Origin of the sequence: Mumia xiangluensis (assembly GCF_010994095.1) — a bacterium.
GTDB lineage: Bacteria > Actinomycetota > Actinomycetes > Propionibacteriales > Nocardioidaceae > Mumia > Mumia xiangluensis.
Genome location: NZ_WJYO01000006.1, coordinates 56,596 through 276,416, shown reverse-complemented (window position 1 = coordinate 276,416; position 219,821 = coordinate 56,596). Strand labels below are relative to the sequence as shown.

Annotated in this window: 238 protein-coding genes, 1 tRNA gene and 1 riboswitch (2 of these 240 only partly in view); of the genes, 142 read left to right on the top strand and 97 right to left on the bottom strand. The window is 70.9% G+C overall.

Annotated elements, in window-relative coordinates; all coding sequences use genetic code 11:
- The 8 genes from sufC to GH747_RS19020 all read left to right on the top strand — a co-directional run.
- Positions 1-235, top strand: the 3' portion of a protein-coding gene (gene sufC, locus GH747_RS19055; RefSeq protein WP_149771208.1) for a Fe-S cluster assembly ATPase SufC. The gene continues 524 nt to the left of window position 1, outside the view; 235 of the gene's 759 nt are visible here — the last part of the coding sequence; its start codon lies beyond the left edge, outside the window; the stop codon is at positions 233-235.
- A complete protein-coding gene (locus GH747_RS19050) occupies positions 235-1,494 on the top strand; it encodes a cysteine desulfurase (RefSeq protein ID WP_149771207.1) in 1,260 nt (419 codons plus the stop codon). Before sufC ends, GH747_RS19050 begins: the two co-directional genes overlap by 1 nt.
- Before the next feature lie 5 nt (positions 1,495-1,499).
- The gene (sufU, locus tag GH747_RS19045; protein ID WP_149771367.1) at positions 1,500-1,955 is read left to right on the top strand and encodes a Fe-S cluster assembly sulfur transfer protein SufU; all 456 of its coding nucleotides are present in this window, start codon (positions 1,500-1,502) and stop codon (positions 1,953-1,955) included.
- Entirely contained in the window at positions 1,952-2,326 is a 375-nt protein-coding gene (locus tag GH747_RS19040; protein ID WP_149771206.1) for a metal-sulfur cluster assembly factor, read from the top strand. Before sufU ends, GH747_RS19040 begins: the two co-directional genes overlap by 4 nt.
- A gap of 9 nt (positions 2,327-2,335) precedes the next feature.
- The gene (locus tag GH747_RS19035) at positions 2,336-2,914 is read left to right on the top strand and encodes an acVLRF1 family peptidyl-tRNA hydrolase (RefSeq protein WP_149771205.1); all 579 of its coding nucleotides are present in this window, start codon (positions 2,336-2,338) and stop codon (positions 2,912-2,914) included.
- A 100-nt stretch (positions 2,915-3,014) separates the two neighbouring features.
- Positions 3,015-3,365 (top strand): hypothetical protein, encoded by a 351-nt coding sequence (locus tag GH747_RS19030; protein ID WP_149771204.1) that lies wholly within the window; start codon positions 3,015-3,017, stop codon positions 3,363-3,365.
- Between the two features lie 9 nt (positions 3,366-3,374).
- On the top strand, positions 3,375-3,677 hold the full coding sequence (locus tag GH747_RS19025; protein ID WP_149771203.1) for a hypothetical protein: 303 nt from the start codon (positions 3,375-3,377) through the stop codon (positions 3,675-3,677).
- 17 nt (positions 3,678-3,694) lie between these two features.
- Positions 3,695-4,057 (top strand): hypothetical protein, encoded by a 363-nt coding sequence (locus GH747_RS19020; protein ID WP_163695791.1) that lies wholly within the window; start codon positions 3,695-3,697, stop codon positions 4,055-4,057.
- Positions 4,058-4,078: 21 nt separating this feature from the next.
- Here the strand turns inward: GH747_RS19020 and GH747_RS19015 are convergent, their stop codons facing one another.
- Genes GH747_RS19015 through GH747_RS19000 form a run of 4 tightly spaced genes read right to left on the bottom strand, consistent with a single transcriptional unit; the run spans position 4,079 to position 9,283 of the window.
- Complete coding sequence (locus tag GH747_RS19015; RefSeq protein WP_205603022.1) at positions 4,079-4,624, bottom strand: hypothetical protein; 546 nt, start codon at positions 4,622-4,624, stop codon at positions 4,079-4,081.
- Complete coding sequence (locus GH747_RS22110) at positions 4,624-6,063, bottom strand: hypothetical protein (RefSeq protein ID WP_205603021.1); 1,440 nt, start codon at positions 6,061-6,063, stop codon at positions 4,624-4,626. The genes GH747_RS19015 and GH747_RS22110 overlap by 1 nt, the downstream gene beginning before the upstream one ends.
- A 53-nt stretch (positions 6,064-6,116) precedes the next feature.
- On the bottom strand, positions 6,117-6,713 hold the full coding sequence (locus tag GH747_RS19005) for a hypothetical protein (protein WP_149771201.1): 597 nt from the start codon (positions 6,711-6,713) through the stop codon (positions 6,117-6,119).
- The gene (locus GH747_RS19000) at positions 6,710-9,283 is read right to left on the bottom strand and encodes a hypothetical protein (protein ID WP_149771200.1); all 2,574 of its coding nucleotides are present in this window, start codon (positions 9,281-9,283) and stop codon (positions 6,710-6,712) included. Before GH747_RS19000 ends, GH747_RS19005 begins: the two co-directional genes overlap by 4 nt.
- A gap of 187 nt (positions 9,284-9,470) precedes the next feature.
- On the opposite strand from GH747_RS19000, the gene GH747_RS18995 reads away from it, so the two are divergent.
- Genes GH747_RS18995 through GH747_RS18985 form a run of 3 tightly spaced genes read left to right on the top strand, consistent with a single transcriptional unit; the run spans position 9,471 to position 10,532 of the window.
- The gene (locus GH747_RS18995; protein WP_149771199.1) at positions 9,471-9,827 is read left to right on the top strand and encodes a hypothetical protein; all 357 of its coding nucleotides are present in this window, start codon (positions 9,471-9,473) and stop codon (positions 9,825-9,827) included.
- A gap of 33 nt (positions 9,828-9,860) precedes the next feature.
- Positions 9,861-10,154 carry a hypothetical protein gene (locus GH747_RS18990; protein WP_149771198.1) on the top strand — a complete coding sequence of 98 codons (294 nt, stop codon included), beginning with the start codon at positions 9,861-9,863 and terminating at the stop codon, positions 10,152-10,154.
- An 18-nt stretch (positions 10,155-10,172) separates the two neighbouring features.
- Entirely contained in the window at positions 10,173-10,532 is a 360-nt protein-coding gene (locus tag GH747_RS18985) for a hypothetical protein (RefSeq protein ID WP_149771197.1), read from the top strand.
- A gap of 79 nt (positions 10,533-10,611) precedes the next feature.
- Here the strand turns inward: GH747_RS18985 and eccCa are convergent, their stop codons facing one another.
- Positions 10,612-14,571, bottom strand: coding sequence for a type VII secretion protein EccCa (gene eccCa, locus GH747_RS18980; RefSeq protein WP_149771196.1), 3,960 nt, complete (start codon positions 14,569-14,571; stop codon positions 10,612-10,614).
- A 127-nt stretch (positions 14,572-14,698) separates the two neighbouring features.
- Here eccCa and eccD point away from each other — a divergent pair, with 127 nt between their 5' ends.
- The 19 genes from eccD (at position 14,699) to GH747_RS18885 (ending at position 32,927) form a co-directional block, all read left to right on the top strand.
- Positions 14,699-16,051, top strand: a complete 1,353-nt coding sequence (gene eccD / locus GH747_RS18975) for a type VII secretion integral membrane protein EccD (RefSeq protein ID WP_163695788.1) — start codon at positions 14,699-14,701, stop codon at positions 16,049-16,051.
- A gap of 10 nt (positions 16,052-16,061) precedes the next feature.
- Positions 16,062-17,285 (top strand): MinD/ParA family ATP-binding protein, encoded by a 1,224-nt coding sequence (locus GH747_RS18970; protein ID WP_149771194.1) that lies wholly within the window; start codon positions 16,062-16,064, stop codon positions 17,283-17,285.
- A 13-nt stretch (positions 17,286-17,298) separates the two neighbouring features.
- Positions 17,299-17,703 carry an ABC transporter permease gene (locus tag GH747_RS22105; protein WP_194842930.1) on the top strand — a complete coding sequence of 135 codons (405 nt, stop codon included), beginning with the start codon at positions 17,299-17,301 and terminating at the stop codon, positions 17,701-17,703.
- 74 nt (positions 17,704-17,777) lie between these two features.
- Positions 17,778-18,443: an SAF domain-containing protein gene (locus GH747_RS18960; RefSeq protein ID WP_149771193.1), complete on the top strand. Its 666-nt coding sequence runs from the start codon at positions 17,778-17,780 to the stop codon at positions 18,441-18,443.
- Position 18,444: 1 nt separating this feature from the next.
- Positions 18,445-19,305: a CpaE/TadZ family protein gene (locus tag GH747_RS18955; RefSeq protein ID WP_149771192.1), complete on the top strand. Its 861-nt coding sequence runs from the start codon at positions 18,445-18,447 to the stop codon at positions 19,303-19,305.
- Positions 19,302-20,606 (top strand): TadA family conjugal transfer-associated ATPase, encoded by a 1,305-nt coding sequence (locus GH747_RS18950; protein WP_149771191.1) that lies wholly within the window; start codon positions 19,302-19,304, stop codon positions 20,604-20,606. Before GH747_RS18955 ends, GH747_RS18950 begins: the two co-directional genes overlap by 4 nt.
- Positions 20,606-21,496 carry a type II secretion system F family protein gene (locus GH747_RS18945; RefSeq protein WP_149771190.1) on the top strand — a complete coding sequence of 297 codons (891 nt, stop codon included), beginning with the start codon at positions 20,606-20,608 and terminating at the stop codon, positions 21,494-21,496. The genes GH747_RS18950 and GH747_RS18945 overlap by 1 nt, the downstream gene beginning before the upstream one ends.
- Complete coding sequence (locus GH747_RS18940; RefSeq protein WP_149771189.1) at positions 21,493-22,386, top strand: type II secretion system F family protein; 894 nt, start codon at positions 21,493-21,495, stop codon at positions 22,384-22,386. The genes GH747_RS18945 and GH747_RS18940 overlap by 4 nt, the downstream gene beginning before the upstream one ends.
- Positions 22,387-22,412: 26 nt before the next feature.
- A complete protein-coding gene (locus tag GH747_RS18935) occupies positions 22,413-22,625 on the top strand; it encodes a hypothetical protein (protein WP_149771188.1) in 213 nt (70 codons plus the stop codon).
- Positions 22,622-23,044 carry a TadE family protein gene (locus GH747_RS22365; RefSeq protein ID WP_228553015.1) on the top strand — a complete coding sequence of 141 codons (423 nt, stop codon included), beginning with the start codon at positions 22,622-22,624 and terminating at the stop codon, positions 23,042-23,044. Before GH747_RS18935 ends, GH747_RS22365 begins: the two co-directional genes overlap by 4 nt.
- A complete protein-coding gene (locus GH747_RS18925) occupies positions 23,041-23,520 on the top strand; it encodes a TadE/TadG family type IV pilus assembly protein (RefSeq protein ID WP_149771186.1) in 480 nt (159 codons plus the stop codon). The genes GH747_RS22365 and GH747_RS18925 overlap by 4 nt, the downstream gene beginning before the upstream one ends.
- Positions 23,517-24,308: a pilus assembly protein TadG-related protein gene (locus GH747_RS18920; protein ID WP_149771185.1), complete on the top strand. Its 792-nt coding sequence runs from the start codon at positions 23,517-23,519 to the stop codon at positions 24,306-24,308. Before GH747_RS18925 ends, GH747_RS18920 begins: the two co-directional genes overlap by 4 nt.
- Entirely contained in the window at positions 24,305-25,030 is a 726-nt protein-coding gene (locus GH747_RS18915; protein ID WP_153816637.1) for a hypothetical protein, read from the top strand. Before GH747_RS18920 ends, GH747_RS18915 begins: the two co-directional genes overlap by 4 nt.
- Positions 25,030-26,082 carry a hypothetical protein gene (locus GH747_RS18910; protein ID WP_149771182.1) on the top strand — a complete coding sequence of 351 codons (1,053 nt, stop codon included), beginning with the start codon at positions 25,030-25,032 and terminating at the stop codon, positions 26,080-26,082. Before GH747_RS18915 ends, GH747_RS18910 begins: the two co-directional genes overlap by 1 nt.
- Positions 26,083-26,119: 37 nt before the next feature.
- A complete protein-coding gene (locus GH747_RS18905) occupies positions 26,120-28,957 on the top strand; it encodes an AfsR/SARP family transcriptional regulator (RefSeq protein ID WP_149771181.1) in 2,838 nt (945 codons plus the stop codon).
- Positions 28,958-29,145: 188 nt separating this feature from the next.
- Positions 29,146-29,631, top strand: a complete 486-nt coding sequence (locus GH747_RS18900; protein WP_228553014.1) for a peptidylprolyl isomerase — start codon at positions 29,146-29,148, stop codon at positions 29,629-29,631.
- A 108-nt stretch (positions 29,632-29,739) separates the two neighbouring features.
- Entirely contained in the window at positions 29,740-31,341 is a 1,602-nt protein-coding gene (abc-f, locus tag GH747_RS18895; protein WP_149771180.1) for a ribosomal protection-like ABC-F family protein, read from the top strand.
- Positions 31,342-31,374: 33 nt separating this feature from the next.
- On the top strand, positions 31,375-32,166 hold the full coding sequence (locus tag GH747_RS18890) for an enoyl-CoA hydratase/isomerase family protein (protein WP_149771179.1): 792 nt from the start codon (positions 31,375-31,377) through the stop codon (positions 32,164-32,166).
- Positions 32,163-32,927 (top strand): SDR family oxidoreductase, encoded by a 765-nt coding sequence (locus tag GH747_RS18885; RefSeq protein WP_149771178.1) that lies wholly within the window; start codon positions 32,163-32,165, stop codon positions 32,925-32,927. The genes GH747_RS18890 and GH747_RS18885 overlap by 4 nt, the downstream gene beginning before the upstream one ends.
- Here the strand turns inward: GH747_RS18885 and GH747_RS18880 are convergent.
- Entirely contained in the window at positions 32,859-33,743 is an 885-nt protein-coding gene (locus GH747_RS18880; RefSeq protein WP_163695785.1) for an SURF1 family cytochrome oxidase biogenesis protein, read from the bottom strand. The genes GH747_RS18885 and GH747_RS18880 overlap by 69 nt on opposite strands.
- Positions 33,744-33,808: 65 nt before the next feature.
- On the opposite strand from GH747_RS18880, the gene moaA reads away from it, so the two are divergent.
- Entirely contained in the window at positions 33,809-34,840 is a 1,032-nt protein-coding gene (gene moaA / locus GH747_RS18875; protein ID WP_149771176.1) for a GTP 3',8-cyclase MoaA, read from the top strand.
- Positions 34,841-34,929: 89 nt separating this feature from the next.
- Here the strand turns inward: moaA and GH747_RS18870 are convergent, their stop codons facing one another.
- Complete coding sequence (locus GH747_RS18870) at positions 34,930-35,160, bottom strand: acetone carboxylase (protein WP_149771175.1); 231 nt, start codon at positions 35,158-35,160, stop codon at positions 34,930-34,932.
- The gene (locus GH747_RS18865; protein WP_149771174.1) at positions 35,147-35,488 is read right to left on the bottom strand and encodes a DUF3099 domain-containing protein; all 342 of its coding nucleotides are present in this window, start codon (positions 35,486-35,488) and stop codon (positions 35,147-35,149) included. Before GH747_RS18865 ends, GH747_RS18870 begins: the two co-directional genes overlap by 14 nt.
- Before the next feature lie 41 nt (positions 35,489-35,529).
- Between GH747_RS18865 and GH747_RS18860 the strand changes: the two genes are divergently transcribed.
- Together GH747_RS18860 and GH747_RS18855 are read left to right on the top strand one after the other, a co-directional pair.
- Positions 35,530-35,742: a dodecin gene (locus GH747_RS18860; protein ID WP_149771173.1), complete on the top strand. Its 213-nt coding sequence runs from the start codon at positions 35,530-35,532 to the stop codon at positions 35,740-35,742.
- Between the two features lie 3 nt (positions 35,743-35,745).
- Positions 35,746-36,255 carry a SixA phosphatase family protein gene (locus tag GH747_RS18855; RefSeq protein ID WP_149771172.1) on the top strand — a complete coding sequence of 170 codons (510 nt, stop codon included), beginning with the start codon at positions 35,746-35,748 and terminating at the stop codon, positions 36,253-36,255.
- 56 nt (positions 36,256-36,311) lie between these two features.
- Here the strand turns inward: GH747_RS18855 and serB are convergent, their stop codons facing one another.
- The gene (gene serB / locus GH747_RS18850) at positions 36,312-37,526 is read right to left on the bottom strand and encodes a phosphoserine phosphatase SerB (RefSeq protein ID WP_149771171.1); all 1,215 of its coding nucleotides are present in this window, start codon (positions 37,524-37,526) and stop codon (positions 36,312-36,314) included.
- Between the two features lie 30 nt (positions 37,527-37,556).
- A complete protein-coding gene (locus tag GH747_RS18845; protein WP_149771170.1) occupies positions 37,557-38,288 on the bottom strand; it encodes a hypothetical protein in 732 nt (243 codons plus the stop codon).
- 114 nt (positions 38,289-38,402) lie between these two features.
- On the opposite strand from GH747_RS18845, the gene GH747_RS18840 reads away from it, so the two are divergent.
- The 4 genes from GH747_RS18840 to GH747_RS18825 all read left to right on the top strand — a co-directional run bounded on the left by GH747_RS18840 (position 38,403) and on the right by GH747_RS18825 (position 41,726).
- Entirely contained in the window at positions 38,403-39,191 is a 789-nt protein-coding gene (locus GH747_RS18840; protein ID WP_149771169.1) for an ABC transporter ATP-binding protein, read from the top strand.
- Positions 39,192-39,270: 79 nt separating this feature from the next.
- Positions 39,271-39,717 (top strand): NfeD family protein, encoded by a 447-nt coding sequence (locus tag GH747_RS18835; RefSeq protein WP_149771168.1) that lies wholly within the window; start codon positions 39,271-39,273, stop codon positions 39,715-39,717.
- A 71-nt stretch (positions 39,718-39,788) separates the two neighbouring features.
- Positions 39,789-40,994 carry an SPFH domain-containing protein gene (locus GH747_RS18830; protein WP_149771167.1) on the top strand — a complete coding sequence of 402 codons (1,206 nt, stop codon included), beginning with the start codon at positions 39,789-39,791 and terminating at the stop codon, positions 40,992-40,994.
- 66 nt (positions 40,995-41,060) lie between these two features.
- Complete coding sequence (locus GH747_RS18825) at positions 41,061-41,726, top strand: hypothetical protein (RefSeq protein ID WP_149771166.1); 666 nt, start codon at positions 41,061-41,063, stop codon at positions 41,724-41,726.
- Here the strand turns inward: GH747_RS18825 and GH747_RS18820 are convergent.
- Positions 41,680-42,204, bottom strand: a complete 525-nt coding sequence (locus GH747_RS18820; protein ID WP_149771165.1) for a YbhB/YbcL family Raf kinase inhibitor-like protein — start codon at positions 42,202-42,204, stop codon at positions 41,680-41,682. The genes GH747_RS18825 and GH747_RS18820 overlap by 47 nt on opposite strands.
- Before the next feature lie 67 nt (positions 42,205-42,271).
- Between GH747_RS18820 and GH747_RS18815 the strand changes: the two genes are divergently transcribed.
- Both GH747_RS18815 and GH747_RS18810 read left to right on the top strand, forming a co-directional pair.
- Entirely contained in the window at positions 42,272-42,754 is a 483-nt protein-coding gene (locus tag GH747_RS18815; RefSeq protein WP_149771164.1) for a precorrin-2 dehydrogenase/sirohydrochlorin ferrochelatase family protein, read from the top strand.
- A complete protein-coding gene (locus tag GH747_RS18810) occupies positions 42,747-43,571 on the top strand; it encodes a TrmH family RNA methyltransferase (RefSeq protein WP_149771163.1) in 825 nt (274 codons plus the stop codon). The genes GH747_RS18815 and GH747_RS18810 overlap by 8 nt, the downstream gene beginning before the upstream one ends.
- Positions 43,572-44,152: 581 nt before the next feature.
- On the opposite strand, the gene def is transcribed toward GH747_RS18810, so the two are convergent.
- Entirely contained in the window at positions 44,153-44,734 is a 582-nt protein-coding gene (def, locus tag GH747_RS18805; RefSeq protein ID WP_149771162.1) for a peptide deformylase, read from the bottom strand.
- Positions 44,735-44,891: 157 nt separating this feature from the next.
- Here def and GH747_RS18800 point away from each other — a divergent pair, with 157 nt between their 5' ends.
- From GH747_RS18800 to GH747_RS18775, 6 genes are all read left to right on the top strand, one after another.
- A complete protein-coding gene (locus GH747_RS18800; protein WP_228553002.1) occupies positions 44,892-46,214 on the top strand; it encodes an acyl-CoA dehydrogenase family protein in 1,323 nt (440 codons plus the stop codon).
- 26 nt (positions 46,215-46,240) lie between these two features.
- Positions 46,241-47,449 carry an acyl-CoA dehydrogenase family protein gene (locus GH747_RS18795; protein ID WP_149771161.1) on the top strand — a complete coding sequence of 403 codons (1,209 nt, stop codon included), beginning with the start codon at positions 46,241-46,243 and terminating at the stop codon, positions 47,447-47,449.
- A 254-nt stretch (positions 47,450-47,703) separates the two neighbouring features.
- Complete coding sequence (locus tag GH747_RS18790) at positions 47,704-48,297, top strand: ATP-binding cassette domain-containing protein (protein WP_163695782.1); 594 nt, start codon at positions 47,704-47,706, stop codon at positions 48,295-48,297.
- The gene (locus GH747_RS18785) at positions 48,294-50,366 is read left to right on the top strand and encodes a YhgE/Pip domain-containing protein (protein WP_149771159.1); all 2,073 of its coding nucleotides are present in this window, start codon (positions 48,294-48,296) and stop codon (positions 50,364-50,366) included. Before GH747_RS18790 ends, GH747_RS18785 begins: the two co-directional genes overlap by 4 nt.
- Positions 50,363-50,872 carry a MarR family winged helix-turn-helix transcriptional regulator gene (locus GH747_RS18780; protein ID WP_149771158.1) on the top strand — a complete coding sequence of 170 codons (510 nt, stop codon included), beginning with the start codon at positions 50,363-50,365 and terminating at the stop codon, positions 50,870-50,872. Before GH747_RS18785 ends, GH747_RS18780 begins: the two co-directional genes overlap by 4 nt.
- 4 nt (positions 50,873-50,876) lie before the next feature.
- Complete coding sequence (locus GH747_RS18775; protein ID WP_149771157.1) at positions 50,877-51,245, top strand: FKBP-type peptidyl-prolyl cis-trans isomerase; 369 nt, start codon at positions 50,877-50,879, stop codon at positions 51,243-51,245.
- 43 nt (positions 51,246-51,288) lie between these two features.
- Here the strand turns inward: GH747_RS18775 and GH747_RS18770 are convergent, their stop codons facing one another.
- Positions 51,289-52,119 carry a DUF427 domain-containing protein gene (locus GH747_RS18770; RefSeq protein WP_149771156.1) on the bottom strand — a complete coding sequence of 277 codons (831 nt, stop codon included), beginning with the start codon at positions 52,117-52,119 and terminating at the stop codon, positions 51,289-51,291.
- 68 nt (positions 52,120-52,187) lie between these two features.
- Between GH747_RS18770 and GH747_RS18765 the strand changes: the two genes are divergently transcribed.
- Complete coding sequence (locus GH747_RS18765) at positions 52,188-52,664, top strand: hypothetical protein (protein WP_149771155.1); 477 nt, start codon at positions 52,188-52,190, stop codon at positions 52,662-52,664.
- Positions 52,665-52,886: 222 nt separating this feature from the next.
- Here the strand turns inward: GH747_RS18765 and hrpA are convergent, their stop codons facing one another.
- The 3 genes from hrpA to ypfJ are packed head-to-tail and all read right to left on the bottom strand — an operon-like array spanning position 52,887 to position 58,460.
- A complete protein-coding gene (hrpA, locus tag GH747_RS18760; protein ID WP_205603020.1) occupies positions 52,887-56,753 on the bottom strand; it encodes an ATP-dependent RNA helicase HrpA in 3,867 nt (1,288 codons plus the stop codon).
- Positions 56,754-56,763: 10 nt separating this feature from the next.
- Complete coding sequence (locus GH747_RS18755) at positions 56,764-57,558, bottom strand: CPBP family intramembrane glutamic endopeptidase (RefSeq protein ID WP_228553001.1); 795 nt, start codon at positions 57,556-57,558, stop codon at positions 56,764-56,766.
- A gap of 2 nt (positions 57,559-57,560) precedes the next feature.
- Positions 57,561-58,460 carry a KPN_02809 family neutral zinc metallopeptidase gene (gene ypfJ, locus GH747_RS18750; protein WP_149771153.1) on the bottom strand — a complete coding sequence of 300 codons (900 nt, stop codon included), beginning with the start codon at positions 58,458-58,460 and terminating at the stop codon, positions 57,561-57,563.
- A 63-nt stretch (positions 58,461-58,523) separates the two neighbouring features.
- Between ypfJ and GH747_RS18745 the strand changes: the two genes are divergently transcribed.
- The 3 genes from GH747_RS18745 (at position 58,524) to GH747_RS18735 (ending at position 62,170) form a co-directional block, all read left to right on the top strand.
- Entirely contained in the window at positions 58,524-59,798 is a 1,275-nt protein-coding gene (locus tag GH747_RS18745) for a DUF445 domain-containing protein (protein WP_228553000.1), read from the top strand.
- Between the two features lie 66 nt (positions 59,799-59,864).
- Complete coding sequence (locus tag GH747_RS18740; RefSeq protein ID WP_149771152.1) at positions 59,865-60,743, top strand: AAA family ATPase; 879 nt, start codon at positions 59,865-59,867, stop codon at positions 60,741-60,743.
- Positions 60,740-62,170 carry a VWA domain-containing protein gene (locus GH747_RS18735; protein WP_149771151.1) on the top strand — a complete coding sequence of 477 codons (1,431 nt, stop codon included), beginning with the start codon at positions 60,740-60,742 and terminating at the stop codon, positions 62,168-62,170. The genes GH747_RS18740 and GH747_RS18735 overlap by 4 nt, the downstream gene beginning before the upstream one ends.
- 20 nt (positions 62,171-62,190) lie before the next feature.
- Here the strand turns inward: GH747_RS18735 and GH747_RS18730 are convergent, their stop codons facing one another.
- Together GH747_RS18730 and GH747_RS18725 are read right to left on the bottom strand one after the other, a co-directional pair.
- Positions 62,191-62,823: a GrpB family protein gene (locus GH747_RS18730; protein ID WP_149771150.1), complete on the bottom strand. Its 633-nt coding sequence runs from the start codon at positions 62,821-62,823 to the stop codon at positions 62,191-62,193.
- Positions 62,820-63,455, bottom strand: coding sequence for a LysE family translocator (locus GH747_RS18725; protein ID WP_149771149.1), 636 nt, complete (start codon positions 63,453-63,455; stop codon positions 62,820-62,822). The genes GH747_RS18730 and GH747_RS18725 overlap by 4 nt, the downstream gene beginning before the upstream one ends.
- A gap of 49 nt (positions 63,456-63,504) precedes the next feature.
- Here GH747_RS18725 and GH747_RS18720 point away from each other — a divergent pair, with 49 nt between their 5' ends.
- From GH747_RS18720 to GH747_RS18705, 4 genes are all read left to right on the top strand, one after another.
- Positions 63,505-64,026: a CGNR zinc finger domain-containing protein gene (locus GH747_RS18720; protein ID WP_149771148.1), complete on the top strand. Its 522-nt coding sequence runs from the start codon at positions 63,505-63,507 to the stop codon at positions 64,024-64,026.
- The gene (locus tag GH747_RS18715) at positions 64,023-64,379 is read left to right on the top strand and encodes a DoxX family protein (protein ID WP_149771147.1); all 357 of its coding nucleotides are present in this window, start codon (positions 64,023-64,025) and stop codon (positions 64,377-64,379) included. Before GH747_RS18720 ends, GH747_RS18715 begins: the two co-directional genes overlap by 4 nt.
- 24 nt (positions 64,380-64,403) lie before the next feature.
- Positions 64,404-64,829 (top strand): SRPBCC family protein, encoded by a 426-nt coding sequence (locus GH747_RS18710; RefSeq protein ID WP_149771146.1) that lies wholly within the window; start codon positions 64,404-64,406, stop codon positions 64,827-64,829.
- A 74-nt stretch (positions 64,830-64,903) separates the two neighbouring features.
- Entirely contained in the window at positions 64,904-66,040 is a 1,137-nt protein-coding gene (locus GH747_RS18705; RefSeq protein ID WP_149771145.1) for an FUSC family protein, read from the top strand.
- Here the strand turns inward: GH747_RS18705 and GH747_RS18700 are convergent.
- The gene (locus tag GH747_RS18700) at positions 66,018-66,995 is read right to left on the bottom strand and encodes a DMT family transporter (protein WP_149771144.1); all 978 of its coding nucleotides are present in this window, start codon (positions 66,993-66,995) and stop codon (positions 66,018-66,020) included. The genes GH747_RS18705 and GH747_RS18700 overlap by 23 nt on opposite strands.
- Positions 66,996-67,024: 29 nt before the next feature.
- Between GH747_RS18700 and pdxR the strand changes: the two genes are divergently transcribed.
- From pdxR to GH747_RS18675, 5 genes are all read left to right on the top strand, one after another.
- Positions 67,025-68,542: a MocR-like pyridoxine biosynthesis transcription factor PdxR gene (gene pdxR, locus GH747_RS18695; protein WP_149771143.1), complete on the top strand. Its 1,518-nt coding sequence runs from the start codon at positions 67,025-67,027 to the stop codon at positions 68,540-68,542.
- Between the two features lie 23 nt (positions 68,543-68,565).
- On the top strand, positions 68,566-70,026 hold the full coding sequence (locus tag GH747_RS18690; protein WP_149771142.1) for a hypothetical protein: 1,461 nt from the start codon (positions 68,566-68,568) through the stop codon (positions 70,024-70,026).
- Between the two features lie 70 nt (positions 70,027-70,096).
- Positions 70,097-70,945 carry an Rv0361 family membrane protein gene (locus GH747_RS18685; protein WP_149771141.1) on the top strand — a complete coding sequence of 283 codons (849 nt, stop codon included), beginning with the start codon at positions 70,097-70,099 and terminating at the stop codon, positions 70,943-70,945.
- Between the two features lie 126 nt (positions 70,946-71,071).
- Positions 71,072-72,733: an MFS transporter gene (locus tag GH747_RS18680; RefSeq protein ID WP_149771140.1), complete on the top strand. Its 1,662-nt coding sequence runs from the start codon at positions 71,072-71,074 to the stop codon at positions 72,731-72,733.
- Positions 72,730-73,101 (top strand): VOC family protein, encoded by a 372-nt coding sequence (locus GH747_RS18675; protein WP_149771139.1) that lies wholly within the window; start codon positions 72,730-72,732, stop codon positions 73,099-73,101. Before GH747_RS18680 ends, GH747_RS18675 begins: the two co-directional genes overlap by 4 nt.
- A 418-nt stretch (positions 73,102-73,519) precedes the next feature.
- Here the strand turns inward: GH747_RS18675 and GH747_RS18670 are convergent.
- A tRNA-Leu gene (locus tag GH747_RS18670) sits at positions 73,520-73,605 on the bottom strand.
- Positions 73,606-73,742: 137 nt separating this feature from the next.
- Here GH747_RS18670 and GH747_RS18665 point away from each other — a divergent pair.
- Complete coding sequence (locus GH747_RS18665) at positions 73,743-75,065, top strand: M20/M25/M40 family metallo-hydrolase (RefSeq protein WP_149771138.1); 1,323 nt, start codon at positions 73,743-73,745, stop codon at positions 75,063-75,065.
- 45 nt (positions 75,066-75,110) lie between these two features.
- Here the strand turns inward: GH747_RS18665 and GH747_RS18660 are convergent, their stop codons facing one another.
- Positions 75,111-75,299: a DUF5703 family protein gene (locus GH747_RS18660; RefSeq protein WP_407663286.1), complete on the bottom strand. Its 189-nt coding sequence runs from the start codon at positions 75,297-75,299 to the stop codon at positions 75,111-75,113.
- A 21-nt stretch (positions 75,300-75,320) separates the two neighbouring features.
- Positions 75,321-76,265 carry an aldo/keto reductase gene (locus tag GH747_RS18655; RefSeq protein ID WP_149771136.1) on the bottom strand — a complete coding sequence of 315 codons (945 nt, stop codon included), beginning with the start codon at positions 76,263-76,265 and terminating at the stop codon, positions 75,321-75,323.
- 123 nt (positions 76,266-76,388) lie between these two features.
- On the opposite strand from GH747_RS18655, the gene GH747_RS18650 reads away from it, so the two are divergent.
- Both GH747_RS18650 and GH747_RS18645 read left to right on the top strand, forming a co-directional pair.
- Positions 76,389-77,441 carry an LLM class F420-dependent oxidoreductase gene (locus tag GH747_RS18650; RefSeq protein WP_149771135.1) on the top strand — a complete coding sequence of 351 codons (1,053 nt, stop codon included), beginning with the start codon at positions 76,389-76,391 and terminating at the stop codon, positions 77,439-77,441.
- Complete coding sequence (locus GH747_RS18645; protein ID WP_149771134.1) at positions 77,441-78,268, top strand: undecaprenyl-diphosphate phosphatase; 828 nt, start codon at positions 77,441-77,443, stop codon at positions 78,266-78,268. Before GH747_RS18650 ends, GH747_RS18645 begins: the two co-directional genes overlap by 1 nt.
- A 5-nt stretch (positions 78,269-78,273) precedes the next feature.
- On the opposite strand, the gene GH747_RS18640 is transcribed toward GH747_RS18645, so the two are convergent.
- Positions 78,274-79,122 (bottom strand): helix-turn-helix transcriptional regulator, encoded by an 849-nt coding sequence (locus GH747_RS18640; protein ID WP_149771133.1) that lies wholly within the window; start codon positions 79,120-79,122, stop codon positions 78,274-78,276.
- A 111-nt stretch (positions 79,123-79,233) separates the two neighbouring features.
- Here GH747_RS18640 and GH747_RS18635 point away from each other — a divergent pair, with 111 nt between their 5' ends.
- Positions 79,234-79,962 (top strand): SDR family oxidoreductase, encoded by a 729-nt coding sequence (locus tag GH747_RS18635; RefSeq protein WP_149771132.1) that lies wholly within the window; start codon positions 79,234-79,236, stop codon positions 79,960-79,962.
- A gap of 4 nt (positions 79,963-79,966) precedes the next feature.
- Here the strand turns inward: GH747_RS18635 and corA are convergent, their stop codons facing one another.
- On the bottom strand, positions 79,967-80,950 hold the full coding sequence (gene corA, locus GH747_RS18630) for a magnesium/cobalt transporter CorA (RefSeq protein ID WP_163695778.1): 984 nt from the start codon (positions 80,948-80,950) through the stop codon (positions 79,967-79,969).
- A gap of 50 nt (positions 80,951-81,000) precedes the next feature.
- Between corA and GH747_RS18625 the strand changes: the two genes are divergently transcribed.
- From GH747_RS18625 to GH747_RS18595, 7 genes are all read left to right on the top strand, one after another.
- Positions 81,001-81,723 (top strand): MSMEG_4193 family putative phosphomutase, encoded by a 723-nt coding sequence (locus GH747_RS18625; RefSeq protein WP_149771130.1) that lies wholly within the window; start codon positions 81,001-81,003, stop codon positions 81,721-81,723.
- Positions 81,724-81,783: 60 nt separating this feature from the next.
- Positions 81,784-82,311, top strand: a complete 528-nt coding sequence (locus GH747_RS18620; RefSeq protein ID WP_149771129.1) for a DUF3090 domain-containing protein — start codon at positions 81,784-81,786, stop codon at positions 82,309-82,311.
- Positions 82,304-83,122: an SCO1664 family protein gene (locus GH747_RS18615; RefSeq protein ID WP_228552999.1), complete on the top strand. Its 819-nt coding sequence runs from the start codon at positions 82,304-82,306 to the stop codon at positions 83,120-83,122. Before GH747_RS18620 ends, GH747_RS18615 begins: the two co-directional genes overlap by 8 nt.
- Positions 83,123-83,145: 23 nt before the next feature.
- On the top strand, positions 83,146-84,384 hold the full coding sequence (gene mshC / locus GH747_RS18610; protein ID WP_149771128.1) for a cysteine--1-D-myo-inosityl 2-amino-2-deoxy-alpha-D-glucopyranoside ligase: 1,239 nt from the start codon (positions 83,146-83,148) through the stop codon (positions 84,382-84,384).
- Positions 84,385-84,403: 19 nt separating this feature from the next.
- The gene (locus tag GH747_RS18605; RefSeq protein WP_149771127.1) at positions 84,404-85,261 is read left to right on the top strand and encodes a PAC2 family protein; all 858 of its coding nucleotides are present in this window, start codon (positions 84,404-84,406) and stop codon (positions 85,259-85,261) included.
- A gap of 93 nt (positions 85,262-85,354) precedes the next feature.
- Positions 85,355-86,071, top strand: coding sequence for an HAD family hydrolase (locus tag GH747_RS18600; protein WP_228552998.1), 717 nt, complete (start codon positions 85,355-85,357; stop codon positions 86,069-86,071).
- The gene (locus GH747_RS18595; RefSeq protein ID WP_149771126.1) at positions 86,068-86,541 is read left to right on the top strand and encodes an anthrone oxygenase family protein; all 474 of its coding nucleotides are present in this window, start codon (positions 86,068-86,070) and stop codon (positions 86,539-86,541) included. Before GH747_RS18600 ends, GH747_RS18595 begins: the two co-directional genes overlap by 4 nt.
- Here the strand turns inward: GH747_RS18595 and GH747_RS18590 are convergent.
- From GH747_RS18590 to GH747_RS18580, 3 genes are all read right to left on the bottom strand, one after another.
- The gene (locus GH747_RS18590; RefSeq protein WP_149771125.1) at positions 86,431-87,822 is read right to left on the bottom strand and encodes an MFS transporter; all 1,392 of its coding nucleotides are present in this window, start codon (positions 87,820-87,822) and stop codon (positions 86,431-86,433) included. The genes GH747_RS18595 and GH747_RS18590 overlap by 111 nt on opposite strands.
- Positions 87,819-88,403, bottom strand: a complete 585-nt coding sequence (locus GH747_RS18585) for a helix-turn-helix domain-containing protein (protein WP_149771124.1) — start codon at positions 88,401-88,403, stop codon at positions 87,819-87,821. The genes GH747_RS18590 and GH747_RS18585 overlap by 4 nt, the downstream gene beginning before the upstream one ends.
- A gap of 99 nt (positions 88,404-88,502) precedes the next feature.
- Positions 88,503-89,393 carry a RecB family exonuclease gene (locus GH747_RS18580; RefSeq protein WP_149771123.1) on the bottom strand — a complete coding sequence of 297 codons (891 nt, stop codon included), beginning with the start codon at positions 89,391-89,393 and terminating at the stop codon, positions 88,503-88,505.
- Positions 89,394-89,430: 37 nt separating this feature from the next.
- Between GH747_RS18580 and GH747_RS18575 the strand changes: the two genes are divergently transcribed.
- From GH747_RS18575 to metH, 5 genes are all read left to right on the top strand, one after another.
- Positions 89,431-90,648: a site-2 protease family protein gene (locus GH747_RS18575; protein ID WP_228552997.1), complete on the top strand. Its 1,218-nt coding sequence runs from the start codon at positions 89,431-89,433 to the stop codon at positions 90,646-90,648.
- A gap of 7 nt (positions 90,649-90,655) precedes the next feature.
- A complete protein-coding gene (locus GH747_RS18570) occupies positions 90,656-91,552 on the top strand; it encodes a tRNA (adenine-N1)-methyltransferase (protein WP_149771121.1) in 897 nt (298 codons plus the stop codon).
- 171 nt (positions 91,553-91,723) lie between these two features.
- Entirely contained in the window at positions 91,724-93,484 is a 1,761-nt protein-coding gene (gene arc, locus GH747_RS18565; protein ID WP_149771120.1) for a proteasome ATPase, read from the top strand.
- A gap of 42 nt (positions 93,485-93,526) precedes the next feature.
- Complete coding sequence (locus GH747_RS18560; RefSeq protein WP_149771119.1) at positions 93,527-94,006, top strand: GNAT family N-acetyltransferase; 480 nt, start codon at positions 93,527-93,529, stop codon at positions 94,004-94,006.
- Between the two features lie 131 nt (positions 94,007-94,137).
- Positions 94,138-97,944, top strand: coding sequence for a methionine synthase (gene metH, locus GH747_RS18555; protein WP_228552996.1), 3,807 nt, complete (start codon positions 94,138-94,140; stop codon positions 97,942-97,944).
- Positions 97,945-98,122: 178 nt separating this feature from the next.
- On the opposite strand, the gene GH747_RS18550 is transcribed toward metH, so the two are convergent.
- Positions 98,123-98,641 (bottom strand): NUDIX hydrolase, encoded by a 519-nt coding sequence (locus tag GH747_RS18550; RefSeq protein ID WP_163695775.1) that lies wholly within the window; start codon positions 98,639-98,641, stop codon positions 98,123-98,125.
- A gap of 49 nt (positions 98,642-98,690) precedes the next feature.
- Here GH747_RS18550 and dop point away from each other — a divergent pair, with 49 nt between their 5' ends.
- The 4 genes from dop to prcA all read left to right on the top strand — a co-directional run bounded on the left by dop (position 98,691) and on the right by prcA (position 102,076).
- On the top strand, positions 98,691-100,208 hold the full coding sequence (dop, locus tag GH747_RS18545; protein WP_149771118.1) for a depupylase/deamidase Dop: 1,518 nt from the start codon (positions 98,691-98,693) through the stop codon (positions 100,206-100,208).
- A gap of 98 nt (positions 100,209-100,306) precedes the next feature.
- A complete protein-coding gene (locus GH747_RS18540) occupies positions 100,307-100,516 on the top strand; it encodes a ubiquitin-like protein Pup (RefSeq protein ID WP_149771117.1) in 210 nt (69 codons plus the stop codon).
- The gene (prcB, locus tag GH747_RS18535) at positions 100,516-101,331 is read left to right on the top strand and encodes a proteasome subunit beta (RefSeq protein ID WP_149771356.1); all 816 of its coding nucleotides are present in this window, start codon (positions 100,516-100,518) and stop codon (positions 101,329-101,331) included. Before GH747_RS18540 ends, prcB begins: the two co-directional genes overlap by 1 nt.
- Positions 101,332-101,374: 43 nt before the next feature.
- Positions 101,375-102,076, top strand: a complete 702-nt coding sequence (gene prcA / locus GH747_RS18530) for a proteasome subunit alpha (protein WP_149771116.1) — start codon at positions 101,375-101,377, stop codon at positions 102,074-102,076.
- A gap of 41 nt (positions 102,077-102,117) precedes the next feature.
- Here the strand turns inward: prcA and GH747_RS18525 are convergent, their stop codons facing one another.
- Positions 102,118-102,948 carry an ABC transporter permease gene (locus tag GH747_RS18525; RefSeq protein WP_149771115.1) on the bottom strand — a complete coding sequence of 277 codons (831 nt, stop codon included), beginning with the start codon at positions 102,946-102,948 and terminating at the stop codon, positions 102,118-102,120.
- Entirely contained in the window at positions 102,945-103,940 is a 996-nt protein-coding gene (locus tag GH747_RS18520) for an ATP-binding cassette domain-containing protein (RefSeq protein WP_149771114.1), read from the bottom strand. The genes GH747_RS18525 and GH747_RS18520 overlap by 4 nt, the downstream gene beginning before the upstream one ends.
- 163 nt (positions 103,941-104,103) lie before the next feature.
- Here GH747_RS18520 and pafA point away from each other — a divergent pair, with 163 nt between their 5' ends.
- The 7 genes from pafA (at position 104,104) to GH747_RS18485 (ending at position 112,694) form a co-directional block, all read left to right on the top strand.
- A complete protein-coding gene (gene pafA / locus GH747_RS18515) occupies positions 104,104-105,465 on the top strand; it encodes a Pup--protein ligase (RefSeq protein ID WP_149771113.1) in 1,362 nt (453 codons plus the stop codon).
- A 138-nt stretch (positions 105,466-105,603) separates the two neighbouring features.
- Positions 105,604-106,560 carry an FKBP-type peptidyl-prolyl cis-trans isomerase gene (locus GH747_RS18510; RefSeq protein ID WP_149771112.1) on the top strand — a complete coding sequence of 319 codons (957 nt, stop codon included), beginning with the start codon at positions 105,604-105,606 and terminating at the stop codon, positions 106,558-106,560.
- Between the two features lie 81 nt (positions 106,561-106,641).
- Positions 106,642-107,601, top strand: coding sequence for a helix-turn-helix transcriptional regulator (locus GH747_RS18505; protein WP_149771111.1), 960 nt, complete (start codon positions 106,642-106,644; stop codon positions 107,599-107,601).
- Positions 107,598-108,563, top strand: a complete 966-nt coding sequence (locus GH747_RS18500) for a helix-turn-helix transcriptional regulator (RefSeq protein WP_149771110.1) — start codon at positions 107,598-107,600, stop codon at positions 108,561-108,563. The genes GH747_RS18505 and GH747_RS18500 overlap by 4 nt, the downstream gene beginning before the upstream one ends.
- A gap of 174 nt (positions 108,564-108,737) precedes the next feature.
- Entirely contained in the window at positions 108,738-109,001 is a 264-nt protein-coding gene (gene tatA / locus GH747_RS18495; RefSeq protein ID WP_149771109.1) for a Sec-independent protein translocase subunit TatA, read from the top strand.
- Positions 109,002-109,067: 66 nt separating this feature from the next.
- On the top strand, positions 109,068-109,934 hold the full coding sequence (gene tatC, locus GH747_RS18490) for a twin-arginine translocase subunit TatC (protein ID WP_149771108.1): 867 nt from the start codon (positions 109,068-109,070) through the stop codon (positions 109,932-109,934).
- A 9-nt stretch (positions 109,935-109,943) separates the two neighbouring features.
- The gene (locus GH747_RS18485) at positions 109,944-112,694 is read left to right on the top strand and encodes a DEAD/DEAH box helicase (protein WP_149771107.1); all 2,751 of its coding nucleotides are present in this window, start codon (positions 109,944-109,946) and stop codon (positions 112,692-112,694) included.
- A gap of 27 nt (positions 112,695-112,721) precedes the next feature.
- Here GH747_RS18485 and GH747_RS18480 read toward each other — a convergent pair whose 3' ends face one another.
- Entirely contained in the window at positions 112,722-113,024 is a 303-nt protein-coding gene (locus tag GH747_RS18480; RefSeq protein WP_149771106.1) for a thiamine-binding protein, read from the bottom strand.
- Between the two features lie 120 nt (positions 113,025-113,144).
- Between GH747_RS18480 and GH747_RS18475 the strand changes: the two genes are divergently transcribed.
- The 8 genes from GH747_RS18475 to GH747_RS18440 all read left to right on the top strand — a co-directional run bounded on the left by GH747_RS18475 (position 113,145) and on the right by GH747_RS18440 (position 120,828).
- A complete protein-coding gene (locus GH747_RS18475; RefSeq protein ID WP_149771105.1) occupies positions 113,145-114,071 on the top strand; it encodes a 5'-3' exonuclease in 927 nt (308 codons plus the stop codon).
- A 34-nt stretch (positions 114,072-114,105) separates the two neighbouring features.
- Entirely contained in the window at positions 114,106-115,209 is a 1,104-nt protein-coding gene (locus GH747_RS18470) for a M24 family metallopeptidase (protein ID WP_149771104.1), read from the top strand.
- Between the two features lie 70 nt (positions 115,210-115,279).
- On the top strand, positions 115,280-115,720 hold the full coding sequence (locus GH747_RS18465) for an Lrp/AsnC family transcriptional regulator (protein WP_149771103.1): 441 nt from the start codon (positions 115,280-115,282) through the stop codon (positions 115,718-115,720).
- A gap of 6 nt (positions 115,721-115,726) precedes the next feature.
- A complete protein-coding gene (locus GH747_RS18460) occupies positions 115,727-116,329 on the top strand; it encodes a GNAT family N-acetyltransferase (RefSeq protein ID WP_149771102.1) in 603 nt (200 codons plus the stop codon).
- Entirely contained in the window at positions 116,326-117,864 is a 1,539-nt protein-coding gene (locus GH747_RS18455; protein WP_163695769.1) for an amidohydrolase, read from the top strand. The genes GH747_RS18460 and GH747_RS18455 overlap by 4 nt, the downstream gene beginning before the upstream one ends.
- Positions 117,865-118,057: 193 nt before the next feature.
- The gene (gene lnt, locus GH747_RS18450; RefSeq protein WP_149771100.1) at positions 118,058-119,590 is read left to right on the top strand and encodes an apolipoprotein N-acyltransferase; all 1,533 of its coding nucleotides are present in this window, start codon (positions 118,058-118,060) and stop codon (positions 119,588-119,590) included.
- Positions 119,587-120,330, top strand: a complete 744-nt coding sequence (locus tag GH747_RS18445; protein ID WP_205603019.1) for a polyprenol monophosphomannose synthase — start codon at positions 119,587-119,589, stop codon at positions 120,328-120,330. Before lnt ends, GH747_RS18445 begins: the two co-directional genes overlap by 4 nt.
- A 27-nt stretch (positions 120,331-120,357) precedes the next feature.
- A complete protein-coding gene (locus GH747_RS18440; RefSeq protein ID WP_149771099.1) occupies positions 120,358-120,828 on the top strand; it encodes an FxsA family protein in 471 nt (156 codons plus the stop codon).
- Between the two features lie 124 nt (positions 120,829-120,952).
- On the opposite strand, the gene GH747_RS18435 is transcribed toward GH747_RS18440, so the two are convergent.
- From GH747_RS18435 to GH747_RS18425, 3 genes are all read right to left on the bottom strand, one after another.
- Entirely contained in the window at positions 120,953-121,342 is a 390-nt protein-coding gene (locus GH747_RS18435) for an RNA polymerase-binding protein RbpA (protein ID WP_149771098.1), read from the bottom strand.
- Between the two features lie 130 nt (positions 121,343-121,472).
- Positions 121,473-122,858 (bottom strand): MFS transporter, encoded by a 1,386-nt coding sequence (locus tag GH747_RS18430; protein ID WP_149771097.1) that lies wholly within the window; start codon positions 122,856-122,858, stop codon positions 121,473-121,475.
- On the bottom strand, positions 122,855-123,646 hold the full coding sequence (locus GH747_RS18425) for a glycerophosphodiester phosphodiesterase family protein (RefSeq protein WP_149771096.1): 792 nt from the start codon (positions 123,644-123,646) through the stop codon (positions 122,855-122,857). Before GH747_RS18425 ends, GH747_RS18430 begins: the two co-directional genes overlap by 4 nt.
- Positions 123,647-123,757: 111 nt before the next feature.
- Between GH747_RS18425 and GH747_RS18420 the strand changes: the two genes are divergently transcribed.
- Both GH747_RS18420 and GH747_RS18415 read left to right on the top strand, forming a co-directional pair.
- Entirely contained in the window at positions 123,758-125,335 is a 1,578-nt protein-coding gene (locus GH747_RS18420; RefSeq protein WP_149771095.1) for an Ig-like domain repeat protein, read from the top strand.
- 54 nt (positions 125,336-125,389) lie between these two features.
- Positions 125,390-128,206 (top strand): AAA family ATPase, encoded by a 2,817-nt coding sequence (locus GH747_RS18415; RefSeq protein WP_149771094.1) that lies wholly within the window; start codon positions 125,390-125,392, stop codon positions 128,204-128,206.
- Here GH747_RS18415 and GH747_RS18410 read toward each other — a convergent pair.
- Positions 128,183-129,754, bottom strand: a complete 1,572-nt coding sequence (locus GH747_RS18410; RefSeq protein WP_149771093.1) for a bifunctional NAD(P)/FAD-dependent oxidoreductase/class I SAM-dependent methyltransferase — start codon at positions 129,752-129,754, stop codon at positions 128,183-128,185. The two genes, GH747_RS18415 and GH747_RS18410, sit on opposite strands and share 24 nt — an antisense overlap.
- 82 nt (positions 129,755-129,836) lie before the next feature.
- On the opposite strand from GH747_RS18410, the gene GH747_RS18405 reads away from it, so the two are divergent.
- Positions 129,837-130,433 carry a helix-turn-helix domain-containing protein gene (locus GH747_RS18405; protein WP_149771092.1) on the top strand — a complete coding sequence of 199 codons (597 nt, stop codon included), beginning with the start codon at positions 129,837-129,839 and terminating at the stop codon, positions 130,431-130,433.
- Between the two features lie 10 nt (positions 130,434-130,443).
- Here the strand turns inward: GH747_RS18405 and GH747_RS18400 are convergent, their stop codons facing one another.
- Positions 130,444-131,973: a helix-turn-helix domain-containing protein gene (locus GH747_RS18400; RefSeq protein ID WP_149771091.1), complete on the bottom strand. Its 1,530-nt coding sequence runs from the start codon at positions 131,971-131,973 to the stop codon at positions 130,444-130,446.
- Between the two features lie 130 nt (positions 131,974-132,103).
- Here GH747_RS18400 and add point away from each other — a divergent pair, with 130 nt between their 5' ends.
- On the top strand, positions 132,104-133,165 hold the full coding sequence (gene add, locus GH747_RS18395) for an adenosine deaminase (protein WP_228552995.1): 1,062 nt from the start codon (positions 132,104-132,106) through the stop codon (positions 133,163-133,165).
- A 185-nt stretch (positions 133,166-133,350) separates the two neighbouring features.
- Here the strand turns inward: add and GH747_RS22100 are convergent, their stop codons facing one another.
- Together GH747_RS22100 and GH747_RS18385 are read right to left on the bottom strand one after the other, a co-directional pair.
- Positions 133,351-133,527 (bottom strand): hypothetical protein, encoded by a 177-nt coding sequence (locus tag GH747_RS22100; protein ID WP_205603034.1) that lies wholly within the window; start codon positions 133,525-133,527, stop codon positions 133,351-133,353.
- Between the two features lie 16 nt (positions 133,528-133,543).
- The gene (locus tag GH747_RS18385; protein ID WP_149771090.1) at positions 133,544-134,188 is read right to left on the bottom strand and encodes an MBL fold metallo-hydrolase; all 645 of its coding nucleotides are present in this window, start codon (positions 134,186-134,188) and stop codon (positions 133,544-133,546) included.
- 73 nt (positions 134,189-134,261) lie between these two features.
- Between GH747_RS18385 and GH747_RS18380 the strand changes: the two genes are divergently transcribed.
- The 3 genes from GH747_RS18380 to GH747_RS18370 are packed head-to-tail and all read left to right on the top strand — an operon-like array spanning position 134,262 to position 135,515.
- On the top strand, positions 134,262-134,753 hold the full coding sequence (locus tag GH747_RS18380; RefSeq protein WP_149771089.1) for a phosphoribosyltransferase: 492 nt from the start codon (positions 134,262-134,264) through the stop codon (positions 134,751-134,753).
- 17 nt (positions 134,754-134,770) lie between these two features.
- A complete protein-coding gene (locus GH747_RS18375; RefSeq protein WP_149771353.1) occupies positions 134,771-135,106 on the top strand; it encodes a YnfA family protein in 336 nt (111 codons plus the stop codon).
- 19 nt (positions 135,107-135,125) lie between these two features.
- On the top strand, positions 135,126-135,515 hold the full coding sequence (locus GH747_RS18370) for a hypothetical protein (RefSeq protein ID WP_149771088.1): 390 nt from the start codon (positions 135,126-135,128) through the stop codon (positions 135,513-135,515).
- Here GH747_RS18370 and GH747_RS18365 read toward each other — a convergent pair.
- Both GH747_RS18365 and GH747_RS18360 read right to left on the bottom strand, forming a co-directional pair.
- A complete protein-coding gene (locus GH747_RS18365) occupies positions 135,512-135,712 on the bottom strand; it encodes a DUF1918 domain-containing protein (protein WP_149771087.1) in 201 nt (66 codons plus the stop codon). The two genes, GH747_RS18370 and GH747_RS18365, sit on opposite strands and share 4 nt — an antisense overlap.
- 94 nt (positions 135,713-135,806) lie before the next feature.
- Positions 135,807-136,187, bottom strand: coding sequence for a nuclear transport factor 2 family protein (locus GH747_RS18360; protein WP_149771086.1), 381 nt, complete (start codon positions 136,185-136,187; stop codon positions 135,807-135,809).
- Positions 136,188-136,316: 129 nt separating this feature from the next.
- Here GH747_RS18360 and GH747_RS18355 point away from each other — a divergent pair, with 129 nt between their 5' ends.
- Both GH747_RS18355 and GH747_RS18350 read left to right on the top strand, forming a co-directional pair.
- On the top strand, positions 136,317-137,132 hold the full coding sequence (locus GH747_RS18355) for a helix-turn-helix domain-containing protein (protein ID WP_149771085.1): 816 nt from the start codon (positions 136,317-136,319) through the stop codon (positions 137,130-137,132).
- Between the two features lie 68 nt (positions 137,133-137,200).
- Positions 137,201-137,611: a VOC family protein gene (locus tag GH747_RS18350; RefSeq protein ID WP_149771084.1), complete on the top strand. Its 411-nt coding sequence runs from the start codon at positions 137,201-137,203 to the stop codon at positions 137,609-137,611.
- A gap of 18 nt (positions 137,612-137,629) precedes the next feature.
- Here the strand turns inward: GH747_RS18350 and GH747_RS18345 are convergent, their stop codons facing one another.
- Positions 137,630-138,202 carry a CG0192-related protein gene (locus GH747_RS18345; protein WP_149771083.1) on the bottom strand — a complete coding sequence of 191 codons (573 nt, stop codon included), beginning with the start codon at positions 138,200-138,202 and terminating at the stop codon, positions 137,630-137,632.
- 12 nt (positions 138,203-138,214) lie between these two features.
- Complete coding sequence (locus GH747_RS18340) at positions 138,215-139,072, bottom strand: alpha/beta hydrolase family protein (RefSeq protein ID WP_149771082.1); 858 nt, start codon at positions 139,070-139,072, stop codon at positions 138,215-138,217.
- Positions 139,073-139,125: 53 nt separating this feature from the next.
- Here GH747_RS18340 and GH747_RS18335 point away from each other — a divergent pair, with 53 nt between their 5' ends.
- A complete protein-coding gene (locus GH747_RS18335) occupies positions 139,126-139,692 on the top strand; it encodes a TetR/AcrR family transcriptional regulator (RefSeq protein WP_149771081.1) in 567 nt (188 codons plus the stop codon).
- Between the two features lie 34 nt (positions 139,693-139,726).
- On the opposite strand, the gene GH747_RS18330 is transcribed toward GH747_RS18335, so the two are convergent.
- Positions 139,727-140,659, bottom strand: a complete 933-nt coding sequence (locus tag GH747_RS18330) for a sulfite exporter TauE/SafE family protein (protein ID WP_149771080.1) — start codon at positions 140,657-140,659, stop codon at positions 139,727-139,729.
- A 97-nt stretch (positions 140,660-140,756) separates the two neighbouring features.
- On the opposite strand from GH747_RS18330, the gene GH747_RS18325 reads away from it, so the two are divergent.
- The gene (locus GH747_RS18325; RefSeq protein ID WP_149771079.1) at positions 140,757-141,206 is read left to right on the top strand and encodes a pyridoxamine 5'-phosphate oxidase family protein; all 450 of its coding nucleotides are present in this window, start codon (positions 140,757-140,759) and stop codon (positions 141,204-141,206) included.
- On the opposite strand, the gene GH747_RS18320 is transcribed toward GH747_RS18325, so the two are convergent.
- Positions 141,178-142,107, bottom strand: coding sequence for an SMP-30/gluconolactonase/LRE family protein (locus tag GH747_RS18320; RefSeq protein ID WP_149771078.1), 930 nt, complete (start codon positions 142,105-142,107; stop codon positions 141,178-141,180). The two genes, GH747_RS18325 and GH747_RS18320, sit on opposite strands and share 29 nt — an antisense overlap.
- Before the next feature lie 92 nt (positions 142,108-142,199).
- Between GH747_RS18320 and GH747_RS18315 the strand changes: the two genes are divergently transcribed.
- On the top strand, positions 142,200-142,637 hold the full coding sequence (locus GH747_RS18315) for a phosphatase domain-containing protein (protein WP_149771077.1): 438 nt from the start codon (positions 142,200-142,202) through the stop codon (positions 142,635-142,637).
- On the opposite strand, the gene GH747_RS18310 is transcribed toward GH747_RS18315, so the two are convergent.
- The 3 genes from GH747_RS18310 to GH747_RS18300 are packed head-to-tail and all read right to left on the bottom strand — an operon-like array spanning position 142,618 to position 144,158.
- Positions 142,618-143,373, bottom strand: coding sequence for an SDR family NAD(P)-dependent oxidoreductase (locus tag GH747_RS18310; RefSeq protein ID WP_149771076.1), 756 nt, complete (start codon positions 143,371-143,373; stop codon positions 142,618-142,620). The two genes, GH747_RS18315 and GH747_RS18310, sit on opposite strands and share 20 nt — an antisense overlap.
- A 33-nt stretch (positions 143,374-143,406) precedes the next feature.
- The gene (locus tag GH747_RS18305; RefSeq protein WP_149771075.1) at positions 143,407-143,670 is read right to left on the bottom strand and encodes a helix-turn-helix domain-containing protein; all 264 of its coding nucleotides are present in this window, start codon (positions 143,668-143,670) and stop codon (positions 143,407-143,409) included.
- On the bottom strand, positions 143,670-144,158 hold the full coding sequence (locus GH747_RS18300) for a DUF2975 domain-containing protein (RefSeq protein WP_149771074.1): 489 nt from the start codon (positions 144,156-144,158) through the stop codon (positions 143,670-143,672). Before GH747_RS18300 ends, GH747_RS18305 begins: the two co-directional genes overlap by 1 nt.
- A 106-nt stretch (positions 144,159-144,264) precedes the next feature.
- Here GH747_RS18300 and GH747_RS18295 point away from each other — a divergent pair, with 106 nt between their 5' ends.
- From GH747_RS18295 to GH747_RS18285, 3 genes are all read left to right on the top strand, one after another.
- A complete protein-coding gene (locus GH747_RS18295; protein ID WP_228552994.1) occupies positions 144,265-144,723 on the top strand; it encodes a helix-turn-helix transcriptional regulator in 459 nt (152 codons plus the stop codon).
- 5 nt (positions 144,724-144,728) lie between these two features.
- Positions 144,729-145,139, top strand: coding sequence for a VOC family protein (locus tag GH747_RS18290; RefSeq protein WP_149771072.1), 411 nt, complete (start codon positions 144,729-144,731; stop codon positions 145,137-145,139).
- Positions 145,140-145,262: 123 nt separating this feature from the next.
- Entirely contained in the window at positions 145,263-147,662 is a 2,400-nt protein-coding gene (locus tag GH747_RS18285; protein ID WP_149771071.1) for an ATP-binding cassette domain-containing protein, read from the top strand.
- 54 nt (positions 147,663-147,716) lie between these two features.
- Here GH747_RS18285 and GH747_RS18280 read toward each other — a convergent pair whose 3' ends face one another.
- The gene (locus GH747_RS18280) at positions 147,717-148,325 is read right to left on the bottom strand and encodes a VOC family protein (protein ID WP_149771070.1); all 609 of its coding nucleotides are present in this window, start codon (positions 148,323-148,325) and stop codon (positions 147,717-147,719) included.
- A 222-nt stretch (positions 148,326-148,547) separates the two neighbouring features.
- Here GH747_RS18280 and GH747_RS18275 point away from each other — a divergent pair, with 222 nt between their 5' ends.
- Positions 148,548-148,943 carry a tautomerase family protein gene (locus GH747_RS18275; protein WP_149771069.1) on the top strand — a complete coding sequence of 132 codons (396 nt, stop codon included), beginning with the start codon at positions 148,548-148,550 and terminating at the stop codon, positions 148,941-148,943.
- Between the two features lie 7 nt (positions 148,944-148,950).
- Positions 148,951-149,616 (top strand): SDR family oxidoreductase, encoded by a 666-nt coding sequence (locus tag GH747_RS18270; protein WP_149771068.1) that lies wholly within the window; start codon positions 148,951-148,953, stop codon positions 149,614-149,616.
- 19 nt (positions 149,617-149,635) lie between these two features.
- On the opposite strand, the gene GH747_RS18265 is transcribed toward GH747_RS18270, so the two are convergent.
- Both GH747_RS18265 and GH747_RS18260 read right to left on the bottom strand, forming a co-directional pair.
- Positions 149,636-150,232 carry a TOPRIM nucleotidyl transferase/hydrolase domain-containing protein gene (locus GH747_RS18265; RefSeq protein WP_149771067.1) on the bottom strand — a complete coding sequence of 199 codons (597 nt, stop codon included), beginning with the start codon at positions 150,230-150,232 and terminating at the stop codon, positions 149,636-149,638.
- 58 nt (positions 150,233-150,290) lie between these two features.
- The gene (locus GH747_RS18260; protein WP_149771066.1) at positions 150,291-151,037 is read right to left on the bottom strand and encodes an SAM-dependent methyltransferase; all 747 of its coding nucleotides are present in this window, start codon (positions 151,035-151,037) and stop codon (positions 150,291-150,293) included.
- A gap of 90 nt (positions 151,038-151,127) precedes the next feature.
- Here GH747_RS18260 and GH747_RS18255 point away from each other — a divergent pair, with 90 nt between their 5' ends.
- Together GH747_RS18255 and GH747_RS18250 are read left to right on the top strand one after the other, a co-directional pair.
- Complete coding sequence (locus GH747_RS18255) at positions 151,128-151,811, top strand: class I SAM-dependent methyltransferase (RefSeq protein WP_149771065.1); 684 nt, start codon at positions 151,128-151,130, stop codon at positions 151,809-151,811.
- A gap of 21 nt (positions 151,812-151,832) precedes the next feature.
- Positions 151,833-152,753: a methylenetetrahydrofolate reductase gene (locus GH747_RS18250; protein WP_149771064.1), complete on the top strand. Its 921-nt coding sequence runs from the start codon at positions 151,833-151,835 to the stop codon at positions 152,751-152,753.
- Positions 152,754-152,818: 65 nt separating this feature from the next.
- On the opposite strand, the gene GH747_RS18245 is transcribed toward GH747_RS18250, so the two are convergent.
- The gene (locus GH747_RS18245) at positions 152,819-153,382 is read right to left on the bottom strand and encodes a dihydrofolate reductase family protein (protein ID WP_149771063.1); all 564 of its coding nucleotides are present in this window, start codon (positions 153,380-153,382) and stop codon (positions 152,819-152,821) included.
- A gap of 221 nt (positions 153,383-153,603) precedes the next feature.
- On the opposite strand from GH747_RS18245, the gene GH747_RS18240 reads away from it, so the two are divergent.
- Both GH747_RS18240 and GH747_RS18235 read left to right on the top strand, forming a co-directional pair.
- The gene (locus tag GH747_RS18240; protein WP_149771062.1) at positions 153,604-154,014 is read left to right on the top strand and encodes a YciI family protein; all 411 of its coding nucleotides are present in this window, start codon (positions 153,604-153,606) and stop codon (positions 154,012-154,014) included.
- Between the two features lie 4 nt (positions 154,015-154,018).
- Positions 154,019-155,233 carry an RNA polymerase sigma factor gene (locus GH747_RS18235; RefSeq protein ID WP_149771061.1) on the top strand — a complete coding sequence of 405 codons (1,215 nt, stop codon included), beginning with the start codon at positions 154,019-154,021 and terminating at the stop codon, positions 155,231-155,233.
- Between the two features lie 73 nt (positions 155,234-155,306).
- Here GH747_RS18235 and GH747_RS18230 read toward each other — a convergent pair whose 3' ends face one another.
- The 3 genes from GH747_RS18230 to GH747_RS18220 form a co-directional block, all read right to left on the bottom strand.
- The gene (locus GH747_RS18230) at positions 155,307-155,753 is read right to left on the bottom strand and encodes an SRPBCC family protein (protein ID WP_149771060.1); all 447 of its coding nucleotides are present in this window, start codon (positions 155,751-155,753) and stop codon (positions 155,307-155,309) included.
- An 84-nt stretch (positions 155,754-155,837) separates the two neighbouring features.
- Positions 155,838-156,188, bottom strand: a complete 351-nt coding sequence (locus GH747_RS18225) for an ArsR/SmtB family transcription factor (protein WP_149771059.1) — start codon at positions 156,186-156,188, stop codon at positions 155,838-155,840.
- A complete protein-coding gene (locus GH747_RS18220; RefSeq protein WP_149771058.1) occupies positions 156,185-156,646 on the bottom strand; it encodes an SRPBCC family protein in 462 nt (153 codons plus the stop codon). Before GH747_RS18220 ends, GH747_RS18225 begins: the two co-directional genes overlap by 4 nt.
- Before the next feature lie 161 nt (positions 156,647-156,807).
- On the opposite strand from GH747_RS18220, the gene GH747_RS18215 reads away from it, so the two are divergent.
- Together GH747_RS18215 and GH747_RS18210 are read left to right on the top strand one after the other, a co-directional pair.
- Complete coding sequence (locus tag GH747_RS18215; RefSeq protein WP_149771057.1) at positions 156,808-157,401, top strand: carboxymuconolactone decarboxylase family protein; 594 nt, start codon at positions 156,808-156,810, stop codon at positions 157,399-157,401.
- Positions 157,398-158,270 (top strand): RNA polymerase sigma-70 factor, encoded by an 873-nt coding sequence (locus GH747_RS18210; RefSeq protein ID WP_149771056.1) that lies wholly within the window; start codon positions 157,398-157,400, stop codon positions 158,268-158,270. The genes GH747_RS18215 and GH747_RS18210 overlap by 4 nt, the downstream gene beginning before the upstream one ends.
- 23 nt (positions 158,271-158,293) lie before the next feature.
- Here GH747_RS18210 and GH747_RS18205 read toward each other — a convergent pair whose 3' ends face one another.
- Positions 158,294-158,893 carry an NADPH-dependent FMN reductase gene (locus tag GH747_RS18205; RefSeq protein WP_149771055.1) on the bottom strand — a complete coding sequence of 200 codons (600 nt, stop codon included), beginning with the start codon at positions 158,891-158,893 and terminating at the stop codon, positions 158,294-158,296.
- A 111-nt stretch (positions 158,894-159,004) separates the two neighbouring features.
- Here GH747_RS18205 and GH747_RS18200 point away from each other — a divergent pair, with 111 nt between their 5' ends.
- Both GH747_RS18200 and GH747_RS18195 read left to right on the top strand, forming a co-directional pair.
- On the top strand, positions 159,005-159,832 hold the full coding sequence (locus tag GH747_RS18200) for a helix-turn-helix domain-containing protein (protein ID WP_149771054.1): 828 nt from the start codon (positions 159,005-159,007) through the stop codon (positions 159,830-159,832).
- A gap of 73 nt (positions 159,833-159,905) precedes the next feature.
- Positions 159,906-160,355 (top strand): hypothetical protein, encoded by a 450-nt coding sequence (locus GH747_RS18195; RefSeq protein ID WP_149771053.1) that lies wholly within the window; start codon positions 159,906-159,908, stop codon positions 160,353-160,355.
- Between the two features lie 3 nt (positions 160,356-160,358).
- Here the strand turns inward: GH747_RS18195 and GH747_RS18190 are convergent, their stop codons facing one another.
- Positions 160,359-161,183 (bottom strand): aldo/keto reductase, encoded by an 825-nt coding sequence (locus tag GH747_RS18190; protein ID WP_149771052.1) that lies wholly within the window; start codon positions 161,181-161,183, stop codon positions 160,359-160,361.
- A complete protein-coding gene (locus tag GH747_RS18185; protein ID WP_149771051.1) occupies positions 161,180-162,397 on the bottom strand; it encodes an MFS transporter in 1,218 nt (405 codons plus the stop codon). Before GH747_RS18185 ends, GH747_RS18190 begins: the two co-directional genes overlap by 4 nt.
- 122 nt (positions 162,398-162,519) lie before the next feature.
- Between GH747_RS18185 and GH747_RS18180 the strand changes: the two genes are divergently transcribed.
- Positions 162,520-162,972 carry a MarR family winged helix-turn-helix transcriptional regulator gene (locus GH747_RS18180; protein WP_149771050.1) on the top strand — a complete coding sequence of 151 codons (453 nt, stop codon included), beginning with the start codon at positions 162,520-162,522 and terminating at the stop codon, positions 162,970-162,972.
- 16 nt (positions 162,973-162,988) lie between these two features.
- Here GH747_RS18180 and GH747_RS18175 read toward each other — a convergent pair whose 3' ends face one another.
- The gene (locus GH747_RS18175) at positions 162,989-163,333 is read right to left on the bottom strand and encodes an iron chaperone (protein ID WP_149771049.1); all 345 of its coding nucleotides are present in this window, start codon (positions 163,331-163,333) and stop codon (positions 162,989-162,991) included.
- Between the two features lie 60 nt (positions 163,334-163,393).
- Between GH747_RS18175 and GH747_RS22360 the strand changes: the two genes are divergently transcribed.
- Complete coding sequence (locus GH747_RS22360) at positions 163,394-163,690, top strand: GNAT family N-acetyltransferase (protein ID WP_228552993.1); 297 nt, start codon at positions 163,394-163,396, stop codon at positions 163,688-163,690.
- Here the strand turns inward: GH747_RS22360 and GH747_RS18165 are convergent.
- A complete protein-coding gene (locus tag GH747_RS18165; protein WP_149771048.1) occupies positions 163,683-164,525 on the bottom strand; it encodes an alpha/beta fold hydrolase in 843 nt (280 codons plus the stop codon). The two genes, GH747_RS22360 and GH747_RS18165, sit on opposite strands and share 8 nt — an antisense overlap.
- Positions 164,526-164,586: 61 nt before the next feature.
- On the opposite strand from GH747_RS18165, the gene GH747_RS18160 reads away from it, so the two are divergent.
- Entirely contained in the window at positions 164,587-165,090 is a 504-nt protein-coding gene (locus tag GH747_RS18160) for a hemerythrin domain-containing protein (RefSeq protein WP_163695766.1), read from the top strand.
- A gap of 9 nt (positions 165,091-165,099) precedes the next feature.
- Here the strand turns inward: GH747_RS18160 and GH747_RS18155 are convergent, their stop codons facing one another.
- On the bottom strand, positions 165,100-165,447 hold the full coding sequence (locus GH747_RS18155) for a nuclear transport factor 2 family protein (protein ID WP_194842929.1): 348 nt from the start codon (positions 165,445-165,447) through the stop codon (positions 165,100-165,102).
- A 12-nt stretch (positions 165,448-165,459) separates the two neighbouring features.
- Here GH747_RS18155 and GH747_RS18150 point away from each other — a divergent pair, with 12 nt between their 5' ends.
- On the top strand, positions 165,460-166,146 hold the full coding sequence (locus GH747_RS18150; RefSeq protein ID WP_163695763.1) for a cytochrome b: 687 nt from the start codon (positions 165,460-165,462) through the stop codon (positions 166,144-166,146).
- 9 nt (positions 166,147-166,155) lie between these two features.
- On the opposite strand, the gene GH747_RS18145 is transcribed toward GH747_RS18150, so the two are convergent.
- Positions 166,156-166,581 carry a DUF1801 domain-containing protein gene (locus GH747_RS18145; RefSeq protein WP_149771044.1) on the bottom strand — a complete coding sequence of 142 codons (426 nt, stop codon included), beginning with the start codon at positions 166,579-166,581 and terminating at the stop codon, positions 166,156-166,158.
- Positions 166,578-167,573: a threonine dehydratase gene (locus tag GH747_RS18140; protein ID WP_149771043.1), complete on the bottom strand. Its 996-nt coding sequence runs from the start codon at positions 167,571-167,573 to the stop codon at positions 166,578-166,580. Before GH747_RS18140 ends, GH747_RS18145 begins: the two co-directional genes overlap by 4 nt.
- Before the next feature lie 84 nt (positions 167,574-167,657).
- Here GH747_RS18140 and GH747_RS18135 point away from each other — a divergent pair, with 84 nt between their 5' ends.
- Positions 167,658-168,218: a dihydrofolate reductase family protein gene (locus GH747_RS18135; RefSeq protein WP_149771042.1), complete on the top strand. Its 561-nt coding sequence runs from the start codon at positions 167,658-167,660 to the stop codon at positions 168,216-168,218.
- A 9-nt stretch (positions 168,219-168,227) separates the two neighbouring features.
- Here GH747_RS18135 and GH747_RS18130 read toward each other — a convergent pair whose 3' ends face one another.
- The gene (locus GH747_RS18130) at positions 168,228-168,878 is read right to left on the bottom strand and encodes a hypothetical protein (RefSeq protein WP_149771041.1); all 651 of its coding nucleotides are present in this window, start codon (positions 168,876-168,878) and stop codon (positions 168,228-168,230) included.
- The gene (locus tag GH747_RS18125; protein WP_149771040.1) at positions 168,862-169,686 is read right to left on the bottom strand and encodes a bestrophin-like domain; all 825 of its coding nucleotides are present in this window, start codon (positions 169,684-169,686) and stop codon (positions 168,862-168,864) included. The genes GH747_RS18130 and GH747_RS18125 overlap by 17 nt, the downstream gene beginning before the upstream one ends.
- Before the next feature lie 106 nt (positions 169,687-169,792).
- Between GH747_RS18125 and GH747_RS18120 the strand changes: the two genes are divergently transcribed.
- Positions 169,793-170,260: a DnaJ family domain-containing protein gene (locus GH747_RS18120; RefSeq protein ID WP_228552992.1), complete on the top strand. Its 468-nt coding sequence runs from the start codon at positions 169,793-169,795 to the stop codon at positions 170,258-170,260.
- Between the two features lie 34 nt (positions 170,261-170,294).
- On the top strand, positions 170,295-170,939 hold the full coding sequence (locus GH747_RS18115; RefSeq protein ID WP_228552991.1) for a DedA family protein: 645 nt from the start codon (positions 170,295-170,297) through the stop codon (positions 170,937-170,939).
- A gap of 14 nt (positions 170,940-170,953) precedes the next feature.
- Here GH747_RS18115 and GH747_RS18110 read toward each other — a convergent pair whose 3' ends face one another.
- Genes GH747_RS18110 through GH747_RS18095 form a run of 4 tightly spaced genes read right to left on the bottom strand, consistent with a single transcriptional unit; the run spans position 170,954 to position 173,388 of the window.
- A complete protein-coding gene (locus GH747_RS18110) occupies positions 170,954-171,355 on the bottom strand; it encodes an FAD synthase family protein (protein ID WP_149771039.1) in 402 nt (133 codons plus the stop codon).
- Positions 171,356-171,410: 55 nt separating this feature from the next.
- Positions 171,411-171,824, bottom strand: coding sequence for a hypothetical protein (locus GH747_RS18105; RefSeq protein WP_149771038.1), 414 nt, complete (start codon positions 171,822-171,824; stop codon positions 171,411-171,413).
- Positions 171,817-172,179 carry a hypothetical protein gene (locus GH747_RS18100; RefSeq protein WP_149771037.1) on the bottom strand — a complete coding sequence of 121 codons (363 nt, stop codon included), beginning with the start codon at positions 172,177-172,179 and terminating at the stop codon, positions 171,817-171,819. The genes GH747_RS18105 and GH747_RS18100 overlap by 8 nt, the downstream gene beginning before the upstream one ends.
- 9 nt (positions 172,180-172,188) lie before the next feature.
- Entirely contained in the window at positions 172,189-173,388 is a 1,200-nt protein-coding gene (locus GH747_RS18095; RefSeq protein ID WP_149771036.1) for an acyl-CoA dehydrogenase family protein, read from the bottom strand.
- Between the two features lie 50 nt (positions 173,389-173,438).
- Between GH747_RS18095 and GH747_RS18090 the strand changes: the two genes are divergently transcribed.
- Genes GH747_RS18090 through GH747_RS18080 form a run of 3 tightly spaced genes read left to right on the top strand, consistent with a single transcriptional unit; the run spans position 173,439 to position 175,965 of the window.
- The gene (locus GH747_RS18090; protein WP_149771035.1) at positions 173,439-174,293 is read left to right on the top strand and encodes a formate dehydrogenase accessory sulfurtransferase FdhD; all 855 of its coding nucleotides are present in this window, start codon (positions 173,439-173,441) and stop codon (positions 174,291-174,293) included.
- An 11-nt stretch (positions 174,294-174,304) separates the two neighbouring features.
- The gene (locus tag GH747_RS18085; protein ID WP_149771034.1) at positions 174,305-175,168 is read left to right on the top strand and encodes an aldo/keto reductase; all 864 of its coding nucleotides are present in this window, start codon (positions 174,305-174,307) and stop codon (positions 175,166-175,168) included.
- An 11-nt stretch (positions 175,169-175,179) separates the two neighbouring features.
- A complete protein-coding gene (locus tag GH747_RS18080) occupies positions 175,180-175,965 on the top strand; it encodes an alpha/beta fold hydrolase (protein WP_149771033.1) in 786 nt (261 codons plus the stop codon).
- A gap of 3 nt (positions 175,966-175,968) precedes the next feature.
- On the opposite strand, the gene GH747_RS18075 is transcribed toward GH747_RS18080, so the two are convergent.
- Positions 175,969-176,859, bottom strand: coding sequence for a LysR family transcriptional regulator (locus GH747_RS18075; RefSeq protein WP_149771032.1), 891 nt, complete (start codon positions 176,857-176,859; stop codon positions 175,969-175,971).
- Positions 176,860-176,952: 93 nt separating this feature from the next.
- Between GH747_RS18075 and GH747_RS18070 the strand changes: the two genes are divergently transcribed.
- The 5 genes from GH747_RS18070 (at position 176,953) to GH747_RS18050 (ending at position 181,249) form a co-directional block, all read left to right on the top strand.
- A complete protein-coding gene (locus tag GH747_RS18070; RefSeq protein ID WP_149771031.1) occupies positions 176,953-177,528 on the top strand; it encodes a dihydrofolate reductase family protein in 576 nt (191 codons plus the stop codon).
- A 96-nt stretch (positions 177,529-177,624) separates the two neighbouring features.
- The gene (locus tag GH747_RS18065) at positions 177,625-178,587 is read left to right on the top strand and encodes an ABC transporter ATP-binding protein (RefSeq protein ID WP_149771030.1); all 963 of its coding nucleotides are present in this window, start codon (positions 177,625-177,627) and stop codon (positions 178,585-178,587) included.
- On the top strand, positions 178,584-179,336 hold the full coding sequence (locus GH747_RS18060; protein ID WP_149771029.1) for an ABC transporter permease: 753 nt from the start codon (positions 178,584-178,586) through the stop codon (positions 179,334-179,336). Before GH747_RS18065 ends, GH747_RS18060 begins: the two co-directional genes overlap by 4 nt.
- Positions 179,337-179,370: 34 nt before the next feature.
- Entirely contained in the window at positions 179,371-180,624 is a 1,254-nt protein-coding gene (locus GH747_RS18055; RefSeq protein WP_149771028.1) for a sensor histidine kinase, read from the top strand.
- Positions 180,617-181,249, top strand: coding sequence for a response regulator (locus tag GH747_RS18050; RefSeq protein ID WP_149771027.1), 633 nt, complete (start codon positions 180,617-180,619; stop codon positions 181,247-181,249). The genes GH747_RS18055 and GH747_RS18050 overlap by 8 nt, the downstream gene beginning before the upstream one ends.
- A gap of 75 nt (positions 181,250-181,324) precedes the next feature.
- Here the strand turns inward: GH747_RS18050 and GH747_RS18045 are convergent, their stop codons facing one another.
- The 11 genes from GH747_RS18045 to clsA all read right to left on the bottom strand — a co-directional run bounded on the left by GH747_RS18045 (position 181,325) and on the right by clsA (position 191,415).
- A complete protein-coding gene (locus GH747_RS18045; protein WP_228552990.1) occupies positions 181,325-182,680 on the bottom strand; it encodes a serine hydrolase domain-containing protein in 1,356 nt (451 codons plus the stop codon).
- Complete coding sequence (gene gcvP, locus GH747_RS18040; RefSeq protein ID WP_149771026.1) at positions 182,677-185,562, bottom strand: aminomethyl-transferring glycine dehydrogenase; 2,886 nt, start codon at positions 185,560-185,562, stop codon at positions 182,677-182,679. Before gcvP ends, GH747_RS18045 begins: the two co-directional genes overlap by 4 nt.
- Positions 185,563-185,640: 78 nt before the next feature.
- Positions 185,641-185,732: riboswitch (glycine riboswitch) on the bottom strand.
- A 189-nt stretch (positions 185,733-185,921) separates the two neighbouring features.
- A complete protein-coding gene (locus tag GH747_RS18035; RefSeq protein WP_149771025.1) occupies positions 185,922-186,515 on the bottom strand; it encodes a MerR family transcriptional regulator in 594 nt (197 codons plus the stop codon).
- A gap of 127 nt (positions 186,516-186,642) precedes the next feature.
- A complete protein-coding gene (locus tag GH747_RS18030) occupies positions 186,643-187,116 on the bottom strand; it encodes a bifunctional nuclease family protein (RefSeq protein ID WP_149771024.1) in 474 nt (157 codons plus the stop codon).
- Between the two features lie 9 nt (positions 187,117-187,125).
- The gene (gene ftsR / locus GH747_RS18025; RefSeq protein WP_149771023.1) at positions 187,126-187,851 is read right to left on the bottom strand and encodes a transcriptional regulator FtsR; all 726 of its coding nucleotides are present in this window, start codon (positions 187,849-187,851) and stop codon (positions 187,126-187,128) included.
- Between the two features lie 15 nt (positions 187,852-187,866).
- Positions 187,867-188,337 carry an FHA domain-containing protein gene (locus GH747_RS18020; protein ID WP_149771022.1) on the bottom strand — a complete coding sequence of 157 codons (471 nt, stop codon included), beginning with the start codon at positions 188,335-188,337 and terminating at the stop codon, positions 187,867-187,869.
- A gap of 117 nt (positions 188,338-188,454) precedes the next feature.
- Complete coding sequence (gcvH, locus tag GH747_RS18015; protein ID WP_149771021.1) at positions 188,455-188,832, bottom strand: glycine cleavage system protein GcvH; 378 nt, start codon at positions 188,830-188,832, stop codon at positions 188,455-188,457.
- Positions 188,833-188,847: 15 nt separating this feature from the next.
- Positions 188,848-189,591, bottom strand: coding sequence for a DUF881 domain-containing protein (locus GH747_RS18010; RefSeq protein WP_149771020.1), 744 nt, complete (start codon positions 189,589-189,591; stop codon positions 188,848-188,850).
- A gap of 35 nt (positions 189,592-189,626) precedes the next feature.
- Positions 189,627-189,959, bottom strand: coding sequence for a small basic family protein (locus GH747_RS18005; protein ID WP_149771019.1), 333 nt, complete (start codon positions 189,957-189,959; stop codon positions 189,627-189,629).
- Positions 189,956-190,807 carry a DUF881 domain-containing protein gene (locus GH747_RS18000; RefSeq protein ID WP_149771018.1) on the bottom strand — a complete coding sequence of 284 codons (852 nt, stop codon included), beginning with the start codon at positions 190,805-190,807 and terminating at the stop codon, positions 189,956-189,958. Before GH747_RS18000 ends, GH747_RS18005 begins: the two co-directional genes overlap by 4 nt.
- An 8-nt stretch (positions 190,808-190,815) precedes the next feature.
- Complete coding sequence (gene clsA, locus GH747_RS17995; RefSeq protein WP_149771017.1) at positions 190,816-191,415, bottom strand: cardiolipin synthase ClsA; 600 nt, start codon at positions 191,413-191,415, stop codon at positions 190,816-190,818.
- 181 nt (positions 191,416-191,596) lie between these two features.
- Between clsA and GH747_RS17990 the strand changes: the two genes are divergently transcribed.
- Positions 191,597-192,220, top strand: coding sequence for a superoxide dismutase (locus tag GH747_RS17990; protein WP_149771016.1), 624 nt, complete (start codon positions 191,597-191,599; stop codon positions 192,218-192,220).
- Positions 192,221-192,223: 3 nt separating this feature from the next.
- Here the strand turns inward: GH747_RS17990 and GH747_RS17985 are convergent, their stop codons facing one another.
- The 5 genes from GH747_RS17985 to GH747_RS17965 are packed head-to-tail and all read right to left on the bottom strand — an operon-like array spanning position 192,224 to position 197,284.
- The gene (locus GH747_RS17985; protein ID WP_149771015.1) at positions 192,224-194,272 is read right to left on the bottom strand and encodes a bifunctional copper resistance protein CopD/cytochrome c oxidase assembly protein; all 2,049 of its coding nucleotides are present in this window, start codon (positions 194,270-194,272) and stop codon (positions 192,224-192,226) included.
- Positions 194,272-194,817 (bottom strand): copper resistance CopC family protein, encoded by a 546-nt coding sequence (locus tag GH747_RS17980; RefSeq protein WP_149771014.1) that lies wholly within the window; start codon positions 194,815-194,817, stop codon positions 194,272-194,274. Before GH747_RS17980 ends, GH747_RS17985 begins: the two co-directional genes overlap by 1 nt.
- Positions 194,817-195,488 (bottom strand): YcnI family copper-binding membrane protein, encoded by a 672-nt coding sequence (locus GH747_RS17975; RefSeq protein WP_149771013.1) that lies wholly within the window; start codon positions 195,486-195,488, stop codon positions 194,817-194,819. The genes GH747_RS17980 and GH747_RS17975 overlap by 1 nt, the downstream gene beginning before the upstream one ends.
- Positions 195,489-195,530: 42 nt before the next feature.
- Positions 195,531-196,097: a hypothetical protein gene (locus GH747_RS17970; protein ID WP_149771012.1), complete on the bottom strand. Its 567-nt coding sequence runs from the start codon at positions 196,095-196,097 to the stop codon at positions 195,531-195,533.
- A gap of 47 nt (positions 196,098-196,144) precedes the next feature.
- Positions 196,145-197,284 carry a glucose-1-phosphate adenylyltransferase family protein gene (locus tag GH747_RS17965; protein ID WP_149771011.1) on the bottom strand — a complete coding sequence of 380 codons (1,140 nt, stop codon included), beginning with the start codon at positions 197,282-197,284 and terminating at the stop codon, positions 196,145-196,147.
- Between the two features lie 173 nt (positions 197,285-197,457).
- Between GH747_RS17965 and GH747_RS17960 the strand changes: the two genes are divergently transcribed.
- Entirely contained in the window at positions 197,458-197,853 is a 396-nt protein-coding gene (locus tag GH747_RS17960) for a hypothetical protein (RefSeq protein WP_149771010.1), read from the top strand.
- 19 nt (positions 197,854-197,872) lie between these two features.
- Here GH747_RS17960 and GH747_RS17955 read toward each other — a convergent pair whose 3' ends face one another.
- Positions 197,873-198,691, bottom strand: a complete 819-nt coding sequence (locus tag GH747_RS17955) for a DUF72 domain-containing protein (RefSeq protein WP_149771009.1) — start codon at positions 198,689-198,691, stop codon at positions 197,873-197,875.
- Between the two features lie 77 nt (positions 198,692-198,768).
- Here GH747_RS17955 and GH747_RS17950 point away from each other — a divergent pair, with 77 nt between their 5' ends.
- From GH747_RS17950 to GH747_RS17940, 3 genes are read left to right on the top strand one after another with little or no spacing between them, the layout of a single operon-like run.
- Complete coding sequence (locus tag GH747_RS17950) at positions 198,769-199,575, top strand: crotonase/enoyl-CoA hydratase family protein (RefSeq protein WP_149771008.1); 807 nt, start codon at positions 198,769-198,771, stop codon at positions 199,573-199,575.
- Between the two features lie 55 nt (positions 199,576-199,630).
- Complete coding sequence (locus tag GH747_RS17945) at positions 199,631-201,082, top strand: MFS transporter (RefSeq protein WP_228552989.1); 1,452 nt, start codon at positions 199,631-199,633, stop codon at positions 201,080-201,082.
- Positions 201,079-202,392, top strand: a complete 1,314-nt coding sequence (locus GH747_RS17940; protein ID WP_149771007.1) for a M20/M25/M40 family metallo-hydrolase — start codon at positions 201,079-201,081, stop codon at positions 202,390-202,392. Before GH747_RS17945 ends, GH747_RS17940 begins: the two co-directional genes overlap by 4 nt.
- A 9-nt stretch (positions 202,393-202,401) precedes the next feature.
- Here the strand turns inward: GH747_RS17940 and GH747_RS17935 are convergent, their stop codons facing one another.
- The 9 genes from GH747_RS17935 to GH747_RS17895 all read right to left on the bottom strand — a co-directional run bounded on the left by GH747_RS17935 (position 202,402) and on the right by GH747_RS17895 (position 214,371).
- Positions 202,402-203,988 carry a peroxidase family protein gene (locus tag GH747_RS17935; protein WP_163695759.1) on the bottom strand — a complete coding sequence of 529 codons (1,587 nt, stop codon included), beginning with the start codon at positions 203,986-203,988 and terminating at the stop codon, positions 202,402-202,404.
- 148 nt (positions 203,989-204,136) lie between these two features.
- Positions 204,137-205,159, bottom strand: a complete 1,023-nt coding sequence (locus GH747_RS17930; protein ID WP_149771005.1) for an asparaginase domain-containing protein — start codon at positions 205,157-205,159, stop codon at positions 204,137-204,139.
- On the bottom strand, positions 205,156-206,280 hold the full coding sequence (locus GH747_RS17925) for a hypothetical protein (RefSeq protein ID WP_149771004.1): 1,125 nt from the start codon (positions 206,278-206,280) through the stop codon (positions 205,156-205,158). Before GH747_RS17925 ends, GH747_RS17930 begins: the two co-directional genes overlap by 4 nt.
- A gap of 68 nt (positions 206,281-206,348) precedes the next feature.
- The gene (locus GH747_RS17920; RefSeq protein WP_149771003.1) at positions 206,349-206,984 is read right to left on the bottom strand and encodes a GNAT family N-acetyltransferase; all 636 of its coding nucleotides are present in this window, start codon (positions 206,982-206,984) and stop codon (positions 206,349-206,351) included.
- Complete coding sequence (locus tag GH747_RS17915) at positions 206,981-209,161, bottom strand: penicillin acylase family protein (protein WP_149771002.1); 2,181 nt, start codon at positions 209,159-209,161, stop codon at positions 206,981-206,983. Before GH747_RS17915 ends, GH747_RS17920 begins: the two co-directional genes overlap by 4 nt.
- A complete protein-coding gene (locus GH747_RS17910; RefSeq protein ID WP_149771001.1) occupies positions 209,158-210,963 on the bottom strand; it encodes an IucA/IucC family protein in 1,806 nt (601 codons plus the stop codon). Before GH747_RS17910 ends, GH747_RS17915 begins: the two co-directional genes overlap by 4 nt.
- Positions 210,960-211,532 carry a GNAT family N-acetyltransferase gene (locus GH747_RS17905; protein ID WP_149771000.1) on the bottom strand — a complete coding sequence of 191 codons (573 nt, stop codon included), beginning with the start codon at positions 211,530-211,532 and terminating at the stop codon, positions 210,960-210,962. The genes GH747_RS17910 and GH747_RS17905 overlap by 4 nt, the downstream gene beginning before the upstream one ends.
- A complete protein-coding gene (locus GH747_RS17900; RefSeq protein WP_149770999.1) occupies positions 211,529-212,863 on the bottom strand; it encodes a lysine N(6)-hydroxylase/L-ornithine N(5)-oxygenase family protein in 1,335 nt (444 codons plus the stop codon). Before GH747_RS17900 ends, GH747_RS17905 begins: the two co-directional genes overlap by 4 nt.
- A complete protein-coding gene (locus GH747_RS17895) occupies positions 212,860-214,371 on the bottom strand; it encodes a pyridoxal phosphate-dependent decarboxylase family protein (RefSeq protein WP_149770998.1) in 1,512 nt (503 codons plus the stop codon). The genes GH747_RS17900 and GH747_RS17895 overlap by 4 nt, the downstream gene beginning before the upstream one ends.
- Before the next feature lie 204 nt (positions 214,372-214,575).
- Here GH747_RS17895 and kynA point away from each other — a divergent pair, with 204 nt between their 5' ends.
- From kynA to GH747_RS17875, 4 genes are all read left to right on the top strand, one after another.
- The gene (gene kynA, locus GH747_RS17890) at positions 214,576-215,424 is read left to right on the top strand and encodes a tryptophan 2,3-dioxygenase (protein ID WP_228552988.1); all 849 of its coding nucleotides are present in this window, start codon (positions 214,576-214,578) and stop codon (positions 215,422-215,424) included.
- 1 nt (position 215,425) lies between these two features.
- Entirely contained in the window at positions 215,426-216,307 is an 882-nt protein-coding gene (locus GH747_RS17885) for an amidohydrolase family protein (protein WP_149770997.1), read from the top strand.
- Positions 216,308-216,376: 69 nt separating this feature from the next.
- Positions 216,377-217,423, top strand: coding sequence for an NAD(P)-dependent alcohol dehydrogenase (locus tag GH747_RS17880; RefSeq protein ID WP_149770996.1), 1,047 nt, complete (start codon positions 216,377-216,379; stop codon positions 217,421-217,423).
- Between the two features lie 27 nt (positions 217,424-217,450).
- Positions 217,451-217,837 (top strand): DUF1304 domain-containing protein, encoded by a 387-nt coding sequence (locus GH747_RS17875; RefSeq protein WP_149770995.1) that lies wholly within the window; start codon positions 217,451-217,453, stop codon positions 217,835-217,837.
- A 53-nt stretch (positions 217,838-217,890) separates the two neighbouring features.
- Here GH747_RS17875 and GH747_RS17870 read toward each other — a convergent pair whose 3' ends face one another.
- Positions 217,891-219,408 carry an HNH endonuclease gene (locus GH747_RS17870; protein ID WP_149770994.1) on the bottom strand — a complete coding sequence of 506 codons (1,518 nt, stop codon included), beginning with the start codon at positions 219,406-219,408 and terminating at the stop codon, positions 217,891-217,893.
- 95 nt (positions 219,409-219,503) lie between these two features.
- Positions 219,504-219,821 carry the 3' end of a MalY/PatB family protein gene (locus tag GH747_RS17865; protein ID WP_149770993.1) on the bottom strand. It continues 837 nt past the right edge of the window, so the window shows 318 of its 1,155 coding nt (coding positions 838-1,155); the start codon falls outside the window, past its right edge; its stop codon occupies positions 219,504-219,506.

Genomic DNA, 219,821 nt, shown 5'->3' with positions numbered 1-219,821 from the left:
CTCCGGCCTCGACATCGACGCGCTGCGGATCGTCTCCGAGGGCGTCAACCGCTTCTCGGAGCAGGGTGACCGCGGCGTCCTGCTGATCACGCACTACACGCGCATCCTCCGCTACATCAAGCCGGACTACGTGCACGTCTTCGTCGGCGGGAGGGTCGCCGAGGTCGGCGGGTCGGAGCTCGCCGAGGAGCTCGAGGCCAACGGCTACGACAAGTACACCAAGGCCGCCGTCTGATGACTGCCGCCGGCGGGTACGACGTCGAGAAGGTTCGGGAGGACTTCCCGATCCTCGGTCGCACCATGGCCGGGGGACGTCCGCTCGTCTACCTCGACAGCGCCAACACGTCGCAGAAGCCGACCGCGGTCGTCGATGCGATGGCCGAGCACTACCTGCGGCACAACGCCAACGTCGCGCGCGCCATGCACCAGCTCGGTGCCGAGGCGACGATGGCGTTCGAGGGCGCGCGCGACACGATCGCCGCGTTCGTCAACGCGCCGTCGCGAGACGAGATCGTGTTCACCAAGAACGCCTCCGAGGCGCTCAACCTCGTCGCCAACACGTTCCGCAACGCGGAGGGTGACCTCGCGATCCGGCCGGGCGACGAGATCGTGACGACGGAGCTCGAGCACCACTCCAACATCGTCCCGTGGCAGCTGCTCGCGCAGCGTACGGGTGCGACGCTGCGGTGGTTCGGTCTCACGGACGAGGGCCGCCTCGATCTCTCGACGATCGACGAGCTCATCAACGAGCGAACCCGCATCGTCACGGTCGCGTGGGTGTCCAACATGCTCGGCACGGTCAACCCGCTCGACGTGATCATCGCCCGCGCGCACGCGGTCGGCGCGATCGTCGTCGTGGACGCGTCGCAGGCCGTCCCGCAGATGCCGGTGGACCTCACCGCGCTCGGGGCGGACGTGGTCGTCTTCACCGGGCACAAGATGGTCGGTCCGACCGGCATCGGCGTGCTCTGGGGTCGTCGGTCCCTGCTCGAGGAGCTGCCGCCGTTCCTCGGTGGTGGCGAGATGATCGAGACCGTGACGATGGAGCGCTCGACGTACGCTCCGCCACCGGCGAAGTTCGAGGCCGGGACGCCACCGATCGTGCAGGCGATCGGGCTGGGCGCCGCCGCTGACTACCTCACCGGACTCGGCATGGACGCCGTCGCCGCGCACGAGCGCGAGATCACGGCGTACGCGCTGAAGCGGATGGGCGAGATCGACGGCCTCACGGTCGTGGGTCCGGCGGAGGCGATCGAGCGTGGGGGAGCGGTGAGCTTCACGCTCGACGGCGTCCACCCGCACGACATCTCGCAGCTGCTCGACTCGTACGGCATCGCGGTCCGCGCCGGTCACCACTGCGCTCGTCCGGCGCACCAGCGGTTCGGCGTGCAGGCGACGACGCGTGCGTCGTTCTACCTGTACACGACGCACGCTGAGATCGACGCGCTCGTGGAGGGAATCGTGAACACCCAGAAGTACTTCAAGGTGGTGTGACGAGCATGAACGTGGACGCGTTGTACCAGGAGATCATCCTGGACCACTACAAGAACCCGCACGGCAGCGGCCTGCGCGACCCCTTCGAGGCCGAGGTCCACCACGTGAACCCGACCTGCGGCGACGAGATCACGCTGCGGGTGCACGTCGACGGGGAGACCGTCGCCGACGTCTCGTACGACGCGGAGGGCTGCTCGATCAGCCAGGCTGCGGCGTCGGTCCTCAACGATCTCGTCGTCGGCAAGACCGTCACCGAGGGCTTCGCGCTCCTCGACGAGTTCCAGAGCCTGATGCAGGGCCGCGGGCAGGTCGAGCCGGACGAGGACGTCCTTGAGGACGCGATCGCGTTCGCCGGGGTCGCGCAGTTCCCCGCCAGGGTGAAGTGCGCGCTGCTGCCCTGGATGGCATGGAAGGACGCTACGGCGCAGGCCGTGGCGCAAGAGACCGAGGAGAAGGCATGAGCGAGACGCAGAGCCAGGCGACCGACGACCTGCCTGAGGTCGACCTGACCCCCGGGCGCAGCGTGACGACCGTGGAGGACGTCAACGAGGCGATGAAGGACGTCGTCGACCCTGAGCTCGGCATCAACGTCGTCGACCTCGGGCTCGTCTACGACGTGGCGGTCGACCCGGCCAACAACGCCACGATCGACATGACGTTGACGTCGGCGGCGTGCCCGCTGACCGACGTCATCGAGGACCAGACGCGTCAGGCGCTCGAGGGCATCGTGAACGACTTCCGGATCAACTGGGTCTGGATGCCGCCCTGGGGCCCCGACAAGATCTCCGAGGACGGCCGCGAGATGCTGCGCGCCCTCGGCTTCAACGTCTGACGCTCGCCCTTGAGCGAGCGGGGCGGGTCTCACGTCACTCGCACAGTTCTCGTCCCGTACGACCGGCTGCCCGGCTGGGTGGAGCGCTTCTCCGCCCGGCACGGGGAGCCGGTCGTCGCACGTGACGGCACGCGCGTCACACTCACGTCACCTGATGGTGCGGAGGCGTCGTACGCGGACGTTCCGCCCCCGGCCGACTTCGGGGTCCTGCTGGTGCGTCGCGGCGGGTACGCCGTCGGGCTCGTGTCGGACGGCACGCTCGCCGCTCACAAGACCGGGACCCGGTACGTGCAGGGGCAGACCAAGGCGGGCGGCTGGAGCCAGCAGCGGTACGCGCGGCGCCGCGCCAACCAGGCCGACGCCCTCGTGGACGCCTGCGCGGAGGTCGTGCGCCGGATCGTCCCGGCCGGCAGCCTGGTCTTCGGCGGGGGAGACCGGCCGCTGGTGTCTGCCGTGATCGAGCAGTCGCGTACGCCGATGCTGGCCGCGGACCGCTGGCTCGACGTCGGCGACCCGAAATTCGTCGCCCTGGAGCGGGCGACGCGGGACGCGCGCGCGTACGAGGTCAGGCTCAACGCCCTGGCGTGAGCCGTCTCGCAGGCCTGTGGACAACGGGAGCGGCTGTCGCCGTGATCTCGCTAGCGTGGCTCGCGTCGACGAGTGGCCGGACGGCCAGGACGGAGCGAGCATGAGCACCATGGTGAACCTCGACGAGGTCGGGAGGCTGACCCGGTCGGGCCGGGGATACCAGGCGACGGCGGAGGACAACGTCACCTCCGCGCGCGGCCATCTCTCACGGATGGAGGGCGCCGAGGCAGGCTTCACGGGGGCGGCCGGTGCGGCGTTCCAGTCGATCGCGCTGACGACGGCCGGCAACCACGGCCAGATCGCGCGCCAGATCGCCGAGCAGGCACGTCGGGCGGTCGAGGCCGAGCGTCTCGCCGTCGTGGGCGACGAGCAGGCGTTCGAGCTGCAGGCGTCGACACGCTCCGCGGCCGAGGCGCTGACGTCGGTCGTGTCCCGCCGCGTGAACGTCTGAGGAGCGACGATGACCTACCAGCTGCGCGCAGACGTCGGCGTCATCGACGAGGCGAGCGCCGACCTCACGAGGTACGCCGGGGCGCTCGCGGAATACCGTGAGTCGCTGCGGGCGGAGTCGGCCTCGGCCCTGGCGACCTTCGGCGGCGGCGTCGGCAGCGAGGAGCACGCTGCGGCGATGAGGATCGTCGACACGCTCGTGGACGAGCACCTCGCTGTCGTCACCCGGCAGGGGGCTGGTGCAGCCGCCGCCGGCGACACCTTCGGCGCGGCGGGGGCGAGGATGCGTACGGTCCTCGGCTCCGGCAGCTGACCGGGCGGCGGCCGATCGTGGTGGCGGCGGTGTGGGAGATCCGGCCGGACGAGCTCGCCGACCAGGGCCGGCGGACCGTGGCCGACGCTCCGGAGCTGAGGCGCGCCGGCACCCGGTTCCTGGAGGCCGTCGCCGCGGGCGGCGACGACGTCCACCACGAGGTGCTCGGTGCAGCACTCGATCGCTATCACGGCACGCTCGTCAAGGCCGCCGCGGCGTTGCCCGACGCTGTGATGGCCGCGGGTTCACGGCTGACGGCGGCGGCCGCGACCGGCGTCGACGCCGACCGGGAGAGCCTGCATGCGCTCGGGCCGGTCGCGGGCGCGGCCGGCGACGTACGCAGCCGGTTGCGCCGCGACGTCAACGCTCCGCGCCGCTGACGACTCTTCTGGGCCGCGGGCTCACTGCTCCGGGTCGGGCGTGCACACCGTGAGGAACGACGTGCCGTTCTCGGCGTCGACGGCGGTCGGGTCCTTCCAGCCGAGGTCGTCGAACAGGAAGCTGTCCTCGGGATGGTCTGGGGACTCGACGACCACCTGGTCGACGCCGACCACAGAGCCCCAGGCGGGTTCGGCGCCGTCGATGACCAGGCTGATGGTGTCCGCGGTACGCCAGTCGTACCCGTCGGGCAGCGACTCTTCAGGCTCGAACGCGGCGTCTGGGGCCGCAGGATCCAGGTGCTCCACGGTGACCCCGGGTGAGGGTGCTCTCAGGACGAGGCGGGCCCGCTCGTCACCCGGGCCGGCGAACGTCAGGGCCACGCGCGTCACGCCCTCGCAGGGCGTGCCGGTCCAGATGCGGAGCGCGCCGCCGTCGTCGCGGTAGCCGGCGGCCGAGGGCAGGGACGGCGCGAACTGCGCCTCGTCGTCGCACCCCGAGAGCCCGAGGACGGTCAGCGCCAGGACGGCCGCCGCCAGCGGCGTACGCCCGAGGCGCGGTCGCCGCATCAGTGGTAGCCGCCGTCCTTCAGCCCCGCGTCCTCCTCGGTCTCGTTGCCGCCCGTGGCCTGCTCCCACAGATAGGAGCGGATGAACCCGCCGTAGCCCTCCCTGGCCCACTGCTGCGAGTGACGCTCCTCGTGGTGCAGGAGCCGGTCGAGGTCGAGCTGTCCCTGGTAGACGTTGCCGTCGTCGTCGACGTAGGTCGCGCGGCCCGACTCGACGGCATCGCGGAGGACCTGTGCGGGGTCGTCGACGTCGTCGATGTTGAGCATGAAGATCTCACCCCACGCCGTCCCGCCGTTCAGGCTGAACAGGTCCTGGACCCAGTTGCCGCCCAGGCCCATCACCATCCCGTTGGGTGTCGTGACCATGCGGCCGCCGTTGCCGTTGACGAAGCCGATGTCCTCGTCGTAGCTCCAGCTGTTGCTGCTCTGGCGGTCGATGATCCGCTGGATCTCGTCCGCGGAGTAAGGAGTCTCCGGGAAGTCGTTGTCCGGGCTCGCCGAGCCGTAGTCGGTGCCGGCGTTCAGGACGTACGTCATCAGCGTCGCGAGACGGGCGTCGTCACTGCTGATCCCGTCGGGCAGGAGGAAGAACGACTTGCCGTCGGGGTCCTTGATGACCTCCAGGCCGTCGAGGACCTCGAAGTCCTCCGGGGTGATGTCGTGGGTGTCGGCGATGTCGACGATCGTCTCGACCGTGACACCCCGTCGGGCAGCGTTCTCGAGCCACTCGCGATAGAAGCCGTCAGGTGGCGGACCCGTGAGCAGCCCCTTGTCGCGCAGCGTCCACTCGAAGACCGCGACGGCCACCTCGGGATGGTCCTTGAGGTACTGCTCGCGCTGGGCCGCCGTCATCGCCGTCAGATCGAACGGCAGGGTCCGCAGCGACACCTTCGTGAGATCGATGAGGTTGGAGAAGATCCCTGCAGCGATGGAGGGGAGCGCGCCCGCCTCGTACAGTGCCTTGACGTGGTCTGGGTCCAGCGGGTCGCTGAGCTGCTGCTTCGCGGTGCGCGCTGCGGACTCCAGGGCTTGGACGGCGTAGGCGTGCTGGTAGGCCAGGGCGGACTTCTTGGCCTGCTGGTCCTCCTTGGTGCGCTCTGCCCGGATCTGGCCGTTGAGGCTGTCGATGGTCTCGTTGAAGGTCTGGACGGCGGTCGCGAAGTGCCGGATCGCGCCGGCTGCGACGACGATGCCCTGGACCAGGGCGCGCGCCTTGTTCTTGGTGGCGGTGTCGGCTCCGCTCATGGCGTCGGCCAGGACACCGGCGACGCCGTCGCGGGCAGTGTTGTGCTGGCGCGTGAGATCGGCGTCGAAGTTCTCGACGTCACCGGCCGGCGCGAGGACCGCGTCCGCCTGGTCGGTCAGCGTGCCTGGCGCGACGTCGTGCCGAAGGAACCCGTCGATCAGCAGCGAGGAGCCGCCTCCGTCGTCTGGACGCATCCGAGCCAGCCTTCCTGTCGTCGCCGAGCCCCGACCCTAGCGGTCGCGGCGGATCACCCGTGGGCCTCGTCGTACGCCTCGACGTTGTCCTGGACGTCCTGGACGAGCGAGACCGCGGCTTCGACCTGCTCCGTGCGCTGGTCCGGGTCCGTGGCGCCGCCCTCGGGGAGGTAGTCGAGGTTGATCAGGCGCGCCCCGTCGTCAGGCCACGCGAGGACCGTCAGCCGGTCCTCGGTCCAGCAGACGCTGCCGCTCCAGCTCTCGAGCGCAGCGGGACGCTCGCAGTCCGCCGACGGCTCCGTCGAGGGGTCGGGCGGCTGGGTCGCCGGGTCGTCCGTGACCTCGACCCGGACGACAGTCGCATCGCTGCGGTCGTCGACGACGTCGCACTCCTGCGCCCGCTCGGCGCGCTCGTCGGCCGGGCCGATCCCGTCGCCGAGGGTGTCGAGCTCGTCGTGCCCGACGACGGACTCGATCACGTCAGGCGTGAAGAAGCCGCAGACCTTGCCGTCGACCAGCTCCGGGGTCGCCTGCGCGTCGGGATCGTCGTCGGTGTTGCAGGCCGCCAGGGCGGTCGCACCGACGAGGGTCAGCGCGAGGCCGCCGACCAGGCGCCCGAGCGCACCGCGGTCGCGAAGCGTACGCATCATCCGCCCTTGTTCATCTCGGTGTCGAACGACGAGGTCAGCGTCTGGGTGAGATCGGACAGGATCGCCTCCGGCTCCGAGTCCTGCCAGGAGTTCCAGGCGGCACGCTGAGCGTCGGTCCAGCCGGCGTCGGGCTCGCGGTTGAAGAACAGCTCCGGGTCGAACACTCGCACCTTGCCGTCCGTGCCGGGGACGACCTGCGTGATCGTGTCCGGGACACCGGCATAGGTGCCGTCGGCGCGCTCGGGGTTGCTCTGCTCGCCGAGGAGTCCCTGCTGGAGCATCTCGTTGGCGAGGGCGTAGCGCAGCGAGTCGTTGAGATTGGTCCGCGAGTCCGAGACGTACTGGTCGGCGCTCGACGGCGGCGCCTCGTCGATGGCCGCCTGCATCCTGCTGATCGCCTCGCCCTTGGCGAAGTCGAACGTCGTCTTGAGCGCCTCGTTGGCGGTCTCGCCGAGCACCGAGCCGGCACCGGGCAGGAAGCTCGTGCCGAACTCGAACGCCTTGGAGACGTACGCGCGACGGACCTCCGCGGTCATCTCCTCGTCGCGCTGGACGGCCACCGAGGAGTCGACGAGCTCGCCGAGCACCCCGCCGACGTCGGGGAGGTCCAGGGTCGGTGCGTTGGGGTCGCGGTCGAACGCGAACAGCGACAGGTCGTCGCGGTCGCCCTTCCAGCCGCTCACCAGGTCGCCGACCTCGTGCCGGATGCCGGAGTTGGCGACACCGGCCAGCAGAGTCTCGACGCCGGTCTTGTCCTCGGTGTGGCCGATCTCGCCGACGACGATCTTCCACTGCTCCTCGGAGAGCCCGAGGCGCGTCGCACCGTCCTCCTCGACGCGGTCCGAGACCGCGAAGTAGATGTCGTCGCCGTAGCCGGCACCGATCGCACCCAGGCTGTCGGTCATGTCTCGCCAGACGTGCCAGCTGCCGTCGGCGTCGCCGTCAGGCTTTCCACCCGCCTTGTCCGTGCCGAGGTTGTCCATGTCCTCGGTGCCGCTGTTCTTGGCGATGAGGGTGAACAGGTCCTCAGCGAGCGCGTCGGCCCGGTCGGAGGTCCAGGTGCCGTTCTTGCCGTCCGCGCCTCCGATCGTCGCCGCCTGGAGGGCCTCGCCAAGGCCGTCGCCCTCGTCGCTCTGGACGCTGTCGGAGAACGTGCGGTGCAGCATGAGGTACTCGAGGCGGTTGGGCTCGTCGGGGTCGTCCGGGTAGTCCGTGAAGAACTTCTGAGCACCCTCGGGGGAGCTGCCCATCGCGCCGAGGAGGTTGGCGAGACCGTCGGTGGCGAGACCGCCGCTGAAGGAGTACTGCGTCTCGTCCTCGTAGCCGTTGTTGAGGGTCCACTCGTTGATCGTCACGCGGTCGGGGTCGCGGATCCACTGCCCGTTTGCCTGAGCAAGCGGCCCCCAGACGGCGCCGTCCTGGTCGCGCTCCCAGTCGAGGACCTGGTCGGTGAGCTTGGAGATGAAGTCCGGGTCGTACTCGCCGCCGGCCTCGCCGCCCTCGCGCAGCAGCAGGGTCAGAGCAGCGGCGTTGGTCGGGTTGTCGTCGTCGGTGATGGCTCGGAACCAGTCGTCGGCGAGCTCGACCGGGTCGGACACCGTCTTGCTATAGGTCGCGAGCGTCACGCCCGCGGCGTTCATGAAGTCGTCGTAGAGCGCGAGCTTGTCCTTCGCGCTGCCCGGGAAGACGTCGCCGTCGCGGTCGTCACCGACGCCGAAGAGGTCCCAGTTGATGTGGGCGATCGCCTCGGACATCTCGTTGGGCGAGACGGTCGTGTAGAGCTTCTCGGCGAACGCCGGGTCGTTCTTGAGGTAGGTGAGCGCGTCGACCGTGGCGCGGTCGATCTCCTTGTCCTTGATCGCCTGGGCGACGTCCTCGGCGACGAGCTCCTTGACCTCGGGGCTGAACAGCGCGATCAGGGCCGCATCGAGGGTGGCCGCGTGCAGCTTGATGTAGTCGGCCTGCTCGCGTGTCGTCATCGCCGCGAGATCGACCGGCAGCGCCGTGAGCGGCACGGCGGTCAGGTCGGTGACGTTGCTGAACATCCCGGGTGCGAACGACGGGAGCGCGCCGGCCGCGTAGAGCGCCGTGACGTGCGCGGGGTCCAGAGGGTCGCTCAGCTGGCCCTTCGCGGTGCGTGCGGCGCTCTGGAGCGTCTCGACGGCACCGGCGTGCTGGCCGGAGAGCGCCGACTTCTTCTCGATCTGCTCCTCGCGGGTCGGCTCAGATCGGATCTGGCTGTTGAGGCCGTCGATCGTGCTGTTGAACGTCTCCACCGCGGTGCTGAAGAGTCGGATCGCGCCGGCTCCGACCGTGATGCCCTGGACCAGCGAGCGGGCCTGGTTCTTGGTCGGGGTGTCGGCACCCTCCATCGCGGTGGCGATCACGCCCGCGACGCCCTCACGGGCGGTGTTGTGCCTGGTCGTGAGGTCGGCGTTGAAGTTCTCGACGTCTCCCGCAGGCGCTGCGACCGCGTCGGCCTGCGCCGAGATCGTGCCGGGGGAGACGTCGTGCCTCAAGAAGCCGTCGATCAGCATGCTGGATCCGCCGCCGCCATCCGGTCGCACCATCCCGAGCTGTCCTCACGTGTGGAAACCTTGGTCGAGGCCGACTGTACCCAGAGGCGGGGCCAGTGTGAATCAGGGTGACCAATTATGGCTACAAAACGGACACGCTGTGAGACGGTCCTTGCGTCAGTGGACCTTGTACCGCGTATCGTCGTCCCTGACTCGTCGTCTGAGGAGAGGTTTGTGCACCATGGGTGCTAGCTACTGGGGTAACGAAGAGCTCGGCTCGTTGACCAAGTCCGCCAAGAGCGGCCACGGAGCGGCGAGCGAGGACGCCACGTCGTCCGCCAGCCGCCACCTGAGCCGTACGCAGGCCACCGAGGGCCTCAACGTCGGTCCGACCGGCAACGCCCAGCGTTCGGCCCACACCGCGCTCGCGGCTGCGAAGCAGGCCAACGCCAACAACGTGGCGACCGTCGGCACCAACGTCAGCCGAGGCGAGCAGTCGCAGGCGCAGACGACCGAGGAGTCGAGCTCGCTGCAGAAGGTTTCCGCCACCGACGGCGAGTCGACGGCCACGTCGCTGCGCCGCGACATCCAGGCCTGAGGGCCCGAGAGCTCGTAGGGAAGAGGAGCAGACGTGAAGATCCGTTACGACAAGTCCGCCAGCGAGGACATCAACGCCTCCGGCAAGGAGTTCGCCGGCGGCGCGCAGACCGACCAGGACTCGGTCGAGACCGCAGCCCGCCAGATCTCGGCCAACCTGTCCGGCGCCGGCGCCGACGAGGCGCACGCCGTTCACCGCACGGCGTACGAGCGCGCGGACGAGCTGCACCAGGCCTCGCTCAAGTCGAACCAGACCGACCAGAAGACGCAGGACATCAACGACTCCGCGATCCCGCGGATGCAGTCCTTCTTCGGCAACCGCGCCTGACGCAGCCGAGGAGAGACGATGGCTCCGTTCTACGAGGTCGACGACACGACGGCGACCCACACGTCCGGTCGACAGATCTCAGGACTGTCGGCTGACGTCCAGACCGCCAAGAGCACGCTCGTGTCCGCTCTCGAGGCGGTCACGCCCGGCTCGCGGCACGGTGTCGGCGACGTCACGACCGGTGTCGACAGCTTCCAGACCTGGGCCGTCGAGACCGCCAACGCGGTCGCCAACGGTGTCAGCAACCTGGGCAACAACACCTCCAACGGCGCCAACACGGTGGCGCACACGACCAACGACACGACTGCCCTGCAGAACCAGCAGTCGGTCCTGAGCCGCGACGTCAACGCGGTCTCGGGTCGTGCGATCGCCGTCTGAGACGCGACTCACCAGTACGACGCCCCCCTTCCGCCTCGGCGGGAGGGGGGCGTCGTACGTCCGGCGTGCGCGAGCCCGGTCAGCTCGCGTCGTCCGGCACGAGACCGGTCTGGACGTGGCCGACGAGGCCGTTGCGGTTGACGTACAACGCCCGTCCGGTCGGCAGCCGCGTCGGAGCCACGCCGCCGACGAGCCGCCCCTCGAGCCGGTCGCCGGAGAACATCAGCCCTGCCGTCGACACGTCGGTCAGGCGCTGCAGCATCGGCTCGAACTGCGCCCGCGCGAGGCCGTTCACGCGGCGTGACACGACCAGGTGGAAGCCGAGGTCGTTGCCCTGCGGCAGGTACTCGACCAGCGGGTCCAGCGGGTTGCCGGACGAGGTCGCGACCAGGTCGTAGTCGTCGACGACGACGAGCAGCTCGAGGCCCTTCCACCACGAGCGCTCGCGCAGCTGCTCGGAGGTGACGTCGGCGCCGGGGAGCCGCTGGTGCAGCGATCCGGCGAGCTCGCTGGCGACCTGCGCGGTCTGCTCGCGGTTCGTGCAGTAGGCGACGAGATACTCCTCGGGCACGACGTCGAGCAGCGACCGCCGGAAGTCGACGAGGACGATCCCGAGGTTCTCCGCCGGCATCAGCTGGGTGTAGCCGCGCAGCAGCATCTTCAGGAAGTTGGTCTTCCCGGTCTCCGGGTCGCCGTAGACGAGCAGGTGCGGGTTCGAGCCGATGAGATTCACCGACACCGCGCGCAGGTTGCGGTCGAGCACGCCGACCGGGACGCCCGGGTACGCCGGGTCAACCGGGGGAAGCTCGTCGAGGTGAACGACGGGCGCGAGGGTCTGCACCTGCTCGACGGCGATGCCCTGCCACCGATCGGCGATCGCCGCGAACAGCTCGCGCTGGGCCTCGAAGACGTCCTCCACCTCGCGTACGCCGTCGATCCGCGGGACCGCGGCCTGGAAGATCCGTTCGCCCTCCATCGCCCCACGGCCGGAGATGTCCTTGGGGATCTGCTCCATGACCTTGCGGCCGAACTGCGAGTCGTAGACGTCGTTGAGCCGTAGCTCGAGACGGCCGCCGAACGACGGCTGCATCCGCATCCGGATCTGCATGCTCTGGGTGACGGTGAGGACGACGTGCACGCCGTACGCCCCGCCGCGCGCCGCGATCTCGTCGACCGCGTAGTCGAGCGCGTCGTACTCCTCACGGAAGGTCGCCCACCCGTCGATGACGAGGAAGACGTCGCCCGGCGTGTCGGCCGGGATGCGGCCCTCCTCGCGGGCCCGCCGGTAGTCGTGCATGCTCTCCAGGCCGTACCGCCGGAACAGCTCCTCGCGCTCGTCGAGGACGCCCATGACCTCCTGGACCGTCCGGTTGATGCGTTCGGGGTCGTTCCGGGTCGCGACGGCCGCCACGTGCGGGAGCGCGCGAAGCGCCTGGAGGGTGCCGCCGCCGTAGTCGATGCAGTAGAACGCGACCGTGCCTGGCGCGTAGCGCAGGGCGAGCGACGCGACCATGGTGCGCAGCGTCGTGCTCTTGCCGGTCTGCGGCGCACCTGCGAGGACGAGGTTGCTGCCGGCGCCGGTGAAGTCCCACTCGAGGGCGTACTGCGCCTGCTTCGCGGGCTCGTCGACGAGGCCGAGGACGGCCTTGACGGTGGCCGGCACGCCGGGCTCGTCGGGGGGTTGGACGGCGTCGAGCGTGAGCACCGGCGGGAGAGGGTCGAGCCAGACCGGGCGTACGTCGGGGGCCCCCGACGCGGCCATCTGCTCGCAGAGCACGTCGAGCACGGTCGGCCCACCCTTGCGCGCGACCGCATCTGCCGCCGCCTCCTGCATCGTCGCCTCACGCTCGGCTGCCGCGCGGTCGGCGATCCAGGCGCCGACGCCGTTGACGGACACGTAGGGGACGACGGGGACGGACGCCTTGGGGCCTTCGGTCGGCGGGACGTACGGGCTCGAGACGAGCGCGGCCTTGAAGCGCTCGAACACGGTCGTGTCGACCTTGAGGTAGCCCGACCCCGGTTCCGGCGGCAGGTGGTACGCGTCGGGCACTCCGATCGCGTCGCGGCTCTCCGACTCGGAGAACGTGCGCAGGCTGATCCGGTACGACAGGTGTGACTCGAGGCCGCGGATCTTGCCCATCTCGAGCTTCTGCGTCGCGAGCAGCAGGTGCACGCCGATGGAGCGGCCGATGCGACCGATGGCGACGAAGAGCTCCGCGAAGTCGGGCTTGGCCGTCAGCAGCTCGGAGAACTCGTCCACGATCACGAGCAGGTGGGGGAGAGGCTCGAGGTGCTCGCCCGCGTCGATCCTCTCCTGGTAGGACGTCACGTTCGGCAGGTTGCCCGCCGCCTTGAGGACCTCCTGGCGTCGCTGCATCTCGCCGTACAGGGCGTCGCGCATGCGGTCGACCAGCGTCAGGTCGTCCTGGAGGTTCGTGATCATGCCGGCGAGGTGCGGGATGTGCTCCATCGCCGCGAACGTCGCGCCGCCCTTGAAGTCGACGAGCATGAGTGCGAGCCGATCGGGGCCGTGTCCGACGAGGAGCGAGCTCACGAGCGTCCGCAGCATCTCGGACTTGCCCGAACCCGTGGCGCCGACCACCAGGCCGTGCGGCCCCATCCCGCCGTGGGCCGACTCCTTCAGGTCGAGGAGCACCGGTGCGCCCTGCTCGGAGAGGCCGATCGGAACCCGGAGGAGGTCGCGCTGGGCCCGCGGCTGCCACGTACGGCGGGTGTCGAGGCGGGCGGGATCGCGGACGCCGAGGATCTCGGCGAGGCCGACCGAGACGTCCAGGCCGCCGTCGCCCGAGTCCTCCGCGCTGAGACGGAGCCCGGAGAGCGTCCGCGCGAGGGTCGCCTCGACGCCGTCCGGGAGGAGGTCCGCCCGGAACGGGTCCGGGTGGGCGGACGTCCGGAGCGACCCGTCAGGGCCGACCTCGATGCGGACGTCGAGCGGCCGAGGCTCCTGGCGCGCCGACGGGAGGAGCGTGACCACGTGGACGCCGAGCGTCTGGAGCGGGATCGACGGGTCCGGCGACTCGAGGTGGGCGCCGGTCGCGCCGTCGTGGTCGACGACCACCACCAGGTGGGGTCCGGTGGCACCGGCCGTGCCGCGGCTGCGCTGGTAGCGGTCCAGACGGTCGTCGAGCTCGGTCGCGAGCAGCTCGGTGAGGGCGGGGACGGATGTGGCGACGCGCCGGGCGGGCACCTCGCCGTCGAGCGTACGGCCGCTCTGGGCGTGCGGGAGCCACTTGACCCAGTCCCAGGCCGCGCCGGCGCTCTCCGGGCGTACGACGGCGATCTCGAGGTCGCTGGGGCCGTGCAGCGTGACGAGCTGGGCGAGGAGCGTACGGGCGATGGCGCGCGCGGCGTCCGGGTGACCGATCACGGCCACGTGCCCGAGCTCGCGCAGCGGGAGGGTGATCGGCTGCTCCGACAAGGTCGCGTACCGCTGCTGGAGCTCCTCGGCGGCGTTCAGGCACAGCGGGTCGAACTCGTTGAGCGGACCGGTGTCGGCGTCGAGGTGCAGACCGCTCACGAGCGGGACGGTGCCGGTGCCGAGGCGGACGGCGAGGAAGTCGCTGTGGGACGGGCGGCGTTCCCAGCGCCGCGCGTCGTCGGTGGCGACGGGGACGAGCTGGTCCGGCCGGGGGAAGCGCCACGCCTGCTCGGTGCGCTGGGTCGCGACGCGCTCGCGCACGGCGAACCGCATCTCCTCGAGGTAGTCGAGGTAGCGCTCCCGGGACTCCCGCATCTGGCGCCGCGCGCCGCCGCGCTGGCTCACGATCATGACGACGCCGATGGCGATCGACCCGATCAGGACGAGGAAGCCCGCCACGACGAGGATCGGCCGGTCCTTCTGCGTGAGCGCCATCGTGAGCGAGCCGGTGCCGCTCATGATCGGCATCATGAGCATGGTCATGCCGGCGGCAGGGGTGGGCGCCTGGCTGCGGTGCGGGGGTTCGTGGATGCTCAGCGGAGCATCGTCGACCCGCGGCGGGGCCGTACGCGGGGGCCGTTTCACCAACGTGGTGCTCATCGCCGTCCTCGGTCGTGGCTAGGCGTAGTCCCGGCAAACGATATGCTCCACGGCGTCCGTCCTGTGCGGTGGTCGGCCTCCGTCCTCCGCGCAGCGAGCCCTCGTACGCACGGAAAGGGGCGCCCAGGTGCTCACCGCCTACAGCAGGGTCACCGTGGTGACCGACGAGCGACGGGTCGACCTCGCCCTGCCGAGCGCCCTGCCGCTGGCCGACGTCGTCGCCCAGGTCGTCCGCTACTGCGGCCCCGGCGAGGGGTCGCAGGCAGGGGTCCAGCTGGCCCGGGTCGGCGGGGCGCCGCTCGGGCTCGGGCAGACGCTCGAGGAGGCCGGTGTGCTCGACGGCGACGTCCTCGAGCTCCGGCCGCGCTCCAGCAGCGTCGAGCCGGCCACCGTGGAGGACGTGCGTGACGCGGTCGAGGACGCCACCGAGTCCGCCGGGGCTGCGTGGAGCCCGGAGACCACCCTCACCTTCTGGATCGTCTCCACGGCCGTCGCGCTCGGTGTGCTGGCCGTGTGGTGCGCCGGCCTCCTCGAGCCGTACGCGCCGGGCTGGGAGATCCCGCCCACCGGGACGCGTGCCGGGGCCGGCATCGCCACGGCGACCGCGCTCGCGTGCCTGGCCGGGTGGGCCGCGCGAGCAGCTGCTCCCTGGTCCGTCCGTCCTGTGCTGGTCGTCGCTCTCGCGTGGGCGTGGATCGGCGGGTCGGCTCTCGGGGCCTGGTCCGACTGGTCCGCCGAGGTCACCTCGGTCGTGGCGTTCGGGCTCGTCGCTGCCGCTGCGGTCGGCGCACGGGCGATGACGCCCCGGGCGACGCCGTACGCCGCCTTCGGGGTCGTCCTGCTCGTCGTGGCAGCCGCGTTCGCGATCACGGCCGCCTTCGACATCGACGCGCTGCAGACGCTGCGGGTCGTGATCGTCCTGGTCCTCCTCGCCGTCGGCGTCGCGCCCCGGGTGTCGCTGTCGGTCGGCGGGCTCGCCGGTGCGGACTACCGGGTCCGCCACGTCGGCACGATGTCGCGCGAGGCGATCGCCGCCCGCTACCGGGAGAGCAACGGGCTCCTCGTCGGCTCGCTCTCGGCGATCGCGCTGATCGTGGGCGTCGGAGGAATCGTCCTGACCTTCACCGACAACCGCTGGGACCGGTGGCTCGCGCTGGTCGCCGGTCTGCTCGCGCTCTCCCGGTCGCGGGTGTTCTCGCGGGTCGCCCACATGATCGGGCTGCGGGTCGCCGGTGTCGTCGTGGTCGCTGCCCAGCTCGTGCGCGAGGTCGCGGAGCTCGACGCGACGGCGTGGCTGATCGTCGTCGTCCTCGGGGTCGGCGCGCTCGCCGTCGCCCTGGCGTCGATGCCCGTCTCGTCGATCACGCGGGCCCGCAACAAGCGCCTCTTGAACCTTGCCGAGCTGATCCTCGTGATCCAGGCGATCGTCCTGGCCTGCGGTGCGATCGGCCTCTTCGACCGCCTGTCCGACATGGTGTGAGGAACGTCCGATGACCGACGAACGCCGTCCACCGGGGGACGAGAACCCCAACCGCCGCGACCCGGGCCGTCGCTCGGACCCCAACCGCCGCTCGGACGCCCAGGGTGCCGCTGCCGACCTCGCTCGGATGGGCATCGACCCCCGCAGCCTCGGGCTCGACACCCCCGCGCAGCCGGGCCAAGCAGGTCGCTGGGCCGCCGATCCGGCCGATGCCGCCCCGTGGGGGACTCCCGCCGCGCCCGATCCTGCCCACGGCGACAACGTCGTGGCGCTGCGACCCGAGTGGGCCGCCGCGCCGCGTCCCGAGCCCGCCCCGCCCGTCCCGGCTGCTCCCGCCCAGGCGTTCCAGGGAACCGTCCAGCGGCCGCAGTCCGTCGCCGAGCAGGTCGTCGGGAGCACGGTTGCCTCGACCCCGACCGGCTCCAGCGGCGGATCGTGGGGCCGCGCTGCAGCGCGCGGCATGGTCACGCTCGACAGCGCCTCCGCCGCCGAGGCTGAGCGGGCCCTCGTCGGCGCCGTACGCCGCCGGCACGCCGGCCACCGCACGGTGGCCTTCCTCTCCGCCCAGGGCGGCGTCGGCACGACCACGGTCGCCACCGGCGTCGGTGCGGTGCTCGCGGCGCTGCGCGACGACCGTACGGTGCTGGTCGACGTCCAGGCGGGCACGCCGGCCCTGAGCGGGCTGCTCGAGGTTCCCGACCCCCACTCCGTACGCCGGTTGCTGGCGTCGCCGGGCGCCGCGACGCCGCCGCTCACCCCGGGTGGGCTCGCCGTCGTCGACGGCCCGTCGTGGGACGAGCCGCTCGGTCGCGCGGACCTCGGCGGCGTCGTCGAGCGTCTGGCCGCCCAGCACGCGTTCCTCCTGCTGGACGCCGGGGACGACCCGACGGACGGCGCCTACACGACCGTGGCGCGCGCCGACCGGGCCGTCGTCGTCACAGGTCCGGGCGAGACCGGGCTGCGCGGCCTCGAGGTCGCGCTGCGCCGGCTCGACCGCGTCAACCCGGCAGCCGCACGGTCCGTCACGGTCGTCGTGGTCTGCCGCGAGGACAGCGCGTCCGCGGACCAGGCGCGGCGCTCGGTCGCTGCGGCCGGCGTCACCGACGGTCAGGTCGTCGTGCTCGGCGGAGACCCGGCCCTGCGCCACGGCCGCCCGTTCCGCGCCGACCAGGTCAGCGCCCAGACCCGTCTGGCGCTCCTCCAGGTCGCCGCGCGTCTCGCGGACACCCGATGAGCGCGGACACCCGATGAGCGACGGCGACTCCGGTCGTACCCCGCAGCGCCCCGTGCCGGCGCCGCCGGGGGCGCTCGCGCGCACCCCGAACGCCGAGAAGTACGTCCTCGAGGCCGACGCGCTGCGTCGACGTCAGCTGCGGTCGGCGCTCCTGCACGGGACCCGCCGTACGTGGCGGGAGCACCGCTCCACCTGGCCCGCGGTGATCGCCGGCGTCATCGTGGTCGCCGTGATCGTGGCCGGGCTGGCCGTGACGCACGCCTACCAGCGTCAGCGCGACATCCAGGACCGCCAGGAACGCGAGCGAGCAAGCATCTCGACCCCGACCGCCTCCGCGACGCCGACGACGCCGCCGCCGCCGCGCAAGGCAACCGACCCGACCCGATCTCCGAAGAACCCCGAGAAGTCAGGGGACTGACGGTGGTCAACCATATGACCTGTAGGTTGTCGCAGTGATGCTGACGCTCGGGCATTAGCTGGAGGATCCCACCCATGTCAAAGTTGCCGACCACCGCGGAGCCGCGCACGGCCACGCGCCTGCCGTCCACGCGTGAACGCCGCCCTGCCCTCGCCGCGCTCGCGGTCATCCTGATCGTCGGCGGCGCGCTGCTGTCGGGCTGGATCGCCATGAGCTCGGGGGACCGGGCCGACTTCCTCCAGGTCGAGGGCGAGATCGCTCAGGGGCAGCGCCTCTCCGAGTCCGACCTCACGACCGTGTCGCTTCCCGAGGGCTTCGACGGCGGTGTCCCCGCCGAGCAGCGCGACGCGGTGCTGGGCCAGTACGCCACGGCGCGCCTGCTCCCGGGCACGGTCCTCCTGCCGACGATGGTCGCGAAGTCGACCGGCGTCGGTGAGGGGCAGGCACAGTTCCCGATCCAGACGCCGGCGACCCGGTCGCTGAGCGAGCTGGACGGCGGTGCCCCGGTCGCGCTGTACTTCGCCGGCGGTGACGGTGGCCCCGAGCAGGGCGTCGCCGCCACGGTCGTCCAGGTCGGCGAGGTCGACGACAGCGCGCTGGCCTCGAGCCAGGAGATCACGGTGCTGGTCAGCGTGGACGCCGGCTGCGGCCCGCGCCTCGCGAACGCGCTCGCCGACGACTCGGTCTACCTCGCGACGGTCGGCGAGGGCGCCGACCTCGACACGACCTGCAGCGGCTGACATGGCACTCATCGCCCTCGCCTCAGCCAAGGGTGCGCCCGGCGTCACGACAGCCGCTCTCGCGGTCGGTGCACTGTGGCCGCGACCCGTCCTGGTCGCCGAGTGCGACCCGTCGGGCGCGGACATCGCGATCCGGATGCCCCGCGACGACGGTGGCTCCCTCGACCCGCAGACGGGTCTGCTCAGCCTGGCCGCTGCGGGCCGGCGGTCGCTGCACCCGGGTCTCGTCGACGAGCACACCCAGCGCGTCCTCGGCGGGCTCGAGATCCTGGCAGGACCCCAGTTCCCGGAGCAGTCCGGCGGCCTCGCGCAGGCGTGGTCCCAGCTCGGCCCGCTGCTGTCCCGGATGCCGCAGCACGACGTGGTCGCCGACCTCGGACGCATCGGAGCCCTGACCCCGCAGAACGCGCTCCTCGCGAGCGCCGACGCCGTCGTGCTGCTCGTGGACACCGCACCGAGCAGCGTGGTCCACCTGCGCCACCGCCTCCGACCCGTCGCCGACATCGTCGGAGGGGCGTACGGCGCGCCGGTGCACGTCGCGGTGGTGGCTCCGCCGAAGCGCACCCAGGTCGTCCGTGAGATCCGAGACGCGCTGGTGGCGACCGACGTCGAGCTCGCCGGGGTGCACCACCTCGCGTACGACGAGCGCGGCGCCCACCTCTTCCAGGGCCAGACCCACCCGCGCCCCGACAAGCTCGCGCTGATCCGCTCCGCCGGCCCGCTGGTCGGCGAGCTGGCCGCCGCGGTCGCGCACGTGTCGCCGGTGCCGGTGGACGCGGAGATCTCCGAGCAGAGTGCCTATCCCGCCTCCGACGAGCAGGGTCCGTCCGTTCCGGGTCTGTGGTCGGAGGTCCAGCGATGATCGACCACGGACTCGTCCGTACGCTCCGCGGCCAGGTCGCCGACCGGCTCAATGAGCAGCGCCGCCGCGACCAGCTCGCCGGGCTCGCCGCGATGTCGACCGACGACGAGCGCGAGTACGCCCGATCACTGATCGTCCAGGTCCTCGAAGACCACGCCCGCTACGAGATGGCCGAGGGCCGCACGCCGCTGCAGCCGGACGTCGAGGCGGAGCTCGCGGGCGCGATCCACTCGGCCCTGTTCGGCGTCGGCCGCCTGCAGCCCCTGCTGGACGACCCCGAGGTCGAGAACATCGACATCAACGGCTGCGACCAGGTCTTCGTGCAGTATGGCGACGGCAGGGAGGAGCGCCACCCGCCGGTCGCCGAGAACGACGAGGAGCTCGTCGAGCTCATCCAGGTCCTCGGCGCCCACTCGGGCCTGTCGAGCCGCCCGTTCGACTCGGCCAACCCACAGCTCGACCTGCGGCTCCCCGACGGGTCGCGGCTGTCGGCGGTGATGAACGTCTGCGCCCGGCCGTCGGTGTCGATCCGTAAGGCGCGGATGCAGAAGGTGTTCCTCGACGACCTCGTCGGCAACGGCACGATGACGCCTGACGTGGCGGAGTTCCTGAAGGCCGCGGTCGCCGCCCGCAAGAACATCATGATCGCGGGGGCCACCAACTCGGGCAAGACCACGATGCTGCGGGCGATCGCCAACGAGATCCCGCCGCACGAGCGCATCATCACCGTCGAGCGTGCGCTCGAGCTGGGGCTCGGCGAGACCGTCGACCTCCACCCGAACGTCGTCGGGTTCGAGGAGCGCCTCCCGAACTCCGAAGGCCTCGGAGGCGTGACGATGGCCGAGCTCGTCCGTCGGTCGCTGCGCATGAACCCGTCCCGCGTCATCGTCGGCGAGGTCCTCGGCGACGAGATCGTCACGATGCTGAACGCCATGAGCCAGGGCAACGACGGCTCGCTGTCGACGATCCACGCGAACTCGTCCATCGAGGTGTTCAACCGCATCGCCACGTACGCGCTCCAGGCTCGTGAGCGGCTCCCGGTCGAGGCGACCCACCTGCTGGTGGCGGGTGCGCTCGACTTCGTCGTGTTCATGCGCAAGCACAACGACGCGCACCTCGGCGGCAGCCAGGCCCGCGTCGTCGAGAGCATCCGCGAGGTCGTCGGCTTCGACGCGCAGGTCCTGTCGTCGGAGGTGTTCGCGCCCGACGGCGAAGGGCGCGCGGTCGCTCACGCACCGATCTCGTGCGCCGACGAGCTGGCGGAGCACGGCTACGACCCGTTGGTGCACGGAGGCTGGTGATGGAGGAGCTGCGCGTCCCGCTGGCACTGACCGCCGGAGCCCTCGTGGGCGTCGGCGGGCTGATGCTCGTGCTCGCGCTGCGCCGTCGTGCGCCGCGACCGACGATGCTGCGGCAGAAGTCGCGCGCCTCACGGTCGGACCGTCAGAAGACGCTCACGATCGCCGGCGTGGTGGCGTTCGCCGTCACGCTCGTCGTCACGCGCTGGATCGTCCTCGCTGCCGTCGTCGGCATCGTCGTCGTCCTCTGGGACCGGCTCCTCGGCGGCGGACGCGCAGAGCGTGAGGCGATCGCTCGCGCCGAGGGCCTCGCCAACTGGATCGAGTCCCTCCGTGACACGATCGCCGGCGCTGTCGGTCTCGAGCAGGCGATCCCCGCGACGGCCAAGAACGCCGCACCGTCGATCCGCCCCGCGCTGAACCTCCTCGTCGACCGCCTCCGCGTGCGTGAGCCGTTGCCGGACGCGCTGATGCGGTTCGCCGACGACCTCGACGACCCGTCCGCTGACGTGGCCGTCGCAGCCCTCGTCCTCAACGCCCGCCTCCGCGGACCCGGCCTGCGCGAGGTGCTGTCGGCGCTCGCCGAGTCCGCCCGCGCCGAGCTCGACGTACGCCGTCGTGTGGAGTCGAGCCGCCGCAGCACGCGTCGCAGCGTGCAGATCGTGGTTGGCGTCATCGTCGTCGTCGCCGGCTCGCTCGTCGTCTTCAACCCCGAGTACGTCGAGCCGTACGGCTCGCTCACCGGGCAGCTCGTGCTCGCGGTCGTGCTCGCCATGTTCGGAGCCGCCGTGCTCTGGATGCGACGCCTGTCGGGCGTCGAGCAGCCCGAGCGCTTCCTCATCGCGGCGCAGCCCACCCGGGCACGCACCGACCGCAAGGCGGTGCGCGCATGACGCTCGCCCTGCTCGCCGGTGCCGCCGTCGGGGCGGGGATCCTGATCCTCGTCCGGATGAACGCCCGCCCAGTCCCCGGTGTCGCCGCGACCCTCGCGCGTGTCGACGGCGCCAAGCGCCGGGCACGTCGGAGGCCGGCGGCAGACGCCGAGAAGGCCGACCTCATCGACCGTTGGCGCGAGTCCGTGGGGGAGCGGATCGAGGACGAGGCGTCGGCCCGGGGATGGGCCTTCGCCCGTACGCGTGCCGACCTGGCCGTGCTCGACAAGCCGTTCGCCCAGCACCTCGGCACCAAGGTGCTGCTCGCCCTCGCAGCGCTCGTGTGGTTCCCGATGGTGTTCACGCTGCTCGGCTACGATCCGCTGGGCATCCCGGCGGTCGTGTCGGTGCTGCTCGCGGTCGGTGCGTTCTTTCTCCCCGATCTCCAGATCCACGGCGAGGCCGAGAAGCGGCGGCGCGACTTCCGCCACGTCACCGGCTCCTTCCTCGACCTCGTCGCGATGAACCTCGCCGGCGGCCGTGGCCTGCCTGAGGCGCTCCTGGCGGCGTCGACGGTCGGCGACCACTGGGCGATGGTGCGGATCCGGGAGGCCATCACCAACGCCCGCCTCTCCGGACGGACTCCGTGGGAGGGCATCGCGGCGCTCGGGCAGGAGCTCGGGGTCGACGAGTTGCGCGACCTCGCGTCGACGTTGGGCCTGGCAGGTGACGAGGGCGCACGCATCCGTGAGAGTCTTCTCGCGCGGGCTGACAGCATGCGGCGCCGCGAGCTGGCCGACATCGAGGGCGCTGCCGGTGAGAGCTCACAGTCGATGCTGGTGGCGCAGCTGTTGATGTGCGTCGCATTCTTGGTATTCCTGGCCTATCCCGCGGTGTCGAAGCTCGGGTGACGACGTGCAGCAAGGAGAGGAAACACATGTACTCACAGGTTCTGGCCGTTCAGGTGGCGGTCGCGCAGGTTCGCGCGCGTGCGGTGGCAGCGCGCCGCGAGGGACGCTCGGAGGTTGGCGCCTCGGCCGTGGAGTGGGCGATCATCTCGGCCATCGTGGTCGCGGCGGCGCTACTGATCGGCGGAGCGATCACGCAGGTCGTCGGCGACAACGTCAACCAGATCAACGACGGCGGCTGAGTCCGCACCGCCGCTCGATCGGCGGTGAGCGGGGCGCGAGCGCGGTCGAGTTCGCGATCATCGCCCCGGCCCTGCTGCTGCTCGTCTTCGCGACGATCCAGGTCGGGCTCTACATGTACGCCCGCAACGTCGCGCAGACGGCGGCCCGCGAGGGTGTCTCGTACCTTCGCCTGGCCGGCGACAACCCCAACGCCGACGCGTACCTCGGGCGTGCCGAGGAGCTCAGCGTCGGGTACGCGTCCAAGCTGGGCCGGCTCGACGGCGTGGTCGCCGATGGCGCCATCGACGAGGCGACCGGCCGCGTGACCATGGTCGTGCAGGGTGAGGCAGTCCTCCCGCTCGGCGGGCGCGTCACGGTCGTGCAGTCGGCGGACGCGACGCTGGAGCAGTTCCGGGTCGACCCGAGGGGCAGACCATGAGGGCGCGCGTCATCGCGGGGCGAGGTCGCGTCGTGCGCCGTGGCGAGAGCGGTGCGTCCAGCCTCGAGCTTGTCATCCTCGCGCCGTTCGTGATGATGCTGATGATGCTCATCGTCGCGTTCGCCCGGTACGCGCAGGCGGAGAACCTCGTCGACCAGGCCGCTCGCGACGCCGCGCGTGCGGCGACCGCCCAGAACGACCGCACCGCGGTCGCGCAGATCGCGGCCCAGACCGTCACCTCGACGATGGACGACGCACCGCAGAGTTGCCGCGACACCGCCAGCGCAGGCACGCCGGTCCTCAACGGCAAGGCGTTCGTCGTCCCCGATCCTGACGACATCGACGAGGTCGCCTCGGTGACGGTGACGGTGTCGTGCACGCTGAGCACCGGGGATCTGAGCTTCTTCCCGTTCTGGGACATCAACGTGGAGCGCTCGTTCACGAGTCCGCTCGACCGCTACCGGGGCTACCGATGAGCCGCCGGACGCGATGGATCGCACGCGTGGCCGCGGCGCGGGACGAGGCCGGCTCGGTCGCGCCGTTCGTCGTCATCGTGAGCGTCGGGCTGCTCCTGCTCGCCGGCCTGGTGATCGACGGCGGTCGCCAGCTCAACGCGAAGGGCATCGCGATCGCGTACGCCCAGGAGGCTGCGCGCGCCGGCGCCCAGGCGGTGAACGTGGCTGACCCGTCCCTCGACCTCATCACCTCGGCGGCGCTGTCCGCGGCACAGGAGTACTGCGCTCAGGCCAAGGCCGCCGACTCGTCGCTCGTGACCTGCAGGCCGGCGATCCGTGACGTCGTCATCGACGGCACGACCCTGCACGCCGTCGAGGTCACGACCGAGGTGTCGCGCTCCGCGATCGTGATCGGCATGATCGGCCGCGACACGCTCACCGCCAGCGGTATCGCCCAGGCACGCCCCGTGTCAGGGATCGACGCGCCGGACGACTCGAAGCTGCGAAGCCTCCCGCCCCCGGAGGTCGCGCCCCCGGGCAGCGAGGACGAGGACGGAGGGCTTCCGATCACCACGTGGTCTCCGCCGACTCCGACGCAGTTCGAGGAGTGCGTCCCCGCCGACGAGGATGAGGACGAGGAGGGTCCCGGTGGGCCCGGGGATCCTGACAAGCCCGGGGATCCTGACAAGCCCGGTGATCCAGACAAGCCCGGTGATCCAGACAAGCCCGGCGATCCTGGAAATCCAGACAAGCCGGAGGATCCGGACGACCTGCCGCCCTGTCCGCCGGCCGAGGAGGGCGCGCCGTGACGTGCTCGGACATCCACAGTTCACGCGGGCAGGGGTTTCACCCTGAGCCTTGTACCGGATATTGTGCGGATCGGTCTCACTTTTGCCAAAACGCGCGCAGGAAGGTCTCGGGAGTGCAGCTGCGTTGGATTCTGACCGCGGCGGCGGTCACGCTTGCCCTCGCGGGCTGCAGCGACGGCGAGGGCACCGCGACGGCTGATCCCACCCCGACGCCGACCACCGTCGCCACGACCACGCAGGCCCCGACGCCGTCGCCGCCTCCGACGACCACGGCACCCGCGAGCCCCTTTCCCGGCATCGCGATGACGTTCACCGGCGGCAATGCGAGTGACGGTCGGGTCGCGGTCCTCAAGACCTTCGTCGCGGGGAGTGCTTTCGCGTGGACTCAACGCCAGCAGCCACCTGAGCTGCGCGCCGTGCTCAATCGGGATCTCCAACGCGTGATCGCCACCGGGATCGCCAAGGCAAAGGCGAACGACTGGACGGTCTCCCCGCGCCCAGTAGTGCACCTGCAGTCGCTCGAAGGTTCGGGAAAGAAGGCGACGGCGCAGCTGTGCCGTTGGAACCCGTCGGTCGACTGGCGTCGCACGTCAGACAACAAGAACGTCCAGAACAGCGGCCAACGCTGGCAGAACCTGAAGCTCACCCTCGTCGCTGGCAGCCGAGGCTGGCAGGTCACCTCGGCGGCGGACAACGGCACGTGCGCGCGGAAGGCACCGTGATGTCGACCCTTCGCGCGCGAGCGCTCGTCGCTACTGCCTTCCTGGCGCTCCTCGTTGCCATGGTCGTGCCGGCGGCAGCGGATGAGTTTGGTGGTGGCGGTGGCGGCACCGGCGGTGGCGGCACCAACGTTCCCGCTTCGTCGCCACCACAGCAGGAGCAGATCCGCGACTGCACGGTCTACGCGAACGGCACCGGGATGGGCTCGTACTGCGCGGGCGGCTCGGGCAACGCGAAGACGCTGCGTGAGCGCTTCGGCGGCCAGGACTACGTCCTCTGCCGGTACGAAGCCCCGCCTGCCTGGGTCGACGTCCCCAAGAGCCCCAGCCCCGACGGCGCCTTCATGCTTAAGCGGTGCATCGAGGGGATCAACTGGGACACCGTGAACGGTGGGCGCGGGATGCACCTCACGATCTCGCTCGAGTGGGTTCCAGACGGCCAAGTTCCGCCGGTGCCGGAGAGCGACCTCATGGACTTCCTGTGGAATCGCGCGACCTCGGATACGGCGCTGCCGCAACCGTTCATGCGTCCGCAGCCGTCGCAGGTCCCGGTCGTCGGCTATCCGACCTACTTCACGTTCAGCTGGATCGACCCCAGCACGAACGACCCGATCGCCGAGGGACCGTACGCCGGCGACGTCCGAGGCGGCCCGTACCGCGAGGTCACCAACGGGCGGGGCCTCCGGATGGTCGCCGAGGCGACACAGATCGTCATCGACCCCCACCAGACCGACATGAAGCCGATCACCTGCACGCCTGACCAGCTCGTCTACGAGCCGGGCAAGTCCGTGGCCGAGCAGCGCCCGGACGCCTGCAAGATCACGTTCACGCGCTCGTCCGCGACGGCTGCAGCCTTCGCCGACGGCAAGGCGCCCGCGATGCCGCAGGTCTACCTCTCCGCGTACCCGGTGACCGTGACGGTGCACTGGCGGATCACCTACGGGTTCGGCGGCGAGATGCAGGAGCTCGGCAACGGCTTCGAGATGACCGCGACCCAACCCCTGCCGGTCCAAGAGGTCCAGGCCCCCAACGAGCCCCCGATCGTGCTCTTCTGACCCCCCATCCGTTACGACACACCGAAGGAGCGACGCGATGACCGCCACCCAGCGCAGCAGCCGCCTCCCCGTCACGCCTCAGGACGGCGGCCGTGGAGGTGACGTCGTGCGCGGGCTGGTCGCCCTCGTCGCCACGCTCGCGCTGGTCATCGGCATCCCCGTCGCCCTCGCGTCGGCGTTCGGCGCCCCGTGGCCGTCGCAGGTTCCTGACCTCGCCTGGGTGACGCAGCCCCTGACGACCGACGTCCTGATGCATGTGCTGGCCGCCGTCGTGTGGCTGGCCTGGCTCCACTTCGTCGTCTGCCTGGTCGCGGAAGCCGTGTCGGAGATCGGCGCTCGCGGTCTCGCGCCGCGGATTCCCGGCGGTGGCATCGGCACCCAGGCGCTCGCCCGCAAGCTCGTGACGACCATCGTCCTGCTGGTGGGGACGGCGTCGATCGCGGCGCCTGCAGCAACCGCCGCCGTGCCCGCACCCGAGCACCGCCCGGTGGGCATCGAGCGGGTCGTCGGCAGTGCCGAGCGTTCCGTCGAAGCCCAGACCACGCAGCAGGCCACCAAGGTCGCCGATGCCGAGCGCCCGGCCGTGAGTGAGCTCTCGCGGGCGACGCGCGCCGAGCAGCGCGGCGGAGACCTCACGACGTACTACGACGTGAAGCCGCCGAACAACCGCAACTACGACACGCTGTGGGACATCGCCGAGCGGTACCTGGGAGACGGGTTCCGCTACAAGGAGATCTATGCGATGAACCGCAACGTCGTCCAGCCGGACGGCCGCACCCTCAGCAACCCCGACCTGATCCACCCGGGCTGGGTCATGAAGATGCCAAACGATGCCCGCGGCCCGGGCCTCAAGGTCGTCGAGGCGGCTCGCGACGACCTGGCTTCCCCCAGCTCGAACACCGGCACCCCTGGCGCCGCGGGGAGCAGCGCTGCTGATGACGCGGCAGTCAGCGGGGGAGAGAGCGGCGGGGCCGAGGTCGGCGGCGGTGTGGGTGGCGTGGTCGAGGCCCGTGCGGCCTCCTCGTCGTCCATCGGCGAGTGGGCGCCGGTCTTCGGTGTCGCCGGCGGCCTCGCGCTGGCCGGTGCGCTGGTCGGCCTGCGGCGTCGCCGCGCGTCGAATCCCGGCGGTGGCCCCGACCGCCCCAAGGGCTCGTCGGCGAAGTCCTCGTCGCAGATCGACGTCGCGGCACGCGTCGAGGCGGGTCTGCGGGACGAGGCAGCCCCCGCGGATGCCGAGTGGCTCGCCGGCGCCGTACGCGGTCTTCACGCCACGGCCCTCCCACCGCTGGCCCGCGCGGCCCTGTCGTCGGACGGGCTGGTCGCTGCGTTCCGGTCGGAGCCGTCGACCGCATTGCCCGACGGCTGGGCGAGCACGAGCGACGCCAGGACCTGGATGCTCCCGCGTGAGGCGGCGACGATGTCCGGCGCGCTCTCGCCGCTTCCCGCACTGGTGTGCGCCGGCACCCGCGACGACGGTGCCGTGCTGCTCCTGGACCTCGAGTCGTACGACGGCGTCGTGTCGCTCGGCGGCGATCCGGTCGTCGCCCGTGGCGTCGCGATGAGCCTCGCCGTCGAGACCGCGACGCACCCGTGGGCAGACAGCCCGGTGGTGACGTTGGTCGGGTTCGCCGACGACGTCTCGGCCATCGGCAACGTCGAGGCCGTCAGCGACATCGGGCGTGCGCTCGACGCCCTCGACAACGTCGCCCACGACCACCGGGCAGCCTGCCGGGCGTACGCGGTCGACTCGGTCCCGCAGCTCCGCCAGGTGAGCGACGACCCAGGTCGGGTGCGGCTCCAGCTCGTCGTCTGCTCCGGCGTCCCGGACCCGGCGGCGCTCGCCCGGCTCCACGCGTGGGCGGCCGACCCGATGGTCGCCGTCGCTGTCGTCGTGGTCGGCGACTGCCCGGACGCCGCCGCGAGGCTCACTGCGACCGAGGACGGGCGTCTCGTCAGCGCCCCGCACGCGATCGACGTCCTCGCGCAAGAGCTCTCGCCCGAGGCCTGCCGCGGCCTCGCAGACCTGTTCACGCTGCCGACCGAGCCCGCGTCGATGTCGATCGAGGAGCTCGCCGAGGCGCTGGTCGTCGAGGAGGCGGTCCTCGCGACGGGGGACGACGAGCCCGTGGTGGTCTCGGTCGACCTGCTCGGCCCGGTGGTCGTGCGGGCTCCTGGTCCGATCGACGAGGCACGCCGCGACCTGTTCACCGAGATCGTCGCGTACCTCGCGGTCCACCCGGACGGCGTGCACGTCAACGTCCTCACGGCTGCGATCTGGCCGCGCGGCGTCGACCCTGAGACGCGCGACGCCACGATGAGTGCGGTCGCCGAGTGGGTCGGCACGACCGGCGCCGGCGAGCCCGTCCTCACGTCCGACGCGGGCGTGTGGGCTCTGCGCCGCAGCGCGGTCGCCTGTGACTGGGATCGGTTCCGCGCAGCGCTCAACCGCGCCGTCACCAGCCGCGCCCGGGTGCCCGCGCTCCGCACAGCGATGTCGCTGGTCCGCGGCACGGCCTTCACCGGTGTGCCGCAGGGGCGCTACGCGTGGCTGGCGCACCTCGGCGTCGAGGAGGACGTCGCCCTCGCGGTCGAGATGACGTCCGCAGCGCTGGCCACCGAGTGCACGGCCGTCGACGACGCCAACGGAGCGAGGGACGCGCTGCTCGCGGGACTCGCCGCGCTTCCCGCCAGCGAGACGCTGTGGTGTGCCGCGATGCGTCTGGCGGTCCGCTTCAGCGGACGCGCAGACGCGACCGTGGTGGCGGACCAGATGTACGCCGCGATCGCCGCCCACGGCTCGCCGCTCGGAGCAACCTCGCGCACTCACGCACTCGTGGAGGAGCTGCTCCCGGGCTACCGGCGCGGTGTCGCCTGAGGCGAGGCCGCCCCCTCCCGGTACGGTTCCGTCCGTCGGATCCACTGAAAGGAACTCCCGTGCGCCTGCGCATGCTCGTCTCGGCCGTCGCCCTCCTGTTCGTCGCGACCGCGTGCGGAGGTGACTCCGGCAACGGCGACAGCGACGGCGCGGGGGTGACCGCTCAGCAGGCCACGCTCAAGACGACCATGGGCGACATCACGGTCGATCTCTACGCCGACGAGGCTCCAGAGACAGTCGCCAACTTCGTCGGTCTCGCGACCGGCGACAAGGAGTGGACCGACCCTGAGACGGGCGAGAAGTCGAGCGACCCGCTGTACGACGGCACGACGTTCCACCGGGTCATCTCTGGCTTCATGATCCAGGGCGGCGACCCCCTCGGCACGGGCATGGGCGGCCCGGGCTACGAGTTCGAGGACGAGATCGACACCGCCCTCACCTTCGACGAGCCGTACCAGCTCGCGATGGCCAACTCCGGACCCGACACGAACGGCTCGCAGTTCTTCATCACGACGGTGCCCACGCCGCACCTCGACGGGCTCCACACGATCTTCGGTGTCGTGGCCGACGACGAGAGCAAGGCGGTCGTGGACGCCATCTCGGCAGTGCCGACCGACGCGACCGACAAGCCGCTCGAGCCGGTCGTGATCGAGTCCGTCGTCGTCGCCGACTGACGCACCTCCGTACACTGGGCGAGGCGACCGGATCCCGGTCGTCCTCGGACGTCGTCACGCCCACGTCCGCACGACCCACCCTTCGCCGACTCCCGGGAGCACTGCGCCATGATCAGCGTCAACGACGTGGAGCTGCGCGTCGGCGCCCGCGTCCTCATGTCCGGAGCGACCTTCCAGGTCGTCGACGGCGACAAGATCGGGCTGGTGGGCCGCAACGGCGCAGGCAAGACGACCTTGACCAAGATCCTCGCCGGCGAGGGCGACGACCCGGCCGGCGGGCAGATCGTCCGCCGCGGCACGATCGGCTACCTCCCGCAGGACCCGCGCAGCGGTGACGCCGAGATGCTGGCGCGCGACCGGATCCTGTCGGCCCGCGGTCTCGACGAGGTCTACAGCGCGTTGCGCCGGTCCGAGATCGAGATGGGCTCCGACGACGACGCCGTGCGCGACAAGGCGATGAAGCGGTACGCCCGCGCTGACGCCGAGCTGCACGCCGGAGGCGGGTACGCCGCCGCGTCCGAGGCCGCGACGATCGCCGCGAGCCTCGGCCTGCCGGACCGTGTCCTCGAGCAGCCGCTGAAGACGCTCTCGGGTGGCCAGCGGCGTCGCATCGAGCTGGCCCGCATCCTCTTCCTCGGCGCGGACACGCTGCTCCTCGACGAGCCGACCAACCACCTCGACCACGACTCGATCGTGTGGTTGCGCAACTTCCTGATGAGCTACCGCGGCGGCGTGATCGTGATCAGCCACGACGTCGTCCTGCTCGAGGACGTCGTCAACAAGGTGCTCCACCTCGACGCGAACCGTGCCGAGATCGACGTCTACAACATGGGCTGGCGCAAGTACCTCCAGCAGCGGGAGACCGACGAGCGTCGCCGCAAGCGGGAGCGCGTCAACGCCGAGCGCAAGGCGTCGACGCTGATGGCGCAGGCCGACAAGATGCGGGCGAAGGCCACGAAGGCCACAGCCGCCCAGAACATGGCTCGTCGCGCCGAGAAGATGCTGGCGGGCCTCGAGGGCGAGCGTGCCCCCGACCGCGTCGCGAAGATCGACTTCCCGACGCCGGCCGCGGTGGGCAAGACGCCGCTCATGGCCGAGGGCCTCTCGAAGTCGTACGGCTCCCTGGAGATCTTCACCGACGTCGACCTCGCGATCGACCGGGGGAGCCGCGTCGTGATCCTCGGCCTCAACGGTGCGGGCAAGACGACGCTGCTGCGCATGCTCGCGGGTCTGGACGAGCCCGACACCGGCAAGATCCTCCCGGGCCACGGGCTGAAGCTCGGCTACTACGCCCAGGAGCACGAGACGCTGGACCTCGACCGTACCGTCCTCGAGAACATGCAGTCGTCGGCTCCGGCGCTCACCGACACCCAGGCGCGCAGCGTGCTCGGCGCGTTCCTGTTCAGCGGCGACGACGCTCACAAGCCGTCGCGGGTGCTCTCCGGTGGCGAGAAGACCCGGCTCGCGCTGGCGACGCTGATCGTGTCCGCCGCCAACGTGCTGCTGCTCGACGAGCCCACCAACAACCTCGACCCGGCCTCCCGCGAGGAGGTGCTCGGCGCGATCCGTGCGTACGAGGGCGCGATCATCCTCGTCACCCACGACGAGGGTGCGGTCGAGGCCCTCCAGCCGGACCGCGTGCTGATCCTTCCCGACGGGGTCGAGGACCTGTGGACCAAGGAGTACGAGGACCTCATCAGCCTCGCCTGAGCGCTGTCCGGCGTGCCCGATAGCCTCGGGTGCATGAGCTATCCCTCCACCGACGAGCTGGCTGCTGCCGGCCTCGCGATCGCGGTCGACGGCGCGGTCCTGACCGTCACCCTCAACCGACCGGACGTCCGCAACGCGCAGACGCCTGCGATGTGGCGCGGGCTCGCCGCGATCGGTGCCGCGGTCCCTGCCGACGTCCGCGTGGTCGTCCTCCGCGGCGCGGGTGCATCGTTCTCCGCCGGTCTCGACCGGTCGATGCTCTCGCCCGGCGGCATCGAGGGTGAGGTGTCGTTCCCTCAGATGGCGGCGGCTCCGGAGGCCGAGTTCGATGCGACGGTCGCGTCGTACCAGGCGGGCTTCACGTGGCTGCGCAACCCGCAGTTCGTCTCCGTCGCGGTCGTCCAGGGTCACGCCGTGGGTGCCGGGTTCCAGCTGGCGCTCGCGTGCGACCTGCGCGTGCTCGCCGACGATGCGCAGCTGTGCATGAAGGAGCCGGCGCTCGGCCTCGTCCCGGACCTCACCGGCACGAAGCCGTTGGTCGACGCGGTCGGCTACGCGCGAGCGCTCGAGATCTGCGCGACAGCACGATGGGTGCAGGCCGAGGAGGCGTACGCGCTCGGGCTCGGGCAGTCGCTCGTCGGTCACGGCGACCTCGACGACCACGTCGCGGCGCTGGTGTCCGCGTTGACGGCAGCACCGCACGGCGCGGTCAGCGCCACGAAGGCGCTGCTCCAGTCCGCCGGTGACCTCGACCTCACCGAGCAGTCGTCGGCCGAGCGCGCGGCGCAACGCGGCCGGTTCGTCGACCTGATGAGCGCGCGATGAGCACGCCGTACGACCTGAGCGGCCGCACCTACGTCCTCACCGGGTCGAGCAAGGGCCTCGGGTTCGCGACCGCCGAGGTGCTCGTAGGCCTCGGGGCCAACGTCGTCGTGACGGGTCGCGACCGCGCCGCGCTGGACGTGGCGGTCGAGCAGCTCGGTGCCGAGCACGCGGTCGGAGTCGCCGCGGACAACGCGGACCCCGACGCGCCGCGGGCGATGGTCGCCGCAGCCCGGGAGCACTTCGGTGGCATCGACGGCCTGCTCGTCAGCGTCGGGGGCCCGCCGGGTGGACGGGTGGGCGACGTGACCGACGACCAGTGGAGGGACGCGTTCGACGCGGTCTTCCTCGGCGCCGTACGCATCGTCCGCGAGATCGCGCCTGAGCTCGGCGAGGGCGGCTCGATCGCGCTCGTGCTGTCGTCGTCGGTACGCGCGCCGATCGGCGGCCTCGCCATCAGCAACGGGCTGCGGCCGGGGCTCGCGATGCTCGTCAAGGACCTCGCCGACGACCTCGGGCCGCGGGGGATCCGCATCAATGCCCTGCTGCCGGCGCGGATCGACACCGAGCGGGTGCGTTACCTCGACGGCCTCTCCGGCGACGCTGCGGCGCAGCGGGCGACCAACGAGCGGTCGATCCCGCTCGGACGCTACGGCCGTCCGGAGGAGTTCGGCGCAGCCGCAGCGTTCCTGCTGTCACCTGCCGCCGCGTACATCACCGGGACGATGCTCCCGGTCGACGGCGGGGCGATCCGGGGCCTGTGAGGTGGCGCGCACGGACGTGGCACGCTCTGCAGCGGCTCGCGCAGCCGGCACGGAGCGTTGACCGGGACGGGCGTGGCCGGCCTTGCGCGGGCCACGCGGGTGCGCCTCGGTCCACGCGAACCAACCGAATCCCACCAGGGCGAGAGCCGCGAAGAACCACCACTGGAGGCCGTAGAAGAAGTGCGGTCCCTGGCCCAGCTCAGGACCGTCGGGGAGGGTGAGCCCGGTCGCCGCGGGATCCTGCTCCTCGAGCGCCAGGTAGCCACCCTCGTACAGGGGGTAGTCGAGCGCCGGTGCCATCCCCAGCGTCGAGATCGCCCGCACCTGGCCGTCGTCGGGCTGGGTCGCGTGGAGCGGGACGTGGTCGTTCGCACGCCACGACCCGACGACGGTGACCTCACCGGTCGGGGGCTCCGGGATGTCGAGCGTGGCGTTGGTGGTGTTGGCCGACGGCATCCACCCGCGATCCACAAGCACGGCGGTGCCGTCCGCCGTACGCAGGGGAGTGACCACCTCGACGCCGGGACCGGCCTCGCGGGTCTGGTACTTCACGACGACCTGGCCCGCGGTGTCGTACGTGCCCGTGACCTCGACCTGGATCCACTCGTTCTGCTCGGACTGATCGCTATCCGCGGTGGCGACCTCGGCGACCGCCACCGGCGCAGCGGCGAGGTTCGCGCGGGCCACGTCGTTGCGAGCGAGGCGCTGGTCGAGGCGTCCGAACTGCCAGAAACCCAGCCAGATGCACACGCCGGCCAGGAGCGCGACGAACAGCGCGAACGCGACCCAACGACGCGTCAGCAGGAACCGGTACACGACTCGACGGTAGCGAACCGCTCCACACCACTCGACGGGCAGGGCGCGACACCTAGACTGACGACATGACAGCCGAAGCCGTCGTGCCTCTCGCTTCCCCGCACGCGACGCGGCTCGTCGACCGCCACGGGCGGACGGCGACCGACCTGCGTGTGTCGCTGACCGACCGCTGCAACCTGCGCTGCCAGTACTGCATGCCGGCGGAGGGGCTCGACTGGATGCCCACCGAGCAGACCCTCACCGACGACGAGGTCGTCCGCCTGGTCACGATCGGCGTCGAGAAGCTCGGCATCACCGACGTCCGGTTCACGGGCGGGGAGCCGCTCCTGCGGCGAGGGCTGGCCGGGATCGTCGCCGCGACGAAGGCACTCACGCCGTCGCCGACCGTCTCGCTGACCTCCAACGGGCTCGGCCTCAAGCACACCGCCCAAGCGCTCGCCGAGGCCGGTCTGGACCGCGTGAACATCAGTCTCGACACGATCCGGCCCAACACCTTCGAGCAGATCACCCGCCGCGACCGGCACGCCGACGTCGTCGCCGGGCTCGAGGCGGCGCAGGCTGCGGGGATCGAGCCGGTGAAGGTCAACGCCGTCCTGCTGCGGGGGATCAACGACGACCAGGCTCCGGAGCTGCTCGACTGGTGCATCGAGCGCGGCTACCGGTTGCGCTTCATCGAGCAGATGCCGCTGGACGCCCAGCACGGCTGGGACCGCGGGTCGATGGTGACGGCCGACGAGATCTTCGAGAAGCTCGCCCCGCACGTCGAGCTGACGCCGGCCGACCGTGCGCGAGGGTCGGCGCCGGCCGAGGAGTTCCTCGTCGACGGCGGTCCGGCGACCGTCGGGATCATCGCGTCCGTCACGCGCCCGTTCTGCGGCGACTGCGACCGCGTCCGGCTCACGGCCGACGGCCAGGTGCGCAACTGCCTGTTCGCCCGCGAGGAGTCAGACCTGCGGGCTGCGCTGCGCGGGGGAGCGTCCGACGACGAGATCGCCGACCGCTGGCGCGCCGCGATGTGGACGAAGCTCCCGGGTCACGGCATCGACGACGTGGGCTTCCTGCAGCCGAGCCGGCCGATGTCCGCGATCGGCGGCTAGCACGGGCGTACGCCGACCGCTCCCGCGCCGTTCGTGCGGGCCTGGCGGTGAGTGTGGTCCCACGTGGGGTGCGGGTGGTGGGACCAGGGTCACCGCGCGGGGGGAAGGTCGGAGACCGGCTGCGTCTCCTTCCAGAACCCGCGCGCCGACAGGAACTGGCGCAGCGAGGGCTCGTGCTCGTCGCACGCGAGCCAGGTCTTGCGCCGGTCCGGGGTGTGGATCTTGGGGTTGTTCCACAGCACGGCGTGCTTCGCGGGCGCGTCGCAGCCCTTGGAGGAGCAGATCAGCGGAGCCTGGTCTGCGGGGTCACTCTGGGTCATCGGATCCTGCCGTGGAGGGTTTCGGGGGGTCGGGCTTCACCGTCGGTCCGGTGCCGAGCTGGCCGATCGGCTCCGGGTGGACGACATCGGCCTGCGGCAAAGGCTTGCGGCGCGCCGTGTTGGCGAACACCACGGCGACGTAGGGCAGGAACAGCGCCCCCACGATGAAGAACCAGCGGGCCCACCCGTCGACGACGACCGCCAGGATGAAGCAGACCGTACGGATCAGCATCGACACCAGGTAGCGGTTCTGCCGGTGCCGCAGCTCCTCGCTTCGACCGACCTGCGCGGTCGTGATCGCGACCGGGTCGTCGTGACGATCGTCCATCCCCCCACGGTACGCCAGCCGATCAGCGGCATGATGGGCGCATGACGAACCGTACCTACCGCATCACCGAGATCGTCGGCACCTCCAGCGACGGCGTCACCGAGGCCATCACCAACGGCATCAAGCGGGCGTCCCAGACGCTGCGCCACCTCGACTGGTTCGAGGTCGAAGGGATCCGCGGCCACATCGAGGGCGACAGCGTGGAGCACTACCAGGTGACCCTCAAGATCGGCTTCCGGCTCGAGGACGACTAGCCGGTGAAGCAGCTCGTCGTCGTCCGGCACGCCAAGGCCGAACCGTCCGCGCCGTCGGACGCCGCCCGGGCGCTGACCTCGCGTGGGCGCGCGGACGCGCGCCTGCGGGGGGAGCAGCTGGCCGTCTACATGACAGGGACGGCGAAGGCGCTGGTCTCGCCGGCCGTGCGCACCCGGGAGACCTTCGACGAGCTCAACACCACCTTGGGGCTCGAGCCCAGCGAGGTGGCGCACCCTGCGGGACTGTACGCCGCGACCGCCCACGGCGTCCTCCAGGAGGTGCGGATGGTCGAGGGCGAGCCGAGCACGGTGCTCGTGGTCGGCCACAACCCCGCGATGGGGGATCTCGTGTGGATGCTGCACGACGGGACCCACAACGGTGCCTGGAAGGCGTACAGCGACCGCGGCTTCCCGACGTCGGCAGCGGCCGTCCTGACGTACGACGGCGACTGGTTCGACATCGATCCGCGCGCGATGCGGCTCGAGGACTTCGTCGCGCCGCCGCCCCGCTGAGCCCGCCAGGGCCGAGGGCGCGCGACGGAGGTCGGACCCGTACGACGCACCCGGTGTCAGTCGACGACGGCGTCCGCCGCCTCGACCTCCTCGCGGGTGATGCCGAGGAGGAACACGATCGCGTCGAGGTACGGGACGGACAGCGAGGTGTCGGCGGCATCGCGTACGGCGGGCTTGGCGTTGAACGCGACGCCGAGGCCGGCTGCGTCCAGCATGTCGAGGTCGTTGGCGCCGTCGCCGATCGCCACCGTGTTCGCGAGGGCGATGCCGGCCTCGTCGGCGAACCGCCGCAGCGCCGCGGCCTTGCCCGCGCGGTCGACCACCTGGCCGGTGACGCGACCGGTGAGGTGGCCGTCCACGACCTCGAGGGTGTTGGCCGCCCAGTAGTCGATGTCCAGCTCGGCCGCGAGCTTGTCGATGATCTGCGTGAAGCCGCCCGAGACCAGCGCGAAGCGGTATCCGAGGCGCTTCAGCGTCCGGATCATCGTGCGGGCGCCGGGGGCGAGCTGGATCGAGGCGTGGACCTCGTCGAGAGCCGACTCGGGCACCCCGGCGAGCAGGGCGACACGCTCCTGGAGCGACTCCGCGAAGTCGAGCTCGCCGCGCATCGCCGCCGCCGTGACGTCGGCGACCTCCTTCTCGTAGCCGGCGTGGGCCGCGATCATCTCGATCACCTCGCCCTGGATGAGCGTCGAGTCCACGTCCATGACGACGAGGCGCTGCGCGTGCTGGTGGATGCCGAGCGCCTGGACCGCCACGTCGATGCCCTGGGCCGCGGCCTCGAGCGCGAGCGCGCGCCGCAGGACGTCGGGGTCGGCGCCGGACACGTCGAGGTCGATCGCGGTCACGGGGTAGCGGGCCATCCGGACGATGCGGTCGATGTTGCCGCCGGCCTCGGCGACCTTCGCGGTGATCGCGGCGAACTGCCGGGTGAGCAGCGGCGCGCCCAGAACGGTGACGTGGCTGCGTCCGCGCCGACGACCGCGGTTGTCACCGCGCCCGTACGCGACCTCCTGCTCCATGCCGAGCTCAGCGGCCACCCTGACGACCGTCGCCTCGAACGCTGCAGGGTCGCTCGGCGCGGTGAGCAGCACGGCGAGCACGAGGCGACCGCGCAGCACGATCTGCTCCACGTCGATCACCTCGACGGCGTGCGGGGTGAAGGCCTCGAAGAGACGCGCCGTGACACCGGCGTGGTCGCGCCCGAGCAGGGTCACGGAGACGGTCGGTGCGTCGAGAGGAGCGGTCGGCGTCGGCACGGGCGCGTTCACGGGTCCGAGATTAGGCCATCGCCGCCGGGTTCAGCGTGGCCGACCCGCGTCTGCTGCGACGACGAGCGCGTGCCGTGCCGTACGGGCCAGCGTCCGCAGGTGCGACGAGCGCGTGTCGGTCTCCCACGCCGTCACCGCGCCCGACTCGACCTCGTCGGCGAGCTCGGCGATCGCCAGGCAGCGGAGCGCGGTGGCGGCGAGCTGCTCGGCACGCGGGTCGTACCCGGGCGCGAGCAGCGGTCCCGTGGCATCACGGATGCCCGCCAGGGCCTCCCGCACCTCGGGCTGCCAGCGGGCGACGTCGAGCTTCAGCAGCGCCTCGGCGGTGACGGCAAGCTCCGTACGCAGCTCGCGCGACGCCTCGCCGAGGCCGACGCCGGGGGCGACGGGACGCGCCTCGTACCGGTGCCAGAAGACTCCGCGGCCGACGACCTCCGGGATCAGGCCGATGCCGGCGCCGTCGATGACGACCGCCTCTCCGGCGTCGGTGGCGGCGGCGGTGAACGTCGCGGGACCGGCCAGCCCGTACGGGTCCCCGGGCTCGGGCAGCGCCAGCGTCGCGCCGGTCGCCCCTGCACGCCGCAACGCACCCCACGTCAGGACGAGGGACTGCGCGGACCGGTCTCCGTCGAGGGCGACCAGGACGTGGTGTGCGGCATCGTCACCGCGTACGGCGTCGGTGGCGGTCTCGAGCGGCGCGGTGTCGGCGAGCCAGGCGTTGAACCACGCCACCCATCGTGCGGAGCGGGTCAGGGTAGGCACGACGACGAGCCTAGGTCGTCAGGCGCCGCAGCGTCTTGGTCGACCCGCGTCAGGCGGGCGAACACACGGTGCCGTAGGTTTGTGACGCCCACCCCGAAAGCGCAGGAGTAGTGCATGGCGCCCGTGCTCGAGCTCGCCGACGTCACCGTACGACGCGGCAAGGCCACCTTGCTCGACGAGGTCACTGTGACCGTCAACGAGGGGGAACGCTGGGTGGTTCTCGGACCCAACGGCGCCGGCAAGACCACCATGCTCCAGATCGCGGCGACGCAGATGCATCCGTCGTCGGGCACGGCGACCGTGCTCGAAGAGGTCCTCGGCGCCGTGGACGTCTTCGACCTGCGTCACCGCATCGGCTACACGAGTGCCGCAGTCGCTGAGCGCATCCCGCGCCGTGAGCGCGTCCTCGACGTGGTCCTGACGGCGTCGTACGGCGTGACGGGCCGCTGGCGCGAGGAGTACGAGGAGTTCGACGAGGCGCAGGCCCACCTCCTCCTGAGGCTGATGGGCGTCGACGACCTCACGGACCGCACCTTCGGCACTCTCAGCGAGGGGGAGCGCAAGCGCGTCCTGATCGCGCGCGCCCTGATGACCGACCCCGAGCTGCTGCTCCTCGACGAGCCGGCCGCCGGCCTCGACCTGGGCGGACGGGAGGACCTCGTCTCCAACCTCGGCAAGCTCGCACGCGACCCCGACGCACCGGTGCTGATCCTCGTCTCGCACCACGTCGAGGAGGTCCCGCCCGGCTTCACCCACGTGCTGATGCTCCGCGACGGCAAGATCACCGCGGCCGGGCCGATCGAGGACACGCTCACGGCGCAGAACCTCGCGATCACCTTCCACATGCCGCTCATCCTCGAGCACCGCGACGGACGGTACGCCGCCCGCCGGGCGCCGCGCTGAGACGATGCGTTCGCAGGACGCTCGGCGGGTCCGCCGGCATACGGCGCCATCTGACCGTCCGGTCGCCTAGAGTCTCGCTATGGGGTGGCTTTCGGACAACGCGTGGGCCGGCTGGGTCGCCGCCGGGCTGCTGCTCGCGACTGCCGAGCTGATGAGTCTCGACCTCGTCCTCCTGATGCTGGCGGTCGGCGCCTTCGCCGGCGCAGGCACGGCCGCGCTCGGTGGATCCTTCGCCGTCTCCGCCCTGGTCGCGAGCGTCGTCTCGCTGCTCATGCTGTTCCTCGCGCGGCCGTCGATGGTCAAGCGCCTCCACCGCGGTCCGGACCTGGTGTCCGGCACGACGGCGCTGATCGGCAGCTCGGCGGTCGCACTGACGACCGTCGACGCGAACCAGGGCCAGGTGAAGCTCGGAGGCGAGACGTGGTCGGCACGGTCGTACGACCCGTCGGTCACCATCGAGGCGGGCGCGAAGGTCTCGGTGTTCGAGATCGACGGAGCGACGGCCGTCGTCTACCCCGAAGGCTGAGAGGCCGCGTTCCGCGCGACCTGCCGGTGCGTTAGTGTCCGAGGCACCGCCCCCGAGGATCGAGGATCTCCATGGCAGCACTCATCATCCTGGCTCTGCTCGCTCTCGCCGTCGTCGTGGTCCTGGCGAAGTCGGTCCAGATCGTGCCTCAGGCTCGTGCCGGGATCGTCGAGCGCTTCGGGAAGTACCGCACGACCCTGTCAGCGGGGCTCAACGTCATCACACCGTTCGTCGACAAGGTCTCCTTCAAGATCGACCTCCGCGAGCAGGTCGTCTCGTTCCCGCCGCAGCCGGTGATCACCGAGGACAACCTGGTCGTCTCGATCGACACGGTCATCTACTTCCAGGTCACCAACCCGGTCGCCGCGACGTACGAGATCTCCAACTACATCCAGGCGATCGAGCAGCTCACGATGACGACGCTGCGCAACATCATCGGTGGCATGACGCTCGAGCAGACGCTGACGAGCCGCGACGAGATCAACTCGAAGCTGCGCGGCGTGCTCGACGAGGCCACGGGCAAGTGGGGCATCCGCGTCAACCGCGTCGAGCTCAAGGGTGTCGATCCGCCGCCCTCGATCAAGGACTCGATGGAGAAGCAGATGCGCGCCGACCGCGACAAGCGCGCCGCCATCCTGCAGGCGGAGGGTTCCCGACAGGCCGCGATCCTGACGGCCGAGGGCGAGAAGCAGTCGCAGATCCTGCGTGCCGAGGGTGACCGCGAGGCTCAGATCCTCAGCGCGCAGGCCAAGCGCGAGTCGCAGATCCTCACCGCGCAGGGCGAGGCCCAGGCGATCGCGACCGTCTTCCAGGCGATCCACGACGGTCAGCCCGACCAGTCGCTGCTCGCCTACCAGTACCTCCAGATGCTGCCGGAGATCGCCCAAGGCGACGCCAACAAGCTCTGGATCATCCCGAGCGAGGTCGGCGACGCGCTCAAGGGGCTCGGCGCCGCCATCGGGCAGATCCCGTCGTCGGTCGACGGCCCGCGCCAGCGCATCTCGTACGACGCACCGCCGATCGGCGGAGACGTCGGGGAGCCGGACCTGGCTGCTGCCCACCGGGCTGTCGACGAGGCGCTGGAGGCGGCGAAGGCGGCTGCCAGGCCGGACGTGCCCTCGTCGGTCGCCGCTGCCGCGTCCGACCAGCCGGCGATCTCCGGTCCGCTCGACCCCGCCGCAGGGGACGACGACACGGAGACGCCGCCGGAGCGCTGGGAGGACGACACGACCCGCCTGTGGGACGAGGGTCAGCCCCCGACTCCGCCTCACCAGTAGCGCCGTCGGCTGATCCGGCGCACACTGAGGGGAAGGTCATAGCCCAGCCCTCCCCAGGAGGCCGCCATGAGGTCTAGCAGCGTCCCCGAGCTCGTCCCCGTGCTCTCGCCCGGGAAGCACCGCAACCCCCGCAAGGGGGCGTGCTTCATGGAGTTCGCGTCGTATCTCGCCGGTGAGCGATGGAGTGACCAGCCTGCCTGCACCCATCCGCTCCTCGCCGGCCTTGCGCGGCTGGTGAACGACAACGTCAGCGACGTGACGCGACGGTCGATGGTCGAGCTGGTGCCGCGGGTGGTCGGGCTCAACAGCCCGGACCCGCGCATCCACGCTGCCATCTGCATCCGTACGGCGACGATCGCGCTGCCGCTGTCGCCACGTGCTCACCAACGTGCGCTCGCCGTGGGTCTGCTGGCCGTCGAGCGCTATCTGGAGGACAACGAGCTCACGCTCCCGGAGGAGTTCGAGCCGCTGATCGGTGACGCGTTCGCCCAGGCACCCGCCGCCGAGCAGTGGGCGCGCGGCTTCCGTCGAGGGCTCACGACGCACCCGAAGCACTTCGCGCGCCGGGCAGCGCCGCGGATCGTGCTCAACAGCGTCGACGGCGTCGTACGCTCCGTGTGCACCGACTCGGACACGGTGCTTCACCAGATGCTTGCCGACGCCATCGACGACTGCGAGCTGCTGATCAGTGCTGGTACGTCCCGAGAAGTGTCGCCCGCGCCAGTGTCTTGAACGCGAGGTTGAACGAGACCACGGCAGGGCTGACGCTCTCGTCGACGCCCAGGGTGTCTTCGCCGACGGCGTGCACCACGAAGTAGTACCGGTGCGGCACGTCGCCCTCCGGCGGTGCTGCGCCGCCGAAGTCGGCGGTGCCGAAGTCGGTGCGGACGTGGAACGCTTTGCCTGGCAGGTCGGTGCCTGAGCCTGCGCCGGCGTCCAGCGAGGTCACGTCGGCGGGGACGTCGACGAGGACCCAGTGCCAGAAGCCCGACGGCGTGGGCGCGTCGGGATCGAAGCACGTCACCACGAAGCTCTTCGTCTCCTCGGGGAAGCCCTCCCACGACAGCTGGGGCGAGGTGTTGCCCTTCGCGTGGACCTGCGCGTCACCCAGCGGAGCGCCGTCGGTGACGTCGGTGCTCGTGAGCGTGAAGGACGGCACGGGCGGCAGGTAGTCGTACGGGTTGGGGGCGGTCCGTCGTTCGAGGGTCATCGAGGCTCCTTCGCGGGGTTGACCGGTGGGGACCGACGGTACCGCGCGGCGGCGCTAGCATCGAGTCGTGAACCACGGACCCGGACTGTCGCACCCGCCGTACCCGTCCGGCCTGATCCTCGCCGGCCGCCGCGTGGTGATCGTCGGGGGCGGCCGGGTCGCCGCCCGCCGCCTGCAGGCGTTCATCGACGCCGGCGCGGCCGTGACGGTCGTGTCGCCCGAGGTCGATCCGGCGGTCCGCGAGGCGGCGAACGCCGGCACGGTGACCCTGCTCGAGCGCGAGTACGCCCCGGGGGACCTGTCCGCCGCCTGGTACGCGATGGCGTCCACGGACCGCCCCGCCGTCAACGCTGCCGTGCTCGAGGAGGCCACCGCGGCGCGCATCTTCTGCGTCCGCGCAGACGACGCCCCGCTCGGTACGGCCTGGACTCCCGCAGTCGGACACCACCAGGAGACCACGGTGGCCGTGCTCGCCAACCGTGACCCGGAGCGGTCCCGCCGCACCCGTGACCGGCTGCTCGAGGCGCTACGGTCGCCGATCGATGGCTGAGGTCGTCCCGATCGACACGGTCTCGATCAACGATGCGGCGGACCCTCGTCTGCGCGACTACGTCGACCTCCGCGATGTCCAGCTGCGCAAGCTCCTCGAGGCCGAGCGCGGCGTCTTCATCGCCGAGGGCGAGAAGGTCGTGCGCCGCGCGCTCGAGTCCGGTCATCGGGCTCGGTCGTTCCTGATGGCGCCGCGGTGGCTCGAGACGCTCGCCGACGTCCTGGAGGGGACGGACGCGCCCGTCTACGTGATGCCGGAGTCCGAGATCGAGAGCGTCACCGGGTTCCACGTGCACCGCGGGGCGCTCGCGAGCCTCTACCGCGCGCCGGTCCCGACGGTCGCCGAGGTGCTCGACCGCGCTCGCCGGATCGTCGTCGCCGAGGATCTGATGGACCACACCAACGTCGGGGCCGTCTTCCGCAGCGTCGCCGCGCTCGGGTTCGACGCGGTGATCCTGTCGCCGCGGTGCGCCGACCCGCTCTACAGGCGGGCGATCAAGGTGTCGATGGGGTCGGTCTTCTGGTTGCCGTACGCCCGTGTCGACGACTGGTACGCGTTCCCGGAGCTGCTCCGGGAGCACGGCTGGACGAGCCTCGCGATGACCCTGTCCGAGGACGCCCGCGACCTGCGTGAGCTCGCGGGCACGCCTGACCTGGGGGAGAAGGTCGCGCTGATGGTCGGCGCCGAGGGGCACGGTCTGTCGCCGCACTGGAGCCGCAGCGCCGACGTTCGCGTGACCATCCCGATGGCGGCCGACATCGACTCCCTCAACGTCGCGGCCGCGACTGCGGTGGCGTGCTGGGCGCTGGGCGGCTGAGACCCGCCCGGCGGCCGCGGCGGTTTCGCCCGGTGGTCGAGGCGCGATGCGATCGAGACCGGGTCTCGATACGCCCTCGCCCGGGGGCTCGGGCTGCTCGATCAGCGGCGGGTGACGGGGCGGTTTCGCCCGGTCGTCGAGGCGCGAAGCGATCGAGACCGGGTCTCGATACGCCCTCGCCCGGGGGCTCGGGCTACTCGACCAGCGGCGGGTGACGCGGCGGTGTCCCCCGGTGGTCGAGGCGCGAAGCGATCGAGACCGGGTCTCGATACGCCCTCGCCCGGGGGCTCGGGCTACTCGACCAGCGGTGGGTGACGCGGCGGTGTCCCCCGGTGGTCGAGGCGCGAAGCGATCGAGACCGGGTCTCGATACGCCCTCGCCCGGGGGCTCGGGCTGCTCGATCAGCGGTGGGTGACGGGGCGGTTTCGCCCGGTGGTCGAGGCGCGAAGCGATCGAGACCGGGTCTCGATACGCCCTCGCCCAGGGGCTCGGGCTACTCGACCAGCGGCGGGTGACGCGGCTCGGGCTACTCGACCAGCGGTGGGTGACGCGGCTCGGGCTGCTCGACCAGCAGCAGGCGCTCAGAGGTCGTGCGCGGAGCTGATGCGCGCGACGGCGGGCCAGTCGCTCGGGTAGTCCTCGGCGATGGCCTCGGCCTGCTTGTAGAGCTTCTTGCGAGCGCGGGCTGGGACGCGGTCGCCGAAGACGGTGCCCATCAGGTGGTCGGTCTCGTGCTGCAGGCAACGCGCGAGCGTGCCGCCCTCGCCGACGTAGGTCACCGGGGCACCCGTGTGGTCGGTGCCGTCGACGCGCGCCCAGTCGGGGCGCGCGCACCACGTGTAGGCGCCGGGGAGCGAGAGGCAGCCCTCCTCGCTGTCGTCGAGGTTCCGGTCGCCGGTCACCGGGAGGGTGAGCACGGGGTTGCAGACGACTCCCGCGACCCGCTTGTTGTCACCGTCCGTGCAGTCGAACACGAAGACCTGGAGGTCGACCCCGATCTGGTTGGCGGCGAGCCCGGCGCCGTCGGCGGCGTACATCGTGGCGAACATGTCCGCGACGAGCGCCTCGAGGTCGGCGTCGTACTCCGTCACGGGCTGGAGCTTGCGGTGCATGACCGGCTCACCCCAGCGGGTGATCGGGCGTGCGTTTCCTCCGGAGGGCATGGAGACGGACAAAAGGGGCTCCTTCAAGCGCTTTGTCGGCCGACGATCGCTGCTTCGAAGGGTATCCGACACTGTTTTCGCCCGATGGGTGCCCAAGAGTGCAACTCCCAGTTACAGTAGGAGCAGGTACTGTTTTCCACGACCACGAGGAGACGCTGTGACAGCGCACTCTGCGCGGCGAGACCCGATGAGCAAGGGTCTCGCCGTCCTCAACCGCATCGCCTCGATGCCGGTTCTCGATCGACTCAACCTGCGGGGGCCCTCCGAGAGCGTCGCCTACCACGGCGCGCGCGTCGGCTTCCGTACGGCGGCCGCCGTGAGCCGAGGCTTCAAGCGGATGCCCGGCCGCGGCACCGCCGTGCGCCCGGCGCCGGTCTCCGCGACCGGGGTGTTCGACCTGACGCCGACCGAGGACCAGCAGATGATGGTCGCGGTCGTCTCCGACTTCGCCGCCGACGTCGTCCGCCCGGCGGTCGAGAAGGCCGAGGAGGTCCTGGAGACGCCGACCGAGCTGTTCGCCCAGGCATACGAGCTGGGGCTGACGCTCACGGGTCTCCCCGAGGAGCTCGGTGGCCTGGACGCGGAGCGCTCGGCGACGACCGGCGCCCTGGTCGCCGAGGCCCTCGGCCGCGGTGACATGGGCATCGCCGCCGCGCTGCTCGCGCCCGGGTCGGTCGCCACCGCGATCGCGCTGTGGGGCGACAGCGCCCAGCAGGCGACGTACGTCCCCGCGTTCACGGGCTCCGACGTGCCGGCGGCCGCGCTCGCCGTCGCCGAGCCGCACCCCTTGTTCGACCCGTTCGCGCTGCGGACGACCGCGCGCAAGGTCCCCGGGGGCTACGTCCTCGACGGGGTGAAGTCCGGCGTCATCCGGGGCACGTCTGCCGAGCTGTTCGTCGTCGCGGCGCGCCTCGACGACGGCCGGCCGGGGCTCTTCGTCCTGGAGTCGAACACCGCGGGCCTCGCGATCGAGGTCGACTCGTCGATGGGTCTGCGCTCCGCCGCCTTGTCGCGCCTCGTCCTGGACGGCGTCTCGGTCGCTCCCGAGGCGCTGCTGCCCGAGAGCGTCGACGGCTACGCCGACAGCGTCCGGCTGGCCAGGATCGCCTGGAGCAGCCTGTCGCTCGGCGCGATGCGGGCGGTCCTCGACTACGTCACGCCCTACGTGAAGGAGCGCAAGGCGTTCGGCGAGCCCGTCGCGTACCGCCAGAGCGTGGCGTTCACCGTGGCCGACATGGCGATCGAGCTCGAGGGTGCGCGGCTCGCGACGCTGCGCGCCGCCTCGCGAGCGGATCTCGGCAAGTCGTTCGCCCGGGAGTCTGCGCTGGCGCGACGCCTGTGCTCCGAGTACGGCATGAAGGCCGGCACGGACGGCGTCCAGCTTCTCGGCGGGCACGGGTTCACCAAGGAGCACCCCGTCGAGCGCTGGTACAGGGACCTGCGGGCCGTCGGCGTCATGGAGGGCGGCCTCCTCGTCTGAGGAGGCTGCAGGAGGAGAGAGCACTCATGATCAATCTCGAGACGCCGAAGAAGTTCAGGACGTTCGTCGAGCAGGCGAACCGCGTCGCGACGGAGTTCCTGCGGGCCAACTCCCGCAAGTACGACCTCGCCGAGCACGCGTACCCGAAGGAGCTCGACATGCTCGCCGCCGTCGTCGACGGCATGAGCGACTCAGGGGAGGGGCAGGGGGCCGGCGCCACCGGCGTACGCCGTTCGTCCGACGACGGCGAGGGAGTCCGCAACGGCTCCAACATGTCGTCGGTGCTGTCGGTGATCGAGACCTGCTGGGGCGACGTGGGGCTCACGCTCTCGATGCCGCGCCAGGGCCTCGGCAACTCCGCGATCGCCTCGGTGGCGACCGACGAGCAGCTCCAGCGCTTCAAGGGCATGTGGGCGTCGATGGCGATCACCGAGCCCGACTGCGGGTCGGACTCGGCCGCGATCACGACCACGGCGGTCAAGGACGGTGACGAGTACGTCCTCAACGGCGAGAAGATCTTCGTCACCTCCGGTGACCGCAGTGATGCGGTGGTGGTGTGGGCGACCCTCGACAAGGCCCTCGGGCGTGCTGCGATCAAGTCGTTCGTCGTCCCGAAGTCGCTCCCCGGGATCCGTGTCGAGCGGCTCGAGCACAAGCTCGGCATCAAGTCGTCGGACACGGCGACGATCGTGCTCGACAACTGCAGGGTCCCCGCCGAGAACCTCCTCGGCGACCCGGAGGTCCACGCCGACAAGGGGTTCGCCGGCGTGATGCAGACCTTCGACAACACGCGGCCGCTGGTGGCCGCGATGGCCGTCGGCTGTGCCCGCGCCGCGCTCGACCGGACCCGCGAGCTCCTCGAGGAGGCCGGCGTCGAGATCGACTACGACCGGCCGATCCTGGCGCAGTCCGCAGCGGCGGCGACGTTCCTGCAGATGGAGGCCGACTGGGAGGCAGCACAGCTGCTCACCCTCGAGGCCGCCTGGATGGCGGACAACCGCCTCCCCAACTCCCTCGAGGCGTCGATGGCGAAGGCCAAGGCCGGCCGCGTCGGCAACCAGATCACGCTGCGGTGCGTCGAGCTCGCCGGGACGCTCGGGTACGGCGAGGACGAGCTCCTCGAGAAGTGGGCGCGCGACTCCAAGATCCTCGACATCTTCGAGGGCACTCAGCAGATCCAGCAGCTGATCGTCGCGCGCCGGGTCCTCGGTCTCACGTCGGCGGAGCTGCGCTGACGTCCCGCGGACCACGCTCGACGACGCGGTGACTCCGTGTCGAGACCCCGCCCCCGGCTCTCGACACGGGTGCCACGACAGGTGGCAACGAACAGCCCCGGCCTCCCGCCGGGGCTGTTCGCTGTGTGCGCCGCCACGGAAACCCTTGCGTCGTGCGGCACCGGTCCTCCCGGCGGTCGGTGCCGTGATCACCTATACCGGAGGTACGCGGACGTACACCGGAGGTGGTCTGGGTGGAGCTGGAGGCACGTGGCGTGGCGGTCAGGGCCACGCACGGGATGATGCTCGAGCCGACGTCGGTGACGGCGCGCTCGGGAGAGGTGACGGTGGTCGCGGGGCCGCCGGGATCGGGGCACGTGGCGCTCGCGCTGGTCCTCGCCGGGCGGCTCGTGCCGACGACCGGGCGCGTGCGGCTCGACGGCGAGTCCCGACCGGATCGGATCCCGGAGGTCGTCGCAGTCGTGGACTGCCCCGGCGTCTCCGAGCCCGAGGAGGCCGTCCCGCTCGGGACGGCGGTGGGGGAGGAGCTGGCGTACGCGCACGCGTCGAACACGCCCCGGGCCATCACTCGCTACCTGCACTCGCGCGGTGTCTCGCACCTGGCGCAGACCCGGGTCGCCGAGGTGCCCGGTGACATCCGGATCAGCCTCTTCGCCGAACTCGCCGCCATCAGGCCCGGTGTCGAAGGGCTCGTGCTGGTGTGCCCGGACCGGTACGGCGCCACCGCGCGCCACTGCTCCGATGTCGCCGACAGCCTGGCCGAGGCCGGGTACGCCGTGGTTCTCCAGCTGATGGGGAACACGGCGATGGGCCTGGACGTGGAGACGGCCCGGATGGGGGTGGCATGACCGCCGCGCTCCGGATGGCGTGGACCGAGGTCCGCCGCCTCACCACCGGTCGCCTACCGCGGCTGGCGATCCTCGCGCTCGTGCTGATCCCGTCGCTGTACGCCGGCTTCTACCTGTGGGCGAACCACGACCCGTACGCACGGCTGGCGTCGCTCGACGCAGCGCTCGTCGTCGACGACCGTCCGGCGAAGACCGCGCAGGGAGAGACGATCGACGTCGGCAACGAGGTAGCGGACGACCTCGTGGCGGACGGGACGTTCACCTGGCACCGCGTCAGCGACGCCGAGGCCGAGGCGGGGGTCAGGGACGGCACCTACAGCTTCTCGTTGACCATCACGGAGGACTTCTCGTCAGCACTCGCCTCCACCTCGGACTTCGAGCCCGAGCGCGGAACCCTCGTCCTGACGACGAACGACGCCAACAACTATCTCGCGCACACGATCGCGGACCAGCTCCTCCTCCGGGTCAGCGGCTCCATCGCCGAGCGGGTGAGCGAGCAGGCTGCGTCGACCTTCCTGCTCGGCTACTCCACCCTGCACGACCAGCTGAAGCGCGCAGCGGACGGCGTCACCGAGCTGACGAACGGGCTGTCCGAGGCCGCGTCGGGGGCCGACACGCTGCACGACGGGGCCGCCCGGCTCGCCAGCGGCGAACGGAGCCTGGTCAACGGTCAGGAGGAGCTCGCCGACGGCGTCGCCGAGGCCGACGCGGGTGCCGGGCGGCTCGCGACCGGTGCCGCGACGCTCGCGTCGGGTCTCGGGACGCTCGAGTCGCGCACGACCGCCCTCCCGTCGCAGACGAAGGCGCTCTCGCAGGGCGCTCGTCAGGTGGCGGACGGGAACGCCCGGCTCGCCGAGGTCGGTGACGAGGTCGGTGACGTCGCCGACGACCTCGAGGACAGCCTCGACACCGTGCGCGCCGAGATCGTGACCCAGCTGGCCGACCCTGCCCTCGGGCTGACCCCCGCGCAGCAGCAGGAGGTGATCGCGAACCTCGACACGTTGCGCGAGCCGCTCGAGGACGCGCACGACCAGATCGACGGCGTCGTGCGTGACCTCGATCGCCTTCGAGACGGCTCCGACCAGGTCGCGGACGGGGCGCGTCGCCTCCACCAGGCGTCGCGGCCACTGGTCCGAGGCATCACCGAGGCGCACGACGGCAGCGTCGAGCTGCGCGACGGGACTCGTACGCTCGCAGGCGGCCTCGATGCCGCCCGCAGCGGGAGCAGCCGGCTGGTCGAGGCGCAGCGCACAGCGGCGCGCGGCGCCTCGCAGCTCGAGGAAGGGTCCGGGACTCTGGCGACCGGGATCGATGAGGCGCACGACGGCGCGAAGAGCCTCGCGGACGGCCTCCGCTCGGGGCTCGGCCAGGTGCCTGATCTCGCCGACGACGACCGCGAGGACATGGCGCAGACGCTCGCGTCGCCCGTGACGACGAAGAACGTGTCGCAGGCGGACGCGGGGTCGTACGGCGGTGGGCTCGCACCGTTCTTCATGGGCCTGGCGGCCTGGATCGGGGCGTACGTGATGTTCCTGATCGTCCGCCCGCTGTCCCGTCGCGGGCTGGCAGCGCGACGGTCCCCGGCCCTCGTGGCGCTCGCGGGATGGTTCACGCCCGCGTTGCTGAGCGCGTTCCAGGTCCTCGTCATGCTCGGCATCATCCGGCTCGCGGTCGGGATCGACTTCGTGAACGCCTTGAAGGTCGCGCTGTTCCTCCTGCTCGTGGGGGCGTGCTTCGTCGCGATCGTCCACGCGCTCAACGTGTGGCTCGGCGCGGTCGGGCAGCTGATCGGTCTCGTGCTCCTGGTCGTCCAGCTGGTCAGCGCGGGCGGGACCTTCCCGTGGCAGACGCTGCCCGAGCCGCTGCAGGTGGTGCACCACCTGATGCCGATGAGCTACGCGATCGAGGGCATGCGACATCTGATGTACGGGGCGTCGCTCGGGCCGGTCCCTGGTGATGTCGCCGTACTCGGGGGCTATCTGCTCGCTAGTCTTGCCCTGACCGCGTGGGCAGCCCGCGTCCAACGGACGTGGACCCCTTCCCGTATCGAACCGGAGCTGGCCCTATGACGACCACGCCCCAGCAGCCGTCCTCGGACGTCGACCAAGACGTCGAGTACGAGATCACGCGACTCCTGCGGCGCTCGCGGCTCCGCGGTCTGGGCACGATCTCGCACATCCACCCCGACCTCGACTTCGCCTCGTACCTCCTGCTGATCGCCATCGTCGACGCACGACCGGGTCTCGCGCAGGGCATCCGCGGGTCCGACCTCGCCGAGACGATCAGCGTCCACAAGTCGACGGTGAGCCGCAGCGTCGCGCAGCTCGAGCGGCTCGGCCTGGTGGAGCGCGACCCGGACCCGACCGACGGGCGCGCCCGGTTGATCTCGCTGACCGCGATCGCACGCGAACGCCTGAGCGAGGTCAGGGCGATGCGGCGCGCCAAGCTCGCCCAGGCGGTCGAGGACTGGACCGTGGAAGACCTCGACACTCTCGCGTCGCTCCTCGGCCGCCTGAACGCCGGTCTCGAGCGGCCCAGCGTCGACACGCGGTCCGGCAAGGATCTGGGATGGTAGGGGCATGAGCAATCTCGAGAAGCCAGTCATCGAGTTCCCCGAGGGCGACGAGCCCGCGGATCTCGACATCCTCGACATCGTGGTGGGCACCGGCGAGGAAGCCAAGCCGGGCGACTATGTGACCGTCCACTACGTCGGCGTCAAGTTCCGTGACGGAGCCGAGTTCGACGCCTCCTGGAACCGCGGCGAGTCGATCCGGTTCCCGCTGCAGGGGCTGATCCAGGGATGGCAGGAAGGGATTCCCGGCATGAAGGTCGGGGGCCGGCGCCAGCTCAACATCGCGCCCCACAAGGCCTATGGCCCTCCCGGTGGCGGTCACCCCCTCTCGGGCGAGCCGCTGATCTTCGTCATCGACCTGCTGGGCGTCGGCTGACCCGCCGTCTCCGAACCTGACCGGGTGCCCGTGCGGCGCCCGGTCAGGACCACGGCGTGACCGGCCGGTCCAGCGGCACGCCGTCGACGACGCGGTCGACACGCTCGTCGAAGAACGCGACCAGGTCCCGGACAGGCAGTGCGTCGTGGCGGGGCTCGGCGTACGACCACGCGATGTTGCGATGGGTCTTGGCCTCGGTCGTGGCGGACCAGTACGCAGCGGTGCCCTTGTAGGCGCAGACCGACGTCGTCTCCGTCGGCGTCAGCAGATCCTGGCTCACGTCCTCCCACGGCAGGTAGTAGCGGACGGGCAGCCACGTCTCCAGCAGCATCACCGGCCGCCGGCTGTCGGCGAGCACCTGCCCGTCCACGGAGATCACGACGTGCCGTGAGCTGCGCAGGCAGTCGATCCTGGAGAACGGGTCGTGCGGGTGCCCGACCATCTCCTCGTCCTCCTCGAACCAGGCGTCGAACGCTGCCCAGTCGAGGACGACGTGGTCACGCAGCGCGGGGTCGTCCGGCGCGAACGCCGCGCCGGGAAGGCTGCGCGAAGCGGTCCGTACGTCGTACGCGGAGCCGGCGGTCGTGTGGACGCCGAACCCGCTGCTCGGGTCGAGGACGGGCGGCATACCCGCGTCCATGCGCACCGCGTGCTCGTGCGCCTCGTGGCTGCTCGGCGGCTCGAGCGACGCCGCGAGGTCGCTGACGGGAACCGCGTACGAGGCGACCACGCGCCGCGGCTCCCAGACGAGCACCGCCGACGTCGTGTCAACGATCGTCGCACCGTCCACCGACGCGCGCACCCGCTGCGGGACTCGGTGCACACGCAGCTCCGACATCGAGGCGGCGTTGGCCTCGCGTACCCAGATGGCCATGGTCCAGTATGCGTCCGACCCGGCGGTGTCACAGGGTTCTGAGGGGTCCGCCGGTACGGTGGGAGGCGATGAGCATCTTCTCGGGACGTTCTCCTCTCCGTGCTGCCCCGGCGTTGGGCGGTGCGATCGCCGTGCTGCTCACCCTGTCCGGCTGCTCCGGAGATGACGACTCACCGTCGTCCGGCCCGACCACGGCGGCGCCGCCGTCGTTGAGCAGCCTCGGAGAGCTGGACGGCCTCACGATGATCGACACGTCGTGGGAGGAGTTCCGTACGGCGAAGGTCACCGAGGTCACCGGCCGGCCCGACGCACGCGCGGTGGACGTCGCCTTCGAGGCGAGCGACGCCGCCTGCGAGGCCCTCGCCGGCTACGCGTCGCAGCGTGACGAGGACGAGGTGCGCGTCACCATCGTGATCGGTCAGCAGGAGGGCTGCGAGCCTGGTGCGGTCGTCGCCGCGAAGACGTCGGTCCCGCTCGCCCGCCCGCTGGGTGACGCGCAGCCGGTCGCGTCCGCGTACTCGAAGGAGTCGATCGAGATCGGCTGAGCCCGATCCGGGAGCGAGAGCGGTCTTCTCCCGCTGGTTGAGCGAGCGTTCTTCTCCCGCTCCCGCTGGTTGAGCGAGCGGTCTTCTCCCGCTCCCGCTGGTTGAGCGAGCGCTCTTTTCTCCCGCTGGTTGAGCGAGCGCAGCGAGTCGAAACCACCGGAAGGCGCTGCGCCCCGTCGAGGGGCTTCGACTCGGGCTGCGCACGCTCAACCGGCCAGACAGCTAGCCGATCGCGTCGATCAGCTTCGTGACGCGCTTGGGCGAGACGGACACCGCGGTGCGGAGCCGCTGCGCGAACGTGCCGACGCGAAGCTCCTCGAGCGCCCACCGGGCCTCGACGACAGCGTCCGAGCGTCGCTCGACGTCGGGGAGCTGCTCGACGACCTCGTAGAAGCGCGCCTCCAGGTCCTGCACCGTGTGACGCTGCTCGGCCTCGGTCCGGTCGTCTCCGTGCTGGAGCCGGTGCGACGCCGCGCGGAGGTAGCGCGGCAGGTGCCGCAGCTGGTCGAGCCCGGTCTCGGAGACGAACCCGTCGTAGACCAGCCACGACAGCTGGACCTCGATGTCGCGCACGATCTCCGGCTTGCTTCCTCGGTAGCGGTCGAGGTCGCTGCGGAGGCTGCCGAGGTCGGCGATGACCCGCTCGACCTCGCGGGCGACGGCGAAGGTCTGTGTGTACAGCTCGGCCCGGACCTTCTCGCGGAGCCGCCCGAAGGTCTCCGCGTCACGCACCGGCGCACGGCCGGTGACGGCGTCGATGCCGGCGAGGACGCAGTCGAGCATGAGCAGCGACGTGCTCGGGTACGGAGCGCCGGCGAGCACGAGCAGCGCACGGGTGCCGAGGTCCTTGGCGACCTGGGCACCTGGGGAGGGCACGTTGAGCGCCAGCAACCGCCGTACGCCCTCACGCGACGCGATCTCCGCGTGCAGCGGCGACGCGAACACGCGCAGGTCGACGTGGGTGCCGCGGTCGACGAGGGCCGGGTAGGCGGTGACCTCGTGCCCGCGGCTCATCGACGTGACCTCGGTGGGGATCGTCCCGACGTCCCACGTCATGATGCCGTCGCGCTCGATGCTGCTCGACGCGGCGGCGATGGTTCGTCCGAGGCGGGGGCGCAGCTCGGTGCGAAGACTGTCGAGGTCCTTGCCGCGTGCCACCTCGGCATCGCCGTCGAGGACGCGGAAGGTCACGCGGAGGTGCTTGGGCACGCCCGCGAGGTCGAAGGTCTCCGGCTTCACGACGTGCCCGGTCAGCGCGCGCAGTCCCTCGGACATGGCGTCCACGACCGGCTTGGAGCTGTCCAGCGGCAGTGCGAGAAGGCGGCGGGCGACGTCCGGGGCGGGCACGAAGCTCCGCCTGACCTGCTTCGGCAGCCCGCGCAGCAGTGCGGTGACGAGCTCTTCGCGATAGCCGGGCACGCCCCACAGGAAGGCCGTCTCGTCGAGGTCGGCGAGGCGTTCGAGCGGGACGTCGACGGTCACGCCGTCGACCTCGCTGTCGGGCTCGAAGGCGTACGAGAGCGGGAGCTCGAGTCCCGCGGACTCCCACGTCGTCGGGTACGCCTCGAGCGCGACGTCGCCGGCGTCGTCGCGGACGAGGTCGTCGGGGGTGAGGTCGAGGAGGTCGGGCGTGCGGTGGCGCGCCTTCTTCCACCACGAGTCGAAGTGGCGTACGGAGACCACACCCGGGCCGACCCGCTCGTCGTAGAACGCGAAGAGTGCCTCGTCGTCGACGCGGATGTCGCGGCGGCGGACCTTGTCCTCGAGCTGTTCGATCTCGGCGATGACGTCGGCGTTGCGCTTCCAGAACGGGTGGTGGGTGCTCCACTCGCCCTGCACGAGCGCGTGCCGGATGAAGATCTCACGGGCGACCTCGACGTCGACTTTGCCGTAGGACACGAGGCGGTCGGCAACCACGGGGACGCCGTACAGGGTGACCCGCTCGTGCGCCATCACCGCGCCGCGGCGCCGTGACCAGTGCGGCTCCGAGTAGCTGCGCTTGAGCAGGTGTGCGGCCTCCTGCTCGATCCACGCGGGCTCGACCTTCGCGGCCGTGCGCGCCCAGAGACGAGAGGTCTCGACGAGCTCGGCGGCGACGACCCACTGCGGCGGCTTCTTGGCGAGACCCGAGCCGGGGAAGATCGCGAACCGTGCGCCGCGCGCGCCGAGGTAGTCACGGGTCTCGCCCTCGCGCAGGCCGATGTGCGACAGCAGTCCGGCGAGCGCCGCCGCGTGGATGCGGTCCGGGTCCGCGGGCGTGCTGTTGAGGTCCAGGCCCATCCCCTTGCACTGGTCGCGCAGCATCGCGTGCACGTCCTGCCACTCGCGGATCCGCAGGAAGTGCAGGTAGTCCTCGCGGACCATCCGCCGGAACGCGTTGCCGGACAGCTCGCGGCGCTGCTCGCGGAGGAAGTTCCACAGGTTGAGGTAGGCGAGAAAGTCAGACGTCGGGTCGGTGAACCGCGCGTGCTTCGCGTCGGCCTGCTGCTGCGCCTCGAGCGGGCGCTCGCGCGGGTCCTGGATCGACAGCGCGGAGACGATCACGAGCATCTCGCGGAGCACACCGTACGACGACGCCGCGACGAGCATCCGGGCGAGCCGTGGGTCGAGCGGGAACGCGGCGACCTGGCGCCCGACCTCGGTGAGGGAGCTGCGCATGCCCTTCGCGCCCGCGGTGAGTGCGCCGAGCTCTTCGAGCAGCCCGACCCCGTCGCGGACCGCCCGCTGGTCCGGCGGGTCCAGGAACGGGAAGTCCTCGACCGGCCCGAGGTCGAGCGACGCCATCTGGAGCATCACCGACGCGAGGTTGGTGCGGAGGATCTCCGGGTCGGTGAACTCCGGCCGCGCGTCGTAGTCGTCCTCGGCGTAGAGGCGGATGCAGATGCCGTCGGACGTACGGCCGGAGCGGCCGGCCCGCTGGTTCGCGCTCGCCTGCGAGATCGGCTCGATGGGGAGTCTCTGGACCTTCAGGCGCTGGCTGTAGCGCGAGATGCGAGCAGTGCCCGGGTCGACGACGTAGCGGATCCCGGGGACCGTCAGCGAGGTCTCGGCGACGTTCGTCGCGAGGACGACGCGCCGGCCCGTGTGCGCCTCGAAGACCTTGTGCTGCTCGGCCGCGGACAGCCGCCCGTACAGGGGGAGGATCTCGGTCCGTCTGAGCTTGCGGTCCCGCAGCATGTCGGCCGTGTCGCGGATCTCGCGCTCGCCGGACAGGAACACGAGCACGTCCCCGTCGGACTCGCGCCCGAGCTCGTCGACGGCGTCCCCGATCGCCGCGAGGACGTCGCCGTCAGCCCGCTCGGTGAGCGGCCGGTAGCGGACCTCGACCGGGTACGTCCGCCCGCTGACCTCGATGATCGGCGCGGGTCGCCCGTCGGCGTCGGCGAAGTGCTCGGCGAAGCGCTCCGGGTCGATCGTCGCCGACGTGATCACGACCTTGAGGTCGGGGCGACGGGGGAGGAGCCTACGGAGGTAGCCGAGCAGGAAGTCGATCGTCAGCGACCGCTCGTGCGCCTCGTCGACGATCACCGTGTCGTAGCGCAGCAGCAGCGGGTCGTCGTGGATCTCCGCGAGGAGCACGCCGTCCGTCATCACCCGCACGAGCGTGTCGCGGCTGGAGCGGTCGTCGAACCGTACGGCGTAGCCGACCGCCTCGCCGAGCGTCGTCTTCGTCTCCTCGGCGACCCGGGCCGCGACGCTGCGGGCCGCGATGCGCCGCGGCTGCGTGTGGGCGATGGTCCCGCGCACGCCGCGGCCGAGGCCGAGGGCGATCTTCGGCAGCTGCGTCGTCTTGCCGGAGCCGGTCTCGCCGGCGACCACGATCACCTGGTGCTCGGCGAGCGCGGCGGCGATGTCGTCGCGGCGTTCCGAGACCGGCAGCTCCGGCGGGTACTCGAGCGCCGGCACCGACGCCGTACGACGTGCCACCCGGGCTTCTGCTGCGACGATCTGCTTCTCGACGTCGGTCAGCTGCGCGGCGCGGTGTGCGGCGTCGCGTTGGGACGCTGCCCGGTCCAGGCTCCGGCGCAGCCGACTCTCGTCGCGCAGCGTCACCTCACGCAGGCGCGTACGCAGGTCGCCGACCGTCATCCGAGAACCCCTAAGGCAGGTTGAGCGCATCCTTGAGCAGGGCGTACCCGACGAACGCGACGATGTCGAGGATCGCGTGGGCGATCACCAGCGGCACGATGCGCCCTGTCCGCTGGTAGAAGTACCCGAACACGATACCCATCACCGCGTTGCCGATCGCCGGGCCGATCCCCTGGTAGAGGTGGTACGATCCACGCAGCGCCGCGCTCGCCGCCAGGACGTGCCAGCGTCCCCAGCCGAGCTGCGTCAGCCTCCACATGAGGTAGCCGACGACGATGACCTCCTCGAGGACCGAGTTCATCAGGGCCGAGGCGATGAGGACGGGCACGCGCCACCAGTGGTCGTCGAGGGCGCTCGGGACGATCGTGGCCGTGATGCCGAGGGCGCGGCCGATGAAGTAGAACGCCAGACCCGGAAGCCCGATGAGCGCCGCGAGGCCGATGCCCCAGCCCGCGTCGCCCACGGCTGAGCCGCGCCCGATACCGAGCACCCGGCGCGGCGCGTCGCTCGACCGGACGAGGAGGTAGAGCACCAGCACGACAGGCATCAGTGCGAACCCGATACCGAGGAGCTGGTAGGTCAGGTCGAGCCACGACCTGTCGCTGCGCGAGGCGTTGAGCGTCGCGGTCTGGTCCGAGAGCGGACCCCGGGTGAGCTTCGCGACCAGGGAGACCGACGCGTAGATCGCCGACTGAAGCAGCGAGATCAGGAGGACGATCCAGACCTCGACGCCGAGCAGGCGGCGCTGAGGGGCGGCGACCGGCGACGGCGCAGGGACCAGCGGGCCGGGGAACGCGACTCTCACGATCAGAGCTGCTGGGCGGACAGCGTGTCGCAGGAGTTCAGGTTGCCCGACTCGTAACCGGTCATGAACCACCGCTGCCGCTGCTCCGACGACCCGTGCGTCCAGCTCTCGGGATTCACGCGACCGGTCGTCGACTCCTGGATGCGGTCGTCGCCGACCGCGGCCGCCGCCGACAGCGCCGACTCGATGTCGGCTTCGGTGAGCGGCTGGATCAGCGTCGTGCCGTCCGCGTCCTCGGTCGTCGAGGCGTGGTTCGCCCACACACCGGCAAGGCAGTCCGCCATCAGCTCGACCCGGACCGCGCCGGACGTCGCACCCTGGCGGTCCTGCTGCGCGTACTGGAGGACGCCGAGGATGTTCTGGACGTGGTGGCCGTACTCGTGGGCGACCACGTACATCTGGGCGAGCGCGCCGCCGTCCGCGCCGTACCGGCTCGTCAGGTCGTCGAAGAAGGACGCGTCGATGTAGACCTGCTCGTCGGTCGGGCAGTAGAACGGGCCGACCGCGTTGCTCGCCGTGCCGCAGGCCGACTGGGTCTGGCCGGAGTAGATCACCGTGTACGCGTCGCGGTACTGGCGGTTCGCGTCGGCCGGGAGCGCCTCGCGCCAGTAGTCCTGGACGCTGTTCACGGTGCCGACCACGCGGCAGACGTCGTCCCGGTTGGCGTCGGCGCCGGTCTTGCACTGCGAGAGGTCGAGCTCGCTCGTGCCGGCCTGCTGGATCTGCGAGGGGTCGAACGCGCTCGACGTCCCTCCCTGCTCGAACGGGTTGACCCCGAGGAGGAGGCCGATGATGAGCAGGATGATGCCGCCGGCACCGCCGCCGATCGCGACACCCGTGCGACTGGAACCACCGCTGCGGACCTGGCTCGTGTCGAGGTCCGCCCCCTCGTTGAAGGTCATGGTCGGAGTCTAGGGCGATCGCGGCCTCCGGACTGCCCGCCATCGTCCCGCTAGGCTTCCCGCGTGAGCGAGTTGCGGACCATCGGCTTCACCGTTCCGGAGTCCCTCGGTGGTTCGGACGCCGTACGACGACGCGGCCTGCGGCAGATGCGTACCCTCGCGTCGGGACTGCTGGTCATCGCGGCCATCGTGTACGCACTCACGTACGGCGAGAGCGGCGCGCTCGGCTACGTCAACGCCGGCGCCGAGGCCGCGATGGTCGGTGCCCTCGCCGACTGGTTCGCCGTGACCGCGATCTTCAAGCACCCGCTGGGCCTGCCGATCCCGCACACGGCGCTGATCCCGAAGCGCAAGGACGCGCTCGGCGTGAGTCTCCAGGAGTTCGTGACCGACAACTTCCTCAACGAGGCCGTCGTCCGCGAGCGCGTGGAGTCCGCCAGGATCAGCCTGCGGATCGGCCGCTGGATCGCCGATCCTGCGCACGCCCGCCGGGTCGTCGACATCGGCTCGCGCGTCCTGCGCGACGGCCTCTCGCGGATCAGCGACGAGGACGTGGCGGCGATCGTCCGCGAGGTCGTCGTGCCGCGGCTCAAGGCCGAGGAGCTCAGCCCCGCTGCGGGGCAGGCGCTCGGCGAGATCGTCCGCGACGGCGCACACCACGGCCTGGTCGACATCGGCGTCGAGGAGCTCCATCGGTGGCTCCTCGAGAACCAGGAGTCGGTCGAGGAGATGGTCGCCGACCGGGCTCCGTGGTGGACGCCGCACTGGGTCGACGGCCGGATCTCGTCGCGGCTCTACCGCGAGGCGCTCGCGTGGGTCGACGACGTACGCGCCGATCCCGAGCACCAGGTGCGCCAGTCGCTCGACGCGTTCCTGGTGACGCTCGCCGACGATCTCCAGCACGATCCTGCGACGCAGGCACGGGCAGAGGCGCTCAAGGAGCGGGTGCTGTCCCAGCCGCAGGTCGTCGACGTCGCGATCGCGCTGTGGAACGGACTGCGCCACGCCCTCTTGGACTCGCTCGACGAGTCCGCAGGGATGCTCCGTACCCGGCTGGTCGCGATCCTGTGCGAGACGGGGGAGCGGATCGTCGCCGAGCCAGAGCTGCAGGTGCGCCTGGACCGCATGGCGAGCGACACGGCGGCGTTCGTCGTCACGAACTACGGCAGCGAGATCGCCACGGTCATCTCCGAGACCGTGAACCGGTGGGACGGGCGCGAGGCGTCGCGGCGCATCGAGCTGCACGTGGGACGCGACCTCCAGTTCATCCGGATCAACGGCACGGTGGTCGGCGCGCTCGCGGGCGTCACGATCCACGCCTTCTCGCACCTCCTCTGACCGCCCCTCCAGATCCGCCTCCCCGTCCGCCCCGTGGGTGATCGGCGCCCGCGTAGGGTGGGGCGCGTGAGTGAGCGATTCGCCTCCGTCGAGGACGTCACCGACCAGCTGGCGGCCCAGGGATACCTGGCATCACCGTCTGTCGCGACCACGGTGTTCCTGGCCGACCGGCTCGACAAGCCGCTGCTCGTCGAGGGACCCGCGGGCGTCGGAAAGACCGAGCTCGCCCGTGCCGTGGCGCAGGCGACGGGCGCCGGGCTCGTCCGGCTCCAGTGCTACGAGGGCGTCGACGAGGCACGTGCGCTGTACGAGTGGAACCACGCCAAGCAGCTCCTGCGCATCACCTCGGGCCGCGGCGAGACGTGGGACGCGACGCGTGACGACATCTTCACCGACGAGTTCCTCCTCGCCCGCCCGCTGCTGCAGGCGATCCGATCCGAGGACCCGAGCACCCTCCTGATCGACGAGGTCGACAAGGCCGACCTCGAGATCGAGGGCCTCCTGCTCGAGGTGCTGAGCGACTACGCGATCACGGTCCCGGAGCTCGGCACGCTGACGGCGCGCCACGCGCCGTTCACGGTGCTCACCTCGAACGCCACCCGCGAGCTGAGCGAGGCGCTGCGCCGGCGCTGCCTGTTCCTGCACATCGACTTCCCGGAGCCGGACCTCGAGGAGCGGATCGTACGCTCGCGCGTCCCGGGCGTGGACGACACCCTGGCGACCTCGCTGGTCCGCGTCGTCAACGCGCTGCGCCGCATCGATCTGCGCAAGGCGCCGTCGGTGTCCGAGAGCATCGACTGGGCTCGTACGCTCCTCGCGCTCGGCGCCGAGTCGCTCGACGAGGCCGTCGTCGACGAGACCCTCGGCGTACTCCTCAAGCACACCGACGACGTGGCCCGAGCACGCAAGCACCTGCAGCTCGACGAGGCGGACGTCCGTCGATGACGGACAGGGTCTCGACGAGCGACAGCGGCGCGGGGTCGCTCCCGGGTCGCCTCGTCGCGATGGTCGAGGCGCTGCGCGGGCACGGGATGGTCGTCGGCACGAGCGAGACGGTCGACGCTGCCCAGGTCATGGGCGTCCTGACGCTCGCCGACCGTGATCTGCTACGCGAGGGGCTGGCCGCTGCGCTGATCCGCCGTACGGGGCAGCGCCGGGTGTTCGACGCCGTCTTCGACGTGTACTTCCCGGCTGCCGTCGGCGCCCGTACGTCGGTCCGCGAGGACGGCGCCGACGACGGTACGGCGTCGCCCACCGCGCGACCGCGGGGTGTGGACGACGTCCGCGACGACCTCGTCGAGGCGCTGGCGCAGGGCGGGCGCGAGGCGCTCGAGGACGTCGCTGCTGCCGCGGTCGATGCGCTCGGCGCGATCCAGGCGGGCTCCGGTCCGGGCGCGGCGGGCGCGGGCTGGTCGGCACGGCAGACCCTCGAGCAGCTGCGCCCCCAGACCGCGATCGTCCGGGCGCTGGCGCAGCGGGGGAGCACCGCGGGATTCGGTGAGCGCCTCGATCGTGACGAGGTGCGTCGCGACGTCGAGCGGTTCCGCGAGCTCGTGCAGACCGAGGCCAGCCGCCGTACGGCGGAGGTGCGTGGGCGCGACCGTGTCGCGAAGTACGCCGTCCGCCCGGACGCGAGCCAGGTCGAGTTCCTCGCCGCGAGCCGGGAGCAGGTGCTGGAGCTGCGGCGCACGGTGCAGCCGCTGGCGCGCCGTCTCGCGACCCGCCTGTCCGCACGACGGCGTCGGCGCAACCGCGGCCAGGTCGACATCCGGCGGACGCTGCGGCGCTCCATGTCGTACGGCGGCGTGCCGTTGAACCCGGTCTTCGAGCATCGCCGCAAGGCCAGGCCCGAGCTGGTGCTGCTGTGCGACACGTCGGGGTCCGTCGCAGGATTCGCGGGGTTCACGATGCTGCTCGTCCAGGCGCTGCGCGACCAGTTCAGCAAGGTGCGGGTGTTCGCCTTCGTGAACCACACCGACGAGGTCACCGAGCTCGTCACCGGCGGCGAGGCCGACCCGGCGGCGCTGGCAGAGCGCATCGCGGCGAACGCGAACGTCGCGCCCTGGCACGCGTCGAGCGACTATGGTCGCGCGCTGCGGTCCTTCGTCACCCGGTACGGCGCCGTGATCGGGCCCCGCACGAGCGTCCTGATCCTCGGGGACGCCCGCGCGAACCACCTCGATCCCGACCTGGACGCGCTGCGCGACATCGTGGGCCGCGCACGGCGCACGTTCTGGCTCAACCCCGAGCACGAGAGCCGATGGGGGCTCGGCGACTCGGTCGCACCGGCGTACGCGCAGATCGTCGACATGCACGAGTGCCGCACGGTCGATCAGCTCTCCGGGGTCGTCGGGCGGCTCCTGCCGGTCTGAGCCGCGGCGCGCTCGAGGTGCTAGTCGATCGGCTGCGGATCGTGCGGATGGTCGGGATCGGCGGCGAACGCGTGCTCGTAGATCTCGTAGATCAGCCTCGCCTTCGCCGCGTTGTACGCCATCACGGTGCCGAACTCTCTCGTCGCGAGCTCCTCCTTGAGACGCGCGTACGCCGTCCGGTCGGCGTCGTCGGCAAGCAGCCGTTCGCGGAACAGCAGGTGCCGCCGCGGCTCCGCGGCGTCCGGCCCGAACACGTGGAGGTTCACCTGCAGCGGGTCGTCGAGCCGCAGCATCCGGTGCTGCTCCCACCACGGCTCGCGGATCCGCAGGACGTAGCCGAGGCGCTCCAGCGGAGGGACGTACGACGGCTCGTCGGCAGGGTCGGCCACGATCAGGTCGACGTCGATGATCGGCTTCGCCGCCAGGCCCGGCACGGACGTGGATCCGGTGTGCGCGACGGCGATGGCGCGGCCGTCGAGGGCCTCATGGATCGCGTCGGCGATGCGTGCGTACGCCGCCGGCCAGGCAGGGTCGTACGCGACGACCGCGACGCGACCGCCGACGACGCGCGGCTCGGTGCCCGAGACGAAAGCGCTGTCGGTCTGCTCCTGGGTGGGCGTCTCGAACGGACGCCAGAGGGGATGGACGCTCACCCCGCGATCGTACGGAGAGCCTCGACGAGGAGCAGGACCGCCAGGGCGGCGTACACGGCGGCGGCGAGCAGCGTGAGCGCGGTGCCCGCCCGCCCGCGAGTGTCGAGCGTGCGTCCTAGGCGCCCTGCGGCGACGCCGATCGTGGCGTCGCACGCGAGCCCGACGAGCAGGAAGAGCGTGCCGAGGGTGAGCATCTGGAGCGCCGGCGCGCCGTTGTCGGCGTCGACGAAGCCCGGCAGGAACGCGGCGAAGAACAGGATCACCTTCGGGTTGGTCAGGTTCGTGACGACCGCCCGCAGCAGCACGTCGCGTGAGCGAGGGCTCTCTGCGGCAGCGACCGGCCGGCCGAGCTCGCGGACCGTGGCAGCCGCGAGCCAGCCGAGGTATCCGGCGCCGACCACCTGCACCGCGACGATCAGCGCGGGGTTGACCGAGAGGAGGACGGCGAGCCCGGCGGTGGCCGCGGCGACGTGGACGACCATGCCGATCGCCATCCCGAGCGCAGAGACGACGCCCGCCCGCGGACCGTACCGGAGGGCCACCGCGGCGATGTAGGTGTTGTCGGGTCCAGGAGCGATCGTCACCGCGAGCACTGCGGCGACGAATGCGGGGAGGACCGACGGATCGACCATCGGTCAACAGTAACGCCACTCGCCGACATTTACTGTTACACTCTCTCCCATGCTTCTTCCCCTCGAGCCCGACGACGTCGTGGTCCTCGTCAACGAGTGGGGGACTGCGCCCAGGGTCGAGGCGGGGGAGGCCGCCCAGGCATACCCGCCGGTCAGCCTCGTGGTTCCCCCCGACACCGTGCGGTTCGACGACGCCGCACTGACGGGCATCGCCGACCTTCTGCATCCCGTGTTCGCCGCGCCGTCGAGCGCCGAACGAGTACGCCTCATGGACGACCTGCTCGCCCGAGCGGGTACGACGGTCCGCCTGGCGCTGGCCGACGATCAGGTGACAGCGGAGTGGAGGCCGGCAGACCGGTCCGACTCCCTCCTCGTCGCCGCACTGCGGACGCTCCATGACATGCTCGTGGAGCGGGGTCTCGACGCGATCGGCACCTGCGACGCGGACGCCTGCGTCGACGTGTGGATCGACCGGCCCCGCGGGCGCCCGCGGCGCTACTGCTCCGACACCTGCTCGGGGCGCGCACGCGTGACCGCTTTCCGCCGACGCCGACGAGAGGAACGCCCGTGAGCAGCCTCCCCGATCCTGTCTGGCCAGTCCTGGTGCTGGCCGTGATCCAGCTCGCGGACGCGGTGTTCTGCGTGAAGCCGCTGGCGTTCGTCCGGGAGTGCCTGACCGATGTGCGTTTTCCGCGTCGCTGGTGGCCCGTCCTCACTCCGCTCAAGCTCGCCGCGGCAGCCGGCCTCGTCGCCGGGATCTGGGTCCCGTACCTCGGACTCGTGACGACCTTCGCGCTCATCGCCTACTTCCTGGTCGCGATCGGCGCGCACCTGCGCGCACGCGACCTCGGACGCAACCTGTTCATGAACGCGATCGGGATGCTGGTGATCTGCGTCGGCGTCGCCTGGGTGAGCTTCGCATGAGGACGCTTCTGTGAGGACACGCCGATGAGGTACGAGGTGCAGGTCGATGTCGCCGCGCCGGCCGAGGTCGCCTGGTCGGTGCTCGCGGACCCGTCCGAGTGGCCGTTGATCACCGACAGCTTCATCAAGGTGACGCCGAAGGGTGCCGGCGGACTCGTCGTCGGCCAGCGCTACGTGGTCAGGCAGCCGTCCATGCGAGCGATGTCGTGGCGGGTGACCGAGGTCGAGGAAGGCGTGGGCTTCACCTGGCGCGCGACAGTCCTCGGCGTGCGTACGGAGGCCTCGCACCGGGTGGTCGCGCGGGAGACGGGAGCCCGCTTCGAGCTTGTCCTGGAGCAGACCGGCCTTCTCGCGGGCATGACGGGGGCGATCGGGGGGACGCACTACCGTGCGCTGGTCGACCGCGAGGCCGCCACGTTCGCCGGGGCCGCCGAGCACCGCGCGCGCTGAGCGCTGCCGCCCGCCGACCGCGTCGGCTTCCGAACGATCGGCTTTCGAGCGCAGCCCGCACTAGCGTGAACAGCATGCTCATGCGCTCGACGGCGAGCACCGACCCGCTGCTCGGATCGCGCCTCCACATCGCGGTGAAGGCGGCGATCGCAGCCGCGGTCGCCTGGCAGGTCGGCAACCTCATGCCGAGCCCGCTGGGCGACTACGCGTACTACGCGCCGATGGGTGCCGTGCTTGCCGTCCACCCCAGCGTGGCCGGTTCGCTCCGAGGATCCCTCCAGATCTTCGTGGCGCTGGTCATGGGCGCGGCCGTCGGCGCCTTCTTCCACGCGCTTCCTCTGCCGGGATGGGCAGGCGTCGGACTCCTCGTCCTCTCCGCGGTGATCCTCGCCGGCTGGGACCGCCTCGGCGACGAGCGCAGCTGGGTGATCACCGCTGCCCTGTTCACCTACATCCTCGGCAACATCGACACGTCCGACTTCGTGGCCGGTCTGGTCGGGCAGGTCAGTCTCGGGGCGGTGATCGGGATCACGCTGACTCTCCTGCTGCCGCCGATCCCGGCTCGGGTCGCGCGGCGCCGCCTCGACGCCGTGTCTGCCCAGGTCGCCGACCAGCTCGAAGGCATGGCGGAGGTCCTCCGCGGACGGACCGACGACCCGGGAGCGGCGTGGCTCGACGTCGCGCGGGAGGTGCTCCCGGACGCGTTGCGTCTGCGCGAGAGCTTCGCGACCCTCGACGACTCCCTGCGCGGCAACCTGCGCGCCTCGCGCTGGCGTGACCAGGTCGGGAGGAGGCGCGCGGAGGCCGACGTGATCGAGCGGGTCGCCGCGCTGGTCGAGAACCTCACGTACATGCTCGGTGAGGTCCAGTCGTCGCCGCGCCCGTGGCTCCGTGTGGGCGGTGACGCTGCGCAGACCGTCGCCGACGTCCTCGACGAGCTCGCCTCGGTCGTACGACGGCTCGTCGGCGACGAGCCGCTCGGCGCGGACGACGTCAGGGCGCTGTCAGTCGGCGTCGAGCAGCTCTCGGCACTGGTCAGGGACACCGTGGGGAACGGTGAGGAGTCCTTCCCCGGCGCAGCGGTCGTCGTGAGTCTCCGGCGGATCCTCGGCGTGCTGCCGACCGGCGACAGTGACGACATCGGACCCCCGATCACGCCGTTGCGGGACCCGTCCTGGCCGCCACGCGTCAGCCGTCGGAAGCAGCCGTAGACGCGGGCGTCGGACCGCCCACGCCCGTACGCATCTGTGGGTCGCGCTGCGCCGGCGCGGTCGTGCGGCGACGCCCGAGCCCGAGCGCGAGTCCGGCGGCGACGACGGCGACGCCGACCCAGACACCTGCGCCCGGGACGTCGCCCGTCACGACGATGCCGACCCCGGCGGCAGCGACCGGTGCGACCCCGGTCAACAGACCCGCTGATGCTGCGCCGACCCGGGCGACCGTGGCGTACCAGAGCACGAAAGCGACGGCCGTGACGAGGATGGCGAGGTAGGCGATGGCCACCCACTGGTCCCGCTGGATGCGTGCTGCGGCGGTCGGGCCTTCGGTGAGCAGCGCGAGGACCGCGAACATGGCCGTCCCGACCAGGACCGAGTGGACGGACACGCCCCAGGCGCCGAGCCGTGGCAGGAGCGGGACCGCGAGGAGGGTGAATGCCGCCTCGCACGCCAGGGCGACGGCGGCCCAGCCCACGCCGTACGCGTCGGTGCGTCCGAAGCCCTGGACCAGCACGCTCCCAGCAGTGACCGTCGCAGCGGCAGCCAGCAGGCGGCGCGACGGGGAGCTGCTCTCGAGAAGTGGTCCGAGGAGCCCGAGGACGACGGGAACCGACGCCACCGCGACGGCGATCGCCGCGGGTTCGGCATGCTCAGCACCTCGGACGAGGGCGACGTTGAAGAGCACCAGGCCCGATCCGGCGAGCAGGACGAGCAACGGCCAGTCGCGTCGCCGCGGCATGGGAACGGCACGTCCGAGGATGCGTGCGCAGAGGATGAGCACGGCGGCGGCTGCGGCGTACCGGATCGCCTGCGCCGTCATCAACGGCGCGTCCACGAGCACGTGGGAGACGGCGACGCTGCCACCGACGAGGGCCATGCCGACGGCGCCGGGGACGTAGTAGGCCGGATGAGTGCCGGCGGGAGCGGAGCGGTGAGGTTCACGGTGCATGTGACCCACCCTGTTGCCAGGATGGACCCGTGGACAGTGCCAATCAGCAACCACTCGCCAGGTCCAAAGCCCAGCCGGGTGCTGGATCGGACTTCCTCGCACTCTGGCTGGGCGACGTCCCGCCAGGCGGGCGTACGACCTGGCTCACCACACGCATCCGGGAGGCGATCGTCAGCGGCACGCTGGGCGTGGGCGACCACCTCCCGCCCACTCGTACGCTCGCCGCCGAGGTCGGGGTCTCGCGCGGCGTGGTCACCGAGGCGTACCAGCGCCTGGCCGACGAGGGACACGTCGTCGGGCAGGGGCGCGGCGGCACGATCGTCGTGTCGCGTCCGGTCCAGCCGCCCGGGGCGGCTCCGTCGTACCGCCCGCCGTCCTCCCTGCCGACGACGGTCGCGCCTGGCATCTTCGACGATCTCTCCGCCGACGACGTGGTCGACCGGCTCCGCGCCGCGCCGGCACGCATCGATCTCTCGCCCGGTGTCCCTGACCTGACCGCGTTCCCGCGCGCGGCGTGGCTCCGGGCGGAGCGGGAGGTGATCGGCGCACGGGCGGCGGCTGAGCTGGGCTACGGCGACCCGCGAGGCGCTCCCGCGTTCCGGGCGGCAGTGTCACGGTGGGTCGCGCGCAGCCGGGGGATCAGGGTCGACCCCGACGACGTCCTCGTGGTCGCGGGCGCCGCGCAGGCGTTCTTCCTCCTCGCCCACGTGCTGCGCGACGCGGGAACGACCCGGGTCGGCATGGAGGACCCCGGGTCGTTCGGCGCGCGCCAGCAGCTGCGGCGGGTCGGGCTGGACCCCGTACCGGTGGCCGTCGACGACGATGGGCTGCGGGTCGACGCCCTCCGTTCGAGCGGCACACGCGTCGTGATGACGACCCCGGCGCACCAGTTCCCGACCGGGGTCGTCCTCAGCGGGGCGCGGCGCCGCGAGCTCGGGTCCTGGGTCGAGGGTGGGGGACTGGTCCTCGAGGACGACTACGACGCCGAGCACCGGTACGACCGAGCCCCCGTGCCCGCGCTGCGCGCGACGCTCGGCGACGCGGTCGCGTACGTCGGCAGTGTCTCGAAGCTGCTCGCTCCCGCCCTGCGGACCGGCTGGCTGATCGCCCCTCCACGCCTGCGGGCACCGGTGCTGCGCCTCAAGCGGGACGTGGACCTCGGCAACCCGGCTCTCCCACAGCTCGTGCTGGCCCACCTGATGGACTCCGGGGCGATGGAGCGGCACCTGCGGGCGCTGCGCGGTCGCCACCGTGCTCGGCGCGACGCGATGGTGAGCGCGCTAGCGTCGCGCCTGCCTGCTGCCACGGTGCGCGGCGCGGCGGCTGGCCTCCACCTCGTCGTCACGCTGCCGCCGGGGACCGACGACACCGCTGTCGCGCGGCACGCCCTCGAGCGCGGCGTCAAGGTGCACCCGCTGTCCCTGCACCGTCAGGTGCCGGGTGAGCCAGGTCTGGTGCTGGGGTACGCCGCTCACACGCCGGGGGTCGTGGCCGAGGGAATCGGCCTGATCGCCGACGTCATCCCGGGGGCGCTGGACAAAACATGAGGGGAACCTCGGATACTGGAGGGGTGCAGCAGCCATCGGACCAGACCACGATCGCCTTCCCGACCGTTGACGACCGTCGGTCCTCGACGCCCACCGTGCGGGGGATACTCGTCGACGCCACCCGCGACGTCGACCCGAACCTCGCCGCTGACATCGAGACGGCACCCCAGTGGCGCTCCGACTACGTCCCGCTCATCGGCCGCGTGACTGCCGCGTCGGCTGAGTCGCCGAAGGCCGCTCTGGCCCTCGCGGAGAACGGCGTCGCGTCCATGCGGGCCCGCATGGTCGCCGCGACCCCGGACGGCGACGTCCCGCTCGCCGGCTGGGTCCCCGAGGACACCGCCGCCGGGTTCGCCACGGAGGTCGTCCACGGCACCTCCGTCCCGGAGCGCGAGCTCACCGTGCCGTACGGCGGCGCGACGCTGCGCGGTGAGGCCCTCCGCGAGCAGCTGCACCGGTGGGAGGACGCCGGCGTCGTCGAGCGGTCGTTCGTCACGGCCATCGAGTCCGTGATCGACCACCCGGAGTGGCTCGCGGTCCCCGGCCGGACGGTCGTGCTCCTCGGCGCTGCTGCGGAGATGAGCCCGTTCGGCTCGCTCACCTCGTGGGGCGCCGACGTCCTCGCCGTCGACGTGCCGTCCCCCCAGATCTGGGACCGCATCCGCACCCTCGCGGAGAGCGGCGCCGGCACCACCTCGTACCCCGTGGCCCCCGACGGCACGCCCGGCGCCGACCTCGTCACCCGGACCGGCGACGTCGTCCGCTGGCTCCGGGACACCGCCGCGCACGACGTCGTCGTCGGCATGTACGCCTACGCCGACGGCGGCGCCCACGTGCGGGTCACCGCCGCGGCCGACGTCATCGCCGAGCGGATGACCGCTAGCGGGCGCAACACGGCGATCGCCTACCTCGCTACCCCGACGGATGCGTTCGTGGTCCCGGGCAACGTCGTCGAGGCCAGCCAGCGTGCGTACGGCGAGCGCGGCGCCGTACGCCTCCTCCAGGCACCGCTGCGTGCCGTGAGCCGCGGGCGGCTTTTCGTCCCGAACTACGCGACGGTGCTGCCCGACGGGACCGGCGTCGCCGACATCCTCGTCCCGCAGCAGGGACCCAACTACGCCATGGCGAAGCGGCTCCAGCGCTGGCGCGGCGTCGTCGCCGAGGACGCGGGCCAGCGGGTCTCGTTCAACGTCGCACCGGCGACCTGGACGCGGTCCGTGACGAAGAACCGTGTCCTCGCGGCCGCGTACGGCGGCGCGAAGTACTTCGGCGTCGAGATCTTCCAACCGGCCACGACGCGCGCGCTGATGGCCGCGCTCCTCGTCCACGACCTGCACCGGACGCCGCCCACCCGCGACAACCCGGAGGAGCTGTTCGCGGAGAACGCGGCGCACGGCGGACTCTGGCGCGTCGGCTACGAGCCGCGCTCGGCGCTCGGCGTCGCGGCACTCGGTGGCTTGCCCGCCCTGATGCGCTCCCGGTGACGGTGCGCCACGCCACGAGGGGCAGCAGCACGGCGCGACACCTGCCCCTCCGGTCGCGTACCGTACGCCTGTGAGCGATCAGACGCCCGATCAGCCGTCCAACGACGACCCGCAGGACCCGCAGCCGCGCTCGGGTCAGCCGCCGCAGCAGCCCCAGCAGCCGCCGTACGGGCAGCAGCCGCCGCAGCAGGGCTACCCGCAGCAGCCCCAGCAGCCGCCGTACGGGCAGCAGCCGCCGCAGCAGGGCTACCCGCAGCAGCCGCCGTACGGGCAGCAGTACGGCCAGCAGCCGCCCCAGCAGGGCTACCAGCAGCAGCCGCCGTACGGCCAGCAGCCGCCCCAGCAGGGCTATCCCCAGCAGCAGTACGGTCAGCCCCAGTACGGCCAGCAGCCGCAGTACCTGCCGCCGAACGCACCCGGCGACGGCAGCAAGGGCGGTCCCGGCAAGCTCATCGCGATCATCGGCGCCGCGCTCGTCGCGCTGGTGCTCGTCGTCCTCGCTGCGGTCTTCCTGTTCGGCAGCAGCGGCGGCAGCGGTGCCGGATCCCCGGAGGATGCGACCCAGCAGTTCATCGACGCCGTCCAGGACGGCGACTGCGACGCGCTGGTCGAGGTCACCACCGACGATTTCCGCAACGGTGAGGGCGCCGACAAGTGCAAGGAGTCGCTGGAGGGCGAGGACGGCGGCGCCGGCATGCTGAAGGCCCTGCGCGACGCCGATTTCACCATCAAGGACTCCAAGGTGGACGGCGACGAGGCGACCGTCACCTTGTCGCTCGAGATGCTCGGCACCACGGTCGACCAGGAGGTCGAGCTCGAGAAGCAGGGTGGCGGCTGGAAGGTCGACGACTTCGGTGCCGTCGACGCGCCCGACCTGCCGGACCTCGACGACCTGGACATCCCGTCCGCGACCCCGTGACGCCGGGGCCTCGACGAGGCTGAGATGCAGGCGATGTCGGCCCCGTGACCCGGTTCGGGTCGCGGGGCCGACGTCTGCCGTGAAATAGCCCGAGCGGGAGGCTCGACGCGCCGCCACACTGTGGGCATGGCAGGTGAGGGCACGACGGACCGAAGTGCGACCAGCGCCGGCGGGATCGTCTTGCTGACGCTTGCCTCCGGCCAGTTCTTGATGACGCTCGACAGCTCCGTGATGAACGTGTCGATCGCGCAGGTCGCCTCCGACCTGGACACCACCGTCACGGGCATCCAGACCGCGATCACTCTCTACACGCTGGTGATGGCTGCCACGATGATCACCGGCGGCAAGATCGGCAGCATGATCGGGCGCCGGCGCGCATTCGCGATCGGATGCGTCGTCTACGGGGTCGGATCGTTCACGACGGCGATCGCTCCCAACCTCGCGGTGCTCCTCCTCGGCTGGTCGCTGCTCGAGGGTCTGGGCGCCGCCCTGATCATGCCGGCGATCGTGGCCCTGGTCGCCACCAACTTCGCTCCCGACCAGCGCCCTCGGGCGTACGGGCTGGTCGCGTCGGCAGGCGCGATCGCGGTCGCCGCAGGCCCGCTGATCGGCGGGGCGATGACGACGTACCTGACGTGGCGTCTCGTCTTCGCCGGCGAGGTCGTCGTGGTCATCGGGATCCTCTTCCTCGCGCGACGCATGCATGACGAGCGGCCCGCCGGGAGGACTTCGCTGGACGTGGTCGGGGCAGTGCTGTCGGCGGTCGGGCTGGCGCTGGTGGTGTACGGCGTGCTGCGGTCGGGGGTGTGGGGGTGGGTACGCCCCAACGAGGGCGGACCGTCGATCGTGGGTCTCTCGCCGACCGTGTGGTGCATCCTGGCCGGCCTGGTCGTGCTCCGCCTCTTCCTCTCCTGGGAGGGGCACGTGAGCGCAGCCGGCCGCGAGCCTCTCGTGGACACGACGATGCTGCGCAACAAGCAGCTCGTCGGCGGCCTCACGATGTTCTTCTTCCAGTTCCTGGTGCAGGCGGGACTCTTCTTCACGATCCCGCTGTTCCTCTCGGTCGCACTCGGTCTGAGCGCGGTGGAGACCGGCGTCCGGCTGCTCCCGCTCTCGATCACCCTGCTCGCCGCCGCGGTGGGCGTGCCTCGGCTCTGGCCACGCGCGTCTCCGCGCACGGTCGTGTCGTGGGGCCTGAGCGCCCTGCTCGTCGGCATCGCGTCTCTCGTGCTCGCCCTCGAGGCCGGCGCCGGAGCCGAGATCGTCACCGTGCCGCTGCTGTTCGCCGGCCTGGGTGTCGGGGCGCTCGCCTCACAGCTGGGCGCGGTGACGGTCTCGGCGCTGCCGGACGAGAAGAGCCCCGAGGTCGGGGGTCTGCAGAACACCGCGACGAACCTCGGTGCCTCGCTCGGTACGGCGCTCGCCGGGTCTGTGCTGATCGGTGCGCTGACCGTCTCGTTCCTCGCCGGGATCGAGGACAACCCCGCCGTCCCGGACGAGGTCGCCGACTCGGCGGGCGTCGAGCTCGCGTCCGGGATCCCGTTCGTGTCGGATTCCCAGCTCGAGTCGTCCCTCGCCGACGCCGGAGTGCCCGAGGACCAGGCGGACGCCGTGGTCGAGGAGAACACGGAGGCGAGGATCGCCGGACTGCGCCTGAGCCTCGTCGTGCTCGCGCTGTTCGTGGCGATCGCCCTGTTCCTCACGCGCCTGCTGCCGACGCGCCCCGTCGCAGGCACCGAGCCCGAGCGCGCCCCACCAGGCACGGGCGCCAGGGAGGGGGAGCGATGATCGGCCGACTGCACCACCTCGTGATCGACGCTCCGGACCCGCAGGCGAGCGCCGCGTTCTGGTCCGCGGTGCTGGGCGACCCGGTCACCTTCGACGACGGTGACTTCGTCGTCGTCTCCGCCGACGAGGAGACGTCCGGCATGGCGTTCCAGCGGGCGCCCGGGCTCGTCGCGGCGACCTGGCCCGACCCACGGGTGCCGCAGCAGATGCACGTGGACGTGATGGTCGACGACGTCGATGCGGCGCGCGAGCAGGTCGTACGGCTCGGGGCCAGATCGCTGGGCGGTGACGTGTACGCGGATCCTGCCGGGCACCCGTTCTGTCTCATCCGCAGACCGCGGTGGGCGCCGCCGATCGCCGCGGGCTGAGTCAGGCGCCGTCGCCCCAGCGGTCCGCCGAGTGTGCCGGGCGGGGACCGAGGCGCGTCACCGAGCCGGGTGATCCCGTGCGGGACCGGTCAGCGGGCAGCAGCGAGTCAGCTGGACCCATGAACCAGTGGCGGTTCAGACATCTGACCCGGACGTGCTCCACGGGTCCGTCCGTGCTCTCCTCGGCGAAGCGCCACGTGACCTCGGCTGGTGCGCCGCACTGTGGGCAGAGAGTGAGTTCCATCATGACCTCCCGAGCTCGATCGCTCCTCCCATGGTTGACCCACGTGAGGTCACGGGACGCGCCCGTGGCGCTCGGCCTGCGCGACACGACCTCGCCGTGGACTCGCGCCACGACAGAACAACGGCCCTCCGTCACCGCGATCGGTGTCGAAGGGCCGTGCTCGATGGAAACCTGTGTCCGAGGGGGGACTTGAACCCCCATGCCCTAATACGGGCACTAGCACCTCAAGCTAGCGCGTCTACCTATTCCGCCACCCGGACTGGGTCTGGTGAGCCTCAGCGTCGTGCCGACCGCGTCGTTCACCGTGCGTCAGAACTCTAGCAAACCCCCGGTGGTGAACCCCAAACCGGGGTCTACCCGTTCGCCGCCACGCCCTGCCGCCAGGCAGGATGGGGGGATGGCCGCCGACGCACCCACCCCGAGCACCTCTGTCGACCCCGCAGCCGAGGTCGTCGAGATCTGCCGGAACCTCATCCGGATCGACACCACCAACACGGGCGACGACCGGGGCCCGGGGGAGCGGAAGGCCGCCGAGTACGTCGCGGAGCTGCTGTCGGAGGTCGGCATCACGCCGGAGATCGTGGAGGTCTCCCCGGGGCGTACGAACGTGATCGCACGGTGGGAGGGCACCGACGCTTCACTGCCGCCCCTGCTGGTGCACGGGCACCTCGACGTCGTCCCGGCGCAGGCCGCCGACTGGTCGTACGACCCGTTCGCCGGCGAGATCGTCGACGGCTACCTGTACGGCCGTGGCGCGGTGGACATGAAGGACTTCGACGCGATGGTCCTCTCGGTCGTCCGCGCCCGGCAGCGTGCCGGGATGCCGCCGCGGCGCACGATCGTGCTGGCGTTCACCGCAGACGAAGAGGCCGGCTCGATCCATGGTGCGCACAAGATCGTCGACCACCACGCGGACCTCGTCGCCGACTGCACCGAGGCGGTCGGCGAGGTCGGCGGGTTCTCGACGCACGTCGGAGGCCAGCGCCTGTACCTGCTGGAGTCCGGGGAGAAGGGCCTCGCATGGATGCGGCTCTCCGCCCAGGGCACGGCGGGGCACGGCTCGATGGTCCGCGACAACAACGCCGTGACTGCCATCGCGCGTGCGATCACGGCGATCGGCGAGCATGACTGGCCGTACGCTCCCGGTCCGTCGATGCAGTCGCTGCTGGCAAAGGTGCGTGACCTGACCGGCGCCGCCGACGCGTCCGTCGAGGAGCTTCTCGCGGAGTTCGGACCAGCCGCACGCATGATCAGCGCGGGCATGCGCAACATCAGCAACCCGACGATGCTCGACGCCGGCTACAAGGTGAACGTGATCCCTGGCGAGGCGACCGCGCACGTCGACGGGCGGTTCCTGCCGGGCCAGCAGGATGCGTTCCTCGCGCAGGTGCGGGCGCTGGCGGGTGAGGCGGTGTCGGTCGATCCCGTCACGCTGCAGCCAGCGCTGGAGTACCCGTTCCGTGGCGACCTCGTCGACGCGATGACCGTCGCCCTTCACGGCGAGGACCCGGATGCGCACGTCGCGCCGTTCTTGATGTCCGGCGGCACCGACGCCAAGGCGTGGGACCGCCTCGGCATCCGGTCGTACGGGTTCACTCCGCTGAGGCTGCCCGCCGACCTCGACTTCACCGCCCTGTTCCACGGGGTCGACGAGCGGGTGCCGACGGACGCGCTCGAGTTCGGCGCGCGGGTTTTCCACCGGCTGCTCGACCTGGCCTAGGGGTCTCGATCGCTTCGCGCCTCGACCAGCGGGGGGAGCGCGACGTCAGAGCGTGCTGCGAACCCGGATGACGCGGCGGCGGAGCGTGACGCGCCGCCGTCCGTCGGGGAACAGCCGGAGCCGGTCGAGCTCCCATCCGTGGTGCTCGGCCGCATCGGTGAGCAGCCGGCGTACGGCCTGTCGTGACTCCGTGCGCGGCAGCCAGAACCTCTGGAACTCGTACTCGGACAACACCGCCTCCCTCACACCGCCTAGTCAGATGGACTCGACCGACACGTCGTCGAGCGCGTCAGCGATCTCCACCGGCAGGGAGACCTCCTCGACCGACAGCGCTGCCTTCAATTGTGCCGCCGTCCGCGGCCCGATGAGTGCACTTGCGACACCGCGTCGGTCGCGGACCCACGCGAGCGCGACCTCGAGCGGGGTGAGCTGCAGTCCGTCCGCCGCGCGGCAGACCGCCTCGACGACCTGACGAGCGGACTCGTCGAGGTACGGGTCGACGAAGCCGGCGAGGTGGTCGGACGCCGCGCGTGAGTCCGACGGGATGCCGTACCGGTACTTGCCGGTGAGGACCCCGCGGCCGAGCGCGGACCACGCGAGCACGCCGAACCCGAGGTCGACCGCCGCGGGGAGCACCTCGCGCTCGGCGTGCCGGGCGAGCAACGAGTACTCGACCTCGGTCGCGACGATCGGCGCGGCGCAGTCCCGGAGCTCCTGCCGGGTGTGGGCGTACGCCGTCTGCCACCCGGTGTAGTTCGCGACGCCGACGTAGCGGGTCCGCCCGGTGGCGACCGCGTGCTCCAGGGCGTCGAGCGTCTCGTCGACCGGGACGCGGGGCTCCCAGCCCTGGACGAGCCACAGGTCGAGGTGGTCGGTGCCGAGCCGGGCGAGCGACGCGTCGAGACCGTCGAGCATGGCGGCACGCGACGTGCCCGGCCGCCGGGATCCTGCGCTCGAACCCGCCTTGGACACCAGGACGACCTCGTCGCGGCGCACCTCGGAGACGAGGGCGCCCAGCACGGACTCGCTGGCGCCGGCGGCGTACGACGCTGCCGTGTCGATCAGCGTGCCGCCTGCGTCGACGAACAACCGGAACAACTCGGCCGCCTCGTGCTCGTCGGTGTCGCGGCCCCAGGACGCGGTGCCGAGCCCGATCCTCGACACAGCCAGCCCGCTGTGCCCGACGAAGCGTTCCTGCATCTCTCTCCTCTGGAGACAGTTCTCCACGCGTGGCGGCCTCACCGAAGGCCCTGTCGGAAGGCTAGTCGAGGTCGCCGCACCCGTGCCGCTAGGCTCGCCATGCCATCGAGAGGGGAGCACACCATGAAGCTCGGTATCAACGTCGGATACGTCGCCGGACCGGATGTCGCAGAGCGGGTCGAGACTGCCGTGTACGCGGAGTCGCTCGGCTTCTCGTCGGCGTGGGCGGCGGAGGCGTACGGGTCCGACGTCCCGACGCTGCTGTCGTGGATCGGCGCGAGGACCACGACCCTCGAGCTCGGCACCGCGATCCTGCAGATCCCCGCTCGCACGCCCGCGATGACCGCGATGACCGCGGCGACGCTCGACCGCCTGTCGGAGGGCCGCGTGCGCCTGGGTCTCGGCGTGTCCGGCCCGCAGGTGTCCGAGGGCTGGCACGGCGTGAAGTTCGACAAGCCGCTGGCCCGCACCCGGGAGTACGTCGAGATCGTCAAGACGATCCTGGCCCGCGAGGAGCCGCTGAACTACGCAGGCGAGCACTTCACGCTGCCGCTTCCCGACGGCCCGGGCAAGCCTCTGAAGATCATGCTCCACCCGTACCGCACGGACATCCCGATCTACCTCGCGGCGGTCGGCCCCAAGAACCTGGAGCTGGCGGGCGAGGTCGCTGACGGCTGGCTCGCGATCTTCTTCAACCCCGAGCAGGCCGCCGTGTCCACCGACCACATCCGCGCCGGGCGGGAGAAGGCCGGCAAGACGATGGACGGCTTCGACATCGTGCCGACAGTGCCGGTCGTGGTCGGCGACGACCTCGAGGAGTGCGCGCAGATGGTGCGTGCCTACACCGCCCTGTACGTGGGCGGTATGGGCAGCCGCAAGCAGAACTTCTACAACGCGCTCGCCCGCCGGATGGGCTTCGAGGACGCCGCGCAGAAGATCCAGGACCTCTACCTCGACAAGAAGCAGGCCGAGGCAGCGGCCGCCGTCCCGTTCGAGCTGATCGACCAGACCGCGCTCATCGGCCCGAAGGAGCGCATCGCCGAGCGCCTCCAGGCGTACGCCGCCGCGGGCGTCACCACGCTCGCCGTCTCGACGTTCGGCTCGACGCACGACGAGCGCGCGCACGTCCTCCGCACGGTCGTCGACGCCTTCGACGCCGCAGGTGTCGGCGCCTGATGGATCTGCTCCAAGCGCTGGTCCTCGGCCTCATCCAGGGACTGACTGAGTTCCTGCCGATCTCCTCCTCGGGTCACCTCGCGATCTTCCCGAAGTTCTTCGGCTGGGAGGACCCGGGTGCAGCGTTCACCGCGGTCATCCAGATCGGCACCGAGGTCGCCGTCGTCCTGTACTTCTGGCGCGACATCTGGAACATCGCGTCGGGGTGGCTGCGCGGTCTCGTGAACCGAGACGCCCGCGAGTCGCTCGAGTGGCGGATGGGCTGGTTCGTGATCGTGGGCTCGCTCCCGATCGTCGTGCTCGGCATCGCGCTGAAGGACGTCATCGAGAACGACTTCCGCAACCTGTGGATCATCGCGACGATGCTCATCGTGATGGGCATCGTGCTCGGCATCTGCGACCGTCTCGGCCGGCAGGAACGCCAGATCGAGGACCTCACTCCGAAGCACGCGGTCCTGTTCGGTCTCGCGCAGGCGGCTGCGCTGATCCCCGGCGTCTCGCGGTCCGGCGCCACGATCAGCATGGGACGGGCGCTCGGGTACGACCGTGCCGCGGCGACGCGCTACGCGTTCCTGCTCGCGATCCCGGCGGTCGTGGGTGCGGGCCTGTTCGAGCTGAAGGAGATCCCCGGCGGTGAGAACGCGTACGGCGTGGGTCCGACGATCCTCGCGACCGTCGTGTCGTTCGTGGTCGGCATCTCGGTGATCCACTGGCTCCTCCAGTACGTCAGCAAGCACTCGTACACGCCGTTCGTGATCTACCGGATCGGCCTGGGCACGCTGGTGCTGATCCTGCTCGGGACGGGCGCGATCACCGCGACGATGTAGCCGCCTCAGCGGACCTCGGCGCCGAGGCTCTGCGTCCCCACGACCTTGACGAGCTGCAGGAGCTCAGCGTCGCGGGAGCCGGGTTCGGCCGAGTAGACGATCACGGTCTGGTCGGTCTCGGCGACCTCCAACGCGTCGCAGTCGAGCTTGAGGCTGCCGACCGTCGGGTGCGTGATGGTCTTGCGGTGGCTGCGCCACACCTGCGACGGCGCCTCGTCCCACAGGCGGGCGAACTCCGGGCTGTGGGCGCGCAGCTCGTCCACCAGCCGTCGGAGGTCGGCGTCGGCGGGATACTTCGCGGCCGCCGCACGCAACGACGTCACCGACTGCGCTGCGGTGACCGCGGCCTCGTCGGCGGACATCGAGACGCGGCTCGGCGCGCCCAGGAACCGTTGCCGGACGATGTTGCGCTGCTGCGGGGCGAGCACCGAGAAGTCGCCCATGAGCGCCGCGGCGAGCGGGTTCCACGCGAGGACGTCGCCCTTGGCGCTGAGCACGATGACGGGCTGGTCCTCGAGGCGGTCGAGCAGCCGGAGGATGCTGGCGCGGACCAGCATCGGGACGTGCCCGTCGCGCGGCGAGGCCGCGTCCGCCAGGTCGAACATCTCGCGGCGCTCGTCGTCGCTCATCCGCAGCGCACGCGCCAGCGCGGCGAGCACGGAGGTCGAGGGTCGAGCGCCCCGCCCCTGCTCGATGCGGGTCACGTAGTCGACGCTGATGCCCGCCAGGATCGCGAGCTCCTCGCGGCGGAGACCGGTCACGCGCCGGCGTGGTCCCTCGGGGAGCCCGACGTCGGCCGGGGTGACCCGGCCACGGGCGCGGACGAGGAGGCGGCCCAGCTCACGGCGATCCACACCGTCACGATGGCACGCGTGGGCGCGGTCCACCACGCCACAGCCTGGTACAGGCCGTACCAGGACGGAACGGTCCTGGAACGCCGCTGCTGCAGGGCTCAGGCTCGTGGCATGACGACAACCACCAAGACGACCACGGCCCTGGTCACCGGGGCGAACAAGGGAATCGGCCTCGAGACGGTCCGCCGCCTCGCCGGCCTGGGATGGACGGTCTGGCTGGGGGCGCGCGACGCCGAGCTCGGGAGGAAGGCGGCCGAGACGCTTCAGCAGGACGGCCTCGACGTCCGTCCGGTCACCCTGGACGTGACCGACGACGCCTCGGTGGCCGCTGCGGTCACCACGGTCGGGGAGAGCGCCACCGGACTCGACGTGCTGGTCAACAACGCCGGGATCGCCGGGAGGAGGGTGGGTCCCGAGGCGTCCGTGCCTGCAGACTTCATCGCCGTCTACGGGGTGAACGTCCTCGGTCCCGTCCGGGTCACGAACGCCTTCCTGCCGCTGCTGCGTGCGTCGGACCAGCCTCGGATCGTGAACGTCTCGAGCGGCATGGGGTCGTTCGGGGTGACGAGCGACCCGAGCCGCCTCGAGGCGAGCCTGGTCAGCCTCGTCTATCCGTCGTCGAAGTCGGCCCTCAACATGATGACGACGATGTACGCGAAGGCGTTGCCGGAGCTCCGGGTGAATGCCGTCGACCCCGGCTACACCGCGACAGACCTCAACGACCACCGAGGGACGCAGACCGTGGAGGAGGGGGCCGACGCGAGCGTACGAGCCGCGACGGTGGCGCCGGACGGGCCGACGGGGGCGTTCTTCAGCCGTGACGGTGTGCTGCCATGGTGACCGGTCAGAGCCAGCCGGAGCGTTTGAACGCGCGCCAGAGCACGACCACGATCACGGCCATCAGCAGGAGCGACAGCGGGTAGCCGACGGCCCAGTGCAGCTCGGGCATGTGCTCGAAGTTCATCCCGTAGACGCCGGCGACCAGCGTCGGACCGGCGACCATCGCGGCGTACGCGGCGAGCTTGCGCATGTCGTCGTTCTGCTGGACCGAGATCTGCGTGGCGCGCGCCTGCATGACGTTGTCGAGCAGGTGGTCGAGCGTGTCGATGGTGCCGCGCGCGTGGACGAGGTGGTCCGCGATGTCCCGGAAGTACGGCAGCAGCCCCTCTGGCACCGGCCACTTCGAGCGGTCGGAGAGGAGCTCCTGGATCGGCGCGTGGATCGGGACGACGGCCTTGCGGAACGCGACCAGCTCGCGCTTCAGCAGGTAGACGCGCGCCGTCGACTCGGCCGGCGCCTGCGCGAACACCGCGTCCTCGACCTCCTCCACGTCCTCGGTCAGCTCGTCGGCGATCGCCTGGTAGGCGTCGACGACCGTGTCGACGACGTGGTACGCGGCGGCCACCGAGCCGTACGCGAGCAGGTCCGGCTGGGCGGCGGCCCGCTCCCGGATGTCGTCGAGCCGTGGCCAGTCGCCGTGGCGGACCGTGATCGCGTAGTGCGGCCCGACGAACATCGACACCTCGCCCAGCTTCACCGTGTCGGAGGCCTCGTCGTACTTCAGCGTGCGCAGCACGACGAACGCCGAGCTGTCGTAGACGTCGACCTTCGGACGCTGCCGCGCCGTCACCGCGTCCTCGACGGCGAGCGGATGCAGGCCGAACACCCGCTGCAGGTCGCTGAACTCGGCGTACGTCGGGTCCTGGAGCAGCACCCACACGAAGTCGTCCGGCTCCGTCAAGGTGCCGGCGATCTCGCTCAACCCGTGGACGGTGGGGTCCGTCGGCACGATGCTCCGGTCTCGGTAGGCCGCACACTCGACGATCACGAAGCCATTCTGGACCGTTGCGGAGCCCGGAGCCCGACTACGCTCGTGGCGTGCCGACCCTGATCCTCGTGCGCCACGGGCGTACCGCAGCCAACGCCGACGGCATCCTCGCCGGACGCACCCGCGGTATCGGCCTCGACACCGTGGGTCAGAAGCAGGCCAAGTCGGTCGGCAAGCGGCTGGCAGCAGTGCCGTTGTCCCTGGTCGTCAGCAGCCCGCTCCTGCGCACCACGCAGACCGCGCGCGAGATCGTCGCCGCCCAGGCCGGCGATGTCGCCATCCGTCGCGACGGTGGCTTCGTCGAGTGCGGGTACGGCCGCTGGACCGGTCGCAAGCTGAGCGACCTCGCGAAGGAGCCGCTCTGGTCCATCGTGCAGCGACAACCCTCGGCGGCGATCTTTCCCGGGGGAGAGGGCCTCGCGGAGATGGCGGCGCGGGCCACCGACGCCGTACGCCGCTTCGACCGTCAGGTCGCCCGCAACCACGGTGCCCGGTCGGTGTGGGCGGCGGTGAGCCACGGTGACGTGATCAAGGCGATCATCGCCGACGCTCTCGGGCTGCATCTCGACCTGTTCCAGCGGATCTCCGTCGCGCCAGGATCGGTCAGCGTCATCTCGTACGGCATGTACCGGGCGACGGTGCACCACGTCAACGACCTGGGGTCGGACCTGTCTGCGCTCGCGAGGCAGGCCGAGGCACCCCCGTCCGACGGCGACGACGCCTCCGCCGACGGCGTACCCCGTGGTGACGCACCCGTCGGCGGCGGTTCCTGATGCCGCGGTCGTCCGGGGCAGGAGTCGCCACCGGGAGTCGGCCTGTCTAGGCTCGGACCCATGCTGATCCACCGGTACGAGCGCCCGAGACGGTTCGTGGCAGGCACCGTCGGCGCGCCCGGTGAGCGGACCTTCTTCCTCCAGGCCAGCGACGGCGCTCGGGTGACGTCCGTGGCGCTGGAGAAGACACAGGTGCAGGTCCTTGCGGAGCGGCTCGAAGCACTGCTCGTGGAGGTCGGTGGCGATGCCGCGAGCAGCGGCCCCGCGCCCGGCCGTACGGTCGATCTCGAGCCCCTCGACCAGCCGATCGAGGAGGAGTTCCGCGTCGGCGCGATGACGCTCGCCTGGGAGCCCGACGACGGTGAGGTCGTCGTCGAGGCGTTCGCGGTGACCGACGACGAGGACACCGAGGCCAGCGACGTGCTCGTCGTGACGCTGCGACCGGAGGTCGCGCTGGAGTTCGCCGAGCGCGCCCGCAGCGTCGTCGCTGCCGGGCGCCCGACCTGCCCGTTCTGCGGAGGCGTCGTCGAGCCGGAGGGCCACCTGTGCCCGCGCGCGAACGGCTTCCGCCGGGTCCCGCGTGACTGAGCCGCGACCCGAGCAGACGAGCGTGCTCGACCTGCTGACCGGCGGCGAGCTCGAGGTGACGGGCCGGCTCGTACGCGCGTCGAACGGGACGTTCTTCGGGGAGGTGCGCTCCGGTGAGGACGTCGTCGAGTGCGTCTACAAGCCGGTGCGTGGCGAGCGCCCGTTGTGGGACTTCCCGGACGGCACCCTCGCCGCGCGGGAGCGCGCTGCGTACCTGGTCTCCGAGGCCGCCGGCTGGCACGTGGTCCCGCCGACCGTCCTGCGCGACGGCCCCCTCGGGTACGGGATGGTGCAGCGCTGGATCGACGTCGACCCGCAGCGGCCTCAGGTCGACGTCCTGCCAGCGGGGGAGTCCCGGCCGGGGTGGTTCGCGGTGCTGGACGCGTTCGACGAGGCGGACAGGCCCGTACGCCTGCTGCACCGCGCGTCGGCCACGCTGCGGTCGATGGCGCTGTTCGACGCGGTCGTGAACAACGCGGACCGCAAGGGGAGCCACATCCTGCCGGAGCGAGGTGTCCCGGACGACGCCCCCGTCGTCGGGTGCGACCACGGGCTGACCTTCCACACCGAGCTCAAGCTCCGCACCGTGCTGTGGGGCTGGTCGGGCGAGCCACTCGACGGGGAGGAACGTGCACGGCTGGACGTGCTGCGGGACGCCGTCGACGCCGGGCCGCTGCGCGACGAGCTCGACACGCTCGTGACGCCTGCGGAGGTCCGGGCACTCGTCGAGCGGATCGACGAGCTGGTGGCGACAGGGCTCATGCCGGAGCCGGGAGACCGGTGGCCCACGATCCCGTGGCCGCCGCTGTAGACCCGGCCTTATACCCTCGTGGCATGCGCGCCTGGACGTCTCCCGAAGTCCCCGACCTCTCCGACCTGGGTCTCGGTCGAGGCTCCGCCGTCCAGGTGTTCGACACGGCGCGCGGCGCGGCCGCGGAGATCGACCCGCAGGACCACGCCCGCCTCTACGTGTGCGGGATCACGCCGTACGACGCCACCCACCTCGGCCACGCCGCCACGTACCTGACGTTCGACCTGCTGCAGCGGGTCTGGCGCGACCGTGGCCTGGACGTCACCTACACCCAGAACATCACCGACGTCGACGACCCGCTGCTCGAGCGGGCCAACGCGACCGGTGTGGAGTGGACCGCGCTCGCCGAGCGCGAGATCGACCTGTTCCGCGAGGACATGGCGGCCCTTCGGATCCTGCCGCCTGACCACTACATCGGCGCCGTCGAGTCGATCCCGGTCGCGCTGCAGCTGATCGAGCGGCTGCGCGATGCCGGGGCGACGTACGAGGTCGACGGCGACGTCTACTTCTCCGTCCGCGCCGACAAGGACTTCGGCGGCGTGTCCGGCTACGACACCGACACGATGCTCCGGCTCTTCGGCGAGCGCGGCGGCGACCCCGACCGTACGGGCAAGCGCGACCCGCTCGACTGCCTCCTGTGGCAGGCCGAGCGACCCGGCGAGCCGTCGTGGGACAGCCCCTTCGGCCGCGGTCGTCCCGGCTGGCACGTCGAGTGTGCGGCGATCGCGCTGGAGACACTCGGCCGCGACTTCGACGTCCAGGGCGGCGGCACGGACCTGATCTTCCCGCACCACGAGATGTCGGCCTCCGAGGCGCAGGTCGCGACCGAGGCACGCTTCGCCAAGGCGTACGTCCACCAGGCGATGGTGGCCTACGACGGCGAGAAGATGTCCAAGTCGCTCGGCAACCTCGTCCTGGTCTCCCGTCTGCGCGCGGACGGGCACGACCCGATGGCCATCCGACTGGCCGTGCTGGCCCACCACTACCGGACGCCGTGGGAGTGGGCCGACTCCGACATCGTCGACGCCCACAAGCGTCTCGACCGCTGGCGCGAGGCATTCGCGAGTGGCGGTCCCGACCCGGAGGGCGTCGTCGCCGCGGTGCGTCACGCCTTGTCGCACGACCTCGACGCGCCCGGCGCGATCGTCGCCGTCGACGCGTGGGTCGATGCCGCGCTGGCCGGCTCCGGGGACGCCGACGCGGGCCATGGGAGCGGTCAGCTCGTCCGTGCCGCGGTCGATGCGCTGCTCGGTGTGCTCTGACGCGTCATAGAGTGAGGGTGTGAGCGAGCAGAACGAGTTCCCCACCGTCGTCGACCCGTGGCTGGTCGTCGCCTTCGAGGGATGGAACGACGCGGCAGAAGCGGCGACCGACGCCGTGGACCACCTGATCGACTGGTGGGACGCAGAGATGATCGCCGAGCTCGACCCGGACGACTACTACGACTTCCAGGTGAACCGGCCGTACATCGGGCGTGACGAGGAGACCGGCGAGCGGACCGTCACGTGGCCGACGACGCGGGTGTTCCTGGCTCGTCCGGTCGGCTCCGAGCGTGACGTGCTCCTGGTCCGCGGGATCGAGCCCAACATGCGCTGGCTCGCGTACTGCGACGAGCTGCTCGCCCTGGCCGACCGCTTCGCGGTCCGCGGCATCGTGACGCTCGGCGCGCTTCTCGCCGACACCCCCCACACGCGGCCGATCCCCGTCACCGGCACGACCAGCGATCCGAGCCTGTCGGCACGCCTTCACGTCGAGGAGTCCCAGTACGAGGGCCCGACCGGCATCAACGGCGTGTTCTCGGTCGCGAGCGCCGACGCTGGGGTCCCCACCGTGTCGCTGTGGGCCGCCGTACCGCACTACGTCGCGCAGTCGCCGAGCCCGAAGGCCACGCTCGCGCTGCTCGGCTATCTCGAGGACGTCCTCGCCATCAGCCTGCCGCTGGGTGACCTGCGCGACCTCGCACGGGCGTGGGAGCGCGGCGTGGAGGAGCTGGCCAGCTCGGACGAGGAGATCGCCGCGTACGTCGAGTCGCTCGAGGAGGCGCGCGACACCTCCGACCTGCCGGAAGCCACGGGAGACGCCATCGCCCGGGAGTTCGAGCGCTACCTGAAGCGTCGGTCGCGCGACACCGACACGTAGCCCGCAGTTGGTTCCGTGGGCCCCACGCCGACCTAGACTCGACGTGGCCGCGGCTGCGCCACTGCGCATCCTCCGACGACGAACTAGGAATCCATGAGCCTCGACACCTCGGCGTGCGCGACCCAGACCGGTACGACCGACCCGATGCCGGCCGCCGTCCTCTGGGACCTCGACGGCACCATCGTCGACACCGAGCCCGTCTGGCTCGCGGCAGAGTTCTCCCTGGCCCGTCGCTACGGCGGCGAGTGGACGGAGGAGGACGGTCTCGAGCTCATCGGCAGCGACCTGCTCGATGCGGCGCGCACCATCCGCGAGCGGATGGGCATCCAGCCGACGCCCGAGGAGATCGTGACGGCGATGGTCGGAGAGGTCGCTGACCACCTGCGCCACGCCGACCTGGTCTGGCGACCTGGCGCGATCGAGATGATCGACCGGCTCGCGGCGGCTGGTGTGCCGCAGGCGCTGGTCACCATGTCCTACACGGAGATCGCCGAGGCGTTGATCACGCGGATGGCGTCGAACCCGTTCGGTGCTGTTGTCACGGGTGATCGGGTCACGCAGGGCAAGCCGCACCCAGAGCCGTACCTCACCGCGGCGAGGGCCCTGGGCGTCGATCCGGCGCGCTGCGTCGCGATCGAGGACTCCGGCACGGGCACGCGCTCGGCCGTCGCTGCCGGGTGCCAGGTCCTCGTGGTTCCCAACCTCGTCCCGGTCGAGGCAGGGGAGCGGCGCACCCTCGTGGACTCCCTGGCGGGTCTCGGCCCGGCCGACCTCGGTGCCCTCGTCGCTGGACCGGGCCTGCCGCGATGACCGCCACGACCGTCCTCACGCTGCTCGGTGTCGTCGGCACGGGCGTGATGGCGGGCGTCTACGTCGCCTTCTCCGTCATGGTGATGCCGTCGCTCGACCGCCGACCGCCGCAGGAGGCGGTCGCGTTCATGCAGGAGACCAACCGCTACGCCGTACGCCCTGCCTTCCAGCTGGCGTTCTCCGGCACGGCTGTCGTCGCCGTGGTGCTCGTCGTGCTTGCTCTCGTGGCCGACGACGTGTCGCGTGGCTGGCTGCTCACCGGCTCTGCGGCGTACCTGCTCACGATCGTGGTCACCGGCGGCTTCCACATCCCGCGCAACAACGCGATCGACGCGGTGGATGCGGCCGATGCCGCGGCGTCAGACGTCGCCTGGACTGCGTACTCCCGCCCGTGGACTCTCGGCAACCACGCCCGGGCGCTGCTCTGCGTGGTCGCCCTCCTCGCGTACGTCGCTGCGCTCGGCGTCTGAGGGAGCGTCCATCTCCTTCCACTCCGGCCGCAGCGCCGTGAGCGTCGTGGTCAGGAAGTAGGCGACGCCGCACACGAGCAGCACGGGGGAGAGGCCCACCGCCGTGACCGCCACCCCGGCCATGAGTCCGCCGACCGGCATCCCCGCCCAGGCGATGGCGTCGGTCAGCGCGCCGACCCGTCCGTACAGGCGCTGCGGGACGCGCTCGAAGAGGACCGCGCCGAGGATCGGGTTGAGGAAGCCCGAGCCGAGTCCTGCGACGGCGAACACGCCGAGGACCACGGGCAGCGGGACGTCGAGCAGCAGCACGATGAAGCGCGGCGCTCCCGCGACCAGGAATCCGACGAAGAACACCGGTCGTCGGCGCATCCGGTGGGCGAGAGCCGAAGCCAGCAGGCTCCCGACGACGGCCGCCGCGCTCATCACGGTCAGCGCGAGCCCCATGCCGGCGGCGCCGGCGCCCGAGTCGTGCGCCCACACCGGCAGGAGGACCGCCGCGAAGGCCATGTCGAGCAGGTTCGTGATGCCGACCATGACGACGATGGCGACGAGCAGCGGGTCACGGATCAGGAAGCCGAAGCCCTCGGCGAGTCGGCGGAGGTACGAGGACTCGTCGAGCTCGCTCAGGGCCGCGTCGTCCTGGGCGTCGGCCTGGTGAGCGGGACGGCCCATGCCGTGTGGCAGTGCCACGGCCACCAGGAGCGCCCCCAGGACGAAGCAGGCCGCGTTCACGGCGACACCCGTGACCGGACCGATGAGCGCGATGACGGCGCCTCCCACGGCAGGGCCGACCGTGGAGGCGAGGCGCTCGACCGTGCCGGAGAGCCCGGTCGCCCGCACGAGCGGGACTCCGACCCGCTCGGCCGCCTCCGGCACCATGATCTCCTTCGCGAGGTCGCCGGGGCCGCGCGCGGCGCCGACGACGGCCACGAGGGCCAGGAACACCGGCAACGACAGGGCGTCGACCAGATGCAGGAGGGGGATGGCGGCCGCCGCGACGGCGCTCACGAGATCGGTGCTCCACGAGACCAGGCGGCCCCCGACACGGTCGATCCAGGGGCCGCTGAGTGCCTTGACCACCACGTACGGGGTGAGCTCGCAGAACGCAACGAGCCCTGTCTTGGTCGCGCTGCCAGTGGTGGCGAGCACGAACCATGGGAACGCGATGGCCGAGATCCGGGTGCCGGTGAGCGAGACCGCCATCGCGAGCAGCAGGCCGGTGAGCGGTCGGCGCGAGGGGCGTGGCCGCTCGGATCCGGACGCGCGCGCAGCGGTGGTCATGAAGGATCCTCGTCGACCGGCTGGGGGAGGATCTGGAGGACGACGCTGACGGGCTCGGCCCCCGCCGGGGCGGGGTTGCCGGGTCGGTCGTAGCGGAACTCCCGGACGACGGCGTGGAGCCGCATCGCGAGCGTGCGGGCCTCGTCGGGGGTGACGCGCAGGAGGTAGTCGCTGAGATCCATCACGTGACGCCAGTCGGGCTGCATCGTCGCGCGCGCGTTCACCGTCTGCTCGAGCTGCCGGGTGTAGGCGCTGGCGATCGAGCGGAGGTACTCGTCGACGACCTCGGCATCGCCGTCGCCGAAGTCGCGGTCGTCCATCTCCGTCATGCGGTGGGCGGCCCGCCACCAACGGTCACGGGCGTTGCCCCGGCCGGCGTCGTCGGTGACCAGCCCGGCCTTCTCGAGCTGACGCAGGTGGTACGAGGCGGACCCCGAGCTGATGTCCAGCCGTTGCCCGAGGAGCGTCGCGGTCGACGGTCCGTGGCGGCGCAGGGCGCCGAGGAGCGCCACCCGGAGAGGGTGCGCGAGGGCCTTGAGCGTCGACGAGTCGAGGACGACGTGGTTCGGATCGGTGGTCACGGGACCTACTGTAGAACCGCAAAGAGTTCTTTGCAAAGGGTTCTTTGCAATCCTCCGGAGCTCAGTCGATCAACCCGGAGCTGAGTCGATCAACAGGACTCAGTCGGCAGCGGCAGGGCTCTCGGCCGGGGACATCACCGCAGGCTCGATCGGCAGCGTCTCGCGCTCGGGGAGGGGAGGGAGCGTGCCGCCCCACTCGGGACAGCGAGCCTTGTGGTCGCACCAGCCGCACAGCACGCTCTTGTTGGGGCGCCACTCGCCGGTGGTGGACGCGCGCTCGATCGCCGTCCACAGGGCACGGAGCTTGCGCTCGGTCGCCAGCAGGTCCTGCTCGTCGGGGGAGTAGCGGAGGACCTCCTCGTTGCCGAGGTACATCAGCTGCAGCAGCGTCGGGATCGTCCCCGTGGTGCGCCACATGACCAGGGCGTAGAACTTCATCTGGAACAGCGCCTTGGCCTCGAAGAACTCGCGTGGCGCCTTGCCGGTCTTGTAGTCGACGACACGGACCTCGCCCGTCGGGGCGACATCGACGCGATCGACGTAGCCGCGCAGGAGCAGCCCGCCGTCGATGACCGTCTCGACGTACTTCTCGCGCTCGGCGGGCTCCAGCCTGCGCGGGTCCTCGAGGGCGAAGTAGGAGGCGAGCAGACCGCCGGCGCTCTCGAGCCACTGCGCGAGGTCGGCGCCGTCCTTGAAGAGCTCCTCGACCTGCGGCTCGGCCTCCTTGAGCCGGTCCCACGCCGGCGCCACCATCGAGCGGGCCTGCTCGAGCGTGCGCGCTGGGGCAGGCGCGTCGAACAAGTCCTCGAGCACGGCATGGACCAGCGTGCCGCGCACGGCGTCCGACGACGGCGTCTCGGGGATGCGGTCGACGACGCGGAACCGGTAGAGCAGCGGGCACGTCATGAAGTCAGACGCCCGGCTCGGCGAGAGCGAACCGATCACCGAGACGCCGTCGACCACCGTGCGCTCCACCGTCTGCGTCCTCATGCCTGTCAGCGTAGGCGAGCAGACCGACATTCCGGGCGTGCCACGACCCGATACGGTGGACGACGTGAACGGCTCGTCCACACCCCCCTCCCGTACCCGCCCGCCGGGGACCCTCCGCATCGGCGAGATCGGGGGGATCGACGTGCTCGTCCGGTCGTCCTGGCTGGTCGTCGCTGTCCTCATCGCCGTCGTGCTCGCGCCGACGATCGAGATGATCGCACCCGGCCTGGGCGCACTGACGTACGTCGCGGGCCTGGCCTTCGCCGTGCTCCTCTACCTGTCCGTGCTCCTGCACGAGGTCTCTCACGCTCTCGTCGCGAAGGCCTTCGGCTACGAGGTGCGTTCCGTCACCTTGAACTTCCTCGGTGGCGTCACCGAGATCGAGGGCGAGCCCGACACGCCCGGCCGCGAGTTCTGGATCGCCGTCGTCGGGCCGCTGACCTCGCTCGCGGTCGGCGGTGTCGCGTGGGTGGCGGCGCTGATCGGCCCGGATACCGGCCTGATCGCGTTCGCGTTCCGCGCGCTCGCCCTCGCGAACCTCGTCGTCGGCGTGCTCAACCTGCTCCCCGGGCTGCCGCTCGACGGCGGGCGTGTCTTCCGTGCGGCCGTCTGGAAGGTCTCGGGCAACCCGTACGCCGGCTCGGTCGCCGCAGCGTACGGCGGCCGCGCCGTCGCCCTCCTGGCCCTCGCGTTCCCCTTCGTCGGGCGCGAGGTGATCGGGCTCGACATCACGATCCTCGACTACGTCATCGCATTCGTCGTCGCCATGTTCCTGTGGACGGGTGCGACCCAGGCGCTCGTCGCCGCGCGCATCCGCCGCGGGCTGCCCGCGCTCACCGCCCGGGGCCTCGCCCGCCGCGCGGTCGAAGTCGCGCGCGCCACCCCTGTCGTCCAGGCGATCGAGCAGGCGCGCGAAGCCGGCGCAGGCGCGATCGTCGTCCACGGGCCGACCGGGGCGATCGACGGCATCGTCGACGAGCGTGCCGTGCTCGCCACCCCCGAGGCACGCCGCCCGTGGGTCGAGGCCGGAACCCTGGCGCGTACGCTCTCCCCGGGGCTCACGCTGCCCGTCGACATCGCCGGCGAGGCGCTGATCCGGGCGCTGCAGCGGACCCCGTCCACCGAGTACCTCGTCATCGACGGCGACCGCTTGTACGGCGTCCTGGTGATGGCAGACGTCGACAAGGCGTTCGCCGAGCACGTGAGGACCGACAGGCAGAGCCGTACCGGCAAGCAGAGCAGGGCAGGAAGGTAGACGACCGATGGACGAGCGCCTCTCGGGAGTGCACCGCGGGCCGATGGCGGTCGGCCAGTGGGTCAGGCTGACCGACGCCAAGGGCCGCCGGCACAACATCCAGCTCGAGGAGGGCAAGAAGTTCTTCACGAAGTTCGGCGAGATCCTCCACGACGAGCTCATCGGGCAGCCGGAGGGCATCGTCGTCGAGTCGTCGCTCGGCGGCCAGTACCTCGTGTTCCGTCCCCTCATGCACGAGTACACGACCTCGATGCCGCGCGGCGCGGCCGTCATCTACCCGAAGGACGCCACCCAGATCGTCACCTTCGCCGACATCTTCCCCGGCGCCCGGGTGCTCGAGGCGGGTGCAGGATCTGGCGCGCTGACGACCTTCCTGCTCCGCGCGGTGGGCGACAGCGGCCTCGTCTCGTCGTACGAGCAGCGTGAGGACTTCGCGGAGATCGCGACCCGCAACGTCGAGCAGTTCTTCGGCGGACCGCACCCGGCCTGGCGCCTGACCGTCGGCGAGCTGGGGGAGAGCGTCGTCGACACCGAGGTCGACCGGATGATCCTCGACATGGTGGACCCCTGGGAGTACGTCGAGCTGGCGGGCCGTGTCCTGGCCCCGGGCGGCATCCTGTGCTGCTACGTGGCCACGACCACGCAGATGTCGCGCATCGTCGAGACCCTGCGCGCGCACGGCGAGTTCGCCGAGCCCGACGCCTGGGAGACGATGCAGCGCGGCTGGCACCTCGAGGGCCTCGCGGTCCGCCCGCAGCACTCGATGAACGGGCACACCGCGTTCCTCGTGACGGCGCGCCGGATGGCGCACGGGCAGCGAGCCCTCGCCAAGAAGCGGCGCCCGGCCCCGGGCGCGTACGGTCCGGAGTACTCGGGCCCGCGGCCCGCCGACCTGCCGGAGTGACCCCCGGCGCCCGGCGCGCGTGTTTCATTCTCATAACCGCGCGCGGACGCGAGCGGTTGGTCACCGGGGGCGTATAGGGTCGTTGTACGAGGAGCCACAACGCCGCGCACACGGGTCGATCCCGGGCGTGTCCGGGGCTGACGGTGTCGCGGCCTTCGCGGGAGGTACGACATGAGCGAGTCCGACCACACCGACCGGCGTCCGCCTGCGACCGAGCAGACCGTGCTCCAGCAGCAGGCCGAGATCGACTACCTGCGCGCGGAGGTCGAGCATCTCCGTCGCCGCCTCGCGACGGGCCGCCCTGACAACGCTGTCGACGCCCGGCTCTCCGAGACCGAGGCCCGCCTCGCCGCCGTGACCGCCCAGAACGCGCGGCTCGGCGACACTCTGCGCGAGGCCCGCGACCAGATCCTGACCCTCAAGGAAGAGGTCGACCGGCTGGCCCAGCCGCCGACGGGGTTCGGCACGTTCATCCAGCTCAACGACGACGACACCGTGGACGTGTTCACCGGAGGGCGCAAGCTCCGCGTCAACGTGAGCCCGACGGTCGAGGCCGACCAGCTCCAGCGCGGCCAGGAGGTCATCCTCAACGAGGCGCTCAACGTCGTCGCCGCCCTCGACTTCGAGACCGTGGGCGAGGTCGTGATGCTCAAGGAGCTCATGGCCGACGGGGAGCGTGCGCTCGTCATCGGCAACGCCGACGAGGAGCGGGTGGCCCGCATCGCCGACTCCCTGAAGGACACCAAGCTGCGGGCGGGCGACTCGCTGCTCCTCGACTCGCGCGCCGGCTACGTCTACGAGCGCGTCCCGAAGTCCGAGGTTGAGGAGCTGGTGCTGGAGGAGGTGCCCGACATCGACTACACGAGCATCGGTGGCCTCCAGAGCCAGATCGAGTCGATCCGCGACGCGGTCGAGCTCCCGTACCTCTACCCGGAGATCTTCATCGAGCACGAGCTCAAGCCGCCGAAGGGCGTCCTTCTGTACGGTCCGCCCGGCTGCGGCAAGACCTTGATCGCCAAGGCGGTCGCGAGCTCGCTCGCCAAGAAGGTCTCGGCCAAGACGGGGGAGGAGGGCCGCTCCTACTTCCTCAACATCAAGGGCCCGGAGCTCCTCAACAAGTACGTCGGCGAGACTGAGCGGCACATCCGGCTGGTGTTCCAGCGGGCTCGCGAGAAGGCCAGCGAGGGCACGCCGGTGATCGTGTTCTTCGACGAGATGGACTCGCTGTTCCGGACCCGCGGGTCCGGGGTGTCCTCCGACGTCGAGAACACGATCGTCCCGCAGCTGCTGAGCGAGATCGACGGTGTCGAGGGCCTCGAGAACGTCCTCGTCATCGGCGCCTCCAACCGCGAGGACATGATCGATCCCGCGATCCTGCGGCCCGGTCGTCTCGACGTGAAGATCAAGATCGAGCGGCCCGACGCCGAGTCCGCGCGTGACATCTTCTCCAAGTACCTCACCCCGCGGCTGCCGTTGCACGACGACGATCTCGGCGAGTTCAGCGGCGATCGCGCGGCCTGCGTCAACGGCATGATCCAGCGCACGGTCGAGAGGATGTACGCCGAGACCGAGGAGAACCGCTTCCTCGAGGTCACCTACGCCAACGGTGACAAGGAGGTCCTCTACTTCAAGGACTTCAACTCGGGCGCGATGATCCAGAACATCGTCGACCGCGCCAAGAAGATGGCGATCAAGGACTTCCTCGAGCTGCAGCAGCGTGGTCTGCGGGTCCAGCACCTGCTCCAGGCGTGCCTCGACGAGTTCAAGGAGAACGAAGACCTCCCCAACACGACCAACCCCGACGACTGGGCCCGCATCTCCGGCAAGAAGGGCGAGCGGATCGTCTTCATCCGTACGCTCATCTCCGGCAAGCAGGGCAGTGAACCGGGCCGCTCGATCGACACGGTCGCCAACACCGGCCAGTACCTCTAGGGCCTCGCGCACGCCGTACGCGCGGTCACGGACAATGGTTTCGTGACCGCGCGTACGACTGCCCCGTTCGACATCCGCCTCGTCACGTACGACCACGCCGACGCCGTCCTCCTCGTGGCGGAGGTGCAGGCGGAGTACGTGCGTCGCTACGGCTCGCCCGACGAGGGGCCGGCGGACGTCGACGAGTTCCGCGGCCCGGGCGGGAGGTTCGCGGTCGGGTACGACGCCGACGGCGTGCCGGTCGCGACGGGCGGCTGGCGGCTGCACGCCGACGGACGCGCGGAGATCAAGCGCATGTACGTCCGGGAGTCCGTGCGCGGACTCGGGTACGCCCGCCGGATGCTGGCATGGCTGGAGACCTCGGCGCGCGGCGCGGGGGTCACGACGATCATCTTGGAGACCGGACAGCTGCAGCCGGAGGCGATCGCCCTCTACCGGTCGTCGGGGTACGCCGACGTCGAGCCGTTCGGCTACTACGCGGAAGACCCTCTGTCGGTCTACCTCGGCAAGTCCCTGGCCTGACCGCGCCTCCAGCGCCGTCGGTGGGGGCATTTTTCACATCGTGGACGGTGCGTCCGGCACCCGGACGTGGACTACCCTCGGAGGAGGCGTGCGCCGTCCGCGCACGCTGGCCCTCGCCCCGGAAGATTGGCGTGAACGTAGTGCATGCTGTCCCGAACCACCGCCCGGATTCGACCGACGAGCTGACCGAAGCCCTCCGGTCGCGCATCCTCGTGCTCGACGGGGCGATGGGCACCGCTATCCAGCGCGACCGGCCCGACGAGGCCGGCTACCGCGGTGAGCGTTTCCGGGACTGGCCGTCGGACGTCCAGGGCAACAACGACCTCCTGACGTTGACGCAGCCGCAGATCATCGCCGGCATCCACCGCGAGTACCTCGACGCCGGCGCCGACATCATCGAGACCAACACCTTCAACGCCAACGCCGTGTCGTTGAGCGACTACGGCATGGAAGAGCTCTCCTACGAGCTCAACTACGAGTCCGCGCGGCTGGCGCGCGAGGTCGCGGACGAGGTCGCCGCGGCCAGCGGGCGTCCCCGCTACGTCGGCGGCGCGCTCGGCCCGACGACGCGGACGGCGTCGATCTCGCCGGACGTGAACGACCCTGGCGCCCGCAACGTCACGTACGACGAGCTGGTCGCGGCGTACTCGACCGCGGCGCGCGGCCTGCTCGACGGGGGCTCCGACATCGTCGTGATCGAGACGATCTTCGACACCCTCAACGCGAAGGCCGCGATCTTCGCCGTCGAGACGGTGTTCGCCGAGCTCGGCCGGCGCTGGCCGGTCATCATCTCGGGCACGATCACCGACGCATCCGGCAGGACGTTGTCGGGCCAGGTCACCGAGGCGTTCTGGCACTCGGTCCGCCACGCGCAGCCGCTGCTGGTCGGCCTGAACTGCGCGCTGGGCGCCAAGGAGATGCGGCCGTACATCGCCGAGATCTCCCGGATCGCCGACACGTTCGTCAGCTGTTACCCGAACGCAGGCCTCCCGAACGCGTTCGGCGAGTACGACGAGGCACCGGACGAGACCGCCGCGATCGTCGCCGAGTTCGCCGCGGCCGGGTTCGTGAACGTCGTCGGTGGCTGCTGTGGCACGACACCCGCGCACATCGCGGCGATCGCGCGCGACGTGGCTGACAAGTCCCCGCGCGTCCCGCCCGTGACCACACCGGCGCTCCGGCTGGCCGGCCTGGAGCCGGTCACCGTCGTCGAGGACACCCTGTTCGTCAACGTCGGCGAGCGCACCAACATCACCGGCTCCGCACGCTTCCGCAACCTCATCAAGGCCGGCGACTACCCGACCGCCCTCAACGTCGCCCGCCAGCAGGTCGCCAACGGCGCGCAGATCATCGACGTCAACATGGACGAGGGGATGATCGACGGCGTCGAGGCGATGGTGCGGTTCCTCAACCTCATCGCGTCCGAGCCCGATATCTGCCGCGTCCCGATCATGGTCGACTCCTCCAAGTGGGAGGTCATCGAGGCCGGGCTCAAGTGCGTCCAGGGCAAGCCGATCGTCAACTCGATCTCGATGAAGGAGGGCGTCGAGGCGTTCATCGAGCACGCGCGACTGTGCCGCCGCTACGGCGCGGCCATCGTCGTGATGGCGTTCGACGAGCAGGGTCAGGCCGACACGCTGGAGCGGCGCAAGGAGATCTGCGACCGCGCCTACCGGATCCTGGTGGACGAGGTGGGCTTCCCCGCCGAGGACATCATCTTCGACCCCAACGTCTTCGCGGTCGCCACGGGCATCGAGGAGCACGCCGAGTACGGCGTCGACTTCATCGAGGCCACCCGCTGGATCAAGCAGAGCCTGCCGCACGCGCTGGTGTCCGGCGGCGTGTCCAACGTGTCGTTCTCGTTCCGCGGCAACAACCCCGTACGCGAGGCGATCCACGCCGTCTTCCTGTACCACGCGATCGCCGCCGGGATGGACATGGGCATCGTGAACGCCGGTGCGCTCGAGGTCTACGCCGAGGTGCCCGAGCTGCTGCGCGAGCGCATCGAAGACGTCGTCCTCAACCGCCACCCGGATGCGACCGAGCGCCTGCTCGAGATCGCAGGCGACTACGCCGGCGACGGTGTCGCCAAGGAGGTCGCCAGCGAGGAGTGGCGCTCGCTCCCGGTCGGCGAGCGGATCACGCACGCTCTCGTCAAGGGGATCGACGACTACGCCGAGTCCGACACCGAGGAGCTGCGCCAGGAGATCGCCGCGCGCGGGGGCCGCCCGATCGAGGTGATCGAGGGACCGCTGATGGCCGGCATGAACGTCGTCGGCGACCTGTTCGGCGAAGGCAAGATGTTCCTGCCGCAGGTGGTGAAGTCCGCCCGCGTCATGAAGAAGGCGGTCGCCTACCTGATCCCGTTCATCGAGGCCGAGAAGCAGCCGGGCGACGCCGCGACCACCAACGGCAAGGTCGTCATGGCGACGGTCAAGGGCGACGTCCACGACATCGGCAAGAACATCGTCGGGGTTGTCCTGCAGTGCAACAACTACGACGTCGTCGACCTCGGCGTCATGGTGCCCGCCCAGAAGATCCTCGACGCCGCGAAGGCCGAGAACGCCGACGTCATCGGCCTCTCCGGCCTCATCACCCCGTCGCTGGACGAGATGGTGAACCTCGCTGGTGAGATGGAGCGGCAGGGCTTCGACATCCCGCTGCTCATCGGGGGAGCGACGACCTCGCGCGCCCACACCGCCGTGAAGGTCGACCAGAAGTACCACGGTCCCGTCATCTGGGTGAAGGATGCCTCCCGCTCCGTGCCCGTCGTGGCGGCGCTGCTCTCGGACGAGCAGCGCCCGGGGCTGCTCGCCGACACCGACACCGACTACGCCGGATTGCGTGAGCGTCACGCGGCTCGGCAGACCTCGCGTGCGCTCCTGAAGCTCGACGACGCGCGCGCACAGGCGACTCCGATCGACTGGAGCGACTACCAGCCGCCCCGTCCGCGGATGCTCGTCCAGCAGGCACAGGACGTGTGCTCGGGCCCCGGGTGCGACCACTGGCACCACGGCCCTGTCCAGCACGTCCGGACGCTCACCGACTACTCCCTCGAGGAGCTCCGCGCCTACATCGACTGGCAGCCCTTCTTCAACGCGTGGGAGATGCGCGGCCGGTTCCCCGACATCCTCCACAACCCGACGACCGGCGAGGCCGCCCGCAAGCTGTACGACGACGCGCAGGTGATGCTCGACCGGCTCATCGCCGAGAAGTGGATCCGCGCCAACGGCGTCTTCGGTCTGTTCCCGGCGAGCCAGGTGGCCGGGGACGACATCGAGGTCTACACCGACGAGTCCCGCTCGGAGGTGCTCACGACGCTGCACCAGCTGCGGCAGCAGGGCGAGGGCCGTGAGGGTTCCGCGCGCAAGTCGCTCGCCGACTTCGTGGCGCCGCAGGCGACCGGGCTGCGCGACTACGTCGGTGCCTTCGCGGTGACCGCCGGGCTCGGGGCCGCCGACAAGATCGCCGAGTTCAAGGCCGAGCTCGACGACTACAGCGCGATCCTGCTCGAGTCTCTCGCAGACCGGTTGGCCGAGGCGTTCGCGGAGCGGCTGCACGAACGCGTCCGCAAGGAGTTCTGGGGGTACGCCCCGGACGAGGCTCTCAAGAACGAGGACCTGATCAAGGAGAGCTACGCGGGGATCCGCCCCGCGCCGGGCTACCCGGCGTGCCCGGAGCACACCGAGAAGCAGACGATCTGGGAGCTCCTCGACGTCGAGAAGAACACCGGCATCGAGCTCACCGACAGCATGGCGATGTGGCCCGGAGCGGCGGTCAGCGGCCTGTACTTCTCGCACCCGGACTCCCAGTACTTCGTGCTCGGCCGGATCGGACGCGACCAGGTCGAGGACTACGCGAAGCGCAAGGGCTGGACCGTGGCCGAGGCGGAGAGGTGGCTCTCCCCGAACCTCGGCTACCGCACCGACGAGGACTGACGCGTCCTCCCCGTTTGCGGTGTGAGCACCTCAAACACCCCTGGTGCGCCGCACTTTTGCGGTGCACCAGAGGCATTTGCGGTGTGAGCACCGCAAACGGGGATGGCGGGAGCGGCAGATGCCGGGCGTGGCGGGAGCGGCAGATGCCGGGCGTGGCGGCGAGCGGCGGGCGACGCGGCTACTCGGCCACCTGGCCGCCACGCTCGCGGAGCCACGGCCCGACGAGTGCGCGGGAGTCCGGCACCAGCGGCCAAAGCGGGTCGTCGAGGCGCCGGACGATCTCGGCGAGCTCCCACCAGTCACCCCACGCGACCTCCTCGGGCTGCCAGCTGATCGCGCCGTCGTAACCCTCGACGACGTAGCCGAACGCGGTGTACGACGTGTGCTCGTCGGAGTAGCGGCCGGTGAAGATCGGCGTGAGCGGCATCCCGGTGACGCCGAGCTCCTCGGCGACCTCGCGGACGGCGCCGTCGTACGGGTCCTCGTCCGCGAGCAGAACGCCGCCGGCGCACACGTCGTACATGCCCGGGAAGACGTCCTTCGTGTCCGTACGCCGGTGCACGTAGAGCCTCCCCGCGGGGTCGAGGACCACGATCGCAGTCGCCCCGTGGTGCAGGTTCTCGGCTCGAACCCGAGACCGCGGTGCCGATCCGACCGGTCGCCCGTGCTCGCCGTACAACGCCACGATCTCGTCCATGCCGTTCATCATCCTCGGTGCCTTCGGTCGCAGTGACTAGGGTGAGAGCATGACGGTGCGACGGGTGATGGGGTCCGAGGTCGAGTACGGCATCTCCGTCAAGGGGCAGCCCACGGCCAACCAGATGGTGGCCTCGACGCAGGTCGTGAACGCGTACGCGAGCGCTCACGGGCTGACACGCCGCGCCCGGTGGGACTTCGAGGAGGAGAACCCGCTCCGCGACGCGCGGGGGTTCGACCTCAGCCGCGACCGCGCCGACCCGACCCAGCTCACCGACGAGGACCTCGGCCTCGCGAACGTCATCCTGACCAACGGCGCCCGGCTGTACGTCGACCACGCACACCCTGAGTACTCCTCGCCCGAGTGCACCACTCCGCGCGACGTCGTGCTGTGGGAGAAGGCCGGCGAGCTCGTCATGCAGCGTGGCGCCGAGCTCGCGTCGCAGCTCCCGGGGTCACCGGGGCTGCTCGTCTACAAGAACAACGTCGACAACAAGGGCGCCTCGTACGGGGCCCACGAGAACTACCTGATGCGGCGAGACGTGCCCTTCGGGGCGATCGTCGAGCACCTGACACCGTTCTTCGTGTCCCGGCAGGTGGTGTGCGGCGCCGGACGGGTCGGGCGCCAGCAGGACGGCTCGGAGAGCGGCTTCCAGATCAGCCAGCGCGCCGACTACTTCGAGGTCGGCGTCGGTCTCGAGACGACCCTGAAGCGGCCGATCATCAACACCCGGGACGAGCCGCACGCCGACCCGTCGAAGTACCGACGGCTGCACGTCATCATCGGCGACGCCAACCTTTCCGAGATCGCGGCGTACCTCAAGATGGGCACGACCTCGCTCGTCCTCGCGATGATCGAGGCAGGCTTCCTGACCGGCGGGCTCGAGCTCGCCCAGCCTGTCAAGGCGCTCCACGCGATCTCGCACGACTTCACCCTGCAGACGGCCGTCGAGCTCGACGACGGGCGGACGATCACCGCACTCGACCTGCAGTGGTCCTACCTCGAGAAGGCTGCGGCGTTCGTCGAGCAGGGTCACGAGGGGGAGGACCCCGCAGCCGGGCAGACCAAGGACGTCCTCGACCGCTGGGAGTCCGTCCTCACCCGTCTCGGCGAGGACCCGATGCAGCTCCGCGACGAGCTCGACTGGGTGGCCAAGCTGTCGCTGCTGGAGTCCTACCGCGAGCGGGACGGCCTCGACTGGGACCACGCGAAGCTGCACCTCGTGGATCTCCAGTACGCCGACATGCGGCCCGAGAAGGGCTTGTACCAGCGCCTGGTGCGTGCCGGCCGCATGAAGCGGCTGCTCTCCGACACCGAGATCGAGCGCGCCGTCACGGAGCCGCCCGAGGACACGCGGGCGTACTTCCGCGGCCAGTGCCTCACCCACTACCCGGAGGCGGTCGCAGCCGCGTCCTGGGACTCGGTGATCTTCGACCTGCCTGGGCGCGACACGCTGCAGCGGATCCCGACGATGGAGCCGCTGCGCGGGACCCGCGAGCACGTCGGGGCGCTGTTCGAGGCGCACGACACCGCCCAGGGCCTGTTCGACGCCATCACGGGTCGCTAGGCGCCCCGTTCTGCCGCCCGCGAAGTCGCACGCACTCGGTCACCCCCGCGGTATAGGGTCGAGTCCACGGCACTGACAGCCGACTCGAGGAGGTTGTGATGGCACGCGACGGTGGGCAGCAGCACAAGACCACACGCAAGAGCACCGACGAGCAGGACGACGTCCAGGTCGAGCCCTCGGAGGATGTCGCCGAGCGCAAGGAAAAGCTCGACGACGACATCGATTCCATCCTCGACGAGATCGACGACGTTCTCGAGGAGAACGCCGAGGAGTTCGTGCGCAGCTTCGTGCAGAAGGGCGGGCAGTGATGCTGCCAGAGGCGTTCCTGACAGCCGGTTCGTCCTCCTTCACCGAGTTCCTCGCCCGACACCAGCCGGAGCTCCTCCCAGGTGCTCGGGTCATGGACGCGTCGGTCGCCCAGCAGGTCGCGCACGCCACCACGATCGTGGCTGCCACCTTCCCCGGCGGCGTCGTGATGGCCGGCGACCGCCGCGCGACGATGGGCAACGTCATCGCTCAGCGTGACATCCAGAAGGTCTTCCCGGCGGACGAGTTCTCCGCCGTCGGCATCGCCGGCACCGCCGGGCTCGCGGTCGAGATGACGCGGCTGTTCCAGCTGGAGCTCGAGCACTACGAGAAGATCGAGGGCACGCCGCTGTCCACCGACGGCAAGGCCAACCGCCTCGCAACCTTGATCCGCAACAACCTCGGCATGGCCATGCAGGGACTCGCGGTCGTGCCGCTCTTCGCCGCGTTCGACCTCGATGCCGGCGTCGGACGCATCTTCGTCTTCGACGTCACGGGCAACCGCAACGAGGAGCGCTCGTTCCACTCCGTCGGCTCCGGCTCGATGTTCGCCCGCGGCGCCCTCAAGAAGCTCTACCGCCCCGACCTCGACGAGTCGGAGGCCGTCACGGCGTGCATCCAGGCGCTGTACGACGCGGCCGACGACGACTCGGCCACGGGCGGTCCCGACCTCACCCGACGCATCTTCCCGATGGTGGCCGTGATCACCGCCGACGGTTTCCGCGCGTACGGCGACGATGCCACCGCCGCGATCGCCGACCGCGTCATCGGTGGCCGGATGTCCCGCCCCGACGGCCCGTCCGCTCCGCTGGAGTGACGCACCCGACCACCGCCGTACCCGCTGACCAGAGAGGACGCACGTGAGCGCAGGGTTCTACGTCTCGCCCGAGCAGCTGATGAAGGACCGCGCGGACTTCGCGCGGAAGGGGATCGCGCGCGGCCGCAGCGTGATCGTCGTCCAGTACGCCGACGGTGTGCTCTTCGTCGCTGAGAACCAGTCCAACGCCCTGCACAAGATCAGCGAGATCTACGACCGCATCGGCTTCGCTGCGGTGGGGCGCTACAACGAGTTCGAGAACCTCCGGATCGCCGGCGTCCGACTGGCCGACCTCCGTGGCTACTCCTACGACCGCAGCGACGTCACCGGCCGTGGCCTCGCCAATGCGTACGCCCAGACGCTCGGCACGATCTTCTCGTCCGGTGGCGAGAAGCCGTACGAGGTGGAGCTGTTCGTCGCGGAGGTCGGCACCACACCCGACCTCGACCAGATCTATCGCCTGACGTACGACGGATCGGTCGCCGACATCTCCGGCCACGCCGTGATGGGAGGCCAGGCGGAGGCGGTCGAGGGCTACCTCAAGGACCACTACGGCGCCGGCCTGGCGCTCGGCGCGGCGATCGCGCTCGCAGCCAAGGCGCTAGGGCACGATGACACCGCGCCGCGGACGCTCACGGCGGACAACCTCGAGGTCGCGGTCCTGGACCGCACCCGGAGCCAGCCCCGCAAGTTCAAGCGGCTGTCGAACGCACAGGTCGACGCCGCGCTCGAGTCGGCCGACTGACGAACGCGTCGCCGCCCGGACCCCGACCGGGCGGCGACGAGTCAGCGCCTGCGGCTGTAGGCCCGCATCGTCAGCGGCGCGAAGATCGCCATGATGATCGCCGAGGCGATGAACGTCCACATGATCTCGTCGCCCACGGAGTCGCCGGACATCAGGCCGCGCACCGCGTAGACGGCGTGCGAGATCGGGTTGATCTCGACGAAGGTCTGGAGCCAGTCCGGCATCGTCGAGGGGTCGACGAACACTGGGCTCAGGAAGGCGAGCGGGAACAGCACCATCATGCTGATGCCCATCACCGACTGTGCGCTCCGCGCGAGAAGTCCCACCCAGGTCCAGATCCAGCTGAACGCGAAGCTGAACGCCATCAGCACGGCGACTCCGGCGACGACTCCGACGAGTCCGCCATCCGGCCGGTAGCCGAGGACGAGCCCGAGCGTGACGACGAAGACCGATGCGAGGGTGTAGCGGACCGCATCGCCGAGGAGCGCGCCGACAAGCGCTGACGGCCGCCAGATCGGCAGCGTACGGATGCGGTCGAACACTCCCTTCTCGATGTCGGTGTTGAGCGCGATCCCGGTGTACATCGTGATCATGACGACCGTCTGCACCAGGATGCCGGGCAGGACGAACTGGAGATACTCGGAGGTCGAGCCGGCGATCGCCCCGCCGAACAGGTAGGTGAACAGCAGGACCGAGATCACCGGGAACAAGGTGACGTCGAACAGCTGCTCCGGGACGTGCCTGATCCGCAGGAGCGCTCGCCAACCGAACGCCAGAGAGGTCGTCACTGCGCTAGCCCGCGGCGGGCGCGGGCCTGTTGCGAGGACGGCGTCGAGCTTCTCGGCTGCCACGGGGGCTTCGGTGGTGGTCATGCCACGGCTCCTTCCGGATCGTTCTGCGTCGAGTCGCCGGCTTCCAGGGTCTCCTCAGCGGTGTGGCCGGTCAGGGCGAGGAACACCTCGTCCAGCGTGGGCTGCCCGTAGCTGAAGCCCGCGAGCTCGACCCCGTCGGCCGCGAGGGTCGCCAGCGCGGCCGGCACCTTCGATCGGTCGTCGACCCTGCCCGTGACGTCGGCCGGGTCGGATCCGGGGAAGACCTCGTCACCGAAGGCCCGCGTCAGGATGTCGATCGCGCGCGGACGGTCGCCGGGGTCGATCAGGTGAACGTGCAGCGCACCCGACCCGACAGACGACTTGAGGGCGCTGCTCGTGCCCTCGGCGATGATGCGGCCGGTGTCGATGACGGCGATGCGCTCGGCGAGCTGGTCGGCCTCGTCGAGGTACTGGGTGGTCAGCAGGACGGTTGTGCCTCGGGCGGTCAGAGCCCGCACGATGTCCCAGACCTGCTTGCGGCTGCGAGGATCGAGGCCCGTGGTCGGCTCGTCGAGGAACAGCAGACGCGGTGTCACGACGATGCTCGCGGCGATGTCGAGCCGGCGGCGCATACCGCCGGAGTAGCGCTTGACCTGCTTGGTGGCGGCGTCCGTGAGTCCGAACGCCTCGAGGAGGTCGTCGCACCGGGTCCGGGCGTCAGCGCGCGAGTAGCCGAGCACCCGCCCGAGGAGCTGGAGGTTCTCGCGGCCTGTCAGGTCCTCGTCGACCGAGGAGTACTGGCCGGTGAGGCTGACCATGCTGCGGACCTCGTCGGCCTCGCGGACGACGTCGTGCCCGAACACGCTCGCCGTGCCGCCGTCGGGCCTCATCAGCGTGGCCAGGATCTGGATGGTGGTCGTCTTGCCGGCGCCGTTGGGGCCGAGGAAGCCGTAGACGCCGCCCTCCGGGACCACCAGGTCGATGCCGTCGACCGCACGCTTGTCGCCGAACTGCTTGACCAGCTCGTGCGTCTCGATCGCGATCCCTGTCATGGTGCCACCAGCTCCTTAGGCCTGTGGATCGGCTGTGTATTCCAGTTAGGAAGGGGAAGTGACAATCTTCTCACGCAGGTAGGACGGTATTCGACTCCTTAAGTTGTCGGTCGGCCTCCGCGAGTCCGAGGTGGCGGTTCGGTTTCCGGCATAGGGTGGGGACGTGGAGCGACGGATCTTCGGCATCGAGAACGAGTACGGCGTCACGTGCACGTTCAGGGGACAGCGACGCCTGTCGCCGGACGAGGTGGCGCGCTACCTCTTCCGTCGAGTCGTCTCGTGGGGACGCAGCAGCAACGTCTTCCTGCGCAACGGTGCACGCCTCTACCTCGACGTCGGGAGCCACCCGGAGTACGCCACACCGGAGTGCGACGACGTCGTCGAGCTGGTCACGCACGACAAGGCGGGGGAGCGGGTCCTCGAAGGCCTCCTCCTCGACGCGCAGACCCGCCTCCGCGAGGACGGCATCCTCGGCGACATCTATCTCTTCAAGAACAACACGGACTCCGCCGGCAACTCGTACGGGTGCCACGAGAACTACCTCGTGTCACGCGACGGCGAGTTCAGCCGGATCGCGGACATCCTCATCCCCTTCCTCGTCTCGCGCCAGATCATCTGCGGTGCCGGCAAGGTCCAGCAGACGCCGCGTGGGGCGATGTTCTCGGTCAGCCAGCGCGCGGAGCACATCTGGGAAGGCGTCTCGTCCGCCACGACCCGTTCGCGGCCGATCATCAACACCCGTGACGAGCCGCACGCGGACGCCGAGCGCTACCGCCGGCTGCACGTCATCGTGGGCGACTCCAACATGAGCGAGACGACGACGCTGCTCAAGGTGGCCACGACCCATCTGGTCCTCCAGATGATCGAGGCCGGCATCCCGATGCGCGACCTGACGCTGGACAACCCGATCCGTGCCATCCGTGAGATCTCCCACGACATGACGGGCCGTCGCAAGGTGGCGCTCGCCAACGGGCGTGAGCTGTCGGCGTTGGAGATCCAGTCCGAGTACCTCGGCAAGGCCCGCTCGTTCGTGGACCGCCACAACCCTGACGACCCGGTCGCGGCACGCGCTCTCGAGCTGTGGGAGCGGACCCTCAAGGCCGTCGAGTCCGAGGACCTGTCGCTCGTGGAGCGCGAGATCGACTGGGTCATCAAGTACCGCCTGCTCGACCGCTACCGCGAGAAGAACAACCTCACCTGGAGCCACCCGCGCATCGCGCAGATGGACCTGGCCTACCACGACATCCTGCGCGACCGAGGCCTCTACTACCTCCTCGAGAGCAAGGGAGCGGTCGCCCGGGTCACCGACGACCTGGCGATCTTCGCGGCGAAGTCCAAGCCGCCGCAGACCACCCGCGCGAGGCTCCGAGGCGAGTTCATCAAGCGCGCTCAGGAGCGCCGTCGTGACTTCACGGTCGACTGGGTCCACCTGAAGCTCAACGACCAGGCCCAGCGCACCGTGCTCTGCAAGGACCCGTTCCGGGCGCACGACGAACGCGTGCAGAAGCTCATCGACGGGATGTGACCGTGCGGGGTCGCGACGGTCGGTGACCGGTGTTCGACCCCGTGTGACACTGTCTGCTCCGTCGTCCTCATCGAATTCTGAGGTTCGTCGGATACGGTTGCACTCGTTGCCCTGACCCCCAGTGATTGGTCCTCTCACGTGCGTCGCCTAGCCGCCATCGTCATCGCCCCGCTCCTCGTGCTCACGGCTGCCTGCGGAGGAGGTGACGGCGACTCCGACGAGGCCGGCTCCTTCGACGACGTCAAGGTGACCGGCAAGGTCGGCGAGGCGCCGAAGATCGAGGGCGCCAAGGGCGTCTCGGTCGACGAGACGACCTCCCGCGTCATCGTCGAGGGCGACGGTGCCACGATCGCCGACGGCGACGACGTCGTCATGAAGTACGTCATCGTTGCGGCGAAGGACGGCAAGGAGCTCGGCAACTCGTTCGAGTCGGACGCCGGCGGCGCCACGACGATGAGCTCGGAGCAGGACCCGATCATCGCGCCTGCGGTGATCGGCGAGAAGTACGGCTCGCGCGTCCTCATCGGCGCGACGGGCAAGGACCTCGGGGCCCAGGAGGGGTCGGAGCAGGCCGACGAGACCATGCTCGTGGTGGCCGACGTCCTCTCGAAGTGGGAGCCGCCGAAGCCGACCGGCACCATCGACGACGTGTCCGTGAAGGGCGCCTGGGGCAAGCTTCCGACGGTGACGCTCGGCACGAAGCCGCTGGTGGTCGCCAAGACCGAGTCCAAGGTCCTCATCCCGGCCAAGGGCAAGAAGGCCGAGACGGTCAAGGAGGACGACACGGTCTCCGTGCGCTACCTCGGCGTCAACGGCCGCGACGGCAAGACGTTCGACAGCTCGTACGAGAGCGGCGACACGGTCGACTTCCAGCTCAAGCAGGGCTCGATGATCCCGGGCTTCATCACGGGTCTCGTCGGCCAGAAGATCGGCAGCCGCGTCCTCGTCACGATCCCCTACGTCGACGGCTACGGCACGGCCGGCAACGCGCAGGCCCAGATCGGCGGCGGCGACTCGCTCGTGTTCGTCGTGGATCTCGTCAAGAAGGTCGATCCCGCCGCGACGCCGGCGCCGACGGCGACGCCGACCCCGTAGCCCAGATCCTGCGCTCCGCGTCGGGTCGGACCCTGTACGTTGTTGGCTGACCTGCAGGTCTGACCCGACGAGGAGCGACTGGTGGCACCCCGTACGACCGAGCGGCTGATGAATCTCCTCATCGCCCTCCTGGTGACTCCCACCTACCTGCCGAAGTCCCGGATCCGCGAGATCATCGAGCCCTACCGCGGTCAGAAGGACGCCGCGTTCGACCGGATGTTCGAACGCGACAAGGAAGCCCTCCGCACCATCGGCATCACGATCGAGGTCCGTGACACCGAGTCCTACCACGGCAACGAGAGCGGCTACCGGATCCGTCGCGAGGAGTTCGAGCTCGCGCCGATCGACCTCGAGCCCTCGGAGGCGGCCGTCATCGGCGTTGCCGCTCGTGTCTGGCAGAGCGCCCGTCTCGGTGAGGCGACCGCGGTCGCGCTCCGCAAGCTGCTCGCCGCCGGCGTCCCGGTCGACCCGGACGCCCTGTCTGGCGTGGAGCCGCGACTTGCCGCGAGCGAGCCGGCGTTCGAGCCGATCTGGGAGGCCGTCGTCACACGCACGCCGGTGACCTTCCAGTACGAGCGCGCCGACGGCGCCCGCGCACAGCGTGTGATCGAGCCTTGGCGGCTCGTGTCGTGGCACGGCCGCTGGTACCTCGTCGGGTACGACCGCGACCGCGCCGACCAGCGCCTGTTCCGCCTGAGCCGCGTCGTCGGCGAGGTGGAGCCGGCGGGTGGGCCGAACGAGTTCGACGTCCCCGACGACGCCGACGTGCGCGAGATCGCCGAGTCGCTGTTCCCGGCGCCGCCGACCGCGGACGCCGTCGTCCGAGTACGCCGCGGCCGTGGCCTGGGGCTGCGCCGCCGAGCGACCTCCGAGGACTCCGCCGATGACGGCTGGGACCTCATCGAGGTCCCGTACGGCTCCGTCCCCGAGCTCGCCGCGGAGATCGCCTCGTACGGCAAGGACGCCGTCGCCGTGGCCCCGGACGATCTCCGCGACGAGGTGCGCGCACGCCTGTCCCGTGTCCTGGAGGCGGCCCGGTGAGCACGTCCGCCAAGCAGATCGAGCGCATGCTCGCGCTCGTCCCGTACCTGCGCTCCAACGACGGCGTCCCCGTCGGCGAGGTCGCGGACCTCTTCGGGGTCACCAAGCGCCAGATCGTCCAGGACCTCAACGTGCTGTGGTTCTGCGGGCTCCCCGAGGCCGTGACGGGCGAGATGATCGACGTCGACATGGATGCGCTCGCCAGCGACGGCGTCGTCTACATCGAGAACGCCGACTTCCTCACGCGACCGCTGCGTCTGAACGGCTACGAGGCGGCGTCGCTCATCACCGCGCTGCGTGCGCTGCGTGAGACCGCCGGTGGCCACGACCAGCCGGCGATCGACTCGGCGCTCGCCAAGCTGCTCGCAGCCACGGGCGGCGCCGACGGCGTCGACGCGGCGGAGATCCTCGTGGACGACGCGGAGTCGGCCGTGCACGAGCAGCTCGCCGAGGCCCTGGCGACCGGTCGGCGGGTCCACCTGACGTACCGCGTCGAATCGCGCGACGAGCTGACCGAGCGCGACGTCGACCCGCTTCGTCTCATCACGGCGGAGGGCCGGCTGTACGTCGAGGGCTGGTGCTACCGGGCGCAGGACGTCCGCCTCTTCCGGCTCGACCGGGTGGAGTCCGTCGAGCTCCTCGACACGCCCGTGGCCGAGCACGAGGGCGCCGAGCGACGTGACTACGCCACCCGGCTGTTCGAGCCGAAGGCCGACTCGTCGGAGGCGGTGATCGCCCTGCACCCGAACGCGCTCTGGGTCCGCGAGTACGTCGACCACACCGAGCTCGGGACCGACGACGACGGCTGGCTCCAGATCAAGGTCGTCACCGGCGACGAGGCGTGGCTGAAGCGGTTCGTCCTGCGCGCGGCGGGCAACATCCGGGTCGTCGAGCCCCAGCGGCTCGCCGAGCAGGTGGCCAGCGAGGCGCGTGCCGCGCTGGCGGCGTACGACGTCGGCTGACCCCGCGCACCGTCTCGGCGCGTTGCGAGGAAGTGAACGCCGCATGTCGATCGTCGCGATGTTCCGACTTGTGGTCCGGGGGCGAGACTCCCGTATCCTCGGCAGCGTACGATGCCAGTGAAGGTGCAGCCGAGCCCGTCCTGCGCCACGACGCACGGAGATCGTGAGGTCCCTATGTTCAAGCAGATCGGCCCGATGGAGATCGTCCTCATCCTGGCTGTCCTGGTCCTGCTGTTCGGCGCCAAGAAGCTCCCCGAGCTCGCCAGGGGGTCCGGTCGCGCGCTGCGGATCTTCAAGTCCGAGACCAAGGGCCTGATGGACGAGGACGACGACAAGACCGACGTCAAGCCGGTCGTCGAGAAGCCCGCGGCCCTGCCGTCGGACGTCGTGCAGCCCGCCAAGCAGACGTCGTACGACAAGCACCCCGACACGCCCTGATCTGAATCAGTGGCTCTCATCTCGAGGGGGAAGCGGCCGCGACCGGCCGCAGCCCCTGATGGCTCGATGCCTCTTGCGGAGCACCTCCGGGAGCTCCGCGACCGCCTGCTGAGGGCAGTTCTCGCGATCGTCGTCGGCACGGTCGCTGCGGCGTTCTTCTACGACCAGCTGCTGGACTTCCTCACGGTTCCCTACTTCCGGGCCGTCGAGACGCTGGAGGAGAACGGCCAGAACATCGACGAGGCGCTGACGTTCTCGGGGATCGCCGACCCCTTCACGTTCGCGCTGAAGATCTCGCTGGTCGCGGGACTCGTCGTGTCGAGCCCGGTGTGGCTCTACCAGATCTGGGCGTTCATCGTGCCCGCGCTGCACCGCAACGAGCGGCGTTGGACGATCCTCTTCTGCGCCATCGCGGGACCGCTGTTCATCATCGGCTTCATCACCGGCTACCTGGTGCTGCCGAAGGGCATCGAGCTGCTGATGGGGTTCACCCCCGACTTCGCCTCGAACTTCAACGCGCTCCCGGACTACCTCGCGTTCGTGCTCCGGATCCTGCTCGTGTTCTCGGTGGCGTTCGAGATCCCGCTGTTCGTCGTCCTCCTGAACGCGATGGGGGCGGTCTCGGGCAAGCAGCTCGCGGCATCGCGGGCGTGGATCATCCTCGGCACGTTCATCTTCGCCGCGATCGCGACCCCGTCCACCGACCCGTTGACGATGGTCGTCCTCGCGCTGCCGATGACGCTGCTGTTCCTGATCGCCGAGGGGATCGCCCACCTGACGGACAGGCGACGGGCAAAGCGTGCCGCTCTCGAGGGCCTCGCCGTGTCGGACGACGAGATGTCCGAGATCACGGTCGAGCACGATCCCGACGACGACAGGCCGAGCGACCTGGACGCGCCTGACGATCCCGACGATATGAGGCCTGCCCCGTAGGCTGGAGGCATGACCTCTCCGGCGGAGCGCTATGCCCACTTCCGGGCCGCGCAGGCCAAGCCCCTCCTCGCCGAGTTCGCCGGTCTCTACGAGTTCGGGCTGGATCCCTTCCAGATCGAGTCGTGCGAGGCGCTGGAGGACGGGCACGGTGTCCTCGTCGCGGCTCCGACCGGCTCCGGCAAGACGCTCGTCGGCGAGTTCGCGGTGCACGTCGCGCTCAAGACCGGTCGCAAGTGCTTCTACACGACGCCGATCAAGGCGCTGTCGAACCAGAAGTTCCACGACCTCGTCGAGCGCTACGGCGCGGAGAACGTCGGGCTCCTCACCGGTGACAACACGATCAACGGTGAGGCGCCCATCGTCATCATGACGACCGAGGTGCTGCGCAACATGCTGTACGCCGGCTCGCGGACGCTCGAGGGCCTCGGGTTCGTGGTGATGGACGAGGTGCACTACCTCGCGGACCGCTTCCGCGGAGCGGTCTGGGAGGAGGTCATCATCCACCTGCCGGAGTCCGTGCAGGTCGTGTCGCTGTCGGCGACCGTGTCCAACGCGGAGGAGTTCGGTGACTGGCTGTCGGAGGTCCGCGGCGACACCGTGACGGTCGTGTCCGAGCAACGCCCGGTCCCGCTCTACCAGCACGTCCTGGTGGGCCGGCGCCTCTTCGACCTGTTCGAGGGTGACCCGACCGAAGGCGCCCGGGTCAACGCAGAGCTCGAGCGCATCGCGCGTGACGAGTGGCGCATGCGGCAGGTCGGGCGCGCCGGCGGGGGACCGGGGCGCCGGGGCAAGCGAGGCCAGTCGTACGGGGCGCACCGTCACCGGTCGCGCAACTACACCCCGAACCGCGTCGACGTCCTCGACCGGCTCGACGCCGCGGGACTGCTGCCGGCGATCACCTTCATCTTCAGCCGCGTCGGATGCCAGGCGGCCGTCGAGCAGTGCCTCGCGTCGCACCTGCGGCTGACGTCGCCCGCCGAGGAGCGCGAGATCCGCGCGTACGTCGAGGAGGCGACGGCGTCCCTGCCGCAGGCCGACCTCGGTGTGCTCGGCTACGCGGACTTCGTCGAAGGCCTGGCCCGCGGGGTGGCCGCGCACCACGCCGGGATGCTCCCGACCTTCAAGGAGGTCGTCGAGCACCTGTTCAGCGCGGGGCTCGTCAAGGCCGTCTTCGCCACCGAGACGCTCGCGCTCGGCATCAACATGCCGGCCCGCTCGGTCGTCATCGAGAAGCTCACGAAGTGGAACGGCGAGACCCACGCGGAGATCACGCCGGGGGAGTACACCCAGCTCACCGGCCGCGCCGGACGTCGCGGCATCGACGTCGAGGGGCACGGTGTCGTGCTCTGGCAGCCGGGCCTGGACCCGAAGCACGTCGCCGGACTCGCGTCGACCCGCACCTATCCGCTCCGGTCGTCGTTCCACCCGTCGTACAACATGGCCGTCAACCTCGTGCACCAGGTGGGGCGCGCGACCGCGCGGCAGATGCTGGAGCAGTCCTTCGCGCAGTTCCAGGCCGACCGGCAGGTCGTCGGGCTCGCGCGGCAGGTCCACAAGGCCGACGAGGCGCTCGAGGGATACGCCGAGGCCGCCACCTGCTCGCGGGGCGACTTCATGGAGTACGCCGCGCTGCGCCGCCGCATCAAGGACCTCGAGCAGGGCGCCTCGCGCAAGCGCAAGTCCGCGTACGCCGACGACGTCGCGGCGTCGCTGTCCAAGCTGCGTCCTGGCGACGTGATCTCGATCCCGGCCGGCAAGTGGGCCGGCTGGGCCGTCGTCCTCGACCCGGGTACGACGCAGGATCGCAGCGCCCCGCGGCCGTACGTGCTCACCGCGGACCGGCACGCGCGCAGGCTCGGCCTGATCGACTTCCCGACCCCGATCGAGGCGTCGACCCGGATCCGTGTCCCCAAGTCGTTCAACGCGCGCAACCCGCAGCAGCGCCGCGACCTCGCGTCGACGCTGCGCTACAAGACCCGCGATCTCGAGGTGCCGCGTACGCGCAGGACCAAGGGCGCACCGATCCACGACCCGGAGATCGACGAGCTGCGCACGCAGATGAGGCAGCACCCGTGCCACCAGTGCCCGGACCGCGAGGACCACGCCCGCTGGGCGGAGCGCTGGTCGCGGCTCGAGCGCGACACGGGCAACCAGCGGCGCCGGATCGAGCAGCGGACGAACACCGTCGCCCGGCAGTTCGACCGGGTGTGCGAGGTGCTCGACGAGCTCGGCTACCTCGACGGCGACACCGTGACGCCGGACGGGCAGCGGCTCCAGCGGCTGTACTCCGAGCTCGACCTGCTCGCAGGGGAGTGCCTGCGTCGTGGGACGTGGGAAGGCCTCGACCCGGCCGAGTTCGCGTGCGTGATCAGCGGCCTGACGTACGAGTCGCGCAACCCCGAGGGGGACGGCCCGCCGCGCTTCCCGCGGGGCACGTCCGCGGTCGTCGCCGACGAGATGGGTCGGATCTGGGCGGAGCTCGAGCAGGTCGAGCGCACGCACCGGCTGTCGTTCCTCCGTCGCCCCGATTTCGGGTTCGGGTGGACTGCGTGGCAGTGGGCGTCGGGGTACGACCTCGACGTGGTCCTGGAGACCAACGGCATCGCCGCCGGCGACTTCGTCCGCGCGATGAAGCAGCTCCTCGACGTCATCGAGCAGGTCGCCGCGGCCGCGACGGACAAGGCGCTGCGGAGCACGGCACGTGCCGCGGCAGAACAGCTGCGCCGGGGCGTGGTGTCGTACACCTCCGTCAGCGAGTAGCCGGGTCGCATCCCGGCGCTGCCGGGATCACTCGCCGAGGATCTGGTCGATCCGCCGAGCCTTGGCGTCGAGCTGCCCGGTGTAGCCGGGTCGGATGTCCGCCTTCAGCACCAGGGACACCCGCGGCGACACGTCGGCGACGGCCTCCACGGCGCGCTTGACGACGTCCATCACCTCGTCCCACTCGCCCTCGAGCGTCGTGAACATCGCGTCGGTGCGGTTCGGGAGCCCCGATTCCCGCACGATGCGAACCGCCGCCGCGACGGCGTCTGACACCGACGCGTCGGCGCGGCCGGTGCCGCTGGGCGCGACGGAGAAGGCAACAAGCATCGCGACTCCTCGTTTCGTGGGGTGTGCTGCTGGCGGCGCGCAGTCGTACGAACCACGACCGAGCCTAGCCAGACGGCGAGGGCAGACGGTGACCCGGCGGTTACCGCTACGGTGCGAGGTATGCCTGCGCAGAAGCTGCTCCTGCTCGACTCGGCCTCGCTCTACTTCCGGGCGTTCTTCGGGCTGCCCGACAGCCTCAAGGCGCCCGACGGCACTCCGGTCAACGCGGTGCGCGGCATGCTCGACTTCGTCGCGACGCTCATCGAGGTCACGGAGCCCGACGCGATCGCTGCCTGCTGGGACAACGACTGGCGGCCGGCCTGGCGCGTCGAGCTGATCCCGTCGTACAAGGAGCACCGGGTCGAGATCCCGGCCGAGACCGGACCCGACGTCGAGGAGACGCCCGACCTGCTCGACGTACAGGTCCCGGTGATCGCACGAGCGCTGGAGCTCCTCGGCATCCCGGTCGTCGGCGTCGACGGCTTCGAGGCCGACGACGTGATCGGCACCCTCGCGACGACCTGGGACGGGCCTGTGGACGTCGTGACCGGCGACCGAGACCTCTTCCAGCTGGTCGACGACGCACGTGGCGTCAGGGTGCTCTACCCGGCCAAGGGCATGCGCAACCTGGAGTCGGTCGACACGGCGTGGATCCGCCAGCGGTACGCGATCGAGCCGACCCAGTACGCCGACTTCGCGGTCCTGCGCGGCGACCCGTCCGACGGGCTGCCGGGTGTCGCGGGCATCGGCGAGAAGACCGCGGCGACCTTGCTGACCGCGTACGGCGACCTCGCCGGCATCGTCGCCGCGGCGGGGGACCGCCACGTGAAGATGGCGCCGCGCGCCCGTACGAACCTGCTGGCTGCCGCCGACTACCTGGCCGTCGCGCCGCGCGTCGTCGAGGTGGTCCGTGACCTGCCGATCGACGTGGACCTGACGTTGCGACCCCTCACGCCAGAGCAGGTGACGGCGATGGCGGACCTGGCGGAGACTTGGGGACTCGGACGTCCCGCTGAGCGTGCCGTGGCCGCCCGCTCAGCACCCTGATCGCGCCTCCGGGGCCGCAGGTAGTGTCGACGCCATGACCGACGTCTCCCTCCGACTCGATGCGGCCCGCAATGCTGCGGGCGCCGCCGACATCGACGCCCTGCTGGTGACCCCGGGTGCGGATCTGCGTTACCTGACGGGCTTCGCGGCGATGCCGCTCGAGCGCCTCACGTGCCTGGTGCTTCCCACCGACGGCGAGGCCGTCCTGGTGCTGCCGAGGCTGGAGCTTCAGATGGCTGTCGAGGCGGGTGTCGAGGACCACGGCATCCGGCTGGTCGGGTGGGACGAGACCGACGACCCGTACGCCGCAGCGACCGCCGCGATCGGCGGCGCGCGTCGCGTGGCGCTGGACGACCACATGTGGGCGGACCGCGTGTTCGCGTTCGGCGCGGCAATGCCCGACGCCGACCAGGTGCTCGCGGGGGAGGTGCTGCGCGAGCTGCGGATGCGCAAGACCGAGGGCGAGATCGCCGCGCTGCGCGACGCCGGCGCGGCGATCGACCGCGTGCACGACCGCATGGGGGAGTGGCTGCGTCCTGGCCGGACCGAGCGGGAGGTCGGTCGTGACATCGCCGACGCCATCCTGGCCGAGGGTCACGAGACCGTCGACTTCGTGATCGTCGGCTCCGGCCCGAACGGCGCCTCGCCGCACGCTGAGGTCAGTGACCGCCGCATCGGTCCCGGCGAGCCCGTGGTCGTCGACATCGGCGGCACCATGCCGTCCGGCTACTGCTCCGACTCGACTCGGACCTACGTCGCCGGGGGGACGGTTCCCGAGGACTTCGCCGCGTACTACGAGGTGCTGCTGTCCGCGCAGAAGGCGCAGTGCGAGTACGCCCGGCCGGGGGTGACCGCCGAGTCGGTCGACGCCGTCGGGCGAGACATCATCGCCGCCGCCGGATACGGCGAGGCGTTCCTGCACCGCACCGGTCACGGCATCGGCCTCGAGACGCACGAGGAGCCCTACATCGTGTCGGGCAACGGCCTCGTCCTCGAGCCCGGCATGGCGTTCTCGATCGAGCCGGGCATCTACCTCGAAGGCCGCCACGGCGCCCGGATCGAGGACATCGTCGTCACGACCGACGCCGGCGTCGAGCGTCTCAACCGCACGTCGCGCGACCTCGTCGTGCTCGGCTGAAGCGCCCCGTGCTGTCTCGCGGATCGCCGTTCCAGCAGACAGGCGCACTTCGGTCGATATCCTGTCCAGCGTGGAGGAAACCGACGCGCAAATCATCCGGCTCCTGTCCGCCGATGGCCGGATGTCTTTCACCGACCTCGGGCGGGCTACGGGACTGTCCACGAGCGCGGTGCACCAGCGCGTCAGACGGCTGGAGGCTCGCGGCGTGGTCCGCGGATACCAGGCGAAGCTCGACCACGAGGCGGTCGGGCTCGGACTCACGGCGTTCATCGCGATCCGTGCGATCGACCCGAGCCAGCCGGACGACTCTCCCGAGCGTCTACGGCACCTCGACGCGATCGAGGCGTGCTACTCGGTCGCCGGCGAGGAGAGCTACCTGCTGAAGGTGCGGGTGCCGTCGACCGGCGCGCTGGAGAGCCTGCTGGCGGAGATCCGGGCCGTGGCGAACGTCTCGACGCGCAGCACCATCGTCTTGTCCACCTACTACGAGAACCGCCCGATCGGAGGCTGACCCCGTATGGCCGACACGGCCACCTTCACCGTCCGTCGCGTGACCCAGCCCGAGCCTGCTCTGCTCGACTCGCTGCACGCCGTGATCACCCACCTGGTGGAGGAGGGGGCTGCACTCGGCTGGGTGGAGCCACCGACGCGCGCGGAGATCGGTGACCTCCTCGGCGACCTCGTGCACGAGAGCGACCTCGACGACGCCTGCCTCGCCGTCGCCGAGACGTCTGCCGGCGCCGTCGTCGGCTTCGCGTACTGGTCGCGCCGGATCGGCGAGACCGAGCAGCCGCACGCCGACATCGGACGCGTCGCCGTCTCGTCGTCGGCTCGTGGCGGCGGGCTCGGCCAGCGTCTCGTCACCGAGCTGATCGACTACGCCCGGCTCGCCGGGATCGAGATCCTCACCCTCGACGTGCGCGGCAACAACCATGCGGCGATGGCGCTGTACGAGCGCCTCGGCTTCCGCGAGTACGGCCGCATCCCCGACTTCGTCGCGATCGGCGACCAGCGGTGGGACAACGTCTACTTCTGGCTCGACCTGCGGCCGGACGAGCACGACCTGACCCTGCACGGCGACACCCCGACCGGTCCCGGTGCCTCCGAGGTGCGCGAGTGACTGCCCCCCGCGCGCTGTACCGCGCGGTGACGCTCGTCGGCGCTGCCCACCCGGGCGCTCTCGCCGTCGAGGGCGATCGGATCGCGTGGGTCGGCGCGGACGCTGACGCCGATGCCTGGGCCGACGGTGCGACGGAGGTCCACCATCTCCCGGGGGTGCTCCTGACACCGGGCTTCGTCGACGCGCACGTCCACCTCGGCATGACGGGGCAGGCGCTGCGTGGCCTTGACCTGTCGGGTGCGCGCTCGCGCGTCGAGGTGCTCGAACGCTTCGCCGCGCACGTCGCCACCTCGACGGAGACCGTGGTCCACGGACAGGGCTGGGACGACACCGACTGGTCCGACGGCACCCTGACGGGGGCGGACCTCGACCGTGTCGCCGGTGAGCGCGCGACCTACCTCGCCCGCGTCGACGGACACTCCGCCGTCGTGTCGGCAGCGATGGTCGCGCAGGTCTCCGGGCTGCGCGACGCGGACGGATGGGGCGGCGACGGTCGCGTCGAGCGGCACGCGCACCACCTCGTACGCCGTCATCTCGCGACGACGACCGGGCCGGCGCACCGCGAGGCGATGATCGGCGCCGCACTGCGCTCCGCGGCCGCCGCAGGCATCGTGTCGGTCCACGAGAACGCTGCTCCCGACATCTCGCCGCTCGACGACGTCACCCTCGTCCGCGGCCTGCGGGAGGCAGAGGTGCTGCCGGAGGTCGTCACCTACTGGGGAGCCCGCGGAGCGTACGACGAGGCGCGCGCGTACGGCGTCGCCGGGCTGGCGGGCGACCTGAACCTCGACGGGTCGCTGGGGTCGCGCACCGCGGCCCTGCACGCGCCGTACGACGACAACCCCTCGTCGTCGGGCCACCTCTACCTCGACGCCGACGAGGTCGCCGAGCACGTCGTCGGATGTACGCGCGCAGGGCTTCAGGCCGGCTTCCACGTGATCGGCGACCGGGCGAGCACGGTGTTCGTCGAGGGTCTGCGCAGCGCACGCGACGTGCTCGGCACGGACACGATCCGCGCCGCGCGCCACCGCGTCGAGCACCTCGAGATGCCGTCCGGCGCGGAGCTCGAGCTGATGGCACAGCTCGGCGTGACGGCGAGCGTTCAACCGTCCTTCGACGCCGCCTGGGGCGGACGCACGGGCATGTACGCCGCACGCGTCGGCCGTGCGCGGGCGCAGCGGATGAACCCGTTCGCGGCGATGCAGGCGATCGGTGTCCCGCTCGCCCTCGGCTCCGACGCACCGGTGACGGCGTTCGCGCCGTGGGGTGCGATCGAGGCGGCCATGCATCCGCGCAACGGTGGCACGGGGCTCACGCTCGCACAGGCGCTGCACGCCCACACCGCCGGCGGCTGGCACGCCGCACGGGTCGACGACGCCGGGGTGCTCGAGGCGGGCGCCGCCGCCCACCTCGCGTTCTGGGAGGTGCCCGAGGACGCCGACGCGATCGAGGCCGCGGTCGGCGGGCACGCGCGCTGCGTACGCACGGTCGTCGGAGGCCGCGCGGCCTTCGACACGACCTCGACCGATGCCTGACAGTTGACAGGAACGCCGACGTTCGGCACTGTCGTATCTGATCGCCTCTCGGATGCTGGCGAGTATCACGGGGAGAGGCCCAACGCCAGAAGTTCCGACACCCACTAGACAACAGCGCGAGCTGGTCCGAAGGGTGTCGGACTTCTGGCGGATCTCTGTCGGGGCCGCGAACCCCGCCCGGTAGCGTTGTCCCGTGCCACGCCCCTTCTCGTTCGCCGACCGGACCTGGTTCCGTCGGACCGTCACCGCCGTGCTCGCTGGTCTGCTCGTGTCGTGCGGGTTCGCACCGGTGTCGCAGGCTTGGCTGGTGTGGCCCGGCGTGGTGCTGCTCGTCGTCGCGCTGCGCGGCGCGAGCGTACGCGTCGGGGCATGGCTCGGGTGGGTGTTCGGCACGGCGTTCCTGCTGATCCTCCTGCGCTGGGTGCTGGTCTTCGACGTGCCGGCCGCGTACGTCGCGCTGGCGGCGTTCGAGGGACTCTTCTACGGCGCCTTCGGCGCGCTGTTCGCCGTGATCTCTCGGCGCCGTTGGTGGCCGCTGCTCGGCGCCCTCGCGTGGATGGCGATGGAGATGGCACGCAGCCTGTTCCCGTTCGGCGGGTTCGTGTGGGGCCGCCTCGCTTTCGCGGCTGTCGACTCGCCGCTCGCTCCGATCGCGCGCTGGCTGGGCGTCTCCGCGCTCTCCGGCGCCGTGTTCCTGACGGCGGCCCTCGTCGTGTGGGCGTTCGCGCGCTGGCGCAGGGGAGGGGCGCGCGTGCCGAGGCTGCTCGCGGGAGCGGCGGCGATCGCCGCCGTGCTCGCGTTCGGCGCCGTCCTTCCCGTCGGGATCGCCGGCGAAGGCCGCACGATGCAGGTGGCCGTGATCCAGGGCGACGTCCCTGGGACCGGCGCGCAGTGGTACGGCGAGCAGCGCGAGGTCCTCGAGAACCACATCCGCGAGACCGGCGCGTACGCCATGCGGGTGCGGGCGGGCGAGGTCCCGCAGCCGGATCTCGTCCTGTGGCCGGAGAACGCCTCCGACATCGATCCGACGACCGATGCCGAGGCAGGGGAGGCGATCACCCGCGCCGCCCAGGACGTCGGTGCCCCCATCCTCGTCGGCGCGATCCTCGACGGGCCGACGGACGACACCGCGTACAACGCCGGTCTCGTCTGGGACCCGGTGACCGGTCCGGGTGACCAGTACATCAAGCAGCACCTCGTCCCCTGGGGCGAGTACGTCCCGATGCGCAGCTTCTCCGAGCGGCTGGTGCCGCTGCTCGCCGAGGAGGTCCCGCGCGACATCCTGTCCGGCGACGAGTCCGGTGCTCTCGAGATCGCGGACACCACGGTCGGCACCATGATGTGCTTCGACGTGCTCTTCGACGGCCTCGCCCGCAGCGCGGTGATGGACGGGGCAGAGATGCTGGTGGTCCAGACGAACAACGCGACCTTCACCGGGACTCCCCAGCGCGAGCAGCAGTGGCAGATCGCGCGGCTGCGTGCGATCGAGTCGGGACGCTTCGTCGCGGTGCCGTCGACGAACGGGATCTCCGGCCTCATCGGCCCCGACGGCACGGAGATCGAGCGTGCGCCCGAGGAGCAGCCGGCGTCCTTCGGGCACGAGGTCGTCGCGGCGACCGAGGTCACCTGGGGCACCCGCCTGGGGGTGTGGGTCGAGGGCGCTGCCATGCTGGTCGTCGCGTTGATCCTGCTCAGCAGCGTCCGAAGGAAGGTGCGTCGACGGTGAAGACCCTCGTGGTGATCCCGACCTACAACGAGGCGGAGAACGTCGCGTCGATCGTCGGGCGTGTCCGCGCCGCCGAGCCCGAGGTCGACGTCCTCGTCGTCGACGACGGCTCCCCGGACGGCACCGGCAAGATCGCGGACGATCTCGCTGCGGCCGACGACGCCGTCCACGTGATGCACCGGACGGCGAAGGCCGGCCTGGGCGCCGCGTACCTCGCGGGCTTCGACTGGGGGCTGGACCGCGCGTACGACGTCCTGGTCGAGATGGACGCCGACGGTTCCCACCAGCCCGAGCAGCTGCACCGCCTCCTGGCCGAGATCGATGCCGGCGCCGACCTGGTGCTGGGCGCACGCTGGGTCGACGGCGGCGAGGTCGTCAACTGGCCCAAGCGGCGGGAGGTACTGTCGCGGGGCGGCAACGCCTACGCGCGGCTCGCTCTCGGTCTCCCGTTGCGGGACGCGACCGGCGGCTATCGTGCGTTCCGCGCCCCGGTGCTGCGCGCCATCCTCGACTCGGAGGTGGCGTCGCACGGCTACTGCTTCCAGGTCGACCTGGCGCGACGCGCGGTGCGTGCCGGCTACGACGTCCGTGAGGTCCCGATCACCTTCGTCGAGCGGGTGGCGGGCGAGTCCAAGATGGACGGGGCCATCGTGCGCGAGGCGCTCGTACGCGTGACGGGGTGGGGTCTGCAGGACCGGACCCGTTGGCTTCGCGGCGTATTCTCGGGGCAGGGGCACTGAGAGCCCCGAGACGAGAGGGGTTGGCCGATGCGTCGAGGTATCGCGGCTGCGTTCCTGCTGCTGCCGGTGGTCGAGATCGCGATCGCCGTCGGCGTCGCCAGTCTCATCGGCGTCGGCCCGACGTTGCTGGCGCTTCTGGTGCTCTCCGTGATCGGCGTGATGATCCTGCGCATCGCCGGTCGTCGCAAGCTCGAGATGCTGCGGGCAGCGGCGTCAGACGGCGTCGTCCCGCCCGTTGACGGCGGCAGAGGCCCCAGCGCCATCGCCGGCATCCTGCTCGCCGTACCCGGCTTCCTGACCGCGCTCGTCGGTCTCCTCCTGCTGGTCCCGCCCGTACGCCGGCTCGCTGCGCGCCGCACCCGGCGCTGGGCGGAGAGCAACGGCTCCTGGGTCGTCATGGACAGCTTCCGGCGCCCAGCGGCGGGCCGCGGGCCGGTGACGCCCGGTACGCCGGCCGCGGGGACGGTCGTCCAGGGCGAAGTCGTGGACGACCGCTGAGGGTCCACGACCGCTGACACACAAAGACCTGGGCCGCGCCACGGGGGGTAGGCGCGACCCAGGAGTCTTTTCGTGGAGTGCTGCTACAGCAGCGGCGGACGTCGTCCGCCGAGCGAGCTGAGGCTCAGCGCTTGCGCGCCTTGGCCTTGACCTTGGCAGGACGGTGCAGGTGCGCGGGGCCGATCTCACCGGCGCGCAGGAGCTCCAGGCGCTCGGTCAGGATCTCCTCGAGCTCCGGGATCGAGCGACGCTCGAGGAGCATGTCCCAGTGCGTGCGGGGGGCCTTGACCTCTTTGTGCTCGGGCGCGTCGCCATCGACGCGGCGCCCGATCTTGCCGGTGCGCGGGTCCTCCCACTCGGCGGGGACCTCAGCGTCGTCGGCCATCGTGACGGTGAACGTCTTGCCGTCGGGGAGGACGTACTCGACCTCCTGACGCGGCGCCATCTCGACGCCCCGCTCGTCCTCGAAGCTCTGGGTCCCGAGCCGTGCCCCTCGAAGTGAACGCTCAGCCATCACTGCCCTCCCGACATTGGATCCACACGATCTGAAGGGATGGAACCGTGTCCGTTTCCATCCACACTGTCCAACGTATCGGGGGCTTGTGAGATTCCCCTGAGAGCAACAAGTGTCCTACGACACGCCCTCAGACCCTTTCGGGGACCGCGTTTCCGGCCTCACGAATCGCACGTCGTGGGTCCAGCCGCACCAGCAGGACGAATCCGACCAGGAAGAATGCGATCAAGGCGAAGATCGCCGGTCGGTAGGACCCGGTCAGCTGGTGCACGAGACCGAACACCAGGGTACCGAGCCAGCTCGTCCCGCGCTCGGCGGCCTGGTAGAGCGAGAAGTACTCGGCTTCACGCCCGGGCGGAATCATCTGCGAGTACAACGACCGTGACAGAGCCTGTGTTCCGCCCATCACGATCCCGATCCCGGTCGCGAGCAGCAGGAACGGCACCACCTCACCGGCCGGCATCACGTAGCCGGCGGAGACGATGACCATCCAGACGACGAGGCCGCCCATGATCGTACGGCGGGCGCCGATGCGCTTGGAGATCTGACCGAACGACAACGCTCCCGCGATCGCCACGAACTGCACCAGCAGGATCGTCGCGATCAGCACCGCCTGCGAGAACCCCAGCTCCTTCTGCCCGTAGACCGACGACGAGTAGATGACGGTCTGGATGCCGTCGTTGTAGAAGAGGTAGGCGACGAGGAAGAGCAGGGTCTGCGGGTAGTTCTTGAGATGGCGGAGGGTCGTCCAGAGCTGGCCGAAGCTGCGGCGGATCAGGCCGGACTCGAGTCGGCTGTCGCCTGGGGGGATGTCGGCCGGAGGGTGGTCACGCAGACCGCGGTAGGCGACGAACGTGAACCCGCCCCACCACAGGCCGGCCGACAGCAGGCTGATCCTGACGGCGGTGTCGGTGCCGATGAGGTCCCCGGCCCCCAGGACGAGCCCGAGGTTGAGCAGGAGGAGCAGTCCGCCGCCGAGGTAGCCGAACGCCCAGCCTCGGGACGACACGTGATCACGCTCGTCGGGCTCGGCGATGTCGATGAGGATCGCGTCGTAGACGGTCAACGACGCACCCATGCAGAGATTGGCGAACACCAGCAGGAGGGCGCCGAGCTGCCAGTTGCTGCCGGCAACGAGGAACATGCAGCACGCGGCTGCGGCCCCCGTCCACGCCAAGCGGGCGAGCAGCGTGCGCTTGGACTGCACGCGGTCGGCGATGGCGCCGACGATCGGGAGCACGACGGCGGACAGCAGGGTCGCGAACGTGACGATGTAGAAGACCAGCGAGCCGGCCGAGAGGCCGAGGCCCAGCAGCTCGACGTTGCCGTCGCACGGGTTGTCCGTCGTGCCGACGCGGCCGCAGGCGTCCCGCTCGGCGACGGACGTCAGGTAGGGGCCGATGAGAACGGTGCCGACACTGGTGATGTAGGCGGAGTTCGCCCAGTCGTACCAGTACCAGGCGCGCTGCTCACGGCGGCGCGCACCGGCCGTCGGTGCGGGGTCGGTCGTCGTCATCGGGGGTCGCCTCCGGTCCAGAGCCCACGGGCTTCGAGGACGTCCCGTAGGACGTCGATGCGGTCGGTCATCAGTCCGTCGACGCCGAGGTCGAGGAGCTGGGCCATCTCGTCGGGGTCGTCGATGGTCCACACGTGGACCTGCAGACCGAGGTCGTGCGCGGCGCCGACGAACCGCGGGGTCACGATCGACAGCCAGCCCTGCCGCGTCGGGACCTGGACGCACGAGACGCCCTCCCGGCGCAGGGCGGGCAGGACCCGCCAGGGGTGCGCCATCACGCGGGCGATCTCCGGCGGCGACGCCGACGTCGTCAGGTGCGGCGCGACAGCCCTCACGCGGGCCAGGCGCCGGTGGGAGAACGACGCGATGCAGACCCGGTCGGCCGCGCCCGCCTCGTCGATCACCCGCAGCGTCGGCACGACGGTCGCCGCGTCCTTCACGTCGATGTTGAAGCGGGCGTCGGGGAACGCGTCGAACAGCTCGCGCAGGAGGGGGATCGGCTCACGGCCGCCGATCCGTGCTCGTCGCACCTCCTCGGCCGGCAGCTGCGCGATGGTGCCCGTGCGGTCGGTCGTCCGGTCGAGCGTGGCGTCGTGGAACGCGAACACCGTGCCGTCGGCGGACACGCGGGCGTCGGTCTCGAGGTAGCGGTAACCCAGGCGTACGGCGTTCTCGAACGCGACGAGGGAGTTCTCGATGTCGCGGTTGGGGGCGTACGCGGCACCGCCGCGGTGCGCGAACGCGAGGGGCCTCGGTGAGGCGAGGAAGGGCGGCGCCGGGGCTGTCACGGGCCTAGTATGCCGCCCCCGGGTTCACGAACCGGGGTGTTCGAAAAGGTTCGCGAGGTCGGGTCTGTCCGAGGGTGGAACCGTCACATCACCGATCGATGAGGGACTTGCATGTCTGCACGCACCGCCGCGCGCCCGACGACCCGGACACCGGCACTTCTCGGAACCCTGGCCCTCGTGGCCGCACTCGCTCTCGCCGCCCCGGAGGGCGCCGCTGCCGCACCCGTCGGCCAGCCCGTGCCCGAGGCCGGGGTGGGCGTCTCGGTCGCTGCGGCGTCCAGCGAAGGGACGTTCCCGCCGTTGCCCGGCGCAGTCGCGTACAACGCGGTTGCCGCCGGGATCGAGCACTCGCTGGCCCTGCGCACCGACGGCGTCGTCGTGGGGTTCGGCCCCGCCTCGGACGGTCAGACGACGATCCCGTCCCTCGCGGCCGACCTCGACTGGACCGCGGTCGCCGCGGGCGGCTGGCACAGCCTCGGCCTGGTCTCTGACGGGACGGTGCGCGCCTGGGGCCTCGACGACAAGACCCAGAGCAGCGAGCCGGCTCCACCGCCAGGCGTCACGTTCACCGCGGTCGCCGCCGGCCGGGAGCACTCGCTGGCGCTGCGCTCGGACGGCAAGGTGACGCCGTGGGGCGCGAACGACGACGGCCAGCTCGACATCCCGCTGCCGCTCGCGGGTCAGGCGTACACTGCGATCGCGGCCGGTGACCGCCACTCGCTCGCACTGCGCTCGGACGGGCACATCATCCCGGCGGGCGACGACGGATGGGGGCAGACCACGATCCCGCCGCTGCCCGCAGGGACGACGTACACGGCGGTGGCTGCGGGTCAACGTCACTCGCTGGCCCTCCGGTCCGACGGCAGGGCGGTGGCCTGGGGAGCACCGCTGCACGGCCAGACGACGGTGCCGGCGCTCCCGGCCGGGATGTCGTACGTCGCGATCGCCGCAGGCGCGAACTACTCGCTCGCCCTCCGCTCCGACGGGCAGGTGATCGGGTTCGGCCTCGACACGCAGGGTCAGGCGACGCTCCCGAAGCCGTCGGCATCGGCTCGCTACACCGCGATCGCGGCAGGCAACACCCACAGCCTCGCTGTACGCACCACCAAGAAGGCCGCGGCCGCGAAGGTCACGACGTCCGTGGCACGCACCTCGTACGGACGAGCCCTGAGCGTCGCGGCACAGGTCAGCGGGGCCGGGGGAGTGCCGACCGGGACCGTCACCTTCCGCTCGGGGAGCACGGTCCTCGGCACCCGGGCGCTCAGCGCCGGGCGCGCGTCGCTGGCGCTGAAGGGTACGGCGCTCCGCCCCCGGACGCGCCAGATCACGGCGACGTACGGCGGTTCGTTCACGTACGCGCCCACGTCTGCCGGCCGGTCGGTCGTGGTCGTCCGGGCCGCTTCAACGGCGCGCCTGCTACCGAAGAAGCGCACGGTCCGTGTCGGCAGCCGCGCGAAGGTCGTCGTGAAGGTCAAGGCACCGGTGGGCGTGACAGGACGTGTCGTCGTGCTCGACGGGAAGCGCAAGCTCCGGACCGCCACGTTGCGCGCGAGCAAGAACGGTCGCCTCACCATCAGGCTCCCGCGCCTGACGAAGGCCGGGAAGCACCGGCTGTCCGTCCGCTACCGGGGCTCGAGCACGGTGGCGCCGAGCCGGTCGCCGAAGGTGGTGGTGAAGGTCGTCCGCTGATCGCGGGCTCGCGACGTACCACCCTGGCCGTCCGGCTGCCCTACACTCCGGTGCATGGGGCAACCGGACGGCCGGCTGTTCGGACGTGATGCGCAGCTCGATGCGTGGAGCACGGCGCGTACGGCGACCGATGCGGAGCGCGGCGCGTGCCTGGCGTTCGTCGGTCCGGCAGGCGTCGGCAAGACGGCCCTCCTGGACGCGGGCAGGGCGCGGATCCCCGGTGCGGTCGTGCTGCGCGCGGTGGGGGACCGCGTCAACGTGGACCTTCCCGGCTACGCGCTGTGGCAGCTCCTCGGGCGTACGGCGCAGGCCACCAGCCCGGGCGAAGCGCCCTTCGACGGGCCTGCGGCACGGTTCCACGAGTCGTTGCTCGGCGGACCGCCGGAGGCCGACCCCGCCGTGCTCCGCTACGCGGTCGCCTGGGTCCTGCGGAGTCTCGCGGCGTCGGGCCCTCTGCTGGTCGTCGTCGACGACGTCCAGTGGTGCGACCCGGTCTCGTCCACCGTGCTCGCGGGGATCCCGGCGTTGCTGGCCGACGACCCGGTGGTGCTCGCCTTCGCGTCGCGAGAACCGTCGGCCGACCTCGAGCCGGCCATGCTCACGCTGCTCGAGAGCGGGTCCGTCCTGCGCTCCGACGTCGCACCTCTGAACCGGCCGGACATCGCCGCCTGGGTGCGCTCGACCGGACTGCCGGCGACCCGCGAGACGGTGGACCTCGTCGCTGCCGCCAGCGGCGGTCTCCCGTTCGCGGCAGCCGAGTGCCTGCGCGAGCTCGCCGCCGGGCGGGCCGTCGAACGCCGAGGTGCGGACTCCGACGTCGCGTCACGGCTGGTCGCGGAGCGGGTGCGCGCGCTCGACCCCGGCGTGCGCGAGGTGCTCGCGGCGATCGTCTGCATGGGTGACGGCGTCGAGGAGGAGCACCTGCTCGTGGTCACGAAGATGTCGCCTGTGCAGCTCGAGACGACGTACGCCGTGCTGCGGGGTGCACGACTCCTCGGAGTCGCCCATCCGCCGGCACCGGCCCACCCGATCGTCAGCGACGTCGTCCGCGACGTGCTCGGCACGGCTGAGGTGGCGGGGCTGCACGCCCGGATCGCTGCGGCGTACGCCGCCGACGGACTCCCGGTGGCAGCACGCGCGGCGCACCTGCTCCGGACGGAACCCGGATCCTCGTCCGACGTCGCCACCGTCCTCCTCGCCGCTGCCGTGGACGCTGCGGCTGCGGGCTCGGCGGAGCTGGCTCGGCGGTTGTGCCGGCGGGCGCTCGCCGAGGACGGGCTGCCCACGGACCTCGCGGCGCAGCTCCACGACGTCGCGGCCCAGGCGAGCGTGCTGACGGGTGACCTCGACGCCGCGGTCGAGCACTGGTCGGTCCACACGCCGTCCGACCCCACCGTCCGTGCGCGTCGGTTGGTCGACCTCGGCACCGTCCACTACCAGGCCGGGAGGCTGGTCGAGGCCGAGGCGATGTACGGCCGCGCCCTCGACCTGCTCCCGGACGGCGATGCCGAACGGTCCGCAGTGCTGGCACGGATCGCCGGCCTCGGCTTCCACCAGGGTCGTACGGCGGTGGCTCGCGACGTCCAGGTCGCCGCCGTGCTCGCGCGCGACCCACGCGACGACGAGCCCGCGGACGCGCTCCTGCTCTGCCAGGAGGCGTACCGGATGGTGATCGCTGGCGAGGACTCCCGGACCGCCGGTGACCTCGCGCTGCGGGCGACTCAGGACGTCGAGGCGATCGACTACGAGCAGGGCGACGGAGCGGGCTACGTGATGGGGCTCGCGGCACTGGTGGACTCCGAGCGCGACTCCGAGGCGCTCGCGCTGCTCGACAGGTCGGTGTCGCAGGCCCTCGCCCGCGGATCCGTGCTGAACCGGGCGAACAACCTCTACCACCGCGGCTACCTGCACTTCGAGCGCGGCCGCCTGCGTCGGGCGCGGACCGATCTGGAGACGTGCGTCGACGCGGCCGCCTACGGATGGCGCGCGTACGTCAACCCGGCTCGCTGTGTCCTGGGATCGGCGTACGTGGCGATGGGCGAGACCGCGGCGGCCGAGAAGCTCGCCTCGAGGATCGACGACGACCCGACGACCCCGCCCCTGCTGCAGGCGACCGACGCGCACCTGCGCGGGGTCGTCGACGCTGCGGCGGGGCGCCACGAGGAGGCGCTCGCATCGTTCGTCCGGGCGATGGAGCTGTCCGAGGGCTATCGCTCCCCGGGCTACCAGGCGTGGCACCGGGCCGCGATCCTGGCGGCGACCGAGGTGGGGCGACTCGACCTCGCGCGGCACGTCGCCGACGAGATCCTCGACGACGCCCGGCGCTTCGGGGCACCGCGGTCCCTCGGCCTCACCCTGGTGGCCGCATCGGCGCCGCAGCCGTTCGAGGACGCGGTCCGGATGCTCCGCGAGGCGCTGGTCCTGCTCGGACGCACGGAGGCCAAGGCCTACCAGGCGGACGCGCTGGCGCGGCTCGCCACGCTCCTGGCCGCGCACGCCGAGGGCGACCCCGAGCGGCTGGACGAGGCCACCGACCTCGCCCGACGCGGCCGGGCGATCGCCGAGCGGATCGGCGCCGCACGCATCGTCGACGCCGTACGCCCGCTGACCGTCGACGCGCCCACCGACGTCGACGAGTCGGCCCCGCAACGGTCTCGGATCGATCGCCTGTCACCGGCCGAGCTGTCGGTCTGCGAGCTGGCTGCCGGCGGTCTCACGAACCGCGAGGTGGCCGCGCGCCTCTTCCTCAGCATCAAGACGGTCGAGTGGCACCTGTCGTCCAGCTACGCGAAGCTGCGGATCCGGTCTCGCAAGGAGCTGGCCGGGCAGCTCTTCGCGGACGCCCCGTCAGCCGCGACGGCGGGCTCGTAGAACCGCGTCCCGCAGGTCGGCCGCGTGACCGTGCTGGTCGGTGGCGGCCCGCTCGCGGACCTCGGCGACGAGCACCTCCCACTCGGCGGGGTCGAGGACCGCGGCGGCCTCGCGCGGGTCGACACCGTGGTGGCTGGGATGGGTGGTGTCGTGCCCGACGACGAGCAACGTCCCACCCGGTGCCACCGCGTCCGCGAGCCGGCTGACGAGCTCGTCGTACGGCGCCTCGACGTGCACGTAGTGCGACGTGACGAGGTCGTACCGTTCCGCCGTCGTCCACCGCGTCAGGTCGGCTTCGCTCCAGGTGATCCGGGCCGCGACGTCGTCGCCCACGTCGAGGGCGCGCTCGCCCGCCCGGCGCAGCGCCGTCGGCGCCACGTCGAGGGCCGTGACCGTCCACCCCTGCGCCGCGAGCCAGATCGCGTCCGAGCCGTGGCCGGAGCCGGCGTCCAGCGCCGTACCAGGGGCGAGACCGGTTGCAGTCTCGACGAGCGGGGTGTTCGGCGCGACCGTCCCCGTGGCGCCGTGGGCGCGGTAGCGCGTCTCCCAGAACTCCGGGTCGTACGCCTCGGTCGTCGACGACGCGTTCCTCGTCGTCGCTCGGTAGGCGGCGACGGCCTCCCGGGTCTCCTCGTCGATCAGGTCCGCGTTGATGTGGGCGCCCGCGAGAGCTCCTGCGGCCGCCGCGGCGCCGACCTGTGCGCTGAGGTCCGTCGCGTTGCCGGCGACCCACACCCCCGGCACCTCCGTCCGTCCTGCAGCGTCGACGACCAGGTGCTCGCCGGCGCCGCTGACGTGCTCCTGCCTGCGAAGGCCGAGGTCGGCGAGGAAGTCGGTGCGCGCGGTCATCCGCGCTCCGACAGCGAGGGCGGCGCGAGGGACCACGCGCCCGTCGTCCATCCTTACGCCGGTCAACCGGTCGTCAGCGACCTCGAGGCCGGCGACGGTGCCGGACACGACCGGGATGCCGCGGGCGGAGAGCTGCTCGGCCTGCTCCTCGGCCAGTGCGGGCCCCGTGTGGGTGAACAGGACGACGTCGTCGCTCCACTGGCGGAACATCAGCGCCTGGTGCACGGCCAGGGGGCCGGTCGCAAGGACGCCGATCGCGTGGTCACGGACCTCCCACCCGTGGCAGTACGGACAGTGCACGACGTCGCGGCCCCACCGCTCGCGGAGGCCTTCGACGTCGGGCAGCTCGTCCACGAGGCCGGTCGCCACGAGGATGCGTCGCGCGGAGACGGCGCGGCCGTCACCGAGGACGACCGTGAAGCCGGCCTCGTCCCGGCCCACCGAGGTGACGGTGCCGGAGACGACGTGGCCGCCGTACTGCCGTACCTCCTCACGACCCCGGGCGAGGAGCTCTGCCGGAGGGGTGCCTTCACGACCCAGCAGGCCGTGGACCGCGTGGGCCGGAGCGTTGCGAGGCGCCCCCGCGTCGATCACGACGACCGAGCGGCGGGCGCGGGCGAGCATCAGTGCACCGTTGAGGCCGGCAGCGCCCCCGCCCAGCACCGCGACGTCGCACGTGTCTTCGAGTTCTTCGAGCATCTGGTTTCTCCCTTCGTCGTCGATCGTGAAGGAAGAACCGCTCGGCAGCAAAGATTGTTGCTGGAGTGGCAAACTGAGGGCTATGGATGACCAGGCAACCGAGCACGACGACACCTTGACCGCGGTCGGACCGCGACTCCGAGGCCTGCGCAAGCAGCAGCAGACCACCCTCGCGGACCTGTCGGCCACCACCGGCATCTCCGTCAGCACCCTGTCGCGCCTCGAGTCCGGCACCCGGAAGCCGACCCTGGAGCTCCTCCTGCCGCTCGCCCGTGCGTACGGCGTCACCCTCGACGACCTCGTCGGCGCGCCGCCGACCGGCGACCCCCGCATCCACCTGCGGCCCGTGACCCACAACGGGATGACGATGGTGCCGCTGACCCGGCGCGCCGGCGGCATCCAGGCCTACAAGCTCGTGCTCGCGCCCGAGAGCCGCACGACCCCCGACCTCAAGACGCACGAGGGCTACGAGTGGCTGTACGTGCTCAACGGCAGGCTGCGCGTCGTGCTCGCGGACCAGGACTTCGTGCTCAGCCCCGGTGAGGCCGCTGAGTTCGACACCCGCGTGCCGCACTGGTTCGGAGCGATCGGCGGACAGCCCGTCGAGTTCCTCAGCCTCTTCGGCCGCCAGGGGGAGCGCGCCCACCTACGGGCGCGGACGAAGCCGGCGGGGGACTAGATGTCGCTCATCAGATGTCGCGGAACGTCTCGATGTCGGCGCCCAAGGCGTTCAGGCGCGTCGCGAGGTCCTCGTAGCCACGGTTGATGACGTAGACGCTGCGGAGCACCGACGTCCCCTTCGCGGCCAGCATCGCGATCAGGATGACGACCGCCGGACGCAGCGCCGGCGGGCACACGAGCTCCGTCGCACGCCACCGCGTCGGGCCCTCGATGAGGACGCGGTGCGGGTCGAGCAGCTTCACGTTCGCGCCGAGCTTGTTCAGCTCGGTCAGGTAGATCGCGCGGTTCTCGTAGACCCAGTCGTGCAGCAGCGTCGTCCCCGAGGCCGTCGCCGCGATCACCGCGAAGAACGGGAGGTTGTCGATGTTGAGGCCGGGGAACGGCATCGGGTGGATCTTGTCGATCGGGGCGTGCAGGACCGACGGGTAGGTGGTGATGTCGACGAGGCGCGTCTCGCCGTTCTCGGCGAGGTACTCGTCGCTGCGGTCGTACGCGAACCCCATCTCCTCGAGCAGCGCGAGCTCGATCTCCATGAACTCGATCGGCACGCGCCGCACGGTGATGTTGGACTCCGTCACGATCGCCGCGGTGATCAGGCTCATCGCCTCGATCGGGTCCTCGCTGGGGGCGTACTCGACGTCGACGTCGATGCGAGAACGTCCCGTCACGCGCAGGGTCGTGGTGCCGATGCCCTCGATCTCGACGCCGAGCTTCTCGAGGAAGAAGCACAGGTCCTGGACCATGTAGTTCGGGCTGGCGTTGCGGATGATCGTGGTGCCCTCGTGCCGGGCGGCGGCGAGGAGGGCGTTCTCGGTGACGGTGTCGCCACGCTCGGTGAGGACGATCGGACGCGTGGGTGCGACCGACGGGTCGACGATGGCGTGGTAGCTGCCCTCGGTCGCCTTCACCTCGAGGCCGAACGGACGCAGCGCCGTCATGTGGGGCTCGACCGTGCGGGTGCCGAGGTCGCAGCCGCCGGCGTACGGGAGGTCGAAGGACTGCTCGCGGTGCATCAGCGGCCCGAGGAACATGATGATGCTGCGGGTGCGGCGGGCGGCCTCCTCGTCGATGCCGCTGAGGTCCAGCGTGGCCGGGGGGACGAGCTCGAGGTCGCCCTCGTCGCCGATCCAGGTGGTCTTGAAGCCGATCGACTCCAGCACCTCGAGGAGCCGGTTGACCTCCTCGATGCGGGCGACCTTGCGCAGAGTGGTGCGGCCCTCGTTGAGGAGCGCGGCGCACAGCAGCGCCACACCGGCGTTCTTGGAGGACTTCACGTCGATCGCGCCCGAGAGCAACGTCTCGCCGACGACGCGGAGGTGGCTCGGGCCGGAGGTGCCGAGCGCGACGAACTCCGAGTCGAGCGCGGCACCGACGCGGGCGAGCATCTCGAGAGAGAGGTTCTGCTGGCCCTGCTCGATGCGGTTCACGGCGCTCTGGCTGGTCTTCAAGAGCTGAGCAAGCTCCGCCTGGGTCAGGCCGCGGTGCTTGCGGGCATCACGGATGAGGTTCCCGATCCGGGTCAGGTAGTCGTCAGTCATGGGCTCCACCGTATCTCACATATGAGATAAATCGTCGCGGTCAAGGTGTTCGGCGTGTCACGTGGCACGACCGTGCCCTCGACCCGAGCGAAGGCACCCTCCCCACCGTACGGGGTGGTTCAATGACGACGTGAGCAACCCCACCGTCGTGTCGCCCATGAACCGTGACAAGCCCGTGGACGCCTTCGTCCACGCCTTGCCGAAGGCCGAGCTCCACGTCCACCTGCTGGGTGCGGCGTCGCCCGAGACCGTTCTCGGGCTCGCGCGCCGCCACCCCGAGGTGGGGGTGCCGACAGAGCTCGACGGCCTGCGGGAGTTCTTCCGGTTCAGCGACTTCGCGCACTTCATCGAGGTGTACATCCAGACGAACCAGCTCGTCACGACGCCCGAGGACGTCGCCGACCTGGTCGCCGGCGTCGGGGCCGACCTCGCCGGCAACAACGTCCGGTACGCCGAGCTGACGGTGACGCCGGACAGCCAGCTCCTCATGGGCATCGCACCCGACGAGCTGGCCGAGGCTCTGCTGGCGGGGAGGGCGCGCGCACGCGAGGCCGGGATCGAGCTGGCCTGGGTCTTCGACATCCCCGGCGAGCTCGGGCTGCCGTCGGGGGAGCGGACGATCGACTGGGTCGAGCAGTACGCCCCCGACGGGTCCGTGGGCTTCGGGCTCGGTGGTCCGGAGATCGGGGTGGAGCGCCCGCAGTTCGCCGACGTGTTCGCCCGTGCCCGTGCCCTGGGCCTGGCGAGCGTGCCGCACGCGGGGGAGACCACCGGCCCGCAGACCGTGCGTGATGCGATCGAGGTCCTCGGCGCCGTCCGGATCGGCCACGGCATCCGGGCGATCGACGACCCCGTGCTTGTCGCGGAGCTCGCCGATCGCGGGATCCCGCTCGAGATCTCGCCGACCTCCAACCTGTGCACCGGCGCCGTCGCCACGCTCGACGAGCACCCGTTCAACGCGCTGCGTGCGGCGGGCGTCGTCGTCACGCTCAACAGCGACGACCCCGGGATGTTCGACACCACCCTCGACCACGAGTACCAGCTCGCGCACGACGCGTTCCGCCTCAGCTACGCGGACCTGGCCGACCTCGCTCGTACGGCGGTCGACGCGTCGTTCGCACCCGACGGTCTCAAGCTCGACATCCGCGCCGAGATCGATGCCGTCCTCGCCGAGGAGCTGCTGGAGTCCTGACGGGTCCCGCCCGTCAGCTGATCGCGAAGGCCGAACCCAGGGCGTACGTCGCTCCCCAGGATCACCACCACGAACGTCACCGGGACGCGCACGTCGACCGGCACGAGGACGATCGCGAGCAGCGGGAGAATGCCGCGCCCAGCCTGAACGAGAAACTGACGCGAACGCCGCCTGCCACGGGCTCGTCAACGCGTCCGGGTCCAGGTGCAGCTCGGCGTCGGAGAGAGCCCCTTCAGGTTCCCTCGTCGGACGCCATCGACAACGCCCGCGGTCGACACGATGCCGTCGTTCGCGCCGAGGACGCCGGCCCGCAGCTGGTTGAGCCGCCCTCCGAGGTCCTCGGGCACACTGTCGGAGGCCATCAGACGCCCCGGCCCGTCACAGGGTCGCCGAGCCGTCCTGGCCGAGCAGGAGCGCCTCGTCCGCCCCGCCCATCTCGCTGACCCGGCCCCAGTAGATCGGGTACGCGAGGTCGGAGATGGTGCAGTCGTGGATCGGCAGGACGACACGCGGAGCCACCGCGCGTACGAAGTCGACGGTCTCGCTCACCTTGGCCCACGGAGCACTCAACGGCACCGCGAGGACATCGACGTTGTCCGGCACCGACTCGTACGAGTCGCCCGGGTGGAAGAGCCGCGTGCCGCCGGCCTCGACCAGGACGCCGACGTTCCCGATCCCCGGCATGTCCGGGTGGATCACGGCGTGCCGGGAGCCGACGCCGGTGACCGAGAGCGCGCCGAGGTCGACCGTCATTCCGGACGCGGTCTCGTGCCAGGCGCCGAACTGCTCCAGCGCGGTCGCCGTCTGCGGCTCGGCAAGCAGCCGCGCGCGGGGATTCGCCGCCACGAGTGCGCCGATGCGGTTCGGGTCGACGTGGTCGGCGTGCTGGTGGGTGACGATGATCGCGTCGAGGTCCGTGAGTGAGAACGTCTCGTCGCGGCTGAAGCTGCCCGGGTCGATCAGGACCCTCTGGTCTTCGTGCTCGACGAGGAGCGCGGCGTGGCCGAATCGCGTGATCTGCATGAGTCCATTCAACCTCCGTCCCGCGCTCCGGCGCAGACGGGTGCGAGTGCGTGGACACGATTACGCTCACCTCATGGCGGAGCGGGAGATCCTCACCTGGGACCTGTACGGAACGGCGAGCCGTGAGCTCGCCCAGGCGGTCGCCGACAGCGGGTACGCGCCGACGATCGTGCTCGGCATCGCGCGGGGAGGGCTGATCCCTGCGGGTTCCCTCGCCTACGCGCTGGACTGCAAGAACCTGTTCACGATGAGCGTCGAGTTCTACACCGGTGTCGACACGCGGCTGGACGTGCCGGTCATGCTCCCGCCGTTCCTCGACCGCGCCGACCTCACCGGTGCCGACGTGCTGATCGTGGACGACGTCGCAGACACCGGCAAGACGCTCGAGCTGGTCCACGACTTCTGCGCGGACCACGTCCGTACCGCACGCACCGCCGTGATCTACGAGAAGCCGCAGTCCACGATCAAGCCCGACTTCGCCTGGCGTACGACGGATGCGTGGATCAACTTCCCGTGGTCGACGATGCCGCCGGTGGTGCGGCGTACCGGCGTCCTGGACGCCTGACGGGCGCGCAGCACCAGATGTCCATGATGCGTTCGGTCGTCCTGTTCGCGGTGGCGGCGCTGTTCGAGATCGGCGGCGCCTGGCTGGTCTGGCAAGGGGTCCGCGAGCACCGTGGCTGGGCGTGGATCGGTGCCGGCGTGCTCGCGCTCGGCGCGTACGGATTCGTCGCGACGCTCCAGCCCGACGCGAACTTCGGGCGGATCCTCGCCGCGTACGGCGGCGTGTTCGTCGCGGGTTCGCTGCTGTGGGGGATGGCGGTGGACGGCTTCCGGCCGGACCGCTGGGACGTCGCCGGGGCACTGGTGTGCCTGGCAGGCGTCGCCGTCATCATGTACGCGCCACGGGACGCCTGACCCCGCTACGATCCGGGCCATGAAGGATCCCCGGACGATGCCCGTCGACGTGCTCCGGCCCCTCGCGGCGGTGGCGCTCATCGAGGTGGCGGTCGCCGTTGTGGCTCCCAGCACGCGCTCTGCCGCGACCTCGATCGTCCTCGTCGTCCTCGTCGGGTTCGGCGTTCGCTGGGTTCGGGTGCTGCTGACGCTCTCCTACGCGGTCGCAGCGACGTTCGCCGTGATCGGCACGGCGTGGCTGGCCTTCCACGGCTGGCGCGTGCCGGCGGACGACGTCGACATCTACGCAAGCACCCTGCTGGGGGCGGCGGCGCTGCTTATCCTCCGGGTGCCGGCGGTCGTGGCGTGGACGGCACCGGCGTCCCCACGGGCCAGCGCAGCGCCGACCCGCACGGACGTCGCCGCCTAACCCTCTTCGCCCGCCCCCGGGTGCTCGATCTCGCAGTCCGCCCCGGGATATACGAGCGCCTCGTGCCCGTCGTCGAACCGGACGACGTACGGCGGTTGGCCGTCCGCGCCGTTCACCGTGACGATCGTGCCGCTGTGGTCGGGCGAGCCCACCGTCCGACCGTGGAAACGGATGCGTTCTCCGACTGTCGCGTGCATGTCCACACCCCCTCCAGTCAGGCTACGACGAAAGACCGGACGTCGTGGCGGCGATCCGCGCCGGCGACGTCCGGCCTTTCGTGGAGCGGCGACGTCAGGCCCGCGGTGCCCGGTCGATGAAGCCCACGATGTGGCTCATCCGCCCCTCCGGGGTGAGGAGGGCGACGTCCGCACCGACGATGGTGTCCGGTGCGCCCTCCGGCCCCAGGTTCCAGGTGAAGCGCAGCACGTCGTGGTGGCCGTCGACGAGGTCGCCGGGGCTGAACCGTGCGCCGGGGAGCTGCTGGTGCACGGCACCGACGAGCTCCGAGAGCGCCTCGCGGCCGGACACCTCCGCCTGCGGGTCGACGTAGGTGACGCCCGGCGCGAACGTACGCTCGGCGATCGTCGCCCGGAGGTCGGCGTCGGTCTCGTTCCAGAACGCCAGGTAGTCGGAGAGCAGGGTGTCGTACGAGGTGGCGGTCGACTGGGTCATCTCTCGATCCTTCGGTCGGGAGCCGCTGGTGCGACTCGGTCGTGACTCCACCGTGACCGGAGCGGGGAATGGTGTCGATTACCTCAGAGGTCATGGAACTGACGATCGTCCTGCGGAAGAGTGTCAGCCGTGACCACGACCACCGACGACACAGCGTCCCAGGACAACGCGCTCGGGCGGCTCCTGCGGGAGTGGCGGACCAGGCGGCGATTCAGCCAGCTCGCCCTGTCGAGCGAGACCGGCATCTCCACGCGCCACATCAGCTTCCTCGAGACCGGCCGCTCGCGTCCCAGCAGCGAGATGATCCAGCGGCTCGCGGACGCGCTCTCCGTCCCGATGCGCGAGCAGAACCGGATGCTGCTCCACGGCGGTTACGCGCCGGCGTACCCGGAGCGCTCGCTCGACCACGAGGACCTCGCAGGCGCGCGCCGTGCCGTCCGCGAGGTGCTCGTCGCCCATGAACCCAACCCGGCGCTCGCGGTCGACCGGCTGTGGAACGTCGTCGACTCCAACGCGGGCGTCGATGTGCTGACCACGCTCGTGTCACCGCACCTGCTCGAGGGGCCGGTCAACGCGCTCCGGCTCACGCTGCACCCCGACGGGCTCGCGCCGCACCTGGAGAACCACGCCGAGTGGCGTGCCGCCGTGCTGTCGGCGCTCCTGCGCGGGGCAGCGGCGCGCGGCGACGACGAGATGTTCGCGCTCCACGACGAGCTCGCCGACTATCCCGTCGACGACCTGCACCGTCCGCAGACCGACACCGGCCCCCAGGTCTACGTGCCCATGGTGCTTCGCGTCGACGGCGTCGTGCTGTCGTTCCTGTCGGTGATCTCGACGTTCGGCACACCGCTCGACGTGACGTTGTCCGAGCTGGCTATCGAGACGTTCGTCCCCGCGGACACCGTCACAGGGGAGTGGCTGCGCGCCCACGTCGTACGCCGGTGACAAGCACGCTCGCGTGTCGCGCCCGCTGGCGCGAGAGTGGAGGAACACACGAGACGACGGAGGACCCGATGACAACCCGACTCAACCCGTACCTGTCGTTCAAGGACGAGGCGCGGCAGGCGATGGAGTTCTACGCGGCGGTGCTCGGCGGCGACCTGAGGGTGAGCACCTTCGGCGAGTACGACGCGACGTCCGACCCCGCTCGCAGCGACGGCGTCATGCACGCGCAGCTCGAGGCGCCCGGCGGGCTCGTTCTGATGGGCGCCGACACCCCGCCGGAGATGGGCGAGCCGACCACGAACGGGACGGTGTCGCTCAGCGGTGAGGACGAGGCGGAGCTGCGCGGCTACTGGGACGGGCTCGCCGACGGCGCCCAGATCACGGTGCCGCTGGAGCAGGCGCCGTGGGGCGACTCGTTCGGGATGCTCGTCGACAAGTTCGGCGTCTCCTGGATGGTCAACATCGCCGGCGCACGCTGACGCGCACGCCGATGAGCGTCAGGCGGTGACGAGCACGACGCCCTCGTCCTGACCTGGCCAGCGACCCACGAGGACCGCGCTGCCAGCGGCTGCCACGGCGTCGGACCCGGAGACGACCCGCCGTACGACGAGGGCGGATGCCGGGTCGACGTCGGCACCCGAGCCGTGCGCGAACGTCGTCAGCTCCCGCGACACGAGCTGGCCGTCGTCGTCCTCGACGAGCTCGTCGGCCTGCTCGCCGCCAGTGGCGATCGCGGTGCGGACAGCCTCGACGTACACGGGGTCGGCGGGGCCGTCGTACGCCCACCGATCGCCGAGCACGGAGTGCTGCATCGTGCCGATGAGCGCGGCCTCGGCGCCGGCCAGCGGCGCAGCGCGATAGGTCAACGGGACCTGGAGGACGGGCCCGCCGGGGTAGCGGACCAGCAGGGTCTCGATGCCGACCTCGCCGTCCGGGTCGTCGAAGCGGTACGCACCGACCCGCTCCAGAGCGCCGTCGGCACCTCCGGGGAACCAGGGCTGCGACGGGAGCCAGGAGCTGAGGATCTCGAGCTTGCCCGGGACGAGCTCTGCCCGGTGGATGAGCGCCATGAGGTCATCACATCACGACGGGAGGGTTGCCAGGTGAGGGAGGAGCAGCGACTCCCACAGATCGGCGCGCTCCTTGCGGAAGAACCCGTGGTGGCCGATCGATCGGAGGCCGTGATCGCGAGGGTCGGCGCGGACGACCTCGACGACGGCGTTCGGCAGCCGGTCGGCGAGGTCACGGAAGCTTCGGTCGGCAAGGAGCTCGTCGTCGGTGAAGGAGAGCGACACCGTCGGCGTGGTGACCGCCTCGTACGCCGCGACCAGCTCCGGGAAGTCCGTCCACAGGTAGTCGCGCTTCATGCACCAGCGCCCCCACTGCCGCATCACCCCCGGTGGGAGGTCTCCGAGCACACCGAGACGCTTGCCGGGGAAGTAGCCCGAGACCCCGATCGCGACCGGGGCGATCGCCTTCCAGAGCAGTGGGGCCTGCCAGCGGACCTTCGGCGCGTTGTAGCGCCACGTGCCGGTGCCGGACGAGATCAGGACGGCCCCGGCGAACCGTTCGTGGGTGGCGAGACCGAGCGCCTGACCGCCGAGGCTGTGGCCGACCCAGGTGACGGGGAGCCCGTCTGCTCGCTCGAGCGCGTACGACCCGGCGTCGCGCGCGTCGAGCATCCACCGCATCGCGTCGGCCTCGACCTCGGCCAGCGGGCCTGTCGACGACCAGCCGTAGCCGGTGTAGTCGAACAGCAGGACGGACAGTCCGCGATCGCGCAGCCACGCGGCGAGGTGGCGGTAGTAGGTGGCCTCGGTCGCCATCGCCGGCGCGAGCACGACCACGCCACGAGGACGGCCGAGCGCTTCGAACCAGCACGCACCCAGGGCTCGCCCGTCGGTGGTAGGAATCTCGAGCTCCGCTAGAACAGTCGTCATAGTCCTGAGTCTGTTCTATGACAGTCGTTCTAGTCAAGGGGTACGATCGCTCCATGAAGGACGCACGCTCGACCATGGTCGCCGGCGCGGCATCGATGATCGGCAGGCGAGGCGTGGGCGCCACGAGCGTCCGTGAGCTCGCCAAGCACACCGGAGCGCCGCTCGGCTCGACGTACCACTACTTCCCCGGCGGCAAGGACCAGCTCGTCGCCGAGGCCGTCACGTGGGTGTCCGACCGGATCGAGGTGCTCCTCGGCGACAGCGCGAGCGCTCTCGACGCGTTCGACGCCTTCGTCGAGAGCTGGCGACGCCTCCTGCGGTCGACCGACTTCCATGCGAGCTGCCCGGTTCTCGCCGTCGCGACCGAGGCTCCGGACCTGGGGGAGTCAGGGGAGTCGGTGGCGAGCCAGGCGTTCGCGCGCTGGCACGGCCTGATCACCGCCCGCCTCGAAGGGGACGGCATCGCGGCGGACGACGCGCGGGCGCTGGCGTGGACGATCATCGCCGGGGCCGAGGGCGCCGTCGTGCTCGCGCGGAGCCAGCGGTCGACCGAGCCGCTGGATGCCGTCGCCGCACGCCTGCGATCCGTCGTGGCGGACGCCGTCGACGCGGTGGCGTAGACCGGCTCCGAGGGCGTCCGCCTCGCAGCGCGGGTCAGTGAGCGGCGGCTGCGTCCTCGGCGGTCGGAGTCGGCGTCTCGCCCGCCTCGCGAAGCTCCTCGGCCCGCTCCTTGCGGTACTGGCCGACCGAGTAGGCCACCGCAGCGATCCACAGTGCGGCGAGTGCGACGTACACGAGCGAACGGACGTCACCGGACGCCGCGAGCCAGTCGCTCTTCAGCAGGGTGCGGACGTTCGTGATGATGATCAGGCCGCCCACCAGCGAGCCGAGCACCCGCGGCGGGATGTGGCGGACGAGCCAGGCCGCGATCGGAGCGGCGATCATGCCGCCGATGAGCAGCGCGAGCGCCCAGGTGTAGTTCACGCCCTGCGAGCCGATGCCGACGATGAAGCCGAGGCTCGCCGCGACCGCCACGAGGAACTCGCTGGTGTCGATCGAGCCGATGGTCTTGCGGGGCTCGAGACGACCGCTCGCCAGGATCGCCGGCGTGCCGACGGGACCCCAGCCGCCTCCGCCGGTGGAGTCGACGAAGCCGGCGACCAGGCCCAGCGGCGTGAGGAACCGCTTGCGCAGCGGCTTGCCGAGGTTGCCCTTCGGAAGCCCGGACGCCGTGAAGCGGACCAGGATGTAGATGCCGAGAGCCAGCAGGATCATCGACATGAGCGGCGCTGCGGCCTCGGTCGAGAGGCTGGAGAGGAAGGTCGCACCCGCGAACGCGCCGATCGCACCCGGGATGCCGATCTTCGCGACGACCTTCCAGTCGACGTTGCCGAACTTCCAGTGCGCAGCGCCGGAGACGAGCGTCGTCCCGATCTCGGCGAGGTGGACGGTGGCCGACGCGGCCGCGGGGTTGGTGCCGATGGCGAGCAGGAGCGTCGTCGACGTGACGCCGTACGCCATGCCGAGGCTGCCGTCGACGAGCTGAGCGCCGAGACCGACGATCGAGAGTAGGACCAGGCTTCGCATTGCGTCTCCACCAGATTACGTAAGTCAATAAGTTCGATACACAATAACCAGACTTTCGCTCAACGTGCAAGAAATTCACAGACGATAACGTCCTCTCGTGGATCTTCAGCATCTTGTCGAGCACGTCCGAGCGCGCCGGGACGGCGTCGTCACGACCGTCGGACCCGGCGGCGAGCCCCAAGCCGCGTACGTCGAGCTGACCGCGACCGAGCGAGGGGAGATCGTGTTCGATGCGCGCGCCTCGTCACGCAAGATCGCGAACCTGCGCCAGGACGCACGCGTCGCGATCGTCGTCGGCGGCCGCGACGGGACGACCCTGCAGTGCGAGGGGTTGGCGGACGTGCCGACCGACCTCGACCGCCAGCGCTGCGCGGCGGCGTACGCCCGGGATCTGCCGGAGTACGAGGCGTCGCTGTCCGACCCGGGCATCGTGCTCGTCCGCGTCCGCCTGACGTGGGCACGCTACGCCGACCACCGGACCGATCCCGCGGTGATCGAGGTGGTCGTCGGAGCCGGCGTCAGCGCCGCCAGCGGTCCACGCGCGTGACCCAGTACGGGGTGTCAGGGGTCGGTGGCGTGGTGAACCGGGCGTTGGGGAGGTAGAGCCACTTCCCGAACGCCGCGACCGTCGTCGGCACGTCGAACCCCGGATCGGTGATGACGTCGACCAGGCGACCGTGTCGGCCCTGCCGGTCCAGCCGCAGGACGGCGACCTGGTTCAGCCGGTTCTGCACGACGTACAGGGTGCGCCCCACCAGCAGCATCCCGTCGCCGTTGGCGAGGGAGGTGCCGCCGAGGTCGACCCGCCGCGTGACCCCGGTGCGGGGATCGACACGGTGGAGCTCGCCGAGCGTCGAGTGGACGACGAGCAGGGCCCTGCGGTCCGGGGTCTCGGTGAGACCGTTCGCGCCGAAGCCCGCCCCTTGGACCCAGTCGCCGGACAACGGCAGCGTCACCACGCGGCTCGGGGCGGGGAGCCGTCCGTGGCGGCCGACCGGCACGCCGTACAGCTGCGGCTGCGACGAGTCGGTGAACCAGGCCGTCCGCTTCGTCAGGACGACGTCGTTGACGAACGAGGCCGCGGTCGTGAACTGGTACGACGCCAGCACCTCGCCTGTGCGGGTGCTCACCACCCGCCCGTTGCCCGCCGGACCGCCGGCGACGAAGAGCCGGCCGCGACGGTCGGACTTCAGGCCGACGGACGGGGTGCCGGGCCCTTGGCTGATCACCTCGCCCCGGCCCGTACGCGGGTCGACCTCGTAGACGTCTCCGTCGGCGCGAGACCCGAACCACGCCGTGGGGCCGGGACCGATCGCGATGCCCTCGGGCAGGAAGCCGTCGGGGAGCTCGATCCGGTCCGGGAAGGCTTTCGCGACGGCGGGTGCCGGCGCCAGGACGGCGGCGGCGAACACCGTCGCGGCGGCGACAGCCAGCATTCGAAGGCGCATGGTCGTCACTCCTCGTGAGAGGGAGGGGACCCGGCCACCGTAACCACGAACGGGTGCCCACTGCCAGGTCTACGGGACGGTAGAACAGGGGAGTGGAGACGTGGGACACCAAGATCGCCGGGGTCGTGGAGCTGCCGTCAGGTCGGAGGGTCCGCGGCCGCAGCCTGCGAGCATCGCCTACGCCGGGGGAGGAGCCGGCTCTTGCGGTGGTCCTCGCCGGCAAGCGTCCCGAGAGCGCCCGGTGGGAGCAGCGCTGGATCCCGTGGCGCGACTTCTGGCTGCCGGCGCACCCCGACGAGGCGATAGCGACACTGCGTGAGGCGTACGACCGCGCATCCCGCGACCGCGTCGAGATCGGCTGCGGCGGCGGGATCGGGCGTACGGGCACGGCCCTCGCCGTCCTCTGCGTCCTCGACGGCATGGCGCCCGAAGCCGCGATCACCTGGGTCCGGGCGCACTACCACCCGAGGGCGATCGAGACGCCGTGGCAGCGGCGCTTCGTACGCCGGGTCAGACGAGGCTCGCCGTGAGTCCGCCGTCGAGGACGTAGCTGCTCCCGGTCACCCACGACGCACGGTCGGAGGCGACGAAGCAGACGACCTCGGCGATGTCCTCCGGCGTGCCGAGGCGTCCCTGCTTGGCCGCGACCAGGTCGCCGAACGGGACCTGGGTGGCGCTCTCGAAGTCGGGGCGGAGCCGGTCGACCATGCTCGTGTCCGCGAAACCCGGGCACACGGCGTTGACGCGGACGCCGGAGTCGCGCAGCTCGACGGCCGCGACGCGGGTGAGCTGGATGAGCGCCGCCTTCGTCGCGCAGTACGAGCCGAGCAGGGGACTGCCACCGAGCCCCGCGATCGACGCGATGTTGACGATGTTGCCGCCGGACTGGACAAGATGCGGGATCGCGGCCTTGGTAGCGACGAACGGCCCGCGCACGTTGATCGCGAAGATCTTGTCGAAGCTCTCCGTCGACTGGGACACCAACGGGCTCGAGACCTCGATGCCGGCGTTGTTGACGAGGACGTCGAGCCCACCGAGGATGCGTACGGCCTCGTCGACCGCAGCCTGAACGGCGGACTCGTCGGAGACGTCGCAGCTCGCCGTGCCAGCCGCGCCCAGCTCGGCGCAGGTCTCCTCGGCGGCGTCGGCGTCGAGGTCGCTGATGACTACCCGGGCCCCTCGGTCGATGGCGAGGGCGGCGATGGCACGCCCGATGCCCCGGGCCGATCCGGTGATGAAGATGCGCTTGCCGTCGAGCTCGGACATCAGGGGCCTCCTGGGTGTGTAGGTGTCAGGAGGCTAGCCCAGCGGAGCGGACTCGTCCGACGCCTGTGCATCGTGGACCGACGCGGTGGCGGACGGAGGCTCCCAGCGCAGCAGGTCGCCCGGCTGGCACTCGAGGACCTCGCACAGGGCCTCGAGCGTCGTGAAGCGTACGGCCTTGGCGCGGCCGTTCTTGAGCACCGCCAGGTTGGCGGGTGTGATGCCGATGCGCTCGGCGAGCACCCCCACGGACATCTTGCGCCGCGCCAGCATCACGTCGACGTCGACGACGATCGGCATCAGATCACCTCGTCCAGCTCGGACCGGAGGCTGGACGCCTCGGCATCACGGGCGACGGCCTGGGCGAGGAGCATCCGCAGCACGTACACGAGCAGCGCGACCCCCGCGATCATCAGCCCGAACCCTCCGATGAGGAGGACGATGCCCGGCGGGACCGCCTCGCCAGGAGCCAGGACGACGCCGAGCGCGAAGGCGAGAAGTGCTGCCACGGCGACAGCTCCGATCACGACGTCGACGTAGCGGAACGCGGCGGAGGAGAAGACCGTGTCGCGACGAACCATCGTGAGGAGACGCCACACGCAGACCATGACGACCTGCGCCGAGACGATGCCGAGCAGGACGATGACGACGACGGGCGCGCGGACCCCGGCAGGCGCCTCCTTCAGGTCGATGGCAAGCAGTGGCACCATCACCGCTTGGACGAACACCGAGCCGGCGATGCCGAGCGCCAGGACCACCCTCAGGGTGAGGACGACGACGTGACCCATGGAACCCTCCTTCTCTCGATCAACAATGGGAATCTATCGTTTGTCGACAGATTGTTCAAGAGGCCTTGCTTTCACGAGGCCGGTGCTGTGTGGCACGATCAGCAGGGTGAGCGGTGGACCGGACGACCAGCGCCTGCGTGACCTTGCACTCCTGCGCCGGGTGCGCGACCGGATCGACCGTGAGTACGCCCAGCCGCTGAACGTCGAGGCACTCGCCCGAGGCGTCAACATGTCCGCCGGCCACCTCAGTCGCCAGTTCCGGCAGGCGTACGGCGAGTCGCCGTACTCCTACCTCATGACCCGTCGCATCGAGCGCGCCATGACACTGCTCCGGCGGGGCGACCTCAGCGTCACCGACGTGTGCTTCGAGGTGGGCTGCTCGTCGCTGGGCACCTTCAGCACCCGGTTCACCGAGCTCGTCGGGATGCCGCCCAGCGCCTACCGGCGTGGCGCCGCCGAGGACGCTGCACCGCCGACGGCCGGGATGCCGCGCTGCATCGCGAAGCAGGTGACGAGGCCGATCAGGAATCGAGAAGCGCAGGGGACTCCGCCGCAGCTAGCGTGACGGCCATGAACATCACCATCCACTACGCGTTCCTCCCGCACACCGACGCCGACGCGGCGCTCGGCTTCTACCGCGACACGCTCGGTTTCGAGGTCCGCAACGACGTCGGATTCGGTGGCATGCGCTGGATCACCGTCGGCCCGCCCAACCAGCCGGAGACCGCGATCGTCCTCACGCCGCCGGCCGTCGACCCCGGCATCACCGACGAGGAGCGCCAGACCATCCTCGAGCTGATCGCCAAGGGCAGCTACGCCGCGCTCGCTCTGGCCACCGACGACCTCGACGGCCTCTTCGACCGGCTGCAGGCCAGCGGCGCCGACGTCGTGCAGGAGCCGATCGAGCAGGACTACGGCGTCCGCGACTGCGCCTTCCGGGATCCGACGGGGAACCTGTTGCGCATCAACGAGGTGCGCTGACCCGTACACTGTACGAGTTTGCGTTTGCTCGGTGACCGGAGGAGACCGGAATCGCCTCTAAGGTGGTCCGAGAACGCAGCCCGACCCGACCGCCGACGACGGCGAGACATCGATGGAGAGACGATGAGCAAGGCCACCCCTGCCCGTACGACGGAGTCCGCGCTGCCCTCTGCCGACAGCCACGCTGCTGACACTCACGACCTGATCCGCGTGCAGGGCGCCCGCGAGAACAACCTCAAGGACGTGAGCATCGAGATCCCGAAGCGACGCCTCACCGTGTTCACCGGGGTCTCGGGGTCGGGCAAGAGCTCGCTGGTGTTCGGCACCATCGCCGCGGAGTCACGTCGCCTGATCGACGAGACCTACTCCACCTTCGTCCAGGGGTTCATGCCCAACCTGCCGCGCCCCGAGGTCGACGTCATGGAGGGGCTCACGACGGCGATCCTGGTCGACCAGGAGCGGATGGGCGCCAACCCCCGCTCGACGCTGGGCACGGTCACGGACGCCAACGCGATGCTGCGCAGCCTGTTCAGCCGACTCGGCGAGCCCTACATCGGCGGGCCCACGGCGTTCTCGTTCAACATCCCGACCACCAAGGCCAGCGGGGTGATGACGGGTCCGAAGGGCGAGAAGAAGATCGTCAAGGACGCGGTCTACCTCGGAGGCATGTGCGCCGACTGCGAGGGTCGCGGGACCGTCTCCGACCTCGACCTCTCCGTGATCATCGACGAGTCCAAGTCGCTCAACGAGGGCGCCATCCTCGTGCCGGGCTACACGGCCGACGGCTGGATGGTCGCCACCTACGCCGAGTCGGGCTTCGTCGACCCGGACAAGGCGATCAAGGACTACTCGGAGCGCGAACGCCACGACCTGCTCTACAAGCAGACGACCAAGGTCAAGGCCAAGGGCATCAACGTCACCTACGACGGACTCATCCCCAAGATCCGCAAGTCGATGCTCAGCAAGGACGTCGACTCGCTGCAGCCGCACATCAAGGCGTTCGTCGAGCGCGCGGCGGTCTTCAAGACGTGCCCGACGTGCGACGGCACCCGGCTCAACGAGTCAGCGCGGTCGTCGAAGATCAAGGGGATCGACATCGGCGAGGCCTGCACGCTGCAGATCAGCGACCTGGCGGAGTGGCTGCGCGGTGTCGACGATCCCAGCGTCGCACCGCTGGTCGGGGCGCTGCTGCACCTGTGCGACTCGATGACCGAGATCGGGCTGGGCTACCTCTCGCTCGACCGGCCGTCCGGCACGCTCAGCGGGGGAGAGGCTCAGCGCACCAAGATGGTCCGTCATCTCGGCTCGGCGCTCACCGACGTCACCTACGTGTTCGACGAGCCCACGATCGGGCTCCACCCGCACGACATCGAGCGCATGAACAACCTGCTGCTCGAGCTGCGCGACAAGGGCAACACCGTCCTCGTCGTCGAGCACAAGCCCGAGACCATCGTGATCGCGGACCACGTCGTCGACATGGGACCTGGAGCCGGTACGGGCGGTGGCGAGGTCGTCTTCGAGGGCACCGTGGACGGGCTGCGGGGGAGTGGCACCCGCACCGGCGACCACCTGTCGTACCGCGCGTCGGTGAAGGACTCCGTACGCGAGCGCGACGGTGTGTTCGAGATCCGTGGCGCCAGCACCCACAACCTTCACGACGTCGATGTCGACGTCCCCGCCGGTGTGCTGACGGTCGTGACCGGAGTGGCCGGCTCGGGCAAGAGCTCGCTCATCCACGGCGCGCTCGCGGGTCGCGACGGTGTCGTCACGGTGGACCAGGGTGCGATCAAGGGATCCCGCCGCAGCAACCCCGCGACGTACACCGGCCTGCTCGAACCCATCCGGAAGGCGTTCGCCAAGGCGAACGGCGTCAAGCCGGCCCTGTTCAGCGCCAACTCCGAGGGCGCGTGCCCGTCGTGCAAGGGCGCCGGTGTCATCATCACCGAGCTGGGCTTCATGGACACCGTGTCGACCCCGTGCGAGGACTGCGGCGGCAAGCGGTTCCAGGCCGCCGTGCTGGAGCTCCGCCTGGGCGGGCTCAACATCGCCGAGGTCCTCGACCTGCCGGTCGCCGAGGCGCACGCGTTCTTCGCCGACGGTGAGGCCAAGACTCCCGCCGCTGCGTCGATCCTGTCACGGCTCGAGGATGTCGGGCTCGGCTACCTGCGGTTGGGCCAACCGCTCAACACGCTCTCCGGCGGTGAACGCCAGCGCGTCAAGCTGGCGATGCACATGAAGGAGAAGGGCGGCGTCTACATCCTCGACGAGCCGACCACCGGCCTCCACCTCGCCGACGTCGAGAACCTGCTCCGGCTGCTCGACCGACTGGTCGACTCGGGCAAGTCGGTGATCGTGATCGAGCACCACCAGGCCGTGATGGCCCACGCGGACTGGATCATCGACCTCGGCCCGGGCGCAGGACACGACGGCGGGCGGGTCGTCTTCGAGGGCACGCCCGCCGAGCTCGTGGCCGACCGCTCGACCGTCACCGGGCAGCATCTCGCGGAGTACGTGGGCGGCTGACTCCGGCCGGTCGGCCGGGCGGCCCGAGCTCGCCCCGGCATGCGCGGAGGGTGCTCAGGCGCCTTCCCACACGAAGCCGTCGGGGTCGGTGAACGCCGCGGAGTCGTTGACGATGGCCAACCGGTGCGACCCCTCGCCGTCGACCGGCACGCCTGCATCCTTCGACAGCGCCTTGCGCCCGTACAGACCGAGCTTCACGTGTCCCGCGGGTGCCTTGAACTCGACGTACTTCTTGCCGAAGCTCCGCTCGACGGTCAGACCGTGGTCGACGTAGAACTGCTTGCTCGCGGCGACGTCGGAGGCACCGATCAGCAGCACGACCTCGTCGATCTCCCGGACGGGGCGGCCCTTCTCCTTCTTCGACGGCGTCGCGGCCTTCCAGATCGCTCCGTCGGGCGCCTGCACCACTCCGCCGTAGCCCCAGAGGCTCTTGGCCGCGGGCTTGAGCACGGTGGCGCCGGCGTCGATCGCCGTGCCGAGATAGCTGTCGACGCTCGACGGCTGAGGCAGGACGAGCGAGAGCGTGTACGCACGGAATCCCGTCGTCGGCGCGTCGGAGGGTCGGACCGCGAGCAGGTCACCGAGCCCGAAGGCGTCCTCGTAGAACCGAGAGGCCGCCTCCGGCTCGGAGGCCTCGATGGTGATCGATGCGATGGAAGTCATGACTGCCCCTTCTCCTGATGTTCTCGTCGTCCGAGCGGACACGAGGTCGATGACTTCACGGTAGAAGTCGGGGGAGGGGCAGGGCTTCTCGATTCGTGATCGATGTCGTCGCCGGTCAGGCGCGGCCTGGCTGCGCGCTAAACCCGGGTGCGTCACCGCGTCACGAGCCCGTAGCCTCTGGCGGGTGCCGAGCACCGTTCGGCCGAGCGACAGGAGCCTGGGATGCCCGCAGCCCTCATCGAGGTGCGCCGCCAGTACACCGACGCGCAGGAGGTCGCCCTCATCGAGGCCGTGCACGGCGCTCTCGTGGCAGCCTTCCGCATCCCGTCCCAGGACCGCACCGTGCGCCTCGTCGCGCACGCACCGCACCGCTTCGCGTGCTCGCCGAGGCTCTCGGAGCCCGAGCGGTTCACCCTCGTGACAGTCGACTGCTTCGCGGGCCGGTCGGTGCAGGCGAAGCGAGACCTCTACCTCGAGATCGTCGACCGCCTCGTCGCGCTCGACATCCCGCGCGACCACGTCACGATCACCCTCCGAGAGGCTCCCGCGGAGAACTGGGGCATCCGCGGGGGTCGAGCGGCCTGCGACGTCGAGCTCGGGTTCAAGGTCGACGTCTGAGCCGCGGATGCCTCTCGCTCTGATCACCGGCGCCGCGCGCGCCAACAGCATCGCCGCCGGCATCGTCCCGAGACTGGCCGCCGACGGGTGGGACGTCGCGACCAGCGACGTCAGCGACGCCGACCACCCGTGCGACCTGTCGAGCCCGGCGGCTCCGCAGGAGCTGATCGACGACGTCGTACGACAGCGCGGCCCGATCACCGCTCTCGTCCTGAGCCACGCGTACGACGTCGAGACCGGTGTCCTCGACACCACTGCCGAGAGCTTCGACCACCACGTGGCGGTGAACGCGCGTGCCAGTCTCCTGCTGATCGCGGCGTTCGCGCGTCAGGTCCCTGATGATGGCGGCGCGGTCGTGGCGCTCACCAGCGACCACACCACCGGCAACCTTCCGTACGGGGCGTCGAAAGGGGCGCTCGACCGCATCGTGATCTCGGCTGCGCGCGAGCTCGGTCCACGTGGCATCTCCGCGAACGTCGTCAACCCCGGCCCGGTCGACACCGGCTGGATGGACGCAGAGACGCGCGACACGCTGACCGCGCACCAGCCGCTCGGGCGGCTCGGCACCCCGGCAGACATCGCCGGCGTGGTCGCGTTCCTCGTGGCACCGGAAGGGCGATGGGTGTCCGGCCAGCTCCTGAAGACCGACGGGGCGTTCTCCGCCCGCTACTGAGACGCGAAGAGCTGTGTCGTCATCGCTGGCCTCCCACCCTCGCGATCGGGACTTCTGAGACGTAGGCGAGAACGGCCGACAACGGCTCGGGCACTCGGTCAGGCTCCAGCGCCTCGACCAGCAGCGCCGCGTACAGCGCCTTGCGGCCCGACCTGACACCGAGGAATCGTCGGAGCACGAGCTCGCGGGTCCAGCTGCGCTGAGCGGGCATCCCGGCGAGGAGCCGCAACGACTGCGACTCGCCCGCGACGTCGATGACTGCCTCGACAGCGTCGACTCCCAGTGCCCGGATGAGCTCGTCCTCCAGGTCGACCGAGCACGCGAAGAAGCCCAGCTCCGTCAGCCGAGCACGCGAGGCAGCGGCGCTCAGCCCCGCCGCGACCAGACCGCGCTGGAGCGTGGACTCCTCCGGGGCGTCGTAGAGGCCGGCGAGCGGGATGCCCAACCCGTACGGCCCGTAGTGCGACGCGAACGCCCGCGTGTTGGTGACGCCTCCCATCGAGACGATCTCGACACCCTCGGTCGCGAGGTCACGCTGCTGGCGGGCCGCCAAGGTCTGCAGCGCGACCTGATCACTGTGGCCCTCGACCAGGACGACGACGCGTGGAGTGGTCACGCCGCCATTGAAGGCACGGGGGAGAGGTGGGTCAACCAGATTCCGGTGTGTCCGCCGTTCAGCGGGCCATGAGGGCGAAGACTCCCCAGCCGAGGTACTCACGCTGGTGGCCCGCGTAGCGCGCAGGCTCGGTCGTCAGCTCGGCCCGCACCTCCGACGCCAGCTCGTCGCCCGGGTTCTGGTCGAGCCAGCGGCGGAGGTTGAGCCACTGCGCCGCGGTGTACCGGTCCCAGCTGTCCTGATCGGCCAGCATCATCTCCACGACGTCGTACCCGAGGTCGCTGAACTGCTCGATCAACCCGGGGAGCGGCAGGAAGTCGGTGGGACTCGTGGCGTGGCAGGCCTCCACGGCGGCCTGGTCCGGCGGAGTCCGCCGCCAGTACGGCTCGCCGATCAGCATCACGCCTCCCGGGCGGAGGCTGCGGCTGAGCAGGTCAGCCGTGCCGGCGATGCCGTCGCCGATCCAGCTGGCCCCGACACAGGCGGCGAGGTCGACCGGTTCGTCCGCGACGTAGCCGGCGGCATCGCCGTGGACGAACTCCACCCGGTCAGCGACGCCGAGCTCGTGAGCGCGGGCCCGTGCCTCGTCGGTGAACACCGTGCTGATGTCCACGCCGGGGCCGGTGAACCCCAGGTCACGCGCCCAGGTGCACAGCATCTCGCCGGAGCCGCTCGCCAGGTCGAGTACCCGTGTCCCGGGTGCCAGGCGAAGCGCCTCGCCCAGCGCTGCGTACTTCGCAGGAGTCAGCGGGTTGTGGATGCGAAAGCCGCTCTCGCGGATGGTGAAGATCCGGGGAAGGTCCATGGTGGCGTCGATTCTGGCAGAGGCGAGCAGGCTGCCCGCGGGAGACGAGCAGGTCAGAAAGAGACGGTGCCTGCCTCTAGGGTCGGTCCGGTGAGCCTTCCTCCTCCCACCCGGCCTGCGCCCGCACGACCGACCGATCTCGATGTCGTCCGTGACTCGTACGACCGGGTCGCGGACAGCTACGTCCACCTGCTCGCCACCACGGGCATGGGTGACATCCGCACCACGCCGTGGCTGCGGGCCGCTGTCGACACGTTCGCCGACTCGGTCCACGGTCTCGGCCCTGTCCTCGACGTCGGCTGCGGTCCGGGGACCGTCACGGCCTACCTGCAGGAGCGCGGCCTCGACGTCTCGGGCGTGGACCTGTCACCTCGCATGATCGAGCACGCCGCACGCCTTCACCCCGGGTGCCGGTTCGCCGTCAGATCGGCCACCGAGCTCGACCTCGAGCCGGCTTCGCTCGGAGGCATCCTCGGATGGTGGTCGCTCTTCAATCTGCCGCGCGACGTCTTGGCGGGTGTCCTGGCGACCTTCCACGACGCCCTGGTGCCCGGCGGCCACGCGATCATCGCGACTCACGTCGGAGACGACGACGTGGCTCGGACCGAGGCGTACGGTGGCGTCCCGGTGACGTGGACGACGTACCAGTGGCGACCGGAACGGCTGACTGAGCTTCTCGACGACGTCGGGTTGCGCGTCGTTGCGGATCTCCGGCTGCCGGCTGAGGGCCAGCAGGGCCCGCTCGTCGTGCTCGTCGCCCGACGCGACACCTGATCCGTCAGCTAACTTCGCCCCATGAGCTTGGCGCAACGAATCGCGGCGCGGGGGAGCGAGTTCCTGCTCTTCGCACTGACGCCCCCTCGACTCACCGTCTCTACCGAGCGGGCGCAGGAGATCGCCGACGTGACCCAGAAGCGCCTGGCCCCGCTGCGGGTCGATGGTCTCGTCCTCTACGACATCGACGACGAGAGCGATCGCAACCCGGACGAGCGACCCTTTCCCTTCCTGCCCACGATGGACCCAGCCACGTTCCGGGCCCAGCACCTGAACGACTGGCACGCACCAGTCGTGGTGTACCGAGCAGTCAGCAAGTACCAGGAGAGCGGTCTCCAGGCGTGGCTGGAGTCCCAGGACGCCGACCAGGCATTGACGGTGTTCGTCGGCGCCTCGTCGCGGCACAAGCAGTCAGCGACCTCGCTGGTTCGTGCCCAGGAGCTGTGGGCGCAGACACGACCCGACGTACAGCTCGGGGGCGTCGCCATTCCAGAGCGACACACGCGCCGGGGCGAAGAGCATCTGCGCCTGATCGCGAAGCAGCAAGCCGGGTGCTCGTTCTTCGTCACGCAGGTCGTCTACGACGTCAACGCGGCGAAGGACCTCGTGTCCGACTACCGCTACGAGTGCGCCGCACGTGGCCTCGAGCCCGTGCCGATCGTGTTCACGTTCTCGGTGTGCGGCTCCGTCAAGACGTTGGAGTTCCTGCGGTGGCTCGGCGTCGACGTGCCTCGGTGGCTCCAGAACGACCTGCGCCACGCAGAGGACACGCTTCAGATGTCGTACGAGCAGTCGCTTGCAGCAGCAAGCGAGCTGATCCGATACTGCCGACGCATGGAGGTCCCGTTCGGGATCAACGTCGAGAGCGTCTCGATCCGTCTCGCCGAGATCGAGGCCTCGGTGAAGCTTGCCCAGCAGCTCGACCGGGAGCTTCGTCGCTAGAGAATTGGCGCGCCGATAAGCGACATTATGTCAATCCACGTTCCTTTCGGTCCGCGTTCGGGTCTTCAACGCGTGGTCTCGTACCTGGTCAGGAGCACGCCCTCGGGAAACCTCCGCGTCTCCACCAGGTTCAGGTTCACCCAGCTGTCCAGGGCCGTGAAGAACGGCGTGCCGCCGCCCACCAGGACCGGCGCGGTGACCAGCACGTACTCGTCGATCAGTCCGGCCCGCATGGCCGCCGCGGCGAGTGTCGCGCCGACGATGTCCATGGGCCCGCCATCCTCGGCCTTGAGCCGGGTGATCTCGCTGACAGCGTCGCCGGTGACCAAGCGGGTGTTCCAGTCGACCGGCCTGCTCGTCGAGGAGAACACCACCTTCGGCATGGCCCGCCAGCGACGGGCGTACTCGATCTCCGCCAGTGTGACGCCGGGCTGCTGGTCCGCGGTCGGCCAGTGGGAGCTCATCTCCTCCCACACCTTGCGCCCGTACAGCGCCAGGCCCGTCCCGCCGACCCGGTCGGACCACCACTGGAACAGCTCGTCGCTCGGCACGCTCCAGCCGAGGTCGTCCCCGGGCGCGGCGGTGTAGCCGTCCAGGCTCAGATTCATGGCAAAGGTCAGTTTCCGCACGGCGTCAGCCTCCCGCGACTCGGTACTCGGCGTACAGACCACCGCCGCGCAGATAACTCATCGGTCACACGGTCTGCTGCCGGGTCGGCACCTGACCACACCACTACCCCGCGTCGAGGTCTTACGCTCACGACGAGCCCACGATGTCGAGAACCGCGCACCCGCTCCGCTCTCCAGGTGAAGGGCTCGCACAACGCGGCCTACGAGACCAGGAGGTCACCATGCCGAAGTACCTGCTCCTCAAGCACTACAGCGGCGGCCCGGAGCCGCACCGTCCTGTTCCGCCGATGGACCAGTGGGCGCCCGAGGACGTCGAGGCGCACATGGCGTTCCAGTGGCACGTGAACGACATGCTGCAGAAGAACGGTGAGCTCGTCGACGCCCAGGCGCTCGTGCCGAGCCGCACCTGGGTGCGCTACGGCGGCCCGGACGCAGCGCCCGTCACCACGGACGGTCCGCACCCGGAGACCAGCGACCTCGTCGCCGGCTGGTTCATGATCGACGTCGAGTCTCACGACCGTGCGCTCGAGGTCGCGGCGTACGTCTCTTCCGAGCCCGGCCCTGGTGGTGACCCGCTGTACGAGTGGATCGACGTACGGGAGGTCATGACCCTCCCTCCGGCGGAGGACTGACCGGGTGCGAGACGAGCCTGCACGAGGGTTGGATGAGGGGGCGCTACGCGCCCTCATCCCCCGGGTGCTCGCCGGCCTCGTCCGCCGCGGCGAGGACTTCGACACCGCGGAGGACGCGCTCCAGGAGGCACTCGTGGAAGCGTCGCGGGTCTGGCCCGAGCACCCTCCGCGGGACCCGTTCGCGTGGCTGACGACCGTGTCGGTGCGGCGCCTCGTGGACGCCCGTCGTAGCGAGGCCGCCCGTCTCCGTCGCGAGGAGACCACGTACGCGCAGCCGCGGCCTGGCGGCACCGAGGCTGGGGACGACACGCTCTTCGTGCTCTTCTGCTGCTGCCACCCGGACCTGTCCGCCGCCTCGCAGGTGGCGCTGACGCTCCGTGCCGTGGGCGGCCTCACGACGCGCGAGATCGCCGATGCCTTCTACGTCCCGGAGGCGACGATGGCGCAGCGCATCAGCCGCGCGAAGCGCAGCCTGCGCGGGCGTCGGCTCGACCAGCCCGGTGACCTCGCCGTCGTGCTGCGCGTGCTGTACCTCGTCTACACCACCGGCCACACCGACCGGGTCGACCTGGCCACCGAGGCTATCCGGCTCACCCGCCAGCTCACGCTCGCCACCGACGAGCCCGAGGCACGCGGACTGCTCGCACTGATGCTGCTCAACCACGCTCGGCTGCCCGCGAGGATCGCCCCCGACGGCAGCATCGTGACGCTCGACCGGCAGGACCGCAGCCTGTGGGACGTCCGCGAGATCGCTGAAGGGGTTCGCGTCCTGCAGTCGACTCTCGCGGTGCGGACGGACGCCGCTCCCCCGGGCCGCTACCAGGTCGAGGCTGCGATCTCGGCCCTGCACGACGACGCCGCGTCCGCCGAGGAGACCGACTGGCCGCAGATCCTCGCGTGGTACGACGATCTCGTCGCGCTGCACGACGACCCAGTCCGCGAGCACCCCGCCGCCGTGCTCGGCCGCGCGATCGCGGTCGGCCACGTCCTCGGTGGAGCCGCCGGTCTGCGCGAGACGGATCGAGTGCGCGAGGTGATCGGAGACCGCCACCGATGGCACGCCGTGCGCGGACATCTGCACGAGCTCGAAGGAGACCTGCCCGCGGCCGCCTCGTCGTACGCGGAGGCGGCGCGGCTGGCCACGAACGTCGCGGAGCGCGACCACCTCGTACGCCAGGCCGCCCGTGTGCGGGCCCTCGATCGGAGCGGCTCGTCATGACGCGCGTCGAGCCGCCGCCCCGGCGCCAGGGCGACGGCTCACGGTGCTGACCACCCGGGTCCGAGCCAGCCCCTCAGTCCTGGTCTGCGATGTGCACGTCGTGGGGGCAGGGCGCGCCCGCACCGGTCTCGACGAGCGACTTGAGGCTCATGATGTACGTCGCCCACTTGGTGCTGCAGTGGTGCATGAACTCGACCGGCTCCTTCCAGCCGCGGTGCGCGAACATCAGGATCGTGTAGTCGCCCTCCTGACGGAGGTCCCAGTCGATCGTCGTCCCGACCCACTCCTCCGGCCCGTCGACGACCTTCCATCCGACGTGCTCGGACGACCGGAGGTCCTGGACCTCCATGTCGAAGCCGCCGAGCGGGAAGCGGAACTCGACCACTCCCCCGACGTCGTCGGGCTTCCCCGTCGTGTCCTCGGTCCACCAGCCGGCGAGCCCGTCGATCGTCGCGAGCGCGTCGTACACCTTCTCGGGCGACGTCGTCTCGACTCCGACCCTGTGCAAGATGTCCACCATCTTCTTTCCTCTCGTCGGTGCGCAGGGCGCACTGATCCGTCCCACCACGGTGTGCGGTGGGCTGTTCGTGGGTGACGACCGGGTTCAGACCTCCCGGTCGCGTTGGATCGCCTCGGCGATCCGCTTGATGCGCTGCAGTCGTGCTTCCCAGCTGGCCCCGACCGAGGCGAGCTGAGCGACGGCGCGGGCGAGCTGCGCCTCATCGACCTGGTAACGACGCTCGCGCCCGGCCGTCGTCCCGTGCACGAGTCCGGCGTGGTCCAGGACCTGCAGGTGCTTGGCCACCGCCTGTCGCGTGACGGGGAGCTGGTCGCTCAAGGACGTTGCCGTGCCTGGCCCGGACGCCAGCAACAGGTCGAGCATCCGGCGACGCGTGGGGTCGCCGACCGCCGACCAGAGCTCGTCGTCGACGTCCTCGGCAACCGCGAGGCTCATCGGCGCGTCTCCAGGGTCGCCACGTACGGCGCGATCCGCGCGAGGTAGAAGTCCCAACCCGTGACGTGCTCGTGGTACTGCTGCTCGAGGACGGCGGCCTCCCAGCCCATCTCGCGGAAGCCGGTCTCGGTCATCTTGAGCAGCGTGCCGCCGCCCTTCGGCGTGAGGTCGAACGTGACGAGCAACGAGTTGCCCTCCCCCGCGTCCTCGTCGGCCGGGTGCGTCCATCGGAACGAGAACGTCCGAGGCGGGTCCGCCTCCAGGACGGCGAAGGCGACGACGGTCCCGTCGGTGTCGCGGTCACCGAAGACGATCTCCCCCTGCGAGCCGGGCCTGACCTCGTACGCCGCGTCGTCCGGCCACCACTGCTTCACATGGTCGGGACTGCTCACGACCTCGAAGACGATCTCGGGCGACGCGTCGACGTAGATCTCGCGCTCGATGGTTCCGAACTCCATGACATCCTCCTGCAACCTTTGGTTGCGTATGAGGCTAGCCCACCCCGCGTCCAATCGCAACCATCGGTTGCGCATTGATCGGAGAAGGCGGCGCTCCTGGTGTCACAGGAGTCGCGCGACCGGTGTCTTCATGCCGAGAGCAAGCCACCTCAGGAGGAGACATGACCAGCACGACACGCGTCCCCGAGACCGAGATCACCGGGCTGTACGGGGCGCTGCTCAAGACGATGGCCCGCAGGATGCTCGGAAAGGTGCCGGAGTCGACGGGGGTGATGTGGCACCACCGCACCGCGTTCAAGGACATGATGGGATTCGGGCGCAAGGTCGAGAAGTGGGACGCCCTCGACCCGCAGCTCGCCTCGTACGCCAGCATGGCCGCGGCCGGCGCGATCGGGTGCAGCTTCTGCCTCGACCTGCACTACTTCATGAGCCACAACAAGGGACTCGACGAGGCCAAGGCTCGCGAGGTCCCGCGGTGGCGCGAGTCCGATGTGTTCACGCCCCTCGAACGCCGGGTGATGGAGTACGCCGAGGCGATGTGCCAGACCCCGCTCGCCGTCACCGACGAGATGTCGGCTGCACTCCTGGACGAGCTCGGCCCCGCGGGGCTGATCGAGCTCACCGGCAGGGTCGGGACGATGAACCTCACCGCCCGCGCGAACGTGGCCCTCGGCATCCGCTCGGAGGAGTTCGCCGAGTCCTGCGGTCTGCCCCCGCTCCCCCAGCCCGTCCAGGACGTAGTGTCGCCCGCATGAGCGACGACCCGTTCGTCACCCACCGCAGTCTCCTCTTCACGGTCGCGTACGAGATGCTCGGCTCCGCCGCCGACGCCGAGGACGTGGTGCAGGAGACCTGGCTGAGGTGGGCGGACGTCGACCAGTCCGACATCGCGAGCCCACGGGCGTACCTCGTCCGCATCGTCACCCGCCTGGCGCTCAACCGCCTCCGTACGCTGGCGCGTCGACGCGAGGACTACGTCGGCGAGTGGCTGCCCGAGCCGCTGCTGACCACCCCCGACGTCGCCGATGACGTCGAGCTCGCCGAGAGCGTCTCGATCGCGATGCTCACCGTCCTGGAGACGCTCGGCCCTGTCGAACGGGCGGTCTTCGTGCTCCGCGAGGTCTTCGAGACGCCGTACGACGAGATCGCCGAGGCGGTCGGCAGGACCTCGGCGTCCGTACGGCAGATCGCGCACCGTGCGCGCGAGCACGTCGCCGCGCGGCGCCCGCGCATGGAGGTCGGGCGCCGCGAGCAGCAGGAGGTCGTCGAACGGTTCCTCGCCGCGTTCGTCACGGGCGACGTCCAGGCACTGATGGACGTCCTCGCACCCGACGTCGTCGTGGTCTCCGACGGCGGTGGCCTCGTGCAGGCGGCGCGCAAGCCCATCATCGGCGCGGAGAAGTTCGCGAGGTTCTTCACGATCGCGCACTCCCGGCGACCCGCCCCGCTCACCGGCGAGCCGATCTGGCTCAACGGTGCGCCTGGCATCCGGCTCGAGCTCGGCGGGGTGCTCAGCGGCGCGATCAGCCTCACCGTCGAGGACGGGCGGATCACGAAGGCGTACGGGATCTGGAACCCCGAGAAGCTCGCGCGGCTCGACCGGGAGGCACTGCTCGTGCGCTAGCCAGACCACGCGCGCGGGGACTGTCACCCCGGGTAGGGCACCCGCTGTCGGGCGTCCTTCAGGGCGGTGGCCCACCAGTCGAGCTGCGCGAACATCCCCTTGGCGTACACGGCCGCCTGCTCGTCGTGCGGCAGACCGGCCTCGAGGTCGAAGTTCAGGTAGTAGTTCGGGAACGCCAGCCCGTCCCGGATCGTGACCGCGTGCAGCTCGGTGAGGACGTTCTCGAGGTGCAGCACGGCGTGACGTCCACCGGCCGCACCCCCATAGCTGACGAACGCGACCGGCTTGGCCGTCCACTGGCTGAAGTGCCAGTCGATCGCTGCCTTGAGCGACGCGGGATAGCTGTGGTTGTACTCAGGGGTCACGATGACGAACGCGTCGGCGGCCGCCAGGCGCTCCGTCAGCGCGGACATCCCGGCTGGGCGCGGGTAGGCGTCGCCGGCCAGCTTCGGGGACTCCGCCGGCAGCGCCAGCGGGACGTCGATCTCCGCCAGGTCGACGACGTCCACGTCGAATCCCCCGTGCTCCCGTGCCTGCTCGGCGGCCCACGACGCGACGACGGGGCCGAATCGCCCCTCTCGGACGCTTCCGACGAGGATGACAAGTCTGCTCTTCTCGCTCATGCAGCCAGCCTGGAACGCGTCGGCGGATGCAACCAGACCGCGCTCAGGCTGGCCCTGGCAGGGCCACGCTCGCCGCCGTGGAACCTGCACGCCACGCCGTACTGTGGGCGCATGAGCACGCCCCTCGGCGACTTCGTCCGCGCACGTCGCGACGCCACCTCGCCCGAGTCCCTCGGTCTCACCCCGGTCGGCAGGCGCCGGGCCCCCGGCCTTCGCCGCATGGAGCTGGCCGCGCTGGCCGGCATCAGCGTCGAGTACCTCACCCGCATCGAGCAGGGTCGCGACCGCAACCCGTCCATCCAGGTCGTGCACGCTCTCGCCGAGGCCCTCCGCCTCGACGTCGACGACCGTGAACACCTGCGCAACCTCACGAAGGCGACCTCCGGCGAGTGCGTCAGCGTGGTCCCGCACCGGACCTCGGTCCGACCTGCGGTCCAGGCGATCCTCGACCAGCTCGAGCCGGGCGCCGCCGCCGTCGTCAACCGGATCGGCGACATCCTCGCTCTGACCACGGGTTTCGACCAGCTCGTACGCCCGCTCGGCGTGCTCGACACGCACGAACCGAACCTCACGCGATACGTGTTCACCGACGAGCGAGCCCGACGCGCCTTCCCCGAGTGGGACCGGATCGCCGACGAGCGCGTGGCCGAGCTCTGGCGCGGCCCGTCGACCGACCGCTCCCGGGCGTTCGTCTCGGAGATGACCGTCACGGTCGGTGACGCGTTCACCCGCCGACTCGAGCGCCATGCCTCGCTGGCGCGCCAGGCGCAGCGCTGGACCCATCCGTCGGCAGGCGAGCTGCGCCTCGACTGCGAGATCCTCGACCTCCCCGTCGCTGACGGGCAGCAGATCATGGTGCTGGTGCCGGCGGACGACGCGACGACGACCGCGCTCGAGTCGCTGCGCAGGCGCGGAGCCGGTTCGCTCCGCGCCGTCTGACGACCCGTCAGCACGAGGGGATGCCCACGCAAGCGCGGGTATCCCGGGACCCGACCCGGTCTACAGTCGGCAGATGGGACTCGATGCCGACTACCCCGCGGTGGTGACGACCGTGCCGCACCGTGTACCGGTCTGGGACGGCGCGCGACACGTCATCGCCCACCTCGAACCACCCGACGGACCGGGCTCGCACGCGAACGTCACCTGCTGGATCGACCGGTCCAACGGCCGGTGGTACCGCACGCTGTCCACCTTCGGCCTTCCGGCGGGCTCCTTCGCGTACGTCTCGGCCGAGCTCACGACCGTGTTCCACGGGGGCGACCGGTTCCCGTTGCACGAGTGCGCCGCCACGACGGACACACCTGGGAGCCGTTGGCGGCTCAATCCCGCGATCGTGGCCACGATCCTCGCCGGCACCGCTCTGGCCGGCGCGGCAGCCCTGAAGGTACGCCGCCGCCGCGTCCGACCGCCCGGCCCGCCGGTTCCCCCGGAGCCGCCTGAGACCCCGCACGGGATCGGCTGACGCTCAGCCGTTGAAGGTCGCCGGGTCCGGCCCCGTGCGCCGACCGGCCTCCAGACCGTCGATGCGCGTCACCTCGTCCGAGGTCAGCGTGAAGTCGGTGATGGCGAGATTCTCCGCGATCCGCGACGGCGTGACGGACTTCGGGATCACGACGCGGCCCTGCTCGAGGTGCCAGCGCAGCACCACCTGCGCGGGGGTCCGGCCGTGTGCCGCGGCGATCTCGGCGACGACCGGGTCGCCGAGCACCCCTGCCTGTGCGAGCGGGCTCCACGCCTCGGTCACGATCCCGTGCAGGGCGCCGGCGTCCTGGACGCTGCGCTGCTGGAGCTCGGGGTGCACCTCGATCTGGTTCACCGCGGGCACCGGACCGCCGAGGGCGATGATGGCGTCGAGATGCTCGGGGAGGAAGTTCGAGACACCGATCGACCGCGTGAGGCCCGAGGCGCGCAGCTCCTCGAACGCCTCCCATGTCTCGGCGAACAGGCCGCGGCCCGGGGCCGGCCAGTGGATCAGGTAGAGGTCGACCCGGTCGAGGCCGAGGCGCTCCAGACTGGCCTCGAGGGCGGGGCGGGCGTTGTCGCGCCCCTGGTCGGTGTTCCACAGCTTCGTGGTGACGAAGAGGTCGTCCCGCGCGAGCCCGGACTGCGCGAGTGCCTGACCGACGCCCGTCTCGTTGCGGTAGGCCGCGGCCGTGTCGATGCTGCGGTAGCCGGCCTCCAGGGCCGAGCTGACCGCTGCCGTCGTCTCCGCGCCGGGGACCTGGAAGACGCCGAATCCGATCTGCGGCATGGTGACGCCGTCGTTGAGAGTCACGGTGGGGATGGTCATGCGATTCCTTCTGTCGAGAGCTGGTGGGAAGACGTCGGGTGTAGTGGGGCGAGCTTCTCCTGTCGGACGGTACGACGCGCTCCGGCCGCCGCGCCCGCCATGACGATCAGCGCGAGGGACGTGATCACGGCCCCCGCCCAGATCGGCGACGTGTATCCGAGCCCGGCGGTGATCGTCACGCCGCCGATCCACGCCCCCAGCGCGTTGCCGAGATTGAACGCCGCGATGTTGGCCCCGGAGGCGAGCGACGGCGCGTGCACCGCGTACCGCATGATCCGGGTCTGGAGGCCCGGGACGGTGGCGAACCCGAGGCCACCCATGAGAAACACCGTGACCGTCGTCGCGGTCCGGCTCTGCGCCGTCAGCGCGAACGCCACGAGCACGGCGACCAGCCCGGCGAGCACGACCAGCAGGGTCGCGTCGATCGCCCTGTCGGCGAACCGTCCGCCGAGGACGTTGCCGACCAGGAGCCCGAGCCCGAACAGCACCAGGAGCCACGGTACGGACGAGGATGCGAAACCTGAGACCTCCGTCAGGGTGTATGCGATGTAGGTGAAAGCGCCGAACATGCCGCCGAACCCCAGGACGGTGACGACGAGCGACAACCACACCTGGCCGCTGCGGAAGGCGTGGAACTCCTCCCGCAGGCGCGTGGGCACATGACTTCTGCGGTCGTCCGGCACGAGGGCGAGGACGCCCAGGAAGGCGACCACGCCGATCACCGTGATCGCCCAGAAGGTCGAGCGCCACCCGAGCTGCTGGCCGAGGAAGGTCCCGAACGGCACACCGAAGACGTTCGCGGCGGTGAGGCCGGTGAACATGATCGCGACGGCGCCCGCCTTCTTCTCTGCGGGCACGAAGCTGGCCGCGACGACCGCGCCGATCCCGAAGAACGCCCCGTGGCACAAGGCGGCGATGACGCGCCCTGCAAGCATCACCTCGTACGACGGGGCGAGAGCCGACGTCATGTTCCCGGCGACGAACAGCACGAGCAGCCCGAGCAGCACGCGCCTGCGCGGTAGACGCGTCGTGGCGGCGGTCAGGCCCAGCGCCCCCACGACGACGCTCAACGCGTAGCCCGTGATGAGCCATCCTGCCGCCGCCTCGCTGACTCCGAAGTCGGTGGCGACCTCGGGCAGCAGGCCCATGATGACGAACTCCGTGAGGCCGATGCCGAACCCGCCCAGGGCGAGCGCGATCAGTCCTGCAGGCATCTCTGATTCCTTGCTGGTGGAGCCGGTATGGACCGCGTACGCTGGTAGTTGCACACGCGCACTATTGACGATTGCACGCAGCAATAGGCCGCGCAAGCAACTATCTAGGTGAGGTGGCACACATGGGCATCTCCGACGACGCCGTCGAGGTCCGGTCCCAGGGCTGGCGCACGCTGGCGTCGCTCCACGCTCTGATCGAGACCGAGCTCGAGCGTCAGCTCAGCGCGCAGGTGGGTCTCTCCGTCGTGGAGTTCACCGTGATGGACGCCCTCGGCCGGCAGGACGGCTGGCACATGAGGATGCAGCAGCTCTCCCGCGCCGCGGCCCTCTCCCCCTCCGCGACCACCCGCCTCGTCAACCGGCTCGAGGACCGCGGCATCCTCACGCGGATCCTGTGCGCCGACGACCGTCGCGGCATCTACACCGAGCTGACACCACAAGGGCGAGCGCTCCTCGAGAAGGCGCGGCCCGTCCACGACGAGGTGCTCGAACGCACCCTGGAGGACGCCCGCGCGGTGCCGGAGCTCAAGACCCTCGTCGACGTGGTCGGCGGCCTGGTGGCGCCCGTCCACTGACCTGCGCAGGCGGGCGTCAGCCGTCGATCTGTGCCCGTCGGGCAGCGACGATCCGCGCGGCCAGGCCCGTCGGGAGCGGCTCCTCCTCCTGGAACCGGATCGTCCCCTTCGCCGTGTCGAAGCCGTCGAGATCCTTCTCGAACTGCGCCACGACGTCGCTGCTGAACGGGAACAGCGACAGGTGCTTCTTCGTCGCCATCACGCTCACGAGCGGCTTGCCGCGGTAGACGAGCGCCGGCATCCCGTACCCCTTGCCCTGCTCCGCCTCAGGGACGGCTTCGGCCGCCGCGGCGTACAAGGCAGCGATCACCGTGCGGCGCGGCTCCTCGAGCTCGGACACGTAGTCGTCGACGGTCCCCATCGGTTCAGGGTAGGGCGCTCACGACGCTCGCGCCCGACGGCTTCGAAACCCACCATCACTGTGGACGAGCTCACGTTCCGCCCGTGGCGACCGATCGACGTTTCTGCGCTCGCCTCGGCGCGAGGACGTGGCGTCGCCACCCGCGCCGTACGCGCCGCGGCGTCACGGCTGCTCCACGACGTCGGCTTCCACCGGCTCGAGATCGAGCACTCGACCGCGAACCCCGCCTCGTGCCGCGTCGCGACCCATGCGGGGTTCCCGCTCGAGGGGACGCGGCGCTCGGCCGCCCTGCACGCCGACGGGGGGCACGACATGCACGTTCACGCCCGTCTGGCCGCCGAGCAGACCCTCAGCTGAGGAACGCCTCCACGGTCGCGACGAAGGCGTTCGCGTCGTCCAGCCACGGGTAGTGCCCCGCCCCGGGCTGCACCACCAGACGTGAGCCGGGGAAGACTGCGGCGACGTCCCGCATCGCCGATGGCGGGGAGTTCAGGTCGACCTCTCCGGCGAGCACGAGGACAGGGCGGTCGAACGAGGCCAGCGCCGTACGTGTGGCTCGTGGTGCGAACGCCCCGTCGGCCACGAACGCGTCGACGACGTCGGCGGCAGCGCGTCGCTGCCCCTGCGCAGCGTGGTGAGCCTGGGCCGCAGCATCCCAGCGCCCGTGCCAGAACGGCTCGACGGCGTGGCGCGGATCTGGCCCCGCCGTGCCGGCCAGCACGTCCTCGAGCGCACGGAACGCCTCGGCGAACCACGGCTCGCCCTGCCGCAGACGCGCCGTCTGCACCCGCTGCGCCGCTGAGACCGTGACACCGAGCGCCATGGTGCTCGGCGTGATCAGGAGGAGCCGGTCGACGCGTCCGGGATGGCGCTCCGCGTAGCGTACGGCCACATTCGCTCCGGCCGAGTGCCCGAGAAGGTCGAGCCGCTCGAGCTCAAGATGCTCGCGGAGCGCCTCGACGTCGTCGACCTGACGGTCGCAGCGGTACGAGGCCGGATCATCGGGAACCGCCGACGCCCCGGTCCCTCGCGGGTCGAGGAGGATCAGCTGTCGGTGCGTGGCGAGCCCACCGAGGTCGCCGAGGTACTCGGAGTCCAGCATGGGGCCGCCCGGGACGCAGACCAGCGGGTCACCGTTGCCCGACGCGTGGAAGGCGAGCGAGGTCCCGTCGAACGCGGTGAAGGAGCCCATGGGCACGAGTCTCCCAGCGCGGCTTGCCCTCGTCCCGTCAGGCCGTCGAGACTTGCCGCCTATGCCTTCCCAAGAATCCGACCGCGCCCTCGCTCTCGGGACCGCCCTCGTCGCGGTGCACGACGAGCTGCGGACCCACCTCGACCGACTCGTCGACGCCTTCGACTCTCCCGATTCCGACAGCGCCGCTCCCCTGCTCCCCCGCTCGCTCCGCCAGCACTGCCTCGCGTTCTGCACCGCCGTCACGCAGCACCACTCGAGCGAGGACCGCACCGCCTTCCCAGCGCTCGCCGCGGTCGTTCCCGAGCTGGCACCCGTGCTCGCCGAGCTGGAGCACGACCACACGTTGGTGGCTCACCTTCTCGGGCGGATCGAGCACCTGGCGTCCGAGGCCGCGGATGCCGATCACTCAGCCCACGAACGCCTCCGCGGCGAGGTCGCCGGCCTCGCCTCCGTGCTCGAGTCGCACCTTCGCTGGGAGGAACGCCGGATCGTCGACGCGCTCGGCCGACTCGACGGCGCGACCCTCCCCGCGGCAGAGATGTTCGGATGGGCGCCGAAGTGAGCCACCGCCTCAGCGCGCGGCGCCGCCGAAGAACACCTGGACCTCCGTGAGCCGGCCGTCCACGACGGTGAGGAGCTCCGCGTTACGGAACGTGCCGCCGTCACGGACGTCGTACTCGTAGACCATCACCACGTCCTCGGCCCCTACCTCCACGACGTGCAGCAGCTCCTGGCGCGTGAAGCGGTCGGCGGTCGGGAAGCACCGCTCGAAGTACGCCGCGCGGTCGATGTGGTCGTCCTGCGGGCTCGTGAACACGAAGTCCGGAGCAATGAGCGCTTCCGCCGTCGCGCGGTCCTGAGCACGGTACGAGTCGAACATCTGCTGGGCCGTCTGCGCCCGCTCGGCTCCGGTCGCCATGGTGCACCTCCGGTGGGAGTCGGTCTGCTCGTACGACCGCATCCGCGCGCGGGACTCATCGACGCCTTGCGGACGCACCGCCGGGCAGCGATCCTGAGCGCCTGTCCCCTCGTCGCGATCGGAGGCCCGGTGGTCGTCAGCGCGGCACCTCCCACGGTGGCCCGGCACGGCGTCGTCGCACGCCTGCTGCACTGGGTGACGGTGCTCGCCCTGGTGGCCCAGCTCCTCGTCGGCTACACCATGACCGGCGGCGGAGGGCCGCTCGACGGCTGGGTGGACAGCGCGTACGACGGTGACGAGGACCTCCTGCTGCCGCTGCACATGGCGCTCGGGCTCGCCATCCTCGCTCTCGCCGTGGTGCGCCTCGCCTGGCGCCTCATCACCACGTTGCCGCCGTGGCCGCCGACTCTCACACCCCGCGAGCGGCGGTTCGCCACCGTGGTGGAGCGCTCCCTCTACGCGCTGCTGTTCGTCGTCCCGCTGACGGGCCTGGCGCTGGTGCTCGGCTCCGGCGAGGACTTCGAGACCAGCGACAAGGGCGAGTGGCAGGCGCCGTGGTCGTTCGCCGACGACGACACCCTGGTCGCGCTGCACGTGGCGAGCCACCTCGTGCTGTATGCGGCGATCGCCCTCCACGTCGGCTTCGCGCTCAAGCACCAGCTCGTCGACCGCGACCGCTTCCTCCGACGGATGCTCTGAGCCCCCGCGTCAGGCGTCGGCGCCGCCGTCGCGAGCACGCTCGCCGAACGTGCCTTCGGTCACCCGCGCGTACGACGCCGCCACGATCTGCTCCAGCACGTCGAGGTCGACCGCCTCGAGGTCCTTGATGTACAGGCACCCGACACCGGTGCTGTGGGGACCGAGCCGCGCGAGCTCAGCGGCGTACGTGTCGACGCCGTCCGCCAGGTAGATCGTCGTGGCGGCCTTGCGGGGTGCGAAGCCCGCCGCCGGCGCGTCGCCCTCCCTGCCGCTCGCGTACCGGTAGTGGTAGCTACCGAAGGCGACGATCGTCGCCCACATCGTGGGCTCCTCCCCCGTGACCCGCGCCATCATCGCCAGAAGCGTCTCCGCGTCGCGCCGTCGCTTGGCGGGCGTCACCGCGGCGAGGTGCTCGTCGACCGACCGGCCGCTCATGCCGGTCGCCCGAGCGCAGCGGCGTACACGTCGGTGTCGACGTTGCCGCCGGTGACGACGACGCCGATCGTACGGCCCTGGTTGCGGGCCCGGTCCTGCGCGGCGGCGGCCGTGGCAGCGGCTCCGGCCCCCTCGGCGACGTTGTGTGTCGCGCGGAACAGCAGCCGCATCGCATCCGCGACCTCCTCGTCGCTCACCACGACGAGTCGCGAGACCCCGTCCCGGATGAGCGCGAGAGCCTCCGAGACGGGGGTGCGGCAGGCCATCCCGTCGGCGATCTGCGTCGTCACGGGCGAGGACACCAGCGTCCCGGCGGTTAGGGAGTCCGCGTACGCCGTCGCACCCGCCGAGACGACGCCGACGACCTCGACGGGGTGCCGGAGTGCCGCCTTGGCAGCGAGCATGCCGCACACCCCGGAGCCCAGGCCGATCGGCACGTAGACCACGTCGAGGTCCGGCACCGCCGTCAACAGCTCCATCGCGTACGTCCCTGCGCCGGCCACCAGCCACGGGTGGAAGTTCGGCGCGAGCGCGATCCCGCGTTCGTCTGCCATCCGGGCGGCGTGCTCGAGCGACTCCTGGAAGTCGTCGCCGTACTCGACCAGATCGGCACCGAGCGCCTGCATGGCGGCGTTCTTCTCACGGCTGTTGCCCCGCGGCACGACGACGGTCGCCGGGATCCCGTGCTGCGCCGCGGCGAACGCCAGTGCCTGGCCGTGGTTGCCACGCGTCGCCGACACGACGCCGGCCGGCAGCTCCCCGCTGCGCGCCAACCGGTCGAAGTAGACCAGCGCACTGCGTGCCTTGAAGGCGCCGAGCGGCGTGTGGTTCTCGTGCTTGACCCAGGCGGTGGTCCCCAAGGCCTGGGACAGCAGCGGCCACACCTGCTGCGGCGTGGCGGCAAACACCTGACGGACCGTGCGTGTGGCGTCGAGGAGGTCGGCGTGGTCGGGAAGCCCTGAAGCGGTCGGTACGGCGTACGTGTCGGTCATCTTGCCGAGTCTGCCACCGCGCACCGATGAGTTCGCCCGTCCTGCACCGTCATCTCCAGGAGCAACCGCACCTGAGGAGGGTCCATGCGCACTGTGTACGCGTTCTTGCTGACGTCGGTGGACGGATACCACGCCGACGCGGGAGGAGGCACCGAGTGGTTCGACATCGACGAGGAGTTCGAGGAGTACTCGCGCTCGCAGGAGGGCCAGATCGACACGATCGTGATGGGGCGCGTCACGTTCGAGATGATGGCCTCCTACTGGCCGACCCCAGAGGCGTACGCGGAGGACCCGGTCGTCGCCGGCTTCATGAACGACCTGCCCAAGGTGGTCGCGTCGCGCACCATGAGTGAGCATGCATGGGGCCCGACGACGTTCGTGCCGGACGGGATCGCCGAGCACGTCCGGTCGCTCAAGGAGAAGCCGGGCAAGGACATCGCCATCTTCGGCAGCTCGACCCTCGTCGCCGAGCTGCTCCCGACCGGCGTCGTGGACGAGGTGCGGATCATCGTGAACCCGGTCGCGCTCGGGCAGGGCCAGAGCGTGCTCGGCGGGCTCGCCGGACCGGTGCCGCTGAGGCGAACGGGGCTGCGGGAGTTCGACGGCGGCAACGTGCTCCTCACCTACGCACCGGTGCTCGACTGACGGCGCAGATCAGACGGCGATGCTGACGGGGAACGTCGCGACCCAGGCGATCGCGCCGACGAGCACCACGTAGCCGGCGACGATCATGACCGTCTGCAGGCGCCGGTTGCCGATCTTCGTGCTCATGCCGGCGAAGAACAGTGCGACCGCGTACAGGACGACCGTCAGCACGTAGTTGCCCGCCCGCTGGATGTCCTCCCGTACCTCCGCAGCCGACGCGTCGGCCTCGCGGTCGAGCTGGTCGGCCTTCGCGCTCGCCGCCACGTCGTACTCGGGCATCGCGAACGGTGTCGGCGGCGCCGCCCGGTCGGTGAACGGGTCCGTCGCCTTCCACGCCTCGAACGCAGGTTGGAACTCCGGCCGGAACCTGGCCTCGTAGAACGCCGCCAGCTCCGGCTCCCCAGTACGGTCCGCGTCGACCCAGGCGATGAACGTCGCCACGTCGATCTCGTTCTGGGCCTCCGCCAACCCCTGCTCGCGAGCGGCCTCGAACCGGATCGCACTCGTACGGCTCGCAGCCTCGGCCTGCTCGCCGTGCCAGCGGGCGGCCTGATAGCTGCTCCAGGACGTCGCGACCGCCGCGACCACGAGGAGGACCGTGACCACGAGGTCGCGGAACACGGTGCCCCGCTCGCGGGACGGCTCAGCGTGCTCGGCCATCGCCGTCGCACGGGATCGTCGGGTCGACACCGGCGACCACGAGGGCGGCGTCCACGAGGCGCAGGGAGCGCTCCATCGCGGTGGGCTCGAGCCTGCCCACACCGTCGCCGTGGGGGTTGTCGAAGAAGACGAGCAGGAGCAGCAGGAGGGTGATGACGAACGTGACGCTCCCCATCAGCATCGCCTGGGTCCGTGCTCGCTCGGCCCGGTCGGCGAAGAACAGCATGTACGCGAAGATCACCGCCGCGATGACGAACAGGCCCAACCAGATGGGCAGCGGCACCACGCCTTCGACGCCGTGGACCCGGTCGATCCGCGCCTCCTCCCGCGCGCCGGTCTGATCCATCCACCGGTCGTACGCCGACTGCTCGGCCGCCGTCTCCGGCTCGTACGCCCGCATCGTCCTGAACAGCTCGGCCCCCCAGGGGTTGAAGGCGTCGCCGAGGGTGCCCGCGTCCATCGCCGGCCACTCCGTCCCGATGACCGACCGCGCATAGCAGATCAGCATGCCCGTGAGCTCCTCACCGATCTCCGGCGGAAGGAACTGGGCGGTCTCCACCTGCTGGACGACGGCCAGCGCCTCGGTCTCAGCACCGGTGCGCGAGGCGTCGTACGACTCGAAGGCGAGGAAGATGATGAAGCCGAGGATGACCGCGAACCCCGTCGCGAGAACGCCGAAGACCCCCGAGGCGCGATCCCCGTCGGAGAAGTAGCTGCCCTCCGGCGCGCGCTTGCGGACGACGAGCATGACGGTGACCGTCAGGGCGGTCACCGCCACCACGAAGAGCACGCCGATGACCACGTTCACGCTGATGCCCCCTCACTCCTCGGCCCTCACATCGTCCGACGTCGGTCCGCACACGGCATCACCCCCGGAGGATGACCCCGGTTAGCCTGGAGACGGAGGTGTGACCGTGAGTGACCGCGACCGCCGCGCCGACAGCGCCCGTACCAACCGCACCGCCCGCATCGACCCGGAGACGCTCGCCGTTCAGAAGGCGTCGTACGTCGACCAGCAGATCCGCGCCGCGATGGCCCGGGGCGAGTTCGACGACCTGCCGCTCCACGGCAAGCCGATCCCGGGCCTCGGCGACACCCACGACCCGGACTGGTGGGTGAAGCGGCTGATCGACCGCGAGCAGATCAGCGGCGTCCTCCCGGAGGCGCTGCAGCTCCGCAAGGACGATGCAGACCTTGACGCGGCACTCGACCGTCTGCCCACAGAGGCGGCGGTCCGCGACGCCGTCGCGGCCTTCAACAGCCGTGTCGTGGAGGCGCGTCGCCAGCTGCGCGGCGGGCCCCCGGTGATCACACCCACCCGGGACGTGGACGTCGAGGCCGAGCGCTGGTCGCAGCGTCGACGGGCACGGCGGAGCGCTTGAGAGGACCCTCAGGGGTCATCGCTAGGCTCTACGCGTGAGTGACATCGGAGGGATCGCCGGCTTCGCAGCCGACCTGATGGACTGGCTCGGCGCGCCCGGGGCCGGGCTGGCCGTCGCGCTGGAGAACATCTTCCCTCCGATCCCCAGCGAGGTGATCCTCCCGCTCGCCGGCTTCACCGCCAGCGTCGGCGACATGAACCTCGCCGCCGCCCTGGTCTGCACCACCATCGGCTCGATCGTCGGCGCGCTCGCCCTCTACTGGATCGGGCAGTGGTTCGGACGCGACCGCCTGTACGCCGTGGTGGCCCGGATGCCGCTCGTGAAGGTCACCGACGTCGAGAAGACGGAGGCGTGGTTCGCCAAGCACGGCACCAAGGCGGTCTTCTTCGGGCGGTTCGTGCCGATCTTCCGCAGCCTCATCTCGATCCCGGCCGGCCTCGAACGCATGCCGCTGCGGGTGTTCCTGACCTTGACCGCGCTAGGGAGCGCCATCTGGAACACGCTGTTCATCATGCTCGGCTACGGGCTGGGCAACCGCTGGGAGACGGTGAGCGACGTCGTCGGGACCTACTCGAAGATCGTCCTCGTGCTGGCCCTGGTCGCCATCGCCGCGTTCCTCGTCGTCCGGGTCATCCAGGTCCGCCGACGTCGCCAGGCGGGACTGCCCGAAGAGCCCTGACAGGCGTGGGGCCGTCAGGTGATGGACGCGATGTGCTCGATGAGGGCCGTGGTGGACACCGACGGCGTACGCGGGAAGTAGACGACCTCGCACAGCGACGAGAACTCGTCGAACCGGCCCTTCCAGTCGTCACCCATCGTCAGCACGTCCGCCTCGAACTTGCGGATGTAGTCGCCCTTGAGCTCCAGGCTCTCCTCGACGAAGACCTCGTCGACGCAGCGGAGCGCCGACACGATCTCGATCCGCTCCTCCTGGGAGAAGACCGGGGCACGGCCCTTCTTGCGCACGTTCAGGGCATCTGCGGAGACACCGACGACAAGTCGGTCGCCGAGCGAGGCTGCTCGCTCGAGGATGCGGACGTGCCCGACGTGGAAGACGTCGAACGTGCCGAAGGTGATCACCGTGCGCTCATTCACGCGGACGAGACTACCCGCCGGTCACCAGGCGGAGCGAGGCCGGTGCTCCCCCGGGTCAGGCGCTCCGCTGGCGTGCTCGCGTACGCAGGACCCACCACATCCCGACGACCGGGAGGACGAGCGGGACGTAGCCGTAACCGGCCCCGAAGTCGGACCACACCGTGGCGTCGGGAAACAGCTCGGGGTCGAGGACGGTGAGCGTGCCGACGACGAGGACGCCGACGAGCTCCACGCCGATCGCCACCGTGGCGACCTTCGACGACGTCGGGCCGCGCCGCGCGAGGGCGATCGTCGCGACGATGTAGACGGCCGCGGCGAACGCTGACAACAGGTACGCGAGCGGGGCCTCGTCGAAGTGCAGCACGAGCTGCACCAGCGAGCGGGCCGTGGCCGAGATCGCGAACACGGCGTAGACGGCCACGAGCACGCGGCCGAAGCCGGACCCGGTCTCGGCGGGTTGCTCAGGCATGTCCACCCCAGATCTGGACGAGCCGCGCGACCAGCACGGCGACGGTCAGCATCCCGACGACGACGACGCCGGTCCCCCACCGGGTCTTCTCAGCGACGCCCCACACGACCGCGGCGGGCGGGATCACGGCGCACGTGAGCAGGTAGCCGACGAACGTGACCCCCTCGACGTCGCGCGAGGTGCCGGCGAGGGCGACGCAGCCGGCCACGAGCTGCACCAGCACGAGGACCTCGAGCGCCGACGCCAGGTAGAAGAGCGGGTTGTCGACCGGCCTGTCACGGACGAGGAGGTACGCGGCGTACGCGGCGACCCCGACCGCGGCGAGCGCGACGAACCAGGCGAACCACAGGGACATCGGGCGGCCTCAGGCCTGCGGCGGACGGTAGGACGGGATACCGGTGAGGGCCTGCCCGATGATCAGCGTGTGCATCTCGGAGGTGCCCTCGTAGGTGAGGACGGACTCGAGGTTGTTCATGTGCCGGATCACCGGGTACTCGAGCGAGATGCCGTTCGCGCCGAGGATCGTGCGTGCCGTGCGGCAGATCTCCAGCGCCTCGCGCACGTTGTTGAGCTTGCCGTAGCTCACCTGCTCGGGACGCAGCCCGACCTTGTCCTTGCGGCGCCCCAGGTGCAGCGCGAGAAGGATGCCCTTGTTGAGCTCCAGCGACATGGTCGCGAGCTTCTCCTGCGTCAGCTGGAACGCCGCGATCGGCGCCCCGAACTGGGTCCGGGTGGCCGCGTAGTCACGCGCCGCGTCGTACGACGCACGAGCGGCGCCCATCGCCCCCCACACGATCCCGTAGCGGGCCTCGCTGAGGCACGACAGCGGCCCCTTGAGCCCGGTCACCTCGGGAAGCACGGCGTCGGCGGGAAGGCGTACGCCGTCGAGGACGAGCTCGGCCGTGACCGAGGCGCGCAGCGACAGCTTGTGCTTGATCGTGGTGCCGGTGAAGCCCGGTGTGTCCGTGGGTACGACGAAGCCACGCACCCCTCCGTCGGTCTGCGCCCACACGACGGCGACGTCGGCGATCGAGCCGTTCGTGATCCACATCTTCGAGCCGTTGAGGATCCAGTCACCCCCCGCGTCCTGCCGGGCGTTCGTGCGCATGCTCGCAGGGTCGGAACCAGCGTCGGGCTCGGTCAGGCCGAAGCAGCCGACCGCCTCGCCGGCGGCCATCCGCGGCAGCCAGGTCTGCTTCTGCTCCTCCGACCCGTACGCCCAGATCGCGAACATCGCGAGCGATCCCTGCACCGACACCATCGAGCGGATCCCGGAGTCGGCCGCCTCGAGCTCGAGACACGCGATGCCGTACGCCGTCGCGCTCGTCCCCGCGCAGCCGTAGCCCTCGAGGTGCATGCCGAGCAGGCCGAGCTTGCCGAACTCGCGCATCAGGTCCCGGGCGGGGAGGTCACCGGTCTCGAACCAACCCGCGACGTGCGGCTCGACCTCCGCGTCGAGCATCGCGCGGACGCTCTGCCGGATCGCCACCTCGTCGGCTTCGAGGAGGTCGTCGATCCCGAGCGGATCTGCAGGGTCGAGGGCCGGCGCCCGGTGCATCGTCATGATTCGATGCTAGACCTGGTGCTCCAGGCCCCCGGACCTAGGCTTGGGGCATGACCGCACCCACCTCGCGGCGTCGCGTCGTCGAATGGGTCGACGGCGTCTCGCGGGCGCACGAGGACCGGCTGATCGCCGAGGAGCCGCTGGAGATCCGCATCTCCGCACCCGGCTCGAGCGACCGCCGGCTCGGTGTGACCATGCGCACACCGGGACACGACTTCGAGCTCGCGGCGGGCCTCGTGCTCGCCGAGGGCGTCGTCAACAGCCGCGACGACCTCGCCGGGATCGCGTACTGCACCGATGCCGACCTGACCGACGCGCAGCGGTTCAACGTCGTGACCGTCGCTCTCACCGGTCCCCCGACCCGGACGTGGCAGGAGCGCTCGCTGCGCGCCACGTCGGCGTGCGGTGTCTGCGGGACGGACTCGCTGGACGAGGTCGAGACGCTCGTGGCGGGCCTGCCCGAGCGTCCGGTCGCTGTGGACGGCGCCTGGGAGCCGTTCGCGCTCGCCTCGCTGCCCGACGAGCTGCGGCGGCACCAGCGCCACTTCGACCGGACCGGAGGCGCCCACGCCGCCGGCCTCTTCAGGCCTGACGGCACGGTGGTGGTCGTCCGGGAGGACGTGGGCCGGCACAACGCGGTCGACAAGGCCGTCGGCCACTGTCTTCTGGAGGGCAGCCTCCGCGAGGGGCTCCCGACTGCCGGGCTGGCGCTGTGCACCAGCGGGCGGATCGGGTTCGAGATCGTGCAGAAGGCTGCGGTCGCGGGCGTGACGGCCGTGGTCGGGGTCGGTGCACCGACGACCCTTGCCGCGCGCCTGTGCGACAGGACGGGCCTCACGCTGGCCGGCTTCGCGCGCGACGGTCGCGTGGTCGTCTACGCGGACCCGACCCTCGACGCACCCTAGGGTGGGGCCGCATGGAGACGCCCCGCACCTTCCTCGCCGATGGAGATCACGCGGCCAGGAGGATCGGGTTCGGGGCGATGCAGCTGCCGACCTCGCCGGGAGCCGCCCGCGACGCCTCGACAGCCGTCCTTCGGCGCGCGGTCGCGCTGGGCGTGCCGCTCGTCGACACCGCACACCTCTACGGGTGGGGCGCCAACGAGGAGCTCGTCGCCGAGGCCCTGCACCCCTGGCCCAGCGAGGTGATGGTCGCCACCAAGGTCGGGGTGGTGCGCGACGCCGCGACCGGCGACTGGACGTACGACGGGCGACCGGAGTCGCTTCGTCGGCAGGTCGACGAGGGGCTGCGACGACTGCGGGTCGAGCAGATCGCGCTGCTTCAGCTGCACCGTGTCGATCCGGCAACACCTCTCGCTGACCAGGTCGGCGCGCTGGACGAGCTGCGGCGCGAGGGCAAGATCGCGCGGATCGGCCTGTCCGAGGTGAGCGTCGAGCAGCTTCAGGTGGCGCGAGACGTGGCCGACGTCGCGTCCGTCCAGAACCGCTACAGCGTCTTCGACCGGGAGTACGAACCCGTGCTCGCCGCCTGCGAGGCGGCCGGCGTCGCCTTCCTCCCGTGGAGGCCCGTCGCCGGGGCCGCGTCGGGATCGGCCGCTGCCACCGCCGTGGCGGCGATCGGCCGGGAGGTGGGCGCCACGCCCGCGCAGGTCGCGCTCGCCTGGCTGCTCGCGCACTCCGCCGCGCTCGTCCCCATCCCGGGGACGAAGCAGGTCGCGCATCTCGAGGAGAACGTCGCCGCCGGGCAGGTCACCCTCACCGGGGACCACCTCCGCCGACTCGATGCCCTCAACGACCTGCACGACCCCGGCCCGTCCTAGACTTCCCCCTCGTGCACACAGACTCGACCCGACCCCACGTCGTCATCGCGGCCGCGATGGGGGTCCATTCCGCCTACTACCGCGAGCTCGCAGCAGCGCTCGAGGCGATCGGCTGGAGCGCCTGCACGCTCGCCGCACGTGGGATCGACCGCGACACCGAGGCGCCGTCACGCCGCAACGACTGGGGGTACGCCCAGCTGGTCGCCGCGCTCGACGAGCACGCCTCGCGCATCCGGAGCCAGCACCCCGGCATCCCGGTCGTCGTCCTCGGGCACAGTCTGGGCGGTCAGGCGGCGCTCGGGTACGCACTGACCGGCGGGCAGGTCGACGGGCTCGTCCTCGCTGGCGCCTCGGAGCCGTACTACCGCCGCTACGGCAAGCGGTTCTGGGGGATCTGGGCTCTCGCCGCCGCGGTTCCGCCCGTGACGGCGCTCTACGGATACTGGCCCGCCTGGGGCTTCGGTGGTCCGCAGCCGCGCACGCTGATGCGTGAGTGGTCGCGCCTCGTCCGGCGGCGACGCTTCCCCTACCCGGCGGGCCGACTTCCCCGCGAGGTGCTCGACATCCCGACGTTCGTCCTGCAGGTCGAGGGGGATCAGCTGTCGGTGCCGCGAGCGGCACGCGCGCTGGTCCGGCCCGTCAAGGACGACGCCGTGACCTGGTGGGACTATCACCGCGATGCTGCGCCCGAGGGTGCGCGCATCGACCACCTCTCGTGGGCGAAGTCGCCGGGTCCTGCGGTCGACGCGCTCCAGGAGTGGTGGTCGCGCCGCCGCACGGGCGCCGACGCCGGCTGACGATCAGAACGCTCGGGGCCCGAGCGACCGAGCGGTGTCGGCGAACGCGCGGATCTCGGGGGTCTCACGCTCGGCGAGCCAGATCAGCGCCCACTCGGTGTCCGGCACGTCTGTGATGGGGACGTAGGTCACGCCCGGCATGGTGTAGTAGCGGCACACGTGGGCGTTCAGCGGTGTCACGCCGTCCCCCGCGGCGACCCGCGTCAGGACCTCGTGGAACGTCCGCACCCCGTGGCCGCGGATCACCGGCCGCCCGGCGGGCGTCCGGCGTGGCAGCATCGCCTGCTCCCAGTACCCCGGCGCCTCGGCGCCGATGTCGAACACCATCTCGTCGCCGAGCACCTCGATCGAGACCTCACCCTCCGTGGCGAGGGGATGGCTGCTCGGCACGGCGAGGACGCGACCTTCGGTCAGCACCCGCGGACCGACCCGCACATCAGGCTCGGACACCGGCAGCCAGGTCACCTGGACGTCGACCTCACCGCGCCGCAGCCTGCCGAACGGGTCGCTGAAGTGAAACTCACGGGGCTCCACGGAGCAGGTCGGGTGACGCGCGACGAACGCGTCGACGACCGGTCGCATGTGGTGGCCGACAGCCCCCATCGTGGCCAGCGTGAGGACACCGTTGGGCGTACTGGTGGACCGGCTCGCGAGTGCCAGGCCCGACTGGATGAGCTCGTACCCCTGACGCAGGTCGTCACGCAACCGTGCCCCGACCGGCGTCAGGCTCACCTGCCGGCTCGTCCGCTCGAACAGGACGGTGCCCATCCGGCGCTCCTGCTTCGCGATCGCCTGGCTGACCCGTGCCTGGGAGACGTTGAGGCGCTCGGCCGTACGCCCGAAGTGGAGCTCGTCGGCCAGGGTGAGGAAGATCTCGATGTCCCGCAGCTCCACCGCCGTACGACCTCCGCTCCGATCACCCGTGGGTTATCGATCCTGCCAAAAGGACGTGTTGGTCCCGACGCCGGCCCCGACGAGGCTGGAGCCATGAGACGCCTCACCTACCTCGTCGCCGTGTCCATCGACGGCTACATCGCCGGCCCCAGCGACGAGGTCGACTTCTTCCCCTCGTCCGACGCGTATGCGGCGTGGATGCTTGAGGAGTACCCCGACGTCCTCCCCTCCCTCGGCCGGACCCAGGTCGGGCTGACCGACGCCCCCAATCGCCACTTCGACACGGTCGTGATGGGCCGGCGGACGTACGAACCTGGGCTCGCCCTGGGCATGGCCAGCCCGTACCCGCACCTGCGCCAGTACGTGGTCTCCTCGACACAGGAGGAGCTCTCCGCCGACGTGACGATCGTGCGTGACGACCCGCTCGCCCTCGTACGCGGCCTCAAAGCCGAGGACGCTCCACTCGACGTCTACCTCGCCGGCGGTAGCAGGCTGGCTGCGACAGTGCTTCCGGAGATCGACCGGATCGTCGTCAAGCGCTACCCGGTGGTCGCCGGCGCGGGGATCTCCGCCTTTGGCGGCGCACCGTTCGCGCCGGTCTCCTTCGACCTGACCGACCTCACGACGTTCCCCGGGGGAAATGCCGTGCTCGTCTACGACCGGATCTGAGCCCGTGCGTGGTGACCCCTGCCCAGCCGATCGGTGGACCACGCCCGACCCGGTCGGGGGATGTGCCAGCAGCGGCGTACGCGATGGGATGGATGGATGACGACGACATCAGCGCCCGCGATCGAGGTGCGCGGACTGAGAAAGACGTACGGCCCGGTGGTGGCCGTCGACCACGTGGACCTCACCGTCGCCGAGGGTGAGATCTTCGGGGTGCTCGGTCCGAACGGCTCAGGCAAGAGCACGACGGTCGAGTGCATCGCGGGTCTGCGGCTCCCCGACGCGGGCACGGTCCGCATCCTCGGTCTCGATCCCGTCGCCGACCGTGACGCGGTGAAGCGCTCGGTCGGTGTGCAGCTGCAGAGCGCCGGACTCCAGCCCAAGCTGCGGGTCCGGGAGGCGCTCGACCTGTTCGCGTCGTTCTACGACGATCCACGCGACCCGCTCGAGCTCGCGACCCGCCTGGGCCTGGGCGAACGCCTCGACCATCCCTGGCGCAAGCTCTCCGGCGGTCAGCAGCAGCGGCTCGCGATCGCTCTGGCCCTCGTCGGGCGCCCCCGTGTCGCGCTCCTCGACGAGCTCAGCACCGGCCTCGACCCCCGGTCGCGACGCGACGTGTGGGAGCTCATCGAGGAGGTGCGCGCCGAGGGGACCACCATCCTGCTGGTCACTCACCTGATGGAGGAGGCGCAGCACCTGTGCGACCGCATCGCCCTGGTGGAGCGTGGACGGATCCTCGTGGTCGACACGCCCGACGGGTTGATCGGACGTACGGCGGCCCCGCTGGTCATGTCGTTCGTCCCGGGCGGAACCCTGGACCACGCCGCGCTCAACGATCTCGGCGGGGTGTCGGACGTGATGGAGCGGGGTGGCCGTCTCCAGGTCGCCTGCGACGACCGGGCAGTGCTCGTCGTGCTCGACTGGCTCCGCGACCACGGCGTGCGTCCCGAGCACCTCCGGATCACCGAGTCGTCGCTGGACGAGGCCTACCTCGACCTCATCACCGCAGATGACGCCGCAGACGACACCACCGGCGCGACCGACAAGGAGTCGATCCGATGAGCACCGCCACCTCCCCGGCCGTCGCGATGCTGCGCACGGAGGGCCGTCTCATGCTCCGCGAGCCCGGCGCGATGTTCTGGATCGTCTTCTTCCCGACGATCCTGCTCTGCGTCCTGGGGGCGATCCCCTCCTTCCGGGAGGTGAGCGACGACCTGGGCGGCGTCCGAGTCATCGACCTCTACGTCCCGATCGTCGTCCTGCTGTCGGCGATCATGGCGTCGTTGCAGTCCATGCCCGCGGTCATCTCGGGGTACCGCGAGAACCTGGTGCTGCGGCGCTACGCCACGACGCCGGCGCGACCGACGCAGATCCTCATGGCGCAGTGGGTGATCCACGGCGCAGGGATCCTCGCGGGGTCCATCCTCGCCGTCACGGTCGGCCGGCTCGTCTTCGACGTGTCGTTGCCAGGCTCCCCGATCGCGTACCTGGGGATCTTCGTCCTCGCGGTGCTGGCCAACCTGTCGACGGGCGGCCTGATCTCCGGACTCGCGCCGTCGACCAAGGCGTCGGCGGCGATCGGGACCGTGGTCTTCTTCCCGACGATGTTCACGGCAGGTGTGTGGGTGCCGGTCACCGTCCTGCCCGGCCTCCTGGGCGACGTCATCGCCCTGACGCCGAACGGAGCGGCAGCGCTCGCTCTCGACGAGGCGGCCGCCGGGAGGATGCCGGACATGCTGCACGTCCTGGTGCTGCTGGCGTGGACGGTCGGGCTCGGCGCACTGGCTGCGCGATACTTCCGGTGGGAGTGACCCGTACGGCACGGGTCGCGACGAGGCGGAGACGATGAGCGAGCTGGCAGTACGCGTCGAGCAGCGTTGGGCGGTGCTCCAGCGCCGTGGACCGTACGCACTGCTCGCTCTCGCCACGGTCCTGGCCGCGATGACCGCCGCGCCGCTGGGGTTCGTCGACCAGCTGCCGTACGTCCTGGCGCTGGCGGCGCTCGTCGCCGTCGGCCACTGGTGGTGCGTCGACCGACGCTGGGACGAGGGGCCTCTCGACGACGGGCTCGGACACGTGTACCTCGCGGCACGGACGCTCGCGGCCTTCGTGATGTCGTGGCTCAACCCGTTCTGCGCGGTGTTCGCGTTCGTCGCCTACTTCGACGCGACCACGTACGCGAAGGGTCGCTGGATCCCGGTGGTCCTCGGCATCACCGCCGTGACCATGGCGGGCTCTCAGGCCGGCGGCTTCCCGCCGTCAGGGACGACGCAGACGCTGGTGTTCCTCGGACTGCTCGCGCTGAACCTCGTGCTCGTGCTCATCTTCACCGCGATCGCCCGGCAGGAGACCGAGCTGGCCGACGAACGGGTCGCCACGATCGCCGAGCTCGAGCGCACCAACGCCCGGCTGGAGGAGGCGATGCAGGAGAACGCCGCGCTCCAGGAGGCGCTCGTGACGCGGGCGCGGGAGGCCGGGATCCACGAGGAGCGCGAGCGGCTCGCCGCGGAGATCCACGACACGATCGCCCAGGGACTGGCTGGGATCGTCACGCAGCTGCAGGCCGCCGACGAGGCGTACGACGACGCCGCGGCAGCCGAGCACCGCAAGCGCGCCGCCGAGCTGGCCCGCGCGTCGCTCGACGAGACCCGGCGTTCCGTCGAAGCGCTGAGCCCGGCAGCACTCGAGCACCTCGCGCTCGTCGAGGCCGTGCGAGCACGCGTCCGCGAGTGGGCAGCGGAGAACGGCGTCCGTGCCGAGGTGGTCGTCACCGGCGAGCCCGAGACGCTCTCCCCCGCCGTCGAGGCCGTGGTCCTGCGGGTCGTCCAGGAGTCGCTCACCAACGTCGCGCGCCACGCCGAGGCGTCGCGCGTCGGCATCACGCTGTCGTACACCGACGACGAGATCGTGCTCGACGTCCGCGACGACGGCCGTGGGTTCGACGTCAGGGTGACCACGCCTCGCGGCAACCGCGGCGGGTTCGGGCTGGACGGCATGCGGCGCCGCGCCGAGCGGGCCGGCGGCGCCCTGATCGTCGAGTCCGAGCCCGGAGGCGGGACGGCTGTCTCGCTCCGCGTACCCTCGGGCTGCGATGTCTGACACCGTCCTGAGGCTGCTGCTGGTCGACGACCACCCCGTGGTCCGTGACGGCCTGCGCGGCATGCTCGAGGCCGCACGCGACTTCGAGGTCGTCGGCGAGGCGTCCGACGGCGAGACCGGCGTCCGGCTCGCGATGTCGCTCAACCCCGCCGTCGTGCTCATGGACCTCCGCATGCCCGGAGGCGGCGGCGTGGAGGCGATCACGGCGCTGCGCGAACGCGACTTCGCAGGTCACGTGCTCGTCCTGACCACGTACGACGCCGATCGCGACATCATGGCCGCACTCGACGCGGGAGCGACCGGCTACCTCCTCAAGGACGCGCGGCGCGACGACCTGTTCGCCGGCATCCGTGCTGCGGCGCGCGGCGAGTCGGTGCTGTCGCCCGCAGTGGCGACGCGTGTCGTGTCGCGGGTGCGCGCTCGATCCCAGGAGCTGAGCAGCCGCGAGGCCGAGGTCCTGGCACTGGTCGCCCGAGGTCACTCGAACCGCCAGATCGCCACGCTGCTCTTCGTCAGCGAGGCGACCGTGAAGACCCACCTCGGGCACGCGTACGAGAAGCTCGGCGTGAAGGACCGCGCCGCCGCGGTCGCCACCGCGTACGAGCGCGGCCTCCTCGGCGGGTAGCGCCCGCACGAGCGCCCGCACGAGCGTCTCGGCATCTCCGGCGTCATGGCAGCGGGATTGTCGAGACGGTCGTCGTCAGGCTCCGCCGGGGATCGGCACCATCGGGTCGTACGGGATGCGGGTGTAGCAGAACGTGCCGACGTCGAGGTGGCTGATCGCGCCGTCCTCACGGCGTACGACCCGCAGCGTCTCGCCGAGCTGGTAGCCGCTCAGCCCGGTCCACGTGTCGGCGCCCGCGGAGGCGAACCGGAAGGCGCGACCGCCATCGGCCGCGAGCGCCAGCGCCTCGCCGTCGTACGACATCGTGAACGGTTGGTGGCCCCAGTGCCAGGTTCCGAGCAGCTCGCGCACGCCGTCGGGCACCTCGCGGGTCGGAGTCCACTCCGGAGCGATGACCGGCTCGTGCGTGAGCACGGTCTCGATGAGCGTTCTCGGGAGGGCGCTGACGTCCAGTCCGTACGCCGTGTTCGCGAGCACGACCGCACCGACCCCGCTCTCGCGGTCGACGTACGCCCCGGCGAGGAAGCCGGGCATCGACCCGCCGTGCCCGACGAGGACACGCTCGCCCGCGACCGAGAGGCGGACTCCGAGCCCGTAGGCACCGGCGCCCTTCTCGTCCGGGTCGCCCGACTGCGGCGTGGTCATCGCGACCACGGAACGCGGGCTGAGCAGGGTCGGTCGCGCGAGCTCGGCCAGCCAGCGGCACAGGTCGGCCGGGGTGCTCCACAGCTGGCCGGCGGGGGCCATCGCGCCTGTGTCCTGGTGCGGCTCGGCGACGAGGAGGCCGGTCAGGGCCTCGACCGAACGGCCGTCCGCGTGCGGGGCTGACGCGGCGTACGTGGTGCGCGACATCCCGAGCGGGCCGAGGATCGTGGCGTCGAGCACCTCGCTCCAGGGCGCGTCACGCAGCACCTCGACGATGTGGCCGAGGATGGCGTACGAGAGGTTCGAGTAGTGGTAGCGCTCCCCCGGCGCGAGGACACGCACGGCTTCGGCGTTGGCGGCCACCAGCGCCTCGTACGACGTGCCGCGGCTGCGCTCCCACCAGGCCCCGGCCGGCTCCGCGGGGAGCCCGCCGCCGTGCGAGAGCAGGCCGCGGATCGTGGCGTCGGCGAACGGCCCCTCGGGAACGTAGGTGCCGACCGTGTCTGCGAGGTCGAGCGCGCCCTCTTCCTGGAGCTGCATCACCAGTGCGGCGGTGAGGGTCTTGGTGATCGACCCGATGCGGTACTGCGTGTCCCGCGTGGGCCGTGCCGACTCCCCGTCACGGACCGCGGTGCCGCGCACCCCGGACCACGCCACCGCGCCGTCGCGGAGGACCGCCACGCTGAGCGACGGGACCCTGCTGCCAGCCTGCGCCGCCGCCACGGCGGCCTCGAGATGGACGGCGGTCGACGGGAGGACGGGAGACGCGTCGGGCAGCGAGGTCACTCCGCGAATGCTTCCGGAGGCGGGCAGGCGCACGCAAGGTTGCGGTCGCCGTACGCCTGGTCGATGCGAGCAACTGCCGGCCAGTACTTGTCGACGTGGCTGCCGGACGGGAAGGCGCCGGCGTCACGGTCGTAGGCGCGGTCCCACTCCCCCGCCAGCGCCTTCAGCGTGTGCGGCGCGCGGCGCAGCGCGCTGTCCTCGACGGCGACGTCGCCGCGCTGCACAGCCTCGATCTCTGCGTGGATCGCGATCATCGCGTCGCAGAAGCGGTCGATCTCGGTCAGCGACTCCGACTCGGTCGGCTCCACCATCAGCGTGCCCGCGACCGGGAAGCTCATCGTCGGCGCGTGGAAGCCGTAGTCGATGAGCCGCTTCGCCACGTCGTCGACGGTGACGCCGCTCGCCTTCGTCAGCGGACGGACGTCGAGGATGCACTCGTGCGCGACCAGGCCGTGGTCGCCGGCGTACAGGATCGGGTAGTAGCCCCGCAGCCGCTGAGCCACGTAGTTGGCGCTCAGCACCGCCACCGACGTCGCGTCGGTCAGACCCTGGGCGCCCATCAGCGCGACGTACGCCCACGAGATCTGGAGGATGCCCGCAGAGCCGTGCGGGGCAGCGCTGATCGCGCCGATCCCCTCCCGGTCCTCGGGCAGCGGCGCCAGCGGGTGGCTGGGCAGGAACGGCCTCAGGTGCTCCGCGACCGCGACAGGGCCCACGCCGGGGCCACCGCCGCCGTGAGGGATGCAGAAGGTCTTGTGGAGGTTCAGGTGACTGACGTCGCCCCCGAACTCGCCAGGCTTCGCGTGACCGAGCAGCGCGTTGAGGTTCGCGCCGTCGACGTAGACCTGGCCGCCCGCCGCGTGGATCACGTCGCACAGCTCGGAGATGCCGTGCTCGTAGACGCCGTGGGTCGAGGGGTAGGTGACCATGATCGCCGCGAGGTCGTCGGCGTGCTCGGCACACTGCTTACGCAGGTCGTCGAGGTCGACCTCGCCGTCGTCGGCCGCCTTCACGACGACGACCCGCATGCCCGCCATCACCGCCGACGCCGCGTTGGTGCCGTGGGCGGAGGACGGGATCAGACAGACGTCGCGGTGCACGTCGCCACGGCTGCGGTGGTAGCCCCGGATCGCGAGCAGGCCGGCCAGCTCGCCCTGCGAACCGGCGTTGGGCTGCACCGACACGGCGGCGTAGCCGGTGACCTCGGCGAGCCACGACTCGAGCTGCTTGACCAGCTGGAGCGTGCCGCGCGCGTCCTCCGCAGGCACGAACGGGTGCAGGTCCGCGAACTGTGGCCAGCTCACCGGCTCCATCTCGGTCGTCGCGTTGAGCTTCATCGTGCAGGATCCGAGCGGGATCATGCCGCGGTCCAGCGCGTAGTCACGGTCACCGAGCCGCGTCACGTAGCGCAGCATCTCGGTCTCGGAGTGGTGGGTGTTGAACACCTCGTGGGTGAGGACGTCGTCGTCGCGGCGCAGCGCCGCACTCAAGGCGTCGGGTGCGGCACGATCGATCGCGGGAAGGTCCGCACCGTCGATGCCGAACGCTCCCCACACCGCTTCCACGTGCGCCGGAGTCGTGACCTCGGAGGTCGAGATCCCGACGTGGTCGGCGTCGACGCGGCGCAGGTGGATGCCTGCCTCGCGAGCCGATGCGACCACCTCGTCCGCGCGCGCCGGGACGCGGGCGAGCACGGTGTCGAAGAACGTGTCGTGGACGACCTCGATCCCGTGCTGCCGCAGCCCTTCGGCGAGGACGGCGGCGGAGCGGTGCACGCGGTACGCGATCTGCCGCAGGCCCTCCGGTCCGTGGTAGACCGCGTACATCGACGCGACGACCGCGAGGAGCACCTGCGCCGTACAGATGTTGGAGGTCGCGCGGTCACGTCGGATGTGCTGCTCGCGGGTCTGCAGGGCGAGGCGGTACGCCGGGCGCCCCTCGGCGTCCACCGACACCCCGACCAGCCGGCCGGGGAGATGACGCTCGAGCCCGGCCTTGACGGCCATGAATCCCGCGTGGGGACCGCCGTAGAACATCGGGACACCGAAGCGCTGGCTGGACCCCACGACGACGTCGGCTCCGAGCGAGCCGGGCGACGCCAGCAGCGTGAGTGCGAGGGGGTCCGTGGTGACGACGGCCAGGCCACCGCGCTCGTGGACAGCGGCGATCACCTCGGTCGGATCAGCGATCGCACCGTCGTGCCGCGGGTACGCGATGAGGGCGCCGCACAGGTCGCCCTCCGGGAGCCCGGTGGACAGGTCGGCCTCGACGAGCGGGATGCCCATGGCCTCAGCCCGCGTGCGGACGACAGCGAGGGTCTGCGGGAGGCAGCCCGTGTCGACGACGAAGGGCTTGTCGGCGTTGGCCCGGACGGCGCGGCGCGTCAACGTCATGGCCTCGGCGGCCGCCGTACCTTCGTCGAGAAGGGACGCGTTGGCGGTCGGGAGACCCGCGAGGTCGGCGACCATGGTCTGGAAGTTGATCAGGGCCTCGAGGCGGCCCTGGGAGATCTCGGGCTGGTACGGCGTGTAGGCGGTGTACCAGCGGGGATCCTCGAGCACGTTGCGGCGGATCACGGCGGGCGTCACCGTCGGGTGGTAGCCGAGCCCGATCATCGCCACGCCGGGGTTGTTCTGGTCGGCGAGCTCGCGGAGCGCGCCCGTGACCTCCGGCTCGGACATCGCGGGCAGCAACGACAGCGTGTCGCCGAGGCGGATCCCCTTCGGGACCGCCGCAGCCATCAGGGCGGACAACGAGTCGTAGCCGAGCAGGTCGAGCATCTGTGCCTGCTCGGCCGCGTCCGGGCCGATGTGGCGGCTCGAGAACGGCGCGACGCCGGCAAGGTCGCTCAGGCTGGACAAGGACGTGGTCTGCTCGCTCATTCGCGATCTCCCGCTGGCTCGGGGTGGGTCGGTCGACAACCCTCCCCCTCTGTCACGCGTCGCTGCGCTCCAGAGTGCCTCGGTCACGCGGTCCTGGTGCCTGAGAGGTTCCGGGGAGGAATTGCCCCTTCGGCGCCGCGGCGCAGCGCGGGCTCTCCCGCGTGACATGCTCGGCCGTACGTCTTCAGGCTAGCAGCCGGGTTGGTGCCGAGGACGCAGCGCGCCGCGTTTCGGACCGGCGCCCGCGGTGAGCTGGGTCCCACGCGAAGTGCTCCGGGTGGGACCAGGGTCACCGCCGCCGGGCGAGGGTCGGTCACCCCGCCCGTACGAGGGGCCGCGCCGCCGCCGTACGAGATCGCTCAGCTGACGCGGCGGGCCTTGCGTCGAGCCGCGAGCTCGTCGGACGGGTCCTCGGACGCGGCAGCGCGCTCGCTGGGGAGATCGGACAGCGTGCCCTCGATCTCGCGCCACACACCGCCGATCGCGATCCCGAAAACGCCCTGACCGCCTTGGAGCAGGTCGATGACCTCGTCGGCGGAGCGGCACTCGTACACCGACACTCCGTCGCTCATCAGCGTCACGGTCGTGAGGTCGTCCGTGCCGCGCTCGCGCAGGTGCTGGATCGCCGTGCGGATCTGCTGGAGCGAGATGCCGGCGTCGAGGAGACGCTTGATGATCTTGAGCAGGAGCACGTCGCGGAAGGAGTAGAGACGCTGGGTGCCGGAGCCGCTGGCGTCGCGGATCGACGGCTCGACGAGCTCGGTGCGGGCCCAGTAGTCGAGCTGGCGGTAGGTGATGCCTGCCGCCTTGCACGCCGTCGGGCCGCGGAATCCGGAGTCCTCGGGAAGTGCCGCCACGTCGTCGTCGAACAGGAGGCCCTGGTCGCCCGCCCTCTCGTGCGCGGCAGCGCCGGCACTGTCGTGCCGGTCCGTCGAGTGCTGCTTGCTGCCCACCGAAGCCTCCGTCTCAACACCGTCTGTCTTGCCCGTTCACGGTAGGTCTGCTCCCCCAGGTGGTCAACGACATCCGACGCGACTCGCCGGAGCGACCCTCAACCTCAAGTCCAGGATGAGCCCTAGGTCAGGATCCTCCCTGCTCGAAGTCCTCCGGAGTGATCTCGTCGAGGAACTCCCGGAACTTCTCGACCTCTTCCTCCTCCTCGTCGGGAACCCCCACCGACGACTCGGTCAAGACGTCCTCGGCGCAGTAGATCGGGGTGCCCGTGCGCAGCGCGAGCGCGATCGAGTCCGACGGACGCGCCTCCACCTCGGCGCCTGAGGCGAACACCAGCACGGCGTAGAACACATGGTCCTTGACCTCGGTGATCCGGACCTCGGTGAGCTCGTCGCCCAGCGCCTCGATCACGTCCTTCAGCAGGTCGTGCGTCAGCGGCCGCGGAGGCACGACACCCTGCTGGGCGAACGCGATCGCCGTCGCCTCGACCGCACCGATCCAGATCGGCAGGTAGCGCGGCCCCGAGACCTCACGGAGCAGCACCAGAGGGTTGTTGGTGGGCATCTCCACCCGGACTCCCACGACATCGAGCTCGCGCACGACTTCAGCCTACCCCCGGCGATGCAGTCCGTTCTTGACGAGCATCGTGTGCAGCAGCACGGAGAGGGACGCCACGTGGTACGCCGTCTCGTCGGCGCGCGCGGCAGAACCGGGGTCGCGGCGGCGGCGCAGCGGCTCGATGATCTGCTCGATCATCCCGACCTCGCGGTCAGCGGCCGTGCGTACGCCGCGCAGGTGACGCGGCCCCAGACCGAACGACGCCAGCTCGGCCAGCGTCTTCGCGATCACCACGTCGGCCTCCGTGTAGGACCCCGAAGACGCGATGACGAGCCCGAACTCCTCGGCCTCGGCCAACAGGTCGTCCGCGATGCCCGACGCCTGCTGGAGCTCGCTGCGTCGGAACCTGATGTCCTGCGGACGGCTCGCGAACGCGTCGGGACCGGGCAGGCCCTCGGACGACAAGATCACCCGCGGGACCTGGAGCACGCCCTCGTCGTCCGGTGCGACGACGCCACGGTCGAGGTCGTCGAGCTTCTGGCGGATCACCTTCAGCGGCCAGTAGGTGTCGCGCTGGACCCTCAGCACCAGGTGCAGCCGCTCGACGTCGGCCCGCGAGAACTTGCGGTAACCGGCCGGCGTCCGCTCGGGCTCGACCAGACCCTCGGTCTCCAGGAAGCGGATCTTGGAGATCGACACGTCCGGGAAGTCCGCGCGCAGCTCGTCGAGCACCTCACCGATGCTCAGTCGAGCGGCGTGCGACGCGGCCTGGGTCACGCTATGCCGCCTCAATCACGACGTGGCGCTCCTCGCAGAGCTCGGGTAGTACACCAGACGGAACTTGCCGATCTGGACCTCGTCGCGGCTGTTGAGGAGCACGTCGTCGATGCGGTCGCGGTTGACGTACGTGCCGTTGAGGCTGCCCACGTCACTGACGGTGAACCCGGAGTCCGTCCGGCGGAAGACCGCGTGACGCCGCGACACGGTCACATCGTCGAGGAAGATGTCGCTGTCGGGATGACGCCCGGCCGACACCTCGTCGGTGTCGAGCAGGAAGCGGGAGCCCGCGCTCGGACCACGCTGGACGACCAGCAGGGCAGAGCCCGGCGGCAGCGCGTCGAGCGCCGCGGCGTCGTCGGCGCTGAGCCCGCCGCCCGACCCGAGATCGGTGTCCGACGTCGGGGGCAACGAGATGGTCGACGTCGTCTCAGAAGGGCTCTCGGGGACGTCCTGCGTCGGATCGTCCTCGTTCGTGCGCGACATTGGCGGGGATCCCCTTAGTGCTCTGAACCCGGGCTGGTGCTTGACGGCTGTTGGTGTGAAACCTACGTGCCTGCCGGGGGGCGGTCAACCGACACACGGGACCGGCGGCACACGGGTTCAGGAGTCGATCGAAGCCTGGTAGGCGGAGGCGCTCATGAGATCGTCCGAGCCGCTCGACTCCGGGACCCGGACGGTGATCAGCCAGCCCTGGCCGTAGGGGTCGGAGTTGACGGTCTCGGGGTTCGACTCGAGCGCCTCGTTGACCGTCACGACCTCGCCCGAGACCGGCGCGAACAGGTCGCTGACCGACTTCGTCGACTCCAGCTCGCCGATCACGGCACCGGCCTCGACCGTCTCGCCGACAGCCGGCAGCTGGAGGTAGACGATGTCGCCGAGCTGGTCCTGCGCGTAGTCGGTGATGCCGATCGTGGCGATGTCGCCCTCGAACCGGATCCACTCGTGGTCGGCGGTGTACTGCAGGTCTTCGGGGATCACGGTCGCTCCTCGTCGTCAACGTGCGGGCTGAGCGTACTCGGCCTCGCGCTCCTCAGCCAGTGCGGTCACCTCGAGCGACTTGACCTGCTCGACGTCGACCTCTCCTCCGAGCGCCTCCACCTGGTCGGCGAGACCGCCTCGGAACATCACGGCCTGGTCCAGCGTATGGGAGTCGCCGATCGCCTCGATCACGAAGGGTCGCTTGATCTCGCGTCCGTCGATGCGTACGGCGCCGTTCGCGTCGTCGGTCACGTACGACTGCGCGACGACGCGGACGACACCGTTGACCTGGATGGCCTCGGCTCCGGCGTCGCGCAGCTCCTCGATGGCGTTCAGCATCGGTCCGGCGAGCACCGTCTCGTCGGGGTCCTCGATCGTGATGACCACGCCCTGCCCGACCGCCGGCGCGGTGCCGGCCAGGATCGCGAGCGTGTCGGCCGCACGCCGGGTCTCGTCGATGGCGGCCTGGTTGCGCTCGGAGCTCTGCTGGAGGCGACGCTGCGTCTCGGCGAGCTCGGCACGCTGCTGCGTGAGGCGCTCGTCGGCACTGTCCAGCGTCTCGAGCAGCGTCACGAGCTCGTCGCGGCGCATGCCCGCGAAGTCGTCGTCGTTCGTCGCACGGACCTGAGTCACCGCGGCGAACCCCAGGACCAGGAACAGCGCCGCCACGACCCACTGGCCCCGCGACGGACGCCCCGTCAGCGCGTGCTTGACCCGCGCCCACGCCTTCGACGTGTCAGGTGCCTTTCCCTCAGCCACGGCGGTCCACCTCGCCCCTGTGCTTGCCCGTGCGCCTACGCATGGAACAGGTGCCTTCGGATGGCGGCGGCGTTCGAGAAGATGCGGATGCCGAGCACGACGATGACACCGGTCGACAGCTGGGAGCCGACGCCCAGCTGATCACCGACGAACACGATCAGCGCCGCGATGAGGACGTTCGAGATGAACGACACGACGAACACCTTGTCGTCGAAGCGGCCGTCGAGATACGCACGGATCGCGCCGAAGACGGCGTCGAGGGCGGCGACGACCGCGATCGGGAGGTACGGCTGAAGGCCGGCAGGCACCGTCGGCTCGAAGAGGAGGCCCAGCGCCACACCGACGACGAGGCCCAGCACGGCGATCACTGGTCGCTCACCTCCAGCACCGTCGCGTGGCGGATCGTGGACGCACGTCGGGGCGCTGCAGGCAGCTCCGCCTGGTCGCGTTCGGTGACGTCGAACCGCATGCCGAAATTCTCCTTCAGAACGGTCCAGGTCTGAGCCGCGCTCGTCTCCACGAAGTTGCCCGGAAGCGTACGCGGATTGCCGATCGCCGTCACCACGTACGGCGTCGTCAACGAACGATAGTTCACCGTGATGCCTTCCCCCGCTGCACGGATCGACGACATCGCCGTCAGACGGTTGCCGTTGATCGCGATCGCCTCGGCGCCCGCCGCCCAGAGCCCGTTGACGAGCACCTGGAGATCCTTGTCGCGTACGCGGCCGGCCGGGTTGTCGTCGGAGTCGCCCGCGTTGTCGACGGTCACCCGCAGCGCCGGGCCGCTCACCGCGATCGTGCCCACCACGGCGCGCTGCTCCTGTGCCCGAGCCAGGGCCTCGGCGCCCGCCTGCACCCGCTGGAGCCGGCCGACCGCCCGACCGAGGTCGGCGACCTCCTCCTTGCGGGTGTCGATCGACTCCATCCGCTTCTCGAGCTGGGTGATCAGGACCGCCCGCTCGGTCTCCTCCTCCGGCTTCGCGGCCTGGGTCTGCAGGACCGCGAGGGTGATCAGGAGCGCGAAGAACGCGATGACGACGACGGCGGCCGTACGACCTCGTGCCGACCGCTCGTGCGGCTCGTGCGTGTAGTAGTCGTCGTCGAGCGGGTGGTCGATGATGTTCTGGAGCAGCGTCATCGAGTTGCCGGTCACGTCGTCGGACGACCCGGTCCCCGATGCCGGCTCCGCACCCGACTCCGCACGACGATCCGCCACGTCCGCCCCTACTGCGCCTTCAGCGGCGGCACGGTGGCCATGAGCCGGCGGACCTGCCAGACGTAGAGGATGCCGGCCCACCAGTAGAGCCCGACACCCCAGATCGCGAAGGCCCAGCCGAAGACGTTGGCGAGGCCCGCGACCGTGCCGGTGTCGTCGCCGAGCAGCAGCAGCGGGAACGCGTAGAGCAACCCGGCGGTGGCGGCCTTCCCGAGGAAGTGCACCGGCAGCGAGCTGTAGCCCCGGGTCCGCAGGAAGGGCACGAGCCCGAAGAGCATCACGTCGCGCAGCGGCAGGATGATCGCCAGCCACCACGGGATGATGTCGCGCATCGCGAGCCCGAACACGACGGCGAGGATGTACATCCGGTCGGCGATCGGGTCGAGCAGCGCCCCGAGCTTGGAGGTCTGGCCGAGCCGTCGCGCGAGGTAGCCGTCGAGGTAGTCGGTGAAGCCGGAGATCACGAGGACGACGAGCGCGAGGACGTCGGCCTCGGGGCCCAGGACGAGCCACAGGAACACCGGCACGCCCAACAGCCTGACGACGCTCAACGCGTTGGGAATCGTCAGGACGCGCTCGGCACTCGACGGGTTCGGGGCGGCGGTCACTGGCGTCCTGTCTACGGTGTGGCTTCACTGGGGGTGCGTCGCTCACGCGGATCTCGTGGGCGTTGACAAGACTAACCGTTGCCACCAGCCACCTTGCGGATCACCTGGCGAACCCGACGGTTGCAGTCGCGCGGGGGCTGAGAGACTGTGAAGACAACTCAAGAGAATCGATGGAGGACACGTGGCTGACTACACCCTGCCCGATCTGCCGTACGACTACGGAGCTCTCGAGCCGTACATCTCCGGCAAGATCATGGAGCTGCACCACAGCAAGCACCACCAGGCCTACGTCACCGGCGCCAACACGGCCCTGGAGCAGATGGCCGAGGCGCGTGACAAGGAGTCCCTGGGCACCGTCAACCTGCTGGAGAAGAACCTCGCGTTCAACCTGGCGGGTCACGTGAACCACTCGGTGTTCTGGCCCAACATGTCGCCTGAGGGCGGCGACAAGCCGGACGGCGAGCTCGGCGCGGCGATCGACAACTTCTTCGGCTCGTTCGACAAGTTCCGCGCCCACTTCGAGGCCAGCGCCCTCGGCATCCAGGGCTCCGGCTGGTCGATCCTCGCGTGGGAGACCCTCGCGCAGCGGCCGATCATCTGCCAGCTGTACGACCACCAGGGCAACCTGCCGGTCGGGCTGGTCCCGCTCCTCATGCTCGACATGTGGGAGCACGCGTTCTACCTGCAGTACCAGAACGTGAAGGCCGACTACGTCAAGGCCTGGTGGCACATCGTCAACTGGGCGGACGTGCAGGCGCGCTTCGAGGCCGCGCGCACGAACACCACGACGCTCTACACCCCGTAGCCGTCAGCGCTCAGGAGCCCGGTCGGCCTTCGTGGTCGGCCGGGCTTCTGCTTGCTCGCCGAGCCTCGCGAGGTACTCGTTGTACGCCGCCAGGTCGGCGTCGTCGTTGCGTGTCGCTGCGCGGTCGTGCCGCTCCGCCTCCCGCGCGTCCGAGCGGAACCACTGGACGAACAGCGCGGCCATCACGATCACCAGCGGGACCTCGCCCATCGCCCACGCGATGCCGCCGCCGAGGTACTGGTCGGCGAGCAGGTCGGTGGCGTACGGGCGGTCGAGCGACAGGTAGAAGTTCTCGGCGACCACGGTCGTCATGGACATCAGGGCGATCGAGAAGAACGCGTGGAACGGGATCGTCACCATGAGGATCACGAACCGCCACAACGGGGCGATCGTGCGCGGCGACGGGTCGACGCCGACGATCACGTAGTAGAACAGCGAGCCGGCCGCGAGGAAGTGCAGCTCCATCAGCCCGTGCCCGATGTGGCTCTCCATGGCGAGCTCGAACAACGGCGTGAAGTAGAGGCCGTACAGGCTCCCGACGAACACCAGCGCGACGAACAGCGGGAACGTCACGACCTTGGTGAAGCGCGAGTGCAGGAACGACACCAGCATCTGCCGCGGCGAGACGTCGCCCTTCTGGCGGGGGCCCGGCAGGGTCCGCAGCGCCAGCGTCACCGGCGCACCCAGCACCAGGAAGATCGGTGCCACCATGCTGAGCATCATGTGCGACACCATGTGGGCGCTGAATAGCACGTGCGAGTAGACGCCGAGCCCGCCGAAGGTCGCCCAGGCGATCACGACCAGGCCGGTCATCCAGGAGAGCGTGCGTCCGACCGGCCACGCGTCGCCGCGGCGTCGCATGACGCGGAGGCCGGCGACGTACAGCGCGAGACCGAGCCCGACCACGGCGAGGCCGACCCCGTTAGGTGTGAAGCCCCACAGGAGCCGCCACAGCGTGGGTTCCGGCGGTAGCGCTCCGCCGAGGATCGCCTCGGCGGGCGTCTGGTAGAGGTCGGCGGGCCGGGGCGTGGGAGTCCGCGAGAGTGCGACCGCCACCGCGACCGTCATGCCCATGATGACGAGCTCGACCGCGGCGACCCGCAGGAACAGCCAACGCGCACGCCCCCGAGCGGGGCCGCCGTCCGCCGTCTCGTCGTCCTGGTCGCCGACCGCCTCGAGAGCCACGACCGTACGGCGGCGGTGCACGAGCCCGAAGGCGGCGAGGACCACGAAGGCGACGACCTTCGCCCACACCAGGACGGCGTACTGGGAGTCGAGGTCGCCGAAGCCCTGGATCCGGGTGGCGGCGTTCACGACGCCCGAGACGCCGATGATGGCGACGCACCACAGCGCCAGCGTCGAGAACCGCGTGACGCCCTCGGGAAGGCGCCGGCTCCCCCGCACCGCGACCCACGCCAGGCCCGCCAGGCCGCCGACCCACAGCGCTGCACCGACGAGGTGGAGCAGGAGGCTGACGACGGCCAGGTCGTGCGAGCCCGAGCCCGCCGAGTGCCCGGACAACGCCTGCGGCACGAAGCCGCCGAGCGTCAGTCCGAGGAGCAGGGCGGCCGCTCGAACGCTGAACGTCCGCCGTGCGAGCACCGCCACGAGAAGGGCGATCACCGTCTGCGCGACCAGCGCCCAGCCCAGCTCCGTACCGTCGAAGAACTGCCGAAGCACGCTCCACGACAGCTGGTCGACCGGGATGAGCAGCAGGTCGGCCGCGTTGAGCGCGAACAGCACCAGGGTCAGGCCCGCCCAGACGAACGCCGTCGTCGACGCGCGCCGCAGCGCGCGGGCGGACAGTCCTTGGACGTCGCGGGCGCTCGACGGGAGCAGGAACGTCGCGGTCACCAGGAACCCGGCGGTGACGATGCCGGCGAGGTCGGCGACGACCTTCACGACCGGGATCGCCCAGCCGACGAACGGTCCGGGGTCGGGCAGCCCGGGCGCGGGCGGCTCCGGCGCGGCACCACCGACCACCATCGCCACGTACAGCGTCGTGAACGTTGCCAGGAACGCCCCGAGAGTCCAGCGTGCGGACGCGGACATCACGTCTCCTCCTTGTCCTCCCGGCGCCGTGGCCACAGCAGGAGCGCCGCGGCTGCGACGACTCCGGCCGCGCCCCACAGGAAGTGTGCGCGGTGCTCGTGGATGAAGCTCGTCTCGTCGGCTCCCTCGTCGTCCCGGGTCTTCTCGACGGTACGCCCCTGGCTGACGGTGAAGTACACCGAGCCGCTGATCGGGTGGCCGTCGGCGGAGACCACGCGGTACGACGCTCGGTACTCCCCCGCGATGTCCGCGTCGGACAGCGTCGCGACCACGGACTTGTCGTCGGTGCGCGCGTCACCCGACGTCACCTGGGTCCCGTCGGGCGCCTCGACGACGACGAACGCCGGCGTCGTCACGCGCTCGTTGAAGGTGAAGACGATCTCCTCGGGCAGAGTCGCGGTCGTGGAACCGTCCGCGGGCGAGGTCGAGACGAGGACGGCGTGACCGACCGCCGTCGGGCTGCCGACCAGCAGCAGCCCGACGACGGCCACGCAGACGAGGGCGCTCGAGACCACCGAGCGTCGACAGCGTGCGATCCAGCGCATCAGTTGCGAGGCCTCCTGCGGATCAGGCTCGCTCCGAGCGCGCCCACCGCGAGCGCGAGCACGCCGATGCCGGCGGCGAGCCAGCCGTCGACGCCGTCCGACGATGTGCCGCTCTCAGCACTGTCGTCGGACGCAGCGCTGTCGTCGGACCCGGCGCCGTGGGCGCCGTGCCCGTCTGCGGTCGCCTCGCCCAGCGTCACGACGGGCGCGGGCCGCTCGGGCTCCTCACCGCTCTCGGGCGTCGGCTCGTCCCAGGCGACGGTCGTGCCGTCGGAGTAGGCCTGCGTCGCAGGGAACATGAGCGTGTCCGTGTCGGTCGGCATCGGGCCGACCCGCAGGTCGAACACGTCGAACTCCCCCGGGGCGATGCCGGTGCCCTTCGCCGCGGTCCAGGTGACGGACTCGCCCTCGACCTGGGTGACCGTCCAGCCGGGCTTGGTCCGGGTGGCGACGTACTCGAAGTCGACCCCCTCCGGGAAGGTCACCGTGAGCGCGGTGGTGCTGGCGGTGTCGGACTCGGTCGGGACGCGGAACGACAGCGTGGACCAGCCTCCCTGGGTGGCGTCCGGGGCGTCGACGCCGACGTGAGCGGCGGCAGGGCTGGACGGAAGGATCGCGATCGCAGCGGCGGCGCTGGCGATCAGGGTGGAGCGCAGGACGAACGTCTTCATGACGGGTGCTTTCTGATCAAGGTGGGTGTGCGTGACAGCGGGTCAGGCAAGCACCGGCGGGCCTCGGCGCGACAGCGTCGCACCGAGCATGATCAGAGGGCGGAGGCCGGGGGGCGCCGCGCCCCCGGAGTGCGGAGCGCCGACGCGCTGCGGCACGAGGCGCGGCCGGAGCGCGTACGCGAGGCGACGAACCGGGCGCGCGACGACGACGTCGCCCAGGGCGAGCAGGGCTGCCTCGCCGCGGTGGAGCAGCGCGACGGTCGCAACCGTCGCGAGGGCGTGCCCGAGCAGCATCGCGGGGCCGGGGGCAGCCTCGACACCTGCGCCGACGGGCGAGGTGGCGGCCATCGAGCACCACAGGTGGACGACGCCTTGGACGCCGAGCACGAGACCGGTCAGGGTACGCACCGACCACCGACGGGCCGAGAGCCCGTACGCGAGGACGGACGCGAGTCCTCCCGCGACGAGGACGGCCGATGCGGGCGGGGCTGCGGCACCGCCGGCGAGGTGGCCGGCCACGGCGACGGCGAGGGCCGTGGACGCTGCGACGCAGGCGCGCACGGCACGCCAGCGGCGTACGCGGTCTCCTCCGTCGGTCGCCGTCCTCACGGCCGACAGCCTAGTTCACCGCGGCCCCGACGCGGCGCACACCCGGCTCACGCCTCGCGCGGCTGGCGATCGGTCACCGTGCCGTCGGTGCCGACCAGGGTGACGACGTCGTCGGACCCGCGGACGGAGCCGCCGGTGATCTCCGCGCCGGCGTCCGCGACGACGCCGACGAGCCGTACGCCCGGCCCGACGCGCACGCCCTCGAGGAGGACGCTGTCCAGGACCTCCGCCCCCTCGGCGATCTCGCAGTCCGGCCCGACGACACTGTGCCGGACGGAGCCCGCGACGCGGCAGCCGGACGTGACCAGGGCTTCGTGCACCTCCGCCGCGGGCGCCATCCTCGCCGGGAGCCGTACGGGTGCAGCCGTGCGGATCGGCCACTTCGGGTCCTCGAGATCGATCCCGGCGCGGTCCAGCACGTCCATGTGCGCGCGCCAGTAGCCGTTCACCGTGCCGAGGTCGCGCCAGTAGGAGTCGAGGCGGTGCTCGACCACGCGCCGGGTCTCGACCAGGTACGGCACCAGCTCATGCCCGTAGTCGTCGAGCTGGTCATGCGTCTCCAGCAGGTCACTGATCGCGGCGAGGAGGGTCGTCGTCCGGTACGCGAAGATCTCGGCGGCCACGACGTCGGTGGCAGGCTTGTCCGGCTTGTACGCGAAGCCCGTGACCCGGCCGTCCTCCTCGGCCTCGACGACGCCGTGGCGGGACGGTTCCGGGACGCCGGTCGTGGTGACGATGGTGAGGTCGGCGTCGGCGCCGGTGTGCGTCGCGAGGACGTCGCGCAGGTCGAGGGTGTAGAGGTGGTCGGCGCTGAGCACGAGGAGCACGTCCGGTGCTCGCTCGCGCAGCGCCTCCACCTGGCGGGCGAGGGCGTCGGCGTTGCCCTGCGCGAACCCGCTGCCCTCGGCGCCCTCGAACGGCGGGAGGACCCGCAGACCGCCCCACGAACGGTCCAGGTCCCACGGACGACCGTGGGCGAGGTGCTCGTTGAGAGACCCGGGGAGGTACTGCTCGATCACCCACACGTCGCTGATCCCGCTGTGCACGAGGTTCGAGAGGACGACGTCGATCAGCCGGTAGGTCCCCGCGACGGGCAGCGCGGGCTTGGCGCGGCGCTCGGTGAGGTCTCCGAGCCGGCTGCCCTTCCCGCCGGCAAGGACGAGGGCGACGACGTCGAGGCGATCCATCCAGGAACTCTAGGGCGGCAGCCGCCGGTACGCCGTTCGCTGAGGGCGCCGGTGAGCGGAGATGAGACCCCTCTCACCGACGGCTCACACGGATCTCACCGCCGCCGCCCAGAGTCAGGCGTGTCAGCAAGCGATCATGCCGGCCCCGGCCGGCAGACGACGAGGAGAACACCATGAGCAGCACCCTGATCCGTACCGGCGTCGCAGCACTCGGCCTGTCGGTCGCCCTCGGAGGAGTGGCGTGGGGCGCGACGTCGATGGCCAGCGCCAGCCCCGACGGTGGGACCGAGCCGGCTGTCACCAAGCGCCTCGACGGCGACGACAGCGCCGTCGTGGTCGCCGACGACGACGATGACGACCGTGCCGACGACGCGACCGGCGTGACTCGGGCGACGGCTGCCACCGGAGTCACCCGCGCGACTGCCGCGACGCGCGCCACCGGCGCCACCCGCGCGACTGCCGTCACCCGAGCGACTGCCGCGACGCGCGGGACCACCACCCGCGCCGACGCCACCACTCCGACGCGGGACACCCGCAACACCCGCGCGACCCGGACCGCCGGCGACTGACGTGCGCGACCCCGGGCGGTCAGTCCAGCAGGCGTGACAAGGCCACGGCGTCGTACGGCGCGCGTCCGTCGGCGTCGTTGTCGAAGAAGACCCAGGTCGGCAGGTCCCAGGACCGGATCCGGTCCGCCCAGGTGCGCAGCCGCCGCTCCGAGTATCCGCCGCGGTAGAGCTGGGTGTGGCCGTGCAGTCGCACGTAGGCGAACGGAGCCGTCCGGTGCTCGACGACCGGCCAGCGCCGGGCACCGTCGGAGACGACCAAGGCGACCCGGTGGCGCCGCAGGACGTCGACGACCTCGTCGAGCCCGTCGCTGGTCCGGACCTCGACGGCGTGCTGGACACGCCGCTGCGACCCCACCGAGGTGGTGGGCAGCCACACCCGGTCGCCGGTGACCTGCGGTCCGTGCTCGTGCGCCAGCGCTGCGGCGCGGCCGTACGTGCGCGGCAGCAGGTCGCAGAACGCGTCGAGGGCCTCGGGTGTCGGAGCTCCACGCGCCGGAAGCTGCCACAGCACCGGGCCGAGCTTCTCCTGCAGAGCGAGCACACCGGACGCGAGGAACGTCGCGAGCGGCTCCTCGGGCTGGTGCAGCCGTCGCAGGTGGGTCAGCAGCTGGCTCCCCTTCACGGCGAACCGGAACCCGCGCGGCGTCTCCTCGTACCACCGCGCGTACGTCGTGGGTCGCTGCAGCCGGTAGAAGCTCGCGTTGATCTCGACCGCCGCGAGACGGCCTGCGACGTACGCCAGCTCGTCGACCCGACGGACACCTGCCGGGTAGAAGTCGCCGTGCCAGGGCGCGTAGCTCCAGCCCGAGATCCCGACTCGCACCCGCGGCGCGCCCATCACCCCAAGTTAGCCGCGGAGGCCGCCGCGCACCGGAGACCTGCAGACCGCGCACTACCGATGAGTAACATGTGCGCATGTCCGAACCCCGTGTGCTGCTCGACATCTCCGACGCGGTCGCCACCGTGACGCTCAACCGGCCCGACAAGCTCAACGGCGTCGACCTCCCGATGCTGCACGAGCTCGTCGCCACCGCACGCGCCGTGCGCGCCGACCGCGATGTCCGAGCCGTCGTCCTGCGAGGGTCCGGCGACGCGTTCTGCGCCGGGCTCGACTTCGCGTCCGTGCTGAAGAGTCCCACCAAGATCGTCCGGGGGTTCGCGCCGTCCCCGCTGCGCGGCCAGAACCTGTTCCAGCACGCGTTCTGGACCTGGCGCGAGCTGCCCGTGCCAGTCATCGCCGTCGTCCACGGCTACTGCTACGGCGCCGGCCTGCAGCTCGCGACCGCTGCCGACTTCCGGTTCACGACCCCGGACGCCCGATGGTCGGTCCTCGAGGCGAAGTGGGGACTGGTCCCCGACATGAGCGGCACGGTGAGCCTGCGCGAGCTCGTCGGTGGTGACGTCGCCCGCCGCCTCACGATGACCGGCGAGGTCATCGACGGGACGGCCGCCCATGCGTACGGCCTCGCGTCCGGCGTCGCCGACGACCCGGCCCTGCCCGCAGCGGAGCTGGTGGCAGCGCTCAAGGAGCGGTCGCCCGACTCCGTCGCGGCGTCCAAGGTTCTGCTCAACCGCACCCGCCACGCATCGCCACGCCGAGCGTTCGCCGTCGAGCGCCGCCTCCAGCTCGCGATGCTGCTCTCCAAGAACGCCGCCATCGCCCGCGCGGCCAACGCCCGTCACGAAGCCCCCCAGTTCCTCGCACGCGCGTTCGGACGCTGATCTACGATTCCCCCACCCCGGGCGTGACCCCCGGCACATCTCCAGGAGGCCCCCGGTGAGCACCCCCAAGGCCGTCGGCGGCATCGTCGGCGCGCTGTTCTTCGTCGAGCTGGTCAGCGGCATGCTGCAGGGCTACTACACGCCGCTGATGACCGACATCGCACGGAACCTCGACATCCACGACGCCGACGTGAACTGGTTCGAGGCAGCCCAGCTGCTGGTGTCGGCGATGCTCGTCCCGGTGCTGTCCAAGCTCGGCGACCTCTACGGCCACCGCCGGCTCCTCGTCGTGGCGGCGGTCGTCACCGCCGTCGCGACCTGGGGTGTCGCGTTCGCGCCGGGCTTCAGCAGCTACCTCGTCTTCTGGGCCGCGCAGGGCATCTTCACGGTGTGGCTGCCGCTCGAGGTCGCGCTGATCCACATCCGATCGGCCCGCGAGGCGGACCCGGCTGCGACGACACGCCGCGCGACCGGGATCATCGTCGCCGCGCTGCAGGCGGGCGCCATCCTCGGTGCGCTCAGCGCCGGTCTGTTCTCGTCGGTGTTCGACGACAACCTCGTGCTCGTCCTCTCCGTCCCGGCGGTGGCGACCACGGCGGTCGTGGTCGTCATCCTGCGCTGGGTGCCCGACGCCCACGAGCCGCACAGCCACGGATCCGTCGACCTCGTCGGCGCCGCGCTGCTGAGCACGAGCCTCCTTCTCGTCGTGGGCGGCCTGATGCTGATCCGCGTCGACGGGCTCGCCTCGCCGTGGCCGTGGCTCGCGTTCGTCCTCGGTCTCGCCCTGCTGGTGCCGTTCGCCCGTCAGGAGCGACGTCACGACGACCCGCTCATCGACCTCGAGGTCATGCGGCAGCCCTCGATGTGGCCGGTGCAGCTGACGGCCCTGCTCTTCGGTGTGAGCATCCTCGGCGCCCAGATCCCGCTCTCGACGTACGCCCGCACGGATCCCGACGAGTACGGCTACGGGCTCGGGCTGTCCGCGGGCGGTGTGGCGCCGGTCATCGGGCTGTACGTCCTGTCGCTCCTCGTCGGTGCCGCGCTGTTCGCCCGCGTCTCCGCGGCCCTCACCCCTCGCCGAACCTTGATCGGTGCAGCCGCGCTCGTCGGCATCGGCTATCTCGGCCTCCTGCTCCTGCACGGGTCCTTGGCGGAGGTCGTGGTCTGCATGGCGACGGCCGGTGTGGGTTCCGGCGCGCTCGTCGCGGCCCTTCCCGCGGCGGCAGCCTCCGCCGCACCGCCTGGCGGCACCGCGGTCGCGACCGGCCTGACCAACACGACCAAGACGCTGGGAGGCGCGTTCGCCTCGAGCGTCTTCGCCCTCGCGCTCGCGTCCGGGGTGACGGCCGACTCCGACGACACGGCTGCGCCGCTGCACGGCTACCTGACCGTGTGGGCCATCTGCGGCGTCACGGCCCTGGTCGCCGCGCTCTGTCTCGTCTTCGTCCCGCGGGGTGCGTTCTCGCACGCCGATCCCGCCCCCGCCACTCCTGAGGAGCACGTGTGAGCACCGCTGCCGAGAACCTGTCCGCCCTCATCGGTTGCAGGACCGTCTCCTCGCGGGACGCCGACGGGAGCGACCCGGCGGAGTTCGAACGCTTCCGTACGACGTTCGCCGGGCTCTATCCCCGCCTGCACGCCGACCTCGAGCTGACGCGCTTCGGCGGCGGTCTCCTGTTCTGCTGGCGCGGCGCGTCGAGCGAGCGCCCGGTCGTGCTGATGGCGCACTACGACGTGGTGCCGGTCGTCCCCGAGGACTGGGACCGCGACCCGTTCAGCGGCGAGATCGCCGACGGCGCGGTCCACGGGCGCGGCGCGCTCGACGACAAGGGTCACCTGGTCGCCGTCGCCGAGGCGGTGGAGTCGCTGCTGGCCGACGGTTTCACCCCCGCGCACGACGTCTACCTCTGCTTCGGCGACACCGAGGAGATCTCCGGCGAGACCGCCGAGGACATCGCGAACCACCTCGCGGCCCAAGGCGTCCGGCCCTGGCTCGTCAACGACGAGGGCGGCGCCGTCGTCCAGGGCGCCTTCCCCGGGGTGAAGGTCCCGACCGCCATGGTCGGGGTCAGCGAGAAGGGCATCGTCGACGTCGTCCTCGAGACGACCGCCCCCGGCGGGCACGCGTCGACCCCGGCACGGAACGGGGCGACCGCTCGTCTGGCCCGCGCGATCGTCCGGATCGACGACCACCCGTTCCCCGCGCGCCTGTCGGCACCGGTCGTGCAGATGCTGGAGGCGATCGCCCCCCACACACCGCCGCCGCTGCGCCAGCTGCTCGCGAACGCCGACCGCTTCAACAGGCCCGTCGCCCAGATCCTCGCGAAGGTCGGGGTCGAGACCGCCGCCGTCGTACGCACGACCACCACGACGACCCAGCTCTCCGGCAGCCCCGGTGCGAATGTCATCGCGTCGCGCGCGTGGGCCAACGTGAACATCCGGATCGCGGTCGGCGAGACGGTAGCGTCCGTCGTGGAGCGCATCCGTTCGGTGGTCGCCGACGGGTCGGTCTCGATCAGCGTGCGCGAAGGCATGGACCCGTCGCCGGTGTCACGCACCGACAACGACGCCTGCGCGCTCCTGAGCGACACGATCACGGCGACGTACCCGGACGCCGCTGTCGTGCCGTACGTCCAGAACGGTGCCACCGACAGCCGGCACTTCGCCGTGCACACCGATGCGGTCTACCGCTTCTCGCCGTTCATGATGTCGCGGGAGCAGCGTGACAGCATCCACACCGCGAACGAGTACCTGCGCATCGAGGATCTCGAGCGCGGTGTGGCGTTCTTCCGCACGCTGCTCCGCAACCACGCCTGACGGGCGGCCTCAGGCCTCCTTGGCGAACCGCAGGAGCTGAGGCACGTCGAACGAACCGTCGTCGCGTGCCATCGGAGCCTGGGGCTTCCAGTTGGGCTCCACCGACAGGTACGACAGCGGGTCGTCGGCGAGGATCCCGAGCAGGACCTCGGCGACGATCCGTCCTCCGACCGGCCCGAGCTTCTTGCCCTCGGCGCGGACCTCGGCCTCCTTGAGGATGTAGAACCACAGCGGCGGGTGCAGCCGCACGTCCTCGCTGAGGTCGCTGATCCCGAGCTCGTCGTCGGTCAGCGGCTCGACGCCCATCGCGCGGGCGACCGTGTTGCCGGCCGGCAGGCCGAGAGCGACGCCGCGCTGCAGGTTGCGCTCGGCGAGCGCGTGCGGCGGGTGCGCGGCGACCGACAGCGGCAGGTCCGCGAGTGGGCGGGCGAGCTGGGTGTCGATCGGCAACGACGCCTGCGGCGAGGTGTCCGCGCCCGGCATGTCGAAGAGGAACTTCCACTCGACGGCCCATTGAGGAGGCAGCCGGCGGAAGCCGTTCAGGTTCGACAGCTCGTCCGGCGGGAGCTCCGGCCCGAAGATCGGGATCGGTCCCTGGTCGCCGCGAGCATCCCGGACGAAGTCGTTGATGTGGTACCGCCCACGGATCATCGAGTGCCCGAACCGGTAGGCCGCCACGGCGAACTCGACCGGGATGTAGGCGTCGTTCACCGGCTTGTAGAACTGGAACGTCGGACGGACCAGCGCGATCGTGGAACCTGCAGCGTCGGACACGTACGTCTCGGTCCGCAGGATGTCGTTCACGACGGCTTCTCCGACGATCCGCCGCAGGAAGTCGTGCACGACGACCCACTGGTAGTGCCAGCGGACTAGACGCTGCGTCTCCTTGAACGCGTCGTCGCCGGTCAGTGGCGTGGTTGCCCCGACCACGTCGGCGACGCGGTTGTGGAACTGGAGCATCGTCAGGTGGAGCTGGGACACGAGGATGTTCTCGTCGTTGCGCGGGTCTCCGATCAGCGCACGGCCGAAGAACACCTCCTCGCCGTCACGCTGCCGCGGCTCGTTGCGGGGCAGATCGGGGCCGGCGCCGCTGGTCTGGCCGGGTACGACGCCGACGTCCTCCCCCAGACGCAGCTTCGTGACCGGGCCGGAGTCGTCGTACATGTACGGCTGATCGGCCGGTCCGCGCCCGTACAGCGAGTCGAGGTCGAACCTCGGCGTCCGGAAGTTGTGCAGCGCGTCGGGATCGTTCTGGCGCCGCAGGCTGGAGACAGGGTCGAACGTGATGTCGTGGTCGACGAACTGCCCGAAATAGGTGTACCCCGACGGGATGTCCGGGTTCTCGGCGGGCGGGCCGGCGGGATCGAGCATCCGCTGTGCGAGAGCGGCCATGTCCTCGGCCGAGTGCTCGAACACGGGCAGGTGCCGGAACATGCGTCCGAACCGGCCGGTCTTGAACGACGACGACGGGATCACGTCGACACCGCGCTGCGGCGTCCCGTGATGGACCGGCTTGGTCGGTGTGGTGGGTTCGGGGGCGGGTGTGGGTGGAGGTTCCTCCCCGGCGGAGGTCTCGTGCCCGACGGTCGTAGCCATGGTGCTTCTCCCTCGCATGACGGATCTTCCCGAGATCGCCGGCGTCAGTGCCGGCGTGGCGGCGGTGGACGCCTGCCACCCGTCGAGCGTCCCTCTGTACCGGGGTCAGGCCCAGGGGGTTTGCAAACGGACTATTCGGACGAACGCGTCACCTGCGAGCCTCGCCGACGAGATCCTCGGCGAGGCACCGCGTGATCTCGGCGTACGACAGCGCGCATCCGAGCAGGTAGTGCGACTTCGTGTACGCGGCCTCCACCGTCAAAGCGCCGCAGGACACGACCCCGCCCTCGACGAGCGCGCGCCCGGCGCCGTACCGTCCGAGATCGACGAACGCCGCCGGGGTCTGGCTCACCGCGAGCACCGGGACCTCCGCGTCGCGCAGCGCGCGCAGGCGCGCCTCCGCGCGCGGGTCGTACGGCGCCGTCCCACCGCCGAAGACGCGCAGTACCACGCCCGCCGGCTCCCGCGACCAGGTCAGCTGGTCGTGCCAGTGCTCGAGCGTGACCGTCGCCAACGCGACGAACCGGTCCGCGTCGTAGCCGCGGAACCGGCCCACCGGAAGGTGCGGCGAACGGCGGGAGCTGGCCCCGGTCTCCCCCGCGAACCCGTCGAGGTCGGTCGTCGACCGCTTCCACGCCGTGGCTGCGGCGAGGACGCGCCCCGCGAACGCCACGCACACGCCGGCGCTGCCGGACAGCGCGGTGTCGAGGGCGTGCTGGAGGTTGCTGCTGGCGTCGGTCCCGGCCTCGCGGGGCCCGCGTTGCGCGCCGGTCACGACGATCGGGCACGGCGCGTCGGCGAGCGCGAACGCGAGCGCGCTCGCGGTGTAGGCGAGGCTGTCGGTGCCGTGGACCAGGACCACCCCGGCAACCGACGGGATCGCCGCGCGGATCTGGCGCTGCCACCGCGTCCAGTCCGCAGGACCCATCTCCGCGCTGTCGCGAAGCGGGAGGTCCAGGACGAAGTCGGCGGGTACGCGCCGCGCTGCCGCCCACGCGTCGACCGTGCCACGGAGCACGTCGACGCCCTCGGCGCTGACCTCGAGGCCGGATGCGCCCCCGGACATCGTCGCCGTGCCGCCGGTCACGATCACGAGGACACCACGGTCGCCGCCGAGACCCGGCCCGCCCGTCGAGCGACGCGCGTGGCCGGGCCCCGAAGCATCGCTCATGGAGCCGAGGCTACGCCGGTGTCCGCTCCTGCACCGCCACGCGTGACGCCGGTGCGGACGTCCAGCACGGGGCGGTAGCGGTCGTACAGCGTCACGATCAGCACCAGCAGGAAGACGAAGAAGAATCCCGCCGACAGGAAGAACTTCGTCTCGTTCGGAGCGATCGTGCTGGCCAGGAGAACGAGCCCGATGTTGACCAGCGACAGGACCACGAACGTCGCGAAGACCGAGTCCCAGCCACCGCCGCGTCGGGCGCTCCAGAGCCCCACGAACGAGTTGACCACGATGAGCACCGCGCAGCTGATCGCGATGCCGACGGGAGAGGTGTCGACGCTCGGGATGATGTTCGCGATGATCACGCTCAGCAGGGCGACGAGCGCGATCTTCTCGAAGAGCCAGCTGTCGAACACCTTGCCGTGCGCCACCCGCTCGGCGGCGCGCTCGCGCGCCTCGTCCATCGTGTCGGGCACCGGCAGCGCGACGACCTGCCAGGCGTGGTCCGGCGGGTCGAGGCGCGGGCGAACCGCGAACCAGAAGACCAGCAGCAACGCGATCACGGCCGCCACCAGGGCAGGGGTGAACCACGGGACGTCGCGCATGGTGTCGGTGAGGTCGAGCTTGAAGACGTGGATCCACGCTTCCTGAGGGAGCTTGATGAAGATCCAGATGATCGCTGCCGCGACGATCCACCAGCGCATCGAGAACCGCTTGGGATCCCACCGCAGGCGCACGATCTCGTAGAAGATGAAGAAGTACTCGAACGTGTTCGGGAAGATCAGCAGCAGCCACCGCTCCGTGCCGCCGGACAGCTCGAAGATCGTGGTCCCGACCAGGCGGTAGAAGAGCAGGAACCGAGCGACCTCGAACGCCGCACGACTCGTCCAGTTGCGCATCGTCGAGACGTAGGCGAGCGACAGGTAGTACACGTCCAGGGCCTTGTCATAGCTCTGGTAGTACGTCAGGTCGAGCTCGGTGAAGGTCTGGAAGATCGTCTGGTCGACACCGTCGAGCAGCATGCACGCGATGATCGCGGGCAGCGGGTACCGGAAGACCAGCAGCGGCAGCAGCAGGCGAGCGGCCACCACAGCCCAGAAGATGACCTGGTCGGACGTGTCGCCCACGGGCGCTCCCCCTGATGATCCGCCGGACGAGGGCCGACGCGTTGCGTGCGGATGATGCGGTCGCGAGCCTAGTGGTCGGACGCCGCGCCGAGCACGCGACACACGGCTGCCTCGAGGGACTTCGCGCGCGCGTCGTCCAGGAACGCCAGCCGTGCGGTCTTGTCGGGCAGCGCGATCTCGGGGCCGATCTCGAAGCCGAGACCGTCCAGCATCGCGGTCGCGCGCGCGTTGCCGACGTCCGGCTCGACGACGATCCGCCGCGCGCCCGGAGGGCCGAGGACGAAACCCACGATCGTCCGCACCAGCACCGCCCACTGGGTCTCGCGGTCGGCGACCTGCTCGCCGAGGAAGAAGTGCAGTCCGACGTCACCCGCGCGCGGTTCGTAGCACTCCCCCACGGGATCGTGCTCCGGCGCGTACGTCTGCAGCAGCGCGAACGGCTCGTCGTCGCGGCACAGGAGGAAGGCGTGGTGGGTCTCGAGGCCGTCGACGTACGCGTACAGGTCCCGCAGCTCGTCGCGGTCCAGCTCGGCGAGGCCCCAGAAGCGCCCACGCGGCTGCGTCACCCACCGGTGGAGCGTCTCCAGGTCGGCGACCGGGTCGAGCACCCGCACCGTCACCGTCCCGAAGCCGGGGATCTCGTCGTGCCGCAGCACGGCACCGGGGGCCCCGGTGCGCAGGCGGTCCTGGAGTCTCACGGTCATGGCAGCGGCTCCTCGGTGAGGTCGTCCCAGGCGGTGACGACGGGAACGGTGGCGGCCTCGAGCCAGGCCGCGTACTGGTCGGTGGCGTGCGGGCTGGCGGGATCTCCGGCCGCCCCGAACGGCACGCCCCACCGGCTCCGAGACCGGTCGGACAGGTCCCAGATCCAGCGCGCGACCGAGCCCCGCCAGCAGAGATCGCTCACGCCCGGCGTCGTCGCCGCGGAGCGCACGGTGTCGGAGTCTCCGGACAGGGTGACATCCGACTGGCCAGCAGGCGGCAGACGTACGAAGGTCGCACCGGGCACGCCGGCCAACACCTGTACGGGCTCCAGCCGGTGCTGGTCGCCCCATCGCGGGGCGTCGGCCTGGCCCCACTCCCCCGCGGCGACCTCCTCGAGCGCTTCGCGGGCCAGCGGTCGTACGTCGATCCCGAGCGCCACGACCGCGGCACCGTCGACCAGGGCGAGGATGCCGTCCCCGATCCGTCCGCGCGCGTCGCACCACGGGTCGTACACCGCCCCCATGCCGTGCTCCGCGTGAAGCGGTGCGAGCGCCGGGTGGGCGGACAGTCGTGCGGCGACCGCGGCCCGCCAGGCGGCGAAGACCGCGGCGTCGGCGCTGTCGGCGTCCATCCGTCGGTCCCACCGGCGCAGACGCGTCACGAGCGCCTGCGCAGCATCGGTGAGCGGCGCGCCGCTGGGGTCCGGGAGGTGACGCAGCAACGCGTCCGCCGCGAGGGACAGCGTGTCGCCGTGCACGACCGGCATGTCGGCGACGTCCAGGGGCCCACGGTCCTCGATCAGCTCGGCGAGGAGCGTGCGGATGCGGGACGCGCGGTACGGCGCCGCGTACGCGTACCCGAGATCCACCGCCGCGTCCTCCGGCGGCTCGTTCGCGTCCACGTGCGTCTCGACGACCTCACGCGCCGGTGGCATGGGCCGCCAGACCTCGTCGCCCGGCTCTGCCCAGGCGTCGAGCGGAAGCCTGCGCGCCGCATGACTGCTCGCCGGGACTCGACCGACGGTCTGGCTCAGGACCGTCCCGTCACGATCGGCGACGAGCAGACGGTTGACGGGGTCGACCCACCGCCCGAACGCCGCGACCACGTCAGCGGTCGACCGTGCCCGCAAGAGGGGGCGGAGTGCCGCGGCGCCGACGTCCGCGGACGCGCGCGCCGGGATGCGGGCGGCGTACGCGACCGTCTCGACGCCGGCTCGCGGCAGGGTGTCGAGCGCCGCGACCACGAGGCCGCGCCGTGTCTCGACCCAGAACGCGTCGACAGACTCGTCGGCACGATCGCCTGCGGCATCGTCGACACCGGGACCGACCCCGACACCGACACCGACACCGCCGTCGGCCGGAGCACCGGCTCGCACCCTGATCCGCTCCCGGCCGACCGCGGCGGGCTCCCAGCCGGACGGACCGTACGCCTCGACGCCGCCGGCGTCAGTCCCGCGCAGGAGTTCGCGGAACACGTCGACGTGGTGCGCCATCGCGTTCGTGATGCCCCATGCGACCGTGCCGGCGTGGCCGAAGTGGGCGATGCCCGGCACGCCGGGGAAGGCCAGCCCGAGCACGTCCCCGTCCGGTCCCGCGAGGCGGATCTGCTGGTAGACGCCGGGGATCTCGATGACCCGGTGCGGGTCGCCGGCGAGCAGCGGCCGTCCGGAGCGCGTCCGGCTCCCGTGGAGAGCCCAGGCGTTGCTGCCCGATCCGCTGACGTCCCGCTGGAACAGGTCGGCAGCGCCGTCACCGAGGACCGGCCCAAGGGCCCGGTCCACGTGCTCGCGCCACAGCAGCGTCGGGAGGTCGGAGAACAGGACGTGGGCGACATGGAGGATGCCCAGGGGCGCCCAGTCCGGCCAGTCGGCCTCCGGCAGCACGGCGTTCACGCCGCCGACGTACGCGGCGACCCAGTCCTGGTCCTCGGCGTCGAGCGCGTCGTACGCGCGGCTCGCGGTGTCGGCGAGCCGCGCAGCGCGCGCGAACCTGTCCCACGGGACGCCCTCAGCACCGATGTGCTCCGCGAGCGTGCCCGTGGACCGCCAGTGCTCGACCTGGATCTGCCCGCCGCGATCGAGCGCGGTCACGCGACCCTGGGCCCCCGCAACCTCGAGCCAGGTGTCGGCACGGACGTGGGGCACGCCGTACGCGTCACGGAACAGGCGCGCCGTCATGCCGGCACCCGGATCGCGGTCCGTGCGATCGGGTTGGCGAGCGTACCGGCGTAGATGAGCGAGCCCGACTGGCTGGAGAGGTCGACCATCTGGAGAGTGTTGCGCAGCTGGAGCCGGTTCAGGCACGAGTGCGCGAACCGGTCGGCCCTCAGGTCGACCCGCGGGTCCAGATCGGGGTGGTCGGCTGCGTGGCGGCCTACGCAGTCGGCGACGACGGTCCAGAACGCGTCCTCGCGGAGCACGCCGTCGACGTGCAGGATCCCCGCGAGGTGCCGCAGCACCCCGTCGAACACGTCGGTGAAGACGGCCAGCGCCTTCTCGGCGTCGTCGACCGGCTGGACGATCCGAGCGACGCCCTCCGGCACGGCGCGCTCGCGCAGCAGGACGACCTCCTCCCCGATGTCCTTCATGATCGCCCGGCGCGGCACGTGGTCCGCGAGGACGAGGATGACGTTCTCGCCGTGCGGCATGAAGGCGAGATCGTGCGCGAGCAGGCAGTGCACGACGGGACGGAGATAGGCGTCCAGGTACGCGCCCACCCACTCCTGCGCGCTCAGCCCTGACGCTCGCACCAGCGCGGTCGCGTAGGCCCGCCCGTCGTCGTCGCGGTGCAGCAACGACGCCATCGTCGCGAGACGCTCCCCAGGGGCGACCCGCGTGACCGGGCTCTCCCGCCAGAGCGCCGCGACCATCTTGCGGTGCGCGGACGGCGTCGGTGTCCGGTGGTAGACGTCGCCTGTGTAGCCGATGGACGCCCGCTCTCGCAGCACCGAGAACCCGCACTCGGCGAGCGTCGCGTCGGTGGAGACGAGGTCTGCGACCCAGTCGTTGATGGCCGGCGTCGCGCGCATGTACGCCGGCGAGAGACCGCGCAGGAAGCCCATGTTCTGGATCGCGAGCGCCGTCTTCACGTAGTGACGGTCGGGCCGTGACCGGTTGAACATCGTCCGGATGGACTGCTGGGCCTGGTAGGCGTCGGCGCCGGGACCGAGCGGGACCAGGTCGCGACGGGCGACGTCGGGCGCGAAGGTGACGGAGATCCGTGTGTCCCACTGCCACGGGTGGACGGGCAGGAACCGGTACGAAGCAGGGTCGAGACCGAGGTCGAGCAGCCGGTCGACGAATCGTGCCCGCTCCGAGACGTCGAGTTCACCCTCGTACAGCGTCGTCTCGTCGAGTCCGGCACCGAGCGCGAGGTGCGTGACGTCCTTGCGCGCGGCGAGCCAGAACAGCGCGAAGGGGCGCCCGACCTCGGGGGCGTACCGGCGGTAGGCGTCGAGCCCGAACCCGATCCGCCCGTTGTTGGCGACGAACCCGGGGTGCCCCTCGGTCATGGCCGACTCGACGTCCTGGAAGTCCGCGTGGAGCAGCTCGGTCGCCGTCGGACCGCCCTGGTGCTTCTTGTACGCCGCGGCGGCGAGCGTCGCCGCCACCTCCTCGAGGTAGGTGGCGAGGAGCGTGTCGGGGATGTCCAGCAGTGGCTGCAGCTCCCTCACCAGTTCTGCCGCGTCGAGCGCCCGTGGCTCGCCGTCGACCGTCCGGGTCAGGCTGCCCTCGTCGACGACCCAGTGCTCGAGCGCGAGCCGCCACGCGCAGAACCGGTAGACGACCGATCCGCCGACGAGCGGCACCTCGTACGCGTCCGCGTCCGCGCCGCCCGCGTCGGCACCGGGGGCCGGGGACGGGACCGGCACAGGGGCGAGCAGCCGCTCGTGCGCGAACTCCGACAGCGCCTTCGCGACGAGGTGGCGTTGCGCGTTCTCCATCGTGTGCGGCTGCAGGTGGGGGGCGTCGTGGCTCATCGTGGACCTCCGAGGATGCTGCGGGCGAACTCGTCCCGGGTGCACGTCGACAGGCGAGCGACCTTGTCGCCGAGCACGACGTCGCGGACCACCCGGAACCCGGCGTCGGCGTTCTTGCGGCCGATGGCTGCGTTGCGCACGTCCGGCTCCACGACGACCCGTGCGGCGCCGAGGGCGTCGAAGCACCACCGCATCACCGCCGCCATCACCGCGCCTGTCAGTCCGCTGCGAGGACGGTCGCCTGGCGGCGAGACGAGCAGATGCATCCCGAGGTCACCGGGCTCGGGCTTGTGGACTCCGACGAGCAGGACGTGCGCCGGATCGTACGTCTCGGCGAGGAAGGTCGGGCGACCGTCGATCCTGCCCAGCCACGAGTCCTGGTGCGGGTCAGCGGCGATGCCGGAGAGGTACTCCTCCACCGCGCCGACATCGAGACCGCCCATCCGCCAGAACTCGGCGTGCGGATCGCGGAGCCACCGGTGGACCACGGCTGCGTCGCGAGCGGGCTCCACGGGCTCGAGCGAGATCTGCCCGATGCCGCTGACCGCGGTGTGGTGACGCGCGTTCATCGAACACTCGCTCGTGATCGGGCCTGGGACCGGGCCTGGGCCGCGATCGTCGTGGCGCCGGCCGGCACCCCGAACTCCTGGAACGCGATGCGGTGCTCGATCGGATACACCTCGCGTCCCGCGATCGCGGAGAGGATCGTGGAGCTGCGCCAGGCGCCGAACCCCAGGTCGGGTGCGGTGAGCCCGTGCGTGTGCTCCTCACCGTTCTGGACGAAGACGCGCCGGTGTCCCCCGTCGACCGAGTAGTCGCGGCCGACCGCGAGCCGACCGAGCTCGTCGAACGCGAGCCGGTGGCGCACCGGGTCGAGGAAGTCCGGGACCGTGGCGGCGTACCCGGTGGCCAGGACCAGGCGGTCGGTCCGCCGTGTGTGCTCCTCGCCGAGCTGTTCGTGCCGCAGCGTCAGGACGAACTCGCCTCCCTCCCACCGCGCGTCGACGAGGGCGGTGTCCGTGAGCAGCGTCGTCGGCACCGGGCCTGCGACGCTCTTGCGGTAGAGCGTGTCGTAGATGTCGTCGACCAGGTCGCCGCTGATCCCCTTGTAGAGACCGCGCTGCTCGCGTCCGAGGAGCTGCCGCAGCTCGAGCGGCAGCGCGTGGAAGTGGTCGGTGTACTCCGGCGACGTCATCTCGAGCGTCAGCTTCGTGTACTCCATCGGGAAGAAGCGCGGCGATCGAGTGATCCAGTCGAGCCGGTACGTGTGGTCGTCCGCATCCTCGAGGAGGTCACGGTAGATCTCCGCCGCGGACTGACCGCTCCCCACGATCGTCACGGAGCCTGCGCAGCGCAGCGCGTCACGGTGCGTGAGGTAGTCGGCGCTGTGCAGCCACGGTCCTTCGAGGTCCCGCGCAGCACTCGGGAGCGTCGGTCGCGTGCCGGTGCCGAGGATGACGTGCCTTGCCCGGTACGCCTCGACGGTCCCGTCACCGAGCCGCGCGCGCACGACGTACGTGTCGCCGCCGGGGTCGTGCTCGACCGCCACGACCCGCCGCCCCCACCGCAGCGACGTGAGCTGGTCCGCCGCCCACCGGCAGTACGCGTCGTACTCCGCCCGCAGAGGGTAGAAGCTCTCCCGGATGTAGAACGGGTAGAGGCGGCCGCTGGCCTTCAGGAAGCTCAGGAAGGAGAAGCGGGAGGTCGGGTCCGCCATGGTCACGAGGTCGGCGAGGAACGGGACCTGGATCGTCGCGCCCTCGATCATCATCCCCGGGTGCCAGCGGAACCCGGGTGACTCGTCGAGGAACACCGCCTCGAGGTCGGCGAGCGGGTCTGTGAGGCAGGCGAGGCCGAGGTTGAACGGCCCGATGCCGATGCCGACGATGTCGTACGTCATCGCGCCACCGCCCCGCTCGCGAGGAGCGCGCGATCCTCCGCCAGGTCGAGCGAACGCAGGGAGTCGAGACCCCGCTCCCCTGTCGCCCTCACGATCGCCAGGACGCCGCGCACGTCTTCCGCCGTAGTGTCCGGGTTGAGGAGAGTGAGCTTGAGGCACGGCCGGCCGTCGACCACCGTCTTCGCGACCAGGGCCCGACCGGACGCCAGCATGGCGGCGCGGATCACCGGCACCAGGCGGTCCGCCTCCAGGTCGGACATGCCTCCGTGCTGGTAGCGGAACAGGACGGTGCTGAGGTCCGTCCGCGCGAGAAGGTGCAGGTCCGGGGCGTCCTCCACGATGCGGTGGACCTGGACCGTCAGGTCGAGCACGCGGTCGAACATCGCTCCGATCCGATCGGCGCCCAGGGCCCGCAGCGTCGTCCAGAGCTTGAGGGCGTCGAAGCGCCGGGTGGTCTGGAGCGAGGTGTCGACCTGGTTCGGCTCGTCGGCGTCGTCGGGGTTCAGGTAGTCGGCGTGCCACCCCGAACGTGCCAGGTCCGCTGCTTCTCGGACGAGGATCGCACTCGACGAGACGGGCTGGAAGAAGCTCTTGTGGAAGTCGACCGTCACGGAGTGCGCACGCTCGATGCCGTCGAGGAGGTGGCGGCGGGTCGGCGACACGAGGAGGCCACCCCCGTACGCGGCGTCGACGTGCATCCAGGTCCTGGCGCTGTCGCACGCGTCCGCGACGCCTCGGAGCGGATCGATGCATCCCCGGTCGGTCGTGCCTGCGGTGGCGACCACCGCCATCGCGATGCGTCCCGTCCGTTCGATGACGTCCAGCGTCAGCCGGAGAGCGTCCGCGTCCATCCGCCCGTCCCGGTCGGTCGGCACGCAGATGACGGCGCCTTCGCCGAGCCCGAGGAGCAGGGCCGACTTCTGGACGCTGAAATGGCTGTGCTCCGTCGCGAGGACGAGCATCCGCTGCTGCAGCGTGCTGCGCTCGGCCGCCGCGAGGACCCCGGACCCGTGGACTGACAGGGCGTGCTCGCGGGCGAGGAAGAGAGCGTGGAGGTTCGACTGGGTCCCGCCGGAGGTGAACACGCCCGCGCCCCCGTCGAAACCGATCCGGCGAGCGGTCCAGCCGATCAGGTGACGCTCCATGTACGTGCCGACGGTCGACTGGTCGTAGGTGTCGACCGAGGTGTTGACCGCGGCGAGGACGGCCTCCGCGGCGACGGCCGGGATGGCGACGGGGCAGTTGAGGTGTGCGGCGTACGCGGGGTGGTGGAACCACACGGCGTCCTGCACGAACAAGGCGTCGACCTCGTCGAGGGCACGGTCGGTGCCGATCGGCGAGCCGTCGAGGTCGACGCTCGTGACCTTGCGCTCGAGGACCTCCCGCGCGGTCCCGGAGAAGGGCGCGTCGCAGTCACGGACCTGGCCGGCGATCCGTTCGACCACGGCGTGCACCGTCCGGGCGTACTCGTCGGCGGTGCTGTTGGTCAGCAAGGGCGATAGGTTCATGCGGACTCCTGTGGCGGTCCTACGACGTCGGACAGTGTGCGCGAGTTCGAGAAATTAGGTTTGGCTTGCCTAAGTTAGCGCACCTGCGTCGAGGGTGAACCGTGGCGCCCGTCACATCGCTACCGTGATGGGGTGAGCCACCCAGAGTCGAGCCACCCAGAGTCAGATCCCGCAGAAGCCGGCACCCCAGAACGACAGCAGGGCGTGCGCGACAACACCCGCGCGGTCGAGGCCGGCGTCGTCACCGACTTCCACGACCGGATGAGCTACGGCGGGTACCTCGACCTCGACACGCTGCTGTCGGCGCAGCGGCCGATCAGCCGCCCCGAGCACCACGACGAGCTGCTCTTCATCGTCCAGCACCAGACCACCGAGCTGTGGCTCAAGCTGGTCCTGCACGAGCTCGAGAGCGCGTGCCAGCACCTGCGCGACGACGAGCTCGGCCCAGCGCTCAAGCGCATCGCGCGCGTGAAGCACGTGCAGCGGACGCTCGCCGAGCAGTGGTCGGTCCTCGCCACGCTGACCCCGACGGAGTACGCCGAGTTCCGCGGTGTCCTCGGCAACGCCAGCGGCTTCCAGTCGTACCAGTACCGTGCGGTCGAGTTCGTGCTGGGCAACAAGAACGCCGCCATGCTCGCGGTCTTCGACGCCGAGCCAGCGCACCGCGAGATCCTGCGCGCGGTGCTGGACGCGCCCAGCCTGTACGACGAGTTCCTCCGCTACCTCGCCCGTGCCGGCTACCCCGTACCCGCTGAGATCCTCGAGCGCGACGTCACGAAGGCATGGACGTTCCGCTCCGACCTCGTCCCCGTGCTCACGGCGATCTACGCCGACGCCGACGCGAACTGGGCGGCGTACGAGACGTGCGAAGAGCTCGTCGACCTCGAGGACAACTTCCAGCTCTGGCGGTTCCGTCACCTCAAGACGGTGTCGCGCATCATCGGCACCAAGCGCGGCACCGGAGGCTCGAGCGGGGTTCCGTTCCTCCAGCGCGCGCTCGACCTGACCTTCTTCCCGGAGCTCTTCGCGGTCCGGACCGAGATCGGCAGCTGACGTGGCGGTCTGGCTCCCCCCGTTCGTCGACCATCACGTGCACCTCCAGCTCATCGACAGCCTGCGTCTGCGCGGCGGAGGTCTGGCGGGGGTGGTCGACCTCGGCGGGAACGCAGCGGTCGTCGCGGCGATGGCGCGGGAGGCGACCGGGGCTGGCGACCAGGGCGCCCCGTACGTCCGTTTCGTCGGCGCCTTCCTCACGGCGCCGGGCGGCTACCCGAGTGATCGCGCATGGTGCCCCGACGGCGCGGTTCGAGAGGTCCGCTCCCCCGCCGAGGCCGCGGACGCGATCGACGAACAGGTCTCCTTCGGCGCCTCCGCGATCAAGGTGACCCTCAACCGCGAGGCCGGGCCCGTGCCCGACGGACCGACGCTCGGCGCCCTCGTGCATGCAGCGGGCGAGCGAGGAGTCCCCGTCGTCGCGCACGTCGAAGGGTCGGGCACCGCCGAGCTCGCGATCGGCGCGGGCGTCGACGTCCTCGCGCACACGCCCTGGTCCGAGCGGCTCGACGACACCCTCGTCCGTGAGGCGGTCTCACGCGGCCAGCGCTGGATCACGACCCTCGACATCCACCGCGACGACGTGGAGTCCCAGCAGGTCGCCATCGACAACCTGGCGCGCTTCCACGCCGCCGGCGGCCGCGTCCTCTACGGGACAGACCTCGGCAACGGCGAGCTGCCGCTCGCGATCAACGCCCGGGAGATCGCCGCGATGGTGCGCGCAGGGCTCGACGAGGACGCCGTGATCGCCGCGCTCGCAGACCCGTGGCCGGCGATGCTCCACCCCGACGGGCTCGCCACCCGGATCACCGATCCGGAGCCGAGTGCTCCCGAGGATCTACCGGCGTGGCTGGCGGGTGCCGAGGTGGGCCGAAGGCGATAGGCCCTCGGACGCGCGACCACCGGTCTGAAAGACTCGCCGAGTCCCCACCCGCGCCGTCGAGGAGAGCCGATGAGCATCACCGTCCCTGCCCTGGTCACCGCATCCGCCGGGGCTGCGTTCGAGCGCGCCACCGTCGAGAGGCGCGAGATCGGCGAGCACGACGTGCTCATCGACATCGCCTACGCGGGCATCTGCCACTCCGACATCCACCAGGCACGCGAGGAGTGGGGCACCGCCATCTTCCCGATGGTTCCCGGCCACGAGATCGCGGGCGTCGTAGCCGCGGTGGGACCTGGCGTGACGCGCTACCGCGTGGGCGACCGCGTCGGCGTGGGCTGCTTCGTCGACTCGTGCCGAGAGTGCGAGGCGTGTGTCGCGGGCGAGGAGCAGTTCTGCAGCCGCGGCAACGTGCAGACGTACAACGGCCGGTACGCCGACGGCTCCGTGACGTACGGCGGATACTCGACGCAGATCGTCGTCGACGAGAACTACGTCCTGGGGATCCCGGAGGGCATCTCGCTCGACGTCGCCGCTCCCCTGCTGTGCGCCGGGATCACCACGTACTCGCCGCTCAAGCACTGGGGCGCCGGGCCCGGCACGAAGGTCGCCGTCGTCGGCATGGGCGGGCTCGGCCACCTCGGCGTGAAGATCGCGCATGCGCTCGGCGCCGAGGTCACGGTCATCAGCCACACGCTCTCGAAGAAGGACGACGGTCTCCGCTTCGGCGCTGACCACTACGAGACCGGGGACCGGGACACGCTGCGCCGCCTGCGGGGCGCGTTCGACCTCATCATCAACACGGTGTCCGCCGACCTCCCGGTCGATGCCTATCTCCGCACTCTCAAGCTCGACGGCACGATGGTCTTCGTCGGCGCCCCTGAGAACAAGCAGTCGTTCCACGCGTTCTCCCTGATCGGCGGTCGCCGCCGCCTCGCCGGGTCCAACATCGGAGGCATCCGCGAGACCCAGGAGATGCTCGACTTCTGCGCTCAGCACGGCATCGGCGCGGAGATCGAGACGATCACGGCAGACGACGTCGACAAGGCGTATGAGCGCGTCGTCGCGTCGGACGTCCGCTACAGGTTCGTCATCGACACGGCAACCATCCCCGGCTGAGCGTCCAGGAGGGCGGATCATGCAGGCATGACCGTTCTCGCCGCCGTCTTCGCTGCCCTCGCCGCCGTGCTCCACGTCTGGATCTTCGTCATGGAGTCGCTGCGGTGGGAGCACCCCAGCACCCGTCGCACGTTTCAGATGACAGCCGACGAGGCTGCCGCCACGCGGGAGATGGCGTACAACCAGGGCTTCTACAACCTGTTCCTCGCCGTCGTGACCGTCGTCGGCCTCGTGCTGCTTGCCACGGACCAGACCGACGCGGGCCGTGCGCTCGTCTTCGCGGGCTGCGGATCGATGCTCGCCGCCGCCGTGGTGCTCGTCGCGCGCTCGCCAGAACGACTGCGCGCGGCCGTCGCTCAAGGAACCATGCCGCTCCTGGCTGTCGGGCTCCTCGCCCTGTCGATCGCGGTCTGACCCGCGATCAGCGCGCTCACGGCGAGGACGCACCGAGTGGGCGGCCCGGCGGGTCACGTCCGGGGAGTCATCGTGTGGCGGTCGCGATGGCGCTCGAGGCTGCCTTGTGGCGACGCCGCGCCTACGTGCCGGGCCGCATTCGAGGGCCCGTCAGCACGCTGCTCGCGGACTCTGACCGGCGAGCCGTCCCGCGCGGCGCTCAGGTCGCGCAGGTAGTCACGCAGACGGGTCCGATGCAGCCGCTCCCGGTCCTCGATCACTGCGCGCGGGGTGCCGAAGGCTCGACGGAAGACGAACCCACCGTGTCCGTCCGCCTCGACGTGCAGCTGTCCGGCATGCACCGCCATGTGGCACGTGCGGCAGAGGCCGGCCAGGTTGTCGAGGTCGGTCGGTCCGCCGTCACGCTTCCACCACGCGACGTGGTGGAGCTCGAGATGCGTGTTGCCGCAGCCGGGGTTGGCGCAGTGACCACCTTGGCGCACGCGCGCGGCCACCCGCTGCGCGCGCGTCGCAAGTCGGCGGGTCCGGCCCACGTTGAGGACAGACGCATAGGGCGTCGGCCCGTCGGTCGTCCCGCTGGTCAGCACCGGTGTGCGGTCTGCACCGCAGGCGAGCAGGCCGTACAGCTCGGGGCCGACGACACCGAACCCGTCGAGGGCCGGAGGCGCCGCTCCCGGCTGGCGTACGAGCCACTCGGCGTCGGCGGTCACGTGAAGCTGCGGTCGCACGCCGCCCTCGCCGGGGAGCCCGTCGACCATGACGGCGTCCACGAGGTCGTGCAGCGCATCGGCACGACGCTGCGCCGGCGTCCGGTCGTCCTTCACCGCGGCACCAACAGCACCGGCACCACCACCACCACCACCGGCACTACCACCACCACCGGCACCATCACCACCATTGGCACCGTCCCCGACCTCCTCACAACCGCCGGGACCTCGCGGCGCCGACGCGGCCACCAGGAACGCCCTGAGCTTCGCGCCGAGCGTGATGTCGACGAACCCGGCGAGGTGGTATCCGTCGCCGGCGCGGTTCACCTGCACGTCCCGCTTGTCCATCCCGCGCTTCCACGCCTCGTCGAGCTTCTCCGGGTGCGTCACCTCGTCGAGCCGGTCGATGGCCGAGGCAAGGTCACTCGGAGCGGCCTGCTTCGCCAGCGGAAGCAGGATGGCGTCCGTCGCGTCGGCGAAGACTGCTGGGTCGATCCGGCGGAGGCCGCTCGTGAAGTGGGCGACGTGGTCCAGACGCACGTCTCCTGCGAGCATCGCCTCGCCGACTCCCGGAAGAACCCGCATCGTGTGTCCGGCCGCTCTGAGCCGCCTCGTGGTGGCGTCGTTCAGCCGGAGCTCGCGACGCGCCCAGGCCAGCGTCGACGACGCGCCCTCGTCTGCGTACGCGCCAGTCTCGTCCATGTGGTGCAGATAGGTCGCCCGGAGCCCTTCGATGCGGTCAGACATCGCTTGCAGGTCTCTGATCACGGCACGCGTCTGAGCGGCGTCGGCCAGCCCGACAGGCATCGACGCGACGGCGTCGAACGCCTCGCGAAGATCATCGATGATGCCCGAATCGAACATGTGTCCAGGGTCTCGCACCCGTCCGACATCTCGCCCGACCCGTGACCTGCCCTGTGGACGACATCGCCTCCCCCGACCCTGTGGGCGAGTCGTGGCTAGGCCACCGCCGTCGCCATCCGCTCCACGATGTCCGACAAGACGGCTCGCGAGGTCGCCGTGGTGACGCGGACGTGCCCGGCGCCCCCGGCCCCGAACGGCAGGCCCGACCCGAGCGCCACCCGCCCGCGTTCCAGGAACACCTCGGCGGGGTCGTCCCCGAGCCCGAGACCGCGGCAGTCCAACCACGCCAGGTAGGTCGCCTCCGGTGCTCGGAACCCGACCTCCGGCAGCCGCGCCGTCAGCTCCGCCGCAAGGTGGTCGCGGTTGACCGCCAGCCCCGCGAGCACGGCGTCGAGCCACTCCGCACCCTCGCG

What these genes read in the sequence shown, in the direction of transcription:
- GH747_RS18620 (WP_149771129.1), top strand. Translation starts at nt 81,784, where the DNA reads ATGCTGATCCACCGGTACGAGCGCCCGAGACGGTTCGTGGCAGGCACC.
- GH747_RS18705 (WP_149771145.1), top strand. Translation starts at nt 64,904, where the DNA reads ATGCTCATGCGCTCGACGGCGAGCACCGACCCGCTGCTCGGATCGCGC.
- GH747_RS18825 (WP_149771166.1), top strand. Translation starts at nt 41,061, where the DNA reads ATGAGGTCTAGCAGCGTCCCCGAGCTCGTCCCCGTGCTCTCGCCCGGG.
- GH747_RS18100 (WP_149771037.1), bottom strand. Translation starts at nt 172,179, where the DNA reads ATGTCCCTGTGGTTCGCCTGGTTCGTCGCGCTCGCCGCGGTCGGGGTC.
- GH747_RS18665 (WP_149771138.1), top strand. Translation starts at nt 73,743, where the DNA reads ATGGCCGCCGACGCACCCACCCCGAGCACCTCTGTCGACCCCGCAGCC.
- GH747_RS18955 (WP_149771192.1), top strand. Translation starts at nt 18,445, where the DNA reads ATGGCACTCATCGCCCTCGCCTCAGCCAAGGGTGCGCCCGGCGTCACG.
- GH747_RS18105 (WP_149771038.1), bottom strand. Translation starts at nt 171,824, where the DNA reads ATGCCTGAGCAACCCGCCGAGACCGGGTCCGGCTTCGGCCGCGTGCTC.
- tatA (WP_149771109.1), top strand. Translation starts at nt 108,738, where the DNA reads ATGTTCAAGCAGATCGGCCCGATGGAGATCGTCCTCATCCTGGCTGTC.
- GH747_RS17980 (WP_149771014.1), bottom strand. Translation starts at nt 194,817, where the DNA reads ATGCGCTGGATCGCACGCTGTCGACGCTCGGTGGTCTCGAGCGCCCTC.
- GH747_RS17905 (WP_149771000.1), bottom strand. Translation starts at nt 211,532, where the DNA reads ATGAACGCGCGTCACCACACCGCGGTCAGCGGCATCGGGCAGATCTCG.
- GH747_RS18550 (WP_163695775.1), bottom strand. Translation starts at nt 98,641, where the DNA reads ATGGACGAGATCGTGGCGTTGTACGGCGAGCACGGGCGACCGGTCGGA.
- GH747_RS18340 (WP_149771082.1), bottom strand. Translation starts at nt 139,072, where the DNA reads ATGACGACTGTTCTAGCGGAGCTCGAGATTCCTACCACCGACGGGCGA.
- GH747_RS18775 (WP_149771157.1), top strand. Translation starts at nt 50,877, where the DNA reads ATGAGCAATCTCGAGAAGCCAGTCATCGAGTTCCCCGAGGGCGACGAG.
- GH747_RS17900 (WP_149770999.1), bottom strand. Translation starts at nt 212,863, where the DNA reads ATGACGTACGACATCGTCGGCATCGGCATCGGGCCGTTCAACCTCGGC.
- GH747_RS18200 (WP_149771054.1), top strand. Translation starts at nt 159,005, where the DNA reads ATGAGCACGCCCCTCGGCGACTTCGTCCGCGCACGTCGCGACGCCACC.
- GH747_RS19005 (WP_149771201.1), bottom strand. Translation starts at nt 6,713, where the DNA reads ATGATGCGTACGCTTCGCGACCGCGGTGCGCTCGGGCGCCTGGTCGGC.
- GH747_RS18785 (WP_149771159.1), top strand. Translation starts at nt 48,294, where the DNA reads ATGACCGCCGCGCTCCGGATGGCGTGGACCGAGGTCCGCCGCCTCACC.
- GH747_RS18420 (WP_149771095.1), top strand. Translation starts at nt 123,758, where the DNA reads ATGTCTGCACGCACCGCCGCGCGCCCGACGACCCGGACACCGGCACTT.
- GH747_RS18595 (WP_149771126.1), top strand. Translation starts at nt 86,068, where the DNA reads ATGACCGCCACGACCGTCCTCACGCTGCTCGGTGTCGTCGGCACGGGC.
- GH747_RS17875 (WP_149770995.1), top strand. Translation starts at nt 217,451, where the DNA reads ATGACCGTTCTCGCCGCCGTCTTCGCTGCCCTCGCCGCCGTGCTCCAC.
- GH747_RS18865 (WP_149771174.1), bottom strand. Translation starts at nt 35,488, where the DNA reads ATGGACGATCGTCACGACGACCCGGTCGCGATCACGACCGCGCAGGTC.
- GH747_RS18085 (WP_149771034.1), top strand. Translation starts at nt 174,305, where the DNA reads ATGGAGACGCCCCGCACCTTCCTCGCCGATGGAGATCACGCGGCCAGG.
- GH747_RS18935 (WP_149771188.1), top strand. Translation starts at nt 22,413, where the DNA reads ATGTACTCACAGGTTCTGGCCGTTCAGGTGGCGGTCGCGCAGGTTCGC.
- GH747_RS18330 (WP_149771080.1), bottom strand. Translation starts at nt 140,659, where the DNA reads ATGCGAAGCCTGGTCCTACTCTCGATCGTCGGTCTCGGCGCTCAGCTC.
- GH747_RS22110 (WP_205603021.1), bottom strand. Translation starts at nt 6,063, where the DNA reads ATGCGTCCAGACGACGGAGGCGGCTCCTCGCTGCTGATCGACGGGTTC.
- GH747_RS18475 (WP_149771105.1), top strand. Translation starts at nt 113,145, where the DNA reads ATGCCTGCGCAGAAGCTGCTCCTGCTCGACTCGGCCTCGCTCTACTTC.
- GH747_RS18380 (WP_149771089.1), top strand. Translation starts at nt 134,262, where the DNA reads ATGGCGGAGCGGGAGATCCTCACCTGGGACCTGTACGGAACGGCGAGC.
- GH747_RS19030 (WP_149771204.1), top strand. Translation starts at nt 3,015, where the DNA reads ATGAGCACCATGGTGAACCTCGACGAGGTCGGGAGGCTGACCCGGTCG.
- gcvP (WP_149771026.1), bottom strand. Translation starts at nt 185,562, where the DNA reads ATGAGCGAGCAGACCACGTCCTTGTCCAGCCTGAGCGACCTTGCCGGC.
- GH747_RS18060 (WP_149771029.1), top strand. Translation starts at nt 178,584, where the DNA reads ATGAGCACCGCCACCTCCCCGGCCGTCGCGATGCTGCGCACGGAGGGC.
- GH747_RS18180 (WP_149771050.1), top strand. Translation starts at nt 162,520, where the DNA reads ATGGGCATCTCCGACGACGCCGTCGAGGTCCGGTCCCAGGGCTGGCGC.
- GH747_RS18680 (WP_149771140.1), top strand. Translation starts at nt 71,072, where the DNA reads ATGGCAGGTGAGGGCACGACGGACCGAAGTGCGACCAGCGCCGGCGGG.
- GH747_RS18140 (WP_149771043.1), bottom strand. Translation starts at nt 167,573, where the DNA reads ATGACCGACACGTACGCCGTACCGACCGCTTCAGGGCTTCCCGACCAC.
- GH747_RS18020 (WP_149771022.1), bottom strand. Translation starts at nt 188,337, where the DNA reads ATGTCGCGCACGAACGAGGACGATCCGACGCAGGACGTCCCCGAGAGC.
- GH747_RS18230 (WP_149771060.1), bottom strand. Translation starts at nt 155,753, where the DNA reads ATGGTGGACATCTTGCACAGGGTCGGAGTCGAGACGACGTCGCCCGAG.
- GH747_RS18160 (WP_163695766.1), top strand. Translation starts at nt 164,587, where the DNA reads ATGCCTTCCCAAGAATCCGACCGCGCCCTCGCTCTCGGGACCGCCCTC.
- GH747_RS18655 (WP_149771136.1), bottom strand. Translation starts at nt 76,265, where the DNA reads ATGCAGGAACGCTTCGTCGGGCACAGCGGGCTGGCTGTGTCGAGGATC.
- GH747_RS18305 (WP_149771075.1), bottom strand. Translation starts at nt 143,670, where the DNA reads ATGCCGATCGTCGTCGACGTCGACGTGATGCTGGCGCGGCGCAAGATG.
- GH747_RS18650 (WP_149771135.1), top strand. Translation starts at nt 76,389, where the DNA reads ATGAAGCTCGGTATCAACGTCGGATACGTCGCCGGACCGGATGTCGCA.
- def (WP_149771162.1), bottom strand. Translation starts at nt 44,734, where the DNA reads ATGCCCTCCGGAGGAAACGCACGCCCGATCACCCGCTGGGGTGAGCCG.
- GH747_RS18065 (WP_149771030.1), top strand. Translation starts at nt 177,625, where the DNA reads ATGACGACGACATCAGCGCCCGCGATCGAGGTGCGCGGACTGAGAAAG.
- GH747_RS18215 (WP_149771057.1), top strand. Translation starts at nt 156,808, where the DNA reads ATGACCAGCACGACACGCGTCCCCGAGACCGAGATCACCGGGCTGTAC.
- GH747_RS17965 (WP_149771011.1), bottom strand. Translation starts at nt 197,284, where the DNA reads ATGGATCGCCTCGACGTCGTCGCCCTCGTCCTTGCCGGCGGGAAGGGC.
- GH747_RS19040 (WP_149771206.1), top strand. Translation starts at nt 1,952, where the DNA reads ATGAGCGAGACGCAGAGCCAGGCGACCGACGACCTGCCTGAGGTCGAC.
- GH747_RS18985 (WP_149771197.1), top strand. Translation starts at nt 10,173, where the DNA reads ATGGCTCCGTTCTACGAGGTCGACGACACGACGGCGACCCACACGTCC.
- GH747_RS18480 (WP_149771106.1), bottom strand. Translation starts at nt 113,024, where the DNA reads ATGCTTGTTGCCTTCTCCGTCGCGCCCAGCGGCACCGGCCGCGCCGAC.
- GH747_RS17955 (WP_149771009.1), bottom strand. Translation starts at nt 198,691, where the DNA reads ATGGGCGCGCCGCGGGTGCGAGTCGGGATCTCGGGCTGGAGCTACGCG.
- GH747_RS18270 (WP_149771068.1), top strand. Translation starts at nt 148,951, where the DNA reads ATGCCTCTCGCTCTGATCACCGGCGCCGCGCGCGCCAACAGCATCGCC.
- ypfJ (WP_149771153.1), bottom strand. Translation starts at nt 58,460, where the DNA reads ATGACCTTCAACGAGGGGGCGGACCTCGACACGAGCCAGGTCCGCAGC.
- GH747_RS18410 (WP_149771093.1), bottom strand. Translation starts at nt 129,754, where the DNA reads ATGCTCGAAGAACTCGAAGACACGTGCGACGTCGCGGTGCTGGGCGGG.
- GH747_RS18525 (WP_149771115.1), bottom strand. Translation starts at nt 102,948, where the DNA reads ATGACCACCACCGAAGCCCCCGTGGCAGCCGAGAAGCTCGACGCCGTC.
- GH747_RS18710 (WP_149771146.1), top strand. Translation starts at nt 64,404, where the DNA reads ATGAGGTACGAGGTGCAGGTCGATGTCGCCGCGCCGGCCGAGGTCGCC.
- GH747_RS17880 (WP_149770996.1), top strand. Translation starts at nt 216,377, where the DNA reads ATGAGCATCACCGTCCCTGCCCTGGTCACCGCATCCGCCGGGGCTGCG.
- GH747_RS18885 (WP_149771178.1), top strand. Translation starts at nt 32,163, where the DNA reads ATGAGCACGCCGTACGACCTGAGCGGCCGCACCTACGTCCTCACCGGG.
- moaA (WP_149771176.1), top strand. Translation starts at nt 33,809, where the DNA reads ATGACAGCCGAAGCCGTCGTGCCTCTCGCTTCCCCGCACGCGACGCGG.
- GH747_RS18830 (WP_149771167.1), top strand. Translation starts at nt 39,789, where the DNA reads ATGGCAGCACTCATCATCCTGGCTCTGCTCGCTCTCGCCGTCGTCGTG.
- GH747_RS18635 (WP_149771132.1), top strand. Translation starts at nt 79,234, where the DNA reads ATGACGACAACCACCAAGACGACCACGGCCCTGGTCACCGGGGCGAAC.
- GH747_RS18375 (WP_149771353.1), top strand. Translation starts at nt 134,771, where the DNA reads ATGTCCATGATGCGTTCGGTCGTCCTGTTCGCGGTGGCGGCGCTGTTC.
- GH747_RS18900 (WP_228553014.1), top strand. Translation starts at nt 29,146, where the DNA reads ATGGGCGACATCACGGTCGATCTCTACGCCGACGAGGCTCCAGAGACA.
- GH747_RS18835 (WP_149771168.1), top strand. Translation starts at nt 39,271, where the DNA reads ATGGGGTGGCTTTCGGACAACGCGTGGGCCGGCTGGGTCGCCGCCGGG.
- GH747_RS18970 (WP_149771194.1), top strand. Translation starts at nt 16,062, where the DNA reads ATGACCGACGAACGCCGTCCACCGGGGGACGAGAACCCCAACCGCCGC.
- GH747_RS18820 (WP_149771165.1), bottom strand. Translation starts at nt 42,204, where the DNA reads ATGACCCTCGAACGACGGACCGCCCCCAACCCGTACGACTACCTGCCG.
- GH747_RS18345 (WP_149771083.1), bottom strand. Translation starts at nt 138,202, where the DNA reads ATGGCGCTCATCCACCGGGCAGAGCTCGTCCCGGGCAAGCTCGAGATC.
- GH747_RS18300 (WP_149771074.1), bottom strand. Translation starts at nt 144,158, where the DNA reads ATGGGTCACGTCGTCGTCCTCACCCTGAGGGTGGTCCTGGCGCTCGGC.
- GH747_RS18365 (WP_149771087.1), bottom strand. Translation starts at nt 135,712, where the DNA reads ATGCACGCGACAGTCGGAGAACGCATCCGTTTCCACGGTCGGACGGTG.
- GH747_RS18190 (WP_149771052.1), bottom strand. Translation starts at nt 161,183, where the DNA reads ATGACCATCCCCACCGTGACTCTCAACGACGGCGTCACCATGCCGCAG.
- GH747_RS18725 (WP_149771149.1), bottom strand. Translation starts at nt 63,455, where the DNA reads ATGGTCGATCCGTCGGTCCTCCCCGCATTCGTCGCCGCAGTGCTCGCG.
- GH747_RS18070 (WP_149771031.1), top strand. Translation starts at nt 176,953, where the DNA reads ATGAGACGCCTCACCTACCTCGTCGCCGTGTCCATCGACGGCTACATC.
- GH747_RS22105 (WP_194842930.1), top strand. Translation starts at nt 17,299, where the DNA reads ATGAGCGACGGCGACTCCGGTCGTACCCCGCAGCGCCCCGTGCCGGCG.
- GH747_RS18280 (WP_149771070.1), bottom strand. Translation starts at nt 148,325, where the DNA reads ATGACTTCCATCGCATCGATCACCATCGAGGCCTCCGAGCCGGAGGCG.
- GH747_RS18135 (WP_149771042.1), top strand. Translation starts at nt 167,658, where the DNA reads ATGCGCACTGTGTACGCGTTCTTGCTGACGTCGGTGGACGGATACCAC.
- GH747_RS18485 (WP_149771107.1), top strand. Translation starts at nt 109,944, where the DNA reads ATGACCTCTCCGGCGGAGCGCTATGCCCACTTCCGGGCCGCGCAGGCC.
- arc (WP_149771120.1), top strand. Translation starts at nt 91,724, where the DNA reads ATGAGCGAGTCCGACCACACCGACCGGCGTCCGCCTGCGACCGAGCAG.
- GH747_RS18795 (WP_149771161.1), top strand. Translation starts at nt 46,241, where the DNA reads ATGATCAATCTCGAGACGCCGAAGAAGTTCAGGACGTTCGTCGAGCAG.
- hrpA (WP_205603020.1), bottom strand. Translation starts at nt 56,753, where the DNA reads ATGACGGTCGGCGACCTGCGTACGCGCCTGCGTGAGGTGACGCTGCGC.
- GH747_RS18050 (WP_149771027.1), top strand. Translation starts at nt 180,617, where the DNA reads ATGTCTGACACCGTCCTGAGGCTGCTGCTGGTCGACGACCACCCCGTG.
- GH747_RS19025 (WP_149771203.1), top strand. Translation starts at nt 3,375, where the DNA reads ATGACCTACCAGCTGCGCGCAGACGTCGGCGTCATCGACGAGGCGAGC.
- GH747_RS17870 (WP_149770994.1), bottom strand. Translation starts at nt 219,408, where the DNA reads ATGTTCGATTCGGGCATCATCGATGATCTTCGCGAGGCGTTCGACGCC.
- GH747_RS18145 (WP_149771044.1), bottom strand. Translation starts at nt 166,581, where the DNA reads ATGAGCGGCCGGTCGGTCGACGAGCACCTCGCCGCGGTGACGCCCGCC.
- GH747_RS18220 (WP_149771058.1), bottom strand. Translation starts at nt 156,646, where the DNA reads ATGGAGTTCGGAACCATCGAGCGCGAGATCTACGTCGACGCGTCGCCC.
- GH747_RS17910 (WP_149771001.1), bottom strand. Translation starts at nt 210,963, where the DNA reads ATGAGCCACGACGCCCCCCACCTGCAGCCGCACACGATGGAGAACGCG.
- GH747_RS18580 (WP_149771123.1), bottom strand. Translation starts at nt 89,393, where the DNA reads ATGAGGACGCAGACGGTGGAGCGCACGGTGGTCGACGGCGTCTCGGTG.
- GH747_RS18645 (WP_149771134.1), top strand. Translation starts at nt 77,441, where the DNA reads ATGGATCTGCTCCAAGCGCTGGTCCTCGGCCTCATCCAGGGACTGACT.
- GH747_RS18090 (WP_149771035.1), top strand. Translation starts at nt 173,439, where the DNA reads ATGACCGCACCCACCTCGCGGCGTCGCGTCGTCGAATGGGTCGACGGC.
- GH747_RS18195 (WP_149771053.1), top strand. Translation starts at nt 159,906, where the DNA reads ATGGGACTCGATGCCGACTACCCCGCGGTGGTGACGACCGTGCCGCAC.
- GH747_RS18240 (WP_149771062.1), top strand. Translation starts at nt 153,604, where the DNA reads ATGCCGAAGTACCTGCTCCTCAAGCACTACAGCGGCGGCCCGGAGCCG.
- GH747_RS18185 (WP_149771051.1), bottom strand. Translation starts at nt 162,397, where the DNA reads ATGCCTGCAGGACTGATCGCGCTCGCCCTGGGCGGGTTCGGCATCGGC.
- GH747_RS18440 (WP_149771099.1), top strand. Translation starts at nt 120,358, where the DNA reads ATGCGTCGAGGTATCGCGGCTGCGTTCCTGCTGCTGCCGGTGGTCGAG.
- GH747_RS18460 (WP_149771102.1), top strand. Translation starts at nt 115,727, where the DNA reads ATGGCCGACACGGCCACCTTCACCGTCCGTCGCGTGACCCAGCCCGAG.
- GH747_RS17920 (WP_149771003.1), bottom strand. Translation starts at nt 206,984, where the DNA reads ATGACCGTGAGACTCCAGGACCGCCTGCGCACCGGGGCCCCCGGTGCC.
- prcB (WP_149771356.1), top strand. Translation starts at nt 100,516, where the DNA reads ATGCTGCCAGAGGCGTTCCTGACAGCCGGTTCGTCCTCCTTCACCGAG.
- GH747_RS18860 (WP_149771173.1), top strand. Translation starts at nt 35,530, where the DNA reads ATGACGAACCGTACCTACCGCATCACCGAGATCGTCGGCACCTCCAGC.
- tatC (WP_149771108.1), top strand. Translation starts at nt 109,068, where the DNA reads ATGCCTCTTGCGGAGCACCTCCGGGAGCTCCGCGACCGCCTGCTGAGG.
- GH747_RS18960 (WP_149771193.1), top strand. Translation starts at nt 17,778, where the DNA reads ATGTCAAAGTTGCCGACCACCGCGGAGCCGCGCACGGCCACGCGCCTG.
- dop (WP_149771118.1), top strand. Translation starts at nt 98,691, where the DNA reads ATGACGGTGCGACGGGTGATGGGGTCCGAGGTCGAGTACGGCATCTCC.
- GH747_RS19015 (WP_205603022.1), bottom strand. Translation starts at nt 4,624, where the DNA reads ATGCGGCGACCGCGCCTCGGGCGTACGCCGCTGGCGGCGGCCGTCCTG.
- GH747_RS18780 (WP_149771158.1), top strand. Translation starts at nt 50,363, where the DNA reads ATGACGACCACGCCCCAGCAGCCGTCCTCGGACGTCGACCAAGACGTC.
- GH747_RS18905 (WP_149771181.1), top strand. Translation starts at nt 26,120, where the DNA reads ATGACCGCCACCCAGCGCAGCAGCCGCCTCCCCGTCACGCCTCAGGAC.
- GH747_RS18570 (WP_149771121.1), top strand. Translation starts at nt 90,656, where the DNA reads ATGGACGAGCGCCTCTCGGGAGTGCACCGCGGGCCGATGGCGGTCGGC.
- GH747_RS17960 (WP_149771010.1), top strand. Translation starts at nt 197,458, where the DNA reads ATGAGCAGCACCCTGATCCGTACCGGCGTCGCAGCACTCGGCCTGTCG.
- GH747_RS17915 (WP_149771002.1), bottom strand. Translation starts at nt 209,161, where the DNA reads ATGACGGCGCGCCTGTTCCGTGACGCGTACGGCGTGCCCCACGTCCGT.
- GH747_RS18950 (WP_149771191.1), top strand. Translation starts at nt 19,302, where the DNA reads ATGATCGACCACGGACTCGTCCGTACGCTCCGCGGCCAGGTCGCCGAC.
- GH747_RS17985 (WP_149771015.1), bottom strand. Translation starts at nt 194,272, where the DNA reads ATGTCCGCGTCCGCACGCTGGACTCTCGGGGCGTTCCTGGCAACGTTC.
- GH747_RS18205 (WP_149771055.1), bottom strand. Translation starts at nt 158,893, where the DNA reads ATGAGCGAGAAGAGCAGACTTGTCATCCTCGTCGGAAGCGTCCGAGAG.
- GH747_RS18470 (WP_149771104.1), top strand. Translation starts at nt 114,106, where the DNA reads ATGACCGACGTCTCCCTCCGACTCGATGCGGCCCGCAATGCTGCGGGC.
- GH747_RS18275 (WP_149771069.1), top strand. Translation starts at nt 148,548, where the DNA reads ATGCCCGCAGCCCTCATCGAGGTGCGCCGCCAGTACACCGACGCGCAG.
- GH747_RS18335 (WP_149771081.1), top strand. Translation starts at nt 139,126, where the DNA reads ATGAAGGACGCACGCTCGACCATGGTCGCCGGCGCGGCATCGATGATC.
- GH747_RS18520 (WP_149771114.1), bottom strand. Translation starts at nt 103,940, where the DNA reads ATGACAGGGATCGCGATCGAGACGCACGAGCTGGTCAAGCAGTTCGGC.
- GH747_RS18405 (WP_149771092.1), top strand. Translation starts at nt 129,837, where the DNA reads ATGGATGACCAGGCAACCGAGCACGACGACACCTTGACCGCGGTCGGA.
- GH747_RS18430 (WP_149771097.1), bottom strand. Translation starts at nt 122,858, where the DNA reads ATGACGACGACCGACCCCGCACCGACGGCCGGTGCGCGCCGCCGTGAG.
- GH747_RS18095 (WP_149771036.1), bottom strand. Translation starts at nt 173,388, where the DNA reads ATGACGATGCACCGGGCGCCGGCCCTCGACCCTGCAGATCCGCTCGGG.
- GH747_RS17975 (WP_149771013.1), bottom strand. Translation starts at nt 195,488, where the DNA reads ATGAAGACGTTCGTCCTGCGCTCCACCCTGATCGCCAGCGCCGCCGCT.
- GH747_RS18700 (WP_149771144.1), bottom strand. Translation starts at nt 66,995, where the DNA reads ATGCACCGTGAACCTCACCGCTCCGCTCCCGCCGGCACTCATCCGGCC.
- GH747_RS18590 (WP_149771125.1), bottom strand. Translation starts at nt 87,822, where the DNA reads ATGACCACCGCTGCGCGCGCGTCCGGATCCGAGCGGCCACGCCCCTCG.
- GH747_RS18940 (WP_149771189.1), top strand. Translation starts at nt 21,493, where the DNA reads ATGACGCTCGCCCTGCTCGCCGGTGCCGCCGTCGGGGCGGGGATCCTG.
- GH747_RS19000 (WP_149771200.1), bottom strand. Translation starts at nt 9,283, where the DNA reads ATGGTGCGACCGGATGGCGGCGGCGGATCCAGCATGCTGATCGACGGC.
- GH747_RS18945 (WP_149771190.1), top strand. Translation starts at nt 20,606, where the DNA reads ATGGAGGAGCTGCGCGTCCCGCTGGCACTGACCGCCGGAGCCCTCGTG.
- GH747_RS18675 (WP_149771139.1), top strand. Translation starts at nt 72,730, where the DNA reads ATGATCGGCCGACTGCACCACCTCGTGATCGACGCTCCGGACCCGCAG.
- GH747_RS18210 (WP_149771056.1), top strand. Translation starts at nt 157,398, where the DNA reads ATGAGCGACGACCCGTTCGTCACCCACCGCAGTCTCCTCTTCACGGTC.
- GH747_RS18290 (WP_149771072.1), top strand. Translation starts at nt 144,729, where the DNA reads ATGAACATCACCATCCACTACGCGTTCCTCCCGCACACCGACGCCGAC.
- GH747_RS19050 (WP_149771207.1), top strand. Translation starts at nt 235, where the DNA reads ATGACTGCCGCCGGCGGGTACGACGTCGAGAAGGTTCGGGAGGACTTC.
- mshC (WP_149771128.1), top strand. Translation starts at nt 83,146, where the DNA reads ATGCGCGCCTGGACGTCTCCCGAAGTCCCCGACCTCTCCGACCTGGGT.
- GH747_RS18260 (WP_149771066.1), bottom strand. Translation starts at nt 151,037, where the DNA reads ATGGACCTTCCCCGGATCTTCACCATCCGCGAGAGCGGCTTTCGCATC.
- GH747_RS18385 (WP_149771090.1), bottom strand. Translation starts at nt 134,188, where the DNA reads ATGCAGATCACGCGATTCGGCCACGCCGCGCTCCTCGTCGAGCACGAA.
- GH747_RS18055 (WP_149771028.1), top strand. Translation starts at nt 179,371, where the DNA reads ATGAGCGAGCTGGCAGTACGCGTCGAGCAGCGTTGGGCGGTGCTCCAG.
- GH747_RS18870 (WP_149771175.1), bottom strand. Translation starts at nt 35,160, where the DNA reads ATGACCCAGAGTGACCCCGCAGACCAGGCTCCGCTGATCTGCTCCTCC.
- sufU (WP_149771367.1), top strand. Translation starts at nt 1,500, where the DNA reads ATGAACGTGGACGCGTTGTACCAGGAGATCATCCTGGACCACTACAAG.
- GH747_RS18415 (WP_149771094.1), top strand. Translation starts at nt 125,390, where the DNA reads ATGGGGCAACCGGACGGCCGGCTGTTCGGACGTGATGCGCAGCTCGAT.
- GH747_RS17950 (WP_149771008.1), top strand. Translation starts at nt 198,769, where the DNA reads ATGTCCGAACCCCGTGTGCTGCTCGACATCTCCGACGCGGTCGCCACC.
- GH747_RS18310 (WP_149771076.1), bottom strand. Translation starts at nt 143,373, where the DNA reads ATGTCCGAGCTCGACGGCAAGCGCATCTTCATCACCGGATCGGCCCGG.
- GH747_RS17935 (WP_163695759.1), bottom strand. Translation starts at nt 203,988, where the DNA reads ATGGCTACGACCGTCGGGCACGAGACCTCCGCCGGGGAGGAACCTCCA.
- GH747_RS18810 (WP_149771163.1), top strand. Translation starts at nt 42,747, where the DNA reads ATGGCTGAGGTCGTCCCGATCGACACGGTCTCGATCAACGATGCGGCG.
- GH747_RS18320 (WP_149771078.1), bottom strand. Translation starts at nt 142,107, where the DNA reads ATGCGCCTTCGAATGCTGGCTGTCGCCGCCGCGACGGTGTTCGCCGCC.
- GH747_RS18155 (WP_194842929.1), bottom strand. Translation starts at nt 165,447, where the DNA reads ATGGCGACCGGAGCCGAGCGGGCGCAGACGGCCCAGCAGATGTTCGAC.
- GH747_RS18720 (WP_149771148.1), top strand. Translation starts at nt 63,505, where the DNA reads ATGCTTCTTCCCCTCGAGCCCGACGACGTCGTGGTCCTCGTCAACGAG.
- GH747_RS18165 (WP_149771048.1), bottom strand. Translation starts at nt 164,525, where the DNA reads ATGGGCTCCTTCACCGCGTTCGACGGGACCTCGCTCGCCTTCCACGCG.
- GH747_RS18435 (WP_149771098.1), bottom strand. Translation starts at nt 121,342, where the DNA reads ATGGCTGAGCGTTCACTTCGAGGGGCACGGCTCGGGACCCAGAGCTTC.
- GH747_RS18250 (WP_149771064.1), top strand. Translation starts at nt 151,833, where the DNA reads ATGAGCTTGGCGCAACGAATCGCGGCGCGGGGGAGCGAGTTCCTGCTC.
- GH747_RS18600 (WP_228552998.1), top strand. Translation starts at nt 85,355, where the DNA reads ATGAGCCTCGACACCTCGGCGTGCGCGACCCAGACCGGTACGACCGAC.
- GH747_RS18735 (WP_149771151.1), top strand. Translation starts at nt 60,740, where the DNA reads ATGACGGACAGGGTCTCGACGAGCGACAGCGGCGCGGGGTCGCTCCCG.
- GH747_RS18995 (WP_149771199.1), top strand. Translation starts at nt 9,471, where the DNA reads ATGGGTGCTAGCTACTGGGGTAACGAAGAGCTCGGCTCGTTGACCAAG.
- GH747_RS18770 (WP_149771156.1), bottom strand. Translation starts at nt 52,119, where the DNA reads ATGGCCATCTGGGTACGCGAGGCCAACGCCGCCTCGATGTCGGAGCTG.
- abc-f (WP_149771180.1), top strand. Translation starts at nt 29,740, where the DNA reads ATGATCAGCGTCAACGACGTGGAGCTGCGCGTCGGCGCCCGCGTCCTC.
- eccCa (WP_149771196.1), bottom strand. Translation starts at nt 14,571, where the DNA reads ATGAGCACCACGTTGGTGAAACGGCCCCCGCGTACGGCCCCGCCGCGG.
- GH747_RS18920 (WP_149771185.1), top strand. Translation starts at nt 23,517, where the DNA reads ATGAGCCGCCGGACGCGATGGATCGCACGCGTGGCCGCGGCGCGGGAC.
- GH747_RS18175 (WP_149771049.1), bottom strand. Translation starts at nt 163,333, where the DNA reads ATGGGGACCGTCGACGACTACGTGTCCGAGCTCGAGGAGCCGCGCCGC.
- GH747_RS18910 (WP_149771182.1), top strand. Translation starts at nt 25,030, where the DNA reads ATGTCGACCCTTCGCGCGCGAGCGCTCGTCGCTACTGCCTTCCTGGCG.
- GH747_RS18765 (WP_149771155.1), top strand. Translation starts at nt 52,188, where the DNA reads ATGAGCATCTTCTCGGGACGTTCTCCTCTCCGTGCTGCCCCGGCGTTG.
- GH747_RS18925 (WP_149771186.1), top strand. Translation starts at nt 23,041, where the DNA reads ATGAGGGCGCGCGTCATCGCGGGGCGAGGTCGCGTCGTGCGCCGTGGC.
- GH747_RS18400 (WP_149771091.1), bottom strand. Translation starts at nt 131,973, where the DNA reads ATGACTGACGACTACCTGACCCGGATCGGGAACCTCATCCGTGATGCC.
- GH747_RS18350 (WP_149771084.1), top strand. Translation starts at nt 137,201, where the DNA reads ATGACAACCCGACTCAACCCGTACCTGTCGTTCAAGGACGAGGCGCGG.
- GH747_RS18840 (WP_149771169.1), top strand. Translation starts at nt 38,403, where the DNA reads ATGGCGCCCGTGCTCGAGCTCGCCGACGTCACCGTACGACGCGGCAAG.
- GH747_RS18225 (WP_149771059.1), bottom strand. Translation starts at nt 156,188, where the DNA reads ATGAGCCTCGCGGTTGCCGAGGACGTCGACGACGAGCTCTGGTCGGCG.
- GH747_RS17895 (WP_149770998.1), bottom strand. Translation starts at nt 214,371, where the DNA reads ATGAACCTATCGCCCTTGCTGACCAACAGCACCGCCGACGAGTACGCC.
- GH747_RS17930 (WP_149771005.1), bottom strand. Translation starts at nt 205,159, where the DNA reads ATGAGCGATGCTTCGGGGCCCGGCCACGCGCGTCGCTCGACGGGCGGG.
- GH747_RS22100 (WP_205603034.1), bottom strand. Translation starts at nt 133,527, where the DNA reads ATGGCCTCCGACAGTGTGCCCGAGGACCTCGGAGGGCGGCTCAACCAG.
- GH747_RS18285 (WP_149771071.1), top strand. Translation starts at nt 145,263, where the DNA reads ATGAGCAAGGCCACCCCTGCCCGTACGACGGAGTCCGCGCTGCCCTCT.
- GH747_RS18890 (WP_149771179.1), top strand. Translation starts at nt 31,375, where the DNA reads ATGAGCTATCCCTCCACCGACGAGCTGGCTGCTGCCGGCCTCGCGATC.
- GH747_RS18370 (WP_149771088.1), top strand. Translation starts at nt 135,126, where the DNA reads ATGAAGGATCCCCGGACGATGCCCGTCGACGTGCTCCGGCCCCTCGCG.
- GH747_RS18360 (WP_149771086.1), bottom strand. Translation starts at nt 136,187, where the DNA reads ATGACCCAGTCGACCGCCACCTCGTACGACACCCTGCTCTCCGACTAC.
- GH747_RS18540 (WP_149771117.1), top strand. Translation starts at nt 100,307, where the DNA reads ATGGCACGCGACGGTGGGCAGCAGCACAAGACCACACGCAAGAGCACC.
- GH747_RS18130 (WP_149771041.1), bottom strand. Translation starts at nt 168,878, where the DNA reads ATGGCCGAGCACGCTGAGCCGTCCCGCGAGCGGGGCACCGTGTTCCGC.